Raw genomic sequence first — 230,686 nt, 5'->3', positions numbered from 1 at the left:
GCGAAGTCAGAATGGCGTTCGCCGATTTCGAGTCCAGGAAATCAACGCCCGAGGTCAAGGGAGCAAGGTTGAGGCCGGCGTCGTTGAAGGTGACGCCCTGAATGTTCAGCGTCGAACGCCCGGTTTCGTTGAACACGAGCTTGAGCGTATCGCCGTTCAGCAGATTCACGCCGTTGTAGGAAGAGTCCTGCGCCGTGGTGTTGATTTGCGCGAGCACGTTGTTGTACTGCCCGACCAGATTGGCGCGCGTGGCTTGCGAATCCGGGTCGACGGTGGGCGCCTGCGCGATCAGGCCATAGAAGGGCTGGCCGCTCGCCGCGGCCGTGCCGCCGATTGCGCCGATCGTCGAGGACGCCGAGTCGTTGGAGGTCACGATGTTGAGATGACCGGTCGTGTCGATCGTCGCCTGCAGGTTGTTCGCCGCCAGCGCCGCGTTGAGCTGATTGAGCGTGGAAACCTGCCCGACGCCGGCACCGAAGGTGATGCTGGTGGCGGTGCCGCCGCCGGTCGGACCGATCGTCAACGTCTTGCCGCTGAGCGGGGGCGGAACGCGGGCGGTGGTGCCGGCAGTGAGGCCGAGCGCCGTGAGCACGTTGCCCGAGCCGGAGATCGCCAGATCCTGGCTCGTGCCGGTGCTGAGCACGAGCTTGCCGCCGGAAACTGTCGAGGCCGTGCCCGTACCCGTGATGCCGTCGATCGCGCTCAGTACCGACTGCACCGTGAGTGTGCTGCCCGCACCGATGCCGATCGTGACGTTGCCGAACGAGTCGGTGGTCGAGGTGGTTTGCGCGGTCGAGAAGGTGATCGTCTTGCCGTCGACAGTCAGGACCGAACCGTTGGTGATGGTCGTACCGAGATCGTCCGAACCTGCACCGGCGGTACCGACCAGCTTGGTCGCGCCCGTGATCGGCGCCGCGCCGCTCGTATCGTCATTGTTGACGACGGTGCCGGTGACCGTGTTGTTGGTGTATGCCGTGCCCAGCAGGTTGTTGGCGGTCGCACCGGGGACCGCGGCCGACGTCACGTTGGATTTGGGCGAGTACCCCGTCGGGCTCTGCAGTACCTGGCTGGCGATCGATTTGGCGCTGTCGACCAGCTTTTGCAGCGAGGTGATGCCGGTGTTGGCGGCCTGCAGCACCTGCACGCCGTTGCTGATGCCATCCAGGAGATTGCTGATGTCGCTGGCGCGATTGTCGAGCCCCTGTGCGGTGAAGAAGTTGGTGGGGTTATCAAGCGCCGTGTTCACCTTCTTGCCGGTCGAAAGGCGTCCTTGCGTGGTAGCGAGCAGGTCGGCTGTCGACTGCAGCGACAACAGGTTCTGGCGGACTGATGCCGAGAGAACGATGTTGGACATTGGCAGATCTTCCTCTTGGAGCGCGACGCGTACGGATCGGAGCCCGCCGGTCTGGCAAATGGGCTTTTGTCTAGTTCTAGACGCACTCCTTTAAATTAAGGTTAATGGCGGCTTAAGCCACAGGGTTAACAAGGTATTAACCGGTCAGGGTTCCCTGAAACCCGGCTTACGCCGCATCACGCGCAAAAAACGGCGGGGCAAAAGCCCCGCCGTAATGCCTTGTTTGACGATTTTCGCCGCGTATCAGCGCAGGAGCTGCAACACGCTCTGCTGCGACTGGTTGGCCAGCGACAGCGCCGAGACCGCGATCGACTGGCGGGTCGACAGCGCCTGGCTGTTGGCCGCTTCCTCGTTGGTGTCGGCCAGCGTCAGGTTGGACGAACCGGTCTGCAGGACGTTGATCAGGTTCTTGTTGAAGTCCTGGCGGATCTGCACGACCGACAGGTTCGAACCCAGCGTCGATGCTTCCGAACGCAGCGTGCTGCTGGCGGCATTGAGCGTGGTCAGGACCTTGTTGGCCGAGGCGTTGTCCAGGAAGTCGGTGCCCGAGGCGAGGGTCGAGATGTTGAGACCCGCGGTGTTGAAGGTCACACCGGTGATGCTCAGCGTCGACTTGCCGGTTTCGTTGAACGTCAGCTTCAGCGTGTCGCCGTTGAGCAGGTTGACGCCGTTGAAGGAGGCATCCTGCGCGGTCGTGTTGATCTGCGCGAGCACGTTGTTGTACTGCGCAACCAGGCCAGCACGCTGGGTCTGCGAGGTCGGATCGGCAACCGGAGCCCCGATGGCAACGCTGTGGAACGGACCGGTGGCGGTAAAGGCCGAGCCGCCGAGCGTGCCGATCGTCGAGGAGGCCGCGTCGTTCGTCGTCGTGATGGAGATCACGCCGGTCGAGTCGATCGAGGCCTGCAGGTTGTTGGCCGCCAGCGCCGAATTGAGCCCGTTCAGCGTGTTGACCTGGCCAGCGCCGGTGCCGAAGGTGATGCTGCTCGCGGTGCCGCCACCGGTGGCGGCGATCGTCAGCGTCTGGCCCGAGATGGCGGGCGGGACGCGGGCGGTCGTGCCGGCGGTGAGACCGAGCGCGGCGAGCACGTTGCCCGAACCCGCGATCGTGAGATCCGAGGTCGTGCCGGTGCTCAGCGTGAGCTTACCAGCCGCGACGGTCGAGGCGGTGCCGGTGCCGGTGATGCCGTCGATCGCGCTCAGCACGCTCTGCACCGTCAAGGTGCTGCCCGTGCCAATGCCGATGGTGACGTTGCCGGCGGTGTCGGTGGTCGAAGTGGTCTGCGCGGTCGAGAACGTGATGTTCTTGCCGTTGACCGTCAGGACCGAGCCGTTGGTGATGGCCGTAGCAAGGTCGTCGGACGTCGCGCCCGCGGTGCCAACCAGCTGGGTGGAAGCGGTGATGTTGACCGCAGTGCCGGTGTTGTCGTTCAGCACGGCGGTGCCGGCGACGGTGCTGTTGGTATAAGCGGTACCCAGCAGGTTGCTGGCGGTCGCGCCGGTGATGGCGGTCGAGGTCACGGTCGACTTGGTGGAGTAGCCCGTCGGGCTCTGCAGCACCTGGTTGGCGATCGACTTGGCGCTGTCCACCAGCTTCTGCAGCGAGGTGATGCCGGTGTTGGCTGCCTGGAGAACCTGAACGCCGTTGCCGATGCCATCGAGCAGATTGCCGATGTCGCTGGCGCGGTTATCAAGGCCCTGGGCGGTGAAGAAGTTGGTGGGATTATCCAGAGCCGAGTTCACCTTGCGGCCAGTCGACAGACGGGACTGGGTGGTGGCGAGGAGGTCAGCGGTGGACTGGAGGGAGAGCAGGTTCTGACGAACCGAAGCGGAGAGAACGACGGACATACTGTTACCTTTCTGGTAGCTACGCGTCCTATCTGACCATAATTGATCAGACGACCGCCGGACCGTGCGTCCAAGCCTCTAACAATCCGTGAAATGAAACCCGCACTTTTTTCGCCGCGACGCCGGAAGCCCCCTTCGAGGCCGCGGCCGACGGCAGGACATGCCGCTATCGGCCTTGAAATTGTTGCATTTTCCGTCCCCGACGCCGTCGTTTACGACCTGTTAACCATGTTGCGCAAGGATCGGCTCCAAATCACGAACGACCGCCCTCATCGCACGAACGCCGCGACGGATCGTTGTAAAAGGGTTGATGGAGAACAGGCATGGCTCTCAAGGTTGAGCTCAAACCGCATGAACGCATCATCGTCGGCAATTCGGTGATCACCAACACCGACCAGCGCGCCCGCCTCCTGATCGACGGCGAGAACGTGCCGATCCTGCGCGAGCGCGACATCCTCACGCCGGAGACCGCCGACACGCCGGCCAAGCTCGTCTATCTCGCGGTCCAGCTCATGTACATCTCGCCGGATCCGCAGAGCCAGCACGGCACCTACTTCAACCTGGTGCGCGACATCGTCACCGCGGTGCCGAGCGCCTGGCCGATCATCGAAAGCATCAACAACAACATCATGAGCGGCGATCTCTACCGGGCGCTGAAGGATGCCCGCAAGCTGATCGCCTATGAAGAGAAGCTGCGGGACCAGTACCAAGCGACGCATCCCAAGGGCGACGTCAGCTCGGCCGCCTGATCGGCACGCATCAGCCTGCCCAAACGACAACGGCCCCGGATCATCTCCGGGGCCGTTGTCGTTTGGGCTGCATGCTTGGTCACTGCGCCGCCAGCGGCGGCGCCTCGACCTCAATCAGACCACCGCCGGTCCGCCGCGCGCCGAACTCCAGCACCGCGGCCACAAGCGCGTCGATGTCCGTCTCGTCGGTACGGTGATTGACGATGGCAGCGCGGATCGCGAACCTGCCGTCCAGCGTCGTGCTCGAGGGCGCCGCAACGCCGGACTCCTGGACATCGGCGACGATCTCGCGATTGACCGCATCGTCGGCGCGGTAGCGGAAGCAGACGATGTTGAGGTTCACCGGTGCCAGCAATTCCAGCCGCGGCTCGGCCAGCACGCGCGTCTCCAGATACTTCGCCAGCGCGCAGCTTCGCGCGATCACCGCACCCAGCCGGTCGGTGCCGAACGTCTTCAGCGTGAACCAGGTCTTCAGCGCGCGGAAGCCGCGCGACAGGTCGGGGCCGAGATCGCAGGGCCAGACTGCACCCGCCGCAAGGCCCCTCGCCTCGCGGCGCAGATAGGCCGCGGGCTGCGCAAAGGCCCGCCGGTGCTGCTCGCCGTCGCGCACCAGCAGGAAGCCGGCGTCGTAGGGCACCTGCCCCCATTTATGGAAGTCGAGCGCAATGGAATCGGCGAGCTCGATGCCGCCTAGCATGGGCGCGAGCTCGGGCGAGAAGATCGCGAGCGCCCCGAAGGCGCCATCGACGTGAAACCAGATTCCTTCCTCGCGGCACAGCGCAGCGATGGCCTTGAGGTCGTCGATCGCGCCGATATCGACCGTGCCGGCGGAAGCGACGACGAGAAACGGCTTGAAGCCGACCTCGCGGTCGACAGCGATCTGCGCGCGTAGCGCGGCGACGTCGATGCGATGATCGGCATCGACATCGATCTTGCGCAGCGCATCGGTGCCGAGCCCGGCGATGTCCATCGCCCTGGAGACACAGCCATGCGCGGCCCGCGACGTGTAGGCCGTGAGCAGCGCGCCGTCATTGCCGATGCCGTGCTGCCGCGCCAGCGTCCCGAGCGCAGCGGTGCGCGCCACCAGCACCGCCATCAAATTGGCCATCGACGTGCCCGTGACGAAGATGCCGCTCGCAGTCTCCGGGAAATCAAACAGGCGCCGCATCCACGCGACGATCTGGCGCTCGACTTCGATCGGCATGTGATCGCGCCCGCCGAGATTGGCATTGAGGCCAGCTGCGAGCATCTCCGCGAGCATGCCGACCGCGGTGCCGCCGCCATGCACCCAGCCCATGAACCCGGGATGGACATTGCCGGTCGCATATGGTGCGACATGCTCGGCGAATTCGCGATAGACATCGGCAAGGCCGCTCGCCTCGCGCGGCACGTCGGCCTTCAATGCCGCGCGGATGCCGTCGGGAATCGGCTGCCACACCGGCCGCGCGCGAACATTGGCGATGCCGTCGATCGTCTCGTCCAGCATGCGATGGGCGAGCGTGCGAAATTCGCTCCAGTCCTGCGGATCGAGCGAAGCCTGCGCGACGGAGCTTTGCGCGTTGCGGATGATCTCGTTCATGCTGCGCTCGCCTTGCCCTCTCCTGCGTGCCGCGACAGCATCGCCGTGAACGCGGCAAAGATCTTGAGCATCTGCGGCGGCTTGTACGGAAACACGACCGGCGGATCCATGTTGTGCACGACGGCGGTGTTGTCGGCTTCGAAGACCAGCAGCTCGCGGTTCTGGTTCTCGGCGCAATCGACGATGAAATAATCGAGGCCGACGCGCCGGCTCATCTCGTCGAGCGCGGCCTTGTGGCGCGCGGCGAAGGCGTGGTCGAAGTCCAGCATGAAGACGGCCTCTTCAGCCCGCTTCTCCTCGCTGAACGCCATGTAGGCGTTGAGATACCAGATGTCCCAGCGATCGGCGATCGCCATGTGGCAGGCGTAGGGCTTGCCGTCGACCATGGCGAGACGATATTTGCGATAGAGCCCGTCGGGGCTCGCATAATCGACGAAGCGCGCGACGAAGAAATCCTGCTCCTCGCGCTCGGAGAGATAGGCCGCGAGTGCCGGCGCATCGTCGAGCTTCGCGAGCCCGACACCGGCATGCGTGCCGCGCGGCCGCGCGATCATCGGAAAGCGTAATTCGCCGGCGATGTCCTCGCAAGCGACCCGGCCCTGCGCGAGATCCGTCAATTGCGCGCGCGTCGCGTGGATGGTTGATGGAATCTCGAGACCAGCGATGCCCGCCAGCAGCCGATACAGCTTGTCGCGATCGAGGTTGCCGATGAGATCGGGGCGATTGAGCAGCGGACGCGGCCAGTGCGGCGCAGCCTTTTCGATCAGGGCGAGCGTTTCCCGGCATTCCTCGGAATCGGATGCAACCACGATGGCAACGTCGTGATCGGGCAACGTTTCAGGCAAGCCGACATCCTTGGTCACATAGAGTGTCAGCAGCTCGAAATCGGAGCCTTCGAGCAGGAATTCGATCGGCGTGTTGCCGCCCATGTCGATGTCGGCCGCAAGGGCGAGCACGCGCAAGCCGGGCTTCGGAGCCGCAGCGGGCGTGCGAAACAATTGATGGAAGGTCAGCACCTCCGACTGGATCGCCAGCCCCGCCGCCTTGTCGCCGAGTAGCTGGACGATCAGCGATAGGTCAAGGCCTTCGCCCGCGTGCGCTGCTCCTTCCGTGATCCGCGTGACGAGCTGATCGCGCAGTGGCTGCAGATCGACACCTTCGAACGCCTGGCGCGTCAGCTGCGCAAAGCCGATGCGGTCGGCATAGTTCGGCACGGTCACGCCGATCGGCGCGGAAACTGGATGCTGCATCTCATACCTCGAAGGCGGACTTTTCCGGCGCGGTTGCGGCTGCGCCGCGGTCAAGCAGCAGCTCAATCTTCACCAGGACATGAGCGATGCGATCAAGCAGGTGCTGCACATTGCGTCGTGCCTGCGCCATATCCGGCGACCAGGCCTCGGTCACGAGCCGGGCGCCGACGCAGAGGCGCAGCACGGCTTGCGGCGCATCGTCCTGCCGCTCCAGCCGGACCGGCTGGCCGATCAGGCTACGCTGGACGGCGATCTGCCGGTCCGCCGCGCTGCCGCTGATCTCCACGTTCATGTCACGCCGCAGCGCCCGGTGGACGGCGCCGGTCTCGGCAATCGAGACCGGCTTGCCGTCGCGCAGCAGCATGAACGGAAAGATCGTGGCGTGCGCGAACTCCTCGTCGTCCCCGGCAGTCTTCTCGGTCGCCGTTGGAACGGGTTGAAGCGACGGCGACAGCGCAATCATGCCGTCGATGCCGGCGGCAAGCTCGGCCAGCGCCCTGACGCGGAAAGCTCCGGGCACGGCGTAGTAGCTGCCGATCTCCGCGAGCGCCGCCTCCCAGCGCAGCCATTGTCCGAAATTCGGCCGGCGCTCGAAGCGTGAGCGCAGCGCCGTCCAGGCCATCGGCCAATCGCAGCGGCCGGCATAGTCGAAGAAGCCCGGCGCAATCCCCTCAATCCGGTCGAGCGACCGCGAAAACCCTTTCGGCACCAGCAGCGCGCCGCTGAAGGCAGGGCCGCCGAAGAATTTCGAGCCGGTGATCAGCACCATATAGCCGCGGTCGAGATAGGTGCGCAGCCGGCGGCGGCCGAGCCGCGCCTGACAGGCGTCGACGACGACCTGAACCTTGCGCGGCCAGCGCCGCGCGATCTCGTCGAGACAGGCCACGCTCGGCGCGTGCCAGCCGAGCTTCGAGGAATCCATGATCTGAAGCAGCACGGGCGCACCTTGCGCGATCGTCGCTTCGATCGCACCCAGCACCGCGGCATCGGTGTCGGCGCGCATCGCGATCCCGGGCCCGGCCCGAAGCAGCGGCAACGTCACGCTGGCGCCGGCGAGTCCGGCAACCGCGCCGTCCTTGCGCACGGCAAGGCCGCTCGCCGTCATGGAGCTGAAATGGTGACCGCGCGCGGTATGGGCCGTGCCGCTACCGGTCTGGTCGGCACCGACCACGATCGTCACTGGCGGGGCGCCGAGCACCGCACGCGCCAGGAACAGGGCGTGGAGCTGAGAATCCGTCCCGGACGGCGAGAACACGACGTCGACGCGCGGCGAGAGCTGGAGATGGCCGCGCAACTCCTCGCGCATGTCCTCGCAGCGCGCATCGAAGGCGATCTCGACCTCGTCGAACAGGCACCTGTGCATCAGCTCTTCGCGCGCCAGCGCGGCGCGGTCATAGGCGAGTTGCGAGATCGTCGATGCCGTCGAGGAGGCGAAATTCCAGATCTCCGGTTCCGGCGAGGCTGCGCAGCCATAGGCGTTGACGCGATCCTCTGCGTCGAGCGCCAGCCGCGGATCTCCGCCGGAGACGAGCAGCGTGTCCAATGGCGTGAAGAGATCGCGCAGGCGGTAGCGCGAGCCGCCGTCGAATGTGCGCTCGGGGACTGACAGACCGGATGCGCCGGCGCTCATCCCGGAAGGCTCACGCCGCATCGGCAGCTGCCGCGGGCGCGGCTGCGAATTGCGAGGCGATGTCGCCGTGGAACACCGACGGCCCGACGTGATCCAGCGAGCTCTCGATGTCGGCCCAGATCTCGCCGCCGATGTCGGTCCAGCGCTTGCAGAAGGCGAAGTCCTCGGAAAGATAAGTTCCCGTCGCCGGATCGATCATGCATTCGAACAGCGCGAAGCGGTTCTGGCTCGCCGCCAGCGTGTCGTGCGAATGCTCACGGAAGAATTGCAGGCCGGCATAGTTGGGATGGCGGCACATCGCCTCCAGCACGTGGCGGCGGATCATCAGGAAGCCGGTGCCGGCGTAGCGCACGCGGGTAAAACCGTTGACCACCACGATGCGGTCGGGATCCTCGATCTCGAGCACATAATCGAGCGCGGCCGCCGGCACATCCGTGCGGCCGGACTCGATCGCCCGCCTCGCCTTGTCCCAATTGACCCGCTTGATCGGATAACAGCCGGCGACGACATCCGCGCCGCATTCGATCAGCCGGAACACCTGCTCGGGCTTGAAGCCGATATCGGCGTCGATGAACAGGAAATGGGTCGCTTTTGGATCGTCGAGGAACATCGCGGCCAGATTGGCGCGCGCGCGCGTGATCAGCGCATCGCCGTCGCGCAAGAGCACCTTGAGCTCGAGATTGGACATGCCGTGCACGGCGCGCTGGAGCGCGAAGATCGAGCTCGCATAAATGCTCGAGACCTGCCCGCCGAAGCACGGCGTGGCCACCACCAGCTGCATCTTGTCCGACATCGACGGCCCCCGCCCCGCTCAACTCCTCACCAAAAGGTAAAGAGGCATGGTTAACGGCGTCTTAATGCGCCGTTACAGGAACTTGACGAGCGACAGCTGCGCGAGTTTCGAGGTAACTTGGTAGGACGCCTGAAGCGCATTCTGGAGCGACAAGAGCTCGCTCGCCACCTGATCCGGCGAGGCCGATTCCGCCTGGTCGATGATGGACTGGAGCTGCGCCTTGGCCTGGGTCTGGCGCGTGCCTGCGTCCTTCATCGTGTTCTGGGCCATCGCGAGGTCCGTTTGGATGTCCTCGATATGCTGCTGGCCGGGCTGCTTCGTCAGCGATTGCGTCACCCGCAGGCTCAGCGCGGAGACCTGCCCGCCCGCATACTGGCTGGTCGGCGAGGTCGAGAACGTCCCGAACACGGCGATCGCCTGCAATTGCTGGCGGATCGCGTCCTCGTTGGCCTGCGCGCCATATTGCACCGTGACCGAATCATCGACCCGCGCCATCGCCGTGGAGCGCGGCGAGCCGGGCCCGTCATTGCCGGTGTACCATTTCACGGTATTGGCCGATCCGTTGACCAGCGTCGTCGCCGAACTCGCCGGTGAAGAACCGACGCGCAATGGCGGCTGCGTCGCGGTGACCGGCGTCGAGCCGAAGCCGAGCGCGTTGAGTGCGCCCGAGTTCGAGGTCGTGATGTTGAGGCTCGCCGCGTCGTCCGTGTTGATCGTGATCGAGCCGCCATGCACGGTCGAAGGCTTCGACGTGCCCGTGATCTGGTCGATCTTGCTCATCAGCGTCTGGATGCTGTCGCCGACATTGAGCTGGTTGCCGGTCGCGCCCGAATTAACGAAGGTCAGCGTGGTGCCGTTCACGGTGATGGTGTCACCGGCGCCGAAGCCCGGCGAGATCGAGTTCGAGGGGCTCGCGCCGGACAGCGCCGTTGCTCCGCTGATCGGAGCCGGCGGGGCCGCCTGGTTGTTGACGGGCGCACCGATCGCGGAGCTTGCGGTGTTGAAGAAATTGTCGCCGGCCGTGATCGCGGATGCCGCGACAAGCGAGGTGTTGGCGAGCTTCGTGATCGCGGTGTTCAATGCCGTGTTAAGATTCGTGGCGGTGTTGCCGGGAGTCGTCGCGTCGATCGCGAAGCTGCCGATCGGCGTTGGCGTGGCCGTGGACGCGGTCAGGTCGACCTGCCCGGTGGTGCCGTCCGGCAGCGTGAATTGGACGCTCAGCTTGTCGCCATCGTTCGGGTTGAGGCCGTTGAGATCGACCGAGAACGACACCGGCGAGCCGCTCGGGCCGGTGACCGTCGCACCCGTCAGCGTCGAGGACACCGCCGCGATCTTCATTCCGAACGGCGATCCGGCGACGTCCTCGGATACCCGCACCGAGCTCGGCGTCGGCTGCGTCTGCACCAGCCGTCCCATGCCGTTGGCACCGAGGTCGGCGGCCTGGCGTTCCGCCATGACGGTCTTGAAGCCCGCCTGCGTGGTCGTGCCGTTGATGATGTCGCCGGCATTGGCAACCGACTGCGTGTTGAACGCCGTCCCGGAGAACAGATAGCGGTTGCCCGACTGCGTGTTGAGAACGCCGACCATCGAACCGAACTGCGAAGCGGCTGTGTTCTGCGCGACGGTCTGTCCGTTGACGTTGAGATCCTGCGCGGTGCTTGCGGAGCCGGTCTGCACCGTGTTGCGGATCGTCGTGAGCGACTGGAGCGCGGTATTGGCGAGGTTGATGTTCACGTTCACGTTCGTGATCGTGTCGGTATAGGCGGCGATGTTGGAGAGCTGCGAGCGCCCGGCGATCGCAAAGCCCTCGTTGGTGCCCATCCCGGAATAGTTCTGCGACAGCTTGCCGGTCGCGAGCTGCGTCGACAGGTCGGTGAGCTGCTGATTGATGTTGCGGATCTGCGCGCCGAGGACCGACGAAGAGTAGTTGATGCTGCTGATCGACATCTTTCAGAACCTGTACTGGTTACACTTGAGCCTGGATCAACGTGTTCATCATGCTCTGCACCACCGACATGACGTGGGCGTTGGCGGCATAGGCATTCTGAAGCTGGATCAGGTTCGACATCTCCGAGTCCAGATTGACGCTGGAGGTCGAGTCGAACTTGGCCTGGAGCGTCGAGACCACGACGCTCTGGCCCTGCTGGAGCTGGGTGGCCTGGGTCGAGGCGTTGGCCTGGACGCTCAGGAACTGCTGGAGGTAGTTCGAGACGCTGCCGGTGAAGGGCTGGTTCGCCGAGCCGAGGCCGGTCGTCGGCGAATAGGAAAACACCGCATTGGTGAGCTGCGAATAGAGATAGTCCGAGCGCGTGGTGTCGCCGGCGGGCGTCACCGGCGACGTGTTGTAGACGGACAGCCGCGTGGGATCGCTGACCAGCTGCGTGTTCACGGCGATGCGCCCGGCAAGGCCGGTCATCTGCGAGCCCGAGGCGGTGATCGCACCGGTGTAGAGCGCCTGCCCGCCGTCGGTGAACACCGCCAGCTGCGGGCTGCCCGAGGTCAGCGACGAGATCGTCTTGGTGGTCGAGGCCGAATTGACCTGGGCAAGGCCGGTATTGTCATCGGTCACCCGCAGCGTCGTGGCCGTCGCCGGCGACGGAGCGGCGGAGAACGTCAGGTGCGAACCTGAGAGCGCGGTGTTGAGCGCAGCGGCGATCGCATTCATGCCGCCGGAGAAATTGACGCCCACCCGCATCGGGTTGGCATTGGTGGCGTTCTGGAGCGGCAGCGCCGCCGGATCGGTCACGTTGACGAGCGTGATCTGGCGCTGGGTGTTGGTCGCCGTGTCTTTGTAGGTGATGTTGACCGTATTGCCCGGCTGCGCACCGGCAAGGTCGAGATCGAATCCGGCCGGCGGGCCGGACACCGTGCTGCCGGCCGTGGTCTTGTCGGACAGCGCGCTCGACATCGTCGCGGCGAGCTGGTCGATCTGGTTCTGCGCCTGCACCAGCGTCTGGTCGCGCAGCTTGAGATCAGCCGCGATCTGGCCGGAGGAGACCACGTTGTTGGCGACGACGTCGAGCTGCGAGCCGTTCGGCAGCTTGATGTTGAGCGCACCGACGCCCGACTTGGCCGGGTCGGCGTTGTAGAGCGAGGTCGCCGACAGCGCGCCGGCGGAGGCAAAGGTGAATTGCGAGGCGAGCCCGGCGCCGACGAGCTGGATGCCTGTCGTGGTGTAGATATTGGCCTGGTTCGAACCGTCGGTGGTGACGCGAACGTCGACATATTTCGACAGCGTGTTGATGGCCTGGTCGCGCTGGTCCATCAGCGTCGCGGCGGACGGGTCGTTTGCCGACAAGCCCTGAAGCTTGGTGTTGATGTCGGCGACCTGCTGCATCGCCGCGTTGGCCTGCTGTGCCGAGGTGCCGAGATCCTGCTCGACGTTGGAGCGCAGCGACTGGATGCCGTTGGTGGTGACGTTGAGCTGCTTCGCCAACGCCTGCGCCGCGCCGAGGGCAACCGTCTGCGCCGACGACGAGCCGGCGCTGGTCGACAGCGCCTGCAACGCCGTGGTGAATTTGTTCAGCGCGGTTTCGAGCGTGCCGCTGTTGCCGGGCGTGCCGTAGACACTCTGAAGCTGCTTCAGGATGTTGGCCATCTGGTCGGCGTAACCGCTGCCGCCGGTCTCGGTGCGCAGCTGGTTCTGCACAAAGGTGTCGAGCTCCCGGCTGACGCCGGTCGTCATCGCCGTCGAGCCGAAATCGCCGGTGGTGACCTCGATCTGGTTCGGCCTCTGGACGACGTAACCCGGCGTCTGCGAGTTGGCGACGTTCGAGGAGACGATCGAGAGCGCGGCCTGGTTGGCACGCAGACCGCTCATCGCACTGGCGAGGGCTGAACTCAAACCCATATCACTAGCCGCCTTTGGTTACGTCACGCGCCGATCAGCGCAACACGTTCAAGAGATCCTGCACCATCGAATTCGCTGTCGTGATCACCTTGGTGTTGGCCGAATAGGCCTGCTGGGTCACGATCAGCTTGGTGAATTCGTCGGCGATGTCGGTGTTCGAGCCTTCCAGCGACGAGCCGCTGATGCTGCCCGACGCGCCGTCGATCGCTGTGCCCGACTGTTCGGTCGCGGCGTAGGCGCCGCCGTCGAGGGCCTTGAGGTAATTGGTGCCGTTGAAGTGCGACAGCGTCACCTGGGCGAGGTTGAGGTTCTGGCCGTTGGAGAAGGTGCCGACCACGAGGCCGCTGTTGTTGACGGCAACCGAGCGGAGCTGACCGGCGGCGTAGCCGTTCTGCGTGATGGTGTTGATCGTCACCGCGCCGCTGGTGCTGGCATATTGCGTCAGCCCGCCCGAGGACATGTTGAAGGCGACCGAGCCGAGCGACTGGCCGCCGACGCTGACGTTGTTGATGGTGATGCCCGATCCGCTCGGCGAGGTCAGCGAGCCGTCGCTAGCAAAGGTGAAGGCCTGCCCGGTGTTGACCCAGCCGACCGTCGTGCCGGTCGCATTCGGATCGGTCTGGTAGAACAGGTTCCAGGTGTCGGAATGGCCGGTGCCCAGCGAGGCGCTGTCGGTCTTGGCCCAACGCAGCTGCAGGTTCACCGGCGTGCCCGCGGCGTTGTAGGCGGTGACCGCACCGCCGCTGATCGATTCCTTGGTGAACGTGGCGATGTCGTTGCCGATCACGCCGCCGGTGCCGGCAGTGCCGCCACCGCCGCGGTTCTTGGAGATGGACGACGTGAAGCCGAGCGCGGCGAAGGCGCTGCTGTTGTTGGGGCTCGTCACCGTCAAGGTGGGATTGGCGATACCGGTATTCAGGGTGATCACGCCGTTGCTGATCGAAGAACCGCTCGCTCCGCTGAGCGTGTCGATCTGGCTGAGCAGAGTCGCTATGGAGTCGGTGATGTTGATCTGGTTCGGAGGGGTAGCGCCGGAGGCCACGAAGGTGATCGTATTGGCAGCTCCCGTGCCGTTGACCTGGATCGTGTTGCCGACCACGAAGGGCGTCGAGAGGACTTCCGCCCCGCCGGGCGTCGCGGTGCCGCCGAGCTGTGTACCACTCGTAATCGCGGGAGTGGACAGCACGTTACCGCCGCGCGTCACGCTGCTGACGCCGAGCAATCCTGCCGCAGTGCCGCCGATCGTCACGTCGGCCGTGGTGCTGGTCGTGATCTGGATGTTGCCGCTGGCATTCATAGTCACGCTGGAGGCGGGAACGCCGGCTCCAGACGCGATCGCGCTGAGGACATCCGACATCAGTGCGCTGGTGGGCGACTTCAGACCAACCGTAGTGACCGCCGGGGGGCCCGCAACCGTCGAAACGCCCGAGACGGTGTTGTCGAAGTTGATTGTTTGGCCGTTGACCGTCAACGACTTGCCGGCCAGGTTGGTGAGAAGGCTGGTGTTGAGATGCGTGGCCAAGCCCGCATCGAGAGACGTGCTGCCAGTTGCCACCGCCGAAGCGCTGTCCAGCAGTGCCACCGAGCCAGTAGCGGTCGTCGCCGTATAGGCCGAGCGCAGATTGCCGGTGGCCGCCGCGCCGGAGACCGTCGCATTCGAATAGGGCGGCGGCGGCGTGCCGACGATCAGCGGGTTGGCGGCGAAATCGGACGGGTTCAGGCCGCCGGCCGCCAGCAGCGTGCCGCTCGCCGCGGTCGAGCTCGCCCCCGTGTTCGGCACGCTCGGCAGGTTCGCGGCGTACTGGATCGAGGTTGTCGCCTGTGCCGGGATGAAGTTGTTCTGGAATTTCAGGACGGACGCCACATTGCCGGTCGGGTTGCCGGTCTTGGGGTCGACCGTGACACCCATCAGGTAGTAGCCGGCGCCATTGACGAGATTGCCGTTGGAATTGAGCTGGAAGTCGCCGCGGCGGGTGTAGTAGGTGACGCCGCTGAACTGCGGCAAGTTGTCGACGACGTTAGTCGCCTTCTGGATCGAGAAGAAGCCGTCGCCGGTGATCGCCATGTTGGTCGCGACGGAGGAGGACGAGATCGTACCCTGGGTGGTGATGGTCGCCTTGGCGTTGGCCGTCACACCGCCCGCGACCTGCTTGCTCGGGACCGAGGCGTCGGGGATGAGATCGACGAAGCTGGTGCCGATGCCCTTGTAACCGGTGGTGGATGAGTTCGCGATGTTGCCTGAAATGTTCTGCAGCGCGTAGGACTGCGCCTGCAGGCCACCCACCGAGGTGTTCATTGCATCGAAGATACCCATAACTTTGTCTCCAGATCCGATCTCGGCGGCCGGTCGACCATGGCCGCAGTCGGAAGAGACAGTCGCAAGGGCTATGCCAATGCGGGTATTCTCAGGAAATCAATGACTTGAATGGGAAGGCCCCGGTCCGATGACCGGGGCACAATTGCCGGGCCGGCAACAATTGCCGGGGCATCGGGTCATTCCGGGGCGGCCCGCAGCACCGAACTCAGGTGCGCAATTGCGCACCTGAGAAGCTCGAGATTCCGGATTCGATGATCACGCATCGCTCCGGAATGACTCCAGCGAGACCTACGTTGCCGACGCGGCGGCCGGGTGGAAGACGAGCCCGAAACCGTCGATGCAATAGCGCAATCCGGTCGGCTTCGGACCGTCGTCGAAGACGTGGCCGAGATGGCCGCCGCAGCGCCGGCAATGCACTTCGGTGCGCACCATGCCGAAGGTACGGTCCTCCGTCTTGCCGACATTGCCTTCGATCGGCTGGTAGAAGCTCGGCCAACCCGTGCCGCTCTCGAACTTGGTGTCGGATGCGAACAGCGGCAGGTCGCAGCCGGCGCAGGCGAAGATGCCCTTGCGGTGTTCCTTGAGCAGCGGGCTGGAGCCTGGCCTCTCGGTGCCCTCCTTACGGAGGATTTCATATTGCTGCGGGGTGAGCTGGGCGCGCCACTCGGCGTCCGTCTTCTCGATCTCGAATTTTTGCGCGGCCTTCTCTCCAGCCTCGGCGGGCGTTCCTCTCAACCAGCGGAAGGCCGAAAGGCCGAACAGGCCGGCAACAGTTGTCAGCAGGATGCGGCGGTCAAACATCTGATTCTCCGTGCGCGGGGGAGTCCACGCTCTGAGATACGGGCTCTAACGGCCGACGTTACACGTCCGGGCGGGGTTTTTCTCAACTTATCGCGAGACACCCTGGTCCTACGAGGCCGGTTCCACATCCTCGGCCACAGGTTTCGGCGGAGGGGTCGGCCGCGGCCGGACGCCGGGCGGCGGACGGCGAGGACCAGTGCCGGCGGCCCGGTTGGCTTCAGCGAGGCGCGCCTCGCGTTCCCGGTCCTTGACCCGCGCACGCTCGCGGTAGCGGGCGAGCGAGCCTGCGGCGGCGGAACTCGCCCTGCCCCAAACTCCCACCAATTGGCCCGCGACCCGCCCGGTCGTGCCGCCCGCCCAGACCAGCTCGAACGGCGAGAACAGCTTCCAGCGCTCGTCACCCCACAAAATGCTGCGCGCGATCAGCTGCCCGGCCATGGCCGAGGTGTTCATGCCCTGGCGGCCGAACCCGCTCGCCACCCACAGGCCTTTGCGCAACTGGCCGATCTGCGGCATGCCGTGCACGGTCTGGCCGGTGACGCCGCCGAACATGTCGGTGATCTCGACATCGCCGAACTGGGGGAAAATCGATCTGATCCGCCGCCTGACCGCGCCCGCAAAGCGCTGCGGACGCGCGGCCCAGGTGGTCTCGGGGCTTTCCCACATCAGGCGGTCGCCGTCGACGACACGGAAATGGTCGACCCCGTCGGAATCCATCACCGATCCCGTGAACGCCACGATCTCGTGCACGCGCTCGCCGAGCGGCGCGGTAATCCCGGCATAGCGCCAGACCGGCAGCAGCGTCTCCGACAGGCGCCTCAAGGGCGCTCCGAGGTGGATGTTGCCGGCGAGCACGATGTGGGTGGCGCGCAGCCGCGCCGAGGGCGTGACGATGCGCTTGCGGATGCCGGAATGATCGATGCTGACGACCGGCGTATCCTCGAATATGCGCGCTCCCGCTCGCCGCGCCAGCGCTGCGAGGCCGTGCACATATTTGCGGCCGTCGAGCTGGAATGCCCGGGGATAATAGACGCCGTGGAAGTAACGGTCGGTCTTGAGCGCCTCGCGGACGCGATCCACCTGCCAGCCCTCGACCTCCGTGTCGAAATCCTCGTGGAGCACCTGCAACCGGCTGATCAGCCGGTCGCCGGCATCGACGTTGGAGACCTCCAGCACGCCATCGCTCGGGCCAATGCCGGGCATGTTCTCTTCGGTGGCGTTGGCCCGGACGAACTCGGCGCCCTCCTTCGCCAGTGTCCACAATTCGCGCGCGTCCTCGAAGCCGATGCGCTCGATCAAATCGGCGAGCGGCAGCGCAAAGCCAGGCATCACTGTGCCGAGCTGGTTTCCGGAGGCGTTCCAGCCGATATGGCGGCCCTCGAGCACCGCGACGCTGGCTCCGAGCCGGGCTGCCTCCAGCGCGATGGAGAGCCCGGCAAGCCCGGCCCCGATCACGCAGATGTCGGCGTCGAGATCAAACGACAGTCGCGTGCGTTCACGAAAGCCGGCTTCTTCCTGGGATACGCTTGTGAAAGTCTCGCTCATGTCGTTTCCTTAAAGGACCGATCGGGCCCTTGTCACCTTGTCCTCAACCGGCGCCTGTAGATTATTCTGGACGCGTAACGATTCGAGAATGCCATGCGCCGTTTGATGCTGCTGCGTCACGCCAAGACCGAGACTGACGCGCCGAGCGGCCGTGACCAGGATCGTCGCCTCGACGACCGCGGCCACAAGGATGCCGCGCAGATCGGGGATTGGCTCGCCACCCATCCCCCCTTCCCCAAGGCCGTGCTGGTGTCGCACGCCGTCCGGGCCCGGCAGACCTGGGACACTGCCTGGGAGACGATGAAGGACCGCGTCGCAGCGCCGCAGGTGGAGGTCCTGCCCGAACTCTACGGCGCCGATCCCGCCCAGATCCTGGAATCCATTCGCACTGCAACCGTTCCGGCCAACCCGAAGCAGTTGCTGCTGGTGGGCCACAATCCCGGCATGCACGAGGCCGCGCTGATGCTGATGGGCGGCGGCGATCCGGCCGGCGCCAAGGCGCTCGCTCACAATCTGCCCACGTCGGGGCTTGCGGTCTTCGACTTTGACGTCAAGGATTGGGGTGACGTGGCCTACCGCCGCGGCAAACTGGTGCTGTTCGTCAGCCCCAAGCTGCTTCGATCGGGTTGAGACGCGCGGGGCGCGCCGTCTCGACCGGTTGATCCCAGCTTGGTCAATTGGGAGGCGCAGATGTTCAAGTCCATCCTCGTGCCCATCGACCTCGCCGACACCGATCTGGCCAAGCCGGCGCTCGCGACCGCGATAACGCTGTCGCAGACCTGGAGCGGATCGATACGACTGCTCAACGTGCTGCCGATGACGCCGGTGATGCTCGCCGAATACGTCCCGGCCGATTTCGACGAGCAGCAGCGCCAGACCTCCGAGGAAGCGCTCGCCATCGTCGCGCGGGAGTCAGGCATCGAGACGGGGCGCATTTCCAGCGTGGTGCGACAGGGCGGCATCTATCATGAGATCCTGGAGGAGGCCATGCACATGAAGGCCGACCTGATTGTGATGACCTCGCACCGGCCGGCGATGCGCACCTATTTCCTCGGCTCCAATGCCGGGCACGTCGTGCGCTACGCCAAGTGCTCGGTGCTGGTGGTCAGGCACTGAGCGCCACAACAAACGCTGTCATTGCGAGCGTAGCGAAGCAATCCAGAGTCTTTCCGCGGTGGCAGTCTGGATTGCTTCGCTCCGCTCGCAATGACGACGCGGAGGCATTGTCACCACGCCCGGACTTGCGGGCGTGGTGGCCGAACAAACTCACAGATACCGCGTCAGCTCGGCCTTGAACTGCCCGTAGACGGCGTCCTCGATCTGGCTGCGCGTGATCCCGATGTCGCGCAAGGCGTGGTCGTCGAGCTCGTTCAGCGTCTTGACGGCAGAGCGGCGCTCCAGGCGGTCGAACAGCGCATGGGCGACGTTGGCGAGCGTGCTGAAAAATCCGCCCGACGAGGATGGGCGTAAACTCCGCCCGGCAGTTTGCGAGATCGTGGTCATTTTTCTTCTCCGGCCTATTGTCCGCGCAGCGAAGCAGGTGCCGTTGGCGCGGACGCTGTGAGCGCCTGCACCTCATTTGCCGTCAGATTGCTCTCGCTCTCCTCGGCTCAATCGCGGAACTTGATGGAACTTAAATGCTCCAGTACACTACTCGGAGCAAGTAAAACATTGCTCTCGGTGCAATAATGTCCAAGTTCGAATACGTGAAGCTTGCCGATGCCATTGCGGCCGATATCACTAAAGGCACGTTAAGGCCCGGCGACCGGCTGCCGCCACAGCGCAACTTTGCCTATGACCGCGGCATCGCGGTCTCGACCGCGAGCCGGGTTTATACGGAGTTGCTTCGCCGCGGGCTCGTCGTCGGCGAGGTCGGCCGCGGCACCTTCATCTCCGGCGACATCAAGCGCGAGGTCGAGGCGTTGAGCGAGCCGCGCGACGCGCGGATCGATTTCGAGGTCAATTATCCGTTATTGCCGCAGCAATGGGCGATGATCGCCAAGAGCCTTGCCGGGCTCGAGCGCGTCGATGCGCTCGAATCCGCCCTGCGCGTCTCGACCAGCACCGGCACCAAGAGCGCGCGCAATGCGGCCGTCGCCTATCTCGCGCGCAAGGATTTCACGCCGCAGGCCGAGCAGATCGTCTTCACCGCCAACGGCAAGCAGTCGCTCGCCGCCGCACTCGCCGCCCTCGTTCCCACCGGCGGCCGCTGCGGTGTCGAGGCGCTGACCTACCCTTACGTCAAGAGCATCGCGGCCCGGCTCGGCGTGACGCTGGTCCCGATTCCGATGGACGAATACGGCGCGCGTCCCGATGCGATCCAGAAAGCGCATCGCGAAGCGCATCTGTCGGCGCTGTATCTTCAGCCCATCATCCAGAACCCGCTCGGCGTCACCATGAACGCGACGCGGCGCGCCGACATCATGCGCGTCGCCGAGAAGCTCGATCTCACCATCATCGAGGACGCCGTCTACGGCTTCCTCGCCGACGACACGCCGCTGGCAGCGCTCGGGCCGGACCGTTGCATCGTGATCGACAGCCTGTCCAAGAAGGTCGCACCCGGCCTCGCGCTCGGCATCCTCGTGACCCCGCCGCATCTGCGCGAGAGCGTGATGAGCGCGGTCCGGACCGGCGGCTGGATCGCCTCGGGCCATGCGCTGGCGTCCGGGCAGCGGCTGATGGCCGACGGCACCGTCGCCGAGCTGACGCGGCTGAAACGGATCGACGCTGCGCGCCGGCAGCAGACCGCGGCAAGGCTGCTTGCCGGCTACCAGATCGCGGCCGACGCCCGCTCCTATCATCTCTGGCTGACACTGCCGCCGCACTGGCGCTCGCAGACCTTCGTCGCCGCAGCTGCCCGGCGCGGCATCGCACTGACGCCATCCTCGACGTTTGCAATTGCGCATGGACACGCACCGAACGCGGTGCGGCTCGCGCTCGCCCCGCCCTCGCTCGAGCAGCTCGATTCCGGCCTGCGCACGCTCGTGTCGCTGCTCGGTACCAAGGAAGAGGATTTCGACTCGACTGAGTAAGCCAGAGCGTTGCGAGCGAAGTGATACCGGTTCGAAAACGCGTCGCGACAAAGATCCGGCCCTTCGCCGCTCAGGCCGCCGGCCATTCCGCGATAAAGCCCCTCGCCTTGTACGGCTCGATCTTGTCCCATTCGTGCAGGACACGCCGGCGAAACTCGACATCGGTGTGCCAGAGCGCGCGCGGCGTCGCAAAGCTGTCGACGGTGAGCAGCATCTTCTCGGCTTCAGGCCAGTGCCGGTGCAGCGTCATCGGGTAGCGGCGCGCCGTCCAGGTGTTGCCGAGGCAGATCACGCTCCGGATGTTTCGCAGCCCAAGCGCCGCATCAATGATCGGCAGCGAGAAGATCACGTTCTCGCCGGTGTTCATCGCGCGATGTTCCTCGAGGATGAGGTCCGCGGGAATGCCGGCCGCGACCATCGCTGCCTTGATGATGGTGCACTCAGATTGCTCCGAGCCCGGCGTCACACCACCGCTGACAATCGACCAGCGGAAAAGGCCCTCGCGCCACAGCCTCGCGGCGGTGTCGGCGCGCAAGCCAACGTCCTCGCGGGTGCCGAACATGAACAACAGATCGGCCGGCCGGAGCGGCGTATCGATCAGATGCGTGCGGTTGATTTCGACGATCTCATCCGCTGTAGGCTGGCGCCTGTTGCGATCCATGGTTGGCATGACAGCACGATGCGACACCGGCGCAGGAGCGCGAAGTCACGTTTGATTGCGGCCGATTGCACCTAAGGCAGCAACGCCTTCGGCACACGATCAAAGCTGTAGCTGTGCGGCTGGTTGCGCCGCACGAAGCCGCCGACCTGCCAGGCGAACAGTGCGGCAAAGCCGATGATGAACAGGGCGCCGGCGAACTCCCCGATCATGAGCGCGCGGATCAGAAGCCCCGTCATCGCCACCGTCAGCACCGCCAGGAAGGCCAGCACCGCCGCATAGGTCTTGCGGCCGAGGCCTGCGGTCAATTCGGCGCGGCTGCCGGCTTGGGCCATCCGTGCGTGCAATTCGATGATGAAATCGCGAAAACCGTTGTCCTGCGGCGCCATCAGCGCCGCGGTCTGCCAGCTCGTCGACAGGATCCTGATGCGGCCGCCGCCGGCGTGGCTGACATCGGCGCGAAAGCGGTGCTGCTGCATCGACACCGGGCGAAACGACAGCCGGATCGCCGAGATCTCGTCATAGCGCCACAGGCCGGAGCGGCCGGCGATGTGCCAGGACAGGCCCGCGTCCGTCAGCTCGAAACGATGCGCAGAGCCGATCAGCGACGCCTTGTAGGCGTAGCTCGTGACCGACGGGCCTTGCGCTCCCGAAACCTGCATCCCCACAATCAATCCCGTCCGCGCAATCCCGCCTGCGATCGGCTTGCGCGATCGCCCTCGCCCATCCTACAAGCGGGGCATGGCTGAGACGACCTTTTTTCCGCGCCGCCTGATTCTCGGCGCTGCCGTGATCTCCGGAGTGCTGCTCGCGCTCGCGGTGCACATGCTGGGCGCGCGCTACGGGCTCGATCTCGGCGGGCTCTGGCATTCCGACACGCACGAATTCATACCCGCGGGCGCAGCGATCGCCTGGTGGTTGATTGCCACGGTCGGTTTCTCCGGCGGCTATTTCACGGCGACATTGATGCAAAGCGCCGTCTCCGGGCAGATCCCGCAGCGGATGCGGCAATTCCTGATCGCGGTCGGCGTGCTGCTGCTTGCCGGTGCGGGCCAGGTGGCCGCGGCGCCGAGCCCGATCCCGTCCGTCTCGGGCGTGCTCGCCGGGCTGGCCGCGCTATGTCTTGGCGCCGTGATGGCGTTTTGCGGCGCGCATTTCGCGCTACGCCGCGGCTAGACATCAGGCCGAGGCGAGCAGCCGCGGCCGGTTCAGCATCAACGCGACATCAGATGCGGGCCGCGGCTTGCTGAAAAGATAGCCCTGCGCCTGGGTGCAGCCCTCGCGCCGCAGCAGCTCGAGCTGCGCGTCGTTCTCGACGCCTTCCGCCGTGGTGACGATGCCGAGGCTGCGCCCGAGGCCGGTCACGGCGCGGATGATCGCCATGGAATCCTCGCGCGTCGCAAGCTCCGACACGAAGGAGCGGTCGATCTTGATCTTGTCGAACGGGAAGCTGCGCAGGTAGCTCAGCGACGAATAGCCGGTGCCGAAATCGTCGAGCGAGATCCGCACGCCCATGGCGCGCAGCTCGTGCAGGGTGGTCAGCGTCGCCTCGCTGTTCTGGAGCAGCACCGATTCGGTGATCTCGAGCTCGAGCCGCCGCGCTGCGAGCCCTGAGGCGGCCAGCGCATCGGTCACGGATGCGATCAGGTTCTGACTCTTGAACTGCACCGGCGACAGGTTGACGGCGACATCGACATCGTCCGGCCAGGTGGCGGCGTCACTGCAGGCGCTGCGCAGCACGAACTCGCCGAGCTGGACGATGAGGCCGGTCTCCTCGGCCACCGGAATGAAGTTGATGGGGGCGATCAGGCCGCGCTGCGGATGGTTCCAGCGCAACAGCGCCTCGAAGGCGACGACGCGACCGCTGGCGACGTCGCGGATCGGCTGGTAGTACGCCTCGAACTCGTCGCGCAGCAACGCCGCCCGCAAGTCCATCTCCAGCAGCCGCCGCGCCTGCGCGCGCGCATCCATGCCGGTCTCGAAGAAGCGATAGGTACCGCGGCCGTCCGCCTTGGCGCGGTACAGCGCGAGGTCGGCGTTCTTCAACAGCTCGTCCGGATTATCGCTGTCCTGCGGCGACAGCGAGATGCCGATCGAGACGCCGATCACGATCTGATGGTCGTCGATCTCGTAAGGCGCGGAGATCACCTCGACTAGGCGGCCGGCAAGGGCTCGCGCCGCGGCTTCCTCGGAGCGCCCGATCTGGACCACGGCGAACTCGTCGCCACCGAGGCGCGCCACGGTGTCGCTCGCGCCGACAGTGGCCTTCAGCCTGCGACCGACTTCCTTGAGCAGCGCATCGCCGATGGGATGGCCGAGCGAGTCGTTGATGTCCTTGAAGTGATCGAGATCGAGGCACAGCACCGCGAGCTGGTCGCCCGACTTCGCCCGGCCCAGTCCCTGCTCGAGCTGCTCGTGGAACAGCACGCGGTTCGGCAGATTGGTCAGCGCGTCATGGCGCGCCATGTGCGAGATCTTGGCCTGCGCCTCCAGCCATTCGGTGATGTCCTCGAAGGTCGCGACCCAGCCGCCGCCCTGCATCGGCTGGTTGACGACGCGGATGGAGCGACCCAACCGGGTGACGACCTGGCTGGTCGTGCGGCCCTCGCGCGCGTCGACCACGAGGCGCGCGAAGAATTCGCCCGCATCGCCCTGCCACTGGCCCTTGGCCTGCTCCTCCCGCAACACGTCGACGAGCAGGCGGCCGGCGAGCGGAATGTCGGTGCGGCCGAGCAACGCTGCGTAGCGCTCGTTGAAGAGCTGGATCTTGCCGTCCGCATCGAACATGCACAGTCCCTGCGACATGTTCTCGAGCGCGGTATCCAGCACGACCTGCTGGCGTCCCAGTTCGCCCTTGGCACGGCGGTCGAGCAGAGCCGCCGCGAGCGCGATCGCGATGATCGCAGCGGCGGCGCTGGCGGTGAGGATCGACAATGAGGCCGGCGGGATCGACAGGCCGCTGATCACGACCGCAGGATCCGGCGTCAGCTCCACGGCGCCCATGGCGGTGAAATGATGCGAGACGATGGCAAGCGTCAGCAGCACAGTCGCGCCGAGCGCGCCCGCAAGGCTGTCGCGGCGCCCTGCAACGACCAGGGCAAGCGACCCGAGGACGATGCCGAGCACGATCGAGACCGTCACTGTGCCGGTCGTCCAGCCGATGTGCGCGGGAATCTCGAGCGCCATCATACCGGTGTAGTGCATGGCGGCAACGCCGCCACCAACGACGGCGCCGCCGAGCGCAACCAGGCCCGCCCGCGTCACCGACACCGAGATGCTCAGCCCGATGAAGGTGACCGCGATCGCGAAGATCAGCGACAGGACCGTCAACGGAATGTTGTAAGCGCCGCCCGCACCCGGACCGTAAGCCTGCATCGCGATGAAATGGGTCGCCCAGATGCCGCCGCCGGCGACAACGGCATCAAGCGCGACCCACGATACGCGAGCTCCCCCGCGCGCCGCACGCGCGCGGTGGAACAGGCTGATCGCCGCCGCGCTGGCGAGCAGACATACCGCTCCGCCGAGTGCGACCAGACGCCAATCATGCTGATCCGTCAGGCAGTAAAGAACTTGATACATTGCCGGCCCCTATTCCAACCGCACTAGAGCCGGCAGAGATGGACAGTCGGTAACCGGCTATGCGCCGGTTTCGGGAATGGTGAACAGAGAATGTGTGGGATCGCTCACATTGAGCGCCCTTGCGCCTTTGCGTCAGGTGCATTTGCGCCGAGGCCGATCACGGCGGCGGCGAGCAGCAGGACGGCCGCCGATATGATTAGCGACTGGTGAAGGCCCGTCATGAATGCACTGTCCGAAGCCACCAGCGAGCCGAACAGCGCGACGCCGAGCACGCTGCCGGTCTGTCGCGTCGCGTTCAGGACACCGGCGGCGATGCCGGAGCGCGCCTTGTCGATGCTGCCGAGCAAGGTGGAGGTCAGCGGCGGCACCAGCAGGCCAAGTCCACCGCTGATCGCGATCATCTGCGCAAAGATCGCCCAGTAGCTGGTCCCGGCTTCGGTCCAGAGCAGCCCGAGACAGCCGAGCGCCGAGATACAGGCGCCGACCACGATGGTCGGGCACGAGCCGATGCGCTCGGCCACACGCGGCGCCAGCAGGTTGACGGGCAGCACCGCCCCCATCATCGGCACGAAGGCGAGCCCGGTCCACCAGGCCGACAGCCCGTTGATCCTCTGGAAATACAGGCTCAGCACGAAGATCAGGCCGTAGATCGCGATGTTGACGAGGAGGCCGACGATCGTGGTCAGGGTAAACAGCCGGTGACGGAACAGCGACAGCGGCAGCATCGGCTGCACGGTGCGGCTCTCGCGCCAGACGAAGAGCACCGCGAATGCGGCTGAGGCAACGAATGCTGCGATCACGGCTGGATGGCTCCAGCCGAGCGCGCCAGCTTCGATGATCGCGCCGGCAAGCGTGCCCAACGCGGCGATCGCGGCGAGCTGGCCGGGCAGATCGATCTCGCGCGCGCGCGACCGCGTGGTCTCGCTGGCGTAGCGCCAGCTCAGCCACAAGCCGGTAAGACCGATCGGCAGGTTGACCAGGAAGATCGCGCGCCAGCCGACCAGCGTGATCAGCGCGCCGCCGACGAAGGGACCGGCAGTCAGCGCCAGGCTCGCTCCGGCGGCCCAGACCGCCACGGCGCGGCCACGCGCGCGGGCGTCCACATAGGCATGATTGAGCAGCGCCAGGGAATTCGGCACCAGGATCGCCGCCGCCAGCCCCTGGACCAGCCGCGCTGCGATCAGCACGGCCGCATTGGGCGACATCGCGCAGGCGAGCGAGGCTGCGGTGAAGATGGCGAACCCCGCCATGAAGATGCGCTTGGCGCCGATGCGGTCGCCGAGCGCACCGGCGGTCAGAATGAAGGCGGCAAAGGCGATGGTGTAGGCGCTGACCACCCATTGCAGCTCGGCGACGCCGCCGCCGAGCGTTTTGCCCATCGGATCCAGAGCGGTGTTGACGATGGTGACGTCGAGCTGGACCACGCCATAGCCAAGGCTCATCGCGGCAAGCGTGAGGGATGTCGCAAGGCGCGAGCCGACACGCTGCGCAGCGGCTCCGCCGTCGAGGGGTTCATATTTGATGGTGCTGGCTCGCATGCTGCCGCCTCGGTTGCAGCCCCATGCGAAACATACGCTTCCAGCCCGCCGTCATGTTTCGACAATGACCGAATGATGGATGCGTCATACGCGAACGCCGCGCGGGATGACCGCGCGACGCCTTGCGCGGCTACGCCCAGCCTAGCTCGCCGCGCGCAGGTTGACCTTGCTCTCGGCGAGCGTGGTCAGCTTCCTGTCGGTCGCCTTCTCTTCTTCCAGCGTCTAGGCGAGCACGGTGGCGCAGTCGTTGCGGCCGAGCTGCTTGGCCCAGGCGACCAGGCTGCCGTAGCGGACGATCTTGTAATGCTCGGCGGCCTGGGCCGCGTTGATCAGGGCGGCGTCCAGCACCGCCTTGTTGGCGACTTCACCGGCGGTCTCGTCGGCTTCCTCGATGATGCCGTCGATGGCCGGGCAGTCGACCGCCTTCACCTGCGCGCCGTGCATCTTGAATACTTCCTCGAGCCGCTTGACGTGATGCCTGGTTTCTTCGAGGTGCGTCAAAAAGCCCTGCTTCAGCTGCGGATCGGTGGCCTTATCTGCCATTTTCGGCAGCGCCTTGGTGAGCTGCTGCTCGGCATAATAGATGTCCTGAAGCTGGTGCACGAACAGGTCGTTCATGGTCTTGATGTCTTTTGTGAACAGTCCCATCGTTCCGATCCTCTCGGTTTCGGGAACACGGAGGCGTCGGCTCGCACGAAAAGCCGATGATTCCGCCATGTTCGATTGCTGATGGAGCGCTAACCGGCGCACGGTACCGACGTTCCCAAAAAGCTCGCATCGCTTGCGTTGGAACAATGCCGACTGCGGGCGGACACGAAATCATGTCAAGATGCGGACGCGCGTTCCAGGCAAGTGCCCCGACTCATATGCTTAACGCGCGCCCGATATGAACCACATATGACAAAAGCGGCGGTCCACCGCAGAACCTATCGGTCGAACGCAGAACCTATCGTTGTCAAGGGCTGCACAAGTCGCTGTTTTTGCCTTAAATGAGCTACATCATGCCTAGCGGTCGATGCCCATTTCGGGCAGTGATCGCACCCGACCGGCCAATGTCTGGCCGATCGGTCTTGCCCCCCGCCGGGAGGATGAATGCACGGACTGCTGCCCGCGCTGAAGCGCGGCTTCAAGAGATGGATCGGCTGGCGACGGCTCGGTGTTGCTGCGAGCGTCTTCATCATCGCCTTCGCGATCACCACGCTTGCGCGCACTCTCAAGGACATCGATACCGGCGTCATCCTGACCGCGTTGACCGAGATTCCCCGCGGGAATATCGGGCTGGCGGCGATCTGCGTCGTCTTCGCGTTCTGTACGCTGACCTTCTACGACTATTTTGCACTGCGAACGATCGGCAAGAAGCATGTGCCCTATCGCATCGCAGCACTCTCCAGCTTCACGTCCTATTCGATCGGCCACAACATCGGCGCCACCGTTTTTACCGGCGGCGCGATCCGCTTCCGGATCTATTCGGACTACGGGCTGAACGCGATCGACGTCGCGAAGATCTGCTTCCTGTCAGGCCTGACCTTCTGGCTCGGTAACATCTTCGTGCTCTCGATTGGCATGGTCATCCATCCGGATGCAGCCTCATCGATGGATCAACTGCCGTCGTCGATCAACCGGCTGATCGGGCTCGGCGGCCTCGCCTCGATTGGCGCCTATCTGGTCTGGCTCTGCATGGGCGAGAAGCGCCGCGAGCTCGGCCAGAAGGGCTGGAAGGTGGTGCTGCCCTCGGCGCCGCTGACGCTGGTCCAGATCCTGATCGGCGTGGTCGATCTCGGCTTCTGCGCGACGGCGATGTACCTGCTGATGCCGGCCAATCCGTCGATCGACTTCATGTCGCTGGCGGTGGTGTTCATCCTGGCGACGCTGATCGGCTTTGCCAGCCACGCGCCCGGCTCGATCGGCGTGTTCGATGTCGCCATGCTGGTCGCGCTGCCCGAATTCGGCCGCGAGCAGCTTCTGGCGACCCTGCTGGTCTTCCGCATCCTCTATTTCGTGATCCCGTTCGGCCTCGCCATCTCCATCATGGGCGCGCGCGAGCTCTGGATGAACGTGGTCGAGCCTTGGCAGGAGCGGCGGCGGCTGGCCGAGGCCTGCGCGCAAGGCAACCTGCCCAAGCAGGTAGCAGCGATGGAACGCGAGCGGTCGTTGCGACAGGCCAGCAAGCGGTAAGGCGGGCGGGCGACCGTCAGACAGAGGTTGCGGGCGGCGCAGCAATGCTCTCTTATTTCCGCCTCAACTTTGCCGTTGAACACGCGGGCCATGATCCCTTTTTCCTTTCGTACCCTTCCCGCAGGCCTCCTGCTGCTTGCCGGGATTCTGACGTCTTTGCCGCTCGAGCGCGCCGCCGCGCAGGGCGCCGGTGCGATGCAAATATCCTGGGAGGTGCGCAACCGCTTCCGCCTGTTCCGCGAGGAGCGCGACTTCCAGCTCCATGTCGAGAACGCGCGTAACCGCAGCATCCTCGCCGCCGAGCAGTCGCTGGAGCTCCAGAGCGAGGGCCGCGGCTGGGCCCGCAACATGGTCAACCGGCTTTGCATCGACCTCCAGGGCCGGGTCAACCAGCCCTGCACCCGCGACAACGTCAAAGAGAATTACCTCACCCCGACCGATCATCCGGTGACCGTGCGCCTGACCGGCGCAGTGCCGGTCGGCGCCACCTGCGCCTGGTCGTTCGACGACGGCGACGGGCCGCAGACCTCGACTTTCGATTGCGCCGAGCCGATTAACCTGCGCGTCCGCTACGGCAAGCAGACGGTCGCGAGCGTCGACGTCTCCTCCGGCTCCGATCCGACCCAGCGCGTCCAGGCCGAGATCCAGGTCCGCGACATCTTCGTCGCCGGGCTCGGCGACAGCATCGCCTCCGGCGAAGGCAACCCGGACCGGCCGCTGGCGCTGTCGGACGAAGGCTTCTGCTTCCGCTCCTATCTCGGTACCGCCGGTGCGCAATACTACCGGCCGAGCCGCGCCGGCTATAAAGGTGGCCGCGCCTGCGAAGCACCCGACACGCTCGCCAACTGGCAGCATTACGGCGCGCTCTGGTTCAACTCGCCCTGCCACCGCTCGCTCTACAGCTACCAGGCCCGCACGGCTCTCGCGCTCGCGGTGCGCTACACCCACATCGCGGTGACCTTTCTGCCACTCGCCTGCACCGGCGCCAGCATCGGCGACGGTCTGCTGGGCTCGCAGCGCGCCCGCGAATGCCCGCCCGGCAAGACCGGCGTCTGCAACACCAGCGTGAACGCCCAGGTCGCCGAGCTGCGCGAGGCGCTCACCGCGGCGAAAAAGCGCCAACCGGACCGCACGCTCGATCTCGTGCTGCTCTCGGTCGGCGCCAACGACGTCTATTTCTCCGGCCTCGTCGCCGACGTCATCGTCGACACCGCGACCGAGCGCGCGCTGTTCCGCCGCTCCGGCGTAATGGCGAGCGTCGACGATTCCCGCGATGCGCTGGCGCGCGAGCTGCCGCAGAATTTCGCCAAGCTGCGCGAGGCGCTCAAGCCGCTCGTCGGCGGCGACCTCTCGCACGTGGTCTATGTCTCCTACGCCAATCCCGCGCTCGCCGATGGCGGCGTGCCCTGCCGCGGCGGCCGCGCCGGGTTCGACATCCATCCGTCCTTCAACGCCGATCCGCAGCGCCTCGCCCGCGTCTCGACCTTCGTCGACACCGAATTCCTGCCGCAGCTGAAGGGGCTCGCCACGTGCACGCGCGGCGCACTGTGCCGCGATCCCGAAGCCGATCGCATGACCTTCGTGGACTCGCACCAGGCAGTGTTCGCCGATCACGGCTTCTGCGCCCATGCGGGCAACGATCCCGAATTCGACCGCACGTGTTTCGCCGAGAACGGCCAGAGCTTCAATCCCGATATCGTGAGCGCGGCGAGCCAGCCGATGCTGTGCGGCCGCGGCGCCTCGGAGTATCGCGCCTACCTGCCGCGCGCGCGCTGGATCCGCGATGCCAATGACAGCTATTTTGCCGCGATGACCTATCCGCAAGGTCTGCCGGCGGCGAGCCAGCCGACCGACATCCACGACGCCACCTGGGGCGTGCTCTCCGCCGTCTACGGCGGCGCCGTGCATCCAAGCGCGGAAGGCCACGCCGCGATGGCGGACGCAGCACTGCCCGCCGCAAGCAGCGTGCTCGGCCTCGATGCTGTGCCGCCCGGCGTGACGCGCGGACTGTTGGCGCCGCTGCTGGGCACGCAGCAATAGCACGACACTGCTCCCACATACTCGGTGTCATCGCCCGCGAAAGCGGGCGATCCAGTACTCCGTGACAGCGGTGATTGAATCGAGAGGCTGCGGCGGAATGGATTCCCCGCTTGCCGCCTACGCTGAAGCTTCGGCGCCCCTAGACTGAAGCCCCGGCGAAGCCTTGGCGTAGCCGGGTCGCGGGGAATGACAGTGGTGTGCGGAGCACGACCTCGCGCATCACCATCGCACATTCTCGTCACCTCACGATCGTTCCCCGCACCTGCCGTTCCATCGATCCAAAAACGGCATCGATCGATACTCCCTTGAACTTGGACACTTTGCCGCGCGCGCCTCTAGGAGTCGCAGTGAGGAAACATTTCGAGTTCTAAGGAGGCGCGTGATGAGCGCAGTGGTGTCGTCCGCAGCGGACGTGAGGAGGTCTCGCGTCAGGCTGTTCATCGTGACCATGTTGTTCCTGGTCACGACCGTGAACTATGCCGACCGCGCCACCCTGTCGATCGCGGGCCCCGCACTCTCGAAAGAGCTGCATCTCGATCCCGTCGCCATGGGCTGGATCTTCTCGGCCTTCGGCTGGTCCTATGTCGCGGCGCAGGTGCCGGGCGGCTGGCTGCTCGACCGCTACGGCTCGCGCCTCGTCTATGCCTTCAGCATCATCGTCTGGTCGCTGTTCACGATGATGCAGGGCTGGGTCGGCTTCCTCAGCGCCGGCGCCGCCATCATCGTGCTGTTCGCACTTCGCCTCCTTGTCGGCGTCGCGGAAGCGCCCTCGTTCCCCGCCAACGCCCGCATCGTCGCCGCCTGGTTTCCCGGCAATGAGCGCGGCACCGCATCGGCCTTCTTCAATTCGGGACAGTATTTCGCCACCGTGATCTTCGCGCCGCTAATGGGCTGGATCGCGCATGATTACGGCTGGCGCTTCGTGTTCTTCGTGATGGGTGGGCTCGGCGTCATCATGGGCCTGGTCTGGATCAAGACCGTCTACGGCCCGAAGGAGCATCCCGGCATCAACGAGGCCGAGTTCGATTACATCAAGGAAGGCGGCGCGCTGGTCGATCTCGACGCGCCCAAAAACGATCTGGTGCAGGAGCGTGCGCCCGAGTCCGGCTCCGGGTGGGATCACATCCGCCAGTTGCTCTCCAACCGCATGATGCTCGGCGTCTATCTCGGCCAGTACTGCATCAACACGCTGACCTATTTCTTCCTGACCTGGTTCCCGGTCTACCTCGTCAAGGAGCGCGGCCTGTCGATCCTGCAAGCCGGCTTCGTCGCGACGCTGCCCGCGCTGTGCGGCTTCATCGGCGGCGTGCTCGGCGGCGTCATCTCCGACGCCATCCTGCGCAAGACCGGCTCGCTCACCATGGCGCGCAAGATCCCGATCGTCGGCGGCATGCTGCTGTCGATGTCGATCATCGCCTGCAACTATGTCGACGGACAGGCGCTTGTGGTCGGCTTCATGGCGCTCGCCTTCTTCGGCAAGGGCATCGGCGCGCTCGGCTGGGCGGTCGTCTCCGACACCTCGCCCAAGGAAGCCGGCGGCGTCTCCGGCGGCCTGTTCAACACCTTCGGCAACCTCTCCTCGATCAGCACCCCGATCGTGATCGGCTACATCCTGGCTGCGACCGGCTCGTTCAACGGCGCACTGCTGTTCGTCGGCGCCAATGCGCTGGTGGCCGCGTTCGCCTATCTCGTGGTGGTCGGCAAGATCGAGCGGGTGGTGCTCAAACGTTCCTCCTGAGGGCTCCCACGGGAGCTTGACCAGGCAACTCAACGGCGGCTCCTCAGCCGCCGTCTTTGTTTTGGGGATGATCGATGCTAGAAGTGCCGGGGAAACGCCTTATCCATCTAAGGCATGTATCGATGTTCGACCTCAACCAGCTCCGCTGTTTCGTCACGGTGGCCGAAGAACTGCATTTCGGCCGCGCCGCCGCGCGGCTGAACATGACCCAGCCGCCGCTGTCACGGCAGATCCAGGTGCTCGAGCACATCATCGACGCGCCCTTGCTCGAACGCACCAGCCGCTCGGTGCGCCTGACCCCGGCTGGGCGCAGCTTCCTGCCGGAGGCGCGGCGCATCCTGAAGCTCGCCGAAAGCGCCTCGCAGGTCGCCCGCCGCATTGCGCTCGGCAAAACCGGCTCGCTGAAAATCGGCTTCACGGCGGCTGCCGCCTACGGCTTCCTCCCGGAGCTCGTCGCCGCCTGCCGCGCCAAGCTGCCCGAGGTCGATTTCTCGCTGAAGGAGATGGTGTCCGGTGATCAGTTCGAGGCGCTCAGCTCCGGCCAGATCGACGCCGGGCTGTTGCGGCCGCCGATAGCGCGCCCCGAAGTGGCCAGCCGCCGTGTCGTCGCCGAACCCCTGCTCGCCGCGATCCCGAAGAAGCATCCGCTGGCGAATGCCGAGACCATCACCATCAAGGACTTCGACGACCAGCCCTTCGTGATGTACTCGCCCTATGAGAGCCGATATTTCCACGATCTCCTGGTGGCGCTGTTCACCCGCGCCGACGTGCTGCCGCGCTATGTGCAGCATCTGAGCCAGATCCATTCGATCCTCGCCATGGTCCGCGCCGGCCTCGGCCTTGCCATCGTGCCGGCCGCGGCCGCGAGCCTGAAGATCTCCGACGTGCGGCTGCGGCCGCTGAAGCTGCGCACCCGCGTTCCCGTCGAGTTGTTCATGGTCTGGCGCCGCGACGACGAGAATCCGCTGCTCTCCGCGCTGGTCAAAATCGCCGGCGAATTGTCCTCGGCGGAGGTGGCGGACGATTGATGCTCAATCCGCATCGGTCGATATAGGCTTTGGCTTGGACGCGCATCGAACGGTCTCCTAAACAACGGCGCATGGACGCGCAGGCCTTCGGCCCGCGTCCTCCACAACACGCAATTAAGGGAGCAGCGCCCATGAGCAAGATGACCCCGCAGGAAATGGCCCAGAAGATCGGATCGGGCCTCCTGTCCTTCCCCGTCACGCCCTTCAAGGCGGACTATTCCTTCGATGAGGCGACCTACCGCGCCAATATGGACTGGCTGTGCGGCTATGACGTTGCCGGCCTGTTCGCCGCCGGCGGCACCGGCGAGTTCTTCTCGCTGACGCCGACCGAGGTTCCGCAGGTGGTCAAGATCGCCGTCGACGAGACCAAGGGCCGCGTGCCCGTGCTCGCCGGCACCGGCTACGGCACCGCCACCGCGCGCGAGATCGCGATCGGCGCGGAAAAGGCCGGCGCCGACGGCCTGTTGCTGCTGCCGCCCTATCTGACCCATTCCGAGCAGGACGGCCTTGCCGCCCACGTGGAAGCCGTGTGCGCCGCCGTGAAGATCGGCGTCATCGTCTACAACCGCGACAACGCCATCCTGCAGCCCGATACGCTGGCGCGCCTCGCCGAGCGCTGCCCGAACCTCGTCGGCTACAAGGACGGCATCGGCGACATCGAGCTGATGACCCGCGTCTACACCAAGCTCGGCGACCGCCTCACCTATATCGGCGGCCTGCCGACCGCGGAAACCTTCGCGCTGCCCTATCTCGACATGGGCGTGACGACCTATTCCTCGGCCGTGTTCAACTTCGTTCCAGAATTCGCCACCAACTTCTACGCCGCGGTGCGCAAGCGCGACCATGAGACGATCCATGCCGGCCTGAAGAACTTCATCCTGCCGCTGATCGCAATCCGCAACCGCAAGAAGGGCTATGCGGTCTCGATCATCAAGGCCGGCATGAAGGTGATCGGCCGCGATTCCGGCCCCGTCCGCCCGCCGCTGACCGATCTCACCGAGCAGGAGGTTGCGGAGCTGACCGCGCTGGTGAAGAATCTCCCCGCCATCCGATCGTCACAACAAGCTGCAGAATAACAGACAACAACAGGGAGGAGCGTGCAATGGCCCAGACTGAGGTCTCCGGCGCACCGGTCGTCACATCGATGCAGGTGATCCCGGTCGCGGGCCGCGACAGCATGCTCCTCAATCTGAGCGGCGCGCACGCGCCGTTCTTCACCCGCAACATCGTCATCCTCACCGACAATTCCGGACACACCGGCGTCGGCGAGGTGCCGGGCGGGCAAAAGATCTGGCAGACGCTCCAGGATGCCCGCGATCTCGTGATCGGCAAGACCGTCGGCGCGATGAACAACATCCTTGCCGACGCCCGCACGGCGTTCGCCGACCGAGATGCCGGCGGCCGCGGCAAGCAGACGTTCGACCTGCGCGTGATGATCCACGCGGTCACGGCGATCGAATCCGCGCTGCTCGACCTGCTCGGCCAGCACCTCAACCTGCCCGTCGCGGCGCTGCTCGGCGAAGGCCAGCAGCGCAAGAGCGTCGAGACGCTCGGCTATCTCTTCTTCGTCGGCGACCGGCGCAAGAGCAGGCTTGACTACGTCAGCGGCGAGACCGGCAAGCCCGAATGGTTCAACCTGCGCCACCAGGAGGCGATGACGCCGGAGACCGTGGTGCGGCTCGCGGAAGCCACGCACGACCACTATGGCTTCGCCGACTTCAAGCTCAAGGGCGGCGTGCTTCGCGGCGAGCAGGAGATCGAGGCCGTCACCGCCATCGCAAAACGCTTCCCCAACGCACGCGTCACGCTCGACCCCAACGGCGCATGGTCGCTCGACGAGGCGATCAGCCTCTGCAAGGACATGCACGGCATTCTTGCCTATGCCGAGGATCCCTGCGGCGCCGAAGCCGGCTTCTCGGGTCGCGAGATCATGGCCGAGTTCCGCCGTGCCACGGGCCTGCCGACCGCGACCAACATGATCGCGACCGACTGGCGCCAGCTCTCGCATGCGCTACGCTTGGGGGCAGTGGACATTCCGCTGGCCGATCCCCACTTCTGGACCCTGCAGGGCTCGGTGCGCGTCGCCCAGACCTGCCGCGACAACGGCCTGACTTGGGGCTCGCACTCCAACAATCACTTTGACATTTCACTCGCGATGTTCACCCATGTCGGCGCCGCCGCGCCCGGCAAGGTCACCGCGATCGACACCCACTGGATCTGGCAGGACGGCCAGGCGCTGACCAAGGAGCCGCTCCAGATCAAGGACGGCAAGATCGCCGTGCCCGAGCGGCCGGGCCTCGGCATCGAAATCGACCGCCCGGCCATCGAAACCGCGCATGAGCTTTACAAGAAGCATGGACTCGGCGCCCGCGATGACGCTACTGCCATGCAGGACCTGATCCCCGGCTGGACCTTTGACGACAAGCGTCCCTGCCTCGTGCGTTAAGAAAATCTCGGAGGACTACATGACTGCGATCCTGAAGAACTTCATCGGCGGCGAATGGGTCGACGGCTCCGGCGTCACCAAGAACATCAACCCCTCCAACACCAACGACCTCGTCGGCGAGTACGCCAAGGCCGACAAGGCGCAGACCGAGAAGGCGATCGCGGCAGCCAAGGCCGCCTTCCCGGCCTGGGCGCAGTCGACGCCGCAGGTGCGCTATGACGCGCTGAACAAGATTTCTCTCGAAATCCTCGCCCGCAAGGAAGAGCTCGGCCGCCTGCTCGCCCGCGAGGAAGGCAAGACGCTCCCCGAGGGCATCGGCGAGGTCGCCCGTGCCGGCCAGATCTTTGCATTCTTCGCCGGCGAGGCGCTGCGCCTGATGGGCGAAAAGGGTGCCTCGGTGCGTCCCGGTCTCGACGTCGAGCTCACCCGTGAGCCGGTCGGCGTCATCGGCATGATCACGCCCTGGAATTTCCCGATCGCGATTCCCGCCTGGAAGATCGCGCCCGCGCTCTGCTACGGCAACACCGTGGTGTTCAAGCCGGCCGAGCTGGTGCCGGGCTCGGGACATGCGCTGTCCGAGATCATCACCCGCTCCGGCATTCCGGCCGGCGTGTTCAACCTCGTGGTCGGCTCCGGCTCCGTGGTCGGCCAGACCCTGCTCGATCACCCGGATGTGGCCGCGATCTCCTTCACCGGTTCGGTGCAGACCGGCCGCAAGATCGCGCAGGCCTGCGTGCTGTCGAACCCGATGAAGAAGTTCCAGCTCGAGATGGGCGGCAAGAACCCGCTGGTCGTGCTCGACGACGCTGACCTCAAGACCGCCGTCGAAGTCGCCGTCAACGGCGCCTATTTCTCGACCGGTCAGCGCTGCACCGCCTCCTCCCGCCTGATCGTCACCGAAGGCATCCACGACCGCTTCGTTGCCGCTGTGGCCGAGCGCCTGAGCGGCCTGTCGGTAGACGACGCGCTCAAGGCTGGCGTGCATATCGGCCCCGTCGTTGACCAGAGCCAGCTCGACCAGGACCTGCGCTACATCAAGATCGGCCAGGACGAAGGCGCAAAGCTCGCCTTCGGCGGCGAGCTGCTCAAGCGCGAGACGCCCGGCCATTACCTCCAGCCGGCGCTGTTCACCGAGGCCAACAACAACATGCGCATCGCGCGCGAGGAGATTTTTGGCCCCGTCGCCGCCGTCATCCGCGCCAAGAACTACGAGGAAGCGCTGGCGATCTCCAACGACACCGAGTTCGGCCTCGCCTCCGGCATCTGCACCTCCAGCCTGAAATACGCCTCGCACTACAAGCGCAACAGCGAGTCCGGCATGGTGATGGTCAATCTGCCGACCGCCGGCGTCGACTATCACGTGCCGTTCGGCGGCCGGAAGGGTTCGAGCTACGGCGCCCGCGAGCAGGGCTCCTATGCGCGCGAGTTCTACACCACGGTGAAGACCGCCTATACCTATCCGGGCTAACCACGGGCAAGATATCGAAGGGTGGGCAAAGCGAAGGGTGGGCAAAGCGAAGCGTGCCCCCCGCTTACCTTCGGTGTGAAGCATGGTGGGCACGGCGCGTTGCGCCTTTGCCCACCCTACGACTTCAGCTTCTGAGGCAAAGCAGATGGACCAGGACGTCGCAGCGAAAGAGCAGCCCCGCTACATCAAGCTCAACGAGCGCGACAATGTCGCGATCGTGGTCAATGATTTCGGGCTTCCCGCCGGCTCCCGCTTCGCCAGCGGGCTGACGCTGCGCGCCTTCGTGCCGCAAGGGCACAAGACAGCGCTGGTCGATATCGCGCAAGATCAACCGATCATCCGCTACGGCGAGGTGATCGGCCACGCGTTGTCGCCGATCCTGGCCGGCGAATGGGTCGACGAAGCGCGCATCCGCATGCCGGAGGCCCCTGCCCTCGACAAGCTGGAAATCTCGACCGCCGTCCCCGCGCCGCTGCCGCCCCTCGAAGGCTTCACCTTCGAAGGCTTTCGCAACTCCGATGGCTCGGTCGGCACCAAGAACATCCTCGGCATCTCCTCCTCCGTGCAATGCGTCAAGGGCACGATGGAATACGCCGTGAAGCGCATCCGCGCCGAACTGCTGCCGAAATACCCGAACGTCGACGACGTCGTGCCGCTGACGCACGCCTATGGCTGCGGCGTCGCCATCAATGCCCCCGATGCGGTCGTTCCGATCCGCACGCTGCAGAACATCGCGCAGAACCCGAATTTCGGCGGCGAGATTTTGGTCATCAGCCTTGGATGCGAAAAGCTCGCGCCCGAGCGGCTGGTGCCGGAAGGCGTCAGCGATGCCATCGTGCGCATACAGGACGAAGCTTTCGACGGTTTTGGCGCCATCGTCGATGCGATCATGACCCAGGCCGAGGCTCGCCTGAAGATCCTCAACAAGCGCACCCGTGAGACCTGCCCCGCGGCCGATCTCGTCATCGGTCTGCAATGCGGCGGCAGCGACGCGTTTTCCGGTGTCACGGCCAACCCTGCACTCGGCTTCGCCGCCGATCTCCTGGTGCGTGCCGGCGCGACCGTGATGTTCTCGGAAGTGACCGAAGTGCGCGACGCGATCCAGCTCCTCACGCGACGCGCCATCAACGAGGACGTCGGCCGAGCGCTGGTGCGCGAGATGGCCTGGTACGACTCTTATCTCGCCCGCGGCGGCGCCGATCGCAGCGCCAACACCACGCCCGGCAACAAGAAGGGCGGCCTCGCCAACATCGTCGAAAAGTCACTCGGCTCGATCGTCAAGTCCGGCTCGTCCGCCATCACCGGCGTGCTCTCGCCCGGCGAGAAGGCGACGCAGAAAGGCATGCTGTTCGCAGCAACACCCGCGTCCGACTTCATCTGCGGTACGCTCCAGCTCGCTTCCGGCATGACGCTGCAGGTGTTCACCACCGGCCGCGGCACACCCTACGGTCTTGCGGCTGCGCCCGTGATCAAGGTCGCGACCCGCACCGAGCTCGCCCGCCGCTGGAAGGATTTGATCGACTTCGACGCCGGCGGCATCGCCACCGGCGAGAAGACCATCGAGGAAACCGGCTGGGACCTGTTCCGCCTGATCCTCGATGTCGCCAGCGGCCGCACGAAGCCGTGGTCGGACCGTTGGGGCATCCACAACGACCTCACGCTGTTCAATCCGGCGCCGGTGACCTGAGGCCGGGCCAACCGGCCTCACTGACCGTCGATCAGGTGCATGTCGCCGAGCGTGACCGGCAGACTGCGCGTAATGAGATCCGCGACCGCCGCGCGTAGCCGTTCGTTCGCAGCCGGCCCCTCGAACGTCGCGTCGATCGGCCCGCTGGGTCCGGCGAGCCGCATGGTCCCCGTGTTGTCGAGCGGCGCGGCCGCCCGCTTCTCGATCACGTCGAACGACTTGCCGTCGATCACGCGCACCTCGTACAGCGCGTGGATCAGGCCGTAATCCGCAAGCAGCGTCCGATATTGGGCGAGCCCGATGCCCTCGACGTTGCGGCCGTTGCCGAGCTTCGATCTGGCCCGGGTGATGACGATGTACGCATCCAACCCCTGCGGCGCGACATCGCTGCGAACCAGCTCCTTGAACGGATCGCTGCGCAGGAGATTGACGGGCGCAACCGCCGAATCCCTGATCGCGGCAAACGCGGCGCGCCGGTAGCTCACCGCCTGCACGCGAAAGCGTCCACCGAGCAGCTTCGTCGCCTGCTGGACGATCAGCTCGTCCAGCCCCCAAGCGCTGATCGAGAGGCTTTGCCCGGCGTTGCCGAGCGCGATCAGGCCGGCTTGCGTCAGGCTCATCTCCTCGCCGATGGCCGAGACGATGCCGACGGTCTTGATCGCCTGGAGCCGAGTCGCGCGCGTCTCGAACGCGGCGGCCGCGCCGAGGGCGATGCAAGCGACCGCCAGGCCAACCCATAGAAAAGCAATGCGGCGCATGGTGACCTATCGAATCCTGAAATCGAACGAATAGGACGCACCGAGGCCGATCGTCGTCTGGTTCGACGATCCCCGCAGCTTCACGAGCGGGCTGTCTGCGGCGTCGCCCAGCAGCTTCTCATACTCGACATAAGCATGGACTTCCCACTGCGGATTGATGCGATAGGAGATCTGGCTGCCGAAGCCGACCGAATGCGCACCGCCCCTGGCATCGTACATCGGCAGCCCGGACGCCACGGACTGCACGGCGTCGACGCCGAAATAGGGCGCAGTCGCCTTGGTGCTTTTCCAGGTGAAGCGCGGGCCGGCCGAGATCGTGAGCCTTTGGATCAGCGGCACGATGACGTCGGCGGAGACATCGGCGACCGTGCCAGTATGACCGCCCATGCCCTGGCGCAATTCACTGCGCAGGCGCAGCCAGTCGACCGGAAAATATTCGACGAACCCACCGAGCTCGTATGCGGCCTTGACGTCGCCAAGGCCGGTCAGCTCGGCATATTTGTCGCTCTTGCGCGACGCGACGTATTTGAACGCAGGGCCGGCGCGAAAATTGCCGACGTCGAGCAGCGCGATGCTGGCGCTGTCGCGGGGCCCGCGAAACTGGTCGACCGATCCGGCACGGCGAATGGAGAAGATCGGGATCGGCATGAGCTTCCCGTTCTTCGATCCGACGAAATCAGGCGTGTACTCTCCGCCGATGCCGACCATGACGGTCCAGTTGCCGGAAGGTGACGGCAGCATCGGCACGTCGAACGGCGGAGCCGGCAGCGTGAACGCCGTCTGCGCCGATGCGGACTGCGCGATCACCATGATTGTACCGAGTGCGGCAAGACACGCGGTCGTCCGCCGCGCATTCACCGTGAGGCGGAGAGCGGCTTCGTCAAAATGCTTCATTACGGGGCCCCGGACCGGCCTTGCTGGCCTGGTCGACTCGTGTGGTTAGGAGCCACAGCATGTGGTCCGGCAAAATTGCCCCAAGATTGCAAGGCGCAGACAGCGCCCTGATCCATTCGCGGCGCATGCCGGGCGCGCCGCCGGACCAATATTGCCCGAACATTGCCGGGCCGCGCTCACGCTCCCAAACTTTGCGCGCTAGAGCCGATCAGCGCCCTCGTTCCTGCCTTTTATTCGCCAAGCTCGCTGCCTTAATGGGAACCCTGCGCACGAGCCGGAACGCCAGACTTCGGCCAGGGAGCGTCACGCTCAGGGTTTTGTTGCCCCAGCAGAGTCAAGGACGACCCGCGTGCGCTCCCTCGTAATCGAAGACGAACCGCAGATCGGCGCCTATGTCAGCCGCCTGCTCGGACAATTGCACGGCATTGTCGACGTCGTCGGCTCGATTGCCGATGCCCGTCAGGCGCTGGACAATTTCAAATATGATCTCGCGATCATCGACCGGATGCTGCCCGATGGAGATGCGCTCCAGGTGGTGACGGCGCTGAGCCGATCGGCGGACCGTCCCGCGATCATCATGCTGACCTCCAAGGACGCCAAGGAGGATGTCGTCGACGGTCTCAATGGCGGCGCCGACGACTATCTCGGCAAGCCGTTCGAGCCGCAGGAGCTCATTGCGCGGGTGCGCGCCGTGTTGCGGCGCCCCCGGCAACTCGCGCCCTCGGTGCTGTCGCTCGGCAATGTCGAGCTGCATCTCGGCAGCAACGAAGCGGTGGTCGCCGACACGAAAATCCTGCTGCGCCGGCGCGAGGCGCTGATCCTCGGAGCGCTCCTGATGCGCCGCGACCGCGTCATCACCCGCGCCGCCCTGATCGAGGAGATCTACGGCTTCGACGACGAGATCGAATCCAACACGCTCGAAGCGCAGGTCTCGCGCTTGCGGAAGAAACTGACCGAGCTCGGCGGCGATGTCGAGATCCGCAGCATGCGGGGCATCGGCTACATCCTGCGGCTGGCAACACCGCGATGACGTCGATTGCCCGAACGTTTGCCCTGTCGCTCGGCATCGCCGCGACGACGATCTTCCTGATCATGCTCGGTGTCTTCATCTGGCGCTACCCGATGGAGGAGCGCGAGTTCAGGGCTTGCCGCATTGTGGTCGCCGTTCTCGATCGCGCTACGGTGATCGAAGGGCAAAACCTGACGGTACGCCCGACTCCCGCCCTCGAGGAGCTTAAAGCGGACAGTCCGAACCTCTGGTACGTCGTGTCCGCGGGCGATCTGGTCAGCGAATACGGTAGCGAACGCCGGCCCACCCTCCCCTTCGCGTTTCCCTATCACGGGCCGATCGGCTCGTCCGTCTTCAGCACACTCGACCAGAAGAACACCTTTTGTCTCGCCGTCGTGCACCGGGGCTCGTTGCAGCTTACGATGATGGTCGGCGAACCCAAGGTTCGCTTCGGCCGGATTGCAAGGAACTTCCTTGTCCGCAGCATTTTCGCGATCATCACGCTGGCGCTGGCCTTTGCGGCGACGGTCGCCATCGGATCAATGCTGGCCGCACGGTTCGTCTCGCGCGGCATCGAACGGGTGGCGCGTCGCGCGCTCGCGATCGACCCATCGGCCCCGCAGGGCCTGATATCCCTGTCCGAAGTCCCCACCGAGCTGAAGCCGCTGGTCGCGGCGCTGAACCGCGCCTTCGGCGAGATCGACGCCTACATCAGGATGCAACGCCGCTTTCTCGGCAACGCCGCCCATCAGCTGCGCACGCCGCTCACGCTGCTGCGCGCGAAAATCGAGGACGTGCCCGAGCCGGCGCTGAGGGTGGAGTTGGTGCGCGACGTCCGCCGCCTGACGTCGCTGGTCTCCGCCATGCTTGACCTCGCGCGATTGCAAAATCACGCGATCGAGAAGCGACCGATCGATCTTGCCGAGATCACGCTGGACGTGCTGGCCGATTTCAGCCCCTCGGCGCTGGACGCCGACATAGAGCTTGCGCTGGAGCACGCCGAAGAAGGTCCGTTCCTGGTGCAGGGCGTCGACGCCGCGGTACGCAGTGCGCTTGCCAATCTCTTCGGCAACGCACTCATCCACGCCCATGGTGCGCGGCGCATCGTTGCGACGGTTAGCCGCGGCGACATCTCGATCGACGATGACGGCGCGGGCCTGCCCGACGGCGCGGAGCACAGGCTGCTCGAGCCGTTTCAGACTGGCAACAGCGCCGGTGACGGCGCCGGCCTCGGCCTGTCGATCGTCCGGGAGATCATGGCCGCGCACGGCGGCGAGTTGGTCATCTCCTCCGCGCCGGGTCGCGGCACGACGATGAGCTTGCGCTTTCCCGAGGCCACCGCGACGACCAGATCGCCGCACCTCGATCTGCAAACGGGCTGACAAGTCGTTTCGAGCCTCGGCGAAACCGTCCGGAAACATTGGCGCGGAAAACTTCTTCCGCGTTTCGTCCTGTCGCATCACGCAATCAAATAGATCCGCCGGCGGCGGTCGAATGTTCGCACACAAGCGAACCTGGCGCGGTATCGCCGCGACCAAACCTCCGATTGCCATCTTCCACGGAGATTTTCCAATGCGCGTTCTTTCGATGATTGCCGTTGCCGGCGCCATGATTGTGAGCTCGGCCGGCGCATTTGCCGGCGAGCTTCCCTCTTACGAAGTGAAGTCGTTTCCGATTTCGACGACCCAAGTGCAGGTTCTCGGCGGCGCCGGGGTCGAGGAGCAGTCGATTGCGCCCGCGATGATCGTCGCCGGCATGCCCGCCTCGCCCGCGCAAGTGTCGGTGCTGTCGCCGCGCGTCAAGCGGCTGGCGAGCGCCAACGCCACGAGCGAAGAACGCTGAGACAGTTTTCGACCCCGGCTGCCCTTGCCGGGGTCGTAGCTCCCGCCGTCAGCGTGAGATATAGCCTGCAGCGATCGGCTTGAACCGATAGATCAGATACGGCGTCTTGTTTTCCGCCTTGCCGCCATGGAACATGGCGGCTGCGGAGACCTGAGACGCGGACACGTACATGTACCCGTCGGGAGAGGCAGTAATTCCGTCCGGCCACACCATGTCCGGATCGCTCAGGTAAGTGCGAAACTTCCGGTCGGCTCCTATGATTCCAATCGATTTGGTCTCGACCGCAGTCAGGTAGATGTTGCCCGCATAGTCGATCGACAGGCCGCCATTGTTCGGCTTGTCCGAGTAGCGTTCCACCCTCGCGCTCAGCTCTTCGGCGGGCAGCTTCTCGTTGCCGAGGTCGGTGGCCTTGATGCGGTACAGCGACCGGCCGCTGAGTGGCGCGAAATAGACCCATTCGGACCTGGCATCCATCGTGATGCCGTCGCAGCCGACCTTGATGAGCGAAGGCTTGCCGTTCTTGCCAGGCACCGTCAGATCATTGCCATCCACGGTGATCGGCACATTTTCAGGGACGGTGGATCGATCGCCGTCCAGCACGCGCCGGGCGGCACCCGTATCCATGTCGATGACGATGATCGCAGCGTGAGAGCCATCGCCACCGGGCCCGATGTTTTCGTCGGCGATGTAGAATTTCCGGTTCTTCTGGTCGATCACGATGTCCTGCGGCTGCGAGCCTTTCACGGTCACGGGCTCCGGCATGTAGTAGATGCGCTCCAGCCTGTTCGTGCGCGTGTTCCAGCCGACCAGCTTCGGAGTGATCTGCGTCCGGAATCCCATGTCGATGATCCACACGACACCGCTTTCGTCGGAACGAAGACCCAGGACGTTATCCAGGTACTGATCGGTGCCCTTTCGTGGCGTATTCCATTCCGCATTTGGAAACGGCTCGAACGTCGTCGGCGATGTCAGCCGCGCCACACGAACGTCGGGACCGAAGAATGGATGGTGACTGAAGATCAGCTGATTGTCCGGCGTAAACGCAATGTTGCCGACCGACTGAGGGAGCTTCGCGAAGATTTCCGCGTTGCCGCCTCCGCTCTCCGCACAGGCTGCGCCCGTGACGATTGCCGCCGACAGAAAAATGACAAGTCGAATTCCTCTCCTCACGCCTTCGCACCGGTCCCTCCCTTTGTTTTCAACGGTTATTCCGGCGCGCATGCGCCCGGCCCGCGCCGGCAACCGCCACAGGATTTCAATGCAGAGACCCAATGCGAGCCGAAGCGGTCGCTCGTTCATCACCGCCTCGCCAATATCGATCTTTGCGAGAGCCACGATGCGCGCTAATTTGGGGACTGACAATTACGCACAGGCCAGTCCTCTAGTATCACGGAGTGAACCATGCAGAAGCTCGGCAGCAAGACGTATGATTGTGCCGTGGGATGCCCCGTGGAGGCCACCCTCGATCTGATCGACGGCAAGTGGAAGGGCGTGATTCTCTATCACCTGCTCGACGATACGATTCGCTTCAACGAGCTCAAGCGGCGCCTGTCCCGGATCACGCAGCGCATGCTGACGCGCCAGCTCCGCGAACTCGAGGCGGACGGCCTCATTCACCGCGAGATCTATGCGGAGGTCCCGCCGCGGGTCGAGTATTCCCTGACGGCGCTTGGGCGCTCGCTCGAACCGGTCGTTCGCATGCTCTGGACATGGGGCAATCAGTATCTCGCGACGGAAGCGGCCCGTGCCGGCGCGGTCGACGGCGCCGTTTCGCTCTCGCCGCGGGTCAGACGGAGCCTGCCGGCAGGCCGCGCGTAGGCGGGCTCCTGCGTATCCACGATGCCTTGCAGCGACTGCAAGTAAATCGCACACGTCGATCAAGACGGCGTCGGCCTACGCCGCGACGAGACACGATTCTCCATCCTCACATGAGGCCATCCGCGCGCCGCCATCAAGCGGCGCGCGCTCTACTTATATAAATACTAATTCCAAATCTGATGATTGAGGGACCATTGCGCCCCTCCCGCACTTCAAGCCATCGACTGCGCTTGTTAGTCGTCCGCCCCGCAAATGATGGGGTCGCGAATGACTACATATCTCAGAACGACGGCAGGATTGATCGGCGGCGCGCTGCCGCTGTTGGCAGGCCTGATGGATGCGGTGCCGGCCGAGGCGCAATCATCGTCGCAGGAATTGCCCGCCGTCGTGGTCGAGCAATCGTCGCGGCCGGCAGCGCGCACACGTCCGTCTCCCTCCCGTCAGGCCGCACAGGCGGCAAGCCGCCGTCGTCAGGCCGAGCGCGCATCGTCGAACGTCGATACACAGGCGGCCGGCGCGAGCACGGGCGCAGAGACCGCGACAGGCCCCGTCCGCGGCTACGTCGCGACCCGCAGCGGCACCGGCACGAAGACCGATACGCCGCTGCGCGAGACGCCGCAGTCGATCACCGTGGTCACCGCCGACCGCATCATCGACCAGGGCGCGACCACAGTGCAGGATGCGCTGCGCTACGTGCCGGGCGTGTTCGCGGACGCCTACGGCGCGGACTCGCGCGGCGACTATCCGCGCATCCGCGGCCAGGACCCGAACATCTATCTCGACGGCACCCGTGTGGTGAACACCTGGAACTTCAATGAGTGGCGGCCGGAGCCATATACGCTGGAGCGCATCGAGGTGCTGCGCGGTCCCTCCTCGGTGCTTTACGGCGACACCTCGACCGCAGGCCTGTTGAACCTGGTCTCGAAGCGCCCCCAGGCCGAATCCGCCAATGAGATCGGCGTCCAATACGGTAGCTTCAACCGCAAGCAGGTGCAGCTCGACTCGACGGGTAAGCTGACCAAGGACGGCGAGTGGCTCTATCGCTTCATCGGCGTGTTTCGCGACAGCAACATGCAGACCGACTACGTCAAGGACGACCGCATCGTGCTCGCACCGTCGCTGACCTGGCGGCCGACCAACAACACCAGTTGGACCGTGCTCGGCACCTATCAGAAGGACACCACGGGGTCCTCCACGGCGTTTCTGCCGCATGAGGGCACGCTCTATCCCGGCCCCAACGGCTTCATTCCGGTGCAGCGTTTTGCCAGCGAGCCTGGCTTTGACAAATACCAGACCGAGACCGGCGCGATCAGCAGCCTGTTCGAGCACAGTTTCAGCGATGGCCTGAAGATCCGGCAGAATCTGCGTTACGCCCATGTCGAAGGTATTTATCGGTCGATGTGGCCGGATCTGAATTTTGTCGATCCGAGCGATCCGAACTATCCGTTTCTCGATTCCAGCAGGCGCACCGTGGCACGCAGCGTATGGAGCCGCGAGACGGTCAAGGATAGCCTGACCTCGGACAGCAATGCCGAGCTGAAATTGCAGACCGGGGCGGTCGCACACAAGGTGTTGCTCGGGGCCGACTACCGCGAGGCCAGGGAGCGCGCGCAATCCGGCTTCGCTACTGACCCGACACCTTTCGATCTCTACACGCCGGTCTACAACGGCGTGACCGCCCCGGCGATGTCACCCGAACCGAACCTCCGTCAGAGCCAGTTCGGCCTCTACGCTCAGGACCAGTTGCGGCTCGGACCGTGGCTCGCGGTCCTCGGCCTGCGCCACGACTACGTCACGAGTGACACGCAGGGATCTCCGGTCGAGAACTATCAGGCGACAACCGGCCGTGCCGCGCTGATGTACGAACTGCCGTTCGGCGTCACGCCCTACGTCACCTACGCGCAATCGTTCAACCCGATCTTCGGCGCTGGAATCTGTGCCACCGTATGCGCGCCTCAGCGTGGCGAAATGGTCGAGCTCGGCTTCAAGTACAATCCGACACCGCGAAATGCGATCAACGGCGCGATCTACGACATCACCGAGAAGAACCGGCTGGCAAGCGATCCTGACAATCCCCTGCTCTCGATTCAGACCGGCAAGGTCCGTATCCGTGGCGCCGAGCTCGAGGTGCTCACGAGTCTGACTCCGGATCTCGACCTGATCGCCGCCTACACCTATATTGATGCCCGCGTGGAGAGCGGCGACAATGCCGGCAAGCATGTCGAGACCGTACCGGATCACCAGGCCTCGCTATGGACGAAATATCGCCTCGCCTGGTTTGGCCTGCCGGGCGTCACCGTTGGCGGCGGCGTGCGTTACATCGGCCAATCCTGGGACGGCACCGACACCATCCGCACGCCGGACTACACTTTGTTCGACGCCATGGTCCGCTATGACAACGGCCCCTGGCGACTTCAGGTCAATGCCAGCAACCTCTTCGACAAGCGTCACCTCACCACCTGCCGGATCGGCGGCGACTGCTTTCTCGGTATCGGCCGCACGCTGCTCGGCAGCGTGACGTACAAATTCTAGAGCATGATCCGGAAAAGTGTGTAGCGGTTTTCCGCAAAGATCATGCTCAAACAATAATCTAAAGCGCGATGACGATTCATCCCAATCTCATCGCGCTTTAGCCACGACCGCTAGGTCATGCTGCCGGGCATGAAGCAGCGCACGCGGGGATGGCCGTCGACATAGTGCTTCCACACCATGGTTCGACCGATCTTGTTCGGCTCGGTGATCACCGCGCCGTCGGGCACGACGACCCATTCGTCGTCGATGCGCACGCGGTAGTGGCCGCTATCGGATTCCCAGTCGACGTCGGCTATGACGTAGCCGTCGGCATCCGAGCAGCATTGCCCGTATTTGCTGTGCAGGCTCTCGAACCAGGGTTTTAGCGGCGAGTTGGGATAGCGGCCGTCGTCGCGCGCCAGCGCCGAGGTCGCAAGCAGCGCCATCGGCCCCAGCAGCGCCGCCGCACATAGTCTGGCAAGTCGCATATCGTCTCCGCGGATCGCAATCAGCGCCGCGAGGGACAGACACCGCCGTCCGCCTTCCGCACGGTGGCGGCAGGCGTGGAGACGGCGACTCGCTCCCCAGCGGCTTTGCGACAGCTATGCAAATCCGGCGCCAGCGCGCATTCCGGAGAACTACGGCCGCACGGTTTTGCCCCGGCCGGCGCGCACGTGCTGCATGTCCAATGCGCCGGCAATTTGCCGCAGCCGTTTTGGAGGCTTTCCTTGTTCCGCGAGGACGTGTACGAAACGGCCGCGGACGCGGGCCGCATCGTTTAATCAACTGTTTCAATTAGAGAAATCAGGTGTTGGCGTGACTGGCATTGGACCGTCAGCGCTATGAGTTCGAGAGAGTTGCTTCCTGGCCAGCAGGATCCGACCGACTTGCCCGCAAGCGAAGTGCAGTTTGCACTCGTGATTTCGCGCATGCTCGAGACGGTGAAGGACGACGCGGATGCCAGGCGGCAGATGGTCTACGACCTCGCCCGCTACAAGCTCCAGGAGCAGTTCACCTACGCCGACGCCAGGAACATCGACCAGATGAAGCGGGCGCTCGAGGTCGCGATCGAGGAGGTCGAAAAATTCTCGCGCGACCAGGCGCCGCTGGAGCGCCTGCCGTCACAACAGCTCACGTCGTCAAAGGCGACCGAGACAGGCGGTCTCCTGGTGTCCGGCGACGCGACCGTCTTGCGATCGAGGATCGAGATATCCCGCAGCAAGCTGCCTGCGATCTCGGGCCCGCTTCTACCGGTGATCAAGCGTACGGCGGCCATCCTGCTTGCCGTTGGCGCAGTCATCCTGATCGTCTCGCAGCGAGACAACATCGCCGCGCTGCGCCGGCAGATTTCGTCCCAGGCCCCGGAGATCGCGCAGGTATCGCCCAAGCCGGAGACGACGATCACGGTCGCCAAACCGGAGATGGTCACCCCTGCCCCGCCTCCCCCGACGCGCGTATTGCCAACCGACTACGGCATCTACGCATTGATCGACGACAAATCGCTGGCGGAATTGAATGCGACCGGCGTGATGGCGCCGGACATGCGCATCGCGATTTCACCGGAGTTCAAGAAGCCTGATCGCCCGCATCTGCCGAACGGCCGCGTCAAATTCATCGTGTTTCGGCGGGACGCCGCGAACGTGATCCCGGAGCGCGTCGAGGTTCGGGTCGTCGCGAAGATCGCCAGGGAGTTTTCGACCGACGCCGCAGGCAAAAATCTGGGCGGCGGAGAAGATGTCGGGGTGATCCGAAACTTCGCCTATCCGTTCCGGGTGTCGCCGATCCCGGGGAAGCCCGAGATGTACGAGCTTCACACCGGCGATTCAGGGCTCGAGCTTGCGCCGGGACATTACGTCCTGAGCCTGGGATCGCAGGCCTATTATTTCCAGGTCGACGGCGAGATCACCGATCCCCGGCAATGCCTCGAGCGGGTCGTCGCCGGCAACGGCACGTTCTACGCGCCCTGCAAGAAGGCACGGACGTATTGACGGTCGTCGAGACCGTCGTTGCTGAGGCACGCCCGGGCCACGCACTCAACTGTCATCGCCCGACTTGATCGGGCGATCCACTATTCCAGAGACAGTGCGAGGATACGGAGGAGCCCTACTGCTTCGGCGCGGGCGCCATCATCGCGCCGCCCTTCTTCGCTGCGGGCGCAGGCGCCGGCTTCGTCGTCGCGGCGGTCGCCTGTGCCGGAAGATATTTGGCGACGATGGCAGGATCGACCTGGGCGATGTAGGCGTCGGGAAGACGCGTCCAGGTCTCGTCCTTGCCGAACAGGGAGATGCCGAGGAAGCCGCGCATGGTCAGCGTCTGCCCGTCCGCGCTGACCGACATCTTGGCCTTCCAGATGTTGCCGTCGCGCGGATTGACCACGTTGCCGCCATCATACTTCAAGCCGTCGCGCTTCATGTCGCGGATGAAGGAGAGCCCGAGCACCGGCGCGTTCTTGCGATCATCGGTGCATTTCGCACAGACCTCGTTCGGGTCGTCGCCGGGGCGCGGAAAGGTTTTTGCGATCACGCCTTCGAAGATGCCGTTGTGGTCGACGAAGAGAAACCATCCCACCGTCTTGCCGTCCTCGATCTTCTGCCAAAGACCCGCGGCGGTTGGCTGCTGCGCCTGTGCGGCTACCGGCCCAACCGCGCCAAGCGTCAGCGCAACAGCGAGCGCGAGGAGCGAGAGCAGCCGAAAGCTGGAAAAGAGAGTCCGCATTATGATCACCTTGCTAAGCCGCCACTGCAATGGCCGCAGACTACGGCGATTTCGCGAACGGTTCCAGCACCAGAAACATGGGGCATTGCCTGCCGAACCCGGTGCCGTCAGTTGACACCGAGCTTCTTTTGCAGACTGGAGGACGAGGTCGTGTATTGGAACACGAGCCGCTTCTCCGGATAGACGTAGCGATGGGCTTTTTGCGACATCAGCGCGCCCTCGTGGAAGCCGCACAGGATCAGCTTGATCTTGCCGGGGTAGGTGTTGATGTCGCCGATGGCGAAGATGCCTGATACGTTGGTCTCGAACGCGGACGTCTCGACCGGCACCAGATTGTTCTCGAGCGCGATACCCCAGTTCGCAACCGGACCGAGCTTCATGGTCAGCCCGAAGAACGGCAGCATGGTATCGCAGGAAATTTCGCTCACGCTGTTGTCGTTGCCCTTGACGGTGGCGCCGGTCAGCTTGCCCTCGGCGCCGGACAGCGCAGTGACCTGCCCGAGCCGCAGATCCATCTTTCCGTCGGCCACCAGCGCGCGCATCTGCTCGACGCTGTGGGGCGCGGCGCGAAAATCGTCGCGTCGGTGCAGCAGCGTGATGCGCTTGGCGAGCGGATGCAGATTGAGCGTCCAGTCGAGCGCGGAATCGCCGCCGCCGACGATCAGAACGCTCTTGTCGCGGAACGTCTCCATCTTGCGCACGGCGTAGTGCACCGAAGTGCCTTCATAGGCCTCGATGCCCGGCACCGGCGGGCGCTTGGGCTGGAACGAGCCGCCGCCGGCCGCGATCACCACCACCTTGCATTCGAACACCTTGCCCGCGTCGGTGGTGCAGCGAAACAAGGGATCGCCGATCTTCTCCACCGTCTCCACCATCTCGCCGAGATGGAAGGTCGGATGGAACGGCTTGATCTGCTCCATCAGCGCGTCGGTGAGGCCCTGCCCCGAAACGTGCGGAATGCCGGGAATGTCGTAGATCGGCTTTTCCGGATAGAGCTCGGCGCACTGGCCGCCGATCTTGTCGAGGATGTCGATGAAATGCGCCTTCATGTCGAGAAGGCCAAGCTCGAAGGCGGCGAACAGACCACAGGGGCCGGCGCCAATAATCAGCACATCGGTTTTGATCACGTCGCTCATGTCGTCTCTTTATCGATCGTTATCGGTTGGACGCCGCCCGGGGGCAGAAGTGACCCTGCCTGTCTAGCCAACGGGGATGGATCAGGGAAGGCATAAAAGCGGGAGCACCCCGCAGCCGCACCCACTTGCCGGGTCAGGATAACTGGGCTGTAACGGGATGCGACATGACGGAGATCAATCGGTGAACGCACCAAGCCGCCTCGATACGACGCCGCGCCTGGAGGACTATCCCTATCGTCTCGGCGACAATGTCCGCTTCGGCGATCTCGATCCGAACCAGCACGTCAACAACGCAGTCTACGCCACTTATTTCGAGACCGGCCGTGTCACGCTGATGAAGAGCCCGGAATACGGGCTGACGCCGCCGGGCCTCGCCTGGATCATGGTGCGGCTCGACATCCATTTCCGTGCCGAGCTGCACTGGCCGAACAAGATCGAGCTCGGCCTCGGCGTGGTCAAGCTGGGACGGACGTCGGTGACCTTCGAACAGGTGGTGTTTTCGGAAGGAAAGTGCATCGCCTCGGCGATGTCGGTCGGCGTCATGCTCGACGAGGCGACGCGGCGGCCCGCACCACTCACCGCTGAAATCATCGAGAAGCTCAGACCCTGGCACAAGCGCGGTATCGAGGTCGCGCCGCCGAGCGTCTAGTATAGTGAGGGACGATCAGGCCTGCCGTTCCGGCGTCGCCACGACGAGCCCGTCGAGTTCGTCGGAGACCTTGATCTGGCAGGACAGCCGCGAGTTCGGGCGCACGTCGAAACCGAAATCGAGCATATCCTCTTCCATCGGCGTCGGGCTGCCGACCTTCTCGCGCCAGGCTTCGTCGACATAGACGTGACAGGTTGCGCAGGCACAGGCACCGCCGCATTCGGCCTCGATGCCGGGAATGCTGTTGCGGATGGCGGCTTCCATCACGGTCGCGCCGTTCTCGACTTCCACCGTACGGGTTTCGCCCTTGTGGTCGACAAAGTTAATCTTGGCCATGTGTGCTCGTGCTGCCGCGATGTTGCGAATGAAGGAGGGTCCGGGCTGTCCTATAACGGGTCGATCCGCCCGGCGCCATAGGGTTTTGAAGCGACGTGAATCCCGCTTCGCGGGAAGAAAACGCGTCAAAACAAAAGACTAGAGCGCGGTTTCTCGCCTTGTCGCCCTAGGGCTTCAGGATCGCCTCGATGGCGGCGCGAGCCTCGGTCACCGCCTCTTTCAACGCGGCGAAGGCGTGGGGCTGGCCATGGCCGGTCCGGACCGCGGTCTCCAGGCTGGCTGCGGCATCAGCCACCGCAAAGGCGCCGATTCCGCGCGCGGAGCCCTTGAGCTTGTGGGCGAGTGCGCCGGCCTCGGCCGGCAGTGCTGCCATCGCCGCGACCAGGCGGACCGCCTGCTCGGCGAACATCGCGAGCACTTCCTGTTCCAGCTCAGTGTCCCCGAGCGTCATGCGCGCGAGGTGATCGAGGTCGAGCGGGCTGTCGATGGGTGCAAGCGGGGGCGAAGGCATCCAGTCCATCCGTTGCAGTTCAGGCGTCATGGCGCAGGCCCCGGCATCGCGCGATGTCCGCCGATCCGGCGGTCAAGTTCCCCCCACCGAAGCATGGAAATGGTTAACGAAGTGTTTGGGCCGTTTTACGCAAATCCGCCTGTTTATTGACGAAAAGTTGCCGCAATCCGGCGAGTCCGGTGGAGAATTCCATTTATTGCTAAGGCGTTACGGCGCTATCCTGTTAACGATGATTAAGATTGTCTTAATCCCGGGCATTTCATTCGCGACGCTCTGCCAATAGGATGTTGCGGAAATTGGCGGACAAGCCGTCCGGGTGGGGACGGCTGGGAATCCGCGTAAGCGGCATGATCCGGTCTGTGGGCTTGCGTAGCGCGCTGGGCTCGCGGGGGGACGCGTACAAGTAACGAGGGCTCGGACTGAACATGGCGAACACTCCGAAAAAGGTCAAAGACCCGACAGAAGTTGCGCTTTCTGCGATCCAGGAAGCCCTGAACATCAGCGACACGGCCGCGGACACCAGCCGCAACGCCTCGATGCGCAACGAAACGTCGTCTCCGGTGGGGCCGCCGGCTCCCCCGATCTTCGACGAGCCGACCTTCGAGCCGCGTCCTGCCGCCAACGAGCGCACCACCGTGTTCGATACGATCGAGGAGCCGCGCAGCTCGCGCCGTGCCGCCAACGACGACCGCGAGACCATCGGCCAGTTGCTCCAGGCGCTTCAGAAGGGCCGCCCTGCCCGCAGCGTCTACACCTTCGCCACCATCTTCGCCGGCGTCTGGCTCGCAGCCTGCGCCGCGCTCACCGTCGGCTTCCTGCCCTCGATCCAGGCTGCCATGGGCCAGAGCGGCGGCGTGCTCGTCATCGCCGGCCTGATCGCGATGTTCTTCGCGCCGATCATGCTGTTCTACTTCCTGGCGAGCCTGGTCTGGCGCGGCCAGGAAATGCGCATGATCGCGCAGGCGATGGCGCAGGTCGCGATCCGCTTCTCCGAGCCCGAGGGCTCGGCGTCCGATTCCATGGTCACCGTCGGCCAGGCCATCCGCCGCGAGGTCGCGGCGATGGGCGACGGCATCGAGCGCGCCATCGCGCGCGCCGGCGAGCTCGAGACGCTGGTCGCCAACGAGGTTGCGGCGCTCGAGCGCGCCTATTCCGACAACGAAGTGCGCATCCGCTCGCTGCTCCAGGACATCGCGCACCAGCGCGACAATCTGGTCGGCCAGGCCGAGCAGGTCCGCAGCGCCATCTCCGGCGTGCAGATCGATCTGCGCCACGACATCGCGCTGATCTCGGACGCGATCGCCTCGCGCGTCGACGAGGTCGCCAAGAGCATCACCGGCGCGCTGGAAGAGCGCGGCGCCCACATCACGGGCGCACTGAGCAACGCCGGCGACAACATGATCCTCGCGCTCGGCGAGCGCGGCGGCGACCTGCTCGACCGCCTCGAGGAGGCCAGCAACGAGACCACGCGCGCCGTGCTCGACGCCAGCGAGCGGCTGACCACCAGCCTCAACTTCAAGACCGGCCACGTCCACGACGAGTTCGTCGACCTCGCCGACCGCGTCCACGAGATGCTGAACGAGCGTATCGACCGCATCACCGGCGAGTTCGAGCAGCGCTCCGCCGCGATCGTCGATGGCATCTCCGAGCGCACCGAGCAGGTGCACGACAGCCTGAAGAATTCGTCGGACTCGCTGCTGCTCGAGCTCGAGCTGCGCTCCAACGACCTCTCCGCCAAGATCGACGATGCCGGCAACCGGCTCGCCGGCCACATCATGACCTCCGGCGACAAGGCGAGCGAGGCGCTCGACGCCACCGTCAACACGCTCGTCGCCAAGGTGGTCAGCCAGACCGAGACCGCGCACGACTCGCTGTCGCTGCAGATGAGCGCGTTCGACGAGCTGGTGAAGAACCAGGGCACCGAGCTGGTCGAGAGGTTCGCCCGCGACTCCGGCACGCTCGGCGCGCTGATCACCCGCCACATCTCCGAGTTCGACCGCACCGTGAAGACGTTCGGCGGTGATATCGTCGATCGCATGGGCCAGCGCACCCAGGACATCGCCGAGAGCCTGAAGACCTATGTCGACAATTTCGATACCCGCTTCACCTCGAACGGCGGGGCGATCACGGCCGTGCTCGACCAGCGCCTGGTGCAGTTCGAGACCACGGTCGGCGAACGTGTCACCAACCTCGACGCCTCGCTGAACGACAAGATCGTCAGCCTCGACGGCACGATCGAAGGCCACATCAAGACCTTCGACGACCAGCTCGTCGGCCGCGTCGCCGCGCTCGAACAGTCGTTCGACACCCGCGCCAAGTCGGTGACCGAAACCATCGACGGACGCCTCAACACCCTCGCCTCGTCGCTGACCGACGGTGCCGCGCAGGCGATCCAGTCGATCGACTCCCGCCTCACCCACCTCACGACGTCACTCACTGACGGCGCATCGCAGGCCATCGAGACGATCGATACGCGCCTCAACTATCTCGCGACCTCGCTCACCGATAGCGCATCGCAGACCATCCAGTCGATCGATACGCGGCTGACGCACCTCACGACGACGCTCTCGGGCGGCGCCTCGCAGGCGCTCGAATCCATCGACACGCGCCTCACCTACCTGACGACTGCGGTGACGAATGGCGCCTCGCAGGCCGTGCAGTCGATCGACACGCGCCTCACCCTCCTGACCTCGACGCTCACGGACGGCACCGCGCAGGCGATCGAGGCGGTCGACCGCCGCATCACCGGCGTCGCCGAGATGATCGACGGCCGCAGCACGCACCTGACCGACACGGTCACGGCGCGCTTCCAGGACATCCACCAGGCTATCGAGACCAAGGTCGGCTCGGTCGCCAACGACATCGACGTGCGCGTAGCGCAGTTCGAGGACCTGCTCGGCTCGCGTGTCGAAGCCGTCGCCGGCCGCATCGAGAGCAGCGGCCGTCAGGCCAGCGAGGACATGATGTCCCGCGCCGAGATGATCTCGACCGCGATCCGCTCGCATGTCGAGGACGCCGAACGCTCGCTCACCAACCTCGTCGTCAACACCAGCGAAACGATCCAGACCGGTGCGCGCACCGCCCAGCAGTCGCTGATGACGGTCTCCTCCGACGTCAACGCCCAGCTCAAGATGACCTCCACCGAGGTCGAGCGCGCGCTGACCGCGGTCGGCACCGGTGCTGCGAACTCGATCCTGAGCAGCGCCCGCGAGGCGCAGTCGACCCTGGTCGCGGCCTCGGGCGATGCCTCCAACCAGATCAAGGGGCTCGCGGTCGACGTCGAACGCACGCTGTCGGCGGCCGGTTCTGCCACCGCGGCCTCGATCCTGGCCGGCGCCCGCGAGGTGCAGACCACGCTCGTCACGGCGTCTTCGGACGCGGCCAACCACGTCAAGACCCTCACCGCCGACGTGCAGCGTTCGCTGTCGCTGGCCGGCGCCACCACGGCGGAATCGATCACCGCCGGCGCCCGCGATGCGCAGAGCGCGCTGATCGCGGCCTCGACCGAGACCGCCAACCAGATCAAGGCGCTGTCCTCGGACGTGCAGCGCTCGCTCTCGATGGCCGGCACCTCGACGGCCGAGACCATCATGACCGGCGCCCGCGAAGCCCAGACCACGCTCGTCAACGCGTCCTCGGATGCGGCGACCCAGGTCAAGTCGCTCGCGGTCGAAGTGCATCGGTCGCTCTCGCAGGTCGGCCAGTCGACCGCCGAGACGATCACGACCAGCGCCCGCGACGCCCAGAGCACCCTGCTCTCCGTCTCGGCCGAACAGACCAGCCAGGTCCGTTCGCTGGCGGCCGAGATGCAGCGCGCGCTGGCGACCGCCGGCGGCGCCACCATCGAGGCGCTCACCAGCGGCGTGCGCGAGGCCCAGGGCACGCTGATCACCGCCTCGACGGACGCGGCAAGCCAGATCAAGTCGCTGACCACGGACATCGAGCGCACGCTGACCTCGGTCGGCGCCGACACCGCCTCGACCATCCTCAACAGCGCGCGTGAGGCGCAGACCTCGCTGACGTCGACGTCGGCGGATGCCGCAAGCCAGATCCGCACGATCTCGACCGAGATCGAGCGCGTATTGAGCACGGCGACGACCAACGCCACCAACGACATCCAGACCAGCGCGCTCAACGCCCAGAACGCGCTGATCAACGCCTCCAACGAGGCAAGCTCGCGCGTCAAGTCGAGCTCGGCCGACGTCGAGCGTTCGGTGCTCGCCGCCAGCAGCAGCTTCGGCCAGGCCATGACCGGCAAGACCGACGAGATCGTCACCTACGTGCAGCAGCAGGCCGACCGTCTGTCGAACATGATCGACTCCAAGCGCGGCGCGCTGGTCGATGCGATCGGCTCGAAGACCAGCCAGCTCACGCTCGACATCGACCGCGTCACCTCGGATGCGTTGAAGTCGATCGAGACACGCGGTCATGCGTTCTCGCAGACGATGATGGGCAACGGCTCCGAAGTCGCCCGCACCATCAACGCGGCGAGCGAGATGGCCACGGGCGCGGTCGGCAAGTCGCTCAAGGACCTCGAGCAGGCCTCCCGCTCGGCGATCGACCAGTCGCGCCAGGTCTCGATTGCGGCCGTCACCGAGATGCAGGAGACCAGCAAGATCCTGCGTACCGACACGGTGGCCCTGTTCGAGCGTCTGCGCGAAGGCAACATCCTGCTCCAGGAGGTGCTGACCGGTGCGCACGACAACCTCAACTCGCTCGAGCGGGCGCTGGTGACGCGCGTCGCCGACTTCGTCTCGGCGATGAACGACGTCACCTCGCGCAACGGCGCTGCGACGCAGAACCTGGAAGACCAGCTCAACGTCTTCAATACGAAGACCACGCGGGCGCTGCAGGACCTCGGCGAGCTGTCGACCCAGTTCGACGCGCACGGCAAGGCGCTGGTCGAGGCCGCGCAGGTCGTCGAGGTGAGCAACAAGAACACCACCGCTTCCCTCGCCGAACGCAAGCAGGCGCTGGAATCGCTCGTCACGACCATCGACCTGCGCACGGCCGATCTCGACCAGCGTCTGTCGCGCTTCACCGGCCTGCTCGATGAATCGCTGGCAGCCGCCGAAGAGCGTGCCCGCGACATCGCCCGCGTCGTCGCGGAGACCGCCGGCGCAGGTTCCGCCGCGATCACCCGCCAGTTCGAGGCGGTGCGCGTGGCGTCCGAGGAGGAGCACCGCCAGACCATCGAGGCCATGCACGACATCTACCGCCAGACCACGGACGAGGCGGATACGATGTTCAAGCAGTCGACCGAGAAGTTCACCAACCTCGTCTCCAGCATGAAGCAGATGGCGTTCGAGATGCACAACGAGCTCGAAGCCACCCGCAACGAGCTGCGCCGCGGCGTGCTCGAGATGCCGCAGGAGGCCGCCGAGAGCACTGCGCAGATGCGCAAGGTGATCGTCGACCAGATCGAGGCCCTCGCCGAGCTCAACCGCATCGTGGCCCAGCATGGCCGTGGCCTCGACGTCTCCACGACGGGCCGCGCCAGCGCGCAGCGCCAGGAAGAGCCGTTGCTGGCAGCCGTCGGCACGCGCAACACCGAGACGCGCGGCCGCGACACCGGCAGCGCCTCGACGCTGCCGCCGCCGGACCTCGGCATGCCCGCCTCCTCGCGCCGCACCGAAGCGCCGCCGGTCGCGCCCGCGGGCAACGACCAGGGCCGCGACGGCTGGCTGTCGGACCTCCTGAACCGCACGGACGCCAACCAGGGTGCTCCGACCGGACGTGAGGCCCCACGTGGCCGCGCGGCACCCGCGCCGCAGCCGCAGGCTCCGCAGGGTGGCAGCAATCCGCTGGAGTCGCTGTCGCTCGACATCGGCCGCCTGATGGACCGCAACCTCGCCGCCGAGATGTGGGACCGCTACCAGCGCGGCGAGAACAAGGCCTTCACCAAGCGCCTCTACACGCCCGCCGGCCAGAAGGCCTTTGACGAGGTCGCCCGCAAGTACCGCGCCGACCGCAACTTCAAGGGCACGGTCGACCGCTACGTCGCCGAGTTCGAGCGTCTGCTCGACGAAGTCGCCCGCGACGGCCGTGGTCCGCAGGAGTTGCGCAGCCACCTGACCTCGGAGACGGGTCTGGTCTACACCCTGCTCGCACACGCCGCGGGTCGGCTCGGGTGATCAGCCCGTAGCGACAACGAATAGCGAATGAGAACGGAGGCCTCACGGCCTCCGTTTTTATTTGAGCCCGTCATTGCGAGGAGTCCTTGCGACGAAGCAATCCAGACTGCTTCCGCGGAGACGATCTGGATTGCTTCGCTACGCTCGCAATGACGAGGTGACGTCCGTGTACTAAACGCCTACTGCCGCCTGCCGCTCGCGGCGGGCGCCGGCCTCGGCGGTTCGGCCGGCGGCGGCGCGGCCGCTGGCGCGCTGTTGCTGGCGCCGAACAGCACGCGGGTCGGGTTGCGATCGAAATTGTTCACGGCGCGGCTGATGTCGCCGAGCGTGCGGCGGCCGTCGGTCATCAATGCGCCGGAGCGCTTGTCGAAATCCTCGGCCAGCTCGCGGATCGACTTCACCGCCTGGAACAGCTCGCCGCCGTCCTTGCCGCCGGCGAGCGTGTTGAGGCCGAACATGAGGCTGTCGGCCTTGTGCATGACGCCGTCGACCTTGGCCATCACGCCGTCGATCTTCTCAGAGTTGCGCGCGAGCGAGTTGGTGAAGGTCTCGAGGTTCTTCAGCGAGTTCTTCACCGACTCCTGGTTGTCCGCGACGATCTTGTTGATGTTCTGGAGCGTGCCGCGGATCGCCTCGGTGACGTCCTGGAGCTTGTTGGGATCGGCCGTCAGCGACGGGATGCCGTCCTCATCGAGCGGCGGCGGAGGCGCCGCCTCCTCGCCGCCCTTGAGCGAGATCGCGGCGACGCCGGTCAGGCCCTGGAATTCGAGGCCGACCAGGGTGTCCTTGCGGAGCGGGGTGTTGTTCTCGACCATGGCGAGTGCGACAACCCGCCGCGGGTTGTCGAGCTTCACCGAGACCACCTCACCTACCCGGATACCGTTAAAGTTGACGCTGCCGCCGTTGCGCAGGCCCGCCGCCGGGCCCTCGAACACGACGCGCAGGGGGCTGCGCTGCTTGGTGGTGTGCAGCGACTGGAACCACAGCACGAAGCCGATCGCCGCGGCGATCACCGCCAGCGTGAACGATCCGATCAGTACGTAATTGGCCCGCGTTTCCATCAGCTACTCCGGCACCTCAGCCCATCACCGCACGGGCGCGCTTGCCGTGGAAATATTGTCTCAGCCAGGGATGCTGCGAGGCCTGCATGTCGGCGATCGACCCTGCCGCAATGATCTTACCGTTCCCTAAAACGGCGATGCGGTCGCAGGCTGTGTAAAGGCTGTCGAGGTCGTGCGTTACCATGAAAACGGTCAGGCCCAAAGTACGCTGGAGCGTCCTGACCAGCTCGTCGAAATCGCCGGCGCCGATCGGATCGAGGCCCGAGGTCGGCTCGTCGAGGAACACGAGATCCGGATCGAGCGACAGCGCGCGCGCCAGCGCCACGCGCTTGATCATGCCGCCCGACAGTTCCGAGGGAAAGCGATCCGCGACTTCCGGCTTGAGCCCGACCATGGTGAGCTTGGCCAGTGTGATCTCGTCCATCAGCCGCTGCGAGACCCGGAGATATTCGCGCATCGGAAACTGGATGTTCTGCCGCACGGTCAACGAGGAGAACAACGCGCCCTGCTGAAACAGCACGCCCCAGCGGCGCTCGACGCTGCGGCGCTGCGAGGTGCTGGAGGAATCGAGGTCGACGCCGAACACCTCGATGGAGCCCGCGACCTTCGGCACGAGGCCGATGATGGTGCGCGTCAGCACCGACTTGCCGGCACCGGATGGGCCGACGAAGCCGAGGATTTCGCCGCGCTTGACGTCGAGGTTGAGGCCGTCGAGCACGCGCGTCGCGCCGAACTGCACGGTGATGTCGCGAACGCGGATGATCGGATCTTGAATCGCGTTTTGAGTTTCTTGCGCCATCGTCACATCCCGATCGAGGCGAAGAAGATGGCGAACACGCCGTCCATGACGATGACGAAGAAGATGCCCTTCACCACGGAGGCCGTGGTGTGCTGTCCGAGAGATTCCGCGCTGCCCTGCACGGCGAGCCCCTCGACGCAGGCGACGATGCCGATCACGGCCGCCATCACCGGTGCTTTGACGATGCCGACGATGAAATGGTCGATCGAGATGGCGTCGCGCAGGCGCAGCAGGAAGGCTTCGGGATCGACGCCGCCATAGAGCCAGGCGACGAGGCCGCCGCCATAAAGCGCGGCCATGGCACCGAGGAAGGCGAGGATCGGCAGCGCCAGCACCAGCGCCAGCATGCGCGGCAGCACCAGGACCTCGATCGGGTCGAAACCCATCGTGCGCAGCGCGTCGATCTCCTCGCGCATCTTCATCGAGCCGAGCTCGGCCGTGTAGGCGCTGCCCGAGCGCCCCGCGACCATGATCGCGACCAGGAGGACGCCGATCTCGCGCAGCACCAGCACGCCGAGCATGTCGACGACGAAGATGTCGGCGCCGAACCTGCGGAAATGAAAAATGCCCTGCTGGGCGATGATGCAGCCGATCAGGAACGTGATCAGCACGATGATCGGCACCGCGCGCCAGCAGACCTGCTCCATGTGGTGCACGGTCGAGGTCAGGCGGAACGAGCGCGGGTGGATCAACACGCGAAACCCCGCCGCGAGCACCGCGCCGAGCATGTCGACGAGGCCCGCAACCGTGCCGGCGACCCCGGCCACGGCCCGGCCGATCTGCTCCAGCATGCCGGTGATGGTGACCGCGCTGCTGTCGACGACCGGCGTCGCCCTGACCCGCCGCACCTCGTCCACGAGGCTCGAATAATTGGCGGAGAGCCCCGCGATCTGCGCCTCGACGGCGCCCTGGGTCAGGCTGCGGCGCAGCCGCTCGATCAGCCAGGCGCCGAAGGTGTCGAGCTTGGCGACCTCGGAGACGTCGATGAAGATGCTTTGCGAACTGCCGGCGAGCTTCTCGGCGTCAGCCACCATCCGCTCCAGGACCGGCGCGAAGCTCGCGGTCCAGGTTCCGGTGGCGCAGAGTGCCAGCGCGTTGCCCTTGGCAATCCGTTCCAGCTTCGGATCGCCGCTCAAGGTCTCCGCTCCCGTGCCGGGGCGCGAGAAACGGATAGAATCAGATGGTTGTGCACACGCCCTTACCCGGAGAAGGTATCCCCAACTGGTTAATGTTAGTTGCTAGAGGTAACTAGCAGGTTCAGATTTCGCCAGAGTTCAAAATGACTTCCAGCAAAGTTCCGGCCCTCGCGGCGCGAATCGAGCGATTTCCCATCGCCGGCAGTTTCACCATCAGCCGGGGCGCCAAGACCGAGGCCGTGACCGTCGTGGCCGAAGTGAGCCGGAACGGCCTCACCGGCCGCGGCGAATGCGTCCCCTATCCGCGCTATGGCGAGACCCCCGAGGCGACCCTTGCGGCCATCCAGGCCATGCAGGCGGCCGTCGCGGGCGGCCTCTCGCGAGAGGCCCTGCAAGCCGCCATGCCGCCGGGAGCGGCCCGTAACGCGCTGGATTGCGCCCTGATCGACCTCGAGGCCAAGGCGACCGGCCTGCGGGCCTGGAACCTGCTGGACCGCCCGGTGCCGGGCGAGCGCACCACCGCCTTCACGATTTCGTTGGGCACCCCCGAGGCGATGGCGGCGGCGACGGCCAGGGCCGCGCACCGGCCATTGCTCAAGATCAAGCTCGGCGGCGACGGCGATCCGCAGCGGATCGCGGCGGTTCGCAAGGCCGCCCCCGAATCCGAACTGATCGTGGATGCCAACGAGGCCTGGACCGAGGCCAATCTGGAGCAGAATCTCGCCGCCTGCGACGCCGTCGGCGTCACCTTGGTCGAGCAGCCGCTGCCGGCCGGGAAGGATGGCGCGCTGGCGCGGATCAAGCGGCCGCTCGCGGTCTGCGCCGACGAGAGCGTGCATGACCGCCCTTCGCTCGCGCCGCTCCGCGAGCGCTACGACGCCGTGAACATCAAGCTCGACAAGACCGGCGGCCTCACCGAGGCGCTCGCGATGGCCGACGCGGCGCAGGCGCTCGGCTTCGAGATCATGATCGGCTGCATGGTCGCGACCTCGCTGTCGATGGCACCCGCAATGCTGGTGACGCCGCAGGCGCGCTTCGTCGATCTCGACGGCCCACTGCTGCTGGCGCGCGATCGCGATCACGGGCTGCGCTACGACGACAGTCTGGTCTATCCGCCTGATACCTCGCTCTGGGGATGAGCCTTGAGCCGATGCCGCGCCGACCAGATCACGAGCGCGCCGGCCGCGGCCATCGCTGCCATGACGTAGTACAAGCTGTCGCCGATGCGGGCGTAGATCGCACCTGACGCGATCGACGTCGCTGCACCCAGCAACCCGTTGCACGCGGCATAATAGCCCTGCCCCCGCGCGATCTGATGCGATGGCACGCGCTGCACCAGAAGGTTCATTGTGCCGACGATGGTCATGCCGAAGGTAAGGCCGTGGCCGAGCTGCACGATCACGAGCAGCGCCAGCGGCGGCTCCTGCGCGGTGACGATCCAGCGCACCACGGCGCTCACGCCGCCGATTGCGATCAGCGTGGACGGATGCAGCGAGAACCGCGGCGACAGCGCGAAGACGACGATCTCGGCGATCACACCCAGCGTCCAGAGGCCCGCGATCGTCAGCCCGCCGAAGCCATGGAGCTGCCAGTTGATGGCCGAGAACGTGTAATAGGCGACGTGGCTGCCCTGGATCAGCGCGGCCGACGCGATGACGGCCCAGAAGCCGCCATCGCGCAGCAAGGCCTTGCCGGCATGCGTCTCCGTCGTCCTTCGCCTGACATCGTCGAGCGGCTGGAGCAGCAGGCTGGCGGCGACCGCAACGACGGCCCACGCGACGATGATCCAGATCAGATCGCGCGCCGCGATGTGGTCGACGAGAAAGCCGCAGGCGAGCGAGCCCGCGGCGAAGGCCGCCGAGCCCCACAGCCGCAACGGTCCGTAGTCGAGCCCGTAGCGGGCGACGCCGCGCAGCGCATAGGCATCGGTCAGCGGGGTCGTCGGCGTCCACATCATACAGGTCAGCGCATAGATCAGGAACAGCGCCAGCGGCTGCTGCTGCAAGCCGACCGCTGTGAACCCGATCGCGGTTGCCAGCACCGACACCATCATGCCGGCGCGAATGGCATGTCGTCTTTCGGCAAGGGCGGTGATCTGCGGCAGCGTGGTGAAGCGCGTGATCGCCGGCAGCGCATTGATGAGGCCGATCCAGCTTGCGTCGATGCCGATCGCCTTCAGCCAGAGCGGAAAGAACGGCAGATGCGTGCCGGACACCGCGAAGACCGCCGAATAGAACAGCGCCAGACTCACGGCGAATCGCCGCTTCACGGCGGCTTGCGTGGGGATTTGTGATTCGCCTGCCATCAAACCAATTGCGATTCGGTCGATATCGTGGTGATCGTTACAGTAACGCGTAGTGATTTGCGCGACGAGATTGTCATGGCCAACGAAGCATTCGCCCTCTCGCCTATGTCTGCCCGTGCGGCCGAGCCGAACGAGCAGGATTACGACGCGATCCGCGAAGCCTTCATGGAGACCGCGCGCGGCCGCTGGTTCCTCGGCGAATATGCCAAGCGCAACCGCAATGCGGATACCCGCATGGTGCTCGATGCGGTCGCGAAAATCGAAGAAACCCTTGCGGCACAGCGACTACCGGTCGTCGAGGATCGCCTGCCCGAGGCGCTGGTCGAGATCCGCCGCGCCATCCGCGAAGCCGAGACCATCGCGATCGCCGCCTTCGATCCTGCGGCGATCGAGGCCAGCCTCGCGCCGATTCCGCGCGGCGTGCGCATCATCAAGGAGATCTCCTGGCGCTGGCGCGAGATCGGCGCCGACGGGCGAATCTGCGATCTCATTGATTCGCAGCTCGCCTCCATCGAGGCCGCTTGCGGCCAGCTATCGACCATCGACCCCCGCGCCGAGCTCAAGGCCGCATTCGATTTGCTCAGGGATCGGGTCGAGCAGCTTGATGGTGACGGCGACACAGCGCCGCAAGCGGCGGTGCATCCCGCGCCTGCTGCGATGGCCACCGAAGCACCGGTGGCTTTTACGGAGGCGCCGCAGGACATCGCAGCGACTCCCGCGCCCGAAGCAGCGGTCGAGGCCAGCGTCGCCGAAGCACGCGCCGTTGGCGAGGAGGCAATCGACGTCGCCACCGAGCCGGAGCTCATCGCCGGCAATCACGTCGGCCCCGAAGAGGAGGTCGCAGAGGCCGCCGCCTTCACAGAGGTGACTGACGGGGTCTCGCTCGACGCGGCCGCGGAAGCCGAGGACGAAGCCATACTCGATGCCATCGCGCTGGAAATGGCCGCGCCCGATCCGGAGTTCGACGAGATCACCGAACCGGTCGAGCTGGAAGCGGCCATTCCGGAGCCGATGGCCGCGGAGGTCGCAGCCCCGATTGCAGCAGAGCTTCCGGAGCCGGTCGCAGCCGAGCCGGCCGTCACCGCAGTCGCGGAGGAGCCCGCCGAAGACGCACCGATCGCGATGGACTCGCTCGCGCGCCTCACCGACGCCATTGCGGAGGCCGCCGCCGAAGTGATGGAGCAGCCGGCCCCGGCCATGGCGGCCGCCGCGACATTCGGTGCTGCCCCGACCGCGACGCTTCCGATGCCCTCGCCCTTGTCCGCCTCCTTGCCCGAGCCCTCGCTCGGCGCCACCATCCTCGCCAGCGGCATCCTGCAAAAGCCCCGCGCGGCGGCCAACGACCCCATGGCGCCAATCCGCCGCATGACCCAGGCCGAGAAGATCGCGTTCTTCTCGTAAGGGGGCGCGCGCTCTCCACATCGTCATTGCGAGCGCAGCGAAGCAATCCAGAGTCTTTCCGCGGAGAGATTCTGGATTGCTTCGCTGCGCTCGCAATGACGGAGCAAGGTGAATCACCGCACCCTCTCTCGTGTCCCGGACAAGCTGCAACGCGCACGCGTTGCGGCGCAGAGCCGGGACCCAGGCTGTTGCACGGGTGCTCTCGCAAACCTAACCGCGCTACGCGAAGGGGGCCTGCCCGGTCGATGCGTCGACGCCGCCGTCGACCGGCAGGTTCACCCCATTCACGAAGCTGGCGTCGTCGCTTGCGAGAAATGCGATGACGCTCGCAACTTCCTCGGACCGGGCTCCGCGCCCCAGGGGGATACGTTCCACCAGCTTCGCGAACAATTCCGGATATTGCTCCATGATCGGCGTCGTCAAGTCGGTGAGGGTCAATGATGGGCACACCGCATTGATGCGCACGCCTCTCGGGCCAAAGTCGAGCGCCAGGCTGCGTGTCAGATTGCTGACGGCCCCCTTCGTGGCGTTGTAGAAGCTCAAGCCCCGATCGCCGCCAAGCCCGCTGAGAGACGACACGTTGACGATCGAGCCGCCGCTTTCGATCAGGTGCGGAAGCGCGGCGCGCGTCATGTAGAGGACACCGTCGACATTGACCGCGAAGAGATCTCGCCACAGCTGGACCGGCGAGCCCAGGAAATCGATCAGTGCGCCCGTCCCGGCATTGTTGACGAGAATGTCGATCCTGCCGAATTGAAGGACCACGTCGGCGACCAGGCGCTCGACATCTGCGACGATCGAAACGTCGGCGGATCGGATCATGCAGCGATCGGTGCCGAGTTCGGCAGCGACTTCAGCCAGCTTGACCTCCCGGCGCCCGTTCAGCACGACAATGGCGCCTTCGCCGTGAAAGCGCCTTGCGGCTGCGGCGCCGATGCCGCTGCCGGCGCCGGTAACGATGACGACTTTATCCCTGAACCGATCATTCATGCCAATAACTCCATCCGAAACCGCAAGGTCCGGACAAGAGCTAGGACACCGGAAAGACAGCCCGGTTTCAGCCGAACCGGATTCGGTTACGATTGAAATCTGTCGCACGAAGCGATGCGAGGCCGATCAGCCGCAGTTCCAGACCGCGCCGATCGGGGTCCGCGTCCAGCACGGACCGAAGCTGCCGCCATTGTAGCGGCCGCCGCCGAAGCCGGGCCGGCCGAAATAGCGCCATTCGCCATCCCAGCCGTAATACTGCGGGACCGGATCGATGTACCAATGACGGCGATCGCTGCGCGACAGGCGCCGCATCGCTTCCTTCTGCTTGTAGAGCGGAATGCTGTTGCTCAGCGGCTGGCGATAGCCCGGCAGGAAGCCGTAGCCATGCCAGGCCTGTTTGGGGCGTTTTTGAACTGATGCAGCCGGCGCGACGGCGGGCAGCAGGGACAGGATGACAGCAATAGATAGACACATAAGGCGCGACATGAACCGACCATAGACAGGCGCTTGCGAGAAGGCCATTCAAATCCGAGTGCGAGACTTTTCGCCGCTTCGACTCATTGGCTTCTCCCGATAAGCTCGCTTAGCGCAGCATGAGGGCTGCGCGTGAAATTTGCATATTCCGGAGTGAGCGGATGTCTGAAACCCCGCCCGTCGGCGCATTCGCCATCGTTCCCAGCAACGACCTTGCCGCAGCGATTCCGTTCTGGGAACGCCTCGGCTTTGCGCGCGCGGGCGGTGACGCCGACTACGTGATCATGACCGGTTGGGGCTGCGAGGTGCATCTCACGCAAGCCGGCGATGGCCCGTGGCGCGTGCCCGAGCACAATCCCTTCGGCGTCTTCATTCGCACGCCCCACGTCGAGGCCATCGCCGCGCGCGTGGACGATCTGATCATCCGCCCCGGTGGCGTGCTGCGTCACCGCGAATGGGGGATGTATGAGGTGGGCATCAACGGACCTGACGGTCTTCTCGTCAGGATCGGCTGGCCGTCAGAGCTGATGCATCGCCCTAGCTGATCACGCCCTTCCGGATCAGGAAGCATCCATACCCCCTGCTGTCGCCGACCTGCACGACACCAAACCCCGCCGCCGCCGCGCGATAGATTTCCGGGCGCGAGAGCTTGCCGGGACTGACGGCGCGGCCAACCGCGCGCTCGATTTCCGCCAGCACCGCGCGCTGCACGTCGGGAACGCGATCGGGATCGTCGACCGGCGCCATCACGCGCACCGGATCGGGATCGGTTCCGAAGCGTGATTCAGATCACGCAGCTTACCACGGTGATTGCGATCACGGACCACGGGCTCGAACGCGGCCAGGCTTCCTCGCAACCAATCTCGCATCGAGATGAGTGCCAGAGGAGCACGCCATGTTCCGCCTAAAGCCTTTCCTGATGACGGCTAGCCTCGTGGGAAGCCTGTTCGGCTTCGCCTGCGGCCCTGCTTCCGCGCAAGTCGCCCCGGCCCAGCCTGCCCCGACCGCGCTGCAAGGGCCGGAGCAGCGGCTCGCGCTGGTGATCGGCAATTCCAACTACAAGAACGCGCCGCAGCTCCAAAATCCCGACAATGACGCGGAGTCGATGGCGCAGTTTCTGAACTCCGCCGGCTTCGAGGTGGTCGCCGCGACCGACCTGACCCAGAACGACATGCTCCGCGTCGTCCAGGACTTTTCCGCCAAGGTTTCCGCGCGGGGTCCGAACACTGTCGCCATGGTCTACTACGCCGGTCACGGCGTGCAGCTCGCCGGCGAGAACTATCTCGTTCCTGTCGATGCCAAGGTTTCGAACCCCACCGAGCTCGTGAGCAACTCAGTGCGCCTGGTCGACGTGATGTCGACGCTGGAGACGATCCCGAGCCGCATGCGCATCGTCATCCTCGATGCCTGCCGCAACAATCCGTTCCCTGATGTCAACGACGCCGGCCGCGGCTTGGCCATCGTCGATGCGCCGAACGGCTCGATCGTCGGCTACTCGACCGCGCCGGGTGCGGAAGCACAGGACGGCACCAACGGCCACAGCCCCTACACCCAGGCCTTCCTCAACGTCGCGCGCGAACCCAACGTGCCGATCGAGCAGCTGTTCAAGCGCGTGCGCCTCGAAGTGAACCAGACCACCAGCGGCGCGCAGATCCCGTGGGAAAGCTCGTCGCTGACCTCGGACTTCACCTTCTTCGGCGACACCGCCGTCGCCGCCACCCGCGCGCCGGTGAATGCGTCGGTCGTGCAGGTGGCCTCCAACCTGCCGAGCCGTTCGACGCGCCAGGCCTATGACTACGTCGTGTCCGAGGGACGTCCGGAGTACTATCAGGAGTTCATCCAGATGTACCCGCACGACCCGCTGTGCGACCACATCCGCTGGCTGCTCTCGAACCTGCTGATCACGCAGGCCTGGCACAAGGCGGTGCTCGCGAACTCCCCGCTCGGCTACAAGAGCTTCTATGACAGCTACGGCAACAGCTCCTATGCGCAATCCGCGCTGAAGCTCCAGGTGCAGCCAAAGCTGATCCCCCTGATGCAGGCGACCAAGTTCCTGGCGCCGCAGAACATTGCTCCGACGTTCAAGGTCGGCAATCTCGGCCAGCCCAAATACATGCCGCTGATGCAGCAGGGCAATGGCGGTGGGCAGATGAATGGCAATCTGCCGGTCGTGCAGAAGCCGGTGGACAGTAACGTCATCGGCAAGCTCGGCAATGGCGGTCAGGTCGTCAACCTGCCGGCGGGCAACAACCAGCCGAACGGCACGCCGTCGCAGACCCCGGGCAAGATCGTCACCCTGCCTGCGCCGACCAACACCAATGGCGGCACGGGCAAGATCGTGACGCTGCCCGCGACCAACAATACGCAGAGCGGCGGCAGCAATAATAACGGTACGACCAAAGGCACGCCTGGCAAGATCGTCAGCATGCCGGTGAATGTCGGCAAGGGTGGCACGACTGTCGATACGAAGCCGGTCGTTCAGACGCAGAACAACCCGATCCGCGTCAACAACGGCGTGAAGCTCAACAACAACCCGGTGAACAAGGTGCAGGTCCAGAACAACCAGCAGAACAACCGCCCGCAATTCAATGCGACCAACCGTGTGGTCAACAACGGCGGCAACAACTTCCGGCAGTCGATGAACCAGGCGCCCTCCATGGGCAGCGGCAACAATCACCGCGGCTTCATGCGCTGATCGCCACAAGCGAAACGACAAAGGGGCGGAGCGGTGACGCTCTGCCCCTTCTTCATGCCGAGGAATAGACACGATCAGCTCGACTGCAGCCAGTCCTTACCTCGTGGCGCGGCCCGAGCGCGCGCCTCGTCCTTCGAGACGACCGCTTCGCGGTCTCCTCAGGATGAGGCTCATCAGCATCGGTGCCGGTTGAAACTTCTGCCGCGCATTCCGACCTCATCCTGAGGAGCCCGCGAAGCGGGCGTCTCGAAGGATGGGCTACGGGGAAACCGCTCTCAGGCCACCAGTTCGGCAAACAGATCCGCATCGACATTGCCGCCGGAGAGCACGATGACGACGTTCTTCCCGGCGACGTCGAGACGTCCCGCAAGCAGCGCGGCAAGACCGACAGCACCGCCTGGCTCGACCACGAGCTTCAACTCGCGATAGGCAAACGCCACGGCAGCGCCGACTTCCTTGTCGGATGCCGTCACGCCGCGCGCCAAGAGCTTGCTGTTGATCGCAAAGGTCATCTCGCCGGGGATCAGGGCCATCAGCGCATCGCAGATGGTGCGGCCCGCAGGCCCATGCGGCTCGCGGTGGCCGGCGGTCAGCGAAATGCCGTGATCGTCGAACGCCTCGGGCTCGGCCACCACGATCTCGGCGAGCGGATAGCGCGCCTTCACGGCCGTGGCGACACCCGCGATCAGGCCGCCGCCGGAGGCCGGCGCCACCACGATGTCGGGACTGAGGCCGAGCGCAGCCATGTCCTCCGCGATTTCGCGACCTGCGGTGCCCTGCCCCGCGATCACGAACGGATCGTCATAGGGCCTGACCAGCGTCGCGCCGCGCTTCTCGGCGATGCCGCGCGAGATCGCCTCGCGGTCGTCGCGATCGCGATCGTACAGCACCACCTCGGCGCCATAGGATTTGGTGCGCTCGCGCTTCGACAGCGGCGCATCCGCGGGCATCACGATGGTCGCGTGCATGTCGAGGATCTTGGCAGCCGCCGCCACGCCCTGGGCGTGGTTGCCGGACGAGAACGCGACGACGCCGCCGGCGCGCTTATCCTGCGGGATCGAGGCGACCTTGTTGAAGGCGCCGCGGAACTTGAAGGAGCCGGTGCGCTGGAGCATCTCCGGCTTCAGGAAGACCTTTGCGCCGACGCGCTCGTTGAGCACGGGAAAGGACAACAGCGGGGTGCGGATGGCGAAGGGCGCGATCACGCGTGCTGCTGCATCGATATCGGCAGGGCCGATCGGGAGGAGCTGTTCGGTCATGCCTAATGTTATCGCGCCGGACGAGGCGCGGGGCAAGACACCTGCGCGCGATGAACCTTGGTTTTCAGGCTACGAAACTAACCGGCTCCGCCCCATTCCTGCCTGGAAGCACCGCTCCGACCGCCCTGATGCTATCGACGAAAGCCCTCGCCGAGGCCTCCCAGGTGTAATTGGCGGCAAATTCGACGCAGTCCTGCCGGGACACGTCGAGCGCAGCGAAGCAGGCGTTGCGCAGATCGTGGTCGAGGGCGCCGACCGGTGCATCGCCGATCACGTCGCGGGGGCCCTTCACCGGGAACGCCGCAACCGGCAGGCCGCTGGCGAGCGCTTCCAGCAGGACCAGGCCGAACGTGTCGGTCTTGCTGGGGAACACGAACACGTCGGCCGCCGCATAGATTGCCGCCAGCGCCTCGCCGTGCTTCTCGCCCAGGAAGATCGCATCCGGATAGGCTTCTTCCAGTGCGACCCGCGCCGGGCCGTCGCCGACGATCACCTTGGTGCCGGGCAGATCGAGATCGAGAAACGCCTCGAGATTCTTCTCCACCGCAACCCGGCCGACCGAGAGAAACACCGGCGCCGGCAGGCAGAGGTCGATCCCACGGGGGTGGAACAGGCTGGTGTCGACGCCGCGCGGCCACAGCACGACGTTGTCGAAGCCGCGTTCGCCAAGCTCGCGGGCGAGCGCCGGCGTTGCCGCCATCACGGCGCGGCTGGGCGCGTGAAATCGGCGCAGCGCCCGCCAGATCAGGGATTCCGGAACCGGCACGCGGGCGCGGACATATTCGGGAAAGCGGGTGTGGAAGCTGGTCGTGAACGGCAGCTTGCGCTGGCGGCAGTAGCGGCGGACCATCAGGCCGATCGGCCCCTCCGTCGCAATGTGGATGCTGTCGGGGCGCGCCTCTTCGATCAGCTTCGCGATTCGCGCCGGGCGCGGCATGGCGAGCCGCACGTCGCGGTAGCTCGGCATCGCGAAGGTGCGGAACGATTGCGGCGTCAGGAACGTGAACTCGACGTCGAGCCCCTTGGCGGCGTCAGCGAGCTTGGTCAGCGTCCGAACCACACCGTTGACTTGCGGGTGCCAGGCGTCGGTCGCGACCAGGATGCGCATCAAGGGGCCCTTGTTATGCAGCTCTGGCTGCGACCTGCGGGACCTGTGCCGGCTTCCGCGCCTGATCCGCCCAGGTGATGATCTCGAAATGACCGTCGTCATGCTCGACCAGCGCCGTGCAGCTCTCGACCCAATCGCCGCAATTCATGTAGCGGATGCCGCCCTCGTCGCGGATCACGGCGTAGTGGATGTGGCCGCAGATCACGCCGTCGGCGTCGTGGCGCCGCGCCTCGGCGGCGAGCGCCTGCTCGAACGCGCCGATATAGTTGACGGCGTTCTTGACCTTCTGCTTGGCCCATTGCGACAGCGACCAATAGGGCACCTTGAACATGCGCCGGAAGAAGTTGACGAAGCGATTCATCTGGATCGCGAAGTCATAGGCCTTGTCGCCGAGATGGGCGAGCCAGCGCGCGTTCTGCACCACGAGGTCGAAGATGTCGCCGTGGATAACGAGATAGCGCTTGCCGTCCACGCCGGTGTGGACGGTGTTCTCGACCACGTCGATGCCGCCGAAATGCGTGCCGTAATAGTTGCGCAGGAACTCGTCGTGATTGCCGGGAATGTAGATGACCTTGGCGCCCTTGCGCGCCTTGCGCAGCAGCTTCTGGACCAGGTCGTTATGCGATTGCGGCCAGTGCCAGCTCGATTTCAGCGCCCAGCCGTCGACGATGTCTCCGACGAGATAGATCGTGTCGGCATCGTGGTATCGCAGGAAGTCGAGCAGCAGGTCGGCTTGAGAACCGCGGGCTCCGAGATGAACGTCGGAGATGAACAACGTGCGAAAGCGCCTTTCAGGGCTCTCGTCACTCACATCGTAACTTCCCATGCGACAGCCTGTAACAATATCCCGTGACAGGGGGATGACCAATGAACCTTTGAGGCACCCTCGGATACGAATCAAACCTCGCCTCGCCCGTCCCGCGAATATCAGTCGCATGCGACAATCAGGCGACATGACGCCGCAACGGCCTCCGCAAGACCCCGGAACCGATGGCTGATCAGGTTAACGGCAGCGGTCCCGCGCGCCGCTGGCGGCCCGGATCAGTAAAATTTGTGGAAATGATGGACCGGCCCGTGGCCGTGGCCGACGCTGAAGCGGTCGGCGGCCGCGATCGCTGCGCTGATCCAGGCCTTGGCGTTCCGCACGGCGCGCTCGAGATCCTCGCCCCTGGCAAGCCCCGCCGCGACGGCCGAGGACAGCGAGCACCCCGTGCCGTGGGTGTTGCGGGTGGCGACGCGCGGCGCCGCAAGCGCGATCGTGTTCTCGGCCTCGACGAGATAGTCGATGCTTTCGGCGCCCTCGCCGTGCCCGCCCTTGATCAGGACCGCGCGGCAGCCCAGCGCCAGCAGCCGGCGTCCCTGGCTCTCGATCTCGGCCTCGCGTGTCGCGACGGGCTCGTCGAGCAGAGCCGCGGCCTCGGGCAGATTAGGCGTGATCACCGACGCCAGCGGCATCAGTTTCTTGCGCAGGGCTTCCACCGCCTCCGCGGCGAGCAGGCGATCGCCGGAGGTTGCGACCATCACGGGATCGAGCACGATATGCTCGGGCTTCCAGCGCGACAGCGCCGCTGCGATCGCATCGATGCTGGCGGCCTGCGCCACCATGCCGATCTTCACCGCGCCGACCTCGAGATCGGAAAACACGGCATCGATCTGCGCGGTGACGAAGTCGGCGGGCACCGCGTGGATGCCGGTGACGCCGCGCGTGTTCTGCGCGGTCAGGGCCGTGATCGCGGAGGCGCCATAGACGCCGAGCGCGGCAAAGGTCTTCAGGTCGGCCTGGATGCCGGCGCCGCCGCTCGAATCGGAGCCGGCGATGGTGAGCGCCACGGGCGTCGTCATGGGGCGATTTTCCGCGTTTTTGAGACCATCGCCCGTCCTAGCGCGCACCCCGGTGGCCCGCAAGTTCGCTTGCTAAATCCGGCCGATTTTGGCCTATTAGCCGCCAGATAAGCTTCGGAGTGACTGCAATGGTTCCTTTTTTCGTCCAGATCAAATGCAAGCTCGGCCAGTCCTACACGGTCGCCAACGCGCTTGCCGAAGCCGAGATCGCCTCCGAGATCTACTCCACGGCCGGCCATTACGATTTGCTGGTAAAGTTCTACGTCGATAAGGACACCGACATCGGCCACTTCATCAACGAGAAGGTGCAGGTGCTGCCGGGCATCCAGGACACCCTGACCATCATCACCTTCAAGGCGTTTGGCGCGAGCTAGGGTGTGCACTCACAGAGGGCCGGATGGGAAGTACGCTTCCGAGACAGCGCAGCGGACCAATTGTACTCAAAGTGAGTTCTTCGGATTTTAACCATCGCGCACATCATCCAGCGCTCGACACCCTCTCGCACTGGCAAGGCCCAACGCGCTTCATCGATGACGGCCGCGTCGACATCGCGCCAATGTCCGGTCAAAAAACGGATAGTCTCCAAGTGGTTGGGGCCTTTGCATCGTAGCCCACGCGCTTAGGTCCGCGGAGGAACAATTCGGCGGCCCGATCGCTTGCACCTATGCCGCGCGCAAAGTGTGAAATATTTCATTGAACATACAACCCTGGAATGCTCTTTTCGCACGGATCGTGAGCGCCGGGGGCCGGCAATGCCCAAAGGACCGCTTGTTTCGATAGCAGTGGCTGTCTGGGTGCTTTGCACAGACGGCTTAGCCTGGGCGGTTCGCCCAGCAGCGATAGACCCCGCTGCCATCCTCCGTAACCAAGTCGACAAGATTGGTCCGGGTTCAGTTGTCTTTAATCCTCCGACGGAAATGACGGTCGGCTATCAGGAGCCAATAACCGTCCGGCCGCACCAACGTCATGGCGTGGCTCAAACTGAACAGATCGAGGTTGGCAGCTTCATGCGGGCTCGCCTATTCGGTGAAGGATTCACGGCAACAACGAGTAGCGATGACGCGCAAGCCGCGTGGCTTTATGCTGAGCTTCCAGCGAAGTCGGGCGACCAGACCGGTGCACCGCGCGACAAAATGTATCTCTTCGTTTCGCGAGTTCTGGGCAGCACGGAGGAGGTCTGGCAGGCAATCTTCGCATCCGATCGCCTAACTTATCGGCCACCCCGTCTCGTCCTGTACACAAGCGCCACCTACGCGGCCTGCGGATTAGCCGAGAAAATCATGGGACCATTCTATTGTCCTGATGATCAGAAAGTCTACCTCGACCTTTCGTTCTTCCAAGAGATGCAGACTGACCTTCACGCCTGCGATTCGAGCGGCGCCGACTGTCAACTTCCTCAGGCCTATGTGATAGCCCACGAAATCGGACACCACGTTCAGAACTTGCTGGGAATTATGCCAAAAGTGCGCGAGCTTCAAGGGAGCATGGAAACGGAGGCGGAGAGAAACCGGTTACAAGTTCGTCTCGAATTGCAGGCCGATTGTCTCGCCGGCATTTGGGCGCGTAAAATTAAAGAGAAAGCGAAGGTCAACGCGAGCGACATAGCAGCGGCAATTCGAACGACAGAAGCACTAGGCAATGACACCCTGCAGAAAAGTGCCTTGGGGTACGTAGTGCCTGACTCGTTCACTCATGGCAGCGCTGCGCAGCGCCATCATTGGTTCGATGTCGGTTACGCGACTGGATTGGTGAAGAGCTGCAACACCTTTGCTGGAGCGCGGCAATGAGGCCCGACCTTCCCGACTCTCAACAGCCGATGTCCGACGACGACTGCATACTACCGAGCGGGGCCCGCTGGGGAGCCCCCACTGGACGAAGAGAAACTCCGCGACGAACGCCTGCCCGGTCTCTTGCATTTTCATTTTGAGGGGAGTGCCGTGCCCCAGCATTGGTTGAAATACCTAGCTGTTTGGTCAATTGCTTTCGCAACGGGCTTCGGGAGCAGCTACGCGCAACCGATCGTCGCCGAGCGAGACGTCCTTCAAATTTGCGAAGCGTTTTCGCGGAAGGCCCCAGAGCGAATGCCGGCAATTGTTCAGCCGGAAGCTGCCAAAAATTTCGTTGGGAGATACGCTCGCTTTTCGGACCGGCTACGAGGCTGCCTATCGGCAGCGGAGCGCGAGCGTGAACCAAATAGCGTGACTTTTTTGATTCAGAACACACGGTATGAGAGTTACTGGAAGTTCCTCACTGACTCCAACTCAGTTCAATGGATTTCTATCGAGAGGTTTAGGCCCGTCACGCTGGCAGATGATGAGCCATGGCGCGCGCCTTTTGACGTGATAGCAGCCCCGATCAGGCCAACGATTAAACCCGGCGGCACCAAAATAGACCCGGATATCCAAGGCGGCGCGATTCAGAAAGGGAATCAAAGTACAGCGAGCGGGGCTAAAGATACGGACAAATCCGTAGAAAGCGCAGCGCAAGACTCCAGAATCGACACACGTATCGTTGAGTTTTTCTATGCAACGAACCGCAAACAGTCGGACACTCCCCCCGATGTCGAAGGCCATCCCCAGCCCGCATTCACAAGCGACGGACCTCCTGTCTACAGCTCAAACGGCTGGACCGCTGTCAGCGGCTACACAGGCGAGCGCAACCCTGATCTGAGTGTCGGGATCGTTCGCGTCCGGGTGCCTGAAGGACACCACATCGGAAACATAGAATTGCCCCCGAGCCTTAAGCTCTTCGGATTTGAGTTGAGAAGAGACACACTTGACCCAACGAAGCATTTTACTATTCGCAGCATCGAGAAAACAGACGAAGCGAAATGGATAAAAACGCTAGCGTCAACGAAGAAGAAAAAGGCTCTCGTGTTTGTCCATGGCTTCAATACCAAATTCCGCGACGCCGTCTTCCGGGCAGCGCAGATAACTTGGGATCTTCAGTTCAGAGGCACCACAATCTTATTCTCATGGCCGTCTCGCGGGGATATCGCGGACTATCTCTATGACAAAGAAAGCGCGTTGGCTTCGCGCACGGCCTTTCTTCGCGTGATCGACGATCTTTACAAAGCCGGATATGACGACATCGATGTGATAGCTCACAGTATGGGGAACTTGATCGCAGTTGAGGCCCTATCAAATAGCGCCGCGACACGATCACCCACGGCTATCGCGCAGCTGATTATGGTCGCCCCCGATGTGGACCGAGACATGTTTGTTCAAGACATTTCCGGCGTTGCAAAGGTCACTAAGGGGCTTACACTTTACGCATCCAAGAACGACAAGGCCCTGCAGCTATCGAAGCGTATTGCCGGAGGTATCCCGCGCGCAGGAGATGTACCTGATGCCGGGCCAGTTGTTTTGCCTGGACTTTGGACGATTGATGTCAGTCTAATTGGAGATGAACTGTTCGGACTAAATCATAACACGTTCGCCACAACACGAAATGTGCTTAACGATCTTGCGATACTACTTATGGAAGGCAAGCCTCCACCACGGCTAATTGAAATCCGGGGCTTCCCTGAGCCTCCCCAAAAAGCCGCGTACTTCCGCTACATACCCTAGACTAGGGCGCGTTTTCATAAATCGCGATGCGTAGATCAGTCCCCTTCGATGTCCACTATGGCTCGGCAGCGGCGCAAAGGCGGATTCACTTATGGTCCGAGTTGGGGCCATTTAGCTGACATCGGTCCGAACCGCGGCCGAGCCCGTTAGCGGCCATGAGCACTCGCTTGCTATCGTTGCAGGATGTCTCCCAAAATTCCGACAGCTACTGACGCGCGGCCGACAGCGGTGACGAATGGTGGTGCGCGATCATCCATCGACCGTCGCGCTTCACAAGCACGAAAGTAAAGCGTGATGGCCGGGGTGTATCGTTCTCTGCAGCTCGAGCAAAATTGTAAAATCCGATTCCCAAGACGGATGTCTCGCTGAGGACGAGCGTTCGTATCTCGACAATCGAGTTCTTGCGACCGCTTCCCGGCAATTCCTGAAAATATTTCCGTATCCCCTCTGTTCCTTCGGAAATTGCCGGGCTTGTCGTTCCAAGCAAAACCGCGTCGGGGGCGTATAGACCTACGAGCGCGTCGCGGTCGTTTGCACTATACGTCGCTGACCATTGATCGATCACAGCGTTGGCCTCTTCTGCAGGCCCCGCAAACGCAACCGTTCCAGAAGCGCCAAACAAGAAACAAAACGCCAGCGCCAGAAATTTCATCATAGCCTCCAGGTTTCATCGAGTTCTGTAACATACTTGAACAACGTTCGCCTTGCACCACAGGTATGGAAGGTCAGTAGCGGTCGTAAACCGTTGCCCTGTCCGACGAGTTGGCGTTTGAAATTGGTCAGCCTGTTCTCCAATAGCGGACATGAATACGGCACTCGGCGGCTGCGGCCTAATGGGGCGATATTTATCGCCTTAGGAATACACGCCCTAGCTGGCTTCCTTGCGTTTCGGCCGCGGCGGCCCGTCCACCGGCGGCAGCGATTTGATGTAATCCGCCATCGCCGCGAGATCCTCGTCCGGCAATTGCGAGGTGTTCTTGATCACGCGCGTCATCGCGCCGCCGACACTGTCGCCGTCGGGCAATTCGCCGGTCTTGAGGAAATAGGCAATATCCTTCGCGCTCCACTCGCCGAGACGCTTCTGCGTGATGTTGGGCACCCAGCCCTCGCCTTCCGGATTGGGTCCGCCGGCAAAGCGTTCTCCGGAGATGATGCCGCCAAGCGCATTGCGCGGGCTGTGGCATTCGGCGCAATGGCCGAAACTGTTGACGAGATAGGCGCCACGATTCCATTGCGGCGACTTCGTGCCGTCGGCAACGAATGGCTTTCCGTCCATGAACAAGAATTTCCAGATGCCGATGTTGCGCCGGATGTCGAACGGAAAGCGTACGTCGTGGTCACGCACCTTGCCTGCAACGGGCGGCAGCGTTTTCAGATAGGCGAAGAGGTCGAGCACATCCTCGCGCCTGGCGTGCTGATAGGACGTGTAGGGAAACGCCGGAAAATAATGCTGTCCGTCCGGCGAGACCCCGTGCATGACCGCGTTGACGAAATCGGCGTCGGTCCATTTGCCGATGCCGTAGGTCGGATCGGAGGAGATGTTCGGCGCGTAGAACGTGCCGAACGGCGACTTGATCGCGACGCCGCCGCCGAGCCTGGTGCGATCGGGCTGGTCGGGGACGGCATGGCAGGACGCGCATCCGCCGGCGTTGAACATCACCTCGCCATTGGCGAGATTGGGGACATGGGCAGGCGCGGCGGCACCGGCCGCCACCACCGGCGCGCTGAGCCACCAATAGACGCCCGCAGCAGTGACCGCGGCAAGCAGCGCCACGAGAATTGTTCGTTGCAACATGCAGATCCATTCATTGCTTGCCGCGAACCTATGACCGATGTCCACGCGGCTCCAGCCACGAAGAATTTAGCCCGCCCCAGCCGGAAACGGGAATAAACTGAAACGGCCAATGTTGGAAGTTTGGCAGGCCAACGAGGCCTCAGGGAGAATGTCATGAACAAGACCGTCATCGCCATGGTCGCGCTGGGCGCCGCAGCTTTTGCAGCCCCCGCCGGCGCCGAAAAGCTGAAAGCAACGCTCGACGGCAAATCCGAGGTGCCAGCAACCACCACCAGCGGCGCCGGAACCGCCGATCTGGACTATGATGCCGCCAGCAAGAAGCTGTCCTGGAAGGTCACCTATTCCGGCCTGTCCGGCCCCGCCACCGCCGCTCACTTCCACGGACCGGCCGAGGCCGGCAAGAACGCCGGCGTCGCGGTCGCGATTCCGAATGCGACCTCCAGCCCGGTCGAGGGCTCGGCGACGCTGACCGATGCGCAGGCCGCTGATCTGCTCGCCGGCAAGCTCTACGTCAACATCCACACCGCGGCCAATCCGGGCGGCGAGATCCGCGGCCAGGTGACGAAGTAACCTCAAGGCTGCTTCGTACGCGAAGGCCGGGCGCCGGAGGGAGCGTCCGGCCTTTTCGATTCCGCACGCCGCGAGGTGACCGCGCACGCTCATTCCGGCATGCCGGCAACCCGGAGCGCTTGCGTCAGCTTTTCGACATCTTCCCGTCGGCGGTATCGCCGTGTGTACGCATCGATACGCTTATTGGGACATAGTTGCATCGCACGGTCGCAAATCCGCCGGGCTTCCCCAACCCGGTCTGACGCCGCATGGCATGCCGCCAGAATGAATTGCGCAGGCGGAAAGATCGGTATCAGCCTGATGGCGGCTGCCGCGCAAGCCAAGGCGTCATCATGACGGTCTGCAAGGAAATGAGCATAAGCCAAGCCCGTCTGGGCGTTGGCGCCCCCATGCGGATGAAGCGGGTTCAAACGCAATGCGGTGTTGAATTGCTCGATTGCGGCGTCACCACGACCAAGCCAGAGTCGGCTCCAACCGTTCCAATGTCGTGCGATGACGAGGTTTGGGTCCAGCTTTATCGCGCGCACGAGAAGAGCATCGCCTTCCTCGACCTCGCCTGCCACCTGGGAGAGCGCGTGTCCGGCCATCGCAAGCACCGACGGATCGTTCGGGTCAAGCTCGACCGCCCGCCTCGCCAGCCGCGCGGCTTCACTGTGTTCATGGGCTTCATCAGTGATCCAGTCGAAAACATTCCTCAGGACATAGCAACGGGCGCCGAGCGCGTATGCGCGCGCGAATTCGGGATCGATCTCGCGGGCAGTTTTTGCGAGCTCCATAGCCTCAATGCTTGCTTCCTCGGTGAATTTGAAGAAGGAGGCAAATGCCCGAAGATAATAGTCGTAAGCCTGAAGGTTGTCGGTCGGCTGGCGTTGGGCGCGCTCGATTTCGGCGCGCTCCAGTCGCGGGGAGATTGCGCCGATGACGCTGCTTGTCAGCCGATCCTGCAGGTCGAAAAGATCTTCGATCTCACTGTCAAACCGATCCGTCCAGAGATTCAGGCCGGTCGCCGCGTCGATCAACTGACCGGCGATTCGGACTCGATTGCCGGCCTTGCGCACACTGCCTTCGAGCACGTAGCGAACGCCCAGCTCCTGACCGATCTGTTTGACGTCGATCGCCCTGCCCTTGTAGGCCAGAGTCGAATGTCGCGCGATGACGAAAAGAGACTTCGAACGCGACAGTCCCGAAATGATGTCCTCGACCATACCGTCGGCAAAATAGTCCTGCTCCGGATCCGGGCACAGGTTGGCGAATGGAAGGACCGCGATCGAGGGTTTGTCGGGAAGCGAGAGCGCTGGTTTCGGCGTCTCGGCTCCGCCGTCGACGGCCGCGGCGCCCTCGGCGGCAAGCGTTTCCCGGACCTGACCCACGAAGCGGAAGCCTCTACGTGGCAGTGTTCTTATCAGCCGCTGCTCTTCGCCAGAATCCCCGATCGCGCATCGCGCACTGTTGAGGCGGGTCGTCAGCGCAGCATCGGACACGCAGCGCCCCTGCCAAATGGCATCGATGAGTTCATCCTTGCCTACGACGCGCTCCCGATTGCGGATCAGGTAATCGAGGAGATCGAACACCAGTGGCGTAACTGAGATCCGATCCGCTCCGCGATGCAGCTCTCGCCGACCGGCGTCGAATGCATACTCCTCAAAGAGATAGCGCACGGTGCGAATCCCTTGGGTGAGCCCTCCGGGGCGACCGGGGTGGGCTTTTGGGCCCGCTGGACGTCGCAAGAATAAGCTGCCGGTAGGAAAAATGTAAGCTGTCGGTCAAGCACGCGCGTCGGTCTTCGGGCACCTTCTCGGTGTGAGAAACACCCTCCGAAGGCACCGCAATGACCCTGATCCAAGGTACAATGTGGCCGGAACGGGCGTCCATATCGTCCCGGCATGTCCGCAGCCTGATCCGGAAGTACTGGGATGTCTTTCAGGCACGTCGCGATCGCCAGAGATTGCGCGGCACATTGTCCGGCTTGAGTGACCGGGAGTTGATGGACATCGGCACGACGCGCGGCGAGATCGACTACGTTGCCTCCAGCCGCGATATCGACCCGCGAGACATCGTGAGCCATTCGCGCGGAGCGTAAGTCCGGAGCCATTCGACCTGCCAGGAGATACCAGCCTGACCAAGGCTTGGCACCTTGGCTCGCGCGAGCGGCGGCATGGCCGACCTCATTGCGTTACTTGGGGACGCTTCGGCAATGCCGGGGCTACGCCCTCAAGCCGCGTTCAGCGCCTGCGCGAGATCGGCGATCAGGTCCGACGGGTTTTCAATGCCGATCGACAGCCGGATCGTGGAATCGAGCACACCGATTTTCATGCGGATGTCGGCGGGAACGCCGGAATGGGTCATGGTTGCAGGCAGGCTCGCAAGCGACTCCGTTCCGCCAAGACTCACTGCCAACTTGAGGATTTGCAGCGCGTTGAGGAATTTCACCGCCGCGTCCTTGCCACCGACGATGTCGAACGAGAAGGTGGAGCCCGCCCCCAGGCATTGCCGCGCGAACACCATTCCGGCCGGCGAAGCCTCCTCGAGATGGCCGAGGTAGTGGACCTTGGCCACCTTGGGGTGATCGCGCAAATAATCCGCCACGAGGCGCGCGTTGCTGTCCGCCTTCTCCATGCGCAGGCTCAGCGTCTCGAGCGAGCGGTTGATCATCCAGCAGGAATGCGGATCGAGCTGGGTGCCGATCGCGCCGCGGAGCGCCTTGATGCCCTTCACGATCGCCTTCGCGCCGAGCGCGGCACCCGCGATCAGGTCCGAATGACCGCCGACATATTTCGTAAGCGAGTACAGGGAAATGTCCGCACCATGCTCGATCGGCCGCTGAAACACCGGACCGAGCAGCGTATTGTCGCAGGCGATGATTGGAATGTGCCCCTGGGTCTTTCCGATGGCTTCGGCGACACGGCGCATCATCGCGACGTCGACCAGCCCGTTGGTCGGGTTGGCCGGAGTTTCGATCAGAATCATCGAGACCCGGCCCTTGCGCATGGCCTCCTCCGAGGCCTGGCTGACCGCCGCTTCATCAACGCCATCGGCGAAGCCGACGGCGCCGATCGACAGGCGCGCAAGCGTGTTCGTCAGCAGGGTTTCCGTCCCGCCATAGAGCGGCTGGGAGTGCAGGATGACATCGCCGGGACGGACGAACGCCAGGATCGTGGTTGCAATCGCCGCCATGCCGGATGAGAACAGCGCACAGCTCTCGGTGCGCTCGTAGATCGCGAGCCTGTCCTCGACGATTTCGCTGTTGGGGTGATTGAAGCGCGAATAGACCAGCCCCGCGCCCATCCCTTCCGGCGGCTCGCGCCGGCCGGCGACGAAATCGAAGAAGTCCTGCCCGTCGTCGGCCGTCTTGAACACGAAGGTGGAGGTCAGGAACACCGGCGGCTTGATGGCGCCTTCCGACAATTGCGGATCGTAGCCATAGGTCAGCATCAGCGTTTCAGGATGCAGCATATGGTTGCCGATGTGCGTCTTCGACGGGAACGGTTTGACCATGGCCTGCCTCGCTGTTTTGATTCAGATTCTCGCCGCGAATTGGAACTCTGCGATCGAAGCGCACGACCCGGATGCGCCTGCATCCGACAGCTCTCGTCAACGTCGCAGCGACTGCGGTTGAGGATAGGCTCATACGTGGCGCCCCGACAGCGATCAGCCAGGCCTCGCCAACAAATTTTGCCTTTGGTGTGGTCCGACGAATCGATGCCTCGGTAACCGAGGCACCTCAACGCAATGGTCCGAGCCTCCCCCGCTGCGGCCCTACCTTTGACGGGCCGCCCGCAAACATCCCCGATTCCGTCCATCCATTTTCGTGTTGCCGCCACAAACAGCACTCACGAAGGCGTGACCGCGTATGGGGAGAAAAAAGTGCGCGCAATGAGACCATGGAAAGTCGTGGGGGCCAAACATCACCACTCAAGTGTCGAGCAACTTCAGCTCGATCTGGCGGCGATCAACCGGTGCATACACGTGCTGGAAAAGGCGGACGTCAATCCTCAGGACATTGAGGTACTGACCGTTCATGCGCTGACGCTCGCCGAACAGATCGATGAGGTGCGCTGGTTGAACCCAGCGAAGGCTTTGGGGTGGTTACTCGAAAAAGAGACTCGCAAGCCTGCCGCTCGAAAAGCTTCGGGAGCCGGCTGAGCAATTGCGCTCGCCTTCGATCCGCCTAGATGCGCGTCCGACCGAAAACGCGTACGAGTCAACCGAGGCGCCCGCACACAACGCAAAAAGGGCGGATGCCGTGCGCATCCGCCCTCACTTTTTGCCGGCTCCGCGTCAGCTGTTCTTCACACGAAAGGTCTCGTGACAGCCGCCGCATTCCTTGCCGACCGCGGGAAAAGTCGCCTTGAGCGAATCCAGGTCCTTGATCTTGCCCTTGGCCTCGCCGACGACCTTGGCGAAGCTTGCGATCTTGGCGTCGAAGCCGGCCTTGTCCTCCCAGATCTTCGGCGAGGCGCTGTAGTCGCCCTCGGGCTTCTGGCCCTTTGCGCTCGCCGGGAACAGGTTCGGCAGCTTCTTGGCAGTATCCGCGAACTGCGCCAGCGCGCTGTCCACCGTGGCCTGGTCGTAAGGCTTCTCGCCCTTGACGATCGCCGCAACCGCGCCGGCGTTCTTGCCGTTGCCCTTCATGAGGGTCTGGACCTCCTTGACGGAGTCCTGCTGCGCCCAAACCGCGCCCATGCCGAGCAGCAGCGCGCCCCCAACAACCAACACTCGCTTCATTCGCAAAATCCCTTTCCCTGAGACAGGATCGTGCTGACCCCACATTGGGCCAACACCGATTGGCAGAGTTCATTCCATCCAAAGCGCGGCGATAGATCGTCGCACTATGGATTATTTGGTCGAGCTCGAGATTAAAGGCTGTGACGGCGGTGGTGCTCGTTGACGGCGATCCACACCCGCTCCGGGGTGGCCGGCATGTCGATGTGGTCGATCTTGTATTCGCGCCAGAGCCCGTCGACGATGGCGTTGACGACGGCCGGACAGGAGCCGATCGCGCCGGCCTCGCCCGCCCCCTTCACGCCCAGCGGATTGGTCGTGCAGGGAACGTTGCTGGTCTCGAATACGAAGTCCGGACCATCAGCCGCGCGCGGCAGCGCGTAGTCCATGAAGGTCGCGGTGATCAGCTGCCCGTCAGTGGCGCCGTAGACCACCTGCTCCATCAGCGCCTGGCCGATGCCCTGCATGGCGCCGCCATGCACCTGGCCCGCCAAAAGCAGCGGGTTGAGCGTCTTGCCGAAATCGTCGACGATCACGTAGTTGACGATCTTGATGATGCCGGTCGCCGGATCGATCTCGACTTCCGCCAGATGCGTGCCGTTCGGATAGGTGCCGTCGGCGCTGGCAAAGGTCGCGCTGCCGTTAAGCTTCGATGGATCGGCGCTCCCGCGCTTGGCGAGATCGGCGAACGACATCGAACGGTCGGTGCCGGCAATCCGCACCACGCCATCGGAGAGCTCGAGGTCGCCGGCGCTGGCTTCCAGCGCCTGCGCCGCGATCTCCTTCAGCTTTTGCCCGAGCTCACGCGTGGCGCGCTCGACGCTGACGCCGCCTGACGGGATCGAGGCCGAGCCGCCGGTGCCGAGCCCCGTGGCGATCTCGTCGGTGTCGCCCTGGCGCACGTGCACGCGCTCCGGGGGCAGCCCGAACTGCTCGGCGACGATCTGCGCATAAGCCGTCTGGTGGCCCTGCCCGCTCGACTGTGTGCCGATCAAAACGGTGACGTCGCCGTTGGGATCGAGCCGCACATTGGCGGTCTCCTCGCCCATCACGCCGCAGATCTCGACATAGCTCGCAAGGCCAATGCCGCGGATCAGACCATTCTTCTTCGCCGCCTTGGCACGCTTGGGAAATTCCTTCCACTCGCCGATCTCCATCGCGCGCTTGAGATGCGCGGCGAAGTCGCCGGAATCATAGACCTTGCCCGTGGCCGTCTTGTAGGGCAGCGCCTTCGGCGGAATGAAATTCTTGCGGCGGATGGCGTCCGGCGTCATGTCGAGTTTTCGCGCACAGGCGTCCACGAGGCGTTCGATGACGTAAGCGGCCTCGGGGCGGCCCGCGCCGCGATAGGCATCGACCGGCACGCTGTTGGTGAAGATGGTGCGCACCCGGCAGTGGAAGGCCTGGATGTCGTAGAGGCCCGGCAGCATGCCGGCGCCGCCATGCGGAATGTAGGGGCCGAAGGTCGACAGATACGCGCCCATGTCGCCCATCAGGTCGCAATCCATCGCGAGGAATTTGCCGTCCTCGGCCAGCGCCATCTTGGCGGTGGTGACGTTGTCGCGGCCCTGCGCATCGCCCATGAAATGCTCGGTGCGGTCGGCCGCCCATTTCACGGCTTTCTTGAGCTGCCGCGCCGCGACCGCCATCAAGGCGTATTCGCGGTACGGAAACAGCTTGGTGCCGAACCCACCGCCGACGTCGGGGCAGATCACCCGCATCTTCTCGGTGGGGATGTTGAGCACGTTCTGGCAGAGGATATCGCGCAGGCGATGGCTGCCCTGGCTGCCGACGGTCAGCGTCAGATGATCGCGCTTGGCGTCGTATTCGCAGACGGCCGCGCGCGCCTCCATGAAGCTCGCGACCACGCGCGGATTGACGATGGAGATCTCGGCCACCGCATGCGCCTTCGCAAAGGCAGCCTCGGTCGCCGCCTTGTCGCCGATCGAGACGTCGAACAGCACGTTGCCGGCCTTGTCCGGCCAGACCTGCGGCGCGCCCTTCTTGACCGCGTTGACGACGCCGGTCACCGCCGGCAGCGGGCTCCACTTGACCTCGATCGCCTCGATCGCGTCGCGGGCCTGGTCGATGGTCTCGGCGACCACGAAGGCGATGGAATCGCCGACATGGCGCACCTCGTCCTTGGCGAGGATCGGGTAAGGCGGGCCGGTGAAGGGATCGGTCTCGAGATTGAACAGGCAGGGCAGATTGCCGAGATCCTTCACATCATCGGCGGTCAGGATCAGCGCAACGCCCGGCAGCGTGCGGGCCCGGCTCGCATCGATGGTGTACTTGGCATGCGCGTGCGGCGAGCGCAGCATCAGGCAGCGAAGCGCGGCCTGCGGCGCATAATCATCGGTATATCGGCCCTTGCCGCGGATGAGCGCGTCATCCTCCTTGCGCAGCACGCTTTGGCCAACGCCGAACTTGATGGGAGCCGCCATTTTCTTATCCCGTCCTCATGGTTGTTTTGCGGGCATATTGCCGTGGAAAAAGTGGCAAGGCAAACGGCTTTAGGCGTGCACAGGCCGCGAAGACTCGCCCGGCGCCTCGCCTGTCAGAGCGGGATGCGACGAAAACGCCGCAGCCCGGTCATTTCCCTGTGAGGAACGGTCCGGTTGATGGCACGATAGTTGCCGAACTCGTCCCGCGGTGCACTCCTAAGAAGTAGTCGTGCTGACTGCCGCTCGTTCGCAAAGCGTATCTCCGCTTCCGACGGTTGATCACCTATATCACGCCCCGCCTCCATAGATCCGTGGCGCGATCTCTCAGCGTATCGATAGCGCGTTCAGGCGTGATGTAGTCGATCTCGCCGCGCGTCAAGCCGATATCCATCAGCTCCCTGTCACTAAGGTCCTGCAATGCGACCTGCGGGCGCTGCCGCCGCTCCTGAAACGCACGCCAGTATCGCTTGATCAGTCTCAAGACGATGGAGAGGTCGAGCCGAAGCCTCGCAGCATCGCGCTCAATCTCGGATGAGATGTCCGTCTGTTGGGGTGGCATCGGATGCTCCTGCTGTTGTGCCGGCAGGGAGCGAGGCCAAACAAAAGGCCCCGTCCGATGCCGGCGGGGCCTGGTGGAAAAGATGTCGTCGTCGAATTCCTAGCGCGCGACTCCTTCCACGGCCCGGCCGAAGCGGGTCATGTGGTTACGGTTGAAATGGCGCGACGATTTGATCATGCGGCGCCAATACCACGGCAATCGTGCAAAATCAAGGGATGTGCGGAGGTCGGTTGCACCTTGGAGGCGAGTCCTCGCTCCGACGAATTCGCTCATTCGACGCGACGGTTCATGTCCCCTACGCGAGGGGCATTCCAAAGCGGACGTTTACGACCGCTCCGAGAGGGCGGCCATTGCCCCCTGGGACATTCTCAACAGCCGGCCGACCTGGACGAGCCGGCCGGCCGCGCGCATCAACGGACGTGCGTCGCTTAGGGACGAACGCGGATAATCGTATTTCCCTTACGTCGCTCGGTCGAATTTAAGGCGGCGACGGCATCGTCGAGAGTCGAGACGTTGCCGATGTTGGTCCGCAGTCGTCCGTCCCGCACCCGCTGAACGATCTCACTCAGTTGGGCACGATCAGCCTCGACGACGAAGTCGATCGCCAGCCCGTTGGAAGGCCGCGCTTCCACCGGCCCGACGATGGACACCAGTGTTCCCCCGGCTCGAATGAGTCCTGTGGACCGCTTCTGGATCTCACCACCGATGACATCGAACACCAGATCGACTTCGCCGATGTCCTCCAGTGCGTCGTTGTCGAGGTCGACGAACTCCTTCGCGCCGAGGTCGAGCACTGTCTGACGATCGGCGGCACGTCCGGAGCCGATGACGTAAGCTCCGGCCGCTCGTGCGAGTTGCGTCACCATAGACCCGACTGCGCCTGCCGCCCCGTGTGCCAGCACGCTCTGCCCCGCCTGAAGGCGACCGTGCTGGAACAGCCCTTGCCACGCGGTGAGGCCCGAGATCGGCAGGCTCGCGCCCACGGTAAAGTCGACGTCGCCCGGCAGCGGCGCAAGGTTGCGCGCCTCGATTGCCACGTACTCGGCCAGCGTGCCGTCGCGATACCAGTCCGCGAGGCCGAACACCCGTTGTCCCACCGACAGCCCCGTCGTTCCATATCCAAGTGCAGAGACCACTCCGGCCAGCTCGTGCCCAGGGATCGATGGCGTTCGGTCGCGATCAAGGCGATCGGCCCAGCTCGAGGGCCACGCAAGCTCAGTCGGGATGAATCTCGACGCATGAACCTGGACGACGACATCGTTTATCGCTGCCTGCGGCTCGGGCCGGCGCACCAGCTTCATACCGGCCGTTCCCGCGGCTTGCTCCGTTACAACGATCGCCTTCATGAGATTTTCTCCTTGGTCATTGTCTCTTCGGTCGAAATGTGAGGGAGCGCGCACGCGCCGGCTTTCCACAAAATGCCAGGCAGTGTGGAACTCCTGTCTCCGTGTCGGCGATTGAGTTGTCTGCACCGATCGGAACTCCCGCCAAGCCCGATGGATCGGGCTCGCACCGATCCACGGTCGTAGCGAGTAGATGCGTTGCGCCTGGCTATAAAAAAGTACCAAGATTGACGATTCTGGCTGTACCAACCGATGCCGTGATGTCGGCCTTGAGACTGTAAGCCGACGAGAATCGCAAAACTGGGCTTGGCAAGTTGCTGCAGACACCAACCGACTGGACTTATTCAGTCAGCTCACGGGGCGAACAACCTCAAGGAGCGATCGGTCCAGCGATGATGAACTCACCGACGCCATACACAAAGCTTCACGCAGGTGAGCGATGCGCGGTTCTGAGCTCCAACTGAGACTGCCTCGTGATGCCCCGCTAAGGTCGACTCCAGGCCTTAGCCGAAGTGCACTGACGTCTACTGCAGGTCCGCCTTTCGTGGGCAGAGCGGACCTGACAAACCCGTTGGCTCACTCCTAGCCACGCACCAGCGAGACCAACCAGCGGCGACCAAACAGGATGAGGATCGCGAGCGCGTAGACGATGGTGCCTCCGACGGCCAGCAGCACCAGCATCAGCTCATCGCGGAAGTGCATCGAGCCCAGCATAGAACCGCTGAAGCGCGCGATCAGCCAGAACGTGGCGGCGAGGATCAGTCCGGTCAGCAGGAATTTGGCGAGCGACATCAGCCAGGCGCGGTCCAGCACGAGAAAGCCTCGCCGCACGGCGAAGAACAGCACCAGCAGCAGATTGGTCCAGACACCGACGGCTGTTGCCAGCGCCAAACCGATCTGGGCGAGCGATCCCATCAGCGCGACCTTCAGGGCGACATTGACCGCGATGCCGGTTAGCGAGGCGCGAACCGGCGTTGCGGTGTCCTTGCGCGCATAGAAGGTCGCGACCGCGCTGCGGATCAGCACGAAGGGGATCAGGCCGATGGCATAGGCCGCGAGCGTGGCGCCGGCGGCGGCGGCATCGGCCTTCGAGAACGCCCCGCGGGCGAACAGCGCACGCATGATCGCGTCGGGCACGGTGATGAAGGCCGCCACGAACGGCACCGAGAAAAGCAGCGTGAAATCGAAGGCGCGGCGCTGCGCCTTCATCGCGCCGTCATGATCGTTGGCGGTGATCCGCCGCGACATCTCGGGCAGCAACACCGTGCCGATCGCGATGCCGATCACACCGATCGGCAGCTGGTTGAGGCGGTCGGCATAATAGAGCGCGGACAACGCGCCTGCCGGCAGAAAGGTCGCGATGATGGTGTCGGCGAACAGTGCGACCTGCGTGCCCATCGATCCCAGCGTCGCCGGCCCAAGCGCCTTGAAGAAGCTGCGGACGTCTTCGTCGAGCTTCAGCGGCGCAAAGCGCGGCAGGCCGCCATGGCGCGCGAGATCGCCCGCGAGCAGGAAATACTGCAGAAAGCCGGAAATCAGGACGCCCCAGGCGGCGGCGTGGCCCGCGCTGGGAAACCAGGCGGCGAGCGCCAGCGTCATCATCATGGAGATGTTGAGGAAGATCGATGCCGCCGCGGCACTGGCAAAGCGCTGCATCACGTTGAGCATGCCGCCATAGAGCGTCACCAGCGTGATCAGCAGCAGATAGGGAAAGGTGATCCGGGTCAGCTCGATCGCGAGCTTGCGCTGCTCGGCGTCCTCGGAAAAGCCGGGCGCCAGAATGCTCATGGCCTGCGGCATGAACAGCCAGGCGACGATCAGCAGCACCACCTGCGAGGCCAGCAGCAGGGTGAAGATGCGATCGGCGAACAGTCTTGCCGCCCCCTCCCCGCGCTCGCCATGGACATGCGCATAGGCCGGCACCCAGGCGGCATTGAAGGCGCCCTCGGCAAAGATCGCGCGGAAATGATTGGGCAGCCGCAGCGCCACGAAAAAGGCGTCGGCCACGGGGCCGGCGCCCAGGATCGCCGCGAGCATGATGTCGCGGGCAAATCCCGTCAGCCGCGAGAGCAGCGTGTAACCACCAACCGTGAAGATGCGTCCGAGCATGCGTCTGTTTTAGAGACTTATCAGCCCAACGATAAGGCTTTGAAGTTTGACGTGATCAAAAAAGACGGGCGCTCGGCTTGCGATGTGCATTGCTGTGCCCTCTCCCCTTGTGGGAGAGGGCCGCGCCGCAGGTAGATACAAACTCAACCGGGTGAGGGGTCTCTCTCCGAGCTTTCCGTGCGGAGAGAGACCCCTCACCCGTCTCGCCGCTATCGCCATAGCCGATGCAAAGCATCGGCGTTCTTAAGGGACGGCGGCCGAAGGCCGCCTATGCCACCCTCTCCCACAGGGGGAGAGGGAAAGAAGGGCAAAACGACGAAATCAGCCCGCGATCGCGCCGCGCACCGCGGCGATGATTCGCTCCTGGTCGGCTTCCGTCAGGTAGGCGTGCATCGGCAGGCTGATGACGTCCTGCGACAGGCTCTCGCAGCCCGGCAGGCCGCCGTCGGCGACCGGATACTGCTTGTAGGCGGTCTGCTGGTGCATCGACTTGCCGTAATAGATCGCGGTCGGCACGCCCTGGGCCTTCAGCGCGGCGGCGAAGCCGTCGCGGTCGGTGCCCTCAGGGAGACGGATCGTGTACTGCGCCCAGACCGAGGTGTTGCCCGGCGCAAGCCGCGGCACGGTGACGACGTTGGACAGGCCACGCGCGTAACGCTCCGCAACCCTGTTGCGGGCGGCGATCTCGTCGTCAAAAATCTTCAGCTTCTCGATCAGGATCGCGGCCTGCATGGTGTCGAGCCTGCCGGTCAGGCCGAGGCGGACGTTGTCGTATTTGTCCACGCCCTGCCCGTGCACGCGGATGCTGCGCAGTGTCGCTGCGAGCTCGTCGTCATCGGTGAAGATCGCGCCGCCGTCGCCGAAGCAGCCGAGCGGTTTGGCCGGGAAGAAGCTGGTCGCGGTGGCGAGCCCGAAGGTGCCGAGCTTGCGGCCCTTGTAGCTCGCACCAAAACCCTGTGCGGCGTCGTCGAGCACGAACAGGCCTTCGGCCCTGGCGATCTCGGCGATGGCATCGTGGTCGGCGGGCTGCCCGAACAAATCGACCGGAATCGCCGCGACCGGCTTCAGGCCGGCCTTGCGGGCGGTCGCGATGCCGCGCTTCAGCGACTCCGGGCTCATGTTGAAGGTGGCTTCATCGACATCGACGTAAACAGGCGTCGCGCCGGTGCGCGCCACCGGCGAGGCGGTTGCGATGAAAGTGAAGGACGGACACAGCACGGCATCGCCGGGGCCGACATTCTTCGCCATCATGACCATCAGGATCGCATCGGTGCCGCTGGCGCAGCCGATCACGTGCTTGGCGCCGCTATAGGCCGCAAGCTGCTTCTCGAGCTCGGCGACTTCAGGGCCGTTGACGAACTGGCAATGGTCGAGGACGCGCTTGACGGCGGCATCGAGCGAGGCGCCGAGCCGGCGGCGCTGCGAGGCTACGTCGATGAAGGGAATGGGTTCGGAACGCAGATGCTGGTTCATGGCGCCTTGCGGGTTTTGAGCGGTCGACATGGAGTAGAAATCAGCCCGCGACGCGGCGCGGGCCCTTGCGGGCAGCCGACGAGGCCGCGGGCCGCGACGGTGTTTCCAGGCACTGCGTGGCGATCTCGAGGCTGGCGACGCCCTCGTCGCCGGTGACCGCCGGCGTCTCGCCGTTGCGGACGGCCTTCAGGAACGCGATCAGCTCGGCGCGGAGCGGCTCGTCGTGGCCGACCGGCAGATGCCGCATCGAATAGCTGCCATCCGGCTTGAAGCCGAAGCACTCGGTGACCTGGCGCGTCAACAGATCGCCCATCACGTATTTGCCGCGGGTCGCGACCGTGACGCTGCGCGCCTTGAACGGCGTCAGCCAGTTGGTGTTGATGTGCGCGAGCACGCCATTGGCGGTGCGAAACTGCAGGAGCGCGATGTCCTCGCGCTCGGCGACCGCGCTCGACAATTGCGGCTGCACCTCGACGATGTCGGATTCGGTGAACCAGCGGATCAGATCGATGTCGTGCACGGCGAGGTCGATGACGACGCCGACATTGGACATGCGCGGCGGGAACGGACCGACGCGGGTGATCGCGATGGAGAGAATATCTTCGCCTGCGATCGCCTGCTTGACGGCGGCGACCGCCGGATTAAAGCGCTCGACATGGCCGATCATCAGCGTGACGCCGGCCTTTTGCGCGGCGGCGACGATCTCGCGGCCTTCCGCGACCGTGGAGGCGATCGGCTTCTCCACCAGCACATGGACGTTCCTGGCGATGCAGGCGAGCGCGACCTCGTGATGCAGATGGGTCGGCGCGGCTATGGTGACGGCGTCGACGCCTTCGGCGAGGAGTTGGTCGAGCGTCTCGAAGCCCTGGCAGCTGGCAAGCTCGGTGGTGCGCGTCAGATGCGTTGGCGACGGATCGACCACACCGACGAGGCTGACGCCTGGAAGGCCCGCGAGCACGCGCGCATGGTTGCTGCCCATCACGCCCGCGCCAACGACGCCAACGCGCAAGCCGGCCTTTGCCGGTGCAAACCCTTTGGAACTCATCTGAGCAAACCCCGATTCAACGCAAATCCCCGGGCCGCTTCTAGCACGGGCGCCACATTTGTGGCGAATGTCAGCTGAATTGACCGGACACGATTTGATTCAAAAAGTTACACGTTCCCCGGGCCTTAGCGCCAAAAGCTTGCGCCTTCCGGCCCGGGTCGCGTGATTCGGAGCTTGCTGGTTACGACCTTTGATAGTCGTCTTCAATCCGGATGATGTCGTCTTCCCCGAGATAGCTTCCGGTCTGGACCTCGATGAGTTCCAGCATGATCTTGCCGGGATTCTCCATCCGATGCACCGCTCCCATCGGGATGTAGATGGACTCGTTCTCGTGCACCGTCTTGACGGTCTCGTTGACGGTCACCCGGGCGGCACCGCGGACGACGATCCAGTGCTCGGCGCGATGATGATGCTTCTGCAGCGACAGCCGCCCACCCGGCTTGACCACGATGCGCTTGACCTGGTGGCGCTCGCCATTGTCGACGGACTGGTAGCTGCCCCAGGGCCGGTGCACCTTGAGATGCTCCTCGGTGACCTTCGGTGCGACCGCCTTCAGCTTCGTCACCAGGCGCTTCAGGCCGTTGGCATCCTTCTGGCGCGAGACCAGCACCGCATCCGCGGTGGCGACCACGACGAGATCGTCGACGCCTTCGAGCGCGACCAGCGCTGCATCTGTGGTGACGTTGCAGTTGCGCGAGTCTTCGAACACCGCGCTGCCGTGCGAAGCATTGCCTTGCGCGTCCTTCTCCGACAACTCCCACACCGCGTGCCAGGAGCCGACGTCGGACCAGCCGCAGGACACCGGCACGACCGCTGCGCGCGAGGTCTTCTCCATCACCGCATAGTCGATCGAGATCGCCTTCGCCGCGCCGAACGCCTCGGGCTCCAGCGTCACGAAGCCGAGATCGCGGCCGGCATTGCTCACCGCATTGGAGATCGCCTCGACGCTCGCCGCGTCGACCCTGCGGTATTCGTCGAGCAGGACAGTGGCCGGGAACATGAAGTTGCCGCTGTTCCAGAGATAGCCCGAACTGACGTAGTCGGCCGCCTTCACGGCATCAGGCTTTTCGACGAAGCGCGCGACGGCGTGCACCTCGCCGGAGATCACCTCGCCCGGGCTGATATAGCCGTACTCGGTCGCCGGCCGCTCCGGCTTGACGCCGAAGGTGACGATGCGTCCGGCGCTCGCGGCGGTGAGGCCTTCACGGCACGCCGCGACGAAGGCCGCATTGTCCTGCACCACGTGGTCGGCGGCGAGCGCGAGCACGATCGCGTCACTGGTGCGGTTCTGCGCGAACACCGCGCCCGCGGCGATCGCGGGGCCGGAATCGCGCCGCATTGGCTCGAGGATCACGTCGGCCTCGATGCCGATCTCGGCGAGCTGCTCCAGCACCATGAAGCGATAGGACGCATTGGTGATGACGATCGGACGATCGAACAGCGAGGCATCCGACACGCGCAGCAGCGTGTCCTGGAAGGTCGAGCGCGTGCCGAACAGCGGCAGGAACTGTTTTGGGCGCACCTCGCGCGAAGCCGGCCACAGCCGCGTGCCGGCACCGCCACACATGATCAGGGGGATAATGCGTTTGTCCATCGTCATTTCAAACCTTGAAGTAGTCCCGATACCAGGTGACAAAATTACGGACCCCGAGCGCGATCGGCGTTGACGGTGCAAAGCCGGTGTCGCGCGTCAGATCCTCGACATCCGCGAACGTTTCCAAGACGTCTCCCGGCTGCATCGGCAGCAATTCTTTGATTGCCGTCCGGCCCAGCTCCTGCTCCAGAAGCCCGACGACATGCATCAGCTCTTCCGGATGGTGGTTGCCGACATTGTAGACCTTAGACGGCGCATTTGCGGCAGCCGGGTCATCCGCGGGCACCTGATCGATCAGCTTGGATACTACACGGGTGACGTCGTCAATATAGGTGAAGTCGCGACGCATTTTGCCATGGTTAAAGAGCCGGATCGGACGCTCCGCCATGATGGCGTTCACGAACAGAAACAGGGCCATGTCGGGCCGTCCCCACGGGCCGTAGATGGTGAAGAAGCGCAGGCCCGTGACCGGCAGCCGGTAGAGATGGCTGTAGGACTGCGCCATCAATTCGTTCGCCTTCTTGGTCGCGGCATAGAAGCTCACGGGATGGTCGGTCCGGTCCTGCACGGCAAATGGCAGTTTAGTGTTGGCGCCATAAACGGAGGATGACGAGGCGTAGACGAGATGACGACAAGAGTTGTTGCGGCAGCCCTCCAGCACGTTGAGAAAGCCCTGGAGATTGGAATCGGCGTAAGTGTGCGGATGGTCGATCGAGTAGCGCACGCCGGCCTGGGCCGCGAGATGCACGACTTTGTCAAATCGATGTCGCGCGAACAGCGCCGCGATGGTCTCGCGGTCGGCGAGATCGGCCTCGACGAAGGCGAAGCGGGAATCGTTCCGAAGCAGCGCCAGGCGCGCCTGTTTCAGCGCCGGATCGTAATAGCTGTTGAGATTGTCGAGCCCGACCACGGGCCGGCCCTCGGCCAGCAGCTGCCGGGCGACGTGAAAGCCGATGAACCCGGCGGCTCCCGTGACCAAAATCGCCTGATCCGTCATCCTGTTCCCAAGCGATCTGTTGCCACGCGATCCCGAAGCCGGCCCCGCGGCGCCTCTTTAGCCGCGGTATCGAGGCCGTCGCAATAGCCTCGCCGCTATTCGTCACCGCTCCAGATAAGCGCTATTGCAAGATCGGCGCCAAGACCATACCAAAGCGGCCGAATTCGACGCCTCGCGTCGGGTTGCCTCAAATCTTCGCAAACCCTGTTCATGCGGGCGAGATGCGCCGAATCCTGCTGTCGACGGCCAAAATCCTGATTTCCGGAGCGCTGCTCTACCTGGCGCTGCGCAAGGTCGATCTGTCCGAACTGTTCTCGCGCCTGACCGCGACCAGCCTGCTCTGGATCGCCATGGCGATCGCGGTCACGTTCCTGCAAATCTTCGTCGGCGTGGTCCGCTGGCGCGAGATCAGCGCCGAATGCGGCGCGCCGCTCGAGCTCGGCCGCGCCATGCGCTACAACGTGATCGGCGCGTTCTTTAACCAGACGCTGCCCTCCGCGATCGGCGGCGATGCGGTCCGGCTGTGGCTGGTCGCGCGCGCCGGCGCCGGATGGCGTGCGGCCACCTACTCGATCTTCGTCGACCGCGCGATCGGCCTCGTCGCGCTGGCGATCGTCGTCGTCGCGAGCCTGCCCTGGAGCTACGAGCTCATCACCGATCCGCACGGACGCTCGGCGCTGCTGCTCGTCGATTTCGCCGCGCTCGCGGGCGGCGTCGGTTTCCTGATCTTCGGCGCGCTGAAATGGTCGTGGCTGAAGACCTGGTGGGCCACCCATCACATCCACGCCTGCGCCGTGATTGCCAACCGCGTGATCTTCAACGCCAAGCGCGGACCGATCGTCGCAATTCTGTCGCTACTCGTTCACGTGCTCGCCGTCGTCATTGCGTGGTGCGTGGTGCAGTCGATTGCCGCACCGGTCAGCTTCGGCCAGACATTCCTCCTCATTCCGCCGATCATGCTGATCACCCTGATGCCGATCTCGATCGCCGGCTGGGGCGTGCGCGAGGCGACGATGGGCCTGGCCTTTGGTTTCGCCGGCCTTTCCGCCAACGAAGGCGTCAACGTGTCGCTGCTGTTCGGCGCCGTGCTCTTCATCGTCGGCGCGATCGGCGGCCTGGTCTGGATCCTCAGCGCGGAGAAGGCCGCGAAAGGGTCGGCGCCGCTCGGAGTGCCGGAGTGAGCCCAGCCATCGACGCTGTTGCCGCCATGTCCTCGCTGCTTGCCGTCGCGGTCGCCGCGCTGATGTCGGCGATCATCACCTGGACCAGCCGCCCCCTGCTCCAGCGCTATGCCCTGGCGCGACCGAATGCCCGTTCCTCGCATCGCATTCCGACCCCGCAGGGCGCCGGCATCGCGGTGATCACCGCCACGCTGCTGGTCGCATCGGCCTGGGCTGCCTGGGCGAACGTTGCGATGCCGCCGGCGCTGGTCATTGCAACGATCGTGATCGCCCTGGTCGGATTCGCCGACGACATCGTGTCGCTGCCGGTGTTGGCGCGGCTCGCGCTGCAAGCAGCCTGTGTCAGCGCGGTCGTGTTCACCGCGCCCGAGACCGCGCGCATCGTGCCGGCACTGCCGCTTCCGCTCGAGCGTGGCCTCATCCTGCTCGCCGGCGTCTGGTTCGTGAACCTCGTCAACTTCATGGACGGGCTGGACCTGATGACGGTCGCGGAAGTCGTGCCCGTCACCGCGGCGCTGCTGCTGCTGGGACTGCTCGGTGATCTCTCGTGGCCCGCCGCGCTGATCGCCACGGCGCTGTGCGGCGCCATGCTCGGCTTTGCGCCGTTCAACCGTCCGGTCGCAAAAGTGTTCCTGGGCGATGTCGGCAGCCTGCCGATCGGCCTTTTGCTCGGCTGGTGCCTGCTGGAGCTCGCCTGGCATGGGCAGCCGGCTGCGGCGCTGCTGCTTCCGGCCTATTATCTCGTCGATTCCACCATCACCCTGTTTCGGCGCATCGCGCGCCGCGAACAATTCTGGTCGGCGCACCGCTCGCACTTCTACCAGCGTGCCACCGACAACGGCTTCACGGTCCGCCGCGTGATCGGCGACGTGTTCGCGCTCAATCTATTGCTGGCTGTGCTTGCCGTCATCACCGTTCGCGCAAGCTCGACCTCGGTCACATGGCTCGCGCTCGTCGCGGGCGCGATCGCGATCGGATTCGTGCTGCGCCGCTTCTCCCGCCCTCAGGCGTCCTGAGCCGACAGCGCGAGCCGCAGGCCCTCGTCTAGCGAGACCTGCGGCTGCCAGCCGGTCGCGATCGCCTTGGCGAGGTTGAGCTCAAGCGAGCCGATCAGGCTGTCATGGGTATCCTGCCGGCCCATCACGCTGAGCAGCGTTGAGAGCAGGTCCGGTGGCATGCCGAACAGCCGTGAGGTCTTGCCGGCAGCCTTTGCCAGCCGCTCGATGAATTCGGGCGTCGAGACCTGTTCCGTGTCGGCGACCAGGAAGATCTCGAAATTGCTCGTGGGATCGGGGTGAGCCAGCCGGCGCAGGATGAACGACGACAGATTCTGCACGGCCAGGAACGCGCGCTGATTGCGGATCGCGCCAAAGGGCAGCGGCAGTCCCAGATTCACCGCGCGCGTCAGCAGCGCGAAATTGCCCTTGGCGCCCGCGCCATAGACCAGCGGCGGCCTGATCACCGAGATCTTCATGTCGCTGTCGCGCGCCAGCGTCCTCAGGCCCGCCTCGGCGGCGGCCTTGGACATGCCGTAGAGGCCGCGCGGCGTGAGGATGTCCTCTTCGCTGAACGGCGCGCGGCCTTCATTGCTGCGGCCGTGCACGAGAACGGTGCTGACGAAGATGAACTGGCGAACGCCCGCCGTCGCCGCGGAGCGCGCCAGGTGCAGCGTGCCGGCGATGTTGACGTTGCGGTAGAGCTGGACCGCGTGCTCCTCGTGCTTGTGATGCACGCGCGCGGCGAGATGGACCACGGCATCGACGCCTTCGAGCGCCGCCTGCCAATCAGTATCGGGGCCGATCGATTCGATCACGACCTCGTCGTCGACACCCTCCGGGCTGCGCACCGCGCGGCGGACCGACCATCCCGCGCGCGAGAGCTCAGGCGCGACATGGCGGCCGACGAAGCCGCTCGCCCCTGTCACCAGCACGACCGGTTTTCGCTCGCTCATCGTTGCTCCGCCAGATCGGGATTGCGCAACAATTCGTCAATCAGCCCGGCATAGGCGTTCATCGCGGTCGTCCGGTCGAATCTCGCTGCCGCCTTCACCGCGCGTTCGGCCATGGCGGCGGCGTCGCAGCGGGATGCCGCGCGGATTGCGTCGGCAAGCTGATCGGCGCGGCCCGGCGTCACGACCCAGCCGAGCCCGTTCTCCACCACCGTCAACGCAGCCTCGGCTTCCGGCTCCGAGACCAGCGCCACGGGACGGCCGACCGCCAGCAGATTGTAGAACCGGCTCGGCACCGACACCCCCGCCACGTCCTTCCGGTACGGAATGATCCAGAGATTGGCAGCCGCCAGGAACGCCTCGAGCTCGGCATCCGCGACCCGCGCCACGAAGGACACATTGGGCAAGTTCGCTTCGGCCTGCAACTGCTTCAGCCGCTCGAAGCCGATTCCCCAGCCGGACAGCAGGAAGTGGATGTCCGGCTCGTCCTTCAAAAGGCGTGCCGCCTCGAACACGATCTCCGGATCATGGGTGAAGCCGAGATTGCCCGACAGACCGACAATGAATCGCGCGGAAAGCGCTTTGCGGAACGGATTGTCCTGCGACAGGGGACGCGCCGCGGGAACGAGCGTCGCCCAGTTCGGGATGAAGCGGATCTTGTTCCGCGTCATGCCGGAATAGCTCAAGAGCGGCCGCTCCGCATCGCGGCCGATGGTGATGACGGCATTGAGCGCGCGGAACATCAGACTGTTGGCCGCGCGCATCGTCCGCGTCACCAACGAGCCGGGCTTCAGGATTTCCGCCATCACGAGAACATCGGGGAAGAGGTCGTGCATGATCAGCGCCGAGCGCGCGCCCTTGCATCTTGCCGCGGCCGCGACCGCGTAAGGCAGCATGAACGGCGCGGTGACGGTGACCACGACGTCACCTGCCCTAAGCTCCCGGATCAGCGCGAAGAAGGTGCGCGCCGCGAACAGCAGCTCGGACAATCCACGCCGCACCAGCGCGGCCTTTCCCGCCATCCGGTTCTTGATGGCGATTACGCGCGGCTTGCCCGGGCCGGTTTGCGAGGCCGGCAATTCGCCGGGCGAGCCCGACAGCACGATGACCTCGTGGTTGACGGCGACGCGGCAGGCGATCTCCGCCATGATCGCGGCGGTCGTGCTCGGATCAGGCGGATAGTGCTGGCTCGCGACGACGATCTTGCCTTGAGACTGCATGGTCAGGCCGCGGTCGACCCGAATTCCGGAACCGCATCCTTCAGGATGGTCTTGATCGTGGCCCGATCGTCCCGCGCGATCGCCTGCTCCAGCGCCGCGATCCATTTGCGCAGCGTCTGCATCGGCGGCTCGTTCGGCTGCGCGGCCATGATGCCGGCGACACCGATCTCGCGGGTCGGCTCCTCGGAGGCGAACAGGATCTCGTGCAGGCGCTCGCCCGGCCGCATGCCGGTGAACACGATCTCGATGTCGTAGCCGGGCTGGAGGCCCGAGAGGCGGATCATGCGCTCGGCCAGATCGACGATCTTCACCGGCTGGCCCATGTTGAGCACGTAGACCGAGACATCGGGGCGCGCGGTGCCGAGCGCATGCGTTGCCGCCGTGATGACGAGATCGCAGGCCTCGCGGATGGTCATGAAGTATCGGACCATGTCGGGATGCGTCACCGTCACGGGGCCGCCGGCCTCGATCTGGGCCTTGAACTTCGGCACCACCGAGCCGTTCGATGCCAGCACGTTGCCGAACCGGACCGAGATCAACCGCATCGGCGGCCTGGCACTGCCGCTAGCTGCGGCAAGATCGTGGTCGAGCGCCTGGCAGTACATCTCGGCGAAGCGCTTGGTGAGGCCGAGCATCGACACCGGCTCGATCGCCTTGTCGGTCGAGATCATCACCATGGCTTCGGCGCCGGCGCCGTGCGCCGCATCGGCGACGTTGATCGAGCCGAAGATGTTGGTCTTGACGCCCTCGCTCCAGTCGCGCTCCAGGATCGGCACGTGCTTGAGCGCGGCGGCATGGAACACGATGTCCGGCTTGAACTCCGCCATCAGGCGGATGATGCGCTCGCGGTCGCGGATGTCGGCGATTCGCCCTTCGATCGCGGCCGCCGCGCCGTGCGCAGCGAGCGCTTCCGTGACCGCATAGAGCGCCGGCTCGGAATTTTCCACGATCAGGAGGCGCGCGGCGCCGAAGACGACGACGCGCTCGCAGATCTCGGACCCGATCGATCCGCCGCCGCCGGTGACGATGACAGCCTTGCCCTTGATCAGCGCTTCGAGCCGCGCATAGTCGATCTTTTCGCTCGGCCGCAGCAGGAGATCCTCGACCGCGACGGCCGTGAGGCGCGGCGCGTCGCCGCTCTCCAGCGAGGGCATGCGGTTGACGATCACGCCCAGCTTGCGCGCGCGCATCAGGATCGATTCCGGATGAGCGTCCGGCTCGAACGCGGACGGCGTCATCACCAGGCGTGCGATCGGCTTGTCGCGTTTGGCGAAGTCGCCGACGACGTCCTCGATGTCGTCGAAGTCGCCCAGCACCGGCACGTTGCGGATGAACTGGCCGCGATCGGATCTCGACGGCGACAGCACGCCCACCGGCCAGATGCGCTTAATCGCCCCGCTCTCGATGCCGCGCAGCAGCACCTCGGCATCCGCGGCGCGGCCGATAAGCAGCGTCGGCGCGGCATCCTCGCCCCTCGCATGCCGCCGCACCCGCGTATAGCGGAAATAGCGATAGGCCATGCGCAACGCGCTGAGGGAGGCGATCTCGAGGAACCAGTAGAGGACGATCGTCACCTTGCCGAGGAAGAAGGCGCCGCGGACGTTGGGGGCGACGAAGATGTAGTCGAGCGCCAGGAGGGCAACCGTCAGCACGGTCGCGACCCGGATGATGTTCAGCGCGTCAGGCAGCGAGATGAAGCGCCATTTCGTCGTGGTCAGGTTGAAGACGAAGAACACGACCACGCTGAAGGCGAGGAAGTAGGGCAGGATCTGGAACAGCAGCGGCAAGCGATCGAAGAAGCCGTCGCCGCCCTCGAAACGCAGGTAGAAGGCTGCGAACAGCGCCGCCGTGGTCGCCAGCAGGTCGTGGAGCGCGATCAGGAAATTGCGCAAGGTGAGATGCGAAAGACGCGTCATCCGCCGACCGATGAAATCCCAGTTAGATGCAACCTGACCGCGCTGATAGCCCATCTCGACAAGACTTGCCAGTACAAGGCTTGCCAGCCGCGCGGCCGTTCAGGAACCGGCTTCCCCCACCTTCGCCTCGGCGTGTCGGGCCCGGATCACCATGCCGCCGGCAACGCCGACGCCGATGACATACATCCAGCCCTCGTGGAAGTCGAACAGATGGGAGTTGAACAGCGAGGTGAAGACGTTCTGCACCACCACCAGCAGGCCAACCCAATGGGCCAGCCCGTCGCCGCGGAACAGCAGGAGATGCAGGATCCAGATCGCGTAGAGAACGACGATGCCGATGACGCCCCATTGCACGGCGACATTCAGCGTCTGGTTATGCGGATTCCCGATCACCTCGGCGGAGGCCTGGTAGTGGCCGCTGGGCGTCGCGACCGCTTCGAACAATCCGCGCGTCGAGCCGGTGCCGTGCCCCTTGATTGGCGCCTCCGCGAAGAAGCCGAGCGATTTCCGCCAGAATTCGAGCCGCAGGCCCAGCGAGGTCGGCTCGCCCTTTTCGACATAGCGCGTGTAGTCGCTGGCGAAGGTGTCCGCGGTCTTGCGCAATTGCGGCGAGGCCTGCCAGGCGAGAGCGGCGCCGGCGAGCAGAGCGGCCGAGATGATCGCGATGCTGCGCCAGCGCAGGTGCAGCAGTGCGAACACGCCGAACATGATCGGAACGGTGACCAGCGCGGTGCGCGACACCACCACGAAGGCCATGTTGACGAAGAAGCTGAGCGCCAGCGCGGTCAGCAATCCGACAAGCCAATAGCGCTTCTCGCGTAGCAGCATCACGATGGGATAGGCGAGCGCGACCGCGCACAGCGCGAATTCCTGACTCTGGTCGATGTAGTTCTTGACGAAGATGCCGCGCTCGAGGTGATCGGGCTTGAGCGTCAGGTTGGGATAGAAGGCCACCAGCCACGACATCACCGAGAGCAGCGCGCAGGACACCAGGAACGCGATGAACATCCAGTGCCCGCGCGACGAGCGCTCGAAATGATAGAGGAAGACCGGCAGCACGAGCAGCTTGACGGTCGGGTTGACCGCATAGAGGCGCGCGCCCCAGGCCGCATCCGACCACAGCGTGCCCACCAGCGCGAGCAGGACCAGCGCGATCGGCGCGGCCGCGATCGGGCGCTTCAGCGATTGCAGGAATGCGCGGACGTCGAGAAACGGCACCATGCAGACCAGGAACAGAGCGTTGAAGATCGCCGCGAGCGAGGTCGACCAGGGCAGCGAGGCCACGGTCAGGATCGCGAACAGGTCGGCCGTTTCGCACCACGCCGCCGGGCTGCGAAAGCGCCGCCACAGCATCTGGGCGGTTGTCTCCCGGGCGAGCGTCGTCGCTTGGTCCGTCACTTGCCCCCTCCCCGCGCGCGATGGACCAGCGCGGTCGTGCTGAAGCCCTGCAGGATGTCGACCAGCACGACGGTTCCGCCGGCGGCTTCGACGACCTCGTGGCCGACCACCTGCTCGCGGGTGTAGTCGCCGCCCTTCACCAGCGCGCTCGGCTTGATCCGGGTGATCAAATCGATCGGCGTATCCTCCTCGAAGATGACGACGAGATCGACGGCTTCGAGCGCCGCGAGCACTTCCGCACGCGCCCGTTCGTCCTGAACCGGGCGATCGGCGCCCTTCAGCCGCCGCACCGAGGCATCGCTGTTGAGGCCGACGATCAGGCGATCGCAGGCTCCGCGCGCCGCGGTCAATACCTTGACGTGGCCGGGATGCAGGATGTCGAAGCAGCCATTGGTGAAGCCGACGCGCAGGTCCTGCCGGCGCCATTCCGCGAGCCGTGCGTCGAGCGTATCCGGCTCGAGCACGATCTTCTCCTCAGCCGCGAGATAAGCATGCGGCAGGATCTTCCGCCGCAGCTCGGCCGCGCTCACGCTGGCCGTGCCTTGCTTGCCGACGGCGACGGCAGCAGCAGCATTCGCCATCCGCAACGCCGTGTCCCAATCCGCACCCGCCGCGAGCGACACCGCAAGCGCGGCGGCGACGGTGTCACCGGCGCCGGAGACGTCGCGCACCTTCACGGGGACAGCCGGAACGTGAACGGCTTCGCCATTGCGCGGCACCAGCGTCATGCCGTGCTCGCCTTGCGTGACCAGGATCGCCTCGCAATCGGCGAGCCGCATCACGTCCTCGCTGGCATCGACGATGCTCTGCGGCGTGTCGGCGCGGCTGCGCGTCGCCTCCGAAAATTCTTTCCGATTGGGCGTGAGCAGCGTGGCGCCGCGATAGATCGCCCAGTTCAGGCTCTTGGGATCGACGATCACGGGCTTGCCGAGCGTTCGCGCGGCGTCGATGGTGTGGCGGATCACGCGCGCGGTCAGCACGCCCTTGGCGTAGTCGGAGAGCAGCACGATGTCGGCGCGCGCGATCTGCGGCAGGATTGCGTCGATCAGCCTGGTCTCGATGTCGTCGGAGGCAGGCACCGCCTGCTCCCAATCCGCGCGCAGCATATGCGTGGAAAAATGCTCGGAGACGAAGCGGACTTTTCGCGTGGTCGGCCGCGACGGATCGCACACCAGCGCGCTTTCGATGCCGGCATGCTCCGCAAGTGCCGCTTCGAGCCGCTTGCCCGCATCGTCCTCGCCGACGAGGCCGACGAAGATGCAGCGCGCCCCGAGGGAGGCGATATTGCGCACGACATTGCCAGCGCCGCCGATATGGATCTCGCTGCGCTGGGCGGCGATGACAGGCGCCGGCGCTTCCGGAGAGATCCGCGACACCTCGCCATAGACGAACTCGTCCAGCATGATGTCGCCGATGCACAGCACCGTACGGCCTGAGATGGCTTGCGCGAGAGCGTCGAAATCGAGAATGGGGGTCGGCATGGTCCTTGAAGCCTCAGCGGAAGCGGTCTGGCCGGTCGAGATAATCGCCGACATAGGCTTTCACCGCATCCTCGAGCGTTGTGAAGCCGCCGTTATAGCCGGCGCGGTGCAGGCGATCGACCTCGCTCTGGGTGAAGTATTGATAGCTGCCGCGGATCTGCTCGGGCATGTCGACATATTCGATGTTGGGCCTGGTGCCGAGCGCGGCATAGGCAGCTAGCATCAGATCCCTGAAGCTGCGCGCCTTGCCGGTGCCGACGTTGAAGAGACCGGACACCGACGGCGTCGCCAGCAGCCACATGACGACGCGGACAACGTCGTCGACATAGATGAAATCGCGGCGCTGATCGCCGTCGGCGATGCCCTCGCGGTGCGACTTGAACAGCTGCACGACACGGCCCGCCCTCACATCATCGAAGCGGCGCGCCAGCACGCTCATCATCGAGCCCTTGTGGTATTCGTTGGGGCCGAACACGTTGAAGAATTTCAGTCCGGCCCATTGCGGCGGCAGCTTCTCGCCGCGCGCGACGCGCTCGGCGACGGCGAGATCGAACAGGTGCTTGCTCCAGCCGTAGAGATTCATCGGCCGCAGTTTCTTCAATGCGGGCGGTGAGGCGTCGTCGTCAAAGCCGTCGGCACCATCGCCATAGGTCGCGGCCGACGAGGCGTAGATCAACGGCACCGCATCCGCCGTGCACCAGTCCAGCAGGCGCATCGACAGGCGAAAATTGGTCTCGATCACGAGGTCGCCGTCGGTCGCGGTGGTCTCGGAAATCGCCCCGAGATGGATCACGGCGTCGAGCTTGCGGCCCTTCAGCCAGTCGAGCAGCTCGGCCGGCGGGACGATATCCACAAGCTGGCGCTTGGCGAGGTTTCGCCACTTGCCCTCGGTCCCGAGGAGATCGCAGACGACGACATCGCTGCGACCGACCTCGTTCAGCGCGGCGACGACATTCGATCCGATAAAACCGGCCCCACCGGTCACCAGCAACATTCCACCTACCCTGCCAGGTTTTGCCCTGCCCGATTTTCACGGCCCGGTCCTGCCCTAGCGCATGATCCGCCAAAGTGTAAGCGGTTTTGGGGTCGGCGCTGTCCCGGCTTTACCTGCAGGTCCGGAGCGGGTAACCGAACCGCCACATCAGCGCGTTCCCGGTCCTATTAACGAATGAACCAAGATTCGCAATTTAGTCGAGATGCAGATCTGAGCGACACACGCCCGATCCTGATCATCCCCTATATGTGGATCGGCGATTTCGTCCGGAATCACACCGTTGTCCGGGTCTTGAACGAGCGCTGGCCCAACCGGCCGGTCGATCTCCTGACCACCTCCCTCTGCGCCCCCCTGGTCGACTACATGCCCGGCGTGCGCGATGGCATCGTGTGGGACCTGCCGCGCAGCCGGCTCGCCGTTGGCCGCCAGTTCGGCCTGGCGAAGCTCCTGCGCGAGCGGAATTACGGGACAGCCCTGGTGCTGCCCCGGACCTGGAAGGCGGCCATCGCGCCCGCGCTGGCCAGGATTCCGGAAAGGGTCGGCTTCGTCGGCGAGTTCCGGTTCGGCCTGCTCAACCGCTGGCGCTGGGGCGAGAAGAAGCTGCCCCGCTTTATCGACAAGAACGCCGCCCTGGCCCAACCCGATGGCGCCCCCCTGCCCGCGGAATGGCCGGTGCCGCAATTGCGGGTCCCGGCCGAGGACATCGTCCGCTGGCGGCAGGCCAATGGCCTCAGCGACGGGGCGGCGGTCGCGCTGGCTCCCGGCTCAGTCGGCGCCTCAAAGCGCTGGACCTACTATCCGGAGGCTGCCCGCCTGCTGGCCGAGCGCGGCCTGGAGGTCTGGGTGGTTGGCGGCCCCGCCGAAAAGGGCCTCGCCCAGGAGATCGTCGCCGCCGGCGGTCCGGGCGTGCGGGACCTCACCGGCACCGATCTGCGCAACGGCGTCCTTGCCATGGCCGCGGCCGGCGTCGCCATCTCCAATGATTCCGGCCTGATGCATATCGCAGCCGCGCTCGGCACACCCACCATGGGCATCTTCGGCCCGACCAGCCCCTATCTCTGGGCCCCCCTCAACGGCCTCGCCGCGACCGTGGTCCAGGACAAGAGCGTGCTCTCATGCCAGCCCTGCCAGAGCACGATCTGCAAGATGAACGACCACCGCTGCATGCGGGATATCGCGGCTTCCGAGGTCGTGGCGATCGCGCAGCGGGTGCTCGGAGTGTGAACTCATTGACGCCATGCGTTGGTCGGGCAACTGGCAGCGAATCCAACAGCAGGTCTTTCCGTCCGCCAGCTTTAGTCAGTGACGTTGTCAGTTCATTCGCGGGATAAGGCTGCGTCGCTGCCGCTTGTGAGGGCTGAACCAAGATCACGTCGACAAAGACGAATCTTCATCGAGATTCGAACAAGAGGTTCGCTCCTCAAACGTCGCTCGATACATGCCTCTTGGACATTTTACACAGTTATGGAGGTAGCCCCATGCCGATCGTTCAATTCACTCGCTTCAAGACCGACAAGCCCGAGGAAATGATCAAGATCGTCAGGCAGGCGAAGAAAATCTTTGAGAAACACGGCGCCGAATTTCTTCGGCTCTCCCGCTTCCACACTGGCCAGTGGGCAGGAGAGTTGCTGGTTGCGACGCGCTATTCCAATTGGGAAGTTTACGGCAAAGTGCAGGAAGCCGTGGCAAACGACCCGGAGTTCGCGCAAGTGCAGGCTGACGGAATGAAGATTTCCCAACTACAGGGCCGCAACATCGCCGTTAGCATCGATCTCTAGCTGGGGCGCCGCCCCGCAAGCCACTCAAGCGCGGAGGCCGCCGGACAAATGCGGCGGCCTTTCCAGCTCTGACAGATCGCACTCGTCATCGCGCTACGCTGCGCTTTGCCTCAAGCAGACGAGCGCTCTGCAGAGCCTATTGACTTAGATCAACAACAGCTTCGCCAGTTCGCCGCACCCAAATACTGCTCAAGACCGATACGAAGGGGCGCGTCTTGCTGCGCCCCCATCGGCGTCGAAGAGGCTGATTTGGCAGTATTGACCATTTAGTCGGAGAGTTTCATGAGGACCTTCAATCCTTTGGTGACGTTGGTACTTCTCGTGACGCAATCGGCCTCGATTCAGGCTGCGGATTTGAACGGAGCTTGGACAATCGACGCCTCGGCCTGTGGCCAAATATTTACGAAAGAGAACAACAGGCTTGCCTTCAAGAAAGATGCTGATCTCCACGCGGGCGGTTTAATCGTCCAGGGAAGGCAAGTAACCGGCACATTTGAAAAATGCACGGTCAAATCGTTGCGCGATGACGGGCCGAATATGCGAATAATCGCGTCGTGCTCGGACGGCGTCGCGATTTCAGACGTCGCATTCGACCTGACATTCTCCGGAGAGAATAATATCACACTCAGCTCCAAGGAGCCGGTGCCAGTGCAAATGCCGTATGTGCGCTGCCCAATGTGAAGTCGACCGCGACGGTCTGAAGGAACCTGGATGGATGATCCGGGTATCGCAACTGCGGCCGATGATGACATCGTGCCGCTGTTTTGCCCGACGTGTCAAACGGCCTCGTAAAATCCGCAACGCATTGCACCGGCCGTCAACCCGTTGATTCCGCTGGCACCGGCTACTTTGCATGGGGTTGTTTTCGAGATTTTTGTTTGCTGTCGCGAAAACGGCAGTTCAGAGCAGCGGACGATAAACGTCACCGATCCGCGCCGCTTCGGCATCGAGGCTGAACTTCGCCAGCACCCGTGCCCGCCCCCGCGCGCCCATGGCGAGCGCGGCGTCCGGGTCGCGCATCAGCGGTTCGAGCGCGGCGGCCAACGCATCAGCGTCACCGGTCGGGATCAGCACACCTGTCGAACCGTCCTCGACAACGAGCGCGGCCGCACCGGCGCGCGCGGCGACGAGCGCGCTGCCGGCCGCCATCGCCTCGATCAGCGTCAAACCAAAACCTTCGTTGCGCGAGGTGAAGGCGTAGATCGTCAGCCGCTGATACCAGCGCTGCACCGCTCCGATCGGCAGTTCACCGGTGATGACGATGCGCGACTGCAGGCCGGCGGCCTCGATCCGCTTCTTCAGATCGTTCGCAAAGGGAGTCTGCTCAGGCGTGACCTGTCCGACGATGACTGCGGTGAAATCCGGATAGCGCGGCAGCAGCCCGCACATCGCATCGACGAACACGTCCGTGCCCTTCTGCGCGCGCACGCGGCCGAAGCAGCCGATCGCATAGCGGCCCGGCAGCGCGGCTTCCGCGAAGGCCACGGCGCGATCTGGCGGCGGCGCATAGACATCAGTGTCGACGCCATGCGGGATCACCGTCGCCTTCACCTTCAGGAACGAGGCCGAGATGTCTGAAGTCGCGATGATCGCGTCCATGCGCCGGATCAGCCAGCGCGTGATCCAGCTGTGATGGCGCTGCGCGGCCGACGTGAACACGAGTTTCAATGGCCAGCCGAGCGCGCGCAGCACGACGCCCGCGATCATCTCGTTGTTGCGCCGCGCGTGCCAGATCAATGGCGTCTTGCGGCCCCATAGCTTGAGGAAATCGGCAGCGCTCAGTCGCGAAATCCCCTCCGGCGCATCCGAGCCGAACCACGCCGCGCGATAGAGCTTTGCCAGCCGTGGCGCCACCATCCGGTTGGTCGCGGTGACCCCGGAATAGCGCCTGTGCAGATTTGGCACGATCACTTCGAGATCGCCGGGGGAATTCGCCACGTCATGCTCCGTTACGGAAGCCCCCTATACGCAACATTAAGCATAGTGACCAGTTCAGGGCTGCCGAAACCCCCTCTTCACCGCGCAAACGTTAACTTGGCGCGTTGATCGAAGACGGGTGAGATCATGACTGTGCTAGTCACCGGCGGCGCCGGCTATATCGGAAGTCACACGGTCCTGGCGCTGGCGGAAGCCGGCGAGGACGTCGTCGTGATCGACGATCTCTCCACCGGTTTCTCGGCCTATCTGCCCGAGGGCGTGCCGCTGTTCATTGGCGACGCCGGCGACGAGAACCTGGTCGAAGGCGTGATCGCCCAGCACAACATCGAGAGCATCATCCATTTCGCGGGCTCCGTCGTCGTGCCGGAGTCGATGCGCGATCCGCTCGGCTACTACCGCAACAACTTCATGACCGCGCGCAATTTGCTCAACGTCGCCGTCAAGCGCGGCATCAGCCGTTTCATCTTCTCCTCGACCGCGGCCGTCTACGGCAATCCGGACCTGGTACCGGTGCCCGAGCACGCGCCGACGCGGCCGCTGTCGCCCTACGGCTCGTCGAAGCTGATGACCGAGATCATGCTGCACGACGTCGCCGCCGCCTACGGCATGCAATACGTGACCTTGCGCTATTTCAACGTCGCTGGCGCCGATCCGCAGGCGCGCATCGGGCTGGCCACTGTCGGCGCCACGCATCTGCTCAAGATCGCGGTCGAGGCCGCGACCGGCCAGCGTGCCAAGATCGACGTGTTCGGCACCGACTATCCGACCCAGGACGGCAGCTGCATCCGCGACTTCATCCACGTCTCGGACCTCTCGCAGGCCCATCGCTCGGCACTCGCTTACCTACGCAATGGCGGCGCCTCGACCACGCTCAATTGCGGCTATGGCCGCGGCTATTCGGTGCTGGAAACCATCGACGCGGTGCGCCGGGTTTCGGGGCGCAGCTTCGCCGTGCAATACGCCCCGCGCCGGCCCGGCGACATCATGACCATGGTCGCCGACACCAGCCGCATCCGCGGCCTGCTCGACTGGAAGCCGCAATACGACGACCTCGAGACCATCGCGGCCCACGCGCTGGCCTGGGAGGACAAGCTGTTCCGCGAGCGCCATGGCGAGCTCCGCCACGCCGTCTCGGCCTAGATTCCATCCCAGCGCAAGCCCTTAATTGGGCTTGAAAAGCGCAGCTTTAGCGGGCACAGAGGCCCTTCGATCCCTGACGCGCGGGCAGGCTTTTCCTTGCCCCGTCAATGGACACCGGATGGCCCAGTTTCCAAAGAAAATCACCGACGATCCCTATACGGCGGCAATCCTGATTCGCCGCCTGGTCACGGAACAGGGGATCATCTACTGGCGGCGTTACCTCGTCGCCTTCGCGCTGATGGCGCTTGCCGCCGGATCGACCGCGGGCGCGACCTACGTGCTCGGCCAGGTCATCAACCAGGCCTATGTCGACAAGAACATCCCGGGCATCGCGATGTTCTCGGGCATCACGGTGATCCTGCTGTTCATCAAGGGCGTAGCGACCTACGGCCACATGGTGATCCTGACCAAGATCTCCAACGCGATCCTCGCCACCAACCAGCGCCAGCTGTTCGCCAAGCTGATGCGCGAGAGCGTCGGCTTCTTCTCCGAACGGCATTCGTCTGAATTCCTGGCGCGGCTGACCGCCGGCGCCAAATCCATCACCGACGTGCTCAACATGCTGGTCAACGCCGTCGGGCGCGACCTCATGATGCTGCTCGCCATGATCGGCGTGATGGTGTGGCAAGACCCGGTGATGTCGTTCATCGGCCTCGTCGTGGTGCCGCCGGCAATGCTGGTGCTGCGCAAGCTGGTCAAGCGCATCAAGGGCCTCGCCTTCAACCAGTTCACCGGCACCGCAGACATCTTGGAGACGATGCAAGAATCGCTCCAGGGCATCCGCACGGTGAAGGCATTCACGCTCGAAGACACCATGCAGAAGCGCATCGACGAGAACATCGCGATCGTCGAGCGCAACGCCAACAAGATGGCCCGCGTCGCCAACCGTTCCAACCCGCTGATGGAGATGCTCGGGGGCTTCGCGGTTGCCGGCTGCCTGCTCTACGGCGGCTACAGCGTGGTCGCGCTCAACGCCACGCCCGGCGCGTTCTTCTCCTTCATGACCGCGTTCCTGATGGCGACCGAGCCGGCCAAGCGGCTGGCGCGGCTCAACATCGACCTCAACAGCCAGCTCGTCGGCGCGCGCATGCTGCTCGAAGTGGTCGACAGCCCGGCGAGCGAGCATTCCGACGACGACAAGCCAGCACTGAAGCTGTCCGAAGCGAAGATCGAGCTGCGCGACGTCAGCTTCTCCTACCGGACCGGCGAGACCGTCCTCAACCGCATGTCCTTCGTTGCCGAGCCCGGAAAAGTCACCGCGCTGGTCGGCCCCTCCGGCGGCGGCAAATCGACCGTGCTGGGGCTGCTGCTGCGCTTCTACGAGGTGACGCAAGGCGACATCGTGATCGACGGCCAGTCGATCGGCGCGGTCTCGCGCAAATCGCTGCGCGCGCAGACCGCCTATGTCGGCCAGGACGTGTATCTGTTCCGCGACACCATCCGCAGCAACATTGCCTTCGGCAAGCCCGGCGCGAGCGAAGAGCAAATCGTTGATGCGGCGAAAGCCGCCTGCGCGCATGATTTCATCATGAGCTTCCCGCTCGGCTACGACACGCCGGTCGGCGAGCACGGCACGCAGCTCTCCGGTGGCCAGCGCCAGCGCATCGCGGTGGCGCGCGCGCTGATCAAGAACGCACCGATCATCCTGCTGGACGAAGCCACCGCCGCGCTCGATTCCGAGTCCGAGCGGCAGGTGCAGGAGGCGATCGAGCATCTCTGCCAGAACCGCACCACCATCGTGATCGCGCACCGCCTGCACACCATCATGCACGCAGATGCGATCCTGGTGGTCGAGGGCGGCGAAATCGTCGAACAGGGCCGCCACGACGAATTGCTCCGCCGCTCCGGTCGCTACGCCTCGTTCTTCCGCCTGCAACACCACGACGCCGGCGCTCTGGCGCCGATCAGCGCAACCGCATAGAGTTCCTCATCAACCTCAAGAGCAGCGAGATCGCTCCATGAACGCCGCCTCCTACGTCATCCCGCTTCCGCCCCAGGCTTCGCTTCCCGTCGTCGGAGAGAGCGGCCGTTACCCGGTGCGCCGCATCTGGTGCGTCGGCCGCAACTATCTCGAGCACATCCGTGAGATGGGCAACGACGAGCGCGCCCCGCCGTTCTTCTTCGCCAAGCACGCCGACATGCTGGTGCCCGACGGCGCCACCATTCCCTATCCGCCGCTGACCAAGGATCTGCATCACGAGGTCGAGCTGATCGTCGCGATGAAGAGCGGCGGCCTCAATATCCCCGCCGACAAGGCCCTCGGCCATGTCTACGGCTATGCCGTCGGCATCGACCTCACCCGCCGCGACCTCCAGATCGCCTCGCGCAAGAAGGAGCGTCCGTGGGAGATCGGCAAGTCGTTCGACGGCTCGGCCCCCTGCTCCGCAGTGCAGCCGGCCTCGAAGATCGGCCATCCCGCCAAAGGCAAGATCTGGCTGACGGTCAACGGCAAGGAAGCCCAGAAGGGCGATCTCACCGAGCTGATCTGGAACGTGCCCGAGATCATCTGGCAGCTCTCCCAGCAGGTGAAGCTCGCCGCCGGCGACATCATCATGACGGGCACGCCGGCCGGCGTGTCGCAGCTCCAGCCGGGCGACAAGCTCGAATGCGGCGTCGACGGCGTCGGCACGCTGAAGGTGAGCATCGGCCAGCCGGAATAGGCTGAACGACATCTGGAAATCGAAAGGCCCCGGACATGTCCGGGGCCTTTTGCATTTCTACCAGGCCTTCACCGGCCGATTGGCATGGCTTGCCTGCGGCACCCCGCGATTGAGCGACATGTGCGAATGCACGCACAGCCAGCCATCGCCATTTTTTGAAAACACCATCGTCGCACGGCCGGGGCGCGGAAACGCGCTGCCATCGGGATGGTAGCCCGTGCTCGTCCACGGCGCGACCACCGTCGCCATCGTGCCGTCGGGGGATGCCAGGATCGAGACCTGGTCGAGGACGAAGCGGAAGTCGGTCGTCTTCGGCCAGACGTTATTCCATTGCGTCGAGACCCATTGATCGAGGTCGGGGATGACATCGTTGTGCGTGCCGAAGGCCAGCACGTCCGGATGAAAGAGCGGCCGCGCCGAAGCGTAGTCGACCTCGCGGACATAGCCTGAGAAGGTATCCAGCCACTCGCGGAAGAATTGCACGATCTCGGTGTTCGCAAGTGGCAACGGGGCCATTGCCTGCTCCATGTTTGGCCGCTAAATCGCGGCGACCTTGTTGCCATGGACTGAAGTGTGCGGCAAGATTCGCGGTCGAGGCTGAAGGGTCCGCCGCAGAGACTGCATCAGAAAACGAGAGGATGTCTCGGATGTCGAACACGATCACGGAGCTCGAGGGCCTGCTGATGCAACGCTCGCTCACCGACCCACAGCTTGTGGCCGCAGCGGAGAAGGCAGCGGACTTCCGCATCCTCCCCGAGGCAACTGTCATCAAGATCGGCGGCCAGAGCATGATCGATCGCGGCCGTGCCGCGGTCTATCCAATCGTCGAGGAGATCGTCGCCGCCCGCAAGGCGCACAAGCTCCTGATCGGAACCGGCGCCGGCACCCGTGCGCGGCATCTGTATTCGATCGCCGCCGGGCTCCGGCTGCCGGCCGGCGTGCTGTCGCAGCTCGGGGCTTCCGTCGCCGATCAGAACGCCGCGATGCTCGGGCAGCTGCTGGCCAAGCACGGCATCTCCGCCGTCTCCAGCGCCGGGCTCTCGTCAGTTCCGCTATTCCTCGCCGAGGTGAATGCCGTGATCTTCAGCGGCATGCCGCCCTATAGCCTGTGGATGCGGCCCGCGGCCGAGGGCGTGATCCCGCCCTATCGCACCGATGCCGGATGCTTCCTCGTCGCCGAACAGTTCGGCTGCAAGGCGATGATCTATGTGAAGGACGAGAACGGCCTCTACACCGCGAACCCCAAGACGTCGAAGAACGCCACCTTCATCCCGAAAATCTCGGTGGCGGAGATGAAGGCCAAGGGCCTGCAGGACTCCATCCTGGAATTCCCGGTGCTCGATCTCCTCACCTCGGCGCGCCATGTCCGGCAGGTGCAGATCATCAACGGCCTCGTCCCCGGCAATCTCACCCGCGCGCTTGCGGGCGAGCATGTCGGCACCATCATCACCGCGAGCTGAAGAGAGCACCGTCATGGCTGATACCAACCAGATCAAGCACGTCGCCTCGCCGCTCGCGCGCCAGACTCTGCTCGACAGCGATCTCACCCGCCCCGTTGCCGGCAACCGTCCGATCAAGCTGCTGCCCTGGCTGCACGTCATAAAGATCGGCGGCCGCATCATGGACCGCGGTCACGAAGCGATCCTCCCGCTCGTCGACGAGCTGCGGTCGCTCTTGCCGGAGCATCGCCTGCTCATCCTGACCGGCGCCGGCATCCGCGCCCGCCATCTCTACAGCGTCGGCCTCGACCTCGGCCTGCCGGTCGGCTCGCTCGCCCCACTCGCCGCCAGCGAGGCCGGCCAGAACGGACATATCCTGGCGAGCCTGCTCGCGCCGGAGGGTGTCTCCTATGTCGAGCACCCGACCATCGCGAGCCAGCTCGCCATTCACCTCACGGCCGCGCGCGCGGTCGTCGGCAGCGCCTTCCCGCCCTACCACCATCATGAATTCCCGACCGCGCGCATCCCGCTGCATCGGGCCGATACCGGCGCCTTCCTGCTCGCCGACGCGCTTGGCGCTGCCGGGCTCACGATCGTGGAGGACGTCGACGGCGTCTACACGACCGATCCCAATGGCGCGGATGGCAAGAAGGCCGAGCTGCTGAAAGAGACGAGCTTTGCCGAGCTTGCGAAGCTGAAGGGTACGCTGCCGTTCGATCCGGCACTGCTCGAGGTGATGGCCAACGCGCGGCACATCACGCGCGTGCAGGTCGTCAACGGTCTCGTGCCGGGTCGGATCAGCGCGGCGCTGCGCGGGCAGCATGTGGGGTCGATCATCAACACCGGCGCCAAGCCAGTGTGAGGCCGCAGCAACGTCCGCAAAAACAAAACCCCGGAGCCTGCTCCGGGGTTTTTCGTAGGGCGGATTAGCGCAGCGCCGACATCACGATGAGACCGAGGATCAGCGCCGTCAGCGAATATTTCAGCGTGTAGTAGACGTTGCGGTTCCACTCCTTGACCTTGCGGCTGCCGAGATGGATCTCGTAGAGCTTGCCGAATACCTTGTTGAGCACGCCGACGCTCTCGCCGTCCACGTTCTGCGTCGCGGAGGCCTTGACGATGTGATGGCTGACCCAGCGGTTGATCGCGGTCATGAAGCCGTACTTCATCGGGCGCTCGACGTCGCAGAACAGGATGATGCGGTTGACGTCGGTCGCATTCTCCGCGCTGTGGATGAAGGTCTCGTCGAACATGAAGGCCTCGCCGTCGCGCCAGACGCATTCGACGCCGTCAACGAGGATGCGGCACTTGTTCGAGTTCGGCGTGACGAGGCCGAGGTGATAACGCAGCGAGCCGGCAAAGGGATCGCGGTGCGCGCCAAGCTTGCCGCCCGGCGGCAGCATCGCGAACATCGCGCCGTGCACGCTCGGGATCGAATTCAACAGCTCCACCGTCTTCGGGCACAGCGTGCGCGCCGACGGCAGGAAGTCGTCGTACCATTTCAGATAAAACCGCTTCCAGCCGCTCTTGAAGAACGAGTAGAAGCCCCAATCGTTGTTCTTCGCGGCGGCCCGAATGAAGCCTTCGTCGAACAGGCGCACCGCCTCGTCGCGAATGGTCTCCCAATTCTCGCTGAGCGGCTTCAGCTCCGGAAACTGCTCGACCGGGATCACCGGCTTGTTCGGCACGGCCGAGCCCGCATACATCAGCACGTTGTAGGGCGCGAGATAGGTCGAGTGATCGCCGAGCTGGCGCGCGAAGCGCAGCCGCTGCTTGCCGCGGAAGTGAACGTAAATGGTCGAAGCCGCGAGCACATAGAGAATGACAAGTTGCGGCGCAAAAAGCTGCTTCAGCATTTCCCCAAATCCCGAGTGACCCAGCCGGGGACGTGATCTACTCCGACCCGGCCCGAGCTGCAAGATATTGGCGTGCATCCTGAGGCTGTTCCGCAGGTTGTGATTGGGCCGTCTTGGGCCGTGCCGCGCACAATTTGAAATCGTAGCCGACCCGCCGCCAATCCTCGCGTTGCGGTCGATTTGCGGCGTGCTATCCTGGTTCCAGGGTTGGAAAATCGGGGTGCGTCTTGGGGATGTGGCGGTCGTTGGCGGGCTCCGCGCTCGCGCTGGTTCTGCTTGGAATATTCGCACCCGTGAACGGCCAAGGCCCTTCGCCGTCACCCCAAGGCGGCAAGCCTCCGGATCCGGAGCTGCGCGGCCAGTGGCTACGCGTCGGGCAGACATTCGCCTGCAAGGTCGAAGCCGGTAAGCGCATCACCCCGCCCGATCCCGATATTCTCAGCCTTGCCTGCCAGCGGATGGGCGCGCTTGGGGTCGGCATCTCCGAGACCGCACTCAAGGCCGTGCTCGGCGAGCCGCACCGCAAACTGCCGCAACCGAACAACGCGACGGCCTATGTCTACTTCCTCGGCAAGACCGGCGAGTTTCCCTATCTTGCCGCCATCGTGAAAGCGAACCGCACCGTTGCGCTCCAGATCAGCGGCGAGGCACCGGTCGCCGCCTACAGCTTCAACCGGGTCAATCTCGGCGACAGCACCGACAAACTGATGGCGCAGTTCGGCGGCCCATTCCACGTCGGGCCTAGCGGGCTGGAGAAAACGGAGCTCTGGACGTACGAGCCATGGCCCTTCTCATTCGAGGTGCGGCAGGACCGCGTCACCTCGATCCGGATCAGCGATCCGACCATCAAGTAGATTGGATTGTGTTCGATCAAGCCCGCGACAGCGCCTGGAGACCCTTGAAGGTCAGGCGCTTCGGGTCGGTGACGCCGGCGAGATAGAGCCGACGGATGAAGGCGATGACGGCGTCGCGGTCGCAATCGGTCAGCGCGACGACGGCGTCGACCGCAATCTTCTGGGCTTCCATTGGGCTCACCTCGGCCTGCGAGTAACCCCGGCCCAGACAGGCTAGGACTCATCCGTTAAATCGGCGTTAACCGTTCTGGAACCATCGCCGATTCAGCCCGGCGGCCGTATACGCAAAACAACGCATTGGCAGTCGCTGTGCGGCCGCAATGCCTAGCGTGCACCGAGGCTCTTCTTGAGCTGCGCAAAGTGCTTCTTCAGCCGGGGCACGGCGAAGTCGGTGAAGGCCCGTACCTTCGGCACCGCGAGCCGGCCCTGCGGGCAGATCAGATGCGCGGGCATCTCCGGATCCTCATCGTCGGCCAGCACGATCTCGAGCTCGCCGCGCGCGACCTGCTCGGCCACCTGGTACGAATACATCCGCGCCACGCCGCGCCCGGCGACCGCGGACGCCACCGCCGCATAGGTGCTGTTGACGACGAGCCGCGGCGTGAACTGGACTGTCCTGGCTGCCGATGAGCCGGCCGGTGGCGCAAAGGTCCAGGAATTGGGCAGGTGCGCCATCGCCACGATCTGGTGCTTGGCGAGATCGCCGGGTTCAGCGATGCGCGGGTGCTGCTTCAGGTAGCGCGGCGCAGCCACCACGACGCGGCTGATCTCGCCGACCCGCATCGCCACCATCGCCGAATCCGCGAGAGGCCCGATGCGAAGCGCGATGTCGACGCCCTCCTCGATCAGATTGACCGAACGGTCGAACAGCAGGAGCTTCGCCGACACCGTCGGATAGGCATCGAGAAATGCATCGAGGATCGGCCGCAGCACCATCTCGCCCGAGACCACCGGCGCCGTGATCGCGAGCAGGCCGCGGGGCGCCGTGCGCGGTCCGGCCACGATGTCGTCGGCCTCCTCCAGCTCGGTGAGCACGCGACGGCAGATCGCAACATAGCGCTCGCCCTCCTCGCTCAGCTTGATCGATCGCGTCGTCCGGTGCAGCAGCTCGGCGCCGACCCGCTCCTCCAGGAAGGCGATGGCGCGGCTGACCGCAGCCGGCGAGCGGCCGAGCTTGCGTCCTGCGGCGGCCAAGCTGCCCTCGTCCACCGCAAGGACGAACACCTTCATCGCATCCAGACGATCCATGCCTACCCGTCGCCCCATCAAATTCCATTGACAAGCTAGGCGTTCGCCCCCGCCGCGACAACCGCCGCCCCGGGCCGGTCCGGCATTCGTTCGCGCCACGTAACAGTGTCTGCCGGACAACGTGTATTCGCAGCCGGGCCGCCGCGGCGTAACTCGGCATCCAAACCAGCCGCTGCTGGCGCAGGTTCTGAAAGCCAACAACAGGAGTCCGTCATGGGTATCGAGCAGAAGGTCGCCATCATCACCGGTGCATCGCAGGGCATCGGCGCCGCCCTGGTCCAGGGTTTTCGCGATCGCAACTATCGCGTCGTCGCAACGGCGCGCTCCATCAAGCCGTCGGGCGACGATGACATCCTCGCCGTTCCCGGCGACATCGCCGACCGGGCCACCGCCGAACGTGTGGTCTCGCAGGCCGTCGCGCGCTTTGGCCGCATCGACACGCTGGTCAACAATGCCGGCATCTTCGTCGCAAAGCCGTTCACGCAGTACACGGCAGAGGACTATGCGGCGGTGATGGGCACCAACGTCGCAGGCTTTTTCCACATCACGCAGCTCGCCATTGCGGAGATGGAGAAGCAGGGTTCGGGTCACGTCGTCCAGATCACGACCACCCTGGCCGATCAGGCCAATTCGAACGTGCCGTCGGTGCTGGCCTCGCTGAGCAAGGGCGGACTGAATGCCGCGACCAAGTCGCTCGCGATCGAATACGCCAGGCGCGGCATCCGCGTGAACGCGGTGGCGCCCGGCATCATCAAGTCGCCGATGCATCCCGTTGCGACGCATGCCCAGCTCGGCGCGCTGCATCCGGTCGGCCACATGGGCGAGATGTCCGACATCGTTGGCGCCGTGCTCTATCTCGAGAGTGCCTCCTTCGTCACCGGCGAGATCCTGCACGTCGACGGCGGCCAGAGCGCCGGCCACTGAGCGCGGAGAAACACCATGCCGATCGTCACCATTCAAGTGACCCGCGAAGGGACGACGCCGGGAGCGGCGTCGCTCACGGCGGAGGAGAAGGCGGCGCTGATCAGGGGATCGAGCCAGCTGCTGCTCGATGTGCTCGGCAAGCCGCTCGAGTCCACCTTCGTCGTGATCGAGGAAGTCGACACCGACAATTGGGGCTGGGGCGGCCTGCCCGTGCAGGACTTCCGGCGCCGCCGCGCCGCAAAGACAGGATGATCCGCGCGCGACCGCGCGGAGGAGAATGACATGACCGAACTCAATGCAAACACTGGGCACCACGCCCGGCCGCATCAGCGGCCGGGATCGGAATCGCAATCGACTTCGCGGCAGGCTTGGCGGTACGCCGTGGCGGGATTGTCCGCATCACTGGTCGGGCTTGGCCTCGCCCGCTTTTCCTACACGCCGCTGATCCCGGCACTGATCGCCGCAAAGTGGTTCAGCGCATCCGAGGTCGTTTATCTCGGCGCTGCCAACCTCGCCGGTTACCTCGCCGGCGCGCTCGCCGCACGCGCCCTGGCCACCCGCATCGGCGCCGTCCGCGCGCTGCGGGCGATGATGCTGCTTGCCACCCTCTCCTTCTTCGCGAGCTCTAGTCCGGTGTCGTTCACCTGGTTTTTCGCCTGGCGCTTTCTGTCGGGCCTCACCGGCGGAATCATCATGGTGCTGGCGGCCTCCGTCATTCTGCCGCACGTATCGGCCGCGAGGCGCGGCATCGTCGGCGGCGTGATCTTTGCCGGCGTAGGCCTTGGCGTCGCTGCATCGGGCACGCTGGTGCCGTTGCTCCTTCAACAGGGCTTGCAGCAGAGCTGGTACGGCCTCGGCGTGCTCTCCGCCGTGCTCACGCTCGCGAGCTGGTGGAACTGGCCCGCGGAGGCCAAGCGCGATGCCGCGCCTTCGCATCACGCGAAGTCCCATCAGGCCTCGCCCGCCGTGCGCGCGCTTCTGGTCCAGTATGGCCTCAACGCGGTGGCGCTGGTGCCGCACATGGTCTTCATCGTCGACTTCGTGGCGCGTGGCCTCGGCCAGGGCATTGCGGCGGGCTCGCGCTACTGGGTGCTGTACGGTCTCGGCGCCATCGTCGGCCCGCTCGTTACCGGCCATCTCGGTGACCGCTCGGGATTCGGACCGGCCTTGCGCGCCGCGTTCCTGATCGAGGCGGCCGCCGTGCTGCTACCTACCGTCAGCACCGCGCCGGTTTCGCTGATCGTATCGAGCGTGGTGGTCGGCGGCTTCACCCCTGGTATTGTGCCACTCGTGCTCGGGCGTATCCACGAGCTCGTGCCGCACTCGACCGAGCAGCAGCGCGCGACATGGAGCCACGCCACCACGAGCTTCGCGCTGTTCCAGGCAGCGGCCGCCTACGGCTTCTCCTGGATCTACGCGCAGACCGGTGGCGACTATCTGGTCCTGTTCGGACTTGGCGGCGCCGCCGTGGTGCTCGCGCTTGCGATCGATCTTGGGCTCGCGCTCACCACGCGCAAGGCATAAAGCAGGTGGCGGCGTGATCAGGAATACTGCATCACGCCGTCGTCGATCCGGCCGAATCGCAACGTGACGATGTCGAGCGCGTAGTTCTGGTACAGCCGCCATGGCTGCTTCGAGCCCTGCTTTGGCATCTTCGCGACCGAGCGCTGCACATAGCCCGAGGTGAAATCGAGCGACGGCTGCGCGGTGATTTCAGGGTCGTCATTGTGCGGCATGCATTGCCGGAAATTATGCCGGTCCATGTAGTTGATGAGCCGGCAGACATATTCGCAGGTGAGATCGCATTTCAGCGTCCAGGACGCGTTGGTGTAGCCGAAGGCCGACGCCATGTTCGGCACGTCGGCATACATCATGCCCTTGTAGGTCAGCGTGTTGGCGAAATCGACGGCGCGGCCGTCGACGCTGATTTCGAGACCGCCGACGACCTGGAGCACCAGCCCCGTCGCGGTGACGATGATGTCGGCCGCAAGCTCGCGGCCATCCTTCAGGCGAATGCCGTCGCGCGTAAAGGTGTCGATCTCGTTGGTGACGACGGCGGCGCGCTGCTCGCGGATCGCCTTGAACAGGTCGCCGTCCGGCACGAGGCACAGCCGCTGGTCCCAGGGATTGTAGCGCGGCGTGAAATGGGTCGCGACGTCGTAGTCGGGGCCGAGCGCCATCTGCACCCCCTTGAGCACCAGCTCCTTCACCTTGGCAGGCCGGCGCCGGCTGAGCTGGAAGAAGAACATCCCCCACATCACGTTGCGCCAGCGGATGACATGATAGGCAAGCCGCGTCGGCAGATTGCGGCGCAATTTGTTGGCCACGGGGTCCTGCGCAGGACGCGACACCACATAGGTCGGCGAGCGCTGGAGCATGGTGACCTGCGCCGCCTTCTTGGCGAGCTCCGGCACCAGCGTCACTGCGGTTGCGCCCGAGCCGATCACGACGACGCGTTTTCCCGCGTAGTCGATGTCCTCGGTCCATTTCTGCGGATGCACGATGCGGCCGGCGAAATCCGCCACGCCCGCGAACTCCGGCGTATAGCCCGCCTCGTATTTGTAATAGCCCGAGCACATGAACAGGAAATTGCAGGTGAAGCGCACAAGCTCGGTCGCGCCTTCACGCGACATACGTTCCACCTCGATCGTCCAGCGCGCTTCACTCGTCGACCACGACGCGCGCTTGACGCGATGATGGAAGCGGATGTGCCTGTCGATGCCGTTCTCGGCCGCAGTCTCGCGCACATAGTCGAGGATCTGCGGCCCGTCCGCGATCGCCTTCGGATCGGTCCACGGCTTGAACGAATAGCCGAGCGTGAACATGTCGCTGTCGGAGCGGACGCCGGGATAGCGGAACAGGTCCCAGGTGCCGCCGATACAGTCGCGGCCTTCGAGGATGACGTAGCTCTTGTCCGGGCACTTGCCCTGAAGATGATATCCCGCGCCGATGCCGGACAGGCCGGCTCCGACGATCAGGACGTCGAAATGTTCTGCGGCTTTAGCCATGGCGTTCTCCCCGGCACAGGATGGGCGACACCGTGCCGAATTGCAACCGTCAGGCGGTGGCAGCGCCGTAGACAAGGGCTGTGTCGAAATACTCGTAGAATTCCACTGCCTTGCCATCCTTGAAACGCCAGAAATCGACCTTCGGGGTCTCAGCGATCTTCCCGGTCCTTTTGTTGGTCCAGGCACATGAGCCGCGCGCAAAAACAGCGTCGCCCTGCGCGACGTATTCATTCATGGTGTAGTGCTGCATGCTCCAGTCAGCCAGCAGACCGTCGAAATAGCCACGCAGCTGCGCGCGGTCGTCATAACACTTGGCAAAGGGCACCGCCGGAGCCCCCTGCGGAAGCGAGTCGAATTTGATCTGCGGGCCGATGACGCTGTCGAACCAATAGTCGACGCTCCCGCCTTTGCTGTCGTTCCACCGACGATAGGCTTCTTTGAGCAACTGAACGTTGGCTTCGCTGGACATCGCATTCCCTCCATATGCATTTGACAATGAACGTGGGAAACGCGGCCACCCGCTTCAGAAGTGGCGGGCTTGTTTTGGCTCTACCTCCGAGCGTAGCACAATGAGTCTACAAAAAAAGGCCCCGGATCGCTCCGGGGCCTTCGTGTCGCAGCTGGATGCGATCTCAGTAGCGGTAGTGGTCCGACTTGTACGGACCTTCTTGCTTCACACCGATGTAGTCGGCCTGGTCCTTGCGCAGCTCGGTGAGCTTGACGCCGATCTTGGCGAGGTGCAGGCGCGCGACCTTCTCGTCCAGCGACTTCGGCAGCACGTACACTTCCTTCTTGTACTTGCCGTCCTTGTTGTTGGCGAACAGCTCGATCTGCGCCAGCGTCTGGTTGGTGAAGGAGGCCGACATCACGAAGGACGGATGACCCATCGCGTTGCCGAGGTTCACGAGGCGGCCTTCCGACAGCATGATGATGCGGTGCTTGTCGGGGAATTCGATCTCGTCGACCTGCGGCTTGATGTTGGTCCACTTCAGGTTACGCAGACCCGCGATCTGGATCTCGTTGTCGAAGTGGCCGATGTTGCAGACGATGGCGCGATCCTTCATCGCGCGCATGTGCTCGATCGTGATGATGTCCTTGTTGCCGGTCGCGGTGACGAAGATGTCGGCGCGCGGGGCGGCGTCCTCCATGGTCACGACCTCGTAGCCTTCCATCGCGGCCTGCAGCGCGCAGATCGGATCGACTTCCGACACCATCACGCGGCAGCCGGCCTGGCGCAGCGATGCGGCCGAGCCCTTGCCGACGTCGCCGAAGCCCGCGACCATCGCGACCTTGCCCGACATCATCACGTCGGTGCCGCGACGGATGCCGTCGACCAGCGATTCACGGCAGCCATAGAGGTTGTCGAACTTCGACTTGGTGACGCTGTCGTTGACGTTGATCGCCGGCCACAGCAGCGTGCCGGCCTTCTGCATGTCATAGAGACGATGCACGCCCGTGGTGGTCTCTTCGGAAACGCCCTTGATGCTCTTGGCGATCTCGGCGAAGTAGCCCTTCGGCTTTTCCTTGAGCTGCTTCTTCAGGAGCGCGAAGAAGACTTCCTCTTCCTCGGAGCCGGGCTTGTCGAGGAAGGCGGTGTCGCCGTTCTCGGCGCGCAGACCGAGATGGACGTACATGGTGGCGTCGCCGCCGTCATCGAGGATCATGTTCGGGTGACCGCCGCCGTGCCAGTCGAACAGTTTTGCGGTGTAGTCCCAGTATTCGGCCAGCGTCTCGCCCTTAACGGCGAACACCGGAATGCCGGCGGCGGCGATCGCGGCCGCAGCGTGGTCCTGCGTCGAATAGATGTTGCAGGAGACCCAGCGAATGTCGGCGCCGAGGGCTGCCAGCGTCTCGATCAGCACGCCGGTCTGGATCGTCATGTGCAGCGAGCCGGCGATGCGCGCGCCCTTCAGCGGCTGCTTCGGGCCGAACTCCTCGCGGGTGGCCATCAGGCCGGGCATCTCGGTCTCGGCCAGCGAGAGTTCCTTGCGGCCGAAGTCGGCCAGCGAAATGTCCTTGACGATGTAGTCGGTGAAGCCGGGCTTCGCATTCATAGCGGAGGTCCTGTTGTTGAATTGGTCGTTCCGGGCCGCCCTGGAAAGGCGAACCCGGAATCTCGACATGATGGATAAGGATCCCGGGTTCGCCGCTGTCGCGGCGCCCCGGAATGACGTTGGTACTTAGACTGCGCGCTTGAGCGCTTCGACGAGATCGGTCTTCTCCCAGGAGAAGCCGCCCTCGTTGTCGGGCGTGCGGCCGAAATGGCCGTAGGCCGAGGTGCGCGCATAAATCGGACGGTTGAGGTCGAGATGGCTGCGGATGCCGCGCGGGGTGAGATCCATCGCCTTGGCGGCGGCCTTCTCGAGTTCGTCCTCCGACACCTTACCGGTGCCGTGGGTGTCGATGTAGATCGACAGCGGACGCGCGACGCCGATGGCGTAGGCGAGCTGGAGGGTGCAGCGATCGGCGAGACCGGCGGCAACGATGTTCTTGGCGACGTAGCGCGCCGCGTAAGCCGCCGAACGGTCGACCTTGGTCGGATCCTTGCCGGAGAACGCACCGCCGCCATGCGGGGCCGCGCCGCCGTAGGTGTCGACGATGATCTTGCGGCCGGTCAGGCCGGAATCGCCGTCCGGACCGCCGATGTAGAACTTGCCGGTTGGATTGATGTGCCAGATGGTCTTCGGCGTGATCCAGTCCTTCGGCAGCGCCTCGCGGACATAGGGCTCGACGATGTCGCGGATCTGCTTCGACGAGATGTCCTCGACCAGATGCTGGTGCGACACGACGATCTCGCGCACGCCGACCGGCTTGCCGTTCTCGTACTGCACGGTGACCTGGCTCTTGGAGTCCGGACCCAGCACCTTCTCGCGGCCGGAGTGACGCGCTTCCGAGATGAGGCGCAGGATCTTGTGGGCGTAGAAGATCGGCGCCGGCATCAGATCAGGCGTCTCGTTGGTGGCGTAACCGAACATGATGCCCTGGTCGCCCGCGCCCTCTTCCTTGACCTCGCCCGGCTGCAGCGCATCGACGCCCTGCGCGATGTCGGCCGACTGCGGATGCAGCAGGATCTCGATGTCGGCCTTCTCCCAGTGGAAGCCGTCCTGCTCGTAACCGATGTCCTTGATCGCGGCGCGCACGACGCCTTCGATCTGCTCGTTGGTGACGGATGCGGGACCGCGGGTCTCGCCGGCGATCACCACCTTGTTGGTGGTCGCGAGCGTCTCGCAGGCCGCACGGATCTGCCACGGATCGATGCCAGCCTTCGGCCCTTCGCGGTAGAACAGATCGACGATTTCATCGGAGATCCGGTCACAGACCTTGTCGGGATGACCCTCGGACACGGATTCGCTGGTGAAGAGATAGGACGCGCGCATCAGTAACCCCTTGTTCCGCCGTTAACCTGGCGGGCGTTTGCGATGTTTAACCTTGGATTATGTCAATCACGCCGTCGCGAGATGACGTAGGACTCGTCGAGAAACCAGAGCCCGTTGTACTTCCGCAGCACGTCCCGGGCGGCATCCAGAGTGCGGCCGTTTTGAGTCATTTCTGTCAATCGGTCGTCCTCGATCTGCGCCACATACACCGCCGCATTCCACGCTGCAAAGGCCGTCGAGGTTCCGATGGTACCCGTCACCTCGTTGGGCAGCGCTTCCATATCATACCTGAAGATCGAACGGTTGTCCGCATAAGCATTAAAATTTAGGTCCCGGCCCAACGACCCAAGCTCGTACTTCACGGCGCGCAATAGCTCATGACGGCTGACCGCGAAAGGATTTTCTCCAGGCCAGATCGCCTGGATCATTTCCATGCCGGGATCGTGACCGTGGGAGTGGATTCCGATCAGCCGCCCGCCCGGCCGAAGCGCCCGCGCCAGCGGTGCAATGATCCGCTTTGCCCGGAAATTGACCGAGGACAGGGCGCGGTAGGGCTGGGATGCAATGACCAGGTCGAAATTGGCCTCGGTCTGGCCCGGCCGCGGAATGGTCGAATCCAGCAGGAACCTGTGGTCCTCGCGGTAGAGCACCAGGACGACGGGCCGCTCGTAGAGCGGCATGGCCGTGCGTGGGCTGATCGCGGCGCGCCAGTTCTGCTCCAGGAACGGCCTCAACTCGGCGATCTGCTGCTCGAACTCGCCTGACGAGGCGCCCCGTAACGGAACCTCGTGCCAGACGGTGGCGGCCGCCGCCGCAGGCGATGCCGGCGTGAGCCAGGGCGCCTCGGAGTAGAACATGTTGGTGAACACGAACACCGACGCCGGATGCTCGAAAATGCGGTCCGGGACCCTCTCCAGCGTCAGCCGCAAGTCCTCGAGGCTGAGCTCCTTGCCGGCGACGTAGAACGGCATGTGCGGGTAGCGCTGGTGCGTTGCGCGCAGCACCCGGGCCAGCACCGTGCCGTCGCCGACCCCCGCGTCGAAGATACGCAGCGCCGGCGGACGCGGATGGATGCTGGCGAGCTCCAGCGCGACGCGCTCGGCGACCACCCGCTTCTCGCTGCAGGTATGGACGAACAGCAGGTATTTTTGCCGGTTCTCGAAGAAACGGAAATTGCCGCGCGGATCGCGTTTTTCCGGGGGCACCTGGAGCCCCCGCGGCGGCGGCAGACCGCCAGTCGTCGATGCGGCGATATAGGCCTGGATCCGCTCCAGCGTGTCGATCGTGATGCGCTTTCCCTCGCGCAGGCGATGGACCAGCTTCCCATCGTTCACCGCGCGCCGGCCAAACGTCGATTCCGCCATGTCCGCCTTGCGGCAGAACTCGGTGATTTGGCTAAGGATTTCGTCGTTCTTCATGAGTGGGAAAGCGGTGGGCAGAACTGTTGGGACCAGCGTCGTAGCAAAATCTGCCCACTGAGGGAATACCCTCTCTTGGCTTTACCCCACGTCCAATGACGAGCGCGTGAACCCCGGCGCACCGCCGGGCAACAAACAAGCGCTTCTCCTTCAAGGGACCATCGTCATGCGCCGCCTGCTCGTCGCGCTCTGCCTGCTCACAGCAACCCTGTGGGCCGCACCCGCCTTCGCGCAGGCGCGCAGCCAGCTCGGGCCGCTCTGCACGACCGACACCACGCCGCCAGACCAGATGATCGACGCCTGCAACAAGATCGTCGCGCTGAAGGTGTTCAAAGGTGAGCAGCTCGCGACGATCTATTTCTGGCGCGCGGTGGGCTGGAACAAGAAGGGCGACTATTCGAAGGTCATCGCCGACACCACCGAGGCGATCCGGCTCCAGCCGAGCCAGGCGGTCTACAATCTCAGGGGATCGGCCTATTACGACAAGGGCGACTACGACATCGCGATCGCCGATTTCGACGATGCGCTGAAGCTCGGCCCGCCTGATGGCACGATCTTCCACAATCGCGGCAACGCCTGGCGCGGCAAGGGCGACTACGCCAAGGCGATCGCCGACTACGATGCCACGATCAAGCTGCAGCCCAAATCGACGTTCTCGTTCCAGAATCGCGGCATTGCGAAGGAGGCGCTCGGCGATCTCGACGGCGCGCTTGCCGACATCAACCAGGCGATCCGGCTCGACCCGACACTGCCGCAGCCGCTGATCAACCGCACCGCGATCTGGCGCGTGCGGGGCGATCTCGATCGCGCCGTTGCCGATGGCAGCGAGGCGATCCGGCTTGCGAAGGAAAAACCGCCCGTCAACATCATGACGCCGCCGAACAGCGTGCTGATCTCCGGCAATATCCACCGCGCGCTGGCCTATGAGGCAAAGGGCGACTACGCCCATGCGCGCGACGACTACAAGGCGACGCTGGCGATCGTGGCGTCCGATGCCGGCAGCAAGGCCAACCAGGCGACCGCCAAGGTGCGGCTGTCGCTGGTGACGGATGCGCTCACCCCAATCCCGCGCGATGCGCCGTCGCCGGTGACGCAGCCGGCCCCGCAGCAAACGGGCGCGGCACCTGCGCCCTCGCCTGCCCCGGCGACGCCTGGCAAGCGCCTCGCACTGGTGATCGGCAATGGCGCCTACGCGCATGTCAAGGCGCTGCCCAATCCGGCCAACGATGCGCGCGCCGTCGCCAGGAGCCTGCGCGACATCGGCTTCACGGTGTCCGAGGGCATCGATCTCGACCGCGCAGCGATGCAGAAAGTGACGCGCGACTTCCTGCGTGAGGCGGCGCGGGCGCAGGTCGCGTTGGTCTACTATGCCGGCCACGGCGTGCAGGTCGACGGCCGCAACTATCTCATCCCCGTCGACGTCGAGCTCAAGCCGGGCGCGGGCATGACGGAGGCGATGATCGACATGGACACGATCATGGCCGGCCTCGACGACCAGGTCCGCACCAACATTTTGATCTTCGATGCCTGCCGCAACAACCCGATGGCGCAGCAGGTCGCAGCCGCCGGCACCAACCGAGGCATCGAGGGCGCTTCGGGCCTCGCAGCGCCAACGAGCCTGGGCGCCGGTGCAACGCTGGGCGCGGGCACGCTGATCGCGTTCGCCACCGCGCCGGGCCAGGTCGCGCTCGATGGCGAAGGCGCCAACTCGCCGTTCTCCGCCGCCCTCTCCCGCCATCTCGGCACGCCGGGGCTGGAGGTGCAACAGATGCTGACGCGCGTGCGGGCGGAAGTGGTCTCGAGCACGAAGAACAAGCAGGTGCCGTGGTCGAACTCGTCGCTGCTGGGCGAGGTCTATCTGGCGGAGAAGTGAGGGCGGGTGAGCGCACTGGTTTTCGAGGGTGTGACGCTGCCCGCCACTCACTCGGTGTCATCGCCCGACTTGATCGGGCGATCCAGTAATCCGAGACGCCAGTGATTCACCGAGAAGACGCGGCGTACTGGATTCCCCGCTTTCGCGGGGAATGACAGCAGCCATGTGGCAAACTTAGTTGCCCCACACTTCCTTGGCGATCTCGACCGCAAGGCCGAGCTTGGCCCACTGCTCTTCCTCGGAGAGGATGTTGCCTTCCTCGGTCGAGGCAAAGCCGCATTGCGGGGACAGCGCGAGCTGCTCCAGCGGTGCAAACTTGGCGGCCTCTTCGAGACGACGCTTGATGTCATCCTTTTTCTCGAGCTCGCCGAACTTCGAGGTGATGACGCCGACCACGACGACCTTGTTGCCCTTGGGCAGGAAGCGCAGCGGCTCGAAGCCGCCGGCGCGGTCAGAGTCGTATTCGAGGAAGTAGCCATCGTAATTGGTGCCGGCCAGCATGGTCTCGGCCACGGGCTCGTAGCCGCCCGAGGAGATCCAGGTCGAGCGGAAATTGCCGCGGCAGACATGCGTCGTCACCACCATGTCGGCCGGCTTCTCGGCCAGCGCGTAATTGATGACGCGCGCATAGATCTGCTGGAGACCCTCGGGATTGTCGCCACGCTCACGCGCCTTCTGCAACTCGTCCTGCGAGCAGAGATACGCCCACACGGTGTCGTCGAACTGAAGATAGCGGCAGCCGGCATCGTAAAACGCCTTCACGGCCTTGCGGTAGGTCTTGCCGAGGTCTTCGTAGAACGCGTCGAGATCGGGATAGACGTCCTTGGAGATCGCCTTGCGGCCGCCGCGGAAGTGCAGCACGGCCGGCGAGGGGATCGTCATCTTGGCGGCGACGTGGGCCTGGTCGGCGGACTTCTTCAGGAAGCGGAAGTGATCCAGCATCGGATGGTCGTCGGGGAAATCGAGCTTGCCGATCACGCGGACCGCGTCATGCCGCGTCTCGACGCCCGCGAACTGGATGCCCGTGTCCGGGTGAAACATTTCGCAGCCGGTGAGCTTGGCCAGGAAATCGAAATGCCACCAGGAGCGGCGGAATTCGCCGTCGGTCGCGAGCTTCAAGCCGATCGAGGCCTGCTTGTGCACGACCTTCTCGATCTCCATGTCCTCGATCTTGCGCAGATCGTCGACCGAGATCTCGCCCTTCTCGAGCCTGGCGCGGGCTTCCTTGATCTTCGCGGGACGCAAGAGGCTGCCGACCTCGTCGGCGCGGAAGGGGGCTTTGGTTCGCTGCATTTTCTACTCCCGGGATATTTTAGTGGGCCGCCGCCCCTGCGACGCCGAGGTGGCGTTCGAGGACCGACGGGTCGGCCTTCAGCGCGGCACTCGGGGCGTCGTGGACGATCGTTCCGCGCTCCAATATCACAACACGGTCGGCGAGCCCCAGAATCTTTTGCGCGTTCTGCTCGACGATGATCGAGCAGATGCCGCCCGCCCGGGTGATGCTGCCGATCGCCTTCAGAAGCTCCTCGACGATGATGGGGGCGAGGCCCTCGGTCGGCTCGTCCAGCAGCAGAACCTTCGGGTTGAGGGTCAGCGCCCGGCCGATCGCCAGCATCTGCTGCTCGCCGCCGGAGAGCTGGTTGCCGAAATTGCTCCGCCGCTCCTTCAGCCGCGGGAACATCTCGTAGACCCTCTCGACCGTCCAGGGGCCGGGCTGCGCCACCGCGGTCATGTTCTCTTCCACCGTCAGCGAGCGGAAGATATTTCGCTCCTGCGGCACCCAGCCGATGCCGGCCCGCGCCCGCTGATCGGGCCGCAAGCTCGTGACATCGGTGCCGGCCAGCGCGACCGAACCGGAGAAACGGCGGGTCACGCCGACGATGGAGTTGATCAGCGTGGTCTTGCCGGTGCCGTTGCGGCCCAGCAGCGCAAGCACCTGCCCCTCGGCGAGGCGCAGGGACATGTTGGGCAGCACCACCGCCTCGCCATAGCCGGCGCGAAGTGCGTCGATCGCGAGCAGGTCAGACATTGACCGCCTCCTCGCCGAGATAGACGGCCTTGACCTGCGGGTCGCGCGCGACCACGTCGGGTGGACCTTCTGTGAGCAGCGCGCCCGAGACCAATACCGAGATGCGGTCGGCGAAGGAAAAGACGAGGTCCATGTCGTGCTCGATCAGCAGCACGGTGACGTCGCGCGGCAGGCTGCCTACGACGGCGAGAATGTCGTGGCGTTCGCTCTCGGGCACGCCGGCGGCGGGCTCGTCGAGCAGCAGCACGCGCGGCTTGACGGCGATCGCGACCGCGATCTCGAGCAGGCGTTGCTTGCCGTAAGGCAGCGTCACGGTCTCTTCGTTCATGACGTCGAGCAGATGGAAGCGCCTCAGGAGATCGGCGATCTCGCCGTTGACGTCGCCCCGCGTGCCCATCCGCCGCCACCAGTCGCCGCCATGGCCGAGGCGCTCGGAGACGGCGAGGCCGATGGTCTCGAGCGGGGTCAGGTCGGGATAGAGCTGGTTGATCTGGAAGGTGCGCGACAGGCCGCGCAGCACGCGCTTGTGCACCGGAAAATCCGTGATGTCCTGGCCTTCGAGCAGGATCCGGCCCGAGTTCGGCTTGAGCACGCCGGTGAGCTGGTTGATCACAGTGGTCTTGCCGGCGCCGTTCGGGCCGATCAGCGCGTGGCGGGCGCCCTGCTCGATCTTGAGCGACAGGTCCCGCGTCACGCGCAGACCGCCGAACTGCTTTTCGAGATTTTGGGTTTCGAGCGCGATGGTCATGCGTCGCTCTCCGGCACGGCAACGACGGCCTTGCGTCCGGCAACCTGCTTGATGACCAGGTTCGGCACGTACAGCATCCAGCGATGCAGGCGCTGGCGGCCGACGAGCACGATCACGACCAGCACGAGACCGATCCAGAACTGCCAATATTGCGGGGTGATGGTGGAGAACAATTCCTGGAGCATACGGAACACCACCGCACCGACCAGCCCGCCATAGAGATATCCGGTTCCGCCAATCACGAGCACCAGCATCAAATCGGCCGAACGCTCGAAGGCGAACACGTCGAGGGAGGCGATCGCCGTGGTCTGGGTGAACAGCGCGCCCGCGATGCCGGCATAGAACGCCGCGAGCGTGTAGATCGCGATCAGGCGGCGGTTGACGGGGATGCCGATGGCGGCGGCGCGCAGCGGATTGTTCTTGATCGCGCGCAGCGACAGGCCGAACGGCGAATGCACGACGCGGCGGGCGAACAGGAACAACAGGAACAGCACCGCCAGCGAGTAGAAAAAGCCGGTCTTGCCGAACATGTCGAACGCAATCTCGCCGAAGATCGGCTGCATCTCGATGCCCTGAAGGCCGTCGGTGCCGCCGGTGATGTTAGAGAAGCGCTCGGCGAGCGCTTCAAGCAGCAGCGCGATGCCGAGCGTGACCATCAGCCGGGTCAGATCGACGCCGCGGATCACCAGGAAGCTGGTGGCGAAACCCAGCACCATCGCGGCAAGGCCGGCGACGATCAGCGCGAGCACGGGCTCGTTGATGATGCCATGCAAGGCGAGAAGCCCCGCGGCGTAGGCGCCGACGCCGAAGAAGGCGGCGTGGCCGAGCGAGACGATGCCGGCATAACCGAGGATGAGATCCAGCGACATCGCAAACAGCGCCAGCCGCAGGATGTCGGTCATGATCAGATAGCGCGTGGGAAATGCGAAGCCGCAGGCCAGCACGACCAGCCAGAAGGCGACTTCGCCATAGTGCCAGCGTGCCTGGCGCTGGGCGTGATAACCGACGTCGGAGGAAGCGCTCATCGGCGGCCTCAACGCGCGGCCGTGCGGCCGAACAGGCCGTTCGGGCGCCAGATCAGGATCACGATCATCATGGTGTAGATCACGAAGGGGCCCATCTTCGGCACGTAATATTTGCCGGCGACGTCGCCGATGCCGAGCAGGAGCGAGGCCAGGAACGGCCCGGTGATCGAGGACGAGCCGCCGACGGTGACGACGATCAGGAAGTAGATCATGAACTTCAGCGGGAAATACGGATCGAGGCCGAGGATCTCGGCGCTCAGCGCGCCGCCGAGGCCGGCGAGCCCGCAACCGAAAGCGAAGGTGAAGGCGAACACCTGCGGCACGTTGATGCCAAGGCCGCTCGCGGCACGGGGATCATCGACCGCGGCGCGCAGCCGGCTGCCGAACCGGGTCTTGGCCAGCACCATCTGGAGACCAATGGTGAGCAGGCCGCAGATCACGATGATCATCAACCGGTAGCGGCCGATGCCGACGCCGAACACGTCGAACTGGCCCTGGAGCGCAGCCGGCAAATTGATGAACACCCGCGACGAGCCCTGGATGTAGTCGACGGCCGCGACCGACATGAACGTGAGACCGATCGTGAACAGCACCTGGTCGAGATGGCTGCGCGCATAGAGATGGCGGTAGAGCGTTCGCTCCAGCACGATGCCGATCGCAGCCGACGAGACGAAGGCGAGCGGCAGCGCGGCGAAGAACGGCCAGCCCATCCGATTGACCAGGACCATGCAGACATAGCCGCCGGCCATGGCGAAGGCGCCGTGGGCGAGGTTGACGAAGTTCATCAGGCCGAGCGTGACCGCAAGCCCGCAAGCGAGCACGAACAGCAGCATGCCGTAGGCAACGCCATCGAACAGGTTGGTGAGGATAGAGGTCATCGTCTCAGCTTGGAGTTATCGTCATGGCCGGGCTTGTCCCGGCCATCCACGTTCTTGTCCGGGCTTTGCGTGGATGCCCGGGACAAGCCCGGGCATGACGCAGAGTGTAGCTCACGAGATCCCGGGGTCGCGCTAATGCGCGCCCCGGGATGCCCCGCTTTCGCGGGTCACTTCTTGGTCTTGCCGAGATCCTTGACGGCTTCGAAGGTCGCGAACTCGACATTGTAGAGCTCGCCGTCGACCTTCTCGACTTTGCGGATGTAGATGTTCTGCACGATGTCGCGGGTCTCGGGGTCGATCGAGATCGGGCCGCGCGGGCTTTCCCACTTCTGGCCCTTCATGGCTTCGACCAGCTTGGTGCCATCGGTGTCGCCGTTGGTCTTCTTCAGCGCCTCGTAGATGAGGTGGATGCCGTCATAGCCGCTCACGGCCATGAAGCCCGGGCGGTTGCCGAAGGCCTTCTTGTAGGCCGCGACGAAATCCTTGTTCATCTGCGAGGGATGCGCCGCGGAATACAGATGCGCGGTGACCGTGCCGAGCACGGCGTCGCCCATGTTGTTGAGCAGGTCGTCGTCGGTGACGTCGCCCGGTCCGATCACCTTGATGCCGGCCTTGTCGAGGCCACGCTCGGCATACTGCTTCATGAAGTTGCCGCCCTGGCCGGCCGGCACGAACACGAAGATCGCGTCGGGCTTGGCGTCCTTCATGCGCTGGAGGAACGGCGCGAAATCCGGATTTGCGAGCGGCGTCTTCACCTCTTCGACCACCTCACCGCCGCCGGCGGTGAAATTCTGCTTGAAGAAGTTCAGCGCGTCGTTGCCCGGCGCGTAGTCGGAGGTGAGCGTCGCCACCTTCTTGATGCCGTTCTTCACCGCCCAGTCGGCGATGATGGTCGACGACTGCGCCAGCGTGAAGCTGGTGCGCACGATGTAGGGCGAGCGCTCGGTGATGATGGAGGTGCCGGCCGCCATCACGACTTCCGGGATCTTGGCCTGGGTTGCGAGCGGCGCGGCCGCGAGCGCGGCCGGCGTCACGCCGAAGCCGGCGATGAAATTGACCTTGTCGTTGACGATCAGCTCCTGCGCGGCCGTCTTGGTCTTGTCCGGAATCGCGGCGTCGTCCTTGAGGATGATCTCGATCTTCTTGCCGGCGACGGTGTCGCCCTTCTGCTGCATGTAGAGCTTGATCGCGTTCTCGATCTGCTTGCCGGTCGAGGCCTGGCCGCCGGTCATCGGCAGGATCAGGCCGACCTTGACGGTGTCCTCGGCCTTGGCCGGCACGATGGCCGCGAGGCCGGCGATGGCGGCCGCTGCTGCGGTCCAAGAGACCTTGTAAGAAAACGTCTTCCGTTCGAACATCAGATGTCCCTCCCCTTCATTCCTGACCTCTTGTGCGCCGGACCGAGTGCCCGGTCCTTGGCTCAACCTTAGCTCACGCACGCGCGATGTCGCGCCACATGGCGTCTTTCGCGCCCTTATTGTCAATCGGACGTTTGGCGACCATTCGGCGCAAGCCGCGCGTCCCGATGGCCGACGACGGGAGCGATGCCGTGGTTACGTCGGGGTAACCCGAGCCCCCGATCCTGGCCGCTCCTATTTGTACGATTGTACAAATAAAATGGACCTGTCAACGAAAAAGCCCCGCCCCCGACCAAGCCAGTTTGTCGCGTGCCCCTTGCCACAGTCTAGAAAGCGACCAGACGCGTGGATGGAGGATTTCGTCTTTCTTTTGCAGAATTCGGACACCGGCGAGTCTTCGGTTCAGCGCAAATCGGTAGCTAATTACCTACCTCGAATAAGTCTATTTTACCTTGTTGAAGACTACTCTTCCCGCGCCAGCCTAACCCGGCGTCCAACCTGACTGAATTCGCGCGCGCACAATGCTCAAGCCCTTCCGCTCCGTCCTCACCCTCTTTGCGCTCGCCGCGGGGCTGTCCGGCTGCGGCACCGTCAACGAAAAGCTCACCGCCGGCATGGGCGACTACGTCCCGCAATGGGCCGGCGGCCTGCCGGCCGACGCACCGCCGCGGCCCGGCACGCCGCAATACGACGCCTACATGAAAGAGCGCGAACGCAAGCGGCTGCTGCCGGCGGCGGATCGCGAGAAGGAAGAGCAGGCGCAGAAGGGTGCGACGGGGTCCACGTCGGGCGGCGCGGTGCGCTGAGGCACAACAACGATCTCGCTGTCATTCCGGGACGCCTCGCAGAGGCGAACTATGGTGCGCAATTGCGCACCCGAGAATCTCGAGGTTCCGGATTCGCGCGTCGCGCGCTCCGGAACGACGGGCAATCAATCCATGAACACCACGGTCTTGCGGCCGTTGAGGATGACGCGGTCGTCGAGGTGGTAGCGGATCGCGCGGGCCAGCACGCGCCGCTCGATATCGCGGCCCTTGCGGACGAGATCCTCCGGCGTGTCGCGGTGGCTGATGCGCTCGACGTCCTGATCGACGATCGGGCCTTCGTCGAGGTCGCGCGTGACGTAATGGGCGGTAGCGCCGATCAGCTTGACGCCGCGCTCATGGGCCTGGTGATAGGGCTTTGCGCCCTTGAAGCCCGGCAGGAACGAGTGGTGGATGTTGATGCAGCGGCCGGAAAGCTTGGCAGAAAGATCATCCGACAGGATCTGCATGTAGCGCGCGAGCACGACGAGATCGGTTCGGGTCTCGGCGACGAGATCGAGGATCTGCGCCTCCTGCTCGCGCTTGGTCTCCTTGGTGACGGGCAGATGGTGGAACGGGATTCCGCCGAAGTCGAGCCCGGCATAGACCTCGCGCGGATGGTTGGAGACGATTGCGGTCGGGACCATCGGTAGCTCGCCGGTGCGCCAGCGATAGAGGATGTCGACCAGGCAGTGGTCGGACTTCGACACCAGCAGCATCACCTTGCGATGCGCGGCACGGTCGCGCATCTGCCACTCCATGCCGAAACGCTCCGCGATCGCGGCAAAGCCGGTCTGGAGCGCCGACAGCTCCACGGCGAGATCGGCCGCGGTGAACACCACGCGCATGAAGAACTTCTTGGTCTCGATGTCGTCGAACTGCTGGGCATCGAGAATGTTCTGTCCGTTATGGGCCAGGAAGGTCGACACCGCTGAGACGATGCCGGGACGATCCGGACAGGACAGGGTCAGGACATATTGATGATCGGGCATGGCTCTTGATGAAGGTTTGGGCAGCGACTGCGGAACGACCCGCGATTTGCGCCCTGCTCTATCACCGACCCCGCCCTCGCGCCAATCCCAAGACTTGATCCCAAAGACTTGCGTCAGCATAAAGCGCGGAGTCAGGATGAACGGACCATTGCAATTTACCGCCGGAGCACACCCATGGCCGACCGCTTGAACGGCTACCGCATCCTGATCCTGGAGACGCGCGAGGAGGCGCAGTTTTCAAAGCTTCTGGCGGAGCAAGGTGCCGATGTCGTGCAGTGCCCGATGTTCACTATTCACGACGCGCCCGATCCCGCCCCGGTCGAGGCCTGGATCCGCCGCGCCATCGACCAGCCCTTTGACGATCTCGTGCTGATGACGGGCGAAGGCCTGCGGCGGATCATGAAGCTCGCGCGGAGCCGTGGTCTCGACCAGGCTCTGGTCGCAGCCCTCGCCAAATCGCGAAAATTCACTCGCGGCCCGAAGCCCGGCAAGGCGTTGCGCGAGATCTCCCTCGATGCGCAGCAGACCACGGAGAAGCCGACCACCGAGGGCGTGATCGAAATACTGGGCAGGCTCGACTTGAACGGGCGACGCGTCGGCCTTCAGCTTTATCCGGACAAGGACCACAGCGCACTGACCGGCGCACTTGCCGCGCAAGGCGCCGATGTCGATACGGTGCTGCCTTATGCCTACGACTCAAAGGCGGCGGACGCCAACATCGTCGCCGCCATCGACGACATGGCCGAGGGGCGGATCGATTCCATCGCGCTGACCAATCTTGGCCAGGTCCGCCGCCTCGTGGAAGCCGCGAAGGCACATGGCAGTGAGGCGAAGTTGCGCGCAGGGTTGGAGCGGACGCTGATTGCGTCGGTGGGTCCCGCGGTGTCGGGAGAGCTCGCCGCCCATGGCCTGCGCACGGACATCGCACCGGCGGAAGACCACTATTTCATGCGCCCGCTGATCTCGGCGATGGCGGCAGCGCTCGCCGAGAAACGGCCGAAGGTGGCGGGTTAGTCACCAGCCGACGATGCTTAGCTCGCCACCTGCGAGGCGGCCGACATCAACTCCTGAGGGCTCGGAGCCCCGAACATGCGGTGGCCGCCTTCAGGAACCTCGGTAAAGGTCCAGCGCACGATCCCCTCGCGATCGAGCAGGAACTGGCCGAACAGCTGGCCCTGGCCGGTTGCCGCCATGCGCTGATCGGCCTCCATCATCTCGTAGCCGTCCTTGTTGTTGAGGTACTCGGCAGCCGCCAACCGATTCATCGACCCCGACGTTTCGCCGGGCACCTCCACCTGCATGCTCTTGACGACGTCCATACCCACCTTGCGCGGCCACTCGGTTTCGTTCTCCGTAAACTCGATAGTGGGCAGGCCGAACGCGCGGTGCGAGACCCGCTCGGGGTCGGACGCGGCGAGCAGATTGGGCAAGGGATGATAGCGGAAGTAGAGCCGCGCGCGCTCGATGGGCGTGTTCACGACCGTGAGACTTTCGACGCCCTTGTCGCGCAGGGCTGCGTCAAGTTGCGCCTGTGCCGCGATGTGGCGCCGACAGAACGGGCAGTGCAGCCCGCGAAACAAGCCGATCAATATCGGGCTATGCCCGCGAAAATCCTGGAGCGCGATCGTTCCATCGCGTGTGATCGCGTCCAGCACGATGTTCGGTGCGCGATCGCCCGGTTGAAGCGGTCCGTCGACATGAAGTTCTGACATGGTTGAACTCCTTCATATGACCTAGTCAAGAAATGGCAGTACGATCAGCCCGGCGGGATCAAGCCCGTGGCGGGCGCAGACATCATGCGCCAGCGCGAAATATCGGTCGGCCTCGGGCATGTCGCCTCGATCAAGGCTCAGCGTGGCGAGACCATCATAGCATGGAAAGAGCTGCTGCGGTTCGCCGGTTTCGTTCGCCACCTCGATTGCCTCATTGTAGCAAAGGGCGGCCAGATCGGGGCGGAAGTGGCATTGATGGATTTGCCCGAGAACGATCAGGGGCACAGAGAGATGTTCGCGCTGATCGAGTGCCCGGTCGATTTCGATCGCCTTCTCGGCAGCCGGCACGCCTTCCTCGGTACATCTGTCCGTGAAGGTGCAACACGCAACGGCAAAATTGGCAAGGAGGCGTGCCTGGAAGCCGAGATCCCCGATCCGACGCGCGACATCGAGTCCACGCCGGCAGACCTCCACGGCTTTCGCCGGGTCGACAATCGTGTAGAGCACACCGAGATTGGTGTAGCCGCGGCAGGCTACGTTAAGGAAGCCGGCTGTTTCGGCGGCCGCAACACTTTGCTCCACCTCGCGCACTGCCTCCTCGTGTCGTCCAAGCCGCGCCAGCGCAACGCCCTTGGTGTTGAGGGCCTCCGCAATCGCACGTGCGGCCTCGGGCCCACTCTGCTCGTCCGCGTCCGCCGGTACGGACCGTGCATAGCCGAGCGCCTCGTCCGCCCATCTTGCGGCGGCGACGTGATCGCCGGTCCGAAACGCGAGACGGCCGCGCTCCTGCAGGAGATGCGCCCACTCGATGGGCGCGTCGGTCCCTCCAAGCAGGTTGGCCGCCTCGGCGTAATGCGTCTCTGCCTTGATCCGCTTGCCGGCGTCCCACAGCAATCGGCCAAGCTTGCGAAGAATTCGTGCTTCGCCGATACCGTCCTGTAAGGCGCGGTGCCCCTCCAACGCGCTCTGATAGTGCTCCTCGGCTGTGTTCCGGCGGCCAGCCGCGCCACAAAGGTCCGCAATCCGCTCGTACAGGACCAGACGTTCCGGCTCCCGTTCGCCGCCGGTCAACAGTACGGCGAGGGCCTGTTGGTAGAGACGGATGGCATCGTCGTTCGCATAGCTCGCGCGTGCCCGATCGCCGGCCGCGCGCAGATAGCGTGCGCCTTTCGGCTTGCTCGCGCTCAGACTGAAGTGATGTCCGAGCAGTATGAGATCTTCGAGGCGCTCGGGCTCATGGCCATAGAGCCTCTCCAGCGCCCCGCCGATCCGTCCATGAAGCTCGATCCGGCGCTGCAGAAGCAGGTTTTGATAGATCACGTCCTGAAGCATGGTTTGCGTGAAGCGGTAGGTTCGCAGTGAAATCGAGTTCGCGCCCGCGATCTCCTCGATGATCTCCGCGTCGCACAGAAGCTCGAGCCCTGCTTCAACCCTTGCTGGCTCGGTTGCCGCCGCACCGAGTGCAACCGCATCAAAACGCGGGCCGATCACGGCGGCCTCCTGTGCCAGGCGGCGCACCTGATGCGGCAACCGGTCGAGACGCGCCAGCAACAACGCCTGAATGCTTGCCGGAATATCGGCGGCCGCTTCATCCGACTTGATCCGCCACTGCGCGCCGTCGCGCTCGAGGGTGCCGACTTCGATGAGGCCGCGTATGATCTCCTCGAGGAAAAGCGGATTGCCGCCGGCGCGATCGAGGATTCGACCGAACAGACCTCCCGGCGGTTCACGCCAACCGTGACTGAAATAGGCCGCGAGCAGCTCTTGTCCGTCGGCGTCGCCAAGCGGGGGCAGCCGAAGGGTTGTGTGACTGATCCTGCTCGAACCGAACTGGTCCAGTTCCAGCATCGGCCGATGCGTAAACAGCAGCATCAGCCGCGTCCGCTCCAGTCGGTCCATCAGGAACCGCAACGCTTCAAGCGAGACCGCATCGGCCCAATGCAGATCCTCGACGATGATCAGCAGTGGCGACAGTGCCAGGCGGCGTTCGAAGACGGTGCGAATCGCGAAGAATATCTGCCGGCGGAGCTGTTCGGGCTCGACATGCCTGAGGGCGGCGTTGGGGTCGCCGAGGCCGAGGACGTGCAGATAGAGGGGCATCAGGCGGTCGGCCTCGTCGGTCGCGAGGCCAAGCTCCGACAGCGCTTCGGCGACCTTCGCCTCCGCCTCTACGGCGCCCGCCTTCTGCGCGATGCCATAGGCGCTACGCAGCACGGCGGCGAGAGTGCCGTAGGATTGTTCGCCGAGCGGCGAGCACGCCGCGTGCCGGATCGCCACGCCGGCGAATCGATCCTGGTCGCGGATGCGCGCGACGAACTCGCTGACCAGGCGCGTTTTCCCGATGCCGGCTTCGCCGACCAGCCGCACCAGTTGAGCCGCGCCGCCGCACGCGCGATCAAGGCTGCCGATCAGGCGCGCAAGCTCGGCGTCGCGCCCGATCAACGGCGCATTGAGGCCCAGCGTGTCGAGACCGCGCGCCGCACGGGGCGTGTCGAGCGGCTCCTTCAGACGGTGGACCAGCACGCTGCCCATCTTGCCCTTGAGCGAGACCTCGCCAAGCGAGTCATAGGAGAACGCATGCCGCGTCAGACGGTGGGTCAACGGCCCGACCAGCACCTCGCCCGGAGCCGCCATCGACTGTAGTCGCTGGGCGGTATTCACCGTGTCGCCGGTCACCGAATAGGATTTGGAAACACCCGCCCCGAGCCCGCCCGCGACGACGTGCCCTGTGTTGATGCCGACATGGAGCAGCAGCGGTGAACCGGCATACGCCTCCGCGCGTTCGCTGAGGCGCGCCGTCCGGCCGATCATGTCGAGGGCAGCGCGCATCGCCCGCTCCGGGTCGTCCTCGTGCGCCGCCGGCGCACCAAACAGAGCCAGCAGCGCATCGCCGATGAATTTGTCCACGAAGCCGCCAAAGCTTTGCACCGCGGCCGTCAACTCCTCGAACAATTCGTTTTGAAGCGTCTGCATGACCTCGGGGTCGAGCCGCTCGCTCATCGCAGTGAAGCCGCTGAGGTCAGCAAACAGCACGGTGATGGTGCGGCGGTTCGCCTCGCTGTCGATCTTGTCCGACGGAGCTCGAAATGCGGCTTGAGCCTCCTCCGCCGGCACGAGCGGCGGAGAGGAGGACTGGATCGGGAGCGTCGTCTGGCTCGTCCGCGCCGATGTCTGCCCGCCTGTGGGGACCTCAGCGACGAAGGCACCGCATTTCGGGCAATAGGCGAAATCCGGCGCGCATGGAAAGCCGCAGCCAGGGCACGCGTTCGGCTGCTTCGTGCCGCACTTCGGGCAGAAGGCAAAGCCGCTCTGGACCTCTAAACCACAGCAAGAGCAGTTCATGGGTCAAGACCTCGCGGAAGCCGCGATGGCGCGAGTTCCTGGACCTGCCGAATGGGCCCAGGAACCAGGCAAGCATGGGCTCGTCACACGGGAAGAGCAAGCGGTGGTTGATCACCCGCTCCGTATCGGCTAGGCGACGAAGCGATGCTGCGGGCGCACTGGCGCACCGCAAATCGTCGGCAGGCATGGCGGCATGCGGTAGCGCCAATTGACAGAGGCATGGCCGGGGCTACCCTGCCAACAGAAGAACAAAAATAAGGGGGAATCGCCGTGAAACCCGTCATCGCATCTTGAGCACATCCGCACTCGCGCCATTCCGCATCCGCAATTATCGCTTCCAGTGGCCGTCCGATCTGCTCACCTCGTGGGCGTTCGAAGTGGAGACGCTGGTGCTCGGCTGGTACATCATGGTCGAGACGGGCTCCGTGCTGCTGCTCACCGTGCTTGCGTCGCTGCAGTTCGTCGGGACCCTGGTCGCGCCGGTGCTCGGCATGATCGGCGACCGGATGGGTCATCGCGACCTCCTGGTCGTGATGCGCCTTGCCTATACCGCGCTCTCGTCGACCATCATGGTCCTGGCGCTGACCGGTCATTTGTCGCCGCTGAGCGTGATGATCATCGTCGCGCTCATGGGCCTGATCCGCCCCTCCGATCTCGGCGTTCGCGGCGCGCTGCTTGCCGAGATCATGCCGCCCGAGCAACTGGTGGGCGCCATCAGCGTTGCGCGCACGACCCAGGACAGCGCCCGCATCGCCGGAGCGCTGACGGGCGCAGGTCTGTTCGCCGTCCTCGGCATCGGCCTCGTTTATGTGGCGATCGCCTGTCTGTATCTCGCGGCCGCACTTCTCATGCTCTGCCTGACCCGGCCGAAAAGGACCGTCACGACGAGCGATCTTCCGGCGAACAGCCACGCGGTCTCGCGATTGCTGGGCGACCTCAAGGAAGGGATCGTCTATGCCTGGAACGGCCCGGGAATGCGCGCGGCGCTGTGCGTCGCCTTCCTGGCCAATCTCACCGCATTTCCCTTCACCGGCGGACTATTGCCCTACATCGCGCGGGACATCTTTCATACCGACCAGACCGGCCTCGGCTATCTCTCGGCGAGCTTCGCCGTGGGCTCGCTGATCGGCTCCATCACGCTCAGCCTGGTCAGCGGACTGCGCATTGCCCGGCTTCTCATCGGCGCAACGCTGGCCTGGTACGCCATGCTGCTGGTGTTCGTCGAGATCAGGACCATGCCGGTGGCGATGGCCTGCCTCGTTCTCGCCGGCATCGCCCAGAGCATGTCGATGATCTCAGCTGCCGTGATCCTGATGCGGACGGCGAGCGCACACCTGCGCGGCCGCGTCATGGGCGTCCGCATGATGGTGATCTACGGCCTGCCGCTCGGATTGCTCGCGGCCGGTAGCCTGATCGACATCATCGGCTATTCCGCGACGGGCTCGCTCTACGCCGCCGCAGGCTTCATCGCGATGCTGGCGATCGCGATCCGCTGGCGCGCCGACCTCTGGCCGGTCCACGCGCCGGCAAATGCGCGCTAGTCCCCGTAGCCGCGCAGCCGCTCGACATCCAAAATGGTGACGCCGCCATATTCGAGCCGCAGCAGCCCCTCCTTCTCCAGCCGGTTCAGCGCGCGGTTGGCGTTCTGCCGTGACATGCCCGAGAGCGCCCCGATCTCCTCCTGGGTGATTTCCAGATGCGCGGTCGACTCGGGATAGAGGATCGGATTGAACAGCGAGGCGATGCTGCGCGCGAGGCGTGCGGTGGCATCCAGCGTGCGGTTGACCTCGAGCATGCCGATGAACTGGCCGAGCCGCTCGTTGAGCTGACGCACCAGGAAGCGGTTGAAGCCGACGCTGTTCTCGAACAGCCACATGAAGCCGCTGCGTTCCATCAGCGCGACGCGGCTGTCGCGCAGCGCGACCACGTCGTAGCGGCGCGGCTCGTTCTTAAGCACGCTGCCCTCGCCGAACCAGGCCCCGGCCGTCAGCCCCGCAAGGCTCGTCTCCTTGCCGTCGCGCGAGACCCCGCCCATCCGTGCCAGGCCGCTCACCATGCCCGCCCAATAGCTGAACGTATCGCCGCGCATGAACACGGTCTCACCGGTGCGGTAGGACCGTTCCGTGATCCCGGTGCGGGCGACCTCGATCTCCGCGTCCGTGAGCTCGCGCGACCAGGCGGCGACCCGCTTCAGTTGATCCTCTGAAATCATGATGCCGAAGCCAGCCGCACCGTTCGCCACCCAATCTCTCTGCTGCACTGCAACACGACCACTTCGACCACCATCCGACGAAAGAAAGGCCACTCCCGCCTGAAAAAACTTTGTCGCAGAATTGTCAGGCGGGAGACATTTCAAAATAGCGCTTTCCCCTATTGAGGACCACCTTGGGCGATGCGGCTTTTGATCCCGATCGGGAGCAAGAGTGGCGCGGCGCCGGTCGAGACCAATAGCTGCATGGCCTCACCGGCACGGCCGTACTAGGATCGCCCGACAGGAACGGATGAAGAGCGCCGCTGAATGCGCCATCACCGGGAGGGATTTGTTTGGTGGCTACCAGTCTCGAAGTGCGCGGCGTGTCCTTGCGATTCGGCGGCGTCCGTGCGCTGACCGATGTCAGCTTTGCCATCAATGACGGCGAGCTGTTCTCGATCATCGGCCCCAACGGCGCCGGCAAGACCTCGATCGTGAATTGTATTTCCGGTCGCTACAAGCCGACCGAGGGCCAGCTGTTCTACCGCGGCCGCGACATCACAGGGCTGACGCCGAACGCGCGCCCCACGCTCGGCATCGGCCGCACCTTCCAGAATCTGGCGCTGTTCCACCACATGAGCGTGCTCGACAACATCATGGTCGGGCGCCATCACCTCCTGAAGAACAATTTTCTCACGGGATCGCTGTACTGGCTCACCGGCGCGCGCAAGGAGGAACTCGAGCACCGCCGCAAGGTCGAGGAGATCATCGACTTCCTCGATCTCCAGTCGGTGCGAAAGGCGCAAGCCGGCACCCTCTCCTACGGCCTGCGCAAACGCGTCGAGCTCGCCCGTGCCATGGCGCTGGAGCCGCGCCTCATTCTCCTCGACGAGCCAATGGCCGGCATGAACTTCGAGGAGAAGGAGGACATGGCCCGCTACATCGTCGACCTCAACGAGGAGTTCGGGATGACGGTGGTGATGATCGAGCACGACATGGGCGTGGTGATGGACATCTCCCACCGCGTCATGGTGCTCGATTTCGGCCGCAAGATCGCCGAGGGCGATCCGGCCGCCGTGCTCGCCGATCCCCACGTCAGGCGCGCCTATCTCGGCGAGGAGGACGAGGTGCTGGTCGACCCGGACGATGCTCCGCCAGCGCAGGAGAGTGCGGCATGATGGATTACGCGGGCCGCGTCGCGCAGGCCGACACCTATCCGAAGATGCTGCGGCTCAATGCCAGGGAGCACGGCAACGAGATCGCGTTGCGCGAAAAGGATCTCGGGCTCTGGCGCGTCTTCACCTGGAATGACTACCATACCCGCGTACGCGACTTCGCGCTCGGCCTCATCGAATTGGGCCTGGGGCGCGAGGACGTCATCGGCATCATCGGCGACAACCGGCCGGACTGGGTCGCGGCGGAAGTGGCAACCCACGCCATCGGTGGATTGAGCCTTGGGCTCTATCGCGACGTGCTGGACGAGGAAGCCTCCTACCTCCTCAACTATGGCGAGGCGCAGGTCGTTTTCGCCGAGGACGAAGAGCAGGTCGACAAGCTGCTCGCGCTTGCCGAGCGGGTCCCGCGGCTGAAGCACATCATCTATTCCGATCCGCGCGGCATGCGGAAATACGACGATCCCAGACTGATGTCGGCGGAAGCGTTCGCCGAGCTCGGCCGCGGCCGCGCCACGCGTGAGCCGGAGCTCTACGATCGCCTCGTCGATGCCACCAAGGGCGAGGATGTCGCGATTCTCTGCACAACATCGGGCACCACCTCGCACCCGAAGCTCGCCATGCTCGCCGCCGGCCGCGTGCTCGGCCATTGCGCGACCTATCTCGCCTTCGATCCGAAAGGGCCGGACGACGAATACGTCTCCGTGCTGCCGCTACCGTGGATCATGGAGCAGGTCTATGTGCTCGGCAAAGGCCTCTTGTGCCGGATGAAGATCAACTTCGTCGAAGAGCCTGACACGATGATGAACGATCTGCGCGAAATCGCGCCGACGTTCGTGCTATTTGCGCCGCGCGTCTGGGAATCCATCGCCGCCGACGTCCGCGCCAAGGTGATGGACGCGACGCCTTTCAAGCAGCGCCTGTTCGACATCGGCATGAAAAGCGGCCTCGCCGCGCTCGCAGACGGCAAACGTTCGAGCTTTGCCGACGCAATCCTGTTCCGCGCGCTCCGCGACCGCCTTGGCTTTACCCGCCTGCGTTCGGCCGCGACCGGCGGCGCGGCACTCGGCCCTGATACCTTCAAGTTCTTCCAGGCCATGGGCGTGCCGCTGCGCACGCTCTACGGCCAGACCGAACTGCTAGGGGCCTACACTCTGCATCCCGAGGGCAAGGTCGATCCCGACACGACGGGCGTGCCGATGGCCGACAGCGTCGAGATCCGCATCGACAATGCCGACGTCCACGGCGTCGGCGAGATCGTGGTGCGGCATCCCCACATGTTCCTGGGTTATTACAAGAACCCGGAAGCGAGCGTTGCCGACATCAGGGACGGCTGGATGCTGTCGGGCGACGCCGGCTACTTCAACGATAACAAGCAGCTCGTCGTCATCGACCGCATCAAGGACCTGGCCGAGACCTCGCGCGGCGAGCGCTTCTCGCCGCAGTTCATCGAGAACAAGCTGAAGTTCTCGCCCTATATCGCGGAGGCCGTGGTGCTAGGGGCCGGCCGCGACGCGCTCGCGGCGATGATCTGCATCCGTTACTCCATCATCTCGAAATGGGCGGAGAAGAGCCGGCTCTCGTTCACGACCTACAGCGACCTCGCCTCGCGGCCCGAGGTCTACGCGCTGCTCAAGAAGGAAGTCGAGACCGTCAACGCCACATTGCCGCCGGCGCAACGCATCTCGCGCTTCCTGCTGCTCTACAAGGAGCTCGACGCCGACGACGGCGAGCTCACCCGCACCCGAAAGGTGCGCCGCAGCGTCATCAACGAGAAATACGAAGGCATCATCAACGCGATCTACCGCGGCGATGCCGACATCCCCGTCGACACCGTGATCCGCTTCCAGGACGGCACCACGCAACGCGTGCGAACGACGCTGCGCGTGGTGGATCTCGGCGGGCATGGGCATATGGCGGAGGCCGCGGAGTGAGCCTGCTTCGAACCGAGACCGCGCTGCCAGCCGATGCGCCCTCTCCCCCTGTGGGAGAGGGCATCTCCGCCGCTGGCCACACCCTCGCCCGGGTGAGGGGTCCTCTCTCCGCACCGTCGCTGCCAAGAGAACCCCTCACCCGGCTTCGCTTCGCGAAGCCACCCTCTCCCACAAGGGGAGAGGGTGCACCGTCATCGCTTCTGCATTTTGCGCGGACATCGACATGAACACCGCCTTCCTCATCCAGCTCCTGGTCAACGGCCTCGTGGTCGGCACGCTCTATGGCGTGGTCGCGATGTCGTTCGTGCTGATCTACAAGGCGACGCAGGTCGTCAACTTCGCGCAAGGCGAACTGCTGCTGGTCGGCGCCTGGGTGTGCTGGGCGCTGCTTGCGAAGTACCAGGTGCCGTTCTGGATCGGCATGCCGATGACGCTGGTGTTCATGTTCGTATTCGGCATCGCGATCCAGGTCCTGATCCTGAGACCGATGATCGGCGAACCCATCATCTCGGTGATCATGGTGACGATCGGCCTCTCGACCGTGCTCCAGGCCACGCTGAAATGGATGTTCGGCGTCAATCCGCAACCGTTCCCGCGCGTGTTCGAGAGCCAGTCGGTCAGCCTGCTCGGGCTTCAGATCCAGACCGTCTATGTCATGAGCCTCGTGGTCTCGGTCGCGATGATGATCGGCATGGCCTGGTTCTTCCGCGCCTCCAAATACGGCCTCGCGATGCGCGCCACCGCGTTCAACCAGCAGGTCGCGCAGTCGCTCGGCATCTCCGTCAAGAGCGTGTTCGCGATGGCGTGGGCGATCTCCGCGACAGTGTCGGCGGTCGCGGGCGTGGTGGTCGCCGTCGTCAACGGCGTGTCCTCGGGACTTGCGGCCTACGGCATCAAGGTGTTCCCGGCGGCGATCCTCGGCGGGCTCGATTCCGTCGGCGGCGCCGTGCTCGGCGGCATCATCATCGGCTTGCTCGAGAACATCGCGCAATATGTCGACAGCGAGTATCTGCACTGGGGCAATCTCTACGAGATCGCACCGTTCTACGTCCTCATCATCGTGCTGATGATCAAGCCCTACGGCCTGTTCGGCACCCACGACATCGAGCGGATCTGATCCATGGCCGGCCCTGCCCTCATCCCTGCTGGTGATTTCCGCACCTCGTACGCGGCGGACACCACGATCTTCCCGACCACGACCAGCCGCAACTTTGCGATCATCGGCGTGCTGTTGCTCTGCCTCGTGCCGCAACTCCTTGGCGGGTACTGGCTCAGCATCCTGATCCAGATCGGCATCTTCTCGATCGCGGCGCTCGGCCTCAACATCCTGGTCGGCTTCACCGGCCAGATCTCGATCGGCCATGCCGCCTTTTTCCTGCTCGGCGCCTTCACCTCGGCCTACATCTCCAACAACGCGCCGATCCCGGTGTTCTTCGCGATCCCGCTTGCGGGCGTCGTCACCGCGCTGGTCGGGCTGATCTTCGGCATCCCGGCGGCGCGACTGAAGGGGCTCTACCTCGTCATCGCAACGCTGGCGGCGCAATACATCCTGCTCGACTTCTTCTCCCGCGCAGAGTGGTTCACCGGGGGCTCGGTGCCCGCCAGCGCCAATCCGTTCTCGATCTTCGGCTTCACGCTGCGCGGCGACAGACAGTATTTCTATGTCGTGCTGGCCTATGTGGTCGCGAGCTACGTCCTCGTCACCAATCTGATGCGCACACGCGACGGCCGTGCGCTGGTGGCGATACGCGACCATTATCTCTCCGCCGAGATCATGGGCATCAACCTCACCAAATACCGCACGCTGTCGTTTGGCCTCGCCGCCTTCTTCGCCGGCATCGCCGGCGCGCTCTATGCCCACTACCAGCTCGTGGTCTCGCAGGAGGGTTTCGGCATCGAGCGCTCGATCCTGTTCCTCGCCATGATCATCATCGGCGGCACCGGTTCGATCATGGGCACGCTGATGGGCACCGCCTTCGTAGTGCTACTGCCCGAGACGATGGAATTCATCAGCCTGTACCTGAAGGGCGGCGCGATCGACAAGGCGCTGTCCCTCAACACCAACATCACCTTCCTGCGCGAGATCGCGATCGGAGTGATCATCATCGCGTTCCTGATGTTCGAGCCGGACGGGCTTGCCCATCGCTGGCGACAGATCAAGGCGTACTGGAAACTCTACCCGTTCTCGCATTGAGCACGGGCAAACTCGCTAACCAACTAATAAACAGGAGGAGGCAACCAATGAAGACAAAATCCCTTTTGAGCACTGCATCGCTCGCGCTGGCGATCGCCGCATTCTCGGCCGGCGCGCAGGCGCAGATCGCGATCGGCCATCTCGCCGATTATTCCGGCGGCACCTCCGACGTCGGCACGCCCTACGGCCAGGCCGTCGCCGACACCTTCGCCTGGGTCAACAAGAACGGCGGCGTCGGCGGCAAGCAGCTCAGCGTCGATACCAACGATTACGGCTACCAGGTGCCGCGCGCGATCGCGCTCTACAAGAAATGGTCGGCGCCGGACTCGAAGGTCGCCGCGATCATGGGCTGGGGCACCGCAGACACCGAAGCGCTGACCGGCTTCCTCGCCCAGGACAAGATCCCCGACCTCTCCGGCTCCTATGCCGCAGCCCTCACCGATCCCGAAGGCGTCAGCGGCAAGGCCAAGCCCGCGCCCTACAATTTCTTCTACGGCCCGAGCTATTCGGACTCGCTGCGCGCGATGCTGATGTGGGCGGCCGAGGATTGGAAGGCCAAGGGCAAGCCCGGCAAGCCGAAGTTCGTGCACATGGGCGCCAACCACCCCTATCCGAACGCGCCGAAGGCCGCAGGCGAAGCCATGGCGCAGGAGCTCGGCTTCGAGGTGCTGCCGCCGCTGGTGTTCGCGCTCACACCGGGTGACTACAGCGCGCAGTGCCTGAGCCTGAAATCCTCGGGTGCCAACTACGCCTATCTCGGCAACACCGCGGCTTCCAACATCTCCGTCCTGAAGGCTTGCAAGACCGCCGGCGTCGAGATTCAGTTCCTCGGCAATGTCTGGGGCATGGACGAGAACGCCGCCAAGACCGCCGGCGATGCCGCCAACGGCGTGATCTTCCCGCTGCGCACCGCAGTGAGCTGGGGCGGCGATGCGCCCGGCATGAAGACGGTGATGGAGATCTCCAAGATGTCCGACCCCACCGGCAAGGTCTACCGGCCCGTGCATTACATCGCGGCGGTCTGCTCGGCGCTCTACATGAGGGAGGCGCTCGACTGGGCTGCCAAGAACGGCGGGGCGACCGGCGAGAACGTCGCCAAGGGCTTCTACCAGAAGAAGGACTGGGTGCCGGCCGGAATGGACGGCGTCTGCAATGCCTCGACCTGGACCGACAAGGACCACCGCGGCACGCTGAAGGTCGACCTCTATCGCACCAAGATCGCGGGTGCGACCGACGGCGACCTCAATGATCTCATGGCCAAGGGCACGATCAAGCTCGAGAAGGTCAAGACCGTCGAGCTGCCGCGCAAGCCGGAATTGCTGGGGTGGTGAGCGCTATCTCCGACGTCATGGCCGGGCTTGTCCCGGCCATCCACGTCTGACCACTCGGCATGAAGAACGTGGATGCCCGGGACAAGCCCGAGCATGACGACAGTAGCAGATTGGCGGCATACCCAATGACCGAAATCATCGACGCAACACGGTCCTCCCCGACCGTCGTGCCCGCACCGCCCCTCCTCGCCGTCCGCAACATCGAGGTCGTCTACGACGACGTCATCCTCGTGCTGCGAGGCCTCAGCCTCGACGTGCCCAAGGGCGCGATCGTGGCGTTGTTGGGCGCTAACGGCGCCGGCAAGTCGACGACGCTGAAGGCGATCTCGGGGCTGCTCAAGACCGAGGACGGCGAGGTCACTCGCGGCGAGATCCTGTTCGAGGGCTCCGCTATCGCCGGCATCGATCCCGACAAGATCGTGCGTCGCGGCATCTTCCAGGTGATGGAGGGCCGGCGCATCGTCGCCGACATGACGTCGCTCGAAAACCTCAAGCTCGGCGCCTTCACCCGCAGGGATCGCGAGGTCGATGCCGATCTCGACATGGTCTTCAACTATTTCCCGCGCCTGAAGGAGCGCACCGGCCTTGCCGGTTATCTCTCAGGCGGCGAGCAGCAGATGCTTGCGATCGGCCGCGCTCTGATGGCGCGCCCGAAGATGATCTTGATGGACGAGCCCTCGATGGGCCTGTCGCCGCTGCTGGTGAAAGAGGTGTTCTCGATTATCCAGAAGATCAACCGCGACCTCGGCGTCACCATCCTGCTGGTCGAGCAGAACGCCCGCGCCGCGCTGTCGGTTGCGAGCCACGGCTACATCATGGAACAGGGCAAGGTCGTGCTCGACGGCACCGCGGACGAACTGCGCGACAACGAGGACGTCAAGGAGTTCTACCTCGGCGGCGCCGGCGATCAGCGCAAGAGCTTCAAGAACCTCAAGAGCTTCAAGCGGCGCAAACGGTGGCTGTGAAACTCAGCTCAGCACCTGCTCCGCTTCCGTGACTGCGCAGAGAACATGATAGAACGACGACGCAGGAATGGTGTCGACCAGCGATTTGCCGTCGCGATCGAACTGGTCGTACCAGCCGCCCTTCACGGGATGGCTGAGATAATGCCGTTCGAGCCGCACCAGCGCCGCGCGCGCCTCGTCCGCAGCGCCCGCCTCGCCGGACTCGGCCTGCGCGATCCACGCCTTGGCCATCTCTGTCTGCGGCCACAGCCGGCGCGTGCTGCGACGGATGTTGCCGTTGGCATCGCCCTCGTCGACCAGGCACCCCGTGGCCTCGTCGCGATAGCGCAGCGCGGTGGCGAGCAGTTCGGCGCGACGCTGTCCGGTCGGGCAACCCGTGATGCGTTCAAACCCTTTCAGCAGCCAGACCCACTCGGCCTGATGGCCAGGCTCGACGCTGACGGGCTCGATCTTGGACCAGTCCTCCTCGAAATACTCCGTCAGGATCCGCTTCTGCTTGTCGTAGAGATTGGCGAGGAACAGCGCGAAGAACTCGCCGGCGCGGTTCTGGAACGACAGATCGTGGGTCGCATCGAAGCACGCGATCATCGCCTCGAACAGATGCATGTGCGGGTTCTGCCGGCGCGGCAGCGAGACCGGCAGGCCTTCATGCACGCCGCCATGCGGCGAGCGCAGATGGCCGTCGAGGAAGGCGAGCAGCGCATCGATCTCGGCGCGAATTTGCGCATCCTGGTCGAGCCCGTAGGCGGCCGCGAGCGCAAACAGGATGAAGGCGTGGTCGTAAGCATCGCGTCGGCCGTCCAGCACGGCGCCGTCCGGCGTCAGCCGGTGCACGTAGCCAGGCCGGCCGTCGGGCGCCTTCGCTTTGCTGAGCAGATGCTCCAGCCCCTTCAGCGCGATGGCGCGCCCCCCAGGGTACCAGCCCATCTGCGCCGCCTTGGCGTAACAATAGATCTGGCGCGCCTGCACGAGCACGCGCCGCGGTGCGGCCGTGTCGGCGGTGCCGTCACGGTGCAGCCGGTCGACGAAACCGCCTGCCGCATCGTCCCAGCCGACGGACGACCACAGCGGCAGCGCCTCGTCGATCATGCGGCGCTTCAGGCGCGCGACGACGTCCGCCGCCTCGTCCGCCACAATGATGCCTTCGTCCGCCATCGCGTCCTCTCCACGCCTCGATACTGGCCGTCTGATACCCATGCCGGCGGCGGCGTGCAACGGATGCCAACCCGGAAAGACCAGCCATGACCGCCCATTACGACGCCCGCGAGACGCGCGAACCAGCCGTGCGCGAGGCGGAGCTGTTCTCCCGCCTGCCGGACGTGCTGCGCGGCGCAATGGCCGCACCCGCCTACGCCGAGCGGCTGAAGGGCATAGATCCGGCCGCCGTGACCTCCAGGGCGGCGCTGGCGGGCCTGCCGGTGCTGCGCAAGTCGGAGCTGCCGGCCCTGCACAAGGCCTCAGCGCCCTTCGGCGGCTTCGTGCCGGCAGCCCCGGGATCGTTCGCCCGCCTCTTCACCTCTCCCGGTCCGATCTTCGAGCCTGAAGGGCGGCAGGCCGATCCCTGGCGCGGTGCGCGGGCGCTGTTCGCGGCAGGGTTCCGTCCCAATGACATCGTGCTCAACACCTTCAGCTACCACCTCACCCCCGGCGGCTTCATCTTCGATGCCTCGGCCCGCGCGCTCGGCTGCGCGGTGATCCCGGCCGGCCCCGGCAATACCGAGCAGCAATTCGAGCTGATCGAGGCCTACCGTCCGGTCGGCTACAGCGGCACGCCGGACTTTCTGAAGATTCTGCTCGATGCCGCAGCAGGCTCGGGGCGCGACGTCTCATCGATCAAGCGCGCGCTGGTCTCGGGTGCGGCCTTCCCGCCCTCGCTCCAAGCCGAAATCAAGGCACGCAGCATCGACGCCTACCAGGCCTTCGGCACCGCCGACCTCGGCCTCATTGCCTTCGAGACCGAGGCGCGTGAGGGCATGGTCGTGAACGAGGATCTGATCATGGAGATCGTCAAACCCGGCACCGGCGATCCCGTCGCGCCGGGCGACGTCGGCGAGATCGTGGTAACCTCGCTCGATCCGAACCATCCCTGGATCCGTCTCGCGCTCGGCGACCTCACGGCAGCGCTGCCGGGCCCGAGCAAATGCGGCCGCACCAACATGCGCATCAAGGGCTGGATGGGCCGCGCCGACCAGACCACCAAGGTCAAAGGCATGTTCGTCCGCCCCGAGCAGGTCGCCGAGATCGGCAAGCGCCATGCCGCGCTCGGCCGCCTGCGCCTCGTCGTCGTGCGCAAGGGCGAGGCCGATGCGATGACGCTGCGAGCGGAAACTGCGGCCGCGAGCGACGCCTTGCGCGAGGAAATTGCAGGCACCTTGCGAGCGGTAACGAAACTCGGCGGCAATGTCGAATTGGTCAGCCCGGGCGCGCTGCCGAACGACGGCAAGGTGATCGCGGACGAGCGGTAAGCGCTCAAATTCCAATTCCCTGGTAACAGGGAATTCTGCGCGAGACCGGTTCAAATAGGCAGGCGCGACGGCCGAGATTCTCGCGCTCTTTGGTGGCACGGACGTGCGTCGGTCGTTGTTGGCGGCGGGGATATTAAGGCATGTAAAATCGGAGCCGTAAGGCGCGCTCCTCGGTCAGGCAGAGGAACGGCCTGTCCGGATGACCCGTTAGGCAACCCCTGTACATTCGCCTCTCAAGTGCATCGTCGAAAAGGCCGAAAATGGCGAGTAGCGCGAGCCCCACACCGCCCGCCATCCCAATCGAACAAATTGCTGCGCGACGCACGCGCGAGGCACGGAAAAATTCCTTACCCACGATAATTCACTACTATCCGAAAAAAGCACTACCGGGAGTTGCCACTCCTGCCCTAAAGCCACGATTCGGGTCAATCAATCCAAGGTCCGGATGCACCCGCCCATGGGTTTTGGGCGGGTTGATTAGACTTCACATATGGCGCAAAGCAAACTCCCATGACAGATTACATCATCGAGGCATTCCAGGGGTTGGGGCAGCTTTCCGTCACATCGGGTGCTGTTCTCGCGCTGTTCTTCGGGTTGGCGGCGCTGATAGTCTTTCCTAGGACGATCCTTATCGTTGCGGCCGGCGCATCATTTGGAATTGGGGCGGCCCCGATCATTCTGGTGGCCGGCACAGCGGGAGGAACGCTGGCGTTTCTGTTAGCCCGCTATATCGCGTCCGGGTGGTTTCGACGAAAGCTCGAACAACGATCTAAATTGGAGGCGATAGCCGAAGCTGTCGACAAGGAAGGATGGCGCATCGTCGCTCTCATGCGACTGGGTGCTCCGGTGCCGAGCGCGTTACAAAACTATCTTTTCGGGCTTACAAGAATCCATCCGATGTCGTTCATCTTGGCCACCCTGGTATTCAGTGCCCCGCAGGTCTTCCTGTTCACCTTCCTCGGCGCCACCGGCCGAGCGTCCTTACTCGAGGACAAGCCCGTCGAACTCACAGTTGTGCCAATCTTGGTGACAGTTGCGATCATCGCCCTTATTTCGTGGCGCGTCCAAAAACTGCTGAGATTGCGCGGTCGATCGGACGGCCCCAACAAGGGCTGTCATTCCATCCGCTAGCATCGAGAGGGGCGCAACTCTGCTTCGAGTCCTTGACAAACCACTTGAAGGGCTGTGAGGAGAGATCACAACTTTTCAGGGGCGGCGGATGACAGCGACAATGGCGCGCCCGGCGGTCTTTTTCGACCGCGATGGCGTACTCAATCACGATCACGGCTACGTCTTCGAGGCGACCAAGTTCGAGTGGAAAGACGGCGCCCGTGAAGCGGTTAAGCTCGTCAACGAGGCGGGCTATTTTGCCTTTGTCGTCACCAACCAGTCGGGTGTGGCGCGCGGGTTCTTCGAGGAGAGCGACGTCCAGACTCTCCATCGCTGGATCGCGAAGGAGCTGGCGGTGATCGGCGCGCACATCGACGCATTTGAATACTGTCCCGACCATCCCGAAGCCGCCATCGAGCGCTATCGACGCGTAAGCGACCGTCGCAAGCCCGCGCCCGGCATGATCACCGATCTCCTCAAGCGCTTTCCGGTGGCGGCCGAAAGAAGCATCCTGATCGGCGACAAGCCAAGCGACATGGAGGCGGCCGAAGCTGCGGGCATTCGGGGCCTATTGTTTCAGGATGGAAACCTCGAAGCGTTCGTGCGGCAAGCGCTCTCCTTGCGCTGAGCGTGAGCGATTCAACCCAAGTCTAGCACGCCGACAAAGCTGATCGAGGTGACCGACATCAAGCAGCTTGCGACGCAAGGCGCGTCATTTTCGGAGAGTGATGCTGATCATCCATGTCAGCGCACGCATTGCGGCAAGCGGAGCTATCAACCAAACGAGGCCGTAGCTATCCAGCAGCGTCGCCGTTAGAGGTACCTGAGTCACGTAATACGCGTAGAGGCAGCCTGCCACCTGCGTGGCAATGTTCACGGGATCGTTGCCCCTCGCAAGGACTGAAATTAAACCAATTAGTGAACCGGCGATCACGGTCGCCAAGACAGCGTAAAAGAGTCCCCCCTCAGCATAGCCTGACAGGCCCACACCGGCCGGTTGCGAACCCGTCGTGTATGTGATGGCGGGATAAATCACTGCGAACACTTTCGTGGCCGGATAGCAAGGCTGCGGAGCAAGAAGTCCGCTGAAGGTCGGCCGCACTATGCCGCAACGTTGATCGGGATCCGAAAATATCTGCACATAGTATGGAATTCCAACCGCCATCCTGAATACGCCCGTTCGCACGATCCAAATTGCCTTCTTCAACACTCCACTGAGTCCGCTCTCCGACGGCTCTCCATCGGCGGTTGATGGCGAGCCAAGCGGGGACGATGAGTCCGAACCGGGCAGCGGAACCGCGAGCGACCGTCCCGGGGGACTCGCAAGCGTCGGGCCGGTGCTCTTAACTTCGCAAAATTGGCTCAGAGCCAGGGCCAGGTAGATCGTTCCTCCTGCCGCGATCGTCACGACCGCGCTGCGCACGAGGCCGAATCCAGAGAGCGCCAACGTCAATCCGAGCACTAGCACATAGAGAAGCGCCGGTGCTTTCTGAACAGTTGCGACATCAAGCCAAAGAACGATCACGCTCAGCGCCGCGCAGGCCCCGAGGCTGATCTTTTCACGCTTGAGCAACCCCCGCGCCAGCAGATAGCAACCGATGATGGGCAGACTTGAATAGACGAACGAATAGTACTTGTTACCAAGCAGACTGAACAATTCGACCCGCCTCAGGATCTTCTCCTCGTAGCACAGGCTCTGATCCCACGCCTCGCTCGCGGACAGGCCGCCCGCCTGCGCAAGCTTGTAAACGCAGAAAGCGATCATGGCGCCCGCCAACACCAGCGGAATCCACAGGGGCACCTCGTCGGAAAATGAGAGGCTTGCTGACGCAAAGACCTTCTCGGTAGCGATCGCAGCAATCGGCAGAACGACGAGCGTCAGTAGAAACAAAAGCCAGTAAGTTGGAGATCCGAGCGTGGTCATCCACGCGTAAGGAACTTCCTGAGGAAAGAACAATCGGCCGAGCTGTTCTTGTCCAACAGGAAACGGAATTAGCGCCGCGGCACCCGAGGTCGCGATGTAGGCGGAGACCGCCACACCGACGGCCAGATTGCCCCGTCGCATCTTCCTGAAGTTCATGAAATCGCTCTAGCACTACATTCGTCGGACAAACGGCGTCAGATCCTTCATCAATTCGGGCGGGTTCGCGAGAAGCCCCGACCACAACGGACGAACTGCATCATCGGTCCGTTGAGCTCCCCCGTGCCGATCCACTTGCTTAGCGCGGCTTCGATAGTCGGTAGGGCCCGAGATACAGCACGTCCAGACCCGAGCAGAAATAGGTGTGCAGCGCTTCCAGCGGCGCATTCACGGTCGGTTGCTCGTTGATGTTCAGGCTGGTGTTGATCAGAACCGGTAACGAAGTGGCTTTCGCGAACTCGCCGATCAGTCGGCTGTAGAGCGGATTGCTGTCCGCATGGACGCTCTGGATGCGCGCGGTGTTGTCGACATGGACCACCGCAGGCATGGTCTCGGCGACTTTCTCGTTAACCGGGAACGTCACCACCATGAAGGGCGCGTCGAATGTGTCCTCGAAATATTCGGCCTGGCGCTCGTAAAGCACCGACGGGCAGAACGGGCGAAACTCCTCGCGATATTTGATGGTGAGGTTGATGCGGTCCTTCATGCCCGTATGGCGCGGATCGGCCAGGATCGAGCGGTTGCCGAGCGCGCGCGGACCGTACTCCATGCGCCCCTGGAACCAGCCGACAGTCTTCTGCTCCGTCAGGTCGGCGACGCAGCGCGACACGGGATCGTCGAGCAGCTCAAACCGCGCCCCGATCTTGTCCAGCGTCTCCTTGATCGTGTCGTTGGAATATTCCGGTCCCCAATAGGCATGGGTTAGCGGTGCGATCGTGTGGCCAGCTTCCGCGCATTTCATCATCGCGGCGCCCAGCGCCACGCCCGCATCATGCGGCACCGGCGGAACGTAGAGACGCTTCACGGACGGCTCGGCCGCGATCTCCATGTTCATCTTGCAGTTCAGGCCGACGCCGCCGGCGATGCAGACGTCGCCGCAACCGGTCTCGGCGATCGCGGAGCGGATCACCTCGGTGGTGACGATCTCGAGCTGCTTCTGGCCGCTGGCTGCGATGTTGGTGAACCGCTGGTCGAGCGGCGCACCACGCAGGCGCCGCGGCCCCAGAATCTCCTCCATCTTCTCGGTGAAGATGCGCTCCTGCCGCGTCGAGAAATCGCTGCTAAAGATTTCTGCGTCGCGCCGGCGCTTGTCGAGCTCGGGATCGAGCTCGTAATTGATGCCGGCCGGGCGTAATAATTTCGCAAACTTGTCGAGATAGTCGGGGCTGCCATAGGACGACAGGCCCATGACCTTGTACTCGTCATTGGTCATCTGATAGCCGAGATACTGGGTCAGCATCCCGTAATAGAGCCCTAGACTGTTGTTGCGGCCGAACCGCGTCAGCACGCGGAAGTCGTTACCGCGGGCATGGGCGACGAGACCGGAGCTGGAATCGCCGGAGAAATCGAAGCAGGCGACGGTCGCCTCGGAAAAACCGGATCCGTAGAACGAGCTCGCGGCGTGACAGAGGTGATGGTCGTAGAGCTCGATCTTCGGGCTGTGACCGAACTGGTACCTGAAATATTCGGTGAGGCGCTGCGTGTAGTTCGTGTAGGTCTTCAGCGGCGAGCAGATCCAGTCGACGTCGCGCATGGTGATGCCGGCCTGCTTCAGGCAGAAGCCGATCGCCCCACGCGGCAGCTCGCCGCGCGCGTGCTTGGCCAGTGTGAACCTTTCCTCTTCCGCGGCAGCAATCAGCTCACCGTCGCGCAACAACACGGCAGCGCCATCATGGTGACCATGCTTGATCCCCGAGCTGATTCCGATCACGTACATTCGTTTACACCTCGAAAACGCTTCTCAAGAAGTCCCCCTACAAAGAAGACCGACAAGAAACTCAGATCCTGCGGATGGTATGGTCGAGTTCTACCGCGACGTGCTCGCCTTACAGACCGAGGTGAGAACCGCTTGCGACCGAGTGGACACGCACGTGTAGATGGGACGAAAACGGCCTGGCCGGTTGCATAGTTACCAACGAGGCTTCGAGCCTGCAAGGGCGCAAATCCGCCGTCTTTTGGCGCGTATCGAGGGTTAGAGGATCGGGCTGCGTCTTCGAAACTCCCAAATTGGAGAGCGCGGGGCATACATCGATCGTTCGACTATGTCCCGAGCACTGCAACGGAGCGCACTGCCTCACTCAGCGAGCTGTTTCTCGACCCCGAAACTGACCCGCGTCGCCGACAGCTGATCGGCGAGCGAGATCGGCCATTCGCCGCCCGGTTTGAAGGCTTCGGCGAGCGCCACCAACTCCTCGAGCTGTCCCTTTTCAATGGTCAGACCCTTCCAGCCCCCCTTTGCGCCGGTGACCTCCAATCGCTTGTAGTCGTCGAGCACGAGAACTTTTCCGTCCACAAAGATATCGAAGCGCTCCTTGGGGAACTCCTTCGAGCCCAGCGAGGTATAGGTCAGCGTGCATAGCGAGCCATCGGCGTAACGCACCGTGGCGACGAAATTGTCGTCGCGGCGCCAATGGCCGCTGGCCGGTACAATCGACCGGGCCTGAACCTCGACGGGCTGGCTGCCGGTGAGCGCATTGAAGAGATCGTAGATGTGGCAGGCTTCGCCGATGTTGCGGCCTCCCCCATGCGGGCCATGCACCCAATGATCGGAGGGAATGTAGCCGGCATTCATGCGGTAGTTCACAATCATCGGCGACAGGCGCCCCTTGATCGCTTCGCGGGCCGCGGTGACAGCCGGCGCGAACCGCCGGTTGAATCCCGTCATCAGGAGCGGTCCATTCGGGTTGTCCGCGTAGAACGCCTCGATCGCGTCCAAGCCCTCTTCGGTCATCGACGTCGGTTTCTCGACGAAGACATGCTTGCCGGCCTTCAGCGCTGCCAAGGTCATTTCGGAGTGCAGGTCGTGCCGTGTTGCGATGAGGACGAGATCGACCTGCGGGTCATCGAGAACAGCCTGAAAATCGGTGCTCGCGGTGCTGAAACCAAAGCGCTCGGCGGCCGTGCGCGCAGACAGGCCGGTGCGGCTCACGACACTGCGAAGGTCGAACTTGTCGCCAAGCTTCTTCAGGTTCGGCAGGTGCATGCCCTGCGCAAAGCTGCCGGCCCCGACGACCGCGATCTTGATGCGGCCATCGACGGGCTTCGGAGGGGCAATCTGCAGCACGGACCGCACGGCCTCTTCGCGGTGCGGATACTGCAGCAGAACCAGCAGCGGCTTCTCACCCTCGCCCGCCAGCCGGCCATACGCCTCTTCGGCACGGTCGATCGGATAGGGCTCCTGCAACATGTTGTCGAGCCGAACGCGCCCAGCCGCGAGCAGCCGGAGATATTCGCCCATGTTGCGGTTCTCGGTCCAGCGGACATAGGCGAGCGGGTAGTCTCCGCCCTCCTCCTCATAGACGGGATCGTAGCGTCCGGGTCCGTAGGAGCAGGAGATCAGGACATCGAGCTCCTTGGTGTAGATGTCCGATCGCGCCATGTTCAGGCCGACGTCGCCGACAATCACCACGCGCGCCTTCTTGCGGCAGGACTGAAAAGCCTGAGCGAGAATATCGCTGGAGGCAGAGGCAGCCGTGATGATCGCGACGTCGGCGCCGAAGCCATCGGTCAGCTTGATAATGCTATCGACCAGATTGCCGTCGTTCGGATTGATGCCGTGATCGAGGCCATTTTCCAGCGCGGTCGCAATGCGCTTGTTGTCCACGTCGGTGCCGATGACGCGGCATCCATTGGCGGTCAGGAGCTGCGCCGTGATCTGCCCGAGAATTCCGAGCCCGATCACGACGACTGTCTCGCCAAGCGTCGGCTGCGCGCGACGCACGCCCTGCATCGCGATGGCCCCGAGAGTCACCGTGGCGGCGGCGTCGAAGGAGACCTGCTGCGGGACGGGAACGCACAGATTGACCGGGACGTCGATGACCTCGGCGTGGTTGGCAACGCCCGCGCCGGCGCAGGCAACGCGATCGCCGACCGCGATTCCGTCGACCTCCGATCCGACCGCGATGACGGTGCCGGCGGCCGAGTACCCGGTCGGCAGTCCCGCATCGAGCTTGCCCTTGACCTGCTTGTAGACGCGCGCCACGCCCTGATCGCGCATGAGTTGAAGCACGCGCTTGACATGGTGCGGCTGCTTGAGGGCGCGGCGATACAGCGGGAGGCCTGACATCTTGACGCCGGCCATCTCGGTGCCGACGCTCACGCACGAACGCTCCACCCGGACCAGCACGTTCTTCGGGCCGGCGACGGGCGCCGGGACGTCCTGCAGGAAGACCTTACCCGACCGGACCAGAAGCTGCTTCACGACCATACTCCGCGCGTGTCGATTACCACCTTGCCGTTCAGTTCGGCCGGCGCGATTTCGTTGTAGGCACGATGATTGACCAGCATGACGACGATATGCGCCTCGGCGATCGCCTGGGCGAGGTCATGCACCATGCGCACGTTCTTGTGCGTGGCAAGCTTTCCCGGCAACAGCTCGGCGAATGGTTCTGACACCAGCAGTTCGCAGCTGTTCCACTCAGCCACCTCTTCGGCGATCTCGAGCGCCGGGCTTTCGCGGAAATCGTCGACGTCGGGCTTGAAGGCGAGACCGAGCGTCAGCACCTTCGGGTAGGCGCCCGCCGACCGCGCGCCGGCGATGGCGGTCTTGATCTTCTCGAGAACGTAGGACGGCTTGCCGTCGTTGACTTCACGCGCGGTGCGGATCAGGCGGGATTCCTGTGGAGCCGCCTCGACGATGAACCAGGGATCCACCGCGATACAATGGCCGCCGACGCCTGGGCCCGGCTGCAGAATATTGACGCGCGGATGATGGTTGGCGAGCCGGATCAGCTCCCAGACGTTGATGCCCAGCTTGTCGCAGACGATCGATAGCTCGTTTGCGAAGGCAATGCCGACGTCGCGGAACGAGTTTTCGGTCAGCTTGCACATCTCCGCCGTACGGACGTTGGTCTTCAGCAGGCTGCCTGTGCAGAAGATGCGATAGAGCTCCTCGGCGCGCGCCGAGCATTTGGTCGTGATGCCGCCGATCACCCGATCGTTCTCGACCAGCTCGACCAGCACGCGTCCGGGCAACACACGCTCGGGGCAATAGGCAATGTGAACGTCGCAATCCTCGACATCCGAAGTGGGCATCTGCAAATCGGGGCGCAGAGCCGCAAGCTGCGCGGCCATCCGTTCCGTCGTCCCTGGCGGAGAGGTCGATTCCAGCACGACGAGATCGCCGCGCTTCAGGACCGGCGCGATGGATGCAGCCGCGGCCTCGACATAGCTGAGGTCCGCCTTCCCATCATGAAATGGCGTGGGGACGGCAATGATGAAGGCATCCGCCGGCGCAGGCTTCGTCGCCGCGCGCAACTTTCCGACCTGAACCGCGCGCGCGGTCACCGCATCGAGGTCAGGCTCCACGATGTGAACCTGGCCACGGTTGATCTGGGCGACGACCGCCTCGCTGACATCGATACCCACGATCGAAACACCGCGCGAGGCGAGTACGACCGCAGTTGGGAGCCCTATATAGCCGAGCCCGACCACACAAATGGCTTTTAGCTTTACGTCGCTCACAGTTGATCCTCGATCACCTTGCGAATTCGCTTTGCGGCGAGGCCGTCGCCGTAAGGATTAATCGATTGCGCCATCCGCCCATAGTGAACGCGGTCGGTCAACAACCTGGTTGTCTCTTCGACAATACGCTCCCGGGACGTGCCCACGAGAATCACGGTTCCAGCGTCGACAGCCTCGGGACGCTCGGTGGTTTCGCGCATCACCAGGACCGGCTTGCCCAGCGACGGCGCCTCTTCCTGCACGCCGCCGGAGTCGGTGATGATGAGACGCGAACGCTCCATCAGATAGACGAATGGTTCGTAGTCCAGGGGGTCGATCAAATTAATCCGCTTCTGTGCACCGAGCACGCGCTGGACGGGCGCCAGAACGTTGGGATTGGGGTGGACAGGATAGACGATCTGCACGTTATGCTGTGTGACAATGTCGAGCAGCGCATTGCAGATATTTTCGAACCCGTCACCGAAGTTCTCCCGCCGATGTCCTGTCACGAGGATCAGCGGAAGATCGGGATCGAGGTAGCTGAACCGGCCTCGCAGTTCGGCGCCCGCAGAGGGCGCACTCCTCAGCCGCTCCACGGTTTCCATCAGCGCATCGATGACGGTGTTGCCGGTCAGGTGGATATGGAAAGGATCGACCGCTTCCGCGAGGAGATTTTGCCGCGACCGCTCGGTTGGCGCGAAGTGAAACCGGGTCGCAAGGGTTGCGACCCGGCGGTTCATCTCTTCCGGCCACGGCGCGGACAGCGAGCCGGATCGCAGACCTGCTTCCACATGCCCCACGGGCAGCCTGCGGTAGAACGCAGCCAGCGAACCGGCGAGCGTGGTCGAGGTATCGCCGTGGACCAGGACCAGGTTTGGCTTCTCCTGATCCAGCACCTGCCCGATCCCGGTGAGAAGCTTGGCGGTAAGTTGGTCCAACGCCTGGTTGGGCGACATCAGGTTGAGGTCGTGGTCGGGCTTGATCGCGAAGAGATCCAGCACCTGATCCAGCATGCCCCGATGCTGACCCGTCACACAGACCCGCAGATCGAGGCTTTGGCTGCGCCGCAGCTCGGTCACGACCGGCGCCATCTTGATGGCCTCCGGACGCGTTCCAAATATTGCAATGACTTTTCGCATCTTCGGGTTTGCTGTCCGCCTCAACGCTCACCCCGGGGAGCCCCGGCGGCGCTGTGTAACCAGTCACGCGGAAATATACAAACTCAAAGGGGGCCGGAACCGGGCGAATCGCCCGGAATCGACCGCCCAAAAAAAGCGTTAAATTCCAAATAGTTGGAGAAGCATTGCGGCAGCCTGCGCAGCTAGCCCGTCTTGTCCTGAGCGAGATCGCGATCCGACCGGTCCGATTCGTGTTTCCCAGGGCACAAGCGTTGCAAAGCTTCCAGCATGCTATCGGCCAGCGCTGTGCGCTCGTAGCGCTTGCTCCCGGTAGCGGCGTTTGCCGCAAGCAAACGCCGGCGTGCCGGATCTCGTGCGAGCTCCGCGATGGCGCGCACCAACTCCTCCACGCTGTCGGGCTCGATGATCTTCGCTGCATCCAGCGGCTCGAGTAGACGCTCCAGCTCGCCCCGTACGTTCGCGATGATTGGCGTGCCGGTCGCCAGGGCCTCAAAAACCTTCGATGGCAACACTGTCCTGAACAATGGGGTGTTCTTCAGCAATACCAGCGTGAAGTCGCTCAAATGCCAGTAGTCGATGGTCTCATCGTGCGACACGGGACCGACAAACAGCACATTCCGCAGTCCCCGACGTTGGGCCTGTTGTTGCAACTCCTCGCGCTCCGCACCGGACCCGACGATGATAAATTGCGCCTCGGGAACGCGGGTCAGGCACTCGTCTGCCGCGTCGAGGATAAGCTGTAGCCCATGCGCCATGCCGACAGTGCCGATGTATGAAACGACTACCTTGTTCTCGGCTCCAAACCTCTCGCGCAACGACGATGGCGCGCATCCGGGGGCGAGTTTGGATGTGTCTGCACCATTGGTGACTACGACGATCTTGTCGGCATCGATTCCCCGCGACATCAGCACGTCGCGGGTCGTATGGGTGACCGTAACGATGAGATCCGAGTGCCTGTAGAGAAAGCGCTCCACACGCCGGACAAGATTGACCACCCGTCCTTCCTTCATGGCGCCAACGGCGACAATCGAGTCTGGCCAGAGATCGCGCACTTCGAACACGAACGGCCTGCGGTGAACGCGGCTCGCAATCCATCCCGCGATAGCGGCAAATATGTGTGGCGACGTCGCAATAACGACGTCCGGTCGAGCAACAAAAGGCGATGCAAGGCTCGCCGTCAGCACAAAGCTCAGGTAGTCGAGAATTCGCAAAATTGCGCCACGATTGGGAAACACCAGCGTCGGGACGCGTAAAACGTCTACGTTGTCGTACATTTCACGTTTGTAGAGCGATTGCCGATAGCCGCCGAACACCTTGCCATCCGGGTGGTTTGGAAAATTGGTCAGCATGGTGACCTGATGGCCGCGCTCGATCCAACGCTTCGCATGCGTGCTGCAGCGGATAGACGGCGCGCTCGCCTCAGGCGGATAGTGATCGGTGACGAAGAGGATACGCAAATCAGAGCTCGAACCGGGTTTCGACTTCCATGGGTAGCCCGCCGGTATAGCTCCAGGCAAGGACCGGTCGCAAGATTCGGTGCCCAAAACTCGGCGCGTAGTACCCGTCGTTCAGCAGGAATTGCGACGCTCCCCTCGCTGACACACGAAGCCGCGGCTCCCCTGGCACCTCGATCGACCAGCCTTGCCCGTCCGGGCAAATATGACCGACCAGCGGGTGCAGCGGAAAACGACCGATGATCGTGTGGTTTCCCTCGCCCGTAACACGGTCCCGAACAACTAGCGAAGTCGGCGACACCGTGACGCTGCGGCAGTGGACTGGTCGGCCAGGGAGCCAGCGGTACCCATCGTGACTGGCGGAGGCCGACTGGATGTGGCCGGTCACGGATACCGATCTGCCGAATGGATGCGCACGCCGCCCGACGCGAAAGCTGGCCCACACTTCGGTTGAATTCTCTGCATCGATCTCGACAGTCGCGTGGGCGCCGGTCGAACGCTCTTCATCTCGAATTGCATCGTGGGCGTAAGACGAAGTCCCGGAGTTGGTGATCAACCGACGATCGCCAAACGACACTTCGAGCGAGAGCGTGTCTGCATGCGCATGCCCTGGCAGGTAGGAGGGGCCGACTTCGGCCGTGTCGAGGATCGCGAGCCAGGGACCGGAGCGCAGCCGCACGTACCCGCTGTCAGCCAGCCGACCGGTCGCCTCGCTCCGCAAGACGTGCAGCGATGCCCCATAGTCCGCAAGCTGCCTGTACGTCCTCGCGATGCCTAACGCCGCGTCATTGAAGAAGGCGATTTCCCCGTCCGGATGGACCATTTCACCCAGCCAGGCCAGCATACGCTCGGCCAAAGCCGGCCATTGCGCCGCCGCTTCAGCAAGCTCGTGCGGATAGATCCTCGAAAGCTGAATGAGATCCAGGACATCCTCGAGCAGGATGGCGTGATACATCGGACTGAGCTCAAAGTGGCCGCCGTCCGACAGCACCTGTTCGCGCCACTCCCGTTGCAGCAGATCCAGGCCGGTGCGTCGCCATCGGTCTGCTTCGCCCCCCGAGAAATAGCAACCCGCGAACACAAGGGCTTTCGCGTTCGCGAGCAGATGGTTGCCCAGCAGATGATACTCGAGCGAGGAGTTCAGCGCGCGCGTCTGCGTTGCCAAGCTGTCGCGCACGGCGGAGCCCAGATCGTTGCCCGCCAACGCCCATGCGACCCAGTTCACGATGCGCAGCGATATCGTATACGGTTCCCAGCCGTTTCCCGTCATGGGACGATTTTCGGCAATCCAGGCGTCGATCAGGTCGCGATGCCATGACGCACGGGCCTCGCTTGCCTCTGCGCGCAAATCGTCGAAATAGTGCAGGTTGTACAGCCACAGCTTCGGCATTGCCGGATTGTTCCAGCCGGCACCGTCCGGCAGCTCCGCCACCTGCCCAAGAATCCGGAAGCGTCGGGGGGACACCATGGTGGCCGGCCGGCCCGCAGCATTCCGCCATCTCGCCGTCGGCGTGCGCAAACCAGGTGCGGGTCCATGCGCGATGCTGGGCGGAAGAATTCGGCGCTTGACGCGATTGATGATCTGTTCGGAACGCAAGTGGCGCACCGTTCGGATTAGGCGCGCGGGATCCCCCCATCGTTTCCCAAACATTCCATGTTCCGGCTGTGTTTCGCCCAAGCGCTGATACCATTTCCGGTGCCGAGTTCAATAGCTCGGCCTGCACGAGACGGTGCGCTGGCTTGCCGGGAGATTTTGAAGGCCGAGGGAGCCTTGCCCTGCCGGTGCAGAGGCTGCGGAACTCCGGCAGATCGGCAATCGCCGGCGCCTATTCTTGTGCCAGGCTCATGGGGGGGATACAGTTGTGCCATGATGAGAGTGCTCCCATGAACAACAGGGTTGTCCGCGATTTCTGGAACGAGGCCGCCTGCGGCGAGGCCGCTTATGCCGTCGGCATCGACGCCTCAAATCGCTTCTCCAGCCAACGCGAGACGAGGTACGAGCTCGAGCCCTTCATCAAGCCCTTCGCCCGCTTCGAAGAGGGCCACGAGCAGGCTGTACTCGAAATCGGCGTTGGCATGGGTGCTGACCATGAACGATGGGCGCGCAGCGGACCCGCCCGCCTTTGCGGCATTGACTTGACCCCGCGCGCCGTCGACCTGACGCGCGAACGCCTCGCCCTCGCCCACCTTGAGTCCGAGCTCCGAGTGGCCGACGGGGAACGGCTTCCTTTTCCGGATGCGACGTTCGATATCGTCTACAGCTGGGGCGTTCTGCACCACAGTGCCGATACAACGCAGGCGTTCAAGGAGGTTGCCCGTGTGCTGAAGCCCCGGGGCACTGCGCGGATCATGATCTACCACAAGTGGTCGATCGTCGGTCTCATGCTCTGGCTTCGCTATGGACGATTGTCGTCCAGCCTTGCCTCGATCTATGCGAACCACCTCGAAAGCCCCGGCACCAAGGCCTACTCGACGAAGGAGGCGGCCGCGATCGTCGAGGCCAGCGGCTTGCAGATGGTCAAGATGGAAGTCGAACTGAGCCCGGGTGACTTACTTTCCGGCGCAACGGGCCAGCGTCATCGCGGACGTCTTCTGTCGATCGCCCGGCGCCTTTGGCCGCGTGCGCTCCTGCTTGCTGTGGCGCGCCAGCTCGGCCTCTACCTCATGATCGAAGCGATCCGCCCCTCAGAATAGGTTGCCGGAATATCTTGCTCGTGGCCTTCGTTGGAGTTGGAGCGCCGGTTCCGCGGGCCATCCGGAAGATGGGACGGCGGCGAGGTGCCTCGCTCCAATTCGTTGCGTCAGAGATCGGCGGAAAGGCCGGACCTGACGCTGTTGAGAAGCAGCCAGACACAGACAAATCCGGCACTCGCACTCTGAATCCACGCCAGACCAACGGCACCGAACTGTCCAAACAGCGCAACCGAGAGAGCGGCCTGCAGGGTCGCCCCGCAGAGCCAGGCCATGACCTGCGACCAGGGAAATCCGCTCGCCGACAGGAACTGGGAGGCTGCGGAGGCGACGCCGATGAAGAATACACCGGGAAGCAGCGCGAGGATGATGGCCACGGCCGGCTCGTACGCTTTCCCGAATATGATTGTGACGATCGGGCTCGCCAGCACGGCGCTGGCTGTGCAGACCAGCGCCATCAGCAAGGTGATCTGTAGCAACGCGACCTTGTACTGCTGCATTCGCGCCGCACCTTTCGCACGCACGAGCGCGGGAAACAGCAGAAGGCCGATCGTCGAGGGCAGGATCAGCAACGCGTCGGCGATCTGTGCCGCAATCGACCAGTAACCGATATCCGCAAACTCGCCGAATTGCCTGAGCACCATGACGCTCATGCGGCCCATGACGAAGCCGAGCAGAGTCGCGATATGAGCCCGCAGCGCAAATGCGATACCGTCCCGGAACAGGCCGAAGTCGAAGCGCCGCGGAATGTCGACGCCCTTCGCCAGGACGGCCCAGGCGGCGACGCAGGCGACGAGCGAGGCGATGACCGCAGCAACCAGGAAGCCCCCAAGCCGTGGAGCAAGCCAGCATGCGAGCAGCGCCGCACCGATGGCAACGACGCCGTTGAGGATGATCAGACCGTTGAAGGTCCTGGGGCGATTAAGAGCGACCGCGATGTTGGACAGGTAAAGGAACAGGAGCAGCGACGGTGTCAGCGCCGTCACGATGGCGACGAACATGACGTTTTGTTCGGAACCGCCGATCGCCAGATCGACTGCAAGGACGCCCGCCGCCGCCGCAACCCCGGCCAGGATCGCAAGCCACAACGAGTTGGCCATGATCTGAGCGAGCAGCGCCGGCGTCCGCGCAATCAAGTACGTGTTGCTCGACTGAATGCCGAGGGAGGCGATCTGCAGGGCAATCGCAGCGAGCGTCACGATGTAGTAATAGTGCCCGCGCTCGGCGGGACCGAGCATGCGCGCCGTCAGGATCGCCACGCCGAACGAGCCGAGGATAGCGAGGCCCCGCGCCAACAGCATCTCAGCATAGGTGTGGATCAAGGAGGGCACGAGGTATCGTTCCCGTCCGGCATGATCGTTACCGCCAGCCTCGCCGGCAAGGCTCCCTGCCTGCGCCACACCAGCCGATGCGATGGCTCGACAACGCCGTAGCTCGGCGAGATCAACGTGGGCTCGATGGTCAGCTCCCAACCGCCACCAGATGCCGAAAGGGAGAACAGACGTCCCGCTGAAGCAAGGCGGACCGCGGCGCCGCTGCGGTCGACGCGGACGGAAGGCGCCAGATGCAAAGGTACGGCGATCTCGTGTTCGCCTTCGCCGTCGATGGTATCGACGATCTCGACACGGCCCGATCGCCTGTCCAGGCTGATTTCCCGCGCAACGTCGACGCCGAGGCGCCGGTAGCCCTGATGCCTACCGGCAAACAGGTCCTGCTCGTCGCCGGTCCGCCAAGTCGTGCATTCGGCCTGCGCATCGTCCTGGAGGTTCCAGAGATTGCCGGGGTCGAAGCGGTTCATCTCCGCGCCATCGATCCCGGGCGTGTTGTGGGACGAGGTCGAACGAAACTCGTTTCGCTTCTCGAACGAGGCCGTATAGACGAACGAGCCGCGGTCGATGACGACCGGCGCGCCAGCGAGCCAGGCTTCAAACGACAGCGCGTCGTTGTGTCCGTGGCCGCCGCGGCCGGCGAGGCCGACCGGGCCGCAATCAATGAATACGTGATGATCCCCGGCGCGCATGACATACGCGCCGCCGTGCGGGAATGCCATCGACGACGCCGGCGAGCGAACGGCTGGCGCGAATGATGCGGCCAAGTCGGGTCCGACCACCCAGACGAGTTCGGAGCGAGGCCCCTCCGCTTGCGCCGCCAGATCGCTATCGCCGAATGCGAGTGCAATCAGACTGACCAGATAGCGATGGTCGCCGAGCTTCTGCCCACCGAATGGCAACGCTCTTGCGTCGTCGGCATCCCCCCACAGCGGGCTGGTGCCGTCGGGGCGCGAATAGGCCGCGGCAAATCGCGCCATCGCGCGCAGCCGCTGGACGTAACTGTCCGTCAGGCTGGCGCCGCAGGCCTTGCGGAACAGTGCCGGCCACACGAAGAGTTCGCAGACCAGCCGGTGATAGGGCACCGACGCCTCGAAATCGACCCCGTCGGCGAAGACCTGCTTTTCGATTTCCTCTTGCAGCCCTCGCCAGCCGGCATCTTGCCAGCGACCGGCATTCCCCACGTCGCCGAAAAAGTGGCCGGCCATCACCAGGCCGGCAAGATCCGCGGTGTAGTGGTTGCCGTTGACATCGGCTTTCTCGATGTGCCTCAGCGTGAAGTCGCCGTGGAGGTAAAGGCAGGCCAGAAACTTCGCGCGAAAGTCCTCGTCGCGCCACGAGGGGCTGTTCGCGAATACATGAAACAGCCAGGTCCAGATGAAGAGCCGCATCGCGGCTTCCATCGTGCAGGACCAGTTCACGGTGTAGCCGAGCGGATTGCCATCCATCCACTCCTGCAGGATATCGCGGGCGGCGACGGCATATTGCTCGTCGGCATCCAGCAGGTAGGCCTGTCCCGCCGGAATCAGCCATTGCAGTCGTGAAATCTCCCAGGGCACCTTGACGTCGCTGGGACGATCGCGGTTCACGTAGTCGATCGATCGCGCGAAGCCTCCCGGCCACCCCATCCCCACCCGGTAATCGCGGGCCCAGTCGATCGGCCTGCCGAGCGCGACCGGCCCGGTCCCGAGCAGGTCGACTGTTCGTGCGCAAGCAAGGCGTGCGGCGTCGCGAATCCGCGCGCTCTCGCCCGGCTCGACGCGGTCGAGCGCCGCGGAATCCATCGCCGATGTCCAGGCCGGATACGGGCGCTGGCGCAGCCGTGTCCATAATTCATCGATGGAGGAGGCCCGCGCCATCGCAAGCAGCCGCCCGCGCGAGAGGCTTCGCTCCCGCATCGGCGCAAGCCAGCGGTCGAGCTCGCGCTCCCCCTCCTGCCAGGCGCGGCTGGCAACGTAGGTCGGAGATTTGCCGAGAATCCTCCTGGCGCGGCGCGCCGCGTCAAGCAACCGCATCGGACAACTGCGACGTATCGACCGCCTTGCGATCGATCCACAAATCATACCAGGCGGTCAGATTGTAGATCGCCCAGAGATACAGGCTGGTATCGGTCCGCCCGGTGAAGTGCCAGTCGAACAGCTTCTCGATATAGGAGGCATTCAGGAAGCCGCGCCGCATCAACCCCGAAGAGAACACCGACGTCCGGACCGCACGGCCGAAATCGCTGCGCATCCAGTCACTCATCGGCGCGCCGAAGCCCATCTTCTTGCGATAGATGATGTTGTCGGGGATCAGGCCCTCGACGGCCTTCTTCAGAAGATATTTCGGCTCGCCGCCCTTGGTCTTCCATTCCTCGGGAATGTCCATCGAGAACTCGACGAGCTTGTGGTCGAGGAAGGGGACGCGAGCTTCCAGCGACTCCGACATACCGATCTTGTCGACCCGCATCAGCAGTAGCTCGGGCAAGCGCAGCCTGAACTCGCTGTGGATCATGCGCGTCAGCGGATCAAGGTTGGGGAACTTGGCATCCAGGGGATCCATGAAGCTGCGGACGATATTGAAGCTGTCGAGCTTCAGATATTCGGGATCGAGCAACCCCGCCGCGTCCGCGTGATCGTCGTTGGCGGCCGCGATGGCGGCGGAGTCAACGAGCTGGCTCTTCATCAGATCGGGGAACACCATCGCGCCGGACCAGAAATGCTCGCGGCTTCGGGCCGCGCGATCGATGACGTCAGCATAGACCGGTAGCTTCGGATGAATCCCCGAAAGCAGATTGGCAGTGCCCGCCGCAAGGCGCTGTGCCGGCTGCGGCAGATACTTGCGGAACGGCGCCCAGTATTTGTGATACATCTTCAGGTACGTCATGTAGCCCGAATAGCCGCAGAACTGCTCGTCCGAGCCTTCGCCGACCTGGACCACCTTCATGCCGTTGTCGTGCGCGAGCTTGGAGACGAAATAGAGCGGGATGCACACCCAGTCGGCGATCGGCTCGTCCTGCGAGTGCAGCATCTGCGGCAGGTAGTTGATCATGTCCTTCTTGCTGATCCCAATCTCATGATGATTGGTGCCGAACTGACGTGCGATCTGATTGGCCTGCTCGTATTCGTTCAGATGCTTGTAGTCGCTGAATCCGATCGTGAAGGTCTCCACGGGGCGGCTGGAGAATTCGCTCATCAACGCCACGTTGGTCGATGAATCGACGCCGCCCGACAGGAACACGCCCATCGGCACGTCCGACATCATCCGCTTCTCCACGCTGGCGCGGAGCCGGTCGCGAATGCCGCTGACGTAGAACTCCTCGAGCGCCGCCTCCGAAAGATTGGCGGTCTCGCCCGGGTCGATGCCGCGTCCGGGCATCGCGTCCCAGTATCGCGAGATCGTCGCCTTGCCGGAACGATCGATCGTCATGCTGCATCCGGCCGGCAGCTTGTAGATGCCGCGCATCATCGTCAGCGGCGCCGGTGTCGTCAGGAACGAAAGGTAGTGGTACATCGCGTATGGGTCGATCTCGCGCACGAAGTCGGGATGCTCAACCAGCGCCTTCATCTCCGATGCGAAGGCGAAGCATCCCTTAATCCGGGCGAAATAGAGCGGTTTGACGCCGATGCGGTCTCGCGCGAGCGACAGCAGCCCCTTGCGCTCGTCCCAGATCCCGAAGGCGTAGTCGCCCTCGATCCGCTCGAGCAGGCCGTCGAGGCCCCACTCCTCGTAGCCGTGCACCAGCACTTCTGTGTCGCTGTGATCGGTACGGAACTTGTGCCCACGGGCGACGAGCTCAGGCCTGAGCTTGGCGTGATTGTAGATTTCACCGTTGAAGGTGATGATGACGGTGCCGTCCTCGTTGCGCATCGGCTGCGTCGCGGCGACGTTGAGGTCGACGATCGAGAGACGGCGGTGGCCGAGCCCGATTTTGCGGTCGTCCGAGACCCAGCCGTCTCCGCCGTCCGGCCCGCGATGCGCCATGGCGTCGCGCATGCGATCCAGGACGCTACGATCGACCCTGCCGGCGTCGCCGTAAGATAGCAAACCCACTATTCCGCACATTCAGAACAATCCCCTTGGTTCGGAGACGAGATCATGCCGCGTCGCGATCCGGCCGGCGCACGAGCAACCCGTTACGGGCCATCGCGGCGAGAATAGCATCGACATGCCGCTTCCAGGTATAGCGATTTAGGACCTCGGCGCGGGCCGCCTTCGCCACTCCGGCGGCCGCCGGCATGTCGTCCACGACCCGCCGCAATGTGTCCTTGAAGGCCTGCGCATTGCCCGGCTCGTAAAGGAATCCGCAAGGTGCTCCCGCCCCCGGCGGCAACGCCCCCAGCCGCGTGGCACCGCGTCCGGCGATGACATCCTCGATCTGGCCGAGCGCCGATGCGACGATCGGCTTCTCCATCGCCATATACTCGAACAATTTGGTCGGCGATCCAAAAAATCCGGAGCCGTCCGCGTTCGGCACGTGAGGCGAGAGCAGCAGGTCCGCGCAGGCCAGATATCTGGGGGCTTCCGATTGCGCCACCAGGCCCGTCAGCGTGACAAAGCGCGTGATCTCGGGTGGTCCGACCAGCCGACGCACCTCGGGCATCTTCAGACCGTCGCCCACCAGCATGAAATGCAACTTGCTCCGCTCGAGCCAGGCGGCGTCGTTGCGCGCGAGGTCACTGATGCATTCGGCGAGAAACTCGATGCCATGCCACTGCCCGAATGTTCCGATGAACCCGGCGACCAGCGCATCTTTCGGGATGCCATGCTGCCGCTTCAGATCGGCGAGATCGTCCGTCGAGAATCTCGTGGAATCAAAAGCGGCCGGATCGACACAGTTGGGATAGACGAGAATCCGGCTATCGGGAATTCCTCTCCGCTTCAGCTCATCCCCCAACTCGTCCGAAACGGTGACGATCAAATCCGCAGCCTCCAGCGCGACTGCTTCTGCTTTCTCTGCGGCCCCGTGCAGGCGGAGCCGCGTTCCCCAATTCGCGGACGCCCAGGCCTCGGATCCGTTGAATTCGACGACGACCGGCACGTTCAAGCGGCGCCCCAGATGAGGCCCGGTAAAATCGTGCAGAGAAAATCGTTGATAGATGAACGACCATGGATTGGAGCTGTGCAGCGGAACGATTCTTTTCTCGATCGCCTCCGCATACGGATAGAAATTCAGCTCTGCCGGCATCGCAAGCAGCCCATCGGGCTGCAACTTCAGCCAGCGCGCGCCTGCGCGATCCGTGGGCAGCGACTTGAGACTTGCGTAGTCCACCTCGAAGGCGTTGTCGAGAAATCCCCCGATGACGCCCGCCGTGTGACCGACCGAGCCGCCGACGGCCGCGCCAAGCGAGATGTTGGCATCGAGATAGAGAATGCGCGCGCCGCCGCTGGGTGGGACCCGACGGGGCATCGGCAACCGTCTCATCGCCTCTCCCTCGCGCAAACGGCGGACAAGAGCACGGCGGGATGATAGGGTATCGACGCCGAGCTGCAGCAAGTTCTGCAGCCCGCCAAGCCGCCCGAGAGCCTCGACCCGCAAATCGGGCCAGACAACCGCAAGTGAGCCGACCCGGGTCAATGCAGCCGCGATCGAGAGCGGTGCAATCAGCGCCGTGGAAACCTCGCTTTCCAGCGCGATGACCAGCTTATCGGCACGGAGACTGCGCAACTGCCGAAGCGCCGCGACGGGCGACAATTTGCGCAGGTTCGCCGCGTCATAGTAGCTGTCCACCGGTCCGCAGACCTCCGTGATTCGATCGGCAAACGATCTCGTCACGGGATGGAAGCTCATGACGATCAGCTTGGGTCTTGTGGAAAGGTCAGGACTCATTAGTTTCGCGGACGGGTTGGACATCTGGGTCAGGCTATACTAGCAATAGAGCGTCAAGACCAGCGCCCAGGAGCCTCCCGCAAGGTTCGCGCGCCGCAGGCCCAAGCCATTCAGTTCCCGTCATTTTACCGGGACTCCGAAGACCCCGCCCCCCCGCTAAAGCCCCGCGAATACGGTCCACGTGCTTACCGTCCCCCTTGGTCGCCGAGACGCACTGTCTCGCGCCATCGCTGGTACTGGCGAAACGACACATCAAGCCATCGTGCGAACAGCCGGACGCCAGGCAATTGAGCTGCCCCGCCATTGCCTGGATATCGTGACGCACGTCGATGCCAGTGCACCAGGCCGTGCTGTTCGGCAGATCCTGACCGTGATCCCGACGGAGCCCGGTAACTTTGCGCGGCTGTTGACGAGGTCTTCAGCAAACCACCTCAACCGCCGCACGCGTTGAACTTCCCTAGCTGTCAGGATACGTTGCTCTGGGGTTGTTGAAGTGAGATCGGGAGTAATGGCCGAGTCCGTCAATTCAGTGCATCGCGGGCTTGCCGGCCTGTTCGATCGAGACCAAAAGCGTCCGCTACTGCTCGGGCTTCTGATCTGTCTTCATATCGTAATCTGCGCCGCCTCACTTCGCATATCATTTCCGTTCTATCGATCGGAATATGTGATGTACGACCCGGCGGGACTTACAAACGCGATAGCGGCGACAGCGATCTTCTGCCTCATTGCTCCGCTCTTCGTTTTTACCCGCTTCAGCTTCGGTTATCTCTGCGGATTCTACCTGTTCACCATGGTGGCCGGCTTTCTCTGGCTGAACTCGTTCTCGAAGCTTCAGTACGACCATGTCGCCGCAGGTATCTCCGCGGGCTTGTCTTGCCTGACCTTCCTGCTGCCTGCCCTTCTCATCACCCCCCGGATCGGCCGCCCTTTCGAGATCTCGGAGCGAAGCTTCGAACGCATCCTCTACGTCATCGTCGCGTTCTGTCTCGCAACGTCGATAGCAGCGGCCACATACGGCTTCCGCGTCGTCGCGATCAACGACATCTACCAATATCGCGCCGAGCTGCAGTTTCCGACTGCGCTGAACTACGCCATCGCATCGACCATGACCGTACTGATCCCGTTCGCCTATGCGTGCTTCGCCCTGCGGCATCGATACTGGATGGCAGCGGCGATGCTCGCCATCGCGATCTCATTTTATCCGAGCACGTTCACCAAGATCGCGCTGTTCACGCCGGCTTGGCTGCTTTGCATGACGCTGCTTTCGATATTCCTCGGACGGATCGCAACGATCCTGTCCCTGTTTCTGCCGGTTCTCGCCGGCGTGCTTCTCATCATCACAATCGGCGAGCCGATGAGGCGCTATTTCGGCATCGTCAATGCCAGAATGCTGAGCGTTCCGTCGGTAGCAATGGATGTCTACAACGAGTACTTCGCCCAGCACGACCTGACCCATTTTTGTCAGATCTGGCTCCTGAAGCCCTTCGTTAGCTGTGCACTGAAACAGCAAATCTCCGTCGAGATGAACAGCACCTACCCGCTGGGTTTCCTCAATGCTTCCTTGTTCGCCACGGAGGGCATCGCATCCGTCGGCCTTTGGGCAGCTCCCCTGGTGACATTCGCCTGCGGGCTGGTCATTGGTTTCGGCAACCGGCTATCGGCAGGCCTGTCGGAACGCTTCATCCTCATATCCGCGGCCATCGTGCCACAGGTCATCACAAACGTCCCATTCTCGACGCTGATACTGACCCACGGCCTCTGGCTTCTGTTCCTGCTCTGGTACTTGACCCCGCGAACGCTGTTCGGCGGTCCTGCCGAACCTTGAGGCCCGGTCGCGCCCAAGCTCGATTCGCCATGGCGAAATCGTTGAAGCGGGACGAACCTTCGTAGCAGTCTAGGCCCGCCGGCTGGCCGGCTCGAACCTGCCGGCTCTTGCCAGGGTGAGAAGAATCTCAACCATGACGCCAAACAGCAAGACAAGAAAAATCTTCACCGGAAAAAGATATAGTTCGGTGTAATGAAAAAGAGCCGCCTGCCCGAGAAAAGTGGCAACAAACACGGCACTCACGCTGAATACCGCATCGTAGGAAGACCAGCCTGCAGAGTAGCGCACAAGTGAAAGCCGCGCCCAGGCGAAAACGCCAGAAACGACGATGAGAAGGTAGATCATATTGTAGGTGGTGAGCGCCTTCATCACCTTCTTCAGATAGATCGTGATCACTTCGATCGGATGGTGAAGGACAATCTCGAAATACTTCCGCTTCAGTATCGAATAATATTCAGCCGACAGATACAGCGTGCCGGGGCTGACCTCCTTGACGGCCCGGACACCGTCGTCATCGTTCCACACGATTCCGAACGGGTTCTCGACGACACCCAGACCGATATACAGATTGTGCCACGCCCCGTGCTGCTCCATCCGGGTGGACGGCGCGATATCGAAGACGGCATCGCGAGCGCGAAGGATGGAGTACGGCGTCAAGATCGTCAGAACGGTTGTGACGACAACGACGAGATGGGCCAGCCCCACATGCCGCATCTTCATGAGCGAACAAAAATAACTGACGCCAAGGGCGAGAAGAGCGGCCACAACCCCCATAAGCCCGATCGCCTCGCGGAAAACCATTCCGACAGCCAGACCAAGCAGACCGGCGAACATCCATAGCCACCAGCTGGTGCGCGATGGGCCGGTGGATGGAATTCCGAGAATCGCCAACGGCAGCAATGCCACCAGACAGGCGACACCCAGGTGGCCTGGATGTGGCCCAAGCGAATGATGCTTGTTGGCGATCACGGCCCCGACGGTCAGGACGAGAAACGACAGAAACGGCAACCGCAGACGAAAAAGCAGACCCGCCAGACTTACAAGTCCGACATAGTTCAGGATCGTATTCACTCTCGAGACGTCGTTTTCGGTTACGACCGTACCGCTGAGGGCAGCATAGAGATCCAGAACCAGAGGCGGTCCCGGATCATCCCCCGCCGAGAGGTCCGCGATAGGCAAGAGACGTTCCCCCTGACAGATGGCCAGGATGGCCTTCGTTGTTCGCGCACAATCGGCGCTTTTCACCCATATGGCGGCAGAGGACCAGGAATGCTCGAGCTTGCCAGCCTTGTTCAGGGAAAGAAGGAAGGCCGGAACGAAAAACAGCATCAGAGCCGCCAGGAGCAGCGTGACCGGGATCGGCCGGCGGTCCAGTCGTGCAATGAGCTCGCGCAACGGTTCAGCCCCCTTTCAAGATACACTATTGATGACTGGCGCCGCACTGCGGCTCGCGGCTGCTTTGACGATAGACGTAGGCGATCGCGCCTCCGGCGCTGCCTTCCGCAATATACTGATTATCGATTCTCGGCCCGGGCACGATCTCGCGCGGTGGTCGCGTTCGTACCCGCAGTGCAGGACGTTCGAAGACCTTGCATCGTGCAGGTGACGAGAGATACCCCCGATAGCGTTCGATGATCGGACCGACACTTTGCGCGAGCTCTGCCTGACGCACCCTACGATTGTCGCTCGCCGGATACCATGCATCGCGAAAGCTGAACAGGTAGCTGAGATTTGGTCCGGCCCGCTGCTGGATCTCTGCGCTCAGCAACTGCTCTGCCGTCTCGGGATTCACGTCCGTCCGGAACCAGTGCTCGAACAGCTCATTCTCGTAGTGGCTGGGATCGGCGCTCCTGGCCTCCGGCTCCATGTTCGGAATGAAGTTCATGGCAACCCGGTAGAAAGTCAGAACGACATCGTAGCGATTGTTCGTTCTGACCTGCAGCATCGGCGCAATACCCGCGTCATCCAATACCAGGCTCGCCCGGCTCGCCGTATCGGTGTCGACAGCCTGCAACGCCCGGACGATGGCGATGGACTCCATGTTGTAGGCCCGCCAGGTCGAGAACGCGGTCCGCTCCGCCCGCACGACGACGAGAACAATGAGAGCCGAACATATCCACAGCACCGGTGCAGGAAGCGACAGCCGCCTGGTGTAAGACGGCGCGATGACGGAAAGGGCAGCGACAACGCCGAACAGGAGTACCGGATAGCTGACCGTGCGCTCCCAATCCCGAGCGCTGAACATCACGCCGGTTACGATCTGCTGATTGCTCAACACCAGGGGGATGGCCAGACAACCCAAGGTCAGAAAAGCCAGCGGCTCCCTGCATCCTCGCAAGATCATCCAGAAGCCAAAGGCGGCGCTGAAGACGAGGCTGCCTATAACCGCAGGCGTTATGATCGGCAAACGCGTCGGGTAGGTAAGGCCGGCGAGCATGCCCGACGTTGTCTGACCGCCATTGTGATCCCAATAGACCGCACTGAGCGACACCAGTGCCGCTCCGAGCAAACCGGCTGCAATCGGGATGGCCGAGATCTGCCTGAAATATCCCTGCACTAGCAGGAATCCGGCGGCGATAGTCGCCACCGGCAGCGTCACGAACGTGTACCCGATCGGAAGCAGCGACAAGGTTATGACCGCGGCCACAAGAGCTGCCCGTTCTCGGAGTCCGGTGACGACGGCGAAACGCGCGAGAAGCCCGAGGCTCAGGAACATGAGCACAAAGCTGACCTGCGGCTCCGGCGTCCTGAGGATTGCGAGAAAGCTCGTCTCATAGGACGGGACAAGCCTGGGGTGCACCAACCCCACGATCTGGGAAAACCGCGAGATATTGAACTGGCCCGACGTCCAGAGAATCAGATTGCCCAGCGAAAACATGTCATTCGCAAAAACGAGCAGCAGTGCCGCCGGCACCCTCGCGGAGCGGCTCGACACGACCTGACTGACGGCGAAATAGGCGGCGCAGCTCGCCAGGAACGGAAACACAAAATCCGATGCAGCCAGCGTCGCGTCCAGCGAGGATCCGCAGATGCGATAAATGGCGCTGAGCGCAAAGCCGGACAGCGCGCGCGTCGACCTCAACGTTCCCAGCAACCAGCTCAGAACGTAGGTGTCCTCATCATAGGCACCGTGAAAGTACCGAAACTCGCCAATCTCGCTGGCGAATTGCAGGTGCGGCCAAAGCCCCAGGAGTCCGACGAAGGTCGCGACCAGGCCGGCTGCCAACAAGTCAGCTCGCGACAAAGCGCAAGGCAATGGACGGTTCTTTGTCACGTCGACTTCCAATTGAAGGCAAGAACGTCGGAGGCGAATGCGGACGATCGCTCAGTTCGCCCCTTCTGCAGTGATTGCCTCGTGCATGGGCCCTTTCACCGAACTTAGCACATTCGCATCCATAAATCGCAAGCCGTGGGGCGAAGAACCGGTCAGCTGCCGGCCGCGAGCGCCCGTTTCAGGTCCTCCTGCACCGCAAGCAAGCCCGAGACGTCCCACCCCGGTAACGCTGCGTCCGTCGCCCCCGTCACCTGAGACAGGAACGCTCCAAGCTCCAGTCGCAAAGTGCTGGCCATCACCGACATACGCGGATCAAGCGCGTGCGGCTGGCCGTTGATCGTCATCAGCCCATGGGCGCCGCTAAAGTCGACCGACGCGTGACCGGATTTGGTCCGGATCTCCAGCAGCCGTCGACGCGCTGTCGCTCTGGTGTCACAGCGAAATTCGTGGCGCCCTCCCTGGTCGTCGCGGAATTCGATATGTCCCCGACAGCCATCCGGACTTTCCTGCGCTGCGCCAATCCGAAGGCCGGCCTTCGGGGCAAAGACCCGGAAGATCGAAAGGGCATGAGGCATCAAGTCGTACAGCAACCCCGTCTCCTCGTGCCGGGCCTTCGTCGCGCCATGTCGCACTTCGTTTTCGACGTCTTCCCATATCAGCGTCATATCTGCGCCGTCGGCGCCGGCGAATTCCTCAGACAATTGATGAAAGGCCGGAAGGTAGGCGAATTCCGTGCCCACCGCGAGAATACGCTTCCTGTGCTGAGCTGCTGCCACCAGCGCCCGTCCGCTTTCCGGATCGACGCCGACCGGCTTTTCGACAAGAACGTGCAGACCATGTTCGAGCGCGTCAATCCCGTCGCGTATGTGATCGCGTGGCCGGCTCGATATGATCGCCGCTTGCGGTTGCCGATCGGCAAGCATGGCCTCGGCAACCGTCGCCACCACCGTCAGGCCTGCGAGCTCGGAGCGCGCGGCGGCCCATGTCCGCACTTCATCGGGCTGGCTGCGGGCAGCCAGAACGACACCTTCCGCAGAACCGCGCGCGGCGACGACGACCGAAAGCCAGGTCCGGCCCCAGCGACCGCCGCCAACGACCACAAGCGGAATGGGCAAGGCCGCCGCGCGCCAGAAGTCAGCCAGTTGCAGAGCAATCGTGGTCAGATGCGTCCCTCCCGCTTCAGGCCGGCGGTTTCACGCCGCTGAGGTAGTATTGGGCGCCGAACGGAAGATGCCCCAAAAACGAGTCGAGGCGGCTGAGGAATTGGCCGGCGGGCGGCACCGAAATGATCGTTTTCGTTTCGACCTTGGCAAAGCCGGCGTCCGCAAACATTCGCCGCAGCTTCCCGGGCCGCAACAACACCGCGTCCTTGTCGATGTCGCAGGTCTTCACAATGTACTGTGTCGCCGGGTTATAGGGATTGTGCTCGAATACGAGCACCAGCCCGCCGGCCTTTGTCACGCGAAATATCTCCGCGACGAACCCCGTCCATTGCGGCGGCGGCACATGATGCATGACGCATACGGTGAACACGATGGAGAATTGCCCGTCGCGATAAGGCAGTCGGGCTCCGTCAAACGTCGAATAGTGCACGAAAGGATGCCGCGCCGCTGCAAGCTCGACGCTCTGCGCCGATACGTCGATGCCGTGCAGTTCGCGGAACTTTCCTTCGAGGCCGGGATGATACGCGCCGAGCCCGCAGCCGAGGTCCAGAACATCCAGCTCTGTCAGATCAGGAAAATGCTCTCTGCCGAGCCGCAAGATGTGCTCGCGCTTGATGTCGATGTAGAACGAGTGCTCACGCCCGGCAAAGGCAAGCGCCGAATTGATCTTGTCCTCGTAGTCGCCGGCGACGTTGTCAAAATCCGTCGCGACCTGTGCCTGCGTCACCTGAGAGGTCTTCTGTTCGGTCATTCCGACTCTCCCGTTGCAACAGTCTGCTCGCGCCTGCCGCGGACGGCAAACACCCAGCCGCGCAGCAGGAAGAAATTCAGCACGGGTATGATCATGCAAACGCCAATTGCACCGGTCAGATAGGGCCAATGCAGCAGGTCGACGCTAAGCGCCATCACGCACCAGGAAACCAAAAGCCCGGCCAGGGACATAACCACGAAGCGAGCAACCTGGTCGAAGGAATGGCCATCGACCCGGAAGGTGAAGCAGCTCTGCATCAGGTACGAGATGGCGACCGAGATGACGTACGCGCACACCGACGAGAGGACCGGCGTCATCATGCGCGAAAGCACGAACGCGTTCGTAAGCACGAAATACGCGAGCGTGGTCGTCACGCCGGACACGCCAAAGCGCATGATCAGGCGCATGGAGGATGACGTCATCAGTGCGAATAAGCCGGACGTGGTGCCGGTGCCGTTCATCGGAGCAAATTCCGTTCGACGCTGTCGATCTGCTCGTCGAAATTGATCAGGTCGGAAATGATCGTCGGCGGCCGCAACCGGACCTGATCGTAAATTCGCCCGACATAGATACCCAGCACGCCGAGGAAAAGGCTGTTCAACCCAATCCCGAACAGGATGAGGATCTGCGTGGTCGTGAATCCCGGCGGAACGATCTGGTGAGAGAACAACCTGACGACGAGATAGAAAGTCGCGAGCAGGACAGCGGCCAGCGCGATCACCAAGCCCATATAGAACGATACCCGCAGAGGCAGGCTCGAGTGCGCGATGATGCCGTCCATGGCCAGACGCACCAGGCTTCCAAATCGAAACTTGCTCTCGTTGTGCAACCGCGCAGCGCGATCGAAGGGAATGCCGGTCTGGCGCCTGGCGAGCGAGGAAATGAGACCGCGCAGATACATATGCGGCTCGTGAATCGGACGGAGCCGCTCGATCACGGACCGGTCAATCAGGCGGAAATCGCCACCATCCGGAATGAGATGAGGCCCGCCAATCCGCCGCATGAAGCGGTAATAGGCCCGCCTCGCGCGCCGCAGGAGCAAAGTCTCTTTCCGGCTCCTGCGTACCCCGACCACGACGTCAAAGCCTTCGCGCCATTTTTGCAGAAAGGGACCGAACATCGACGGCGGGTCCTGAAGATCCGCGTCGATCTGGATCGCGGCCGCTCCGCGCGCCAGCCGATAGCCGGTCAGAACGGACTGCTGAAAACCGAAATTCCTTGCAAAGCGGGCGATCCGCACGCTCGGATCGTGGGCGGCAATGCTGGAGAGCTTCCCGAAGGTGGAGTCGGTGGAGTGATTGTCGGTGAACAGAATTTCGAACTGATAGTCCTTCAGCTCCGCCGTAACCCGCTTCAACTCCGAATATGTCCGATCGACGTTGTCTTCTTCATTGAACACGGGAACGATGATCGAAATGAGGGGCCTGCTCAAGGAGTCAGGTCCCCCATTTGCGGATTCGGCATTCACCCCTGACGTCGTCTCAGCCATCAAAGCCATTCCCGTCGCGCGCAGCACTAGGCCCGCTCAAACTCCTCTGGCGAAAATAGGTCGATGATCTGGCCGTCATATCCCTGCTTGCGCATGTACCCGTGAATTTCACCGGAGATGTGCCAGGCCAGATTGAGAAGCGGCACATCCCGGTTCGGGCGCTTGTCGAAGTCGTTGTCGGAAAGAATCGGGACGCGGGTGCCCGGGATGTAGTTTCCGATCTTCATCGAGCCTGGCTTCTCGTAGACCGCTTGCAGGGTGGCCTGATCGAGATCGAGCAGCTTCACCAGGATAGCCGCGCGGCCCGGAAAGGCCTTGCCGACGAGTGGACCATGGCGAGAAACGGCCGCTTCGATTTCGGCGCGCTTGCTCTTCTGCCACGCAGGTATCCGCTTCGCCATGTCGAGCAGGCGCTGCTCGAAGCCGCCTTCCGCGGCCCCCACCTTGGCGAGTTCGGGAGCAGCCTGCTCCTCACCGTCGCCTCGCCGCATCATGACGCGGATGTTGCCGCCATAGCGTGCCGGGAACTCCAGTGCCTCGATCCGAGCCTGAAGCGATTTGGCGATGTACCGGAAGGACGTCAAACCATAGGTGCGCGGATGCTCGTGATAGAAGGTATCGAATTGATATCGATCGAGCACGGAGCCGAGATAGTGGTTCTCGATGACCAGCAGCGTGCTCGGCCCCATTAGCGCGCCGACGGCCGAGAGAACGCTGCGCAGATCCTCGATATGCGCGAAAACATTGGTGAACGTGATGATGTCCGGCAGACCACCGCTTGCCGCAATCTTTTCAGCCAGCGAAGGCGCGAAGTAGTCCTGATAAACCGTGTGGCCGGCCTGTTTCGCGTCTGTGGCGGCGCCGGTCGGCTCGACGCCAACGGTTCTCGCGCCTCGTTCCCTGAAGATCGACAACAGGCTGCCGTCGTTGCACCCCACGTCGAGCACCAACAGACCTTTAAGTGAACCGACCTGCTTTTCGCATCGCTCCACCAGCTGACGCATTCCGTTCAGCACATCTGCGGTGTGCCGTGCTCTGTAGTGGTACGTACTCGGAAACAACGTCCGTTTCGGAACCTGATACGCCTGGTGAGCCGTCTTACAGGTCGGACAGAAGACGATATCTATCGGATATGTTTCAGGAATCGCCGGATTCCCGACCGGCACGAGATCGTCGCACAGCGGATGGCGTCCAAGATCCAGAACATCCTTGAGTTCGGACCCGCCGCACACCTCGCAATCTTTGATTGTACGCGCCATGGATAGTTCCAAATTGGGGGGAAGCAAGTCGCCTTATAAGTGAAGTCCGCGACATTGCAAACGTGCCATTTGATATCCACCGCCGCCCAGTGAAACCAGTGCTTCTCGCGACAGGACCGGTAGTCAAGTGCTGGCCACGCTTCTTCGTGTCCCTATCGTCGCCACGCATGTTAGGGCTATAAGAATCGGCAGCAGCAGCGTTGAGATTATGACGATATACCGTCCCGACATCGATGGGTTACGCGCGGTCGCCGTATTCCTGGTCCTTGGTTTTCATGCCTTTCCGGAAGTTGTCCCCGCCGGTTTTGTCGGAGTTGACATCTTCTTTGTCATTTCTGGATTCTTGATCACGGGCATCATTCTGGCAAATGACTTTTCATTTGCGGGCTTTTACGCGCGCAGGGCGCGTCGTCTGTTTCCGGCATTGCTGTTAGTAACCACGACCGCGCTGAGCTTCGGCTGGGTCTTTTTGACGCCCAGCCTTTTCGAAGCGCTGGGGAAACAAGTGGCCGCTGCAGCCTTATTCCTACCCAACTTGCTGTTCTGGACCGAAACGGGCTATTTCGATCTTGCCGCATCGACAAAGCCGCTCCTGCATCTCTGGTCGCTCGGGGTCGAAGAACAGTTCTATCTGGTCTGGCCGGTATTGATGCTGATCGGCGTGAGATTCCGTCTCCGAATGGAATGGATGCTTCTCGCCATTACTCTGCTGTCACTTCTGCACTGCTGGAGTCTCAGCCATTTCGGCCACACCTCTGCAGCTTTCTACTCGCCGCTTGCGCGGGCTTGGGAATTGTCGGCGGGCGGTTTGTTGGCGGTGATGAGAACGGGAAGCGCCAAGTCTGCCAACTCTACAATCTTTGTCATCGTTGGAGTGTCGATGATCGCGCTCGTCGCCTTCCTTGGCATCGGCCAGGCGGCTTGGCCGAACAAGTTCGCGTTGGCGATCGTTGCCGGGTCGATGCTTGCGATCCGTTACGGCGCAACATCGAGACTTGCGACGCGGACGCTGGGTAGCGGCTTGATGGTTTTCCTGGGCAGGATCAGCTACCCGCTCTATTTATGGCATTGGCCAATCCTGGTTTTCGCCTACATCAAGAATGGCACTACACTCGCGCCATGGCAGGCATCGGCGTGTTTGGTTGCGAGCATCTGTCTAGCAATCCTGACTTACCTGGCGGTCGAAGTGCCGCTCAAGAAGCATCTTCGACTTTCGCCTCTCGCGCGGGGCGCTGTCGCGTCGCTTGCCGTTGTCGGACTGGCCGGCTTTTCAATTGCATTTGCGCATGGAATCCCCAGCCGGCTACCCGACGCATTGCAAGCCGCTCTCGCCTACGAACGCTATGATTTCAAGACGGATGCCTACAATCCAGGGTGCTGGCTCGGAAATGAGGAGGATACTTCCAAGCTGCTGCCGGTATGCCTAAAGACAAATCGAAACGACGCGATCGTGATCTGGGGAGACTCGCATGCTGCGCGGCTTTCGCCTGGTCTTCGGGAGGTTTTCGGTTCGGAGCGCATTTCGCAGCTCACGAGAAATGGCTGCGCCCCCCTGCTCGGACTTGGCGAGCCCGCGTCGTCGGGATGTCGCGACGGCAATGCGGCGGTCTTCGAGCTAATTCGGAAACATCCTGCCCAGACTGTCATCTTATTTGGTGCCTGGCAGAATTATCCGAACGATTGGAAGACCGGCTCAGCGTATGCAGCCATGCTTGAGGACACGATCGCGAAGATAAGGGCAGCCGGCGTAGCCGAAATATTTGTCCTTGGGCCTGCTCCGAGATTCGATCCGAGCCTTCCCTCGCGCCTGCTGCAATCTTGGCTGCAGTACAGATCGGATATGTTGCCAGGCCGCTTGCAAATTGACCTCAGCAAGACACTTGCCATCGAGAACGGAATTGAACGCGTCGCCAGAGAGAATGGGACGCGGTACATTTCCCTGATCAAGCTGTTTTGCAACAATGAAGGTTGCCTCACCAAAATTCCAGGCTCAACCAGCGATCTGGTCACCTGGGACTACGGTCATCTGACAACGAATGGCGCAATCCTTGCTGCTCAAGCGATCCAGAAGATGGACACCGCACTATCGACGGCAAGGTGAATGGCGATCGCGTGACACAAGTCCCCCTGCTGCCGCGATTTTGTCGTTTCCCAGGGAGACCACGCCAAGACGTTCCGGTTCACGAACGCAGGACGCGAACGCCGGTCAACTAGAAAAAGAACCCCGAATGGTGCTCCCCATTCACGACTGCCTCGTGGAGAGCTCCAATAACACCGTCCCCGTTCAGGTCTTGATGGAAATTGCTCTCTAAAGCGGCCAACGAAGCGCTTGAGCCCAGCACCCCACCGATCAGGTTGCCGGCCTGACCGTCCGCGAATGGCAAACCACCCTGCTTCAGTTCAGGGCCAGCGCCGTCATTTCCAAGGTTGCCGAAATAGAACTTAGCGGAGGCCAGCTTGTTCGAGCCGAAAGCTTCGATCCCCGCCGTCGGTGCTGGCGACGCACCAATGACCCCGTCTCCGTTCAAGTCCTGATGAAAACTGCTCTCGAAGGACACCAACGAAGCGTTTGTCCCTGACACACCACCGATCAAGTTGGAAATGTAGTTGCCATTGCTGTCGGTGCTCCATACCGAGTAGTTATCGGCGCTGTCCACTTTCCACGCTACCTGATATCCGGAGCCGATCTGCTCGACGCCGATAGGACTCCAACCGCCCGCCTGGCCCGCCACAAATGGAGAACTGTTGTATTTCAGTTCTGGGCCCGCGCCGCTACTAATGTTGTCGAGATAGAAATTACTGCCGACCTGGACCAGCTTGGTCGAACCGAAAGATTCGATCACCGCTGTCAGTGCCGTCGACGCTCCAATTACTCCGTCTCCGTTCAAGTCCTGATGAAAACCGCTCTCGAATGACACCAACGAGGCGCTTGAGCCCGACACGCCGCCGATCAGGTTAGAAATGTAATTGCCATTGCTGTCGGTGCTCCACACCGAATAGTTGTCAACGCCGCCCACTTTCCAGGCGACCTGATAGCCGGAGCCGGTCTGCTCGACGCCGATCGGGGTCCATCCGCCCGCCTGGCCGTCCACGAATGGCGAACCGTTGTATGTCAACTCCGGGCCTACGCTGCCGCTGCCGACCTCGCCAAAATAGAAATTAGAACCCACCTTGACCAGCTCTGTTGATCCGAAGGACTCAATCACCGTTCTCGATGGTGAACCAATGATACCGTCCCCATTCAGGTCTTGGTGAAAAGCGCTTTCGAATGACGCCAACGAAGCACTTGAGCCGGAGACGCCACCGATCACGTTGGAGATGTAGTTGCCGTTGCTATCGGTGCTCCACACTGAATAGTTATCGACGCCAATCACCTTCCAGGCCACCTGATAGCCGGAGCCGATCTGCTCAACTCCGATCGGAGTCCAGCTACCAAACTGCCCGGCTACATAAGCCGTGCCCTGATATTTCAGCGTCGGCCCTGTGCCGGCGCCAACCGGGTTAAGATTGTAGAGGCCGCCCGACTGGACAAGCGCAGTCGTGCCCATTGCTTCTATCGTGACAGGGATCAACGACGAGCTGGCGACCGTGCCATCTGCAAACTGAAGGTATTCAATGCCCGTGTCGGTATCCACGCCATCGGGCGAGGCACCACGCAAATCCGTGACGGTGAACGTCTGCGTGCTCGCATTGAACGAAATAGAATAGTTCGCCCTATTGCCCGAATACACCGCCGTATCGGTACCGGCGCCACCAATAATGGTGTCGTTGCCGCCACCGCCAGTGATCGTATCGTTGCCGGAGCCGCCGTTCAGTGCGTTGGCGATGACGTTCCCGATGATCGTGTCGTTGCCGGCCCCGCCGGTGGCGTTGTCGATGTAGGATCGCGCGTCGTTGTTGTAGAGATAGGCGTTGTAGACATTGCCCGAAGCGGAATGGCCGTTGCCGAGATTGGCCAGTTGCACCGACGAGAACAGTGACGACGCGCCGGGATTGAGATTGATGCCCAGGTTCGTCGTGTAGTTTGACAGATCGTAGGTATCGACGCCGCCGCCGTCCCACACCGTCTCGTAGATACGGTTGGCCGAGCCTCCGACGCCACCGCCCGGCGCGAGCTGTCCGACGCCGTTGATGAACTCCTGCCCCGTCGCCGGGTTCCAGCTGTAGACCGTGCTGCCGCTCTGGGTCGTGTAGTTCGCGCCGTACATCGTTTGTAGCGCGAGGATATCGTTGGCCATGTAGGTCTGCGGATATCCATACGCCTCGTTGGTATACCCGCTCGTGGTCGAAGCACCGACATAGCTGCGATAGCTCATGACGGTATATTCGCTGTCGTCGTGGGCCGTGGGAACTGCGACGTTAGCGACGCCGCCAGTTTCCTGACTGTGCTTGAGGCCAAGTGCATGACCGAGTTCGTGCAGCGCGGTCGTGAAATAGTAGTTGCCGAGCTGGGCCAGCGAGTAGTTATACTGTGTTCCAAACCACACATCGCCGCCGGATGCATAGTTGCCGGGGTAATAGGCATAGGAGGTCGGATTGGCCGAGGGCGATTGCGCGATCATGACGTCGGCGCCGTTGGTGCCTGCGTACTGGATGCTGGCGTTGGTGTAGCCAAGGATCAACCCGATCGCGTAGTTGATCGCGGCCTGCATCTGGCTGGGCGCTGAAGCAAAGCCTGAGGTCGTCGGCTCGCTGTTGCCGCCCGTGTATGGATTCGCGTAGTCGCCAGGCGCGTCGGGAAAGCTGTAGGTGATGGTGCCCGACCATTTGTAGCCTGACAGCATACCGTCGATATCGCTGTTATTGGACTTGCTGATCGTGACTGCGTTGGCCATTGGACTCTCCAGAGCAGCTAGGCACGCTCGACGTAAGGCGCAGAATGCTCATTCTAGCTTCAGAGGTATACGTTCGGTTTAATTTTAGCGGTCGCGGCGCCACCTCGGTCATAATACCTGCCATGTATCGGATTCCGTAATTATACGGACCATGGGTGGAAGCCAGATCTCGGTTTCGGCGTAGGGAAGTCATGAGAATATACCTGTTCGCGGCTGGCCTTTGTGGGGCTCTGACAGCGATGGCCGAGCTGCATCCGCCGCTCTTCGGAAGAAGAGTGCCTGTCACGGTCGGAAAAGCCGGCGCTGATGGGAGCAGCAAGGCTGGTTCAATGCGTCGGTGAAGGTGCAAACGCCGGGGTCCGGCCGACCGGTCTTGCGTCCGATATCGAGCGCGCCATCCTCGCCTCATCGTCCTGCTCAAATCGTATCTCGCGGTCTGCGTCGGGCGCGCGCCTGAATCACGCGATCTCCTCGCAGGCGCGCATCTCCGAGATTCTGGAGCTGCCGCGCTAGACGGTCCGTCACCTGACTTTCAAGCCTACCTCCGCCAGGAATTGATCCGTTGATTTATATCGCTTTACGATATATTTTCGCCGCCGTCCGGCCTGAGCGGCCGGCTCCGTCATCATTACAATTGCGTTATTCTCCGATCGGACCAAGATGCCACGCTCCATCCCCGCCAATTCCCCGCCGCGCCTCGGCGACTTCACGACAGACCGGCGTGTTCTGATGCTGGTCGCCATGGCCGTCTTCGCCGGCGGCGCGGCGACGGCGTGGCTGTTGCTGCATGCCATCGCGCTCGTCACCAATGCGGTATGGCTGCATACGCTGAGCGCGCAGACGCTCTCGCTGTCGGGCTTGAAGCCCGGCGTCTGGATGGTGGCGGCCCCGGCCCTCGGCGGCCTCGTCATCGGCTTGATGGCGCGCTTTGGCTCAGAGAGGATTCGCGGCCACGGCATTCCCGAGGCGATCGAGGCCATCCTCATCGGCGGCAGCCGTCTCCAGCCGAAGGTCGCCGTCCTCAAACCGCTGTCGTCGGCGATCTCGATCGGTACCGGCGGCCCGTTCGGCGCCGAGGGCCCGATCATCATGACCGGCGGCGCCGTCGGCTCTCTCTTCGCGCAATGCTTCCACCTCACCGCCGCCGAGCGCAAGGCGCTGCTGGTCGCCGGTGCGACCGCGGGTATGACGGCGATCTTCGGAACCCCGGTCGCCGCCGTCCTGCTTGCCGTCGAACTTCTCCTGTTCGAGCTGAAGCCGCGCAGCCTGATTCCCGTGATCGCCGCCTGCGTGGTCTCGTCGGCACTGCGACCGTGGCTGATCGGCAGCGGCGCGCTGTTCCCGTTCGCCGGCCAGCTCGATTTGCCGTGGTGGGGACCGCTTGCCTGCGTCGGCATTGGCATCGCGGCAGGCTTGCAATCGGGATTGCTGACCACCCTCCTGTACAAGGCCGAGGACATCTTCGGCCATCTCCCAATTCACTGGATGTGGTGGCCGGCGATCGGCGGATTGCTCGTCGGTGCCGGCGGCCTGATCGAGCCACGCGCGCTCGGTGTCGGTTACGATATCATCGGCGACCTGCTCAACGACAACATTGCGGTATCGGCCACGGTCCTGATCCTGCTCGTGAAGTCTGCGATCTGGATCGTTGCCCTGGCATCGGGCACCTCCGGCGGCGTCCTCGCGCCGCTTCTCATTTTCGGCGGCTGCGCCGGCTGGCTCGAAGGACAGCTGCTGCCGGGCCCGCATGGTGCGTGGGCACTCATCGGCATGGCCGCAATGATGGGCGGCACCATGCGCTCGCCGCTGACCGCGATCCTGTTCGCCGTCGAGCTGACCGGGGAATTTGCGATGATGGGACCGCTTCTGATTGCCACGACCGCTGCTTATGCGCTCACCGTGTTACTGCTCAAGCGCTCGATCCTCACCGAAAAGATCGCGCGGCGCGGCCAGCACGTCGTGCGCGAATACGGCATCGACCCCTTCGACCTGCTTCGCGTGAGCGAAGTGATGGTGAAGGATGTCGATACCCTGCCCGCAACCATGACCGTCGGCGAAGCGGTATCGTTTTTCTCCCACGGGGAACGACGTCACAAGTCCTATCCGCTGATCGACGCCGGCGGAGGGGTCTCCGGTCTCGTCGGCCGCTCGGACGTGCTGCGGTGGCGCGCGGAAAGCGCCGATGGTCGCGCCACCCTGTTCGACTGCGCATCAGACCGCTCGCTCACGCTCGGCTATCCGGACGAGCCCGTCTCGCATGTTGCCGATCGGATGGTTCTGGCCGACGTCGGGCGGGTGCCGATCGTCGAGCGCGCGACCGGGCATCTCGTCGGCTTGGTTGCCCGCAAGGACCTCCTGCGCATTCGCGCCACCGCGAGATCGGTCGAGACACGGCGGTCCGCTTTCTTCGGCCCCGTCCGCCGTGAGCCGTCACGTCACGCGACCGTCCTCGACGACGCGCCGACAACCTGATCGAGCTGGTCGAGCGAGAATTTGCGCAGGTCTCTGCCCTCGCGCAGCGCCTTGTACCAGTCGACGGTGAGCCGCAACCCCTGCGTCAGATCGAGCCGCGGCGTCCAGCCGACCTCACTCCGTGCCTTGGCGCAGTCGAGCCTGAGATAGGCGGCCTCGTGCGGATGCGGGCCCGCGTCGGCGGTCCAGCGCGCACCCTCGCCCCACTGCGCGATCAGATGTTCGACCACGGCTCCCACAGGCACCTCGCTTGCGGCGTCAGGGCCGAAATTCCAGCCGCCGATGAAACGCCCGTCGGCCGCCAGCCGCTCGACCAGCGTCAGATAGCCCAGCACCGGATCGAGCGCGTGCTGCCAGGGCCGCACCGAGTTGGGATTGCGAATCCGCAACGGCTCGCCCGCAAGGAACGCCTGCATCGCGTCCGGAACGAGACGGTCGCGCGCCCAGTCGCCACCGCCGAAGACATTGCCGGCCCGCGCGGTCGCGACGCGCGCCGCACCCGGAGCCTTGAAGAAGCTGTGGCGATAGGAGTGCGTCACCAGCTCGGCGCAGGCCTTGCTGTTGCTGTAGGGATCGTCGCCGCCGAGCCGATCGACCTCACGGAAGGCGACGCCCGCCCCGTTGTTCTCGTAGCACTTGTCGCTGGTGACATTCAGGATAACCCGCACCGAACGCAGCTGCCGTGCCGCCTCCAGCACGTGCACCGTGCCCATCACATTGGTCGCAAAGGTCTCGACCGGCTCCTCGTAAGACGGGCGCACCAGCGCTTGCGCCGCCATGTGAATGACGATGTCGGGCTCGGCCTCAGTCATTGCGGCGCGCAAGGCGGAGAGATCGCGAATGTCGGCGATGCGCTGCCTGATCTCGTCGGCGATGCGCGCCGTCACGAACAACGAGGATGGATGCGTCGGCTCGAGCGCGTAGCCGTAGACGCTGGCGCCGAGGCGGCGCAGCAACAGCGAGGCCCATGCCCCCTTGAAACCGGTGTGCCCGGTCAGAAAAACCTTCTTGCCGCGCCAGAATGCGGGATCCGTCACCAGACTCTCCATTTGGCGCGGTGGTTCGCCCATTCGCCCTCGAGGAAGTTGCGATCACGCAGCGAATCCATCGGGTGCCAGAAGCCGGGATGCACATAGGCGCGGAGATCGTCCCCACTCACGAGCTGCTCCATCGGCTCGCGCTCCCAGATCGTCTTGTCGCCTGCGATGAGCTCGCCGACCGACGGCGACAGCAGGAAGAAGCCGCCATTGATCCAGCCGCCGTCGTCGTTCGGCTTCTCCTCGAAATTGACGACCCGATCACCCTCGATCGCAACCGCGCCGAAGCGTTTTGCAGGTCGCACCACCGAGACGGTGGCGCGCCGCCCATGCGCCTTGTGGAAAGCGATCTCGGCGGCGAGGTCGATGTCGGCAACGCCGTCGCCATAGGTCAACGCAAAGAAGGGCTCGTTCGCGACGTAAGGAAGCACCCGCTTCAGCCGCCCGCCGGTCTGGGTGTCCTCGCCGGTGTCGACCAGCGTGACGCGCCAGGGCTCGGCGGTTTCGCGATGCACCTCCATCCGGTTTTCGGCCATATGAAATGTCACGTCGGACATGTGCAGGAAGTAGTTCGCGAAGTACTCCTTGATCATGTAGCCCCGGTAACCAAGACAGATCACGAAGTCATTGAAGCCATAATGACTGTAGATCTTCATGATGTGCCAGAGGATCGGACGGCCGCCGATCTCGACCATCGGCTTCGGACGGGTGCTGGTTTCCTCGGCGATACGGGTGCCGAGACCTCCGGCAAGAATTACGACCTTCATTGATCTCTCCAGTCGGGAACACGCATTCTTGGCAACTTCTATACAAACCGGCGGCAACCGGGAAAATCCATCTCAGCGAGAGGTTTAAAGGCAATATCTCAGCTGGAGCAACCCTCTTGGCATTTCCCGTATAGCCGCATGACGCTGACAGCCTCTCCGAGAACCGATCGTGCCGTTAAATGGCTATGAGACTGCCGAATCTTCGTGGGCTCGGGGGCAGCGCTTCATCGGGTAGCACGCCTGCGAAAGGCCGCTCGAGGCTAGCGCCAAGGACGGGTCAGCTGACAGACAATTCACCGGCAGCCGGCGCCACATCGCTCTGTTCGAGCGGTCCGGCACGACATCATTGTACTACTATAAGGTGCCGTTTACGCTACCGTCAACCTTGGCCTGCTCAGCCGAGCCAATTCGTTACCAGTGCGCCCCGTGCAGACCAACAAGACCTCGGTGCAGGACGTCATCAACATGCTAGGCCTCGCCAAGCGACCGAAAACGCGAATCTGCCAGGCCACAACCAGCGAATATCCGCGAGCGCGCCGAGAAGGTCATCGAGCCCTCGGGCTCGCGCTCCAAGCTGGTGTTCAAGCCGCTGCCTGCCGCAGGACACCCGCGCCAGCGCCAATCCGCTGGCACTGCACGGTGTCCTCATCACCAGCAGACCGCGCCGAACTCGGCGGGCTGCGCAATTACCTGGTCTTCAAGCGTCGCGCTCACGGCGCCAACGCCGCAAAGTTGCGGAGCGCGATCGACGGCTATGTAGAGCAGCTGAGTTCTAGGCTACGGCCGCTTTGGAAGCCGTGAAGCTCGGTCTTCGGCTAAGCAGATCGGTGACTGCTGGTAAGCTCTTACACAATTCGCGTACATCCGCCTCTCTATCAGGTAGTCGAAAAGGCTGAACACGGCGAGTAGCGCAAGCCTCACGCCCGCTACCATCGCAGCCGAACAAATCACCGCGTGCTGCACCGGCGACGTAATGGAGAACTTCTGACTAAAGCAGCCTGCTGTTTGGACCGATAAATAGCGGGTTCCGATTGAGTATGAATTCAGTGTCCGCCTGCACTCGAGGAACGTCCAAGCAGTATCTTCGTTCCGCGCGCGGAACTATCTGCAAATGGCGCAATTCCGCAGATTCGAATGAATGCTCCAAAATCGAACTAGCGCACCTCCCGATTGATGTTTGCTAGTGTGGCAACTGTCGGAATTGGCTCAACGCCCTTCACGCGCGGACAGCAACCCGTAAATTCCCCAGGAAGGCACGCCGGCGCGAGCAGGCGGGTCCCGGCTTACGCGCCGTTCAAGGCACCAGTGCATCAGCGGTAGCCGGTAGCGCGCGGGCAGAAGGCCCATCAGGCACACTCGCCGTCCTGGCCCTGCGCAACCGTGCTTCATCAGGCTGCCGCAGCGTTTCGTATTGATCTCCTGCAGCACGCTGCCTCACGTGCTGCTCAACACCCCTCTCTCGGTCGCCATGCTCACCCACGGCACCGCGATTCTCTTCCTGCTCCGGTACGTGATGCCGCGAAGCATCTTCGCGCAGCAGGCAGCTACCGACTAGCGCTTTCCCGCATTCTGCATCACGTCCGCGGTCAGCCGGACGAAATCCGCAACGAACGCCTTCACGCGCTGCTCGACGTCAGGCAGCAGCCTCCGGACGGTCGCAGGATCCGCTGATTGCGCGGCCTCTGCCATGTGATCGGCCAAGGCCGCAGAATCGCGAATACCGAAATACCGGGCGCGGCCCTCGGTCTGTTCGCGATGCACATCGAGGTCAGACAGCAGCATCGGGACACCAAACGACTTTGCCTCCTCGACGGTGGTGCTCCACCCCTCGCACTCCGACGGATTGATCAGCGCCACCGATGCGCGCAGGAGCGCGTAGACATGGTCCAGCGGAATCATTCCGAGGTGCCGAAAATTCTTCTCCAGGCCGCGCGCATCGACCTCCCGCATCATCGTGTCGAAAAGATCGGGCTCGCGGAAGTCCAGCGCGCTCCCCGACGCCGCGACCACGACGTCCAGCCCCCGGCGTTTCAACAGGCCGAGCGCATCGACGACGAGTTGATGATTTTTGTGACGCCAGAACTGGTTTGGCAGATAGAAATAGCGCGGCGGCAAGCCGTAGCTTGCGATCACCTCGGACGGATTCGTGGTCAGCAGGCCGGCCGGCGGCTCGGTCGCGAACCGGACCACGGAGACACCGTTCGACAAGCTTGGATAAAATCGTTTGAGGTCGCCGAGCGCGGTGGCACTGCTCAACATGATGTGGCGGCCGGACGCAAGCTGGACCCGAAAGCCGATATCACGCCGCCAATAGGCGCTCCTGGAGAAAAGATGCGGAAGCAGGCGGTGCTGGAAATCCGGAAACCAGGCGACCGCCGGTAACGGCAGGCGCCAGCCGAAGAAGCGCGCGGATTCGAACACCAGGTCGATCTTGCGAATCCTGAACTCGGCGACGGCGGGTCCGTCCAGGCCAAAGGCGATCGCGCGGGCGAGATCCGTCGCACGGGCAAGACCAGTCGCTGCGTGATCGAACACCGGCGAGCGCACGACCTCGACGGCGGGAATACCTGCCAGCGCCGCAATCTCCTCGGCATCATCGGCCGTTCCAGCAAACAGCACGGGCGTCACGGCGCCGGGCGCGTACCTGTTGAGCGTATCGAACAGGTTGCGTTGATAGTTGTAGCCTCCCGCCCATAGGCGGCGTGGAATGTTGGTGAATGCGATCCGCACCGGCGCCGCCTCAGGCACGGGCCTGGCCCCTGAACCATTCAACGTAGTCGGCGAGGCCCCGCTCCAGCGGAATGCGCCAATTGAAATTCATATCGCGTACGCGCCCGTTGTCGGCCAGCAGACTCGTCGGATCCCCCGGGCGCGCGACGCCGGAAAACTGCAGGGCCGTGCTGCTCCCCCAATGCCCGATCAGGCCATTGGCAATCTCGGCCACGCTCACGCCGCGCCCCGAGCCGCCATTGATCACGCCAAAATCGTTCTGCCACGGCGCTTCCGCGACGCGCGCCAGCAAGCGAACGACGTCGCGAACGTCGGTCCAGTCCCTGATCTCAGCCCCCGTCCCTCCGAGATTAAGCGTGCGCTGCTCGCTCCGCAGCCGCGAGCAGATATCCCAGAGCACCTGCTTGCGAAGGTTGGGACCGTAAACCGAGAACAATCGCACGACCATGCAGCGAACGTCGAAACTCTGGACGTAGCTGTGACACAGCTGCTCCATCATCCGCTTGTGGTGGCCGTAGGGCGACATCGGCGCCAGCGCCGCGCTTTCGGGAATCGGACCGGTGTGATCGGCACCGTAGACCGCCGCGCTCGACACCACCACCAGCCGGCTCGCGGGCGCAAAGCTTCGAAGCCATTCAAGCAGGCGCGCCGTACTGGCTACGGTCCGCGAAAAATCCTCGAACGGACGCTCTATCGACAATCCGACGGACGATCCACCGGCGAGGTGGAAGACGTGCGACGGCAGTCCGTGCGCAGCAGCGAGCGCATTCAGGTTGGCCGCGTCGACCTCGCCATTGATCCAGGTCTGCAAGCCGAGCCCCCGCGCATCGCCCGGATCGAGTGCACCATGACCGACACCATGCACCGCATGCCCGCTGCCCGCCAGCTCGCGGACGAGATGGCGGCCGATGAACCCGTTCGCGCCGGTAACCCACATCGACATCGCTAGACCTTGTGACAGACGAACGAATAGAGCCGGCCAGGCCGGTGGTCGAAGCGCTCGGCAAACGAGAGCAGGGAGGCGAACACGCGCTGCGAGGCAAACGCGGCGCGCCACAGCGGAGCAACCGGAATCTTCCGCGTCAACTTCTCGACCGCCGCGGATCGCAGCGTCTGCGCCGTATACGGGAACAGATTGATGGGGCTTTGGAGCGGCGCCAGCGTCTCGACGGCAAAGCCGGCCGATTTCAGCGCGCCGGTATAGCGGTCGAGCAGGTAGGCATGCTCGCCGCCGTAGAGGTGATGCAGCGGGTGCTGATCGAGGAATTGCTGAAGATCGCTTTCCTTGCTGATCACGTGCTCGCGCGCGGCGATCAGCATGCCGCCGGGGCGGAGCACACGAAACATCTCGCGGCAGGCACCCTCGAGATCGCGCGTGTGATGCAGCACGGCACGCGCAAACACGACATCGAACGTTCTGTCGGCGAACGGCAGGCGCTCGGAGAACTCCTCGACCACGCGGATCGGCAGCTTCGCCTGCGCCGCGAGATCGCGGATTGCCGCAGCGCCAACGATCGCGCTGCCATCGGGCTCGAGCGCGGTCACCTCAAATCCGCTCCGGGCCAGTGCATAGCTCGCAATGCCGCGACCGGCGCCGACGTCAAGTGCCGAGCCGGAGCGACCGGACAGCAACGCCGCAACAGCCTGCCATTCGGTGCCTCGAAAATAGCGCTCTGCAGCCGCAGCCAGCGGATCGTCATAGAAGGCGTCACGCACGAGCTGGCCCTGATCCGGCTGATTGCGCAGCCAGAGCACGGCTTCTTCCCACGTTCGGAATTGTCGATCACCGGTCATCCGAGCGGAGCTCCCGTGCGAGAGCCTGTCGTTCCGCCGAGTCGTTAGCATTCAGCATGCGAATGACGCGCGCCGGGTTTCCTGCAACGAGAGCATAAGGCGGAACGTCGCGCGTCACGACGGAGCACGCAGCAACGACGGCGCCCTCCCCGATCGTCACTCCCTTCAGAACAGTGACATTGAATCCGATCCACGACTTGTCGGCGACCACCACCGGTGCGGTGGGAACGTGAGTCCAGGCCTTCTGGTTGCGGGCCCAATCACGTACGTCGTTGCGTCGCAGATCCCACTCTAGACTATGCGAATCGTGATCGACGATGGTGGCGCCCCACGATACCAGCACGTCATCTCCGATTGAGACGCTGCGAAAGCAGATCAGATTGGACAGACCAATATAGGTCCGGCTGCCAATACGAATGTCAGCCCCTCCGTCCTCGAAAATGATATTGGCATGAACGATAGACTCGTCGCCAATCGTCAGCCGGTTGCCCCGAACACGACGCAGCCGCCGCCAAGCCACCGACGTTCCCCGCCCGAGCGTGACCGTGCCGGATCGCCAGCTTTTCCACCCCAGCAGGATATCCAAGCCGCGGATTGGGAGTGAAGCAGCCATCACACCAGCCTTGCCCTCGCAACATCGGTCACAGCGCGGCCGACCGCTGTTGCGCCATCACTCATGAGCGTCACGGCAAATCCACCGACGTGCATGCTTGCTCCTAGAGACGGCTCACGAGGCTTCTAAATAGAGCCCACTGCTGCTGTTTACTATACAAATCTCGGACCGCGGCTCGACCTCGTTCGGCCTTGGCCTTGATCTCAGTCCAGTTGTTTAGGGACGTCTCGATCTGGGCAAGGCAGTCGCTGCCGCCCGCATAAGTCACGATTGTCTCGGAATCCATTCCCCCAGGATAGCGCCCGGCGTCCGACACCAGCAACGCGCCACATCCCATCGCCTCAAAGCAACGCATATTGCCGCGATCGCTGCCCGACATGTCGATCGCGCCGTTCAGCACAATCTTGGCCGAGCCGAGCAGGTCATAGAGATCTCTCCCGAACACCGGCGGCTGGGCAATTTTGGCGACCGCCTCTGGACGCCGGTGCTGTCGCAGCGGCAGCAATCGTCCAATCGCGCTCTCTGCGAGCCTGGTCAGGCGCGACGCATCGAGACAAAGCACGATGTTGCGACCGCCCGCGAGACGCGCGACCTGCTCCAGCGTCCTCGCACGTGCCCGATGGTGCCTCGAGTAGCCGCCGACGAAGACGGCATCGATCGGACGTTCGCCGTGGCCATACTCGTCCATCACCGGATCATGCGCCGGAAAGAACGACTCGGCTCGGCATCCTTTGTCGCGCCACATGTCGAGAATCGACGGAAAGTTCCCAAGCACGGCGGCATAGGCCGTGAAATCGGCGTTTCCCGACGGCGCCGCGCGCCAGCACAATGCGGTTTTCACGCAACCCGGCAGCTTGGCGACGAACGCGCTCGGGTAGCGCACGGGATCGAGGTTGTAGAACACCTCGGTGGCGTGATGCTCGATCTGCGCAAGCAGGATGGCCTCGAGCGTCGGCTCGCCCGACATACCCTGCTCACGCGCCCAGCGGCGCTGCAGGACCGCGTCGTCGCCGTTGGTGAAGAAGGCCTCCGGCGATCCATCGAGCACCGGCTGCAGGAAATGCGATGCACCGAAACGATCATTTAGGAACACGTCTCGACGTTCCGCGAAACTTTGGGTGCTCATCGCGAGCTGGTTCAGCCGCGGCAGATAAGATGGGTAAAGGCCGTAATTTTGGAAAAGGCGCATCGTTCAGGCGTACCTTGCCAACATCCATTTCATGTTCAGATACGGCCAGATCCGCCCGACCGCCTCCCAGTCCCACGTCTTCGACGCTGTCAGACGGCCGACCGCTTTGCGCAAGGCAGCTTCATTCACCAGTTCGGCAAACGCCGGCACATCTTGGTCGAGCAGATCTGCCATCCAGCCGGCCAAAGGTCCGTTCAACCATTCGGGCATCGGCGAATTGAAGCCGACCTTGCGGCGCGCCGTCCTGATCGATTCCGGCATCAGATTGGCCATCGCCCGCCGGGCGACCGCCTTAGTATAGCCGTCTGCCGACTTGCTGCTCTCGGGAAGTGCCATCGTGTAGGTCACCAGGCGCCAGTCCATGAAGGGCATGCGGACTTCGATGCCGTGGGCCATCGAGAGACGATCGAAGTTGCGCAGGATGGTGGGCAGCACCGTGCTGTGAAACATGCGGTACAGCCGCCGGTTCAGGCCGCCCCATTCACGCGGCAGCACATCCTCCTCGGCGACCAGCGGAAGCAAGGCGGGAAGATCGCGCAGGCCGCCACGCAGGAAATAGACGCCCTTGCGCTTTAGGGCCAGCATGCGCAGGACATCCACGCCGCACCGCGCCAGCGACGATCGCGAAGCTAGGTCTTCCGTCGCGTTCCGGATCCGAAACCCTAGCGCCTGTCCTTCCTGCATATAGGCGCCCATCAATTCGTCGGCCCCGTGGCCGTCGAGCGACACCGTCACCTCGCTTTGCCTCAATTGCCGATAGATGAGCCACACGGCGCTGGGCAACCCGATATAGACATCGTCGAGGTCGTCGAGAATCCGGTCGAGGTCGGTCAGCGCGTCGCCCTGCCCGATTTCGAGGAAAGTGGGCTCGACCTTCGCCCAGGCCGCAGCCTCCTCGGCCATCGGCCTCTCGTCGTTCGAGGCGCCCGGGAACGTTGCGACGAAAGCATGCCGCCACGCGGTGCTATCGCGCGGCCCCATCCCGGCCCGCTCGTGCGCGGCCATGGTGCAGATCACCGCCGATGAATCGAAGCCGCCGGACAAGCAGGTTCCGATCGGCACGTCGCTGCGCATCCGCAAGGCCACGGCATCCTGGAACAGTTCGCGGAAACGATCGACACGCTCGGCTTCAGTGACCGGCACGGCCGGCAGATGGTCTACGGTCCGCCACCACCGGCGGACACTGACCTTGCCCTGGCGCAGCCACATGCAATGACCGGCCTGCAGACGGCGAACCTGCCGAAACAAGGTTCGTTCACTTCCCTCGATCCCGAAGGCGTCGAGCAACAGCCGGCGCGCCACGTCCATGTCGACGGAAGCATCGATCAGTCCGCTGCGCACCAGCGCCCGCTGCTCAGAGGCAAAAACAAATCGCTCCGGCGACATCGCATAGAGCAACGGCTTGATGCCGAAGCGATCGCGCGCGAGGAACAATTCGCGCGTGCTTGTGTCGAAGATCGCCAGGGCCCACATGCCATTGAAGCGCGGCAGCATGTCTTCCCGCCAGGCTTCCCATGCGGCCAGGATCACTTCGGTATCGGACTGGCTGCGGAAGACCGCGCCTTGCGCCTCGAGCTCGCGGCGCAGCTCGAGAAAATTGTAGATCTCGCCGTTGAAGACAATGACGTAGCGGCCGTCCGACGACAACATCGGCTGATAGCCGCCCTCGCCGGGATCGATGATCGCAAGGCGCCGGTGGCCGAATGCGAGAGTCCGGTCCGCACTGAACCAGATCCCTTCGCCGAACGGACCACGATGCGCGATCAGGCTGGTCAGCCGCGAGATGTCGGCCGGCTCGACCGCATTGCCGCGCAAATTGACGATTCCGGCGATTCCGCACATATCCTAGATGGCCTTCAGGGGCACGAAGCGACTGACAATGGCCCGCAGGTCCTGCCAGCAGGCATTTCGATACGGTCCGAGCTGCGACGCGGCAACTTCGACGACAAAGATGATCGCAGCTGTCAGCGACGAGACGACGCCCACGGACCACCAGGACGGCGCAAGCTGGAACAGTGCACGGTCGAGACCGTAGCGCAGCGCCAGCGCCGTCGCGATTCCGATGCCAAGCGGCATCAGTACGCAATGGACGACGCGCGACCAGATGCCGGGAAGATCAAAACTGCGGCGCAACAGCACGACGATGGTCGTGATCTGCGCGATCATGCCGGCGCAGGCGCTCCAGCCTGCGGCTTGCCATCCGAAGCTTGGCAGGACGATCGCACTAGTGACGAGGGTGACGACACCGGTAACCAGCGCGATGAGCGCGTTGGAGCGCGAGCGTGCCTGCGCCAGCAGATAAAAGCCGAACACGTTCGCACTGGATCCGAGGATGCCGGCAATCGCCAATACGACGAGCACCCGCGCAGCCTCGGCCGCGACCTCGGCACCGGTCCAGACATGCAGCAGCGGACCGGCCACGGGGATCAATGCGCCAAGGGCACTTGCGGCCAGGACGTTCAGAATCCACGACGATCGGAACAGTAGATCGACCTTGCGATCCTCGCTCTCCTTCTGCAACGTGCTGAAGAACGGAAACAGGATCTCCCCGACCTTGAGGATGCCGATATAGGTCGCCTCCTGCAGACGCTGCGCAACACCGTAGAAGCCGACGAATTGCGGTTGCAGCAGCGCGCCAAGCAAATATCGATCGGCCTGCCCCGCAAGCAGCGCACCACCCTGCGCGGCGACTTGCCAACCGCCCAGCCGAACCAATTTGCCGAGCGCCTCGCGGTGCAGCGCGGGCGGAGCGAGCCATTGGCCCATGCCACGGGACCAGACCAGAGCCATCAGCAGACCGGTTGCAAACCCGAGCGCCTGACAGCCGAGAAAAGTCGAGGCATGTGGCGCGGCGGGGATGAGCAGCAGCATCGAAAGCGTCGAGATCAATGTGCTGACAATGCCGATCGAGGCAATCCGGCGATAGTCCTGCCGCGCGGTGAACAACGACACGAAGACCGCCGACACGCATTGGCACAACCAGCCCGCACTGGCCAATGCGAAGGCCAGTCCAAGATCGTCGGCCGCGGGACCTGCCAGATGAAAGCCGAGACGCGCCAGCGGGGCTCCGGCAACCCAAAAGAAAATGGTGATCAGGCCGCCAGCAGCAGTCGCGACCGCGATCGCCGTTGCAAACAGGCGCCGCGCATCATCGCGGTCGGATGGCTCCAGTCGCAGCGCAAGCTCTCGCGCCGTCGACAGTCCGAGTGCGTTGCTGAACACGAGCGCGGGCGCAACGCAGGCGGTCACAAGACCCGCGACACCGAACGCGGCGAGACCGAGGCGAGCGATCACGAAGGGCAGGATGGCCAGGTTCAGCACCACGGCCACGACGAAGGCCACCGCATTCCACGCCGAATTCCCCAGCAGATCGGGCGGTCTTTTCTTTAACGCCATGCCAGCCACCCGGCCTTCACCCCGCAACGCCTTCGCTACCGCGCCGATCAGGGCTCCCCCTGGGTATCGCGAAACCGGGCTAGCAGCCAGCACGCGGAATGTCGATAGGTTCGCAGAACGGCAGCCGCCCGGCGGCGCGGGGCAGATTCGATTGCCCTTTCAGGCCTATCGGGCGTGTGGTTCGATCCGGGAAAGGCGCGGTTCAGAGGCCGTCCGACTCGCCGTTTTTCGGCGTCGAGCGGGGCGTGAACGGGGCAAATGACGGTCCGTTCGTGGTCGGGACGATCATCTTGCTCTCCGCACCCGCGGAATTGGTCGTCGCGGGGGCGGAGGGCCCGCATCCGGCCGTTACAGCCCCAGCACCTCGCTGCGCTCGCCGAGCTTGAGCGTCACCTCGCGCGGCTCGACCGCGGTCAGCGACCGGCCACCGAGCGATTCGCCTTGCCGCAATCGCACGACCTTCTGGTCGATCCGATTGAGGAAGATCGCGATTGTGTCGCCCTCGCCGACCACGGCGCCGACCAGCAGCAATGGCGGCGGCGCCTCGACCGGCACGGGCGGTGGAGGCGGCTGCGCCTCTTCCACCGGAGCCGCGGCAACGGCGCGGGGCGGCGGCCGGCGCGACGCCGAGAAGATCGGGCGCTCCTGGGTGACGGTCAGCGCCGAGAACGGCACCGACCACAGCGGATTGCCGCGGGGGATCGGCTTGCTCGCAGTCTGCGACGGCCGCGCGATCGGCCTCATGGTGCCGACATCAAGGCTTTCGGCGGCGCTGGGCGCGGCATCGCCGGACAGGATGTCCATGCGTGACCAAGTGGCAGCCGCGGTCTCGGCAATGCCCAGGATCATGCTCAAAATCCAACATGACGCGGCAGCCGCGCCCAAGATGACCAATCCCGTCGGTTTCAGCCCCCGGACATCTTAATTCCCTTGCGAATGGTTGCCACGCCAGCACGCGGCAAGCCTCGCCCACCAGACTAGTTACGATGCGCCCCCGCCATCAAACCGGGACCGGTTTGATCCCAAGCCCGACTGCTGTCCATCAGCTTCCTGCCATGTTGCAACGTGTGAGAGTGTTGCCCAACGGCCACGATCATTGAAATTGCACGCGGAACAGTTGGGAACCCGGCGCAAATAAGCCTTGCTGCCATCGGCCGTATAGATCTGCGCCTTGATGCTGCTGCCGCTGCTGTCGCCGCCGGTCTGGCTGAAATCGTACCAGGTCACGACAAAGCCGCCATTGGGCAGCGCCGAGATGGTTGGCTTGAGCTGGTCGGAGGCCGTCGCGGTGTTGACCAGGAATTCGCTGCTGACCTTGCTGCCATCAGCCGCAAACATCTGCGCCTTGACGCTGGTCGCTTCGTCATCGCCGAGCGTTCCGCTCAGATCTTCCCAGGTCACCACAAACCCGCCATTGGCCAGCCCCGTGATGGTTGCGTTGTCCTGGCTGCCGCCGGTTTTCGAGTTTTTTGAGCGGCCGCCGAGAGCCAGGGAGGCCGAGGCGTCAGACGGTCGATGCTCGCGGCTTGGCGCCCATTCCGGGCCTGGGCGATCTCTCTGCGCGTCATCTTGGTGGTCACGGCGTCGCGGAGCGTTGCCGGAGGCGGAATGGCCGTTGCCGAGATTGGCCAGTTGAACCGACGAGAACAGTGACGACGCGCCGGGATTGAGATTGATGCCCAGGTTCGTCGTGTAGTTGGACAGATCGTAGGTATCGACGCCACCGCCGTCCCAGACCGTCTCGTAGATGCGGTTGGCCGAGCCGCCAGCGCCGCCGCCCGGCGCGAGCTGCCCGACCCCGTTGATAATCTCCTGCCCAGTCGTCGGGCTCCAAGCATAGACCATGTTGCTGCTCTGCGTGGTGTAGTTCGCGCCGTACATTGCCTGGAGTGCAAGGATATCGTTGGCCATGTAGGTCTGCGGATACCCGTAGGCCTCGTTGGTATAGCCGCTTGTCGTCGATGCACCGACATAGCTGCGATAGCTCATGACGGTATATTCGCTGTCGTCGTGGCCGCTCGGCACCGCAACATTGGCGGGGCCGCCAGCCTCCTGGCTGTGCTTGAGCCCGAGGGCGTGGCCGAGTTCGTGCAGCGCGGTCGTGAAATAGTAGTTGCCGAGCTTGGCCAGCGAGTAATTGTATTGGGTCCCGAACTACACGTCGCCGCCCGACGCATAATTACCGGGGTAGTAGGCGTAGGAGGTCGGATTGGCTGAGGGCGATTGCGCGATCATGATGTCGGCGCCGTTGGTCCCTGCGTACTGGATGCTGGTGTTGGTGTAGCCGAGGATCAACCCGATCGCGTAGTTGATCGCGGTCTGCATCTGCGCCGGGGCAGAGGCAAAGCCTGAGTTCGTCGGCTCGCCGTCGCCGCCCGTGTATGGATTCGCTTAGTCGCCAGGCACGTCCGGAAAGCTGTAGGTGATCGCGTCGGACCATTTGGAGCCCGACAGCAGGCCGTCGATCTCGGCGTTGTTGGTGGCACTAACGGTGTCAGAGGTGGCCAATGTACTCTCCGGGGTGACGCGTCGCGCGTCATTCCGGGCACTGGCGGCTGATTCTAGCTCCGGGGGTAAACGTTTGTCTTAAGCTTGTGTCCGTGCCTGGCCCCCTTCCGTAAGGCTGCACTGGCCATCAAATTCCGTAGTCATACGGTGCCGAAGACAGATTGCGGGTTCCGCCTGAGACTATGTTTTGTAAGGGAAGTGATGAAACTCGGCCCATTGTCAGCCGGACTGATCGGTGCCCTGGCGGTGCTCGCCGGGCCGGATCGTCTGCCCATCGGAGAACAGCCTGTCATGGTCGGGAAAGCCAAGGCGGACGACAGCGCCAAGGACAAGGCGGGAGGCACCCCCTCCATGCCCATGGGCCGCGATCCCTCCGCGGCGGTGGCGGAGGAATACGAAGCCGCCCGCCGGAAGGGAACGCGGGAGGCGCTCGAGCTCTTCCTTGCGCGGCACGGTGATGATCCGCAGTCCGAGCAAGCGCGCGCCGAGCTGAAGCGCCTGTCGCGCTGACCCCTTCGTGCAGCGCAGCAAGCCGCGTCAGGCATTGCATTTCGACAGGCGGCATCCGCGCAGGCCCAGACTTGTCGCATGATGTTTCAGCACTATGGTATCCCCGCAATCTGTCCTGGAGCCTCTCAAGATGCCCTTTCCGCATGCCTCGGAAGCCCTGTCGCGCTTCACCGTGCTCGATCTGACCCGTGTCCGGTCCGGACCCACCTGCGTGCGGCAGCTTTCGGACTGGGGCGCCAACGTCGTCAAGATCGACGCGCTGACCGAGGATGCCGGCGGCGAGCAGCCCGGCGGGCCGCGGCGGGGTTCCGACTTCCAGAATTTGCACCGCAACAAGCGGGCGATGACGCTGAATTTGAAGGATGAGCGCGGGCTCGCCGTGTTCAAGCGCTTGGCCGCCAAGGCCGATGTCGTGGTCGAGAATTTCCGTCCCGACGTGAAGAAGAAGCTCAACATCGACTATGAGACCCTGCGCGAGATCAATCCGCGTATCGTCTATGGCAGCATCTCCGGCTTCGGCCAGGACGGGCCCTACCACAAGCGCCCCGGCTTCGATCAGATCGCCCAGGGCATGGGTGGGCTGATGTCGATCACGGGCGCGCCGGGCGAAGGGCCGATGAGGGTCGGCATTCCCGTCGCCGACCTCACGGCCGGCTTGTTCTGCGCCATGGGCATCCTCACCGCGCTGCTCGAGCGCGAGGTGTCCGGCAAGGGCCAGTGGGTGCAGACCTCGCTGCTGCAAGCGCAGATTTTCATGCTCGACTTCCAGGCCGCGCGCTGGCTGATGGAGAAGGAAGTCGCCAAGCAGGCCGGCAACAACCATCCGACCAGCATCCCGACCGGCGTGTTCAAGACCTCGGACGGTTACATCAACATCGCCACCACGGGCGGACGGATCTGGGAGCGTTGCGCGCAGGCGATCGGCGCGCCGGAGCTCTACAGTGATCCCGACTATGCGACCGCGCCGGCCCGCTCCAAGAATCGCGACGCGCTCAACGCCAAGATCGAGGAGCGCACGGTCACGAAGTCGACCGAGACCTGGGTCCGCGAGTTCAACGATGCCGGCGTGCCCTGCGGACCAATCTACGCCATCGACCAGATGTTCGAGGACGCGCAGGTCAAACATCTCGGCATCGCGCAGGACGTGCCGAACGACGAGGACCGCCACATCCGCCTGGTCGGCCAACCCGTCACGCTGTCGCGCACGCCGAGCAAGATGGTGGCGCGGCCGCCGGAATTCGGCGAGCACACCGACGAGGTCTTGAAGGAGTTCGGCCTCAGTTCAGACGAGATCGCGACGCTCCGGAACGCCAAGGTGGTGTGAAGAACGGCTGCGTCTCAACAGCCGGCGTTTCGCATCCGGATCGCCGCGGTGATCACCATCGACCGCGCATTGACGGCTTACGCAACCATCTAGATCTCGCGCAAACGCTCGAAGCGCGTGCCGACATAGCGGCCGGCAGCATCGACGACACGACAAGCTCTCCGCCGTCATGGTAGAGCAGCACGACCTTTGGCTCCGCCTCGAACTGTCCGGTCGGTGGGTCGCCCGGCGCGCCCTGCGAGGCATAGAAGGGCTGCGATCTCGCCACCTCGTGGGTGAACTGGTTGGGCGGCGGCGAGATCAGGCAGTCCGACGGGATCAGTGACGAATCTGGAAGCACGATCGCTTTCGGTCGTTTCATGCCCTCCATGATCCTGTATCGCTGAATTCCCGAGGAGCCTTGCTTGGCAAAGCGTTGGCCTTAGGTGCCAATGCTCTCCTCGGGCAACGTGATCGGAATCCGCGGGAGCACGATGCCTCTTGACTTTTTAGCATGCGCGGCAACGAGCCCCGCCTCAGCCATCTGGAGATGATCAGGCAGCTGATACGGCTGGGCAGCGTCCATGTTCACCTCATAGCCGAGATCCTGCAAGCTTCGTCACCCGGCTCATCGGATTGCCGCCCTGATTGACGAAGCCGGTCATCAGCTCTGCGCCGAACACGGTGTCGCGCCAATGCGAGTCCACCGTCCCCTCCCCGCCCGTGTTTTCAACGGGAACAGGCAGCGACCCCGCGCTCCGGCATTCTGCGGGCGCAAGCGGTTCGGTCCCGCCTGACCGAGAATCCTCCCCGGGCCGTAAATGTCGGTGCCTTGCGCCGTGATACGCCGATTGTTGAACCTCTCGCCGCCGACAATGACATCAGGCAGATCGCCAACGATCGCGTGTGTCCAGCGGTCTGCAGCAAGCTTGAAGGCGGCCTTCTGCTTAGGCGTCAGCCCGCCCAGGAATCGAACTTCGTCGTGTAGCCTCCGGCAACGACAGCGGCGGCCGCGTGTGAAATCTCCTTGCCCTTCCGGGCCCGATAATGCTCAACAGCCATGACGTCCTCCAAAAAAGAACAGATCAACAAAATCTAGGATTGTATTTTGGTGCTGATTAGCGTCGCTGACAAGCGCGGGAAGCGTCACGGGCTCTGACCGTTTCACGATGAAATACCGAAAGTGCGGCGTCAGCGCCGGGCTTTCGACTCATCGTCACCGCGATCAGGAGGACCACCGCAGATGCTGAGCTCCAGATCAGGGATGCGCTCAGTGAATTTTCGCCAACTTCGCTCTCACGATGTCGAACGAGGTCGGTTGCTGCTAACCGCGTGAGCTTCGCTCAGGGGCCTAATCGAGTCGGATCAATGCAACGACGACCTGCATCGTGCCAGCGTGAAGGAAATCGCAAGCACCAAAAGCCCCGGCGAGCCGGGCTTTGGCATCTCACGTCATCGCTGAGCCGCTGCGATCATCGTTCTTACTGCAACCCAGACGGATTGGTTGTGCTGCCGATTGGCGTGATCGTTCCGCCTGCACCGTTATCCGAGAAGCGATTGTTCGAATACGAGTTGACCGTGCCCGACACGCCAGCGGTATTGAACGAACGGTCATTGTTGGACGGGTTGACCGTTCTTGCTTGATGCCGATCGCGTTGAAGGAAATCCTCATGGCGTCAATGTTAATGCCGCCGCCCGAGATGGCAATACCGGCAACCGAGTTGCTCGACACGACCGAATTGCTGAGAACGGCGGCGCCGCCACCGACGCCGACACCGTTGGCTGCATTGATCAACCTGACATTGCTGAGCGTCGCCCTGATCAAGCCCGCCGCCGCGCTTGCAATCGCAGACCGCTGCCTCCCATATCGCGAATCGTAATGTTCACGACATCCCTGTGCCGGGCTAGGCGAAATTGCCGTTGATCAGGCAGTCCTCGACGTAGACGAAGCTCCCCTCGCGAGCGGTGATAGTCATGTAATGCACTATTCCCAACATCGCGATCGATTCAAGGGCGAAACTGCACCCAGCGACATGGGCTTCGAACTTTATCGGACTTACGCGACACCTATACTGATGGCGTTTCCAATCCGCTTGGCTCACACGGCAGGCTTCGCCTGCCGCGGCCACCCGACGCAGCGCAGCAAGCGGTCGATCACAGGCCAAAACAACAGCACAATCGCCAAGGTTGTGATCGAGCCAACCAGGCCGTTCGACCAAAACACCTTGAGGTTGCCGCCGGCCCCGATCATCGACAGGCGGAAGGCATCCTCGGCGCGGTTGCCGAGCACGAGCGCGAGGGTGAACGGCGCGAGCGGGATGCCGATCTTCTTGAAAACGTAGCCGACGACGCCGAAGCCCAGCATCAGCCAGATGTCGAACATCGCGTTCTGGATCGCAAAGGCGCCGATCGCGCAGGACACCACGATCATCGGCGCCACCGCGGCGAATGGCACCCGCAGGATCGAGGCGAAGATCGGCACCGTCGTCAGCACCAGCACGAGGCCGACGACATTGCCGAGATACATCGAGGCGATTAGACCCCAGACGAAATCCTTGTGCTCCACGAACAGCAGCGGACCCGGATTGAGTCCCCACACCATCAACCCGCCGAGCAGGATCGCGGCCGTGCCGGAACCGGGAATGCCGAGCGCCAGCATCGGCAGCAGCGCCGAGGTGCCGGAGGCATGCGCCGCGGTCTCCGGCGCGAACACGCCCTCGATGCGGCCCTTGCCAAAGCTCTCGGGATCCTTGGCAAAGCGCTTTGCGAGGTTGTAACCCATGAAGGAGGCCGCGATCGCGCCGCCCGGGGTGATGCCGAGCCAGCACCCGATGAAGGAGGAACGCAGCAGCGTCACCCAGTATTTCGGCAGGTCCTTCCAGACGCTGAGCACGACGCGGAGCGAAATGCTCGCGGCGTGTCCACGCAGCGCCAGCCGCTCCTCCATCGTCAGCAGGATCTCGCTGATGCCGAACAGGCCGATGACTGCAACGAGGAAGTTGATGCCGCGCAAGAGCTCGGCCGAGCCGAAGGTCATGCGCAGATTGCCCGACACCGTGTCCATGCCGACGCCCGCGAGCAGAAGACCGAGCGACATTGAGATGACCGTCTTGTGCTTGGCCTCGCGCCCCAATCCGACGAAGGAGCAGAAGGTCAGCAGATAGACAGCGAAGAACTCGGGCGGGCCGAACTTCAACGCAAAGGAGGAGATCATCGGCGCGAGGAAGGTGATCAGCAGCACCGCGACCAGCGAGCCGATGAAGGAGGACGTGAACGCCGCGGTCAGCGCCTCCGCCGCCCTGCCCTGCTGCGCCATCGGATAGCCGTCGAACGTGGTCGCGACCGACCACGCCTCGCCGGGGATGTTGAACAGGATAGAGGTGATGGCGCCGCCGAACAGCGCGCCCCAGTAGATGCAGGACAGCATCACGATCGCCGAGGTCGGATCCATCGTGAAGGTGAGCGGCAACAGGATCGCAACGCCGTTGGGACCGCCGAGCCCGGGCAGCACGCCGACGAAGATGCCGAGCACCAGCCCGAACATCATCAGCACGAGCGTCTTCCACGTCAGCAGGACGGCGAAGCCATGAAGCAAGAGACCGAAAGCTTCCATCGTGAGCGCCTAGTAGCCGAAGGCCGCTTCTAGCGGCCCTTTCGGCATGATGACGTCGAAGGCGATGTCAAAGGTGACGAACATGATCGCCGTGAACAGGAAGGCAGTGAGCAGCGACTTCCACAGCGCGATCTTGCCGACGAGTCGCATGAAGCCCGCGATCAGGAGGAAGCTCGCGACGTAGAGGCCGAGGAACTGCATCACCAGGCAGAACAGCAGCGTCGGCACGAACACCGCCATCACACGGCGCGCTTGCGCACGCGTGACGAAGCTTTCGGATGCCGCGCGATGCGCCACGAAGGCCGCAATCAGGCCATAGAGGCTGCCGCCACCGAGGATGACGGAGAGATAGAACGGGAAATAGCCGGGCTCCGGCCCGGTCGAATCCCAGGACGCGCCGGTGCGCCAATTGTCATAGCCAAGCGTTGCGGCCAACGCGAGCAACAGCAGGCAGACGAATATCTCGATCGTGCCCGAGGAGACGACGGAGGGTGAGCCGTCTTCAGGCGCGGTCGGATCGTCGACGATGATTTCAAGATCGGTTTGGGACATGAGCTGATTTGCAAAAGCCGGGAGTGATGTCACCTCGCCCCGCTTGCGGGGAGAGGCAGAGGCCGCGTCCGCGGCCGTTTTCTAGAACGCCGAAGCGCCGGGTGAGGGGGACCCTCCGCGAGTCTGTCTGCCATTCTCTTCCGGGAGGGAAGCCCCTCACCCATGCCCTCTCCCCGTAAGAACGGGGGGAGGGCAAAGAGAGACGGCTACTTCGCGACGAATCCGGCTTCCCTCATCAGCGACTTGTTGGTGGCGTCGTCTTCCTCGAGGAATTGCACCATGTCCTTGCCGGTGAGGAAGATCGGCTTCAGCGCCTGCTTTTCCATGTAGTCCTTGTATTCCGCGGTCTGCGTCACCTTGTGGAACAGATCGACATAGAACGCCTGCTGCTCCGGCGTGACCTTGCCGGGCAGGAACATCGCGCGTAGCATCAGATACTGGACGTCAACGCCCTCCTCCTTACAGGTCGGGATGTCGGCCCAGGATTGCGTGTCCGTCACCTTGCTAGTGTAGGAGATGCGCTCCTTGTCGAACACGCAGAGCGGGCGCACCTGGCCGGCACGCCAGACTTCGAGATTTTCGCTCGGGTTGTTGACGTTGGATTCGGTGTGGTTGCCGACGAGCTGGGTCGCGGCCTCGCCGCCGGATTTGTAGGGCAGATAGGAGAATTTCGCGCCGGTTTTCTGCTCGAGGAAGACGGTCAGCACGTGATCCTCGCGCTTGGAGCCGGTGCCGCCCATCTTGAACGGCGAACTCGCCGCCTTCGCCGCCGCGACGAATTCCTTCACCGTCTTCGGACCTGCGCTGTTGTCCCACAGCACGAACTGGTCGAGCGCGATCACCGAGACCGGCGTCAGCTCGCGCCAGTTGAACGGGATCTTCGCCGACAGCGGCAGCATGTAGATCAGCGAATAGGCGATCAGCACCTTGTTCGGGTCGCCTTCGCTGGACTTCATGTACATCAGCGCTTCCGCGCCCGAGGCGCCGCCCTTGAGCGAGACGACGATCGGCTGCTTCATCAGATTGTTCTTCTGAATGGCGGCCTGCATCATCCGCGCCATCTGGTCGGAGGCGCCGCCCGCGCCGGCGGCCACCACGATCTCGACGGGCTTGGTCGGCTCCCAGCCGGCAAAAGCCGGCGCGCCACAAAGCGCAGCGGCCAGCACGACCGCGGCCTTCATTCCATGTCCCACGTGCGTCTCCCCAAGTTTTCGCCTATGTTATTGTTCGGATTGGCAATTCGCGAAGCAATGCGAATTGCATTGTGCGGGCGAATGCCGGCCAGTTCAAGCCGGCCCGGCGCCGCTCGGCTTATGACTTTGGAATGAGATCGATTGCAAGCTCGACCGCCAAAATCTGGGGACTGGAATAGAAGGCGAGCCCCCAAATCAACGTTGCAGTTCGGGTTGCCCCCTACGATCGTTCGGGAATGACCTGCTGTTTGGCGGTGAGAGATAATGTGTCACAGCTTTGTGCCACAAAGCCCACGAGATCATCGGGCGGATGGGCCAGCACGCCGGATGCAACCGATATGATCACTGGTCTCCAGTCGCTTCAGTGAACAACGGGCGCGTTTCCTCATTTCGCAGATGCCGAGAGCCTATGGTCTATTTCAATCGAAATTCCACCGGAGGAAAATCAGAGGTAGGTCTAAGCACTTTGGTATTCGCTGTTGTCGTATTCGCGTTCGTTGTCACAAGCCTCATGATCGCGCCGGGCGCGGATGGGCTGTTAGGTGCATACCTCGCCGCCCTAATGCTCGGCATCGCCTGCAACGACGCCCGCCACTACCTCATTCCAAACGAGCTGACCGCCGCGGCTTTCGGAATTGCTTTGTTACGCGGATCAATCTTATTCAATGCGAGTGCATCATCCATGCTGTGGCTGGTCTTTCGCGCCTCAGCGGTAAGTCTGCCGTTGCTTCTTCTCTTGTTGTTCTACCGCCACTGGCGCGGCCGGAACGGATTGGGACTTGGGGACGTAAAGCTTGCCGCAGTTGCCGGTGCCTGGCTCGAACTCCCAACGGCGGCCGCGGTGATCGAATTGGCGGCACTTTCGGCGATTGCCGTCTACACCGCCAATGCTGTCGTGCGACGGCGGTCGCTGCGAGGTACGGCATTCCTGCCGTTCGGACTTTTTATGGCGCCCGCTATTTGGATCGGCTGGCTGAGCGAACAATTACTTTTGCGCTGGGGCTATTTCTGGCCGGGTTGACCTCGTCGCTTGCAAGGTCGGTGCCTCGGCGGTCCCGTGGCCGCGAGTTGAGCGATCGAGACGCGGAGACGTAGTGTTGCGCGCTACTTGCCCTTCCAGCTCGGTGTACGCTTGTTGAGGAAGGCATCCATGCCCTCGCGGAAATCTTCGCTCATATAGGCCTTAAGGATCAGGTCCTCGCCCTCTTCGCGCGACAGCGTCCGGCGGATGCGGCGCACGGCCTCCTTGGTCGCTTCAAGCGTGAGCGGCGCATGGCTTGCGACGAGCTTGGCGGTCTCGTCGGCACGGCGCTGCAGCGTCTCGACGTCGGGCACAACCTCGTTGAGCAGGCCGAGCGACAGCGCTTCCTGCGCCTCGACGAGGCGCGCCTTGAAGATCAGATCCTTGGTGCGCGCAGGTCCCACCAGCGAGACGACGCGGCTGATGTTCGACATCGACAGGCAGTTGCCGAGCGTGCGTGCGATCGGAAAGCCGATGCGCGTGGTTTCGGTGCCGATGCGGAGGTCGCAGCAGGCCGCGATGCCGGCGCCGCCGCCGGTGCAGGCTCCCGCGATCGCCGCGATCACGGGCACGCGGCACTGCTCGAGCGTGCCGAGCACGCGGTCGATCCGGGCCTCGTAGTCGAGCGCGTCCTGCGCGGTCTTAAACGCACGGAACTGAGAAATGTCGGTGCCGGAGGCGAACGCCTTGTCGCCGGCGCCGGTCAGGATCAGCGCCTTGATCGAGCGATCGGCGTTGATCTCCTGGCAGATCTCCGCCATGCGGTCATACATGGCGAAGGTCATTGCGTTGCGCGCCTGGGGGCGGTTGAAGGTGATCCGCGCGATGCCGTCCGTGACGGAGTAGAGCAGGTCTTCGTTGGTCGTCGTCGGTGCGTTCATCGCGCGCTCACTTTCTGGGTTAGTTCAGGCCACCTGAGCCTTTAGGCCACCTGAGCCTTGGCCATCGGCACCGCGTCGCGTCCCTTCAGGACGTCCATGGCCGCCAATACGCCGCCGCTCCGGTGCGGAATCTTTGCGAGATCCAGGCCCATCTCGACGCCGGCGAGTGTGCCCATCAGCATCAGGTCGTTGAAATGGCCGATATGGCCGATGCGGAACACCTTGCCCTTGACCTTGTTCAGGCCCGTGCCGAGCGACATGTCGAAGTTCTCGAGCACCACCTTGCGGAAGGCGTCGGCGTCGTGTCCATCGGGCACGCGCACGCCGGTCAGCGCCGGCGAGTGTGCGGCGGGATCGGCGCACTGTGTCTCCAGGCCCCAGACCTTGACCGCGGCGCGCGTCGCGGCGCTGTGGCGCTTGTGGCGGGTCCAGACATTCTCCAGCCCCTCCTCTTCCAGCATCTTGACCGCTTCACGCAGGCCGTAGAGCAGATTGGTCGCGGGCGTATAGGGGAAGGTGCCGAGCTTGTTGAAGGAGATGACCTCCTGCCAGTCCCAGTAGGAGCGCATGCCGGGGTTGGCCTTCGCCACCGCGAGCGCATTTTCCGAGACGGCATTGAAGCCGAGGCCCGGAGGCAGCATCAGGCCTTTCTGCGAGCCGGCGACCGAGACGTCGATGCCCCAGGCATCGTGCTCGTATTCCATCGAGCCGAGGCCGGAGATGGTGTCGACCATCAGGAGGGCCGGATGCTTGACGCGGTCGAGCAGCTTGCGCACCTCGAGCGGCGGCGTCACGCAGCCGGTCGAGGTCTCGTTGTGAACGACGCAGACCGCCTTGATCGTGCGCTGCTTGTCGGCGCTAAGGCGCTTCTCGATCTCGGCGAGGTCGGCGCCATGACGCCAGTCGCTCGGGATGAAGTCGACGTCGAGCTTGAACTTGTCGGCGATGCCGCGCCACAGCACGGCGAATTGGCCGGTCTCGCACATCAAAACCTTGTCGCCCGGGGCGAACACGTTGACCATCGCCGCTTCCCAGGCACCGGTGCCGGACGAGGGGAAGATGATCACGGGCTGCTGGGTGCGGAACACCCGCTGCATCGAGGCGAGGACCGCAAAACCGAGCTCGGCGAACTCCGGACCGCGATGGTCCAGCGTCGGCATGTCCATCGCCCGCAGCACCCGGTCGGGCACGTTGGTCGGTCCTGGAATCTGTAAGAAATGCCTTCCAGTGTGCACGGTCATCGGCGTCCTTCCCGGTCTAGCCTTGGTTTTGATGGGCGCCGAATAGCACCATTTGACCGGCTTGTCCCCTCTCCTTAAGACGCCTCCCATGCATAAGCGGCGGGCCTCCGCCGCCCCTACTCCGCGGCCACCACCTTTCCGACCGGCAGGCGCCCCTCGGCCTCCGTAAACGGGCGCTCCGGATGCATCAGGAAGGCGGAGAAGCCACCGAGCAGCAGCAGCCCCATCGACATCAGGAACGGCAGGTACCAGTTACCGGTCGCATCGATCACGAAGCCGGCAACGAGCGGGGAGACGATGGCGGCGAAGGCCGAGCCGGTATTCATGAGTCCCGAGGCGGTGCCGGAATATTTCGGGGCGATGTCCATCGGGATCGACCACATCGGGCCGATCACCAGCTCGGCGCAGAAGAAGCCGGCCGACAGGCACAGCGCGACGATCGTGATGTCGTGGACGAACAGGATCGGAAACAGCGAAAGCAGCGCCCCGGTAAATCCCGCAACGGTGACGCTCAGCCGCGCCAGGCGGACATTGCCGGTGCGGTCGAGGATCTTGTCCGAGAGCACGCCGCCGACGCTGTCGCCGACCACGCCGGCGAAGAACACGCCGGAGGCGAACAGCGCCGAGTTCTTGATATCGAGATTGTAGTTGTTCTTGAAGAACAGCGGCAGCCAGTTGAGATAGAGCCACAGGCACCAGCCGTAGCAGAAATAGGTCAGCGTCACTGGCCACATGCGGCCGAGCAACGGCCCCCACGGCACGCGCGGCCGCTCGCCGGTCGGGCGCGGCGGCAGTGCGGCGAGCTCGGCCTCGGTGATGGAGGCGTGCTCCTTCGGCTCGTTGCGGAAGTACCAGACCCAGACGACGCCCCAGACCAGGCTGACGAGACCGAGCACGACGAACGCGCCGCGCCAGGTCAGCCAGAGGATCAGCAACGCCACCACCGGTGGCGTCACGGCATTGCCGAGCCGGGCGAAGGAATGGGTCAGTCCCTGCGCAAAACCGCGGCGGTTCGCGGGCGTCCAGTATTGCATCGCGCGCGTTGCCGTCGGAAAGGTCGCGCCCTCGCCGAAGCCGAGCCCGAAACGCGCGACGAACAGTGCGGCAAGGCCGTTGACGAAGCCGGTCGAGATGGTCGCCGCCGCCCAGATCATGCCGCACCAGAACAACGTCTTGCGCGGCCCGAAGCGATCGCCGACCCAGCCGCCGATCACCTGAAACAGCAGATAGGGATAGGCGAAGGCGGAGAAGACGAGGCCAAGCTGGGTGTTCGACAGACCCAGCTCCTTCTGGATCTCGCTCGCGGCGGTGCCGATGTTCACCCGGTCGACATAGGTGATGAAATACATCGCGCAGAGCATCGCCAAGACGACATGCGTGGCCTTGAACCGAATTCCCATCTCCACCCTCCCTGACTGTTTTTTATGATTGGCCTTGCGTGTCCCGCGCGACCTAGGTGCCGACCACTTTCAGATGCGGCGAGGCATTGCCCTGCGGGCGCTGCTCCAGCAGCTTCATCGCGGCGTCGACACCGCCGGAGCGATGCGGCACGCCCGCAACCGACAGGCCCATCTCCACGCCGGTCAGCGCGCCGAGCAGCGTCAGCGCGTTGCATTCGCCGAGATGGCCAATGCGGAAGACTTTTCCGGCTACCTTCGAGAGCCCGGAGCCGAGCGACATGTTGTAATTGTCGAGCACGATCTGGCGGAACTGATCGGCATCATGGGCGGGCGGCATCAGCACCGCGGTCAGCACCGGCGAGAACTCCGAGGGCTCCTGGCAGAGGATCTCGAGGCCCCAGTGACTGACGGCGGCACGCGTCGCGGCAGCCAGCCGCTGATGGCGCGCGAACACGTTGTCGAGCCCCTCTTCGAGCAGCATCGCGATCGCCTCGCGCAGGCCGTAGAGCAGATTGGTCGCCGGCGTGTAGGGGAAGAAGCCGTTGGCGTTGGGCTTGAGCATCTCCTCCCAGTCGAAATAGGAGCGCGGCATCTTGTTGGTCTTCGCAGCAGCGCGGGCCTTCTCCGAGATCGCATTGAAGCCGAGACCGGGCGGCAGCATGAAACCCTTCTGCGAGCAGCTCACGCTGACATCGACCTTCCACTCGTCGTGGCGGTAGTCGACCGAGCCGAGCGAGGAGATGGTGTCGACCATCAGCAGCGCCGGATGCGAGGTGCGGTCGATCGCGGCGCGGATCTCGGCGATGCGGCTGGTCGCGCCAGTCGAGGTCTCGTTGTGCACGACCATGACGGCCTTGATCGCGCGCGCCTTGTCCTCGGTGAGCTTCGCCTCGATCAATGCGGGATCGGCGCCGCGGCGCCAGTCGCCGGGCACGAAGTCGACCTCGATGCCGAACCGCCCCGCCATCTGCTGCCACAGGGTGGCGAAATGGCCGGTCTCGACCATCAGCACCTTATCGCCTGGCGACAGCGTGTTGACGATCGCGGCCTCCCAGGCGCCCGTCCCCGACGAGGGGAAGATCACGACCGGACCCGCCGTTTGGAAAATCTTCTGGCTGCCTTCGAGCACGGCGCGGCCGAGCTCGCCGAATTCCGCGCTCCGGTGGTCGATGACCGGCATGTCCATGGCGCGCAGGACGCGCTCGGGGACCGGGCTCGGGCCGGGAATCTGAAGGAAATGGCGTCCCTGGTGCATGAAAACCTCCCTGTCGGCGGGCTCTCGCCGGCTTCGGAACTATTTTGCATTCATTTTTTGTCTTTTCAATCGAATTTTGGTATTTGATTGTGAACATCGACGCGATCAAACAGGCAAACTATTGTGCTGCAATGAAATCCACGATTCCCGACACCGGGGTTCCGATCGCCCCACCAGCCGCGAACGGCGGCGACCGCCAGGAGGCCTCGCTTCACGGCGAGATCCTGCTGCGGCTGCGCGACTACGTGGTCGAGGGCAATATTCCCGACGGCGCGCGCGTCCCCGAGCGGCAGCTCTGCGCGATGCTCGGGATCTCCCGCACGCCACTGCGCGAGGCCCTGAAAGTGCTCGCCTCCGAGGGCCTGATCGAGCTTCTGCCCAACCGCGGCGCGCGCGTCCGCCAACTCAGCCAGCGCGACCTCGAGGAGCTGTTCGACGTGATGGCGGGGCTGGAGAGCCTTGCCGGGCGCCTCGCCTGCGAGGCCATTACGGATGAAGAAATCACCGCGATCGAGCAGCTGCATTACGAGCTGTACGGGCACTATCTGCATCGCGACATGCACGGCTATTTCCAGACCAACCAGCGCATCCACGAAAGCATCGTCGCGGCCGCGCGCAACGAGACCCTGAAGACCGCCTACGCCAACTTCGCAGGCCGCATCCGCCGGGTCCGTTACTCCGCCAATTTCGCCCGCAAGCGGCAGCGCTGGGCGGAAGCAATGCGCGAGCACGAGACCATCCTCGACGCGCTGCGCCGCCGCGCCGCCAGCGAGCTCAGCGACATCCTGTTCCAGCACCTGCGCAACAAGCGGGCGGCCGCGATCGAGCACCTGACCGAGCCCCAAGAGGACGCACCGGCCTCGCCCTGAGGGGCGACCGACTTGCTCATTTTGAATTCATAATATAATCGGTCGTGAGAAATAATGAATAACTCAGCAAGGCTGGGCCTCGCTGGGTCAATCCGGGACCAGGGATGACAAACGCCTCCTCGCTCGAACGGCGCCTGCGCGCGGAAATGACCGGCGACGTCCTGTTCGACGGCTTCAGCCGCGGCCGCTATGCCACCGACGCCTCGTTCTACCAGATCGTGCCGGCCGGCGTGGTCGTGCCCAGGACCATGGACGAGGCCCTCAAAGCGCTGGCGATTGCCCGCGACGAGGGCATCAAGGTCACCCCGCGCGGCGGCGGCACCTCGCAATGCGGCCAGACCGTCAATGACGGCCTCGTGGTCGATCTCTCGAAGCACCTCAACCGCATCCTCTCGCTCGACGTCGCGGGCCGCACCTGCGTGGTCGAGCCCGGCATCGTGCTCGACGACCTCAACCGTCAGCTCAAGAAGCACGGCCTGTGGTTTCCAGTCGACGTCTCCACGGCCTCGCGCGCCACGATCGGCGGCATGGCCGGCAACAATTCCTGCGGTGGCCGCTCGCTTCGCTACGGCACCATGCGCGACAACACGCTGTCGATGGAGGCGGCGCTCGCCGACGGCACGCTGGGCCGGTACGGCGAGGTGTCGCGCGATCTCTCCGATCTCGATGCGAACGACGGCGCGCGCGCCCTGTTCCGCGACATGCTCGATCTCGGCGCCCGCGAGGCCGACGAGATCGCCGCGCGCTTTCCCAAGGTGCAGCGCCGTGTCGGCGGCTACAATCTCGATGCGCTGACGCCGCGCAATGCGCGCAACAACATGGCGCATCTCCTGGTCGGCTCCGAAGGCACCCTCGCCTTCACCACCAAGGTCGAGCTGAAGTTGTGGCCTGTGATCCGCAACAAGGCGCTCGGCATCTGCCATTTCGGCAGTTTCTACGAGGCGATGGACGCCGCCCAGCATCTGGTCAAGCTCAAGCCAATCGCGGTCGAGCTGGTCGACCGCACCATGCTCGCGCTCGGCCGCGACATCGCGATGTTCAGGCCGATCATCTCCGCCGCCATCAAGGGCGATCCGGATGCCGTTCTGGTGGTCGAATTCGCCGAAGAGGACCAGGCCGACAATCTGGTGCGCCTCAAGCAACTCGGCGAATTGATGGGCGATCTCGGCTTCGGCTGGAATAACGACAAGCGTAAATGGGGCGGCGTGGTCGAGATCACCGAGCCCGCGCCGCAAAGTGGCATCGCCGATTTCCGCGCCGCCGGCCTCAACGTCATGATGTCGATGAAGCAGGAGGGCAAGCCGGTCTCGTTCGTCGAGGACTGCGCCGTGCCGCTGCCGCACCTGGCCGACTACACCGCGCGCTTGAGCGAGGTTTTCGCAAAGCACGGCACCAGCGGCACGATGTATGCGCATGCCTCCGAGGGCTGCCTGCACGTACGGCCCGTGCTGAACCTGAAACTGGAGAAGGACGTCAAGGCGATGCGCGCGATCGCCGAGGAAGCCTTCGCGCTGGTGCGCGAGTACAAGGGCTCGCATTCCGGCGAGCATGGCGATGGCCTGGTGCGCTCCGAATTCCACGAAACCATGTTCGGCGAGCGTCTCGTCGCCGACTTCAGGGAGGTGAAGAGCCGCTTCGATCCCGAGGGCGTCCTCAATCCCGGCAAGATCGTCGATGCGCCCCGGATGGACGATCGCTCGCTGTTCCGCTTCAAACCCGACTACCGCGTCAACGAGTTGAAGACGATGCTGGATTGGTCCGCCTATCCCGGCGCCGGCGGCGGATTCCAGGGCGCGGTAGAGATGTGCAACAACAACGGCGCCTGCCGCAAGCTCGAGGGCGGCGTGATGTGCCCATCCTATCGCGCGACGCGCAACGAGAAGGACGTCACCCGCGGGCGCGCCAACAGCTTGCGGCTCGCCATCTCAGGTCAGCTTGGTCCCGATGCGTTGACCTCCGACGAGATGATGGAGACCCTAAAGCTCTGCGTCTCCTGCAAGGCCTGCCGCCACGAATGCCCGACCGGCGTCGACATGGCCAAGATGAAGATCGAGGTGCTCGCCGCCCGCGCCGCGTCCCATGGCCTGACCCTGCGTGACCGCCTGGTCGGCTACCTCCCGCGCTATGCCGGTCTCGCGTCGCGCTTCGCGCCACTCGCCAATTTGCGCAACCGCAGCCCGTTGCTGCGAAAGCTGTTCGAGCGCTTTGCCGGCATCAGCGCGCGCCGCGCCCTGCCCGCCTTCCGCAGCGACGTGTTCGTGCCGCCCGCGGAAGCGGTCGGGCCGGAGACCGGCCGTGAAGTCGTGTTGTTCACGGACACTTTCAATCGCATCTACGAGCGCGAAAATTTCGACGCCGCGCTCCGCGTGCTCTCCGCGGGCGGTTATCGCGTGCATCTGCCCAAGCCGGCGAGCGGCAGCCGCCCGCTCTGCTGCGGCCGTACATTCCTCTCAGCCGGTCTCGTCGACGAAGCCAGGGCCGAGCTCGACCGCCTCGTGGCGGCGTTCGCGCCCTTTGCCGCCCGCGGCGTGCCGATCGTCGGCCTCGAGCCGAGCTGTCTGCTGACGCTGCGCGACGAGCTCACCTCACTGCGCAAGGACAACGATGCCAGGGCGGTCGGCGCCCACGCGCTGACTTTCGAGGAATTTTTGGTGCGCGAAGCGGAGGCCGGAAGGCTGCAACTGCCGCTCGGCACCGTCGCCGACAAAGCCGTCGTGCACGGCCATTGCCACCAAAAATCCTTCGGCGCCTTCAAGCCGGTCGAGCAGGTGCTGCGCCTCATTCCAGGCCTGAAGGTCGAGACCATCGAATCGAGCTGCTGCGGCATGGCCGGCGCGTTCGGTTACGGCGCTGACACCTATGATGCCTCGATCGAGATGGCTGAGCTGTCGCTGTTGCCCGCGGTGCGGCGCGCCGACCAAGCTACACTCGTCGTTGCCGACGGCACCTCCTGCCGGCATCAGATCCACGACGGCGCCCAGCGCGAAGCGCTTCACGTCGCGCGCGTGCTGGCGATGAGCCTCGACCGCGCCGGAGCAAATTCCACTTCTCACCCTAAAAAGGAAACCAGCCATGGCTGACCTCTCGCTCGACACCGCCCGCAAGATCCTCGACGCCGCCTTCGCAAAATCCACCGAGCTGAAGCTCAAGCCGCTGGTCGTCACCATCCTAGACGCACGCGGCGTGCTCAAGATCGCCGCGGCGCAGGACGGCACCAGCCTGATGCGCGCCGAGATCGCTCACGGCAAGGCCTATGGTGCGCTCGCCATGGGCATGGGCTCGCGCGCCTTGTTCCAGCGTGCGCAGGAGCAGGCCTATTTCATCGATTCCGTGAACACCATCGCCAAGGGCGCGCTCGTGCCGGTCCCCGGCGGCGTGCTGATCATGGATGGCGCGACGCTGCTCGGTGCCGTCGGCGTGTCTGGCGACACCTCCGACAATGATGAGGCTTGTGCGGTCGCAGGAATCCAGGCGGCGGGGTTGAAGGCAAACGCTGGATAGCGCTCGTCCGCGGCGAGGCAAAGCAAAAACGTGCGTCGATGCTGAAAGTTCGCCGGCGGCTGATGTCATCCTGTTTGAAGCATGAAACGGGAATTGACAACTTACCGCCAAGCTGCAGGCGGCCCGACCGCCTTCTAGGCGTGCCAGTAAAGGCCGGCCTCTCTCAGAAATTCCGCTCCTCACTCGAGCCCACAATGTTATTGTGGAGGTTTAGCCGCGCAACGTGGTTCTCGCCGCCATCTGTGCGGGATTTTGTGACCACTAATCATTGCTAGAGCAGTAAATATCGAGCCAGACGACGCGCGGCAATCTGCTCATCTGTTGAATGGTCATCAGCCGGCCGGCAGATAAGGCAGCGGCATGCACAGAACTAAAAGAGCGCATTCAAAGCCGCGGATTAAGACGTAAATCGCCGCCGCGATCTGAACGATCAGGTTCACCGCATGGCCGGCCCGTAAGCTCACTATTCCAGTCGAGATTTTTCACCCACCTTTTGTCGTTTCGTCCGTTGTCTCGCAGTCTTGTCCCACGCCACGACTGCCTCTTCGATAGCGTCCATTCGTATGAGAACCATTTCGATGAAATCACCTTGGGGCTCAACGTAGAGTGCGCGCTGGTAGATCTCGCTGCGCAAACTTGGCACTATCTCTGACGCAACCCGATTGCCGTGCGCCGCCATTTTTACGGATCCATCAACTGATCTATATAATCCGCAACCGACAGTTCCGCCGGTGGCTGCAATTTCACGAGATCCTCGGGCTTAAGACGAGTGTACCGTCTTAGCGTTTCCCAATCCTTGTGACCTGTGACAAGCGCAACCCTTTCGATCGGCAATCCAGCTTCGAAGAGTCGTGTTGCCGCTTCGCGGCGCAGATCGTGAAATCGTAGGTCCTCGATGTGAAGAACCTGGCACGCCCTGGCAAAGGCGGCGCCTGCGCTGGCTGCTCGATAAGGAAAAACCCGCCCTTTGCCTCGGGTCACAATCCTCTGCTCGAGAACTAGCTGCCAAGCGTCAAAGCCTGTCGCGTTCAGCATCGGTATAACTTGGTCATTGTCGTCTTGATCCTGGGGGGCCTTGCGGGCTCTGATCTTGATCAAGCGCTTTCTCATATCAACATCAGCCCATTCGATTCGGAAGATTTCGCCTTCGCGCATCGCCGTAGCAATTGCGAACGGAATAATGCGATCCATGGGGATGTACTGGCGTGGACTGGCTGCGAAGAATTCGATCAAACGCTGAATCTCTTCAACGGTGGGACGCCGCGTTCTTGCTCGACTTTTTCTCATCAGACCGAGCTTCTTTAGGGCTACGCGAGCTAAGTCAAACTCGTCGTGACGCAGCGGCGCGCCGTGCACGGCCTCAGCATAGGTCAGGATTGCGCTTATATCGGAGAAGTTGAACTGAACCGTACTTGCCGAAGCTCCCCCCTTTGCTCGCGAACGACCATATTCAACGAAGTTTGCTCGCGTGAGTTCTGAAAGCTTCAGTTTACCCAAAGTGGGCCGAATGCTTTCGAGGAAGAGCTGTCTGGTTCTCCCAACCTTCTTCCCAACTTCCAGCATGTCCTGAAGGTAGAGATCAATAAGCTCTTCCAACGTTCGCTTGTCCCAATCGGATGGTGCCTTTGCGGTAAGATCGATTTCACGTTCCAGGGCTAAACCCCAGGTCTCCGCGTCTTCCTTTTTGCGAAAGGTTCTCGTGGCGTACTGTCCCTTTCGACGGACTTGAATGCGCCAGTTGCTCGAAGGGAGCCTAATAAGTGTCGCCATGATCGTCCCCGCAGCTGCCGTTACAAAAATCGCGTCCTCCGCACATCAATTCGCAACCCTTTGTCCGCACTAAAGATGTCCGCACGGGCCGCTCGCGTAGGCGAGCTGGGTTGTAATTCCGCAGGCCCCGGGTTATCTCCAACGAGATCACGAAGCGTTCTTTCATCCTTGTTGGGCCATAAGTTGCAATCCGCTCCCTATCGCTTTTCTGTGGCTCCGATGATGGATTGGACCGACCGGCATTGCCGGGTGTTCCATCGTCACCTGACCCGGCGGGCGCTGCTTTATACGGAGATGCTGACCACCGGCGCCATCATTCACGGCGATCGAGAGCGGCTGCTCGGGTTCGACGCGATCGAGCATCCAGTGGCGCTTCAACTCGGTGGCTCGGATCCGCGCGACCTCGCGCAGGCCGCCCGGATTGGCGAGGATTTTGGGTATGACGAAATCAATCTCAATGTGGGCTGTCCCTCCGATCGCGTGAAGGACGGCCGCTTCGGCGCCTGCCTGATGGCGCAGCCAGAGCTTGTGGCGGTTTGCGTCGAGGCGATGAAACGCGTGGTCAAAGTGCCCGTCACGGTGAAATGCCGCATAGGCATCGATGACCAGGATCCGGAAGTCGCGCTGGATAAATTGGCGCGCGCCGTCGTCGCTTCCGGCTGCGATACCCTGACCGTGCATGCCAGAAAGGCCTGGCTCGACGGCCTGTCGCCCAAAGAAAACCGCGACATCCCGCCGCTCGACTATGATCGCGTCTACCGCCTCAAGCGCACGATGTCGGATGTGCCGGTCATCATCAATGGCGGCATCCCAGGCATTGACGAAGCGAAAGCGCATCTTGCGCATGTCGACGGCGTGATGCTCGGCCGTGCCGCGTATCAAGAGCCGTGGCGGCTTCTCTCCGTCGATCAAGACATTTTCGGCGAGGTGGCGCCGCATGCGACCATGCAAGACGCGCTCGAGGCGATGATGCCCTATATCGAGCGACAACTCGCGCGGGGCACACGGCTGCATGCTATCACGCGACATTTCGTCGGGGCATTTCACGCTGTGCCCGGCGCACGCGCCTTCCGCCGACATTTAGCGGAAAACGGGACGCGGCCCGGAGCTGACGTCCGGGTATTAGAAGACGCGATCGCCAAGATTTCCCAGCGACAGGCAGCCTAAGTTGGCCTTTCATTCGCCCAAGCAATAGCAGTGCGCCGGTTATACTGAAATCGCAGAGACAGTATAACCGTGGTGAAAGCCCGATGTGCTTGCGGGTTGACGCTGTCAAATTATTCCCCTTTGGATCTCGACTACGAAATTTGGATCAAAAGTCGGATTTTCCCATGCGCGCTGCGTCTGCAGCTATGGACCGCGGCCCTTGGCGTTAGAGACGACCCTCGTCATGCCAAAGTTTTTTCGAAGCATTCGTGGGTATGGCCGAAGATCCAAGCATCTGCCAGCCGCAGCGTTTTCTTTCCTCTCAATCGACTGGGGCCCCATGAGCGCCGTCAAGTCACTACGGTACGCTGCAGCTAAAATCTCTTCGTCCGTTAGTTGCGCGTAGTCGCGAGAGTGTTGGGCATCCGGTACCGGCGCGTGATGGGTGACAATCACCAACTTGCGGTCGCCCCTCGACTTACCCATTTCAGCCTCTAGAAACGCTCGCGATTGCCGGTGACGGAACAGCGCATTTGCCGGACGAAAAGGTCGCTTGTGGCGGTCGGTCCGGATCTTCTTGAAGTCGTTCATTCGCTTGTCCGCGATCGCCATTGCGCGTACATGTCGCCCCGCAGCATGAAGTCGGTCCACAACGTCGCTCCTGCGAACGTTACGGCCAAAAGGGATCGCGCAATTTTGAAGCACGTAGATCTTTGTGCCTCGGGCGGCGTCCATAGCCTTCTCTACTGTCCGAGCCTCGTCCGCCCCGTAAGCCTCATGGTTGCCCAGCACGTAAATGGCCGGCTTATCCGGCACACGCTCCTCAAGCCAACGGACGCCACGCTCGGCACGCGGGATCAGTTCGCCTGCCATAATCAACACGTGGAACTCTGGCCGCTCCGCCGGCGGCGCAAGATCCCAACCACGGGTCAATATAACATGGAGATCACTCATGACCCACAAACGCATGGTTCATGCCCCAATCCTAGAGAGCAGCCGTTACAGCCGACACGAGCTGGATAGAAGTTTCTAGGCTCCTCTGGAGCGCTTGTAGGTCCGAGAGGCGGACCTCCTCCATCACCAAAGCGCGCGGCTCCAGGAGCTCTTTGACGAGCTGGATCAACGGCGTCTCTTGGATGCCTCTTTCATTCAAATGAAGGTTGGTTCTGATTGCGCCACTCGGCGTTAATCGTAAGCGCTTAGCCGCAACCCTATTGATGCTGGCTTGACGTTTTGCGGAATCGCCACGGCATGAGGTCTTCGATCCTGCTATCGGGATGGCCGTCGATGATCGCCTCGAGTGTTTCGGCGATGTAGGCGGCCGGGTTGACGTCGTTGAGCTTGCAGGTGGCGACGATCGACGCGAGCAAGGCCCAGTTTTCCGCGCCGACTTCATGACCGGCGAAGAGCGCATTTTTTCTGGTCAGGCAGACTGGCCGGATGGCGTTCTCGACCGGGTTCGTGTCGAGCTCGAGGCGCCCGTCTTCGAGGAAGCGGGTCAGCCCTTGCCAGTGATTGAGCGCGTAGCGGATGTCCTCGGCGAGCGTCGAACCACTGGAGATCATCGACAGCTGTTTCTCGAACCACGGCTTTAACGCGGCGACGATAGGCAGCGAGTGCTCCTTGCGCGCGGCCAGCCGGATGTCCGACGATGAACCGCGTACCATGGCTTCGATGGCGTAAAGCTGTGCGATGTGTCGAACGGCGGCCTCGGCGATCGGCGATTTGCTGTTGCGGGCCAATTTGACGAAGCGTCGGCGCAAATGGCTCCAGCAATGCACAAGCGTCCACGGCCCCTGCGGTCGAGCAACTTCGGTCAGCCGGTCATAACCGTCATAGGCATCGCATTGCAGGAAGCGTCCGTTAAAGCCATGCAGGAACTGCTCCGCGAAGGCGCCGCTGCGACCGGGGGCATATCGGAACAGCACGATCGGGGGACTTGGGCCGCTGTGGCCGCGGTCGTCGGAGACGACCGCCCAGAAGTAGCCTTTCTTCGTTTGGCCACGCCCGGGATCGAGCACCGGTGCCGTGGTTTCGTCCATGAACAGACGATCTGCCCTCTCCAGATGGCGACGCATGTGGTCCGCTACGGGTTGGAGATGGAAGCAGGCGCGGCCGGACCAGTTGCCCAGTGTCGCCCGATCAAGTCGGATCCCCTGGCGCGCATAGATCTCGGCCTGACGGTAAAACGGCGTATGGTCACCGAACTTGGAGACGATCACGTGCGCAATCGCCGCTTCGGTCGGCAGTCCACCAGGCACGACGTGCTCCGGTGCATGCGCCTGCACGACAGGGCCCGAGCAGCGGCGACAGATGTATTTCGGGCGGCGCGTGACCAACACTCGCCATTGCGCCGGGATCACGTCGAGCCGTTTGCTGACGTCCTCGCCGATCTTCGTCATGGCGCCGCAACCGCACGGACAGAGCGTGCTCGCAGGCTCGATGATCCGTTCCACCCGAGGCAAATGGGCAGGCAAGCAGCCGCGATTGCGATGAGAACCTTGATCCGGCACACTCCGCGATCGGCCCTGGATCACAGCCTCGGCTCTCTCCTGCGCCGCGTCCAGGATGCCTTGCGCGATCTCCACGTCTTCCAGCGGCAAGTGATACTGATCTGGCCGCAGCTTCTCGGACTTCGCGCCGAACTTCTCGCGTCGCAATTCGCCGAGGATGACCTCCAGCCGACGCCGCGCTTCCTCCGACGCCGCCAGCGCCCCC

At 63.9% G+C, this 230,686-nt stretch carries 188 protein-coding genes and 1 pseudogene (1 of these 189 cut by a window edge); 71 read left to right on the top strand and 118 right to left on the bottom strand.

Annotated features, from left to right (window positions below; all coding sequences use genetic code 11):
- On the bottom strand, positions 1-1,354 hold the 5' portion of the coding sequence (locus tag ABIB99_RS04590) for a flagellin N-terminal helical domain-containing protein (protein WP_071912196.1). The gene continues 254 nt to the left of window position 1, outside the view; 1,354 of the gene's 1,608 nt are visible here — the first part of the coding sequence; the start codon lies at positions 1,352-1,354; its stop codon lies off the left edge, out of view.
- 243 nt (positions 1,355-1,597) lie between these two features.
- Positions 1,598-3,202: a DUF1522 domain-containing protein gene (locus tag ABIB99_RS04585; RefSeq protein WP_247309206.1), complete on the bottom strand. Its 1,605-nt coding sequence runs from the start codon at positions 3,200-3,202 to the stop codon at positions 1,598-1,600.
- A gap of 323 nt (positions 3,203-3,525) precedes the next feature.
- Between ABIB99_RS04585 and flbT the strand changes: the two genes are divergently transcribed.
- The gene (gene flbT, locus ABIB99_RS04580) at positions 3,526-3,951 is read left to right on the top strand and encodes a flagellar biosynthesis repressor FlbT (protein ID WP_063982266.1); all 426 of its coding nucleotides are present in this window, start codon (positions 3,526-3,528) and stop codon (positions 3,949-3,951) included.
- 79 nt (positions 3,952-4,030) lie between these two features.
- Here flbT and ABIB99_RS04575 read toward each other — a convergent pair whose 3' ends face one another.
- From ABIB99_RS04575 to ABIB99_RS04535, 9 genes are all read right to left on the bottom strand, one after another.
- Complete coding sequence (locus ABIB99_RS04575) at positions 4,031-5,530, bottom strand: pyridoxal phosphate-dependent decarboxylase family protein (protein ID WP_354174953.1); 1,500 nt, start codon at positions 5,528-5,530, stop codon at positions 4,031-4,033.
- Positions 5,527-6,780 carry an ATP-grasp domain-containing protein gene (locus tag ABIB99_RS04570; protein ID WP_247309204.1) on the bottom strand — a complete coding sequence of 418 codons (1,254 nt, stop codon included), beginning with the start codon at positions 6,778-6,780 and terminating at the stop codon, positions 5,527-5,529. Before ABIB99_RS04570 ends, ABIB99_RS04575 begins: the two co-directional genes overlap by 4 nt.
- Before the next feature lies 1 nt (position 6,781).
- Complete coding sequence (locus tag ABIB99_RS04565) at positions 6,782-8,431, bottom strand: hypothetical protein (RefSeq protein WP_354174952.1); 1,650 nt, start codon at positions 8,429-8,431, stop codon at positions 6,782-6,784.
- A complete protein-coding gene (locus tag ABIB99_RS04560; RefSeq protein ID WP_247309202.1) occupies positions 8,421-9,203 on the bottom strand; it encodes a methylenetetrahydrofolate reductase in 783 nt (260 codons plus the stop codon). The genes ABIB99_RS04565 and ABIB99_RS04560 overlap by 11 nt, the downstream gene beginning before the upstream one ends.
- A gap of 72 nt (positions 9,204-9,275) precedes the next feature.
- Entirely contained in the window at positions 9,276-11,150 is a 1,875-nt protein-coding gene (locus ABIB99_RS04555; RefSeq protein ID WP_354174951.1) for a flagellar protein, read from the bottom strand.
- A gap of 19 nt (positions 11,151-11,169) precedes the next feature.
- Positions 11,170-13,053, bottom strand: a complete 1,884-nt coding sequence (gene flgK / locus ABIB99_RS04550; protein WP_247309200.1) for a flagellar hook-associated protein FlgK — start codon at positions 13,051-13,053, stop codon at positions 11,170-11,172.
- Between the two features lie 34 nt (positions 13,054-13,087).
- The gene (locus ABIB99_RS04545) at positions 13,088-15,367 is read right to left on the bottom strand and encodes a flagellar hook-basal body complex protein (RefSeq protein WP_247309199.1); all 2,280 of its coding nucleotides are present in this window, start codon (positions 15,365-15,367) and stop codon (positions 13,088-13,090) included.
- A 291-nt stretch (positions 15,368-15,658) separates the two neighbouring features.
- Positions 15,659-16,171, bottom strand: a complete 513-nt coding sequence (msrB, locus tag ABIB99_RS04540; RefSeq protein WP_166090468.1) for a peptide-methionine (R)-S-oxide reductase MsrB — start codon at positions 16,169-16,171, stop codon at positions 15,659-15,661.
- Between the two features lie 108 nt (positions 16,172-16,279).
- Positions 16,280-17,716, bottom strand: coding sequence for an NAD(P)/FAD-dependent oxidoreductase (locus tag ABIB99_RS04535; protein ID WP_354174950.1), 1,437 nt, complete (start codon positions 17,714-17,716; stop codon positions 16,280-16,282).
- A 93-nt stretch (positions 17,717-17,809) separates the two neighbouring features.
- Here ABIB99_RS04535 and ABIB99_RS04530 point away from each other — a divergent pair, with 93 nt between their 5' ends.
- Both ABIB99_RS04530 and ABIB99_RS04525 read left to right on the top strand, forming a co-directional pair.
- Positions 17,810-18,346: a SixA phosphatase family protein gene (locus tag ABIB99_RS04530; RefSeq protein WP_247309197.1), complete on the top strand. Its 537-nt coding sequence runs from the start codon at positions 17,810-17,812 to the stop codon at positions 18,344-18,346.
- 60 nt (positions 18,347-18,406) lie between these two features.
- The gene (locus ABIB99_RS04525) at positions 18,407-18,832 is read left to right on the top strand and encodes a universal stress protein (RefSeq protein ID WP_071917342.1); all 426 of its coding nucleotides are present in this window, start codon (positions 18,407-18,409) and stop codon (positions 18,830-18,832) included.
- A gap of 150 nt (positions 18,833-18,982) precedes the next feature.
- Here the strand turns inward: ABIB99_RS04525 and ABIB99_RS04520 are convergent, their stop codons facing one another.
- Positions 18,983-19,219 (bottom strand): DUF1127 domain-containing protein, encoded by a 237-nt coding sequence (locus ABIB99_RS04520; RefSeq protein ID WP_071912174.1) that lies wholly within the window; start codon positions 19,217-19,219, stop codon positions 18,983-18,985.
- A gap of 185 nt (positions 19,220-19,404) precedes the next feature.
- Here ABIB99_RS04520 and ABIB99_RS04515 point away from each other — a divergent pair, with 185 nt between their 5' ends.
- Positions 19,405-20,748, top strand: coding sequence for an aminotransferase-like domain-containing protein (locus tag ABIB99_RS04515; protein WP_014493975.1), 1,344 nt, complete (start codon positions 19,405-19,407; stop codon positions 20,746-20,748).
- 70 nt (positions 20,749-20,818) lie between these two features.
- Here the strand turns inward: ABIB99_RS04515 and ABIB99_RS04510 are convergent, their stop codons facing one another.
- Entirely contained in the window at positions 20,819-21,418 is a 600-nt protein-coding gene (locus tag ABIB99_RS04510) for a YdcF family protein (RefSeq protein WP_247342331.1), read from the bottom strand.
- Between the two features lie 62 nt (positions 21,419-21,480).
- The gene (locus ABIB99_RS04505) at positions 21,481-22,068 is read right to left on the bottom strand and encodes a hypothetical protein (RefSeq protein ID WP_247309196.1); all 588 of its coding nucleotides are present in this window, start codon (positions 22,066-22,068) and stop codon (positions 21,481-21,483) included.
- Between the two features lie 79 nt (positions 22,069-22,147).
- Between ABIB99_RS04505 and ABIB99_RS04500 the strand changes: the two genes are divergently transcribed.
- Positions 22,148-22,582, top strand: a complete 435-nt coding sequence (locus ABIB99_RS04500; RefSeq protein ID WP_028148540.1) for a hypothetical protein — start codon at positions 22,148-22,150, stop codon at positions 22,580-22,582.
- A gap of 3 nt (positions 22,583-22,585) precedes the next feature.
- Here the strand turns inward: ABIB99_RS04500 and ABIB99_RS04495 are convergent, their stop codons facing one another.
- From ABIB99_RS04495 to ABIB99_RS04485, 3 genes and pseudogenes are all read right to left on the bottom strand, one after another.
- Positions 22,586-24,985, bottom strand: coding sequence for a bifunctional diguanylate cyclase/phosphodiesterase (locus tag ABIB99_RS04495; RefSeq protein ID WP_354174949.1), 2,400 nt, complete (start codon positions 24,983-24,985; stop codon positions 22,586-22,588).
- A gap of 104 nt (positions 24,986-25,089) precedes the next feature.
- Positions 25,090-26,523 (bottom strand): MFS transporter, encoded by a 1,434-nt coding sequence (locus ABIB99_RS04490; protein WP_354174948.1) that lies wholly within the window; start codon positions 26,521-26,523, stop codon positions 25,090-25,092.
- Between the two features lie 141 nt (positions 26,524-26,664).
- Positions 26,665-27,171: pseudogene (locus tag ABIB99_RS04485) on the bottom strand (YciE/YciF ferroxidase family protein).
- Positions 27,172-27,615: 444 nt separating this feature from the next.
- On the opposite strand from ABIB99_RS04485, the gene ABIB99_RS04480 reads away from it, so the two are divergent.
- The 8 genes from ABIB99_RS04480 (at position 27,616) to garD (ending at position 39,105) form a co-directional block, all read left to right on the top strand.
- Positions 27,616-28,698, top strand: coding sequence for a lysylphosphatidylglycerol synthase transmembrane domain-containing protein (locus ABIB99_RS04480; protein WP_063982249.1), 1,083 nt, complete (start codon positions 27,616-27,618; stop codon positions 28,696-28,698).
- Positions 28,699-28,788: 90 nt separating this feature from the next.
- Complete coding sequence (locus tag ABIB99_RS04475; protein WP_071912164.1) at positions 28,789-30,738, top strand: SGNH/GDSL hydrolase family protein; 1,950 nt, start codon at positions 28,789-28,791, stop codon at positions 30,736-30,738.
- A 382-nt stretch (positions 30,739-31,120) separates the two neighbouring features.
- Positions 31,121-32,476 carry an MFS transporter gene (locus tag ABIB99_RS04470; protein ID WP_063982247.1) on the top strand — a complete coding sequence of 452 codons (1,356 nt, stop codon included), beginning with the start codon at positions 31,121-31,123 and terminating at the stop codon, positions 32,474-32,476.
- A gap of 122 nt (positions 32,477-32,598) precedes the next feature.
- Positions 32,599-33,504, top strand: coding sequence for a LysR family transcriptional regulator (locus ABIB99_RS04465; protein ID WP_063982246.1), 906 nt, complete (start codon positions 32,599-32,601; stop codon positions 33,502-33,504).
- Positions 33,505-33,635: 131 nt separating this feature from the next.
- Positions 33,636-34,580 carry a 5-dehydro-4-deoxyglucarate dehydratase gene (kdgD, locus tag ABIB99_RS04460; RefSeq protein WP_038952797.1) on the top strand — a complete coding sequence of 315 codons (945 nt, stop codon included), beginning with the start codon at positions 33,636-33,638 and terminating at the stop codon, positions 34,578-34,580.
- A gap of 26 nt (positions 34,581-34,606) precedes the next feature.
- On the top strand, positions 34,607-35,950 hold the full coding sequence (gene gudD, locus ABIB99_RS04455) for a glucarate dehydratase (RefSeq protein WP_354174947.1): 1,344 nt from the start codon (positions 34,607-34,609) through the stop codon (positions 35,948-35,950).
- A gap of 19 nt (positions 35,951-35,969) precedes the next feature.
- The gene (locus tag ABIB99_RS04450) at positions 35,970-37,418 is read left to right on the top strand and encodes an aldehyde dehydrogenase family protein (RefSeq protein ID WP_354174946.1); all 1,449 of its coding nucleotides are present in this window, start codon (positions 35,970-35,972) and stop codon (positions 37,416-37,418) included.
- A gap of 145 nt (positions 37,419-37,563) precedes the next feature.
- Positions 37,564-39,105: a galactarate dehydratase gene (gene garD / locus ABIB99_RS04445; protein ID WP_354174945.1), complete on the top strand. Its 1,542-nt coding sequence runs from the start codon at positions 37,564-37,566 to the stop codon at positions 39,103-39,105.
- 17 nt (positions 39,106-39,122) lie between these two features.
- Here the strand turns inward: garD and ABIB99_RS04440 are convergent, their stop codons facing one another.
- A complete protein-coding gene (locus tag ABIB99_RS04440; protein WP_354126257.1) occupies positions 39,123-39,863 on the bottom strand; it encodes a hypothetical protein in 741 nt (246 codons plus the stop codon).
- A gap of 6 nt (positions 39,864-39,869) precedes the next feature.
- A complete protein-coding gene (locus tag ABIB99_RS04435; RefSeq protein ID WP_354174944.1) occupies positions 39,870-40,757 on the bottom strand; it encodes a MipA/OmpV family protein in 888 nt (295 codons plus the stop codon).
- A 349-nt stretch (positions 40,758-41,106) separates the two neighbouring features.
- Between ABIB99_RS04435 and ABIB99_RS04430 the strand changes: the two genes are divergently transcribed.
- From ABIB99_RS04430 to ABIB99_RS04420, 3 genes are all read left to right on the top strand, one after another.
- The gene (locus tag ABIB99_RS04430) at positions 41,107-41,787 is read left to right on the top strand and encodes a response regulator transcription factor (protein ID WP_071912145.1); all 681 of its coding nucleotides are present in this window, start codon (positions 41,107-41,109) and stop codon (positions 41,785-41,787) included.
- Positions 41,788-41,879: 92 nt separating this feature from the next.
- Positions 41,880-43,148, top strand: coding sequence for a sensor histidine kinase (locus tag ABIB99_RS04425; RefSeq protein WP_354174943.1), 1,269 nt, complete (start codon positions 41,880-41,882; stop codon positions 43,146-43,148).
- Positions 43,149-43,338: 190 nt separating this feature from the next.
- Complete coding sequence (locus ABIB99_RS04420) at positions 43,339-43,608, top strand: hypothetical protein (protein WP_354174942.1); 270 nt, start codon at positions 43,339-43,341, stop codon at positions 43,606-43,608.
- A gap of 48 nt (positions 43,609-43,656) precedes the next feature.
- Here ABIB99_RS04420 and ABIB99_RS04415 read toward each other — a convergent pair whose 3' ends face one another.
- Positions 43,657-44,943 (bottom strand): L-dopachrome tautomerase-related protein, encoded by a 1,287-nt coding sequence (locus tag ABIB99_RS04415; protein ID WP_354174941.1) that lies wholly within the window; start codon positions 44,941-44,943, stop codon positions 43,657-43,659.
- Between the two features lie 66 nt (positions 44,944-45,009).
- On the opposite strand from ABIB99_RS04415, the gene ABIB99_RS04410 reads away from it, so the two are divergent.
- Both ABIB99_RS04410 and ABIB99_RS04405 read left to right on the top strand, forming a co-directional pair.
- Positions 45,010-45,426: a winged helix-turn-helix transcriptional regulator gene (locus ABIB99_RS04410; RefSeq protein ID WP_208087729.1), complete on the top strand. Its 417-nt coding sequence runs from the start codon at positions 45,010-45,012 to the stop codon at positions 45,424-45,426.
- Positions 45,427-45,693: 267 nt separating this feature from the next.
- A complete protein-coding gene (locus tag ABIB99_RS04405; protein ID WP_247309165.1) occupies positions 45,694-47,958 on the top strand; it encodes a TonB-dependent siderophore receptor in 2,265 nt (754 codons plus the stop codon).
- Between the two features lie 110 nt (positions 47,959-48,068).
- Here ABIB99_RS04405 and ABIB99_RS04400 read toward each other — a convergent pair whose 3' ends face one another.
- Positions 48,069-48,425 (bottom strand): hypothetical protein, encoded by a 357-nt coding sequence (locus ABIB99_RS04400; RefSeq protein ID WP_354174940.1) that lies wholly within the window; start codon positions 48,423-48,425, stop codon positions 48,069-48,071.
- A 399-nt stretch (positions 48,426-48,824) separates the two neighbouring features.
- Between ABIB99_RS04400 and ABIB99_RS04395 the strand changes: the two genes are divergently transcribed.
- Entirely contained in the window at positions 48,825-49,925 is a 1,101-nt protein-coding gene (locus ABIB99_RS04395; RefSeq protein ID WP_247309163.1) for a hypothetical protein, read from the top strand.
- A gap of 115 nt (positions 49,926-50,040) precedes the next feature.
- Here the strand turns inward: ABIB99_RS04395 and ABIB99_RS04390 are convergent, their stop codons facing one another.
- Positions 50,041-50,652 carry a DUF2147 domain-containing protein gene (locus ABIB99_RS04390; RefSeq protein WP_028148559.1) on the bottom strand — a complete coding sequence of 204 codons (612 nt, stop codon included), beginning with the start codon at positions 50,650-50,652 and terminating at the stop codon, positions 50,041-50,043.
- A gap of 107 nt (positions 50,653-50,759) precedes the next feature.
- Entirely contained in the window at positions 50,760-51,788 is a 1,029-nt protein-coding gene (locus ABIB99_RS04385) for an NAD(P)/FAD-dependent oxidoreductase (RefSeq protein WP_247309161.1), read from the bottom strand.
- A gap of 181 nt (positions 51,789-51,969) precedes the next feature.
- Here ABIB99_RS04385 and ABIB99_RS04380 point away from each other — a divergent pair, with 181 nt between their 5' ends.
- Positions 51,970-52,437, top strand: coding sequence for an acyl-CoA thioesterase (locus tag ABIB99_RS04380; protein WP_247309159.1), 468 nt, complete (start codon positions 51,970-51,972; stop codon positions 52,435-52,437).
- A 15-nt stretch (positions 52,438-52,452) separates the two neighbouring features.
- Here ABIB99_RS04380 and ABIB99_RS04375 read toward each other — a convergent pair whose 3' ends face one another.
- Positions 52,453-52,773: a 2Fe-2S iron-sulfur cluster-binding protein gene (locus ABIB99_RS04375; RefSeq protein ID WP_014493954.1), complete on the bottom strand. Its 321-nt coding sequence runs from the start codon at positions 52,771-52,773 to the stop codon at positions 52,453-52,455.
- Positions 52,774-52,939: 166 nt separating this feature from the next.
- Positions 52,940-53,314: an Hpt domain-containing protein gene (locus ABIB99_RS04370; protein WP_247309157.1), complete on the bottom strand. Its 375-nt coding sequence runs from the start codon at positions 53,312-53,314 to the stop codon at positions 52,940-52,942.
- Between the two features lie 395 nt (positions 53,315-53,709).
- Here ABIB99_RS04370 and ABIB99_RS04365 point away from each other — a divergent pair, with 395 nt between their 5' ends.
- Positions 53,710-59,418 (top strand): apolipoprotein A-IV repeat region-like domain-containing protein, encoded by a 5,709-nt coding sequence (locus tag ABIB99_RS04365; protein WP_247309153.1) that lies wholly within the window; start codon positions 53,710-53,712, stop codon positions 59,416-59,418.
- A 179-nt stretch (positions 59,419-59,597) separates the two neighbouring features.
- Here the strand turns inward: ABIB99_RS04365 and ABIB99_RS04360 are convergent, their stop codons facing one another.
- Genes ABIB99_RS04360 through ABIB99_RS04350 form a run of 3 tightly spaced genes read right to left on the bottom strand, consistent with a single transcriptional unit; the run spans position 59,598 to position 62,414 of the window.
- The gene (locus ABIB99_RS04360; RefSeq protein ID WP_166090184.1) at positions 59,598-60,479 is read right to left on the bottom strand and encodes an MlaD family protein; all 882 of its coding nucleotides are present in this window, start codon (positions 60,477-60,479) and stop codon (positions 59,598-59,600) included.
- 16 nt (positions 60,480-60,495) lie between these two features.
- Entirely contained in the window at positions 60,496-61,278 is a 783-nt protein-coding gene (locus ABIB99_RS04355) for an ABC transporter ATP-binding protein (protein ID WP_063982229.1), read from the bottom strand.
- Positions 61,279-61,280: 2 nt separating this feature from the next.
- Positions 61,281-62,414, bottom strand: a complete 1,134-nt coding sequence (locus ABIB99_RS04350; protein WP_014493945.1) for an MlaE family ABC transporter permease — start codon at positions 62,412-62,414, stop codon at positions 61,281-61,283.
- 143 nt (positions 62,415-62,557) lie between these two features.
- Between ABIB99_RS04350 and dgcA the strand changes: the two genes are divergently transcribed.
- Positions 62,558-63,553 carry an N-acetyl-D-Glu racemase DgcA gene (gene dgcA, locus ABIB99_RS04345; protein ID WP_247309149.1) on the top strand — a complete coding sequence of 332 codons (996 nt, stop codon included), beginning with the start codon at positions 62,558-62,560 and terminating at the stop codon, positions 63,551-63,553.
- Here the strand turns inward: dgcA and ABIB99_RS04340 are convergent.
- Entirely contained in the window at positions 63,523-64,719 is a 1,197-nt protein-coding gene (locus ABIB99_RS04340; protein WP_247309147.1) for an MFS transporter, read from the bottom strand. The two genes, dgcA and ABIB99_RS04340, sit on opposite strands and share 31 nt — an antisense overlap.
- A 75-nt stretch (positions 64,720-64,794) precedes the next feature.
- Between ABIB99_RS04340 and ABIB99_RS04335 the strand changes: the two genes are divergently transcribed.
- The gene (locus ABIB99_RS04335) at positions 64,795-66,120 is read left to right on the top strand and encodes a hypothetical protein (RefSeq protein ID WP_247309145.1); all 1,326 of its coding nucleotides are present in this window, start codon (positions 64,795-64,797) and stop codon (positions 66,118-66,120) included.
- A gap of 219 nt (positions 66,121-66,339) precedes the next feature.
- On the opposite strand, the gene budC is transcribed toward ABIB99_RS04335, so the two are convergent.
- Together budC and ABIB99_RS04325 are read right to left on the bottom strand one after the other, a co-directional pair.
- Positions 66,340-67,110 carry a meso-2,3-butanediol dehydrogenase gene (gene budC, locus ABIB99_RS04330; RefSeq protein WP_247309143.1) on the bottom strand — a complete coding sequence of 257 codons (771 nt, stop codon included), beginning with the start codon at positions 67,108-67,110 and terminating at the stop codon, positions 66,340-66,342.
- 126 nt (positions 67,111-67,236) lie between these two features.
- Positions 67,237-67,596, bottom strand: coding sequence for a hypothetical protein (locus ABIB99_RS04325; protein WP_247309142.1), 360 nt, complete (start codon positions 67,594-67,596; stop codon positions 67,237-67,239).
- Positions 67,597-67,745: 149 nt separating this feature from the next.
- Here ABIB99_RS04325 and ABIB99_RS04320 point away from each other — a divergent pair, with 149 nt between their 5' ends.
- The gene (locus tag ABIB99_RS04320) at positions 67,746-68,129 is read left to right on the top strand and encodes a VOC family protein (RefSeq protein WP_247309141.1); all 384 of its coding nucleotides are present in this window, start codon (positions 67,746-67,748) and stop codon (positions 68,127-68,129) included.
- Here the strand turns inward: ABIB99_RS04320 and ABIB99_RS04315 are convergent.
- Positions 68,122-68,331 (bottom strand): RbsD/FucU domain-containing protein, encoded by a 210-nt coding sequence (locus tag ABIB99_RS04315; RefSeq protein WP_247309140.1) that lies wholly within the window; start codon positions 68,329-68,331, stop codon positions 68,122-68,124. The genes ABIB99_RS04320 and ABIB99_RS04315 overlap by 8 nt on opposite strands.
- Positions 68,332-68,479: 148 nt before the next feature.
- Here ABIB99_RS04315 and ABIB99_RS04310 point away from each other — a divergent pair, with 148 nt between their 5' ends.
- On the top strand, positions 68,480-70,279 hold the full coding sequence (locus ABIB99_RS04310; RefSeq protein WP_247309139.1) for a caspase family protein: 1,800 nt from the start codon (positions 68,480-68,482) through the stop codon (positions 70,277-70,279).
- Positions 70,280-70,554: 275 nt separating this feature from the next.
- Here the strand turns inward: ABIB99_RS04310 and ABIB99_RS04305 are convergent, their stop codons facing one another.
- From ABIB99_RS04305 to thiD, 4 genes are all read right to left on the bottom strand, one after another.
- A complete protein-coding gene (locus tag ABIB99_RS04305; RefSeq protein WP_028153337.1) occupies positions 70,555-71,538 on the bottom strand; it encodes a threonine/serine dehydratase family protein in 984 nt (327 codons plus the stop codon).
- Between the two features lie 64 nt (positions 71,539-71,602).
- Positions 71,603-72,646, bottom strand: a complete 1,044-nt coding sequence (locus ABIB99_RS04300; protein WP_247309138.1) for a glycosyltransferase family 4 protein — start codon at positions 72,644-72,646, stop codon at positions 71,603-71,605.
- Positions 72,647-72,659: 13 nt separating this feature from the next.
- A complete protein-coding gene (locus ABIB99_RS04295) occupies positions 72,660-73,472 on the bottom strand; it encodes a UDP-2,3-diacylglucosamine diphosphatase (RefSeq protein WP_028153339.1) in 813 nt (270 codons plus the stop codon).
- Between the two features lie 215 nt (positions 73,473-73,687).
- The gene (thiD, locus tag ABIB99_RS04290; protein ID WP_071912115.1) at positions 73,688-74,488 is read right to left on the bottom strand and encodes a bifunctional hydroxymethylpyrimidine kinase/phosphomethylpyrimidine kinase; all 801 of its coding nucleotides are present in this window, start codon (positions 74,486-74,488) and stop codon (positions 73,688-73,690) included.
- 128 nt (positions 74,489-74,616) lie between these two features.
- Here thiD and ABIB99_RS04285 point away from each other — a divergent pair, with 128 nt between their 5' ends.
- The 3 genes from ABIB99_RS04285 to ABIB99_RS04275 all read left to right on the top strand — a co-directional run bounded on the left by ABIB99_RS04285 (position 74,617) and on the right by ABIB99_RS04275 (position 78,057).
- Positions 74,617-74,862, top strand: a complete 246-nt coding sequence (locus tag ABIB99_RS04285) for an Lrp/AsnC ligand binding domain-containing protein (protein WP_014493934.1) — start codon at positions 74,617-74,619, stop codon at positions 74,860-74,862.
- Positions 74,863-75,240: 378 nt separating this feature from the next.
- Complete coding sequence (gene ypfJ, locus ABIB99_RS04280) at positions 75,241-76,275, top strand: KPN_02809 family neutral zinc metallopeptidase (RefSeq protein WP_247342314.1); 1,035 nt, start codon at positions 75,241-75,243, stop codon at positions 76,273-76,275.
- A gap of 150 nt (positions 76,276-76,425) precedes the next feature.
- Positions 76,426-78,057 (top strand): alpha/beta hydrolase, encoded by a 1,632-nt coding sequence (locus ABIB99_RS04275; protein WP_247309134.1) that lies wholly within the window; start codon positions 76,426-76,428, stop codon positions 78,055-78,057.
- Between the two features lie 205 nt (positions 78,058-78,262).
- Here the strand turns inward: ABIB99_RS04275 and ABIB99_RS04270 are convergent, their stop codons facing one another.
- Both ABIB99_RS04270 and ABIB99_RS04265 read right to left on the bottom strand, forming a co-directional pair.
- Entirely contained in the window at positions 78,263-78,709 is a 447-nt protein-coding gene (locus ABIB99_RS04270) for an SgcJ/EcaC family oxidoreductase (RefSeq protein WP_157790160.1), read from the bottom strand.
- Positions 78,710-78,925: 216 nt separating this feature from the next.
- Complete coding sequence (locus ABIB99_RS04265; RefSeq protein ID WP_247309770.1) at positions 78,926-79,852, bottom strand: c-type cytochrome; 927 nt, start codon at positions 79,850-79,852, stop codon at positions 78,926-78,928.
- Between the two features lie 153 nt (positions 79,853-80,005).
- On the opposite strand from ABIB99_RS04265, the gene ABIB99_RS04260 reads away from it, so the two are divergent.
- Positions 80,006-80,422 carry a CHRD domain-containing protein gene (locus ABIB99_RS04260; RefSeq protein ID WP_166099426.1) on the top strand — a complete coding sequence of 139 codons (417 nt, stop codon included), beginning with the start codon at positions 80,006-80,008 and terminating at the stop codon, positions 80,420-80,422.
- An 89-nt stretch (positions 80,423-80,511) separates the two neighbouring features.
- Here the strand turns inward: ABIB99_RS04260 and ABIB99_RS04255 are convergent, their stop codons facing one another.
- Positions 80,512-82,080, bottom strand: a complete 1,569-nt coding sequence (locus ABIB99_RS04255) for a winged helix-turn-helix domain-containing tetratricopeptide repeat protein (RefSeq protein ID WP_247344745.1) — start codon at positions 82,078-82,080, stop codon at positions 80,512-80,514.
- 170 nt (positions 82,081-82,250) lie between these two features.
- On the opposite strand from ABIB99_RS04255, the gene ABIB99_RS04250 reads away from it, so the two are divergent.
- The gene (locus ABIB99_RS04250; protein ID WP_085405857.1) at positions 82,251-82,502 is read left to right on the top strand and encodes a DUF1127 domain-containing protein; all 252 of its coding nucleotides are present in this window, start codon (positions 82,251-82,253) and stop codon (positions 82,500-82,502) included.
- A 131-nt stretch (positions 82,503-82,633) separates the two neighbouring features.
- Here the strand turns inward: ABIB99_RS04250 and ABIB99_RS04245 are convergent, their stop codons facing one another.
- The gene (locus ABIB99_RS04245; RefSeq protein ID WP_247309766.1) at positions 82,634-83,917 is read right to left on the bottom strand and encodes a cystathionine gamma-synthase family protein; all 1,284 of its coding nucleotides are present in this window, start codon (positions 83,915-83,917) and stop codon (positions 82,634-82,636) included.
- A 369-nt stretch (positions 83,918-84,286) separates the two neighbouring features.
- On the opposite strand from ABIB99_RS04245, the gene ABIB99_RS04240 reads away from it, so the two are divergent.
- Positions 84,287-84,565, top strand: coding sequence for a hypothetical protein (locus ABIB99_RS04240; RefSeq protein ID WP_166099441.1), 279 nt, complete (start codon positions 84,287-84,289; stop codon positions 84,563-84,565).
- Between the two features lie 135 nt (positions 84,566-84,700).
- On the opposite strand, the gene ABIB99_RS04235 is transcribed toward ABIB99_RS04240, so the two are convergent.
- The 9 genes from ABIB99_RS04235 to ABIB99_RS04195 form a co-directional block, all read right to left on the bottom strand.
- Positions 84,701-85,147 carry a c-type cytochrome gene (locus ABIB99_RS04235; protein ID WP_028153044.1) on the bottom strand — a complete coding sequence of 149 codons (447 nt, stop codon included), beginning with the start codon at positions 85,145-85,147 and terminating at the stop codon, positions 84,701-84,703.
- Between the two features lie 131 nt (positions 85,148-85,278).
- Positions 85,279-87,588, bottom strand: a complete 2,310-nt coding sequence (locus ABIB99_RS04230) for a xanthine dehydrogenase family protein molybdopterin-binding subunit (RefSeq protein WP_354174939.1) — start codon at positions 87,586-87,588, stop codon at positions 85,279-85,281.
- Positions 87,589-87,871: 283 nt separating this feature from the next.
- A complete protein-coding gene (locus ABIB99_RS04225; RefSeq protein WP_354174938.1) occupies positions 87,872-88,147 on the bottom strand; it encodes a DUF1127 domain-containing protein in 276 nt (91 codons plus the stop codon).
- A gap of 428 nt (positions 88,148-88,575) precedes the next feature.
- Positions 88,576-89,493 carry an NADP-dependent oxidoreductase gene (locus ABIB99_RS04220; protein ID WP_354174937.1) on the bottom strand — a complete coding sequence of 306 codons (918 nt, stop codon included), beginning with the start codon at positions 89,491-89,493 and terminating at the stop codon, positions 88,576-88,578.
- Between the two features lie 579 nt (positions 89,494-90,072).
- On the bottom strand, positions 90,073-91,599 hold the full coding sequence (murJ, locus tag ABIB99_RS04215) for a murein biosynthesis integral membrane protein MurJ (RefSeq protein ID WP_071912097.1): 1,527 nt from the start codon (positions 91,597-91,599) through the stop codon (positions 90,073-90,075).
- Between the two features lie 321 nt (positions 91,600-91,920).
- A complete protein-coding gene (locus ABIB99_RS04210; protein ID WP_502917484.1) occupies positions 91,921-93,072 on the bottom strand; it encodes a DegT/DnrJ/EryC1/StrS family aminotransferase in 1,152 nt (383 codons plus the stop codon).
- Positions 93,073-93,112: 40 nt separating this feature from the next.
- Positions 93,113-94,117, bottom strand: a complete 1,005-nt coding sequence (locus tag ABIB99_RS04205) for a Gfo/Idh/MocA family protein (RefSeq protein WP_354174935.1) — start codon at positions 94,115-94,117, stop codon at positions 93,113-93,115.
- Positions 94,118-94,298: 181 nt separating this feature from the next.
- A complete protein-coding gene (locus tag ABIB99_RS04200; protein ID WP_259256760.1) occupies positions 94,299-95,711 on the bottom strand; it encodes a mannose-1-phosphate guanylyltransferase/mannose-6-phosphate isomerase in 1,413 nt (470 codons plus the stop codon).
- 7 nt (positions 95,712-95,718) lie between these two features.
- A complete protein-coding gene (locus ABIB99_RS04195; RefSeq protein ID WP_354112735.1) occupies positions 95,719-96,708 on the bottom strand; it encodes an SDR family NAD(P)-dependent oxidoreductase in 990 nt (329 codons plus the stop codon).
- Positions 96,709-96,929: 221 nt separating this feature from the next.
- On the opposite strand from ABIB99_RS04195, the gene ABIB99_RS04190 reads away from it, so the two are divergent.
- Together ABIB99_RS04190 and ABIB99_RS04185 are read left to right on the top strand one after the other, a co-directional pair.
- Positions 96,930-97,889 carry a lysylphosphatidylglycerol synthase transmembrane domain-containing protein gene (locus ABIB99_RS04190; protein ID WP_028153035.1) on the top strand — a complete coding sequence of 320 codons (960 nt, stop codon included), beginning with the start codon at positions 96,930-96,932 and terminating at the stop codon, positions 97,887-97,889.
- Positions 97,886-98,905: an MraY family glycosyltransferase gene (locus ABIB99_RS04185; protein WP_354174934.1), complete on the top strand. Its 1,020-nt coding sequence runs from the start codon at positions 97,886-97,888 to the stop codon at positions 98,903-98,905. The genes ABIB99_RS04190 and ABIB99_RS04185 overlap by 4 nt, the downstream gene beginning before the upstream one ends.
- Here ABIB99_RS04185 and ABIB99_RS04180 read toward each other — a convergent pair.
- From ABIB99_RS04180 to rfaD, 6 genes are all read right to left on the bottom strand, one after another.
- On the bottom strand, positions 98,893-99,840 hold the full coding sequence (locus tag ABIB99_RS04180; RefSeq protein ID WP_354174933.1) for an NAD-dependent epimerase/dehydratase family protein: 948 nt from the start codon (positions 99,838-99,840) through the stop codon (positions 98,893-98,895). The genes ABIB99_RS04185 and ABIB99_RS04180 overlap by 13 nt on opposite strands.
- The gene (locus ABIB99_RS04175) at positions 99,837-101,057 is read right to left on the bottom strand and encodes a glycosyltransferase family 4 protein (protein WP_354174932.1); all 1,221 of its coding nucleotides are present in this window, start codon (positions 101,055-101,057) and stop codon (positions 99,837-99,839) included. Before ABIB99_RS04175 ends, ABIB99_RS04180 begins: the two co-directional genes overlap by 4 nt.
- A gap of 2 nt (positions 101,058-101,059) precedes the next feature.
- Positions 101,060-102,973 carry an SDR family NAD(P)-dependent oxidoreductase gene (locus ABIB99_RS04170; RefSeq protein WP_354174931.1) on the bottom strand — a complete coding sequence of 638 codons (1,914 nt, stop codon included), beginning with the start codon at positions 102,971-102,973 and terminating at the stop codon, positions 101,060-101,062.
- A 99-nt stretch (positions 102,974-103,072) separates the two neighbouring features.
- Entirely contained in the window at positions 103,073-104,326 is a 1,254-nt protein-coding gene (locus ABIB99_RS04165; protein WP_354175275.1) for an O-antigen ligase family protein, read from the bottom strand.
- A gap of 41 nt (positions 104,327-104,367) precedes the next feature.
- Complete coding sequence (gene rfaE1 / locus ABIB99_RS04160) at positions 104,368-105,852, bottom strand: D-glycero-beta-D-manno-heptose-7-phosphate kinase (protein ID WP_354174930.1); 1,485 nt, start codon at positions 105,850-105,852, stop codon at positions 104,368-104,370.
- A gap of 13 nt (positions 105,853-105,865) precedes the next feature.
- Positions 105,866-106,846, bottom strand: coding sequence for an ADP-glyceromanno-heptose 6-epimerase (gene rfaD, locus ABIB99_RS04155; RefSeq protein ID WP_282523653.1), 981 nt, complete (start codon positions 106,844-106,846; stop codon positions 105,866-105,868).
- Between the two features lie 174 nt (positions 106,847-107,020).
- Here rfaD and waaF point away from each other — a divergent pair, with 174 nt between their 5' ends.
- The 3 genes from waaF to ABIB99_RS04140 all read left to right on the top strand — a co-directional run bounded on the left by waaF (position 107,021) and on the right by ABIB99_RS04140 (position 109,305).
- Positions 107,021-108,070 carry a lipopolysaccharide heptosyltransferase II gene (gene waaF, locus ABIB99_RS04150; RefSeq protein WP_354174929.1) on the top strand — a complete coding sequence of 350 codons (1,050 nt, stop codon included), beginning with the start codon at positions 107,021-107,023 and terminating at the stop codon, positions 108,068-108,070.
- Between the two features lie 254 nt (positions 108,071-108,324).
- A complete protein-coding gene (locus ABIB99_RS04145) occupies positions 108,325-108,624 on the top strand; it encodes a hypothetical protein (protein ID WP_028153513.1) in 300 nt (99 codons plus the stop codon).
- Positions 108,625-108,906: 282 nt separating this feature from the next.
- Complete coding sequence (locus tag ABIB99_RS04140; protein ID WP_028153514.1) at positions 108,907-109,305, top strand: hypothetical protein; 399 nt, start codon at positions 108,907-108,909, stop codon at positions 109,303-109,305.
- 219 nt (positions 109,306-109,524) lie between these two features.
- Here ABIB99_RS04140 and ABIB99_RS04135 read toward each other — a convergent pair whose 3' ends face one another.
- A complete protein-coding gene (locus tag ABIB99_RS04135; protein ID WP_354174928.1) occupies positions 109,525-110,562 on the bottom strand; it encodes a glycosyltransferase family 4 protein in 1,038 nt (345 codons plus the stop codon).
- A gap of 126 nt (positions 110,563-110,688) precedes the next feature.
- Between ABIB99_RS04135 and galE the strand changes: the two genes are divergently transcribed.
- The 3 genes from galE (at position 110,689) to ABIB99_RS04120 (ending at position 114,362) form a co-directional block, all read left to right on the top strand.
- Entirely contained in the window at positions 110,689-111,702 is a 1,014-nt protein-coding gene (gene galE / locus ABIB99_RS04130) for a UDP-glucose 4-epimerase GalE (RefSeq protein WP_028153516.1), read from the top strand.
- Positions 111,703-111,820: 118 nt separating this feature from the next.
- Complete coding sequence (locus ABIB99_RS04125) at positions 111,821-113,623, top strand: ABC transporter ATP-binding protein (RefSeq protein WP_354112727.1); 1,803 nt, start codon at positions 111,821-111,823, stop codon at positions 113,621-113,623.
- A 37-nt stretch (positions 113,624-113,660) separates the two neighbouring features.
- Positions 113,661-114,362, top strand: a complete 702-nt coding sequence (locus tag ABIB99_RS04120; protein ID WP_354174927.1) for a fumarylacetoacetate hydrolase family protein — start codon at positions 113,661-113,663, stop codon at positions 114,360-114,362.
- A 57-nt stretch (positions 114,363-114,419) separates the two neighbouring features.
- Here ABIB99_RS04120 and ABIB99_RS04115 read toward each other — a convergent pair whose 3' ends face one another.
- Complete coding sequence (locus ABIB99_RS04115; protein WP_354174926.1) at positions 114,420-114,878, bottom strand: YybH family protein; 459 nt, start codon at positions 114,876-114,878, stop codon at positions 114,420-114,422.
- A 131-nt stretch (positions 114,879-115,009) separates the two neighbouring features.
- On the opposite strand from ABIB99_RS04115, the gene ABIB99_RS04110 reads away from it, so the two are divergent.
- Complete coding sequence (locus ABIB99_RS04110) at positions 115,010-115,822, top strand: amino acid kinase family protein (RefSeq protein WP_354174925.1); 813 nt, start codon at positions 115,010-115,012, stop codon at positions 115,820-115,822.
- Positions 115,823-115,835: 13 nt separating this feature from the next.
- Positions 115,836-116,663: an amino acid kinase family protein gene (locus ABIB99_RS04105; protein WP_354174924.1), complete on the top strand. Its 828-nt coding sequence runs from the start codon at positions 115,836-115,838 to the stop codon at positions 116,661-116,663.
- Positions 116,664-116,727: 64 nt separating this feature from the next.
- Here the strand turns inward: ABIB99_RS04105 and ABIB99_RS04100 are convergent, their stop codons facing one another.
- Positions 116,728-117,657: an aspartyl/asparaginyl beta-hydroxylase domain-containing protein gene (locus ABIB99_RS04100; RefSeq protein WP_354095683.1), complete on the bottom strand. Its 930-nt coding sequence runs from the start codon at positions 117,655-117,657 to the stop codon at positions 116,728-116,730.
- Positions 117,658-117,890: 233 nt separating this feature from the next.
- On the opposite strand from ABIB99_RS04100, the gene ABIB99_RS04095 reads away from it, so the two are divergent.
- A complete protein-coding gene (locus tag ABIB99_RS04095) occupies positions 117,891-118,511 on the top strand; it encodes a hypothetical protein (RefSeq protein WP_354174923.1) in 621 nt (206 codons plus the stop codon).
- Between the two features lie 16 nt (positions 118,512-118,527).
- Here ABIB99_RS04095 and ABIB99_RS04090 read toward each other — a convergent pair whose 3' ends face one another.
- Entirely contained in the window at positions 118,528-118,683 is a 156-nt protein-coding gene (locus tag ABIB99_RS04090; RefSeq protein ID WP_014493894.1) for a hypothetical protein, read from the bottom strand.
- A 152-nt stretch (positions 118,684-118,835) separates the two neighbouring features.
- Positions 118,836-119,759 carry a LysR family transcriptional regulator gene (locus tag ABIB99_RS04085; protein WP_166099557.1) on the bottom strand — a complete coding sequence of 308 codons (924 nt, stop codon included), beginning with the start codon at positions 119,757-119,759 and terminating at the stop codon, positions 118,836-118,838.
- A 213-nt stretch (positions 119,760-119,972) separates the two neighbouring features.
- On the opposite strand from ABIB99_RS04085, the gene ABIB99_RS04080 reads away from it, so the two are divergent.
- Genes ABIB99_RS04080 through ABIB99_RS04070 form a run of 3 tightly spaced genes read left to right on the top strand, consistent with a single transcriptional unit; the run spans position 119,973 to position 122,207 of the window.
- Positions 119,973-120,683: an SDR family NAD(P)-dependent oxidoreductase gene (locus ABIB99_RS04080; RefSeq protein ID WP_354174922.1), complete on the top strand. Its 711-nt coding sequence runs from the start codon at positions 119,973-119,975 to the stop codon at positions 120,681-120,683.
- Between the two features lie 15 nt (positions 120,684-120,698).
- Positions 120,699-120,935: a tautomerase family protein gene (locus tag ABIB99_RS04075; RefSeq protein WP_354174921.1), complete on the top strand. Its 237-nt coding sequence runs from the start codon at positions 120,699-120,701 to the stop codon at positions 120,933-120,935.
- A 30-nt stretch (positions 120,936-120,965) separates the two neighbouring features.
- Positions 120,966-122,207: a YbfB/YjiJ family MFS transporter gene (locus ABIB99_RS04070; RefSeq protein WP_354174920.1), complete on the top strand. Its 1,242-nt coding sequence runs from the start codon at positions 120,966-120,968 to the stop codon at positions 122,205-122,207.
- Between the two features lie 17 nt (positions 122,208-122,224).
- On the opposite strand, the gene ABIB99_RS04065 is transcribed toward ABIB99_RS04070, so the two are convergent.
- The 5 genes from ABIB99_RS04065 to ABIB99_RS04045 all read right to left on the bottom strand — a co-directional run bounded on the left by ABIB99_RS04065 (position 122,225) and on the right by ABIB99_RS04045 (position 128,486).
- Complete coding sequence (locus ABIB99_RS04065) at positions 122,225-123,691, bottom strand: flavin-containing monooxygenase (protein ID WP_354174919.1); 1,467 nt, start codon at positions 123,689-123,691, stop codon at positions 122,225-122,227.
- A 49-nt stretch (positions 123,692-123,740) separates the two neighbouring features.
- Positions 123,741-124,160: a nuclear transport factor 2 family protein gene (locus tag ABIB99_RS04060; RefSeq protein ID WP_028151994.1), complete on the bottom strand. Its 420-nt coding sequence runs from the start codon at positions 124,158-124,160 to the stop codon at positions 123,741-123,743.
- 163 nt (positions 124,161-124,323) lie between these two features.
- A complete protein-coding gene (ahcY, locus tag ABIB99_RS04055; RefSeq protein WP_063982186.1) occupies positions 124,324-125,745 on the bottom strand; it encodes an adenosylhomocysteinase in 1,422 nt (473 codons plus the stop codon).
- Positions 125,746-125,871: 126 nt separating this feature from the next.
- A complete protein-coding gene (metK, locus tag ABIB99_RS04050; protein WP_071912054.1) occupies positions 125,872-127,068 on the bottom strand; it encodes a methionine adenosyltransferase in 1,197 nt (398 codons plus the stop codon).
- Positions 127,069-127,130: 62 nt separating this feature from the next.
- A complete protein-coding gene (locus ABIB99_RS04045) occupies positions 127,131-128,486 on the bottom strand; it encodes a hypothetical protein (RefSeq protein ID WP_038957543.1) in 1,356 nt (451 codons plus the stop codon).
- Between the two features lie 166 nt (positions 128,487-128,652).
- On the opposite strand from ABIB99_RS04045, the gene ABIB99_RS04040 reads away from it, so the two are divergent.
- Positions 128,653-130,359, top strand: coding sequence for a caspase family protein (locus tag ABIB99_RS04040; protein ID WP_354174918.1), 1,707 nt, complete (start codon positions 128,653-128,655; stop codon positions 130,357-130,359).
- Positions 130,360-130,533: 174 nt separating this feature from the next.
- On the opposite strand, the gene ABIB99_RS04035 is transcribed toward ABIB99_RS04040, so the two are convergent.
- The 6 genes from ABIB99_RS04035 to ABIB99_RS04010 form a co-directional block, all read right to left on the bottom strand.
- Positions 130,534-131,652, bottom strand: a complete 1,119-nt coding sequence (locus ABIB99_RS04035; protein ID WP_208087776.1) for a cobalamin-independent methionine synthase II family protein — start codon at positions 131,650-131,652, stop codon at positions 130,534-130,536.
- Positions 131,653-131,671: 19 nt separating this feature from the next.
- On the bottom strand, positions 131,672-132,388 hold the full coding sequence (locus ABIB99_RS04030) for an ABC transporter ATP-binding protein (protein WP_166099597.1): 717 nt from the start codon (positions 132,386-132,388) through the stop codon (positions 131,672-131,674).
- Entirely contained in the window at positions 132,381-133,136 is a 756-nt protein-coding gene (locus tag ABIB99_RS04025) for an ABC transporter ATP-binding protein (RefSeq protein ID WP_208087777.1), read from the bottom strand. Before ABIB99_RS04025 ends, ABIB99_RS04030 begins: the two co-directional genes overlap by 8 nt.
- Entirely contained in the window at positions 133,133-134,161 is a 1,029-nt protein-coding gene (locus ABIB99_RS04020) for a branched-chain amino acid ABC transporter permease (RefSeq protein WP_166099602.1), read from the bottom strand. The genes ABIB99_RS04025 and ABIB99_RS04020 overlap by 4 nt, the downstream gene beginning before the upstream one ends.
- A gap of 8 nt (positions 134,162-134,169) precedes the next feature.
- A complete protein-coding gene (locus ABIB99_RS04015) occupies positions 134,170-135,039 on the bottom strand; it encodes a branched-chain amino acid ABC transporter permease (protein WP_007612509.1) in 870 nt (289 codons plus the stop codon).
- Between the two features lie 167 nt (positions 135,040-135,206).
- On the bottom strand, positions 135,207-136,397 hold the full coding sequence (locus tag ABIB99_RS04010) for an ABC transporter substrate-binding protein (protein WP_014493878.1): 1,191 nt from the start codon (positions 136,395-136,397) through the stop codon (positions 135,207-135,209).
- 521 nt (positions 136,398-136,918) lie between these two features.
- Here ABIB99_RS04010 and ABIB99_RS04005 point away from each other — a divergent pair.
- Positions 136,919-137,203, top strand: coding sequence for a hypothetical protein (locus tag ABIB99_RS04005; RefSeq protein WP_166099607.1), 285 nt, complete (start codon positions 136,919-136,921; stop codon positions 137,201-137,203).
- Between the two features lie 125 nt (positions 137,204-137,328).
- On the opposite strand, the gene purU is transcribed toward ABIB99_RS04005, so the two are convergent.
- The gene (purU, locus tag ABIB99_RS04000) at positions 137,329-138,192 is read right to left on the bottom strand and encodes a formyltetrahydrofolate deformylase (RefSeq protein WP_166099612.1); all 864 of its coding nucleotides are present in this window, start codon (positions 138,190-138,192) and stop codon (positions 137,329-137,331) included.
- Positions 138,193-138,366: 174 nt separating this feature from the next.
- Between purU and ABIB99_RS03995 the strand changes: the two genes are divergently transcribed.
- Positions 138,367-139,206, top strand: coding sequence for a uroporphyrinogen-III synthase (locus ABIB99_RS03995; RefSeq protein ID WP_166099615.1), 840 nt, complete (start codon positions 138,367-138,369; stop codon positions 139,204-139,206).
- Positions 139,207-139,223: 17 nt separating this feature from the next.
- On the opposite strand, the gene ABIB99_RS03990 is transcribed toward ABIB99_RS03995, so the two are convergent.
- Together ABIB99_RS03990 and ABIB99_RS03985 are read right to left on the bottom strand one after the other, a co-directional pair.
- Positions 139,224-139,904, bottom strand: a complete 681-nt coding sequence (locus ABIB99_RS03990) for a redoxin family protein (RefSeq protein WP_208070465.1) — start codon at positions 139,902-139,904, stop codon at positions 139,224-139,226.
- Positions 139,905-139,925: 21 nt separating this feature from the next.
- A complete protein-coding gene (locus ABIB99_RS03985; protein ID WP_208087780.1) occupies positions 139,926-143,246 on the bottom strand; it encodes an adenylate/guanylate cyclase domain-containing protein in 3,321 nt (1,106 codons plus the stop codon).
- Between the two features lie 290 nt (positions 143,247-143,536).
- On the opposite strand from ABIB99_RS03985, the gene ABIB99_RS03980 reads away from it, so the two are divergent.
- The gene (locus ABIB99_RS03980) at positions 143,537-144,787 is read left to right on the top strand and encodes an MFS transporter (RefSeq protein ID WP_175618111.1); all 1,251 of its coding nucleotides are present in this window, start codon (positions 143,537-143,539) and stop codon (positions 144,785-144,787) included.
- Here ABIB99_RS03980 and ABIB99_RS03975 read toward each other — a convergent pair.
- Complete coding sequence (locus tag ABIB99_RS03975) at positions 144,784-145,458, bottom strand: Crp/Fnr family transcriptional regulator (RefSeq protein ID WP_208089500.1); 675 nt, start codon at positions 145,456-145,458, stop codon at positions 144,784-144,786. The genes ABIB99_RS03980 and ABIB99_RS03975 overlap by 4 nt on opposite strands.
- A gap of 335 nt (positions 145,459-145,793) precedes the next feature.
- Here ABIB99_RS03975 and ABIB99_RS03970 point away from each other — a divergent pair, with 335 nt between their 5' ends.
- From ABIB99_RS03970 to ABIB99_RS03945, 6 genes are all read left to right on the top strand, one after another.
- Entirely contained in the window at positions 145,794-146,615 is an 822-nt protein-coding gene (locus ABIB99_RS03970; protein ID WP_014493868.1) for an ABC transporter ATP-binding protein, read from the top strand.
- Positions 146,612-148,543, top strand: a complete 1,932-nt coding sequence (locus ABIB99_RS03965; protein ID WP_247309743.1) for a long-chain fatty acid--CoA ligase — start codon at positions 146,612-146,614, stop codon at positions 148,541-148,543. The genes ABIB99_RS03970 and ABIB99_RS03965 overlap by 4 nt, the downstream gene beginning before the upstream one ends.
- A gap of 223 nt (positions 148,544-148,766) precedes the next feature.
- Positions 148,767-149,660 carry a branched-chain amino acid ABC transporter permease gene (locus tag ABIB99_RS03960; RefSeq protein WP_014493866.1) on the top strand — a complete coding sequence of 298 codons (894 nt, stop codon included), beginning with the start codon at positions 148,767-148,769 and terminating at the stop codon, positions 149,658-149,660.
- Positions 149,661-149,663: 3 nt separating this feature from the next.
- Positions 149,664-150,737 (top strand): branched-chain amino acid ABC transporter permease, encoded by a 1,074-nt coding sequence (locus ABIB99_RS03955; RefSeq protein WP_071912027.1) that lies wholly within the window; start codon positions 149,664-149,666, stop codon positions 150,735-150,737.
- Between the two features lie 47 nt (positions 150,738-150,784).
- Entirely contained in the window at positions 150,785-152,068 is a 1,284-nt protein-coding gene (locus ABIB99_RS03950; RefSeq protein WP_208070463.1) for an ABC transporter substrate-binding protein, read from the top strand.
- 125 nt (positions 152,069-152,193) lie between these two features.
- The gene (locus ABIB99_RS03945) at positions 152,194-153,033 is read left to right on the top strand and encodes an ABC transporter ATP-binding protein (protein WP_135214483.1); all 840 of its coding nucleotides are present in this window, start codon (positions 152,194-152,196) and stop codon (positions 153,031-153,033) included.
- 3 nt (positions 153,034-153,036) lie between these two features.
- Here the strand turns inward: ABIB99_RS03945 and ABIB99_RS03940 are convergent, their stop codons facing one another.
- On the bottom strand, positions 153,037-154,188 hold the full coding sequence (locus ABIB99_RS03940; protein ID WP_208087783.1) for an AGE family epimerase/isomerase: 1,152 nt from the start codon (positions 154,186-154,188) through the stop codon (positions 153,037-153,039).
- A gap of 86 nt (positions 154,189-154,274) precedes the next feature.
- On the opposite strand from ABIB99_RS03940, the gene ABIB99_RS03935 reads away from it, so the two are divergent.
- From ABIB99_RS03935 to ABIB99_RS03925, 3 genes are all read left to right on the top strand, one after another.
- Positions 154,275-155,498, top strand: a complete 1,224-nt coding sequence (locus ABIB99_RS03935) for a phenylacetate--CoA ligase family protein (protein WP_247309740.1) — start codon at positions 154,275-154,277, stop codon at positions 155,496-155,498.
- Between the two features lie 510 nt (positions 155,499-156,008).
- Positions 156,009-156,629 (top strand): TVP38/TMEM64 family protein, encoded by a 621-nt coding sequence (locus ABIB99_RS03930; protein ID WP_247309737.1) that lies wholly within the window; start codon positions 156,009-156,011, stop codon positions 156,627-156,629.
- A gap of 100 nt (positions 156,630-156,729) precedes the next feature.
- Entirely contained in the window at positions 156,730-157,236 is a 507-nt protein-coding gene (locus ABIB99_RS03925) for a D-glycero-alpha-D-manno-heptose-1,7-bisphosphate 7-phosphatase (protein ID WP_038957525.1), read from the top strand.
- Between the two features lie 84 nt (positions 157,237-157,320).
- Here ABIB99_RS03925 and ABIB99_RS03920 read toward each other — a convergent pair whose 3' ends face one another.
- The 7 genes from ABIB99_RS03920 to ABIB99_RS03890 form a co-directional block, all read right to left on the bottom strand.
- The gene (locus ABIB99_RS03920) at positions 157,321-158,688 is read right to left on the bottom strand and encodes a hypothetical protein (RefSeq protein ID WP_208070457.1); all 1,368 of its coding nucleotides are present in this window, start codon (positions 158,686-158,688) and stop codon (positions 157,321-157,323) included.
- A gap of 139 nt (positions 158,689-158,827) precedes the next feature.
- Positions 158,828-160,465, bottom strand: coding sequence for a carbamoyltransferase family protein (locus tag ABIB99_RS03915; RefSeq protein ID WP_208087785.1), 1,638 nt, complete (start codon positions 160,463-160,465; stop codon positions 158,828-158,830).
- A 357-nt stretch (positions 160,466-160,822) separates the two neighbouring features.
- The gene (locus ABIB99_RS03910) at positions 160,823-162,949 is read right to left on the bottom strand and encodes a bi-domain-containing oxidoreductase (RefSeq protein ID WP_038957522.1); all 2,127 of its coding nucleotides are present in this window, start codon (positions 162,947-162,949) and stop codon (positions 160,823-160,825) included.
- Positions 162,946-164,181, bottom strand: coding sequence for a UDP-N-acetyl-D-mannosamine dehydrogenase (gene wecC, locus ABIB99_RS03905; protein ID WP_340627390.1), 1,236 nt, complete (start codon positions 164,179-164,181; stop codon positions 162,946-162,948). Before wecC ends, ABIB99_RS03910 begins: the two co-directional genes overlap by 4 nt.
- A gap of 26 nt (positions 164,182-164,207) precedes the next feature.
- Positions 164,208-165,329: a non-hydrolyzing UDP-N-acetylglucosamine 2-epimerase gene (gene wecB, locus ABIB99_RS03900; protein ID WP_080584044.1), complete on the bottom strand. Its 1,122-nt coding sequence runs from the start codon at positions 165,327-165,329 to the stop codon at positions 164,208-164,210.
- A gap of 182 nt (positions 165,330-165,511) precedes the next feature.
- Positions 165,512-166,786, bottom strand: a complete 1,275-nt coding sequence (locus ABIB99_RS03895) for a glycosyltransferase family 4 protein (protein WP_354174917.1) — start codon at positions 166,784-166,786, stop codon at positions 165,512-165,514.
- A gap of 1 nt (position 166,787) precedes the next feature.
- Positions 166,788-168,380, bottom strand: a complete 1,593-nt coding sequence (locus ABIB99_RS03890; protein ID WP_162136821.1) for a heparinase II/III family protein — start codon at positions 168,378-168,380, stop codon at positions 166,788-166,790.
- A gap of 287 nt (positions 168,381-168,667) precedes the next feature.
- On the opposite strand from ABIB99_RS03890, the gene ABIB99_RS03885 reads away from it, so the two are divergent.
- Positions 168,668-169,477: a class I SAM-dependent methyltransferase gene (locus ABIB99_RS03885; protein ID WP_208070449.1), complete on the top strand. Its 810-nt coding sequence runs from the start codon at positions 168,668-168,670 to the stop codon at positions 169,475-169,477.
- 107 nt (positions 169,478-169,584) lie between these two features.
- Here the strand turns inward: ABIB99_RS03885 and ABIB99_RS03880 are convergent, their stop codons facing one another.
- Genes ABIB99_RS03880 through ABIB99_RS03865 form a run of 4 tightly spaced genes read right to left on the bottom strand, consistent with a single transcriptional unit; the run spans position 169,585 to position 176,512 of the window.
- Positions 169,585-170,805: an oligosaccharide flippase family protein gene (locus ABIB99_RS03880; protein ID WP_157789149.1), complete on the bottom strand. Its 1,221-nt coding sequence runs from the start codon at positions 170,803-170,805 to the stop codon at positions 169,585-169,587.
- Positions 170,793-172,817 carry an alginate lyase family protein gene (locus ABIB99_RS03875; RefSeq protein ID WP_208070433.1) on the bottom strand — a complete coding sequence of 675 codons (2,025 nt, stop codon included), beginning with the start codon at positions 172,815-172,817 and terminating at the stop codon, positions 170,793-170,795. Before ABIB99_RS03875 ends, ABIB99_RS03880 begins: the two co-directional genes overlap by 13 nt.
- Entirely contained in the window at positions 172,804-174,846 is a 2,043-nt protein-coding gene (gene asnB, locus ABIB99_RS03870) for an asparagine synthase (glutamine-hydrolyzing) (RefSeq protein WP_225005302.1), read from the bottom strand. The genes ABIB99_RS03875 and asnB (ABIB99_RS03870) overlap by 14 nt, the downstream gene beginning before the upstream one ends.
- Positions 174,847-174,877: 31 nt before the next feature.
- On the bottom strand, positions 174,878-176,512 hold the full coding sequence (locus ABIB99_RS03865) for a glycosyltransferase (RefSeq protein ID WP_354174916.1): 1,635 nt from the start codon (positions 176,510-176,512) through the stop codon (positions 174,878-174,880).
- Between the two features lie 766 nt (positions 176,513-177,278).
- Between ABIB99_RS03865 and ABIB99_RS03860 the strand changes: the two genes are divergently transcribed.
- Positions 177,279-178,436, top strand: coding sequence for a hypothetical protein (locus tag ABIB99_RS03860; protein WP_247457254.1), 1,158 nt, complete (start codon positions 177,279-177,281; stop codon positions 178,434-178,436).
- A gap of 69 nt (positions 178,437-178,505) precedes the next feature.
- Here the strand turns inward: ABIB99_RS03860 and ABIB99_RS03855 are convergent, their stop codons facing one another.
- The 7 genes from ABIB99_RS03855 to ABIB99_RS03825 form a co-directional block, all read right to left on the bottom strand.
- Complete coding sequence (locus tag ABIB99_RS03855; protein WP_247309728.1) at positions 178,506-179,831, bottom strand: hypothetical protein; 1,326 nt, start codon at positions 179,829-179,831, stop codon at positions 178,506-178,508.
- Between the two features lie 25 nt (positions 179,832-179,856).
- Positions 179,857-181,710 carry a hypothetical protein gene (locus tag ABIB99_RS03850; RefSeq protein WP_247309726.1) on the bottom strand — a complete coding sequence of 618 codons (1,854 nt, stop codon included), beginning with the start codon at positions 181,708-181,710 and terminating at the stop codon, positions 179,857-179,859.
- Positions 181,711-181,862: 152 nt separating this feature from the next.
- The gene (locus ABIB99_RS03845; protein WP_157789145.1) at positions 181,863-182,825 is read right to left on the bottom strand and encodes a Gfo/Idh/MocA family protein; all 963 of its coding nucleotides are present in this window, start codon (positions 182,823-182,825) and stop codon (positions 181,863-181,865) included.
- A gap of 64 nt (positions 182,826-182,889) precedes the next feature.
- Entirely contained in the window at positions 182,890-183,624 is a 735-nt protein-coding gene (locus ABIB99_RS03840) for a class I SAM-dependent methyltransferase (protein WP_049812946.1), read from the bottom strand.
- Positions 183,621-184,085 carry a GtrA family protein gene (locus ABIB99_RS03835; RefSeq protein WP_038957506.1) on the bottom strand — a complete coding sequence of 155 codons (465 nt, stop codon included), beginning with the start codon at positions 184,083-184,085 and terminating at the stop codon, positions 183,621-183,623. Before ABIB99_RS03835 ends, ABIB99_RS03840 begins: the two co-directional genes overlap by 4 nt.
- Positions 184,082-185,056: a glycosyltransferase family 2 protein gene (locus tag ABIB99_RS03830; RefSeq protein ID WP_208087795.1), complete on the bottom strand. Its 975-nt coding sequence runs from the start codon at positions 185,054-185,056 to the stop codon at positions 184,082-184,084. The genes ABIB99_RS03835 and ABIB99_RS03830 overlap by 4 nt, the downstream gene beginning before the upstream one ends.
- Before the next feature lie 83 nt (positions 185,057-185,139).
- Positions 185,140-186,372 carry a class I SAM-dependent methyltransferase gene (locus tag ABIB99_RS03825; RefSeq protein WP_354174915.1) on the bottom strand — a complete coding sequence of 411 codons (1,233 nt, stop codon included), beginning with the start codon at positions 186,370-186,372 and terminating at the stop codon, positions 185,140-185,142.
- Positions 186,373-186,499: 127 nt separating this feature from the next.
- Here ABIB99_RS03825 and ABIB99_RS03820 point away from each other — a divergent pair, with 127 nt between their 5' ends.
- Positions 186,500-188,473, top strand: a complete 1,974-nt coding sequence (locus tag ABIB99_RS03820; protein WP_157789144.1) for an acyltransferase family protein — start codon at positions 186,500-186,502, stop codon at positions 188,471-188,473.
- Positions 188,474-188,582: 109 nt separating this feature from the next.
- Here ABIB99_RS03820 and ABIB99_RS03815 read toward each other — a convergent pair whose 3' ends face one another.
- Entirely contained in the window at positions 188,583-191,207 is a 2,625-nt protein-coding gene (locus tag ABIB99_RS03815) for a M10 family metallopeptidase C-terminal domain-containing protein (RefSeq protein WP_247309722.1), read from the bottom strand.
- 660 nt (positions 191,208-191,867) lie between these two features.
- On the opposite strand from ABIB99_RS03815, the gene ABIB99_RS03810 reads away from it, so the two are divergent.
- The gene (locus ABIB99_RS03810) at positions 191,868-193,679 is read left to right on the top strand and encodes a chloride channel protein (RefSeq protein WP_354174914.1); all 1,812 of its coding nucleotides are present in this window, start codon (positions 191,868-191,870) and stop codon (positions 193,677-193,679) included.
- On the opposite strand, the gene rfbG is transcribed toward ABIB99_RS03810, so the two are convergent.
- Entirely contained in the window at positions 193,643-194,716 is a 1,074-nt protein-coding gene (gene rfbG, locus ABIB99_RS03805) for a CDP-glucose 4,6-dehydratase (protein ID WP_080584045.1), read from the bottom strand. The two genes, ABIB99_RS03810 and rfbG, sit on opposite strands and share 37 nt — an antisense overlap.
- Complete coding sequence (gene rfbF, locus ABIB99_RS03800) at positions 194,713-195,483, bottom strand: glucose-1-phosphate cytidylyltransferase (protein WP_038957498.1); 771 nt, start codon at positions 195,481-195,483, stop codon at positions 194,713-194,715. The genes rfbG and rfbF overlap by 4 nt, the downstream gene beginning before the upstream one ends.
- 1,411 nt (positions 195,484-196,894) lie before the next feature.
- Here rfbF and ABIB99_RS03790 point away from each other — a divergent pair.
- On the top strand, positions 196,895-197,038 hold the full coding sequence (locus ABIB99_RS03790; RefSeq protein ID WP_244436787.1) for a hypothetical protein: 144 nt from the start codon (positions 196,895-196,897) through the stop codon (positions 197,036-197,038).
- Here ABIB99_RS03790 and ABIB99_RS03785 read toward each other — a convergent pair.
- From ABIB99_RS03785 to ABIB99_RS03740, 10 genes are all read right to left on the bottom strand, one after another.
- Complete coding sequence (locus tag ABIB99_RS03785; protein ID WP_354174913.1) at positions 197,035-198,231, bottom strand: glycosyltransferase family 4 protein; 1,197 nt, start codon at positions 198,229-198,231, stop codon at positions 197,035-197,037. The genes ABIB99_RS03790 and ABIB99_RS03785 overlap by 4 nt on opposite strands.
- Positions 198,224-199,156, bottom strand: coding sequence for an NAD-dependent epimerase/dehydratase family protein (locus ABIB99_RS03780; RefSeq protein ID WP_247309718.1), 933 nt, complete (start codon positions 199,154-199,156; stop codon positions 198,224-198,226). Before ABIB99_RS03780 ends, ABIB99_RS03785 begins: the two co-directional genes overlap by 8 nt.
- Before the next feature lie 2 nt (positions 199,157-199,158).
- A complete protein-coding gene (locus tag ABIB99_RS03775) occupies positions 199,159-200,007 on the bottom strand; it encodes a class I SAM-dependent methyltransferase (RefSeq protein WP_063982146.1) in 849 nt (282 codons plus the stop codon).
- A complete protein-coding gene (locus tag ABIB99_RS03770; protein ID WP_063712108.1) occupies positions 199,997-200,620 on the bottom strand; it encodes an acyltransferase in 624 nt (207 codons plus the stop codon). The genes ABIB99_RS03775 and ABIB99_RS03770 overlap by 11 nt, the downstream gene beginning before the upstream one ends.
- A 103-nt stretch (positions 200,621-200,723) precedes the next feature.
- Positions 200,724-201,713, bottom strand: a complete 990-nt coding sequence (locus tag ABIB99_RS03765; protein WP_354174912.1) for a glycosyltransferase family protein — start codon at positions 201,711-201,713, stop codon at positions 200,724-200,726.
- 99 nt (positions 201,714-201,812) lie between these two features.
- Positions 201,813-203,651: an asparagine synthase (glutamine-hydrolyzing) gene (gene asnB / locus ABIB99_RS03760; protein WP_063982144.1), complete on the bottom strand. Its 1,839-nt coding sequence runs from the start codon at positions 203,649-203,651 to the stop codon at positions 201,813-201,815.
- A gap of 3 nt (positions 203,652-203,654) precedes the next feature.
- A complete protein-coding gene (locus ABIB99_RS03755) occupies positions 203,655-205,205 on the bottom strand; it encodes a lipopolysaccharide biosynthesis protein (protein WP_245328605.1) in 1,551 nt (516 codons plus the stop codon).
- Positions 205,206-205,553: 348 nt separating this feature from the next.
- Positions 205,554-206,054 (bottom strand): hypothetical protein, encoded by a 501-nt coding sequence (locus ABIB99_RS03750; RefSeq protein ID WP_225048942.1) that lies wholly within the window; start codon positions 206,052-206,054, stop codon positions 205,554-205,556.
- Between the two features lie 132 nt (positions 206,055-206,186).
- The gene (locus ABIB99_RS03745) at positions 206,187-207,194 is read right to left on the bottom strand and encodes a M10 family metallopeptidase C-terminal domain-containing protein (RefSeq protein ID WP_502917479.1); all 1,008 of its coding nucleotides are present in this window, start codon (positions 207,192-207,194) and stop codon (positions 206,187-206,189) included.
- 165 nt (positions 207,195-207,359) lie between these two features.
- Positions 207,360-207,530, bottom strand: a complete 171-nt coding sequence (locus ABIB99_RS03740) for a hypothetical protein (protein ID WP_321576380.1) — start codon at positions 207,528-207,530, stop codon at positions 207,360-207,362.
- A gap of 384 nt (positions 207,531-207,914) precedes the next feature.
- Between ABIB99_RS03740 and ABIB99_RS03735 the strand changes: the two genes are divergently transcribed.
- Both ABIB99_RS03735 and ABIB99_RS03730 read left to right on the top strand, forming a co-directional pair.
- Positions 207,915-208,223 carry a hypothetical protein gene (locus tag ABIB99_RS03735; protein WP_038957490.1) on the top strand — a complete coding sequence of 103 codons (309 nt, stop codon included), beginning with the start codon at positions 207,915-207,917 and terminating at the stop codon, positions 208,221-208,223.
- Between the two features lie 130 nt (positions 208,224-208,353).
- Positions 208,354-209,547 carry a CaiB/BaiF CoA transferase family protein gene (locus tag ABIB99_RS03730; RefSeq protein WP_208087804.1) on the top strand — a complete coding sequence of 398 codons (1,194 nt, stop codon included), beginning with the start codon at positions 208,354-208,356 and terminating at the stop codon, positions 209,545-209,547.
- 52 nt (positions 209,548-209,599) lie between these two features.
- Here the strand turns inward: ABIB99_RS03730 and ABIB99_RS03725 are convergent, their stop codons facing one another.
- Entirely contained in the window at positions 209,600-209,908 is a 309-nt protein-coding gene (locus ABIB99_RS03725) for a hypothetical protein (RefSeq protein ID WP_225048943.1), read from the bottom strand.
- 1,261 nt (positions 209,909-211,169) lie between these two features.
- Between ABIB99_RS03725 and ABIB99_RS44480 the strand changes: the two genes are divergently transcribed.
- Positions 211,170-211,406 carry a hypothetical protein gene (locus ABIB99_RS44480; RefSeq protein ID WP_208087805.1) on the top strand — a complete coding sequence of 79 codons (237 nt, stop codon included), beginning with the start codon at positions 211,170-211,172 and terminating at the stop codon, positions 211,404-211,406.
- Between the two features lie 218 nt (positions 211,407-211,624).
- Here ABIB99_RS44480 and ABIB99_RS03715 read toward each other — a convergent pair whose 3' ends face one another.
- From ABIB99_RS03715 to ABIB99_RS03705, 3 genes are all read right to left on the bottom strand, one after another.
- On the bottom strand, positions 211,625-213,139 hold the full coding sequence (locus tag ABIB99_RS03715; RefSeq protein WP_038957487.1) for a tripartite tricarboxylate transporter permease: 1,515 nt from the start codon (positions 213,137-213,139) through the stop codon (positions 211,625-211,627).
- Positions 213,140-213,148: 9 nt separating this feature from the next.
- Positions 213,149-213,691: a tripartite tricarboxylate transporter TctB family protein gene (locus tag ABIB99_RS03710; RefSeq protein WP_038957486.1), complete on the bottom strand. Its 543-nt coding sequence runs from the start codon at positions 213,689-213,691 to the stop codon at positions 213,149-213,151.
- 206 nt (positions 213,692-213,897) lie between these two features.
- Positions 213,898-214,872, bottom strand: a complete 975-nt coding sequence (locus ABIB99_RS03705) for a Bug family tripartite tricarboxylate transporter substrate binding protein (RefSeq protein ID WP_208089502.1) — start codon at positions 214,870-214,872, stop codon at positions 213,898-213,900.
- Between the two features lie 421 nt (positions 214,873-215,293).
- On the opposite strand from ABIB99_RS03705, the gene ABIB99_RS03700 reads away from it, so the two are divergent.
- Positions 215,294-215,905 (top strand): prepilin peptidase, encoded by a 612-nt coding sequence (locus tag ABIB99_RS03700; protein WP_080584039.1) that lies wholly within the window; start codon positions 215,294-215,296, stop codon positions 215,903-215,905.
- An 83-nt stretch (positions 215,906-215,988) separates the two neighbouring features.
- Here the strand turns inward: ABIB99_RS03700 and ABIB99_RS03695 are convergent, their stop codons facing one another.
- The 4 genes from ABIB99_RS03695 to ABIB99_RS03680 all read right to left on the bottom strand — a co-directional run bounded on the left by ABIB99_RS03695 (position 215,989) and on the right by ABIB99_RS03680 (position 220,682).
- Positions 215,989-216,786, bottom strand: a complete 798-nt coding sequence (locus ABIB99_RS03695; protein WP_166099830.1) for an enoyl-CoA hydratase/isomerase family protein — start codon at positions 216,784-216,786, stop codon at positions 215,989-215,991.
- Positions 216,787-216,827: 41 nt separating this feature from the next.
- Positions 216,828-218,027 (bottom strand): pyridoxal-phosphate-dependent aminotransferase family protein, encoded by a 1,200-nt coding sequence (locus ABIB99_RS03690; protein ID WP_166099835.1) that lies wholly within the window; start codon positions 218,025-218,027, stop codon positions 216,828-216,830.
- Positions 218,028-218,143: 116 nt separating this feature from the next.
- Entirely contained in the window at positions 218,144-219,427 is a 1,284-nt protein-coding gene (locus ABIB99_RS03685) for an MFS transporter (protein WP_354174911.1), read from the bottom strand.
- A gap of 52 nt (positions 219,428-219,479) precedes the next feature.
- Positions 219,480-220,682: a pyridoxal-phosphate-dependent aminotransferase family protein gene (locus ABIB99_RS03680; RefSeq protein WP_354174910.1), complete on the bottom strand. Its 1,203-nt coding sequence runs from the start codon at positions 220,680-220,682 to the stop codon at positions 219,480-219,482.
- Between the two features lie 131 nt (positions 220,683-220,813).
- Between ABIB99_RS03680 and ABIB99_RS03675 the strand changes: the two genes are divergently transcribed.
- The 3 genes from ABIB99_RS03675 to ABIB99_RS03665 all read left to right on the top strand — a co-directional run bounded on the left by ABIB99_RS03675 (position 220,814) and on the right by ABIB99_RS03665 (position 225,052).
- Entirely contained in the window at positions 220,814-221,551 is a 738-nt protein-coding gene (locus ABIB99_RS03675) for a GntR family transcriptional regulator (RefSeq protein ID WP_354175273.1), read from the top strand.
- Positions 221,552-221,655: 104 nt separating this feature from the next.
- Complete coding sequence (locus tag ABIB99_RS03670; RefSeq protein ID WP_247309712.1) at positions 221,656-224,631, top strand: FAD-binding and (Fe-S)-binding domain-containing protein; 2,976 nt, start codon at positions 221,656-221,658, stop codon at positions 224,629-224,631.
- Positions 224,624-225,052, top strand: coding sequence for a GlcG/HbpS family heme-binding protein (locus ABIB99_RS03665; RefSeq protein ID WP_038957479.1), 429 nt, complete (start codon positions 224,624-224,626; stop codon positions 225,050-225,052). The genes ABIB99_RS03670 and ABIB99_RS03665 overlap by 8 nt, the downstream gene beginning before the upstream one ends.
- A gap of 681 nt (positions 225,053-225,733) precedes the next feature.
- Here the strand turns inward: ABIB99_RS03665 and ABIB99_RS03660 are convergent.
- Entirely contained in the window at positions 225,734-226,822 is a 1,089-nt protein-coding gene (locus ABIB99_RS03660; protein WP_247309710.1) for a tyrosine-type recombinase/integrase, read from the bottom strand.
- Positions 226,823-227,005: 183 nt separating this feature from the next.
- Between ABIB99_RS03660 and dusA the strand changes: the two genes are divergently transcribed.
- Positions 227,006-227,989, top strand: a complete 984-nt coding sequence (gene dusA / locus ABIB99_RS03655) for a tRNA dihydrouridine(20/20a) synthase DusA (protein WP_225005777.1) — start codon at positions 227,006-227,008, stop codon at positions 227,987-227,989.
- A 183-nt stretch (positions 227,990-228,172) separates the two neighbouring features.
- Here the strand turns inward: dusA and ABIB99_RS03650 are convergent, their stop codons facing one another.
- Both ABIB99_RS03650 and tnpC read right to left on the bottom strand, forming a co-directional pair.
- The gene (locus tag ABIB99_RS03650) at positions 228,173-228,937 is read right to left on the bottom strand and encodes a metallophosphoesterase (RefSeq protein WP_166099871.1); all 765 of its coding nucleotides are present in this window, start codon (positions 228,935-228,937) and stop codon (positions 228,173-228,175) included.
- A gap of 242 nt (positions 228,938-229,179) precedes the next feature.
- Positions 229,180-230,679: an IS66 family transposase gene (gene tnpC / locus ABIB99_RS03645; protein WP_354175271.1), complete on the bottom strand. Its 1,500-nt coding sequence runs from the start codon at positions 230,677-230,679 to the stop codon at positions 229,180-229,182.
- Positions 230,680-230,686: the final 7 nt, after the last annotated feature.

It is taken from the genome of Bradyrhizobium sp. LA6.1, assembly GCF_040547805.1.
Lineage (GTDB): Bacteria > Pseudomonadota > Alphaproteobacteria > Rhizobiales > Xanthobacteraceae > Bradyrhizobium > Bradyrhizobium barranii.
Note: the sequence above shows the minus strand (reverse complement) of the source record. Positions and strands in the feature narration are given on the sequence as shown.

Bases quoted from the DNA above. Each gene is read 5' to 3' on its own strand.
- ABIB99_RS04585 (WP_247309206.1), bottom strand. From the start codon at position 3,202: ATGTCCGTCGTTCTCTCCGCTTCGGTTCGTCAGAACCTGCTCTCCCTC.
- flbT (WP_063982266.1), top strand. From the start codon at position 3,526: ATGGCTCTCAAGGTTGAGCTCAAACCGCATGAACGCATCATCGTCGGC.
- ABIB99_RS04575 (WP_354174953.1), bottom strand. From the start codon at position 5,530: ATGAACGAGATCATCCGCAACGCGCAAAGCTCCGTCGCGCAGGCTTCG.
- ABIB99_RS04570 (WP_247309204.1), bottom strand. From the start codon at position 6,780: ATGCAGCATCCAGTTTCCGCGCCGATCGGCGTGACCGTGCCGAACTAT.
- ABIB99_RS04565 (WP_354174952.1), bottom strand. From the start codon at position 8,431: ATGCGGCGTGAGCCTTCCGGGATGAGCGCCGGCGCATCCGGTCTGTCA.
- ABIB99_RS04560 (WP_247309202.1), bottom strand. From the start codon at position 9,203: ATGTCGGACAAGATGCAGCTGGTGGTGGCCACGCCGTGCTTCGGCGGG.
- ABIB99_RS04555 (WP_354174951.1), bottom strand. From the start codon at position 11,150: ATGTCGATCAGCAGCATCAACTACTCTTCGTCGGTCCTCGGCGCGCAG.
- flgK (WP_247309200.1), bottom strand. From the start codon at position 13,053: ATGGGTTTGAGTTCAGCCCTCGCCAGTGCGATGAGCGGTCTGCGTGCC.
- ABIB99_RS04545 (WP_247309199.1), bottom strand. From the start codon at position 15,367: ATGGGTATCTTCGATGCAATGAACACCTCGGTGGGTGGCCTGCAGGCG.
- msrB (WP_166090468.1), bottom strand. From the start codon at position 16,171: ATGTTTGACCGCCGCATCCTGCTGACAACTGTTGCCGGCCTGTTCGGC.
- ABIB99_RS04535 (WP_354174950.1), bottom strand. From the start codon at position 17,716: ATGAGCGAGACTTTCACAAGCGTATCCCAGGAAGAAGCCGGCTTTCGT.
- ABIB99_RS04530 (WP_247309197.1), top strand. From the start codon at position 17,810: ATGCGCCGTTTGATGCTGCTGCGTCACGCCAAGACCGAGACTGACGCG.
- ABIB99_RS04525 (WP_071917342.1), top strand. From the start codon at position 18,407: ATGTTCAAGTCCATCCTCGTGCCCATCGACCTCGCCGACACCGATCTG.
- ABIB99_RS04520 (WP_071912174.1), bottom strand. From the start codon at position 19,219: ATGACCACGATCTCGCAAACTGCCGGGCGGAGTTTACGCCCATCCTCG.
- ABIB99_RS04515 (WP_014493975.1), top strand. From the start codon at position 19,405: ATGTCCAAGTTCGAATACGTGAAGCTTGCCGATGCCATTGCGGCCGAT.
- ABIB99_RS04510 (WP_247342331.1), bottom strand. From the start codon at position 21,418: ATGCCAACCATGGATCGCAACAGGCGCCAGCCTACAGCGGATGAGATC.
- ABIB99_RS04505 (WP_247309196.1), bottom strand. From the start codon at position 22,068: ATGCAGGTTTCGGGAGCGCAAGGCCCGTCGGTCACGAGCTACGCCTAC.
- ABIB99_RS04500 (WP_028148540.1), top strand. From the start codon at position 22,148: ATGGCTGAGACGACCTTTTTTCCGCGCCGCCTGATTCTCGGCGCTGCC.
- ABIB99_RS04495 (WP_354174949.1), bottom strand. From the start codon at position 24,985: ATGTATCAAGTTCTTTACTGCCTGACGGATCAGCATGATTGGCGTCTG.
- ABIB99_RS04490 (WP_354174948.1), bottom strand. From the start codon at position 26,523: ATGCGAGCCAGCACCATCAAATATGAACCCCTCGACGGCGGAGCCGCT.
- ABIB99_RS04480 (WP_063982249.1), top strand. From the start codon at position 27,616: ATGCACGGACTGCTGCCCGCGCTGAAGCGCGGCTTCAAGAGATGGATC.
- ABIB99_RS04475 (WP_071912164.1), top strand. From the start codon at position 28,789: ATGATCCCTTTTTCCTTTCGTACCCTTCCCGCAGGCCTCCTGCTGCTT.
- ABIB99_RS04470 (WP_063982247.1), top strand. From the start codon at position 31,121: ATGAGCGCAGTGGTGTCGTCCGCAGCGGACGTGAGGAGGTCTCGCGTC.
- ABIB99_RS04465 (WP_063982246.1), top strand. From the start codon at position 32,599: ATGTTCGACCTCAACCAGCTCCGCTGTTTCGTCACGGTGGCCGAAGAA.
- kdgD (WP_038952797.1), top strand. From the start codon at position 33,636: ATGAGCAAGATGACCCCGCAGGAAATGGCCCAGAAGATCGGATCGGGC.
- gudD (WP_354174947.1), top strand. From the start codon at position 34,607: ATGGCCCAGACTGAGGTCTCCGGCGCACCGGTCGTCACATCGATGCAG.
- ABIB99_RS04450 (WP_354174946.1), top strand. From the start codon at position 35,970: ATGACTGCGATCCTGAAGAACTTCATCGGCGGCGAATGGGTCGACGGC.
- garD (WP_354174945.1), top strand. From the start codon at position 37,564: ATGGACCAGGACGTCGCAGCGAAAGAGCAGCCCCGCTACATCAAGCTC.
- ABIB99_RS04440 (WP_354126257.1), bottom strand. From the start codon at position 39,863: ATGCGCCGCATTGCTTTTCTATGGGTTGGCCTGGCGGTCGCTTGCATC.
- ABIB99_RS04435 (WP_354174944.1), bottom strand. From the start codon at position 40,757: ATGAAGCATTTTGACGAAGCCGCTCTCCGCCTCACGGTGAATGCGCGG.
- ABIB99_RS04425 (WP_354174943.1), top strand. From the start codon at position 41,880: ATGGAGGAGCGCGAGTTCAGGGCTTGCCGCATTGTGGTCGCCGTTCTC.
- ABIB99_RS04420 (WP_354174942.1), top strand. From the start codon at position 43,339: ATGCGCGTTCTTTCGATGATTGCCGTTGCCGGCGCCATGATTGTGAGC.
- ABIB99_RS04410 (WP_208087729.1), top strand. From the start codon at position 45,010: ATGCAGAAGCTCGGCAGCAAGACGTATGATTGTGCCGTGGGATGCCCC.
- ABIB99_RS04405 (WP_247309165.1), top strand. From the start codon at position 45,694: ATGACTACATATCTCAGAACGACGGCAGGATTGATCGGCGGCGCGCTG.
- ABIB99_RS04400 (WP_354174940.1), bottom strand. From the start codon at position 48,425: ATGCGACTTGCCAGACTATGTGCGGCGGCGCTGCTGGGGCCGATGGCG.
- ABIB99_RS04390 (WP_028148559.1), bottom strand. From the start codon at position 50,652: ATGCGGACTCTCTTTTCCAGCTTTCGGCTGCTCTCGCTCCTCGCGCTC.
- ABIB99_RS04385 (WP_247309161.1), bottom strand. From the start codon at position 51,788: ATGAGCGACGTGATCAAAACCGATGTGCTGATTATTGGCGCCGGCCCC.
- ABIB99_RS04375 (WP_014493954.1), bottom strand. From the start codon at position 52,773: ATGGCCAAGATTAACTTTGTCGACCACAAGGGCGAAACCCGTACGGTG.
- ABIB99_RS04370 (WP_247309157.1), bottom strand. From the start codon at position 53,314: ATGACGCCTGAACTGCAACGGATGGACTGGATGCCTTCGCCCCCGCTT.
- ABIB99_RS04365 (WP_247309153.1), top strand. From the start codon at position 53,710: ATGGCGAACACTCCGAAAAAGGTCAAAGACCCGACAGAAGTTGCGCTT.
- ABIB99_RS04360 (WP_166090184.1), bottom strand. From the start codon at position 60,479: ATGGAAACGCGGGCCAATTACGTACTGATCGGATCGTTCACGCTGGCG.
- ABIB99_RS04355 (WP_063982229.1), bottom strand. From the start codon at position 61,278: ATGGCGCAAGAAACTCAAAACGCGATTCAAGATCCGATCATCCGCGTT.
- dgcA (WP_247309149.1), top strand. From the start codon at position 62,558: ATGACTTCCAGCAAAGTTCCGGCCCTCGCGGCGCGAATCGAGCGATTT.
- ABIB99_RS04340 (WP_247309147.1), bottom strand. From the start codon at position 64,719: ATGGCAGGCGAATCACAAATCCCCACGCAAGCCGCCGTGAAGCGGCGA.
- ABIB99_RS04335 (WP_247309145.1), top strand. From the start codon at position 64,795: ATGGCCAACGAAGCATTCGCCCTCTCGCCTATGTCTGCCCGTGCGGCC.
- budC (WP_247309143.1), bottom strand. From the start codon at position 67,110: ATGAATGATCGGTTCAGGGATAAAGTCGTCATCGTTACCGGCGCCGGC.
- ABIB99_RS04325 (WP_247309142.1), bottom strand. From the start codon at position 67,596: ATGTCGCGCCTTATGTGTCTATCTATTGCTGTCATCCTGTCCCTGCTG.
- ABIB99_RS04320 (WP_247309141.1), top strand. From the start codon at position 67,746: ATGTCTGAAACCCCGCCCGTCGGCGCATTCGCCATCGTTCCCAGCAAC.
- ABIB99_RS04315 (WP_247309140.1), bottom strand. From the start codon at position 68,331: ATGGCGCCGGTCGACGATCCCGATCGCGTTCCCGACGTGCAGCGCGCG.
- ABIB99_RS04310 (WP_247309139.1), top strand. From the start codon at position 68,480: ATGTTCCGCCTAAAGCCTTTCCTGATGACGGCTAGCCTCGTGGGAAGC.
- ABIB99_RS04305 (WP_028153337.1), bottom strand. From the start codon at position 71,538: ATGACCGAACAGCTCCTCCCGATCGGCCCTGCCGATATCGATGCAGCA.
- ABIB99_RS04300 (WP_247309138.1), bottom strand. From the start codon at position 72,646: ATGCGCATCCTGGTCGCGACCGACGCCTGGCACCCGCAAGTCAACGGT.
- ABIB99_RS04295 (WP_028153339.1), bottom strand. From the start codon at position 73,472: ATGGGAAGTTACGATGTGAGTGACGAGAGCCCTGAAAGGCGCTTTCGC.
- thiD (WP_071912115.1), bottom strand. From the start codon at position 74,488: ATGACGACGCCCGTGGCGCTCACCATCGCCGGCTCCGATTCGAGCGGC.
- ABIB99_RS04285 (WP_014493934.1), top strand. From the start codon at position 74,617: ATGGTTCCTTTTTTCGTCCAGATCAAATGCAAGCTCGGCCAGTCCTAC.
- ypfJ (WP_247342314.1), top strand. From the start codon at position 75,241: ATGCCCAAAGGACCGCTTGTTTCGATAGCAGTGGCTGTCTGGGTGCTT.
- ABIB99_RS04270 (WP_157790160.1), bottom strand. From the start codon at position 78,709: ATGAAATTTCTGGCGCTGGCGTTTTGTTTCTTGTTTGGCGCTTCTGGA.
- ABIB99_RS04265 (WP_247309770.1), bottom strand. From the start codon at position 79,852: ATGTTGCAACGAACAATTCTCGTGGCGCTGCTTGCCGCGGTCACTGCT.
- ABIB99_RS04260 (WP_166099426.1), top strand. From the start codon at position 80,006: ATGAACAAGACCGTCATCGCCATGGTCGCGCTGGGCGCCGCAGCTTTT.
- ABIB99_RS04250 (WP_085405857.1), top strand. From the start codon at position 82,251: ATGACCCTGATCCAAGGTACAATGTGGCCGGAACGGGCGTCCATATCG.
- ABIB99_RS04245 (WP_247309766.1), bottom strand. From the start codon at position 83,917: ATGGTCAAACCGTTCCCGTCGAAGACGCACATCGGCAACCATATGCTG.
- ABIB99_RS04235 (WP_028153044.1), bottom strand. From the start codon at position 85,147: ATGAAGCGAGTGTTGGTTGTTGGGGGCGCGCTGCTGCTCGGCATGGGC.
- ABIB99_RS04230 (WP_354174939.1), bottom strand. From the start codon at position 87,588: ATGGCGGCTCCCATCAAGTTCGGCGTTGGCCAAAGCGTGCTGCGCAAG.
- ABIB99_RS04225 (WP_354174938.1), bottom strand. From the start codon at position 88,147: ATGCCACCCCAACAGACGGACATCTCATCCGAGATTGAGCGCGATGCT.
- ABIB99_RS04220 (WP_354174937.1), bottom strand. From the start codon at position 89,493: ATGAAGGCGATCGTTGTAACGGAGCAAGCCGCGGGAACGGCCGGTATG.
- murJ (WP_071912097.1), bottom strand. From the start codon at position 91,599: ATGCTCGGACGCATCTTCACGGTTGGTGGTTACACGCTGCTCTCGCGG.
- ABIB99_RS04210 (WP_502917484.1), bottom strand. From the start codon at position 93,072: ATGAACCAGCATCTGCGTTCCGAACCCATTCCCTTCATCGACGTAGCC.
- ABIB99_RS04205 (WP_354174935.1), bottom strand. From the start codon at position 94,117: ATGAGTTCCAAAGGGTTTGCACCGGCAAAGGCCGGCTTGCGCGTTGGC.
- ABIB99_RS04200 (WP_259256760.1), bottom strand. From the start codon at position 95,711: ATGGACAAACGCATTATCCCCCTGATCATGTGTGGCGGTGCCGGCACG.
- ABIB99_RS04195 (WP_354112735.1), bottom strand. From the start codon at position 96,708: ATGACGGATCAGGCGATTTTGGTCACGGGAGCCGCCGGGTTCATCGGC.
- ABIB99_RS04190 (WP_028153035.1), top strand. From the start codon at position 96,930: ATGCGCCGAATCCTGCTGTCGACGGCCAAAATCCTGATTTCCGGAGCG.
- ABIB99_RS04180 (WP_354174933.1), bottom strand. From the start codon at position 99,840: ATGAGCGAGCGAAAACCGGTCGTGCTGGTGACAGGGGCGAGCGGCTTC.
- ABIB99_RS04175 (WP_354174932.1), bottom strand. From the start codon at position 101,057: ATGCAGTCTCAAGGCAAGATCGTCGTCGCGAGCCAGCACTATCCGCCT.
- ABIB99_RS04170 (WP_354174931.1), bottom strand. From the start codon at position 102,973: ATGACGCGTCTTTCGCATCTCACCTTGCGCAATTTCCTGATCGCGCTC.
- ABIB99_RS04165 (WP_354175275.1), bottom strand. From the start codon at position 104,326: ATGCTGTGGCGGCGCTTTCGCAGCCCGGCGGCGTGGTGCGAAACGGCC.
- rfaE1 (WP_354174930.1), bottom strand. From the start codon at position 105,852: ATGCCGACCCCCATTCTCGATTTCGACGCTCTCGCGCAAGCCATCTCA.
- rfaD (WP_282523653.1), bottom strand. From the start codon at position 106,846: ATGTTGCTGGTGACCGGTGGGGCCGGTTTTATCGGATCGAATGTCGTC.
- waaF (WP_354174929.1), top strand. From the start codon at position 107,021: ATGAACCAAGATTCGCAATTTAGTCGAGATGCAGATCTGAGCGACACA.
- ABIB99_RS04145 (WP_028153513.1), top strand. From the start codon at position 108,325: ATGCCGATCGTTCAATTCACTCGCTTCAAGACCGACAAGCCCGAGGAA.
- ABIB99_RS04140 (WP_028153514.1), top strand. From the start codon at position 108,907: ATGAGGACCTTCAATCCTTTGGTGACGTTGGTACTTCTCGTGACGCAA.
- galE (WP_028153516.1), top strand. From the start codon at position 110,689: ATGACTGTGCTAGTCACCGGCGGCGCCGGCTATATCGGAAGTCACACG.
- ABIB99_RS04125 (WP_354112727.1), top strand. From the start codon at position 111,821: ATGGCCCAGTTTCCAAAGAAAATCACCGACGATCCCTATACGGCGGCA.
- ABIB99_RS04120 (WP_354174927.1), top strand. From the start codon at position 113,661: ATGAACGCCGCCTCCTACGTCATCCCGCTTCCGCCCCAGGCTTCGCTT.
- ABIB99_RS04115 (WP_354174926.1), bottom strand. From the start codon at position 114,878: ATGGCCCCGTTGCCACTTGCGAACACCGAGATCGTGCAATTCTTCCGC.
- ABIB99_RS04110 (WP_354174925.1), top strand. From the start codon at position 115,010: ATGTCGAACACGATCACGGAGCTCGAGGGCCTGCTGATGCAACGCTCG.
- ABIB99_RS04105 (WP_354174924.1), top strand. From the start codon at position 115,836: ATGGCTGATACCAACCAGATCAAGCACGTCGCCTCGCCGCTCGCGCGC.
- ABIB99_RS04100 (WP_354095683.1), bottom strand. From the start codon at position 117,657: ATGCTGAAGCAGCTTTTTGCGCCGCAACTTGTCATTCTCTATGTGCTC.
- ABIB99_RS04095 (WP_354174923.1), top strand. From the start codon at position 117,891: ATGTGGCGGTCGTTGGCGGGCTCCGCGCTCGCGCTGGTTCTGCTTGGA.
- ABIB99_RS04090 (WP_014493894.1), bottom strand. From the start codon at position 118,683: ATGGAAGCCCAGAAGATTGCGGTCGACGCCGTCGTCGCGCTGACCGAT.
- ABIB99_RS04085 (WP_166099557.1), bottom strand. From the start codon at position 119,759: ATGGATCGTCTGGATGCGATGAAGGTGTTCGTCCTTGCGGTGGACGAG.
- ABIB99_RS04080 (WP_354174922.1), top strand. From the start codon at position 119,973: ATGGGTATCGAGCAGAAGGTCGCCATCATCACCGGTGCATCGCAGGGC.
- ABIB99_RS04075 (WP_354174921.1), top strand. From the start codon at position 120,699: ATGCCGATCGTCACCATTCAAGTGACCCGCGAAGGGACGACGCCGGGA.
- ABIB99_RS04070 (WP_354174920.1), top strand. From the start codon at position 120,966: ATGACCGAACTCAATGCAAACACTGGGCACCACGCCCGGCCGCATCAG.
- ABIB99_RS04065 (WP_354174919.1), bottom strand. From the start codon at position 123,691: ATGGCTAAAGCCGCAGAACATTTCGACGTCCTGATCGTCGGAGCCGGC.
- ABIB99_RS04060 (WP_028151994.1), bottom strand. From the start codon at position 124,160: ATGTCCAGCGAAGCCAACGTTCAGTTGCTCAAAGAAGCCTATCGTCGG.
- ahcY (WP_063982186.1), bottom strand. From the start codon at position 125,745: ATGAATGCGAAGCCCGGCTTCACCGACTACATCGTCAAGGACATTTCG.
- metK (WP_071912054.1), bottom strand. From the start codon at position 127,068: ATGCGCGCGTCCTATCTCTTCACCAGCGAATCCGTGTCCGAGGGTCAT.
- ABIB99_RS04045 (WP_038957543.1), bottom strand. From the start codon at position 128,486: ATGAAGAACGACGAAATCCTTAGCCAAATCACCGAGTTCTGCCGCAAG.
- ABIB99_RS04040 (WP_354174918.1), top strand. From the start codon at position 128,653: ATGCGCCGCCTGCTCGTCGCGCTCTGCCTGCTCACAGCAACCCTGTGG.
- ABIB99_RS04035 (WP_208087776.1), bottom strand. From the start codon at position 131,652: ATGCAGCGAACCAAAGCCCCCTTCCGCGCCGACGAGGTCGGCAGCCTC.
- ABIB99_RS04030 (WP_166099597.1), bottom strand. From the start codon at position 132,388: ATGTCTGACCTGCTCGCGATCGACGCACTTCGCGCCGGCTATGGCGAG.
- ABIB99_RS04025 (WP_208087777.1), bottom strand. From the start codon at position 133,136: ATGACCATCGCGCTCGAAACCCAAAATCTCGAAAAGCAGTTCGGCGGT.
- ABIB99_RS04020 (WP_166099602.1), bottom strand. From the start codon at position 134,161: ATGAGCGCTTCCTCCGACGTCGGTTATCACGCCCAGCGCCAGGCACGC.
- ABIB99_RS04015 (WP_007612509.1), bottom strand. From the start codon at position 135,039: ATGACCTCTATCCTCACCAACCTGTTCGATGGCGTTGCCTACGGCATG.
- ABIB99_RS04010 (WP_014493878.1), bottom strand. From the start codon at position 136,397: ATGTTCGAACGGAAGACGTTTTCTTACAAGGTCTCTTGGACCGCAGCA.
- ABIB99_RS04005 (WP_166099607.1), top strand. From the start codon at position 136,919: ATGCTCAAGCCCTTCCGCTCCGTCCTCACCCTCTTTGCGCTCGCCGCG.
- purU (WP_166099612.1), bottom strand. From the start codon at position 138,192: ATGCCCGATCATCAATATGTCCTGACCCTGTCCTGTCCGGATCGTCCC.
- ABIB99_RS03995 (WP_166099615.1), top strand. From the start codon at position 138,367: ATGGCCGACCGCTTGAACGGCTACCGCATCCTGATCCTGGAGACGCGC.
- ABIB99_RS03990 (WP_208070465.1), bottom strand. From the start codon at position 139,904: ATGTCAGAACTTCATGTCGACGGACCGCTTCAACCGGGCGATCGCGCA.
- ABIB99_RS03985 (WP_208087780.1), bottom strand. From the start codon at position 143,246: ATGAACTGCTCTTGCTGTGGTTTAGAGGTCCAGAGCGGCTTTGCCTTC.
- ABIB99_RS03975 (WP_208089500.1), bottom strand. From the start codon at position 145,458: ATGATTTCAGAGGATCAACTGAAGCGGGTCGCCGCCTGGTCGCGCGAG.
- ABIB99_RS03965 (WP_247309743.1), top strand. From the start codon at position 146,612: ATGATGGATTACGCGGGCCGCGTCGCGCAGGCCGACACCTATCCGAAG.
- ABIB99_RS03960 (WP_014493866.1), top strand. From the start codon at position 148,767: ATGAACACCGCCTTCCTCATCCAGCTCCTGGTCAACGGCCTCGTGGTC.
- ABIB99_RS03955 (WP_071912027.1), top strand. From the start codon at position 149,664: ATGGCCGGCCCTGCCCTCATCCCTGCTGGTGATTTCCGCACCTCGTAC.
- ABIB99_RS03950 (WP_208070463.1), top strand. From the start codon at position 150,785: ATGAAGACAAAATCCCTTTTGAGCACTGCATCGCTCGCGCTGGCGATC.
- ABIB99_RS03945 (WP_135214483.1), top strand. From the start codon at position 152,194: ATGACCGAAATCATCGACGCAACACGGTCCTCCCCGACCGTCGTGCCC.
- ABIB99_RS03940 (WP_208087783.1), bottom strand. From the start codon at position 154,188: ATGGCGGACGAAGGCATCATTGTGGCGGACGAGGCGGCGGACGTCGTC.
- ABIB99_RS03935 (WP_247309740.1), top strand. From the start codon at position 154,275: ATGACCGCCCATTACGACGCCCGCGAGACGCGCGAACCAGCCGTGCGC.
- ABIB99_RS03930 (WP_247309737.1), top strand. From the start codon at position 156,009: ATGACAGATTACATCATCGAGGCATTCCAGGGGTTGGGGCAGCTTTCC.
- ABIB99_RS03925 (WP_038957525.1), top strand. From the start codon at position 156,730: ATGGCGCGCCCGGCGGTCTTTTTCGACCGCGATGGCGTACTCAATCAC.
- ABIB99_RS03920 (WP_208070457.1), bottom strand. From the start codon at position 158,688: ATGAACTTCAGGAAGATGCGACGGGGCAATCTGGCCGTCGGTGTGGCG.
- ABIB99_RS03915 (WP_208087785.1), bottom strand. From the start codon at position 160,465: ATGTACGTGATCGGAATCAGCTCGGGGATCAAGCATGGTCACCATGAT.
- wecB (WP_080584044.1), bottom strand. From the start codon at position 165,329: ATGCGAAAAGTCATTGCAATATTTGGAACGCGTCCGGAGGCCATCAAG.
- ABIB99_RS03885 (WP_208070449.1), top strand. From the start codon at position 168,668: ATGAACAACAGGGTTGTCCGCGATTTCTGGAACGAGGCCGCCTGCGGC.
- ABIB99_RS03875 (WP_208070433.1), bottom strand. From the start codon at position 172,817: ATGCGGTTGCTTGACGCGGCGCGCCGCGCCAGGAGGATTCTCGGCAAA.
- asnB (WP_225005302.1), bottom strand. From the start codon at position 174,846: ATGTGCGGAATAGTGGGTTTGCTATCTTACGGCGACGCCGGCAGGGTC.
- ABIB99_RS03860 (WP_247457254.1), top strand. From the start codon at position 177,279: ATGTACGACCCGGCGGGACTTACAAACGCGATAGCGGCGACAGCGATC.
- ABIB99_RS03840 (WP_049812946.1), bottom strand. From the start codon at position 183,624: ATGACCGAACAGAAGACCTCTCAGGTGACGCAGGCACAGGTCGCGACG.
- ABIB99_RS03835 (WP_038957506.1), bottom strand. From the start codon at position 184,085: ATGAACGGCACCGGCACCACGTCCGGCTTATTCGCACTGATGACGTCA.
- ABIB99_RS03825 (WP_354174915.1), bottom strand. From the start codon at position 186,372: ATGGCGCGTACAATCAAAGATTGCGAGGTGTGCGGCGGGTCCGAACTC.
- ABIB99_RS03815 (WP_247309722.1), bottom strand. From the start codon at position 191,207: ATGGCCAACGCAGTCACGATCAGCAAGTCCAATAACAGCGATATCGAC.
- ABIB99_RS03810 (WP_354174914.1), top strand. From the start codon at position 191,868: ATGCCACGCTCCATCCCCGCCAATTCCCCGCCGCGCCTCGGCGACTTC.
- rfbF (WP_038957498.1), bottom strand. From the start codon at position 195,483: ATGAAGGTCGTAATTCTTGCCGGAGGTCTCGGCACCCGTATCGCCGAG.
- ABIB99_RS03780 (WP_247309718.1), bottom strand. From the start codon at position 199,156: ATGTCGATGTGGGTTACCGGCGCGAACGGGTTCATCGGCCGCCATCTC.
- ABIB99_RS03775 (WP_063982146.1), bottom strand. From the start codon at position 200,007: ATGACCGGTGATCGACAATTCCGAACGTGGGAAGAAGCCGTGCTCTGG.
- ABIB99_RS03770 (WP_063712108.1), bottom strand. From the start codon at position 200,620: ATGGCTGCTTCACTCCCAATCCGCGGCTTGGATATCCTGCTGGGGTGG.
- asnB (WP_063982144.1), bottom strand. From the start codon at position 203,651: ATGTGCGGAATCGCCGGAATCGTCAATTTGCGCGGCAATGCGGTCGAG.
- ABIB99_RS03755 (WP_245328605.1), bottom strand. From the start codon at position 205,205: ATGGCGTTAAAGAAAAGACCGCCCGATCTGCTGGGGAATTCGGCGTGG.
- ABIB99_RS03750 (WP_225048942.1), bottom strand. From the start codon at position 206,054: ATGATCCTGGGCATTGCCGAGACCGCGGCTGCCACTTGGTCACGCATG.
- ABIB99_RS03745 (WP_502917479.1), bottom strand. From the start codon at position 207,194: ATGAGCTATCGCAGCTATGTCGGTGCATCGACGACAAGCGGCTATACC.
- ABIB99_RS03740 (WP_321576380.1), bottom strand. From the start codon at position 207,530: ATGCAGACCGCGATCAACTACGCGATCGGGTTGATCCTCGGCTACACC.
- ABIB99_RS03735 (WP_038957490.1), top strand. From the start codon at position 207,915: ATGAAACTCGGCCCATTGTCAGCCGGACTGATCGGTGCCCTGGCGGTG.
- ABIB99_RS03730 (WP_208087804.1), top strand. From the start codon at position 208,354: ATGCCCTTTCCGCATGCCTCGGAAGCCCTGTCGCGCTTCACCGTGCTC.
- ABIB99_RS03725 (WP_225048943.1), bottom strand. From the start codon at position 209,908: ATGAAACGACCGAAAGCGATCGTGCTTCCAGATTCGTCACTGATCCCG.
- ABIB99_RS44480 (WP_208087805.1), top strand. From the start codon at position 211,170: ATGCCGATCGCGTTGAAGGAAATCCTCATGGCGTCAATGTTAATGCCG.
- ABIB99_RS03715 (WP_038957487.1), bottom strand. From the start codon at position 213,139: ATGGAAGCTTTCGGTCTCTTGCTTCATGGCTTCGCCGTCCTGCTGACG.
- ABIB99_RS03710 (WP_038957486.1), bottom strand. From the start codon at position 213,691: ATGTCCCAAACCGATCTTGAAATCATCGTCGACGATCCGACCGCGCCT.
- ABIB99_RS03705 (WP_208089502.1), bottom strand. From the start codon at position 214,872: ATGAAGGCCGCGGTCGTGCTGGCCGCTGCGCTTTGTGGCGCGCCGGCT.
- ABIB99_RS03700 (WP_080584039.1), top strand. From the start codon at position 215,294: ATGGTCTATTTCAATCGAAATTCCACCGGAGGAAAATCAGAGGTAGGT.
- ABIB99_RS03695 (WP_166099830.1), bottom strand. From the start codon at position 216,786: ATGAACGCACCGACGACGACCAACGAAGACCTGCTCTACTCCGTCACG.
- ABIB99_RS03690 (WP_166099835.1), bottom strand. From the start codon at position 218,027: ATGACCGTGCACACTGGAAGGCATTTCTTACAGATTCCAGGACCGACC.
- ABIB99_RS03685 (WP_354174911.1), bottom strand. From the start codon at position 219,427: ATGGGAATTCGGTTCAAGGCCACGCATGTCGTCTTGGCGATGCTCTGC.
- ABIB99_RS03680 (WP_354174910.1), bottom strand. From the start codon at position 220,682: ATGCACCAGGGACGCCATTTCCTTCAGATTCCCGGCCCGAGCCCGGTC.
- ABIB99_RS03675 (WP_354175273.1), top strand. From the start codon at position 220,814: ATGAAATCCACGATTCCCGACACCGGGGTTCCGATCGCCCCACCAGCC.
- ABIB99_RS03670 (WP_247309712.1), top strand. From the start codon at position 221,656: ATGACAAACGCCTCCTCGCTCGAACGGCGCCTGCGCGCGGAAATGACC.
- ABIB99_RS03665 (WP_038957479.1), top strand. From the start codon at position 224,624: ATGGCTGACCTCTCGCTCGACACCGCCCGCAAGATCCTCGACGCCGCC.
- ABIB99_RS03660 (WP_247309710.1), bottom strand. From the start codon at position 226,822: ATGGCGACACTTATTAGGCTCCCTTCGAGCAACTGGCGCATTCAAGTC.
- ABIB99_RS03650 (WP_166099871.1), bottom strand. From the start codon at position 228,937: ATGCGTTTGTGGGTCATGAGTGATCTCCATGTTATATTGACCCGTGGT.